Source organism: bacterium, assembly GCA_022763185.1.
Classification (GTDB): domain Bacteria; phylum Bdellovibrionota_G; class JALEGL01; order JALEGL01; family JALEGL01; genus JALEGL01.
In genome coordinates this window covers 1-182,741 of the sequence record JALEGL010000003.1, presented here as the reverse complement: position 1 = coordinate 182,741, position 182,741 = coordinate 1, and the positions used below count along the sequence as shown (strand labels likewise).

The 182,741-nt window shown below is 37.1% G+C and carries 166 protein-coding genes, 4 tRNA genes and 1 pseudogene; 58 read left to right on the top strand and 113 right to left on the bottom strand.

Annotation, left to right across the window (positions count from 1 at the left end):
- The first annotated feature begins 135 nt into the window (after nucleotides 1-135).
- On the top strand, nucleotides 136-1,368 hold the full coding sequence (locus MRY82_01240; protein MCI5071552.1) for a mechanosensitive ion channel family protein: 1,233 nt from the start codon (nucleotides 136-138) through the stop codon (nucleotides 1,366-1,368).
- A gap of 180 nt (nucleotides 1,369-1,548) precedes the next feature.
- Here the strand turns inward: MRY82_01240 and MRY82_01235 are convergent, their stop codons facing one another.
- Nucleotides 1,549-3,042: a hypothetical protein gene (locus MRY82_01235; GenBank protein ID MCI5071551.1), complete on the bottom strand. Its 1,494-nt coding sequence runs from the start codon at nucleotides 3,040-3,042 to the stop codon at nucleotides 1,549-1,551.
- Between the two features lie 209 nt (nucleotides 3,043-3,251).
- Nucleotides 3,252-3,770 carry a hypothetical protein gene (locus tag MRY82_01230; GenBank protein ID MCI5071550.1) on the bottom strand — a complete coding sequence of 173 codons (519 nt, stop codon included), beginning with the start codon at nucleotides 3,768-3,770 and terminating at the stop codon, nucleotides 3,252-3,254.
- Nucleotides 3,771-3,903: 133 nt separating this feature from the next.
- Here MRY82_01230 and MRY82_01225 point away from each other — a divergent pair, with 133 nt between their 5' ends.
- Nucleotides 3,904-4,200, top strand: a complete 297-nt coding sequence (locus MRY82_01225) for a hypothetical protein (GenBank protein ID MCI5071549.1) — start codon at nucleotides 3,904-3,906, stop codon at nucleotides 4,198-4,200.
- Nucleotides 4,201-4,360: 160 nt separating this feature from the next.
- Here MRY82_01225 and MRY82_01220 read toward each other — a convergent pair whose 3' ends face one another.
- The 5 genes from MRY82_01220 to MRY82_01200 all read right to left on the bottom strand — a co-directional run bounded on the left by MRY82_01220 (nucleotide 4,361) and on the right by MRY82_01200 (nucleotide 11,866).
- Nucleotides 4,361-4,774, bottom strand: coding sequence for a tryptophan-rich sensory protein (locus MRY82_01220; GenBank protein ID MCI5071548.1), 414 nt, complete (start codon nucleotides 4,772-4,774; stop codon nucleotides 4,361-4,363).
- Between the two features lie 121 nt (nucleotides 4,775-4,895).
- Nucleotides 4,896-6,650 (bottom strand): hypothetical protein, encoded by a 1,755-nt coding sequence (locus MRY82_01215; GenBank protein MCI5071547.1) that lies wholly within the window; start codon nucleotides 6,648-6,650, stop codon nucleotides 4,896-4,898.
- Between the two features lie 428 nt (nucleotides 6,651-7,078).
- The gene (locus MRY82_01210) at nucleotides 7,079-7,804 is read right to left on the bottom strand and encodes an NAD(P)H-dependent oxidoreductase (GenBank protein MCI5071546.1); all 726 of its coding nucleotides are present in this window, start codon (nucleotides 7,802-7,804) and stop codon (nucleotides 7,079-7,081) included.
- A 19-nt stretch (nucleotides 7,805-7,823) separates the two neighbouring features.
- Nucleotides 7,824-10,214, bottom strand: a complete 2,391-nt coding sequence (locus MRY82_01205; protein ID MCI5071545.1) for an alpha-amylase family glycosyl hydrolase — start codon at nucleotides 10,212-10,214, stop codon at nucleotides 7,824-7,826.
- A gap of 260 nt (nucleotides 10,215-10,474) precedes the next feature.
- Complete coding sequence (locus MRY82_01200; protein ID MCI5071544.1) at nucleotides 10,475-11,866, bottom strand: hypothetical protein; 1,392 nt, start codon at nucleotides 11,864-11,866, stop codon at nucleotides 10,475-10,477.
- Nucleotides 11,867-12,144: 278 nt separating this feature from the next.
- On the opposite strand from MRY82_01200, the gene MRY82_01195 reads away from it, so the two are divergent.
- Nucleotides 12,145-12,459, top strand: coding sequence for an HPF/RaiA family ribosome-associated protein (locus MRY82_01195; GenBank protein ID MCI5071543.1), 315 nt, complete (start codon nucleotides 12,145-12,147; stop codon nucleotides 12,457-12,459).
- 138 nt (nucleotides 12,460-12,597) lie between these two features.
- On the opposite strand, the gene MRY82_01190 is transcribed toward MRY82_01195, so the two are convergent.
- The 5 genes from MRY82_01190 to MRY82_01170 form a co-directional block, all read right to left on the bottom strand.
- Complete coding sequence (locus MRY82_01190; GenBank protein MCI5071542.1) at nucleotides 12,598-13,491, bottom strand: YihY/virulence factor BrkB family protein; 894 nt, start codon at nucleotides 13,489-13,491, stop codon at nucleotides 12,598-12,600.
- A 61-nt stretch (nucleotides 13,492-13,552) separates the two neighbouring features.
- Complete coding sequence (locus tag MRY82_01185) at nucleotides 13,553-15,769, bottom strand: translocation/assembly module TamB (GenBank protein ID MCI5071541.1); 2,217 nt, start codon at nucleotides 15,767-15,769, stop codon at nucleotides 13,553-13,555.
- Complete coding sequence (locus tag MRY82_01180; protein ID MCI5071540.1) at nucleotides 15,769-17,502, bottom strand: hypothetical protein; 1,734 nt, start codon at nucleotides 17,500-17,502, stop codon at nucleotides 15,769-15,771. Before MRY82_01180 ends, MRY82_01185 begins: the two co-directional genes overlap by 1 nt.
- 268 nt (nucleotides 17,503-17,770) lie before the next feature.
- Complete coding sequence (locus MRY82_01175; GenBank protein ID MCI5071539.1) at nucleotides 17,771-19,306, bottom strand: hypothetical protein; 1,536 nt, start codon at nucleotides 19,304-19,306, stop codon at nucleotides 17,771-17,773.
- A 216-nt stretch (nucleotides 19,307-19,522) separates the two neighbouring features.
- Nucleotides 19,523-20,887 (bottom strand): NAD-dependent succinate-semialdehyde dehydrogenase, encoded by a 1,365-nt coding sequence (locus MRY82_01170; protein ID MCI5071538.1) that lies wholly within the window; start codon nucleotides 20,885-20,887, stop codon nucleotides 19,523-19,525.
- Nucleotides 20,888-21,133: 246 nt separating this feature from the next.
- Between MRY82_01170 and MRY82_01165 the strand changes: the two genes are divergently transcribed.
- From MRY82_01165 to alr, 4 genes are read left to right on the top strand one after another with little or no spacing between them, the layout of a single operon-like run.
- Entirely contained in the window at nucleotides 21,134-22,132 is a 999-nt protein-coding gene (locus MRY82_01165) for a histone deacetylase (GenBank protein ID MCI5071537.1), read from the top strand.
- Nucleotides 22,133-22,142: 10 nt separating this feature from the next.
- Nucleotides 22,143-23,561 (top strand): sodium:solute symporter family protein, encoded by a 1,419-nt coding sequence (locus MRY82_01160; GenBank protein MCI5071536.1) that lies wholly within the window; start codon nucleotides 22,143-22,145, stop codon nucleotides 23,559-23,561.
- Nucleotides 23,558-24,700 carry an amidohydrolase gene (locus tag MRY82_01155; GenBank protein MCI5071535.1) on the top strand — a complete coding sequence of 381 codons (1,143 nt, stop codon included), beginning with the start codon at nucleotides 23,558-23,560 and terminating at the stop codon, nucleotides 24,698-24,700. The genes MRY82_01160 and MRY82_01155 overlap by 4 nt, the downstream gene beginning before the upstream one ends.
- A 13-nt stretch (nucleotides 24,701-24,713) precedes the next feature.
- Nucleotides 24,714-25,865, top strand: a complete 1,152-nt coding sequence (alr, locus tag MRY82_01150) for an alanine racemase (protein MCI5071534.1) — start codon at nucleotides 24,714-24,716, stop codon at nucleotides 25,863-25,865.
- On the opposite strand, the gene MRY82_01145 is transcribed toward alr, so the two are convergent.
- From MRY82_01145 to MRY82_01120, 6 genes are all read right to left on the bottom strand, one after another.
- Nucleotides 25,858-26,928: an alanine racemase gene (locus tag MRY82_01145; GenBank protein MCI5071533.1), complete on the bottom strand. Its 1,071-nt coding sequence runs from the start codon at nucleotides 26,926-26,928 to the stop codon at nucleotides 25,858-25,860. The two genes, alr and MRY82_01145, sit on opposite strands and share 8 nt — an antisense overlap.
- A complete protein-coding gene (locus MRY82_01140; GenBank protein MCI5071532.1) occupies nucleotides 26,915-27,382 on the bottom strand; it encodes a GNAT family N-acetyltransferase in 468 nt (155 codons plus the stop codon). Before MRY82_01140 ends, MRY82_01145 begins: the two co-directional genes overlap by 14 nt.
- A complete protein-coding gene (locus MRY82_01135) occupies nucleotides 27,375-27,920 on the bottom strand; it encodes a MarR family transcriptional regulator (GenBank protein MCI5071531.1) in 546 nt (181 codons plus the stop codon). The genes MRY82_01140 and MRY82_01135 overlap by 8 nt, the downstream gene beginning before the upstream one ends.
- 109 nt (nucleotides 27,921-28,029) lie before the next feature.
- Nucleotides 28,030-28,386, bottom strand: a complete 357-nt coding sequence (locus MRY82_01130) for a DUF2177 family protein (GenBank protein ID MCI5071530.1) — start codon at nucleotides 28,384-28,386, stop codon at nucleotides 28,030-28,032.
- Between the two features lie 297 nt (nucleotides 28,387-28,683).
- Nucleotides 28,684-29,187, bottom strand: coding sequence for a tetratricopeptide repeat protein (locus tag MRY82_01125; GenBank protein MCI5071529.1), 504 nt, complete (start codon nucleotides 29,185-29,187; stop codon nucleotides 28,684-28,686).
- Nucleotides 29,188-29,316: 129 nt separating this feature from the next.
- A complete protein-coding gene (locus MRY82_01120; GenBank protein ID MCI5071528.1) occupies nucleotides 29,317-30,858 on the bottom strand; it encodes a hypothetical protein in 1,542 nt (513 codons plus the stop codon).
- 166 nt (nucleotides 30,859-31,024) lie between these two features.
- On the opposite strand from MRY82_01120, the gene MRY82_01115 reads away from it, so the two are divergent.
- Entirely contained in the window at nucleotides 31,025-31,549 is a 525-nt protein-coding gene (locus tag MRY82_01115; protein MCI5071527.1) for a DUF3124 domain-containing protein, read from the top strand.
- Between the two features lie 27 nt (nucleotides 31,550-31,576).
- Here MRY82_01115 and MRY82_01110 read toward each other — a convergent pair whose 3' ends face one another.
- The 4 genes from MRY82_01110 to MRY82_01095 form a co-directional block, all read right to left on the bottom strand.
- The gene (locus MRY82_01110; protein MCI5071526.1) at nucleotides 31,577-32,119 is read right to left on the bottom strand and encodes a TIGR00730 family Rossman fold protein; all 543 of its coding nucleotides are present in this window, start codon (nucleotides 32,117-32,119) and stop codon (nucleotides 31,577-31,579) included.
- A gap of 74 nt (nucleotides 32,120-32,193) precedes the next feature.
- Nucleotides 32,194-32,721 (bottom strand): GNAT family N-acetyltransferase, encoded by a 528-nt coding sequence (locus MRY82_01105; protein ID MCI5071525.1) that lies wholly within the window; start codon nucleotides 32,719-32,721, stop codon nucleotides 32,194-32,196.
- A gap of 17 nt (nucleotides 32,722-32,738) precedes the next feature.
- A complete protein-coding gene (locus MRY82_01100) occupies nucleotides 32,739-33,326 on the bottom strand; it encodes a LysE family translocator (GenBank protein MCI5071524.1) in 588 nt (195 codons plus the stop codon).
- Nucleotides 33,327-33,407: 81 nt separating this feature from the next.
- A complete protein-coding gene (locus MRY82_01095; GenBank protein MCI5071523.1) occupies nucleotides 33,408-35,522 on the bottom strand; it encodes a Zn-dependent oligopeptidase in 2,115 nt (704 codons plus the stop codon).
- 236 nt (nucleotides 35,523-35,758) lie between these two features.
- Here MRY82_01095 and MRY82_01090 point away from each other — a divergent pair, with 236 nt between their 5' ends.
- Entirely contained in the window at nucleotides 35,759-36,505 is a 747-nt protein-coding gene (locus MRY82_01090; GenBank protein ID MCI5071522.1) for a class I SAM-dependent methyltransferase, read from the top strand.
- A gap of 64 nt (nucleotides 36,506-36,569) precedes the next feature.
- On the top strand, nucleotides 36,570-37,400 hold the full coding sequence (locus tag MRY82_01085) for a transglycosylase SLT domain-containing protein (protein ID MCI5071521.1): 831 nt from the start codon (nucleotides 36,570-36,572) through the stop codon (nucleotides 37,398-37,400).
- A 19-nt stretch (nucleotides 37,401-37,419) separates the two neighbouring features.
- Here the strand turns inward: MRY82_01085 and MRY82_01080 are convergent, their stop codons facing one another.
- Nucleotides 37,420-38,694, bottom strand: coding sequence for a right-handed parallel beta-helix repeat-containing protein (locus MRY82_01080; protein MCI5071520.1), 1,275 nt, complete (start codon nucleotides 38,692-38,694; stop codon nucleotides 37,420-37,422).
- Between the two features lie 95 nt (nucleotides 38,695-38,789).
- On the opposite strand from MRY82_01080, the gene MRY82_01075 reads away from it, so the two are divergent.
- From MRY82_01075 to MRY82_01065, 3 genes are all read left to right on the top strand, one after another.
- Entirely contained in the window at nucleotides 38,790-39,515 is a 726-nt protein-coding gene (locus MRY82_01075) for an ATP-binding cassette domain-containing protein (protein MCI5071519.1), read from the top strand.
- A complete protein-coding gene (locus MRY82_01070; protein ID MCI5071518.1) occupies nucleotides 39,505-41,067 on the top strand; it encodes an ABC transporter permease subunit in 1,563 nt (520 codons plus the stop codon). The genes MRY82_01075 and MRY82_01070 overlap by 11 nt, the downstream gene beginning before the upstream one ends.
- Before the next feature lie 62 nt (nucleotides 41,068-41,129).
- Nucleotides 41,130-42,530, top strand: a complete 1,401-nt coding sequence (locus tag MRY82_01065) for an FAD-binding protein (protein MCI5071517.1) — start codon at nucleotides 41,130-41,132, stop codon at nucleotides 42,528-42,530.
- On the opposite strand, the gene MRY82_01060 is transcribed toward MRY82_01065, so the two are convergent.
- Nucleotides 42,527-43,576, bottom strand: coding sequence for a methylated-DNA--[protein]-cysteine S-methyltransferase (locus MRY82_01060; GenBank protein MCI5071516.1), 1,050 nt, complete (start codon nucleotides 43,574-43,576; stop codon nucleotides 42,527-42,529). The two genes, MRY82_01065 and MRY82_01060, sit on opposite strands and share 4 nt — an antisense overlap.
- Nucleotides 43,577-44,009: 433 nt before the next feature.
- Between MRY82_01060 and MRY82_01055 the strand changes: the two genes are divergently transcribed.
- Nucleotides 44,010-45,356 carry an amidohydrolase gene (locus tag MRY82_01055; GenBank protein ID MCI5071515.1) on the top strand — a complete coding sequence of 449 codons (1,347 nt, stop codon included), beginning with the start codon at nucleotides 44,010-44,012 and terminating at the stop codon, nucleotides 45,354-45,356.
- Nucleotides 45,357-45,539: 183 nt separating this feature from the next.
- Complete coding sequence (locus MRY82_01050; GenBank protein MCI5071514.1) at nucleotides 45,540-46,355, top strand: RnfABCDGE type electron transport complex subunit D; 816 nt, start codon at nucleotides 45,540-45,542, stop codon at nucleotides 46,353-46,355.
- On the opposite strand, the gene MRY82_01045 is transcribed toward MRY82_01050, so the two are convergent.
- Nucleotides 46,339-46,614 carry a GIY-YIG nuclease family protein gene (locus MRY82_01045; protein ID MCI5071513.1) on the bottom strand — a complete coding sequence of 92 codons (276 nt, stop codon included), beginning with the start codon at nucleotides 46,612-46,614 and terminating at the stop codon, nucleotides 46,339-46,341. The two genes, MRY82_01050 and MRY82_01045, sit on opposite strands and share 17 nt — an antisense overlap.
- 80 nt (nucleotides 46,615-46,694) lie before the next feature.
- Here MRY82_01045 and MRY82_01040 point away from each other — a divergent pair, with 80 nt between their 5' ends.
- The gene (locus MRY82_01040) at nucleotides 46,695-47,900 is read left to right on the top strand and encodes an NAD(P)/FAD-dependent oxidoreductase (protein MCI5071512.1); all 1,206 of its coding nucleotides are present in this window, start codon (nucleotides 46,695-46,697) and stop codon (nucleotides 47,898-47,900) included.
- Between the two features lie 16 nt (nucleotides 47,901-47,916).
- Here MRY82_01040 and MRY82_01035 read toward each other — a convergent pair whose 3' ends face one another.
- The 11 genes from MRY82_01035 to trmFO all read right to left on the bottom strand — a co-directional run bounded on the left by MRY82_01035 (nucleotide 47,917) and on the right by trmFO (nucleotide 59,136).
- Nucleotides 47,917-48,330 (bottom strand): hypothetical protein, encoded by a 414-nt coding sequence (locus MRY82_01035; GenBank protein MCI5071511.1) that lies wholly within the window; start codon nucleotides 48,328-48,330, stop codon nucleotides 47,917-47,919.
- Nucleotides 48,331-48,400: 70 nt separating this feature from the next.
- Nucleotides 48,401-49,294, bottom strand: a complete 894-nt coding sequence (locus tag MRY82_01030) for a formate/nitrite transporter family protein (protein ID MCI5071510.1) — start codon at nucleotides 49,292-49,294, stop codon at nucleotides 48,401-48,403.
- Between the two features lie 66 nt (nucleotides 49,295-49,360).
- Nucleotides 49,361-49,978, bottom strand: coding sequence for a carbonic anhydrase (locus MRY82_01025; protein MCI5071509.1), 618 nt, complete (start codon nucleotides 49,976-49,978; stop codon nucleotides 49,361-49,363).
- Between the two features lie 637 nt (nucleotides 49,979-50,615).
- Nucleotides 50,616-50,693, bottom strand: a tRNA-Glu gene (locus MRY82_01020).
- A 43-nt stretch (nucleotides 50,694-50,736) separates the two neighbouring features.
- Nucleotides 50,737-50,811: transfer RNA gene (locus MRY82_01015), tRNA-Lys, on the bottom strand.
- A gap of 78 nt (nucleotides 50,812-50,889) precedes the next feature.
- A complete protein-coding gene (locus MRY82_01010) occupies nucleotides 50,890-52,179 on the bottom strand; it encodes an adenylosuccinate synthase (protein ID MCI5071508.1) in 1,290 nt (429 codons plus the stop codon).
- Between the two features lie 68 nt (nucleotides 52,180-52,247).
- Nucleotides 52,248-53,831 (bottom strand): phosphoglycerate dehydrogenase, encoded by a 1,584-nt coding sequence (gene serA, locus MRY82_01005; GenBank protein MCI5071507.1) that lies wholly within the window; start codon nucleotides 53,829-53,831, stop codon nucleotides 52,248-52,250.
- Complete coding sequence (locus MRY82_01000; protein ID MCI5071506.1) at nucleotides 53,812-54,978, bottom strand: alanine--glyoxylate aminotransferase family protein; 1,167 nt, start codon at nucleotides 54,976-54,978, stop codon at nucleotides 53,812-53,814. The genes serA and MRY82_01000 overlap by 20 nt, the downstream gene beginning before the upstream one ends.
- A gap of 2 nt (nucleotides 54,979-54,980) precedes the next feature.
- On the bottom strand, nucleotides 54,981-56,750 hold the full coding sequence (locus tag MRY82_00995) for an Hsp70 family protein (protein ID MCI5071505.1): 1,770 nt from the start codon (nucleotides 56,748-56,750) through the stop codon (nucleotides 54,981-54,983).
- A 39-nt stretch (nucleotides 56,751-56,789) separates the two neighbouring features.
- Entirely contained in the window at nucleotides 56,790-57,686 is an 897-nt protein-coding gene (locus MRY82_00990; protein ID MCI5071504.1) for a tyrosine-type recombinase/integrase, read from the bottom strand.
- Between the two features lie 124 nt (nucleotides 57,687-57,810).
- On the bottom strand, nucleotides 57,811-59,136 hold the full coding sequence (gene trmFO, locus MRY82_00985; protein MCI5071503.1) for a methylenetetrahydrofolate--tRNA-(uracil(54)-C(5))-methyltransferase (FADH(2)-oxidizing) TrmFO: 1,326 nt from the start codon (nucleotides 59,134-59,136) through the stop codon (nucleotides 57,811-57,813).
- A gap of 135 nt (nucleotides 59,137-59,271) precedes the next feature.
- On the opposite strand from trmFO, the gene MRY82_00980 reads away from it, so the two are divergent.
- Nucleotides 59,272-60,663: a hypothetical protein gene (locus MRY82_00980; GenBank protein MCI5071502.1), complete on the top strand. Its 1,392-nt coding sequence runs from the start codon at nucleotides 59,272-59,274 to the stop codon at nucleotides 60,661-60,663.
- A gap of 19 nt (nucleotides 60,664-60,682) precedes the next feature.
- Here the strand turns inward: MRY82_00980 and dprA are convergent, their stop codons facing one another.
- The gene (gene dprA, locus MRY82_00975; GenBank protein MCI5071501.1) at nucleotides 60,683-61,762 is read right to left on the bottom strand and encodes a DNA-processing protein DprA; all 1,080 of its coding nucleotides are present in this window, start codon (nucleotides 61,760-61,762) and stop codon (nucleotides 60,683-60,685) included.
- A gap of 128 nt (nucleotides 61,763-61,890) precedes the next feature.
- Here dprA and MRY82_00970 point away from each other — a divergent pair, with 128 nt between their 5' ends.
- A complete protein-coding gene (locus MRY82_00970) occupies nucleotides 61,891-62,775 on the top strand; it encodes a hypothetical protein (GenBank protein MCI5071500.1) in 885 nt (294 codons plus the stop codon).
- 13 nt (nucleotides 62,776-62,788) lie between these two features.
- Here MRY82_00970 and MRY82_00965 read toward each other — a convergent pair whose 3' ends face one another.
- The 6 genes from MRY82_00965 to MRY82_00940 form a co-directional block, all read right to left on the bottom strand.
- Nucleotides 62,789-64,003 (bottom strand): LysM peptidoglycan-binding domain-containing protein, encoded by a 1,215-nt coding sequence (locus tag MRY82_00965; protein ID MCI5071499.1) that lies wholly within the window; start codon nucleotides 64,001-64,003, stop codon nucleotides 62,789-62,791.
- A 41-nt stretch (nucleotides 64,004-64,044) separates the two neighbouring features.
- Nucleotides 64,045-64,803 carry a tol-pal system protein YbgF gene (gene ybgF / locus MRY82_00960; protein ID MCI5071498.1) on the bottom strand — a complete coding sequence of 253 codons (759 nt, stop codon included), beginning with the start codon at nucleotides 64,801-64,803 and terminating at the stop codon, nucleotides 64,045-64,047.
- Nucleotides 64,804-64,862: 59 nt separating this feature from the next.
- A complete protein-coding gene (locus MRY82_00955) occupies nucleotides 64,863-65,129 on the bottom strand; it encodes a hypothetical protein (protein ID MCI5071497.1) in 267 nt (88 codons plus the stop codon).
- A gap of 15 nt (nucleotides 65,130-65,144) precedes the next feature.
- Nucleotides 65,145-65,744: an HNH endonuclease gene (locus tag MRY82_00950; protein ID MCI5071496.1), complete on the bottom strand. Its 600-nt coding sequence runs from the start codon at nucleotides 65,742-65,744 to the stop codon at nucleotides 65,145-65,147.
- Nucleotides 65,745-65,837: 93 nt separating this feature from the next.
- Nucleotides 65,838-66,299: a hypothetical protein gene (locus tag MRY82_00945; protein MCI5071495.1), complete on the bottom strand. Its 462-nt coding sequence runs from the start codon at nucleotides 66,297-66,299 to the stop codon at nucleotides 65,838-65,840.
- Nucleotides 66,289-67,119 carry a TIGR02147 family protein gene (locus MRY82_00940; GenBank protein MCI5071494.1) on the bottom strand — a complete coding sequence of 277 codons (831 nt, stop codon included), beginning with the start codon at nucleotides 67,117-67,119 and terminating at the stop codon, nucleotides 66,289-66,291. The genes MRY82_00945 and MRY82_00940 overlap by 11 nt, the downstream gene beginning before the upstream one ends.
- A gap of 176 nt (nucleotides 67,120-67,295) precedes the next feature.
- Between MRY82_00940 and MRY82_00935 the strand changes: the two genes are divergently transcribed.
- Nucleotides 67,296-67,790: a hypothetical protein gene (locus tag MRY82_00935; protein MCI5071493.1), complete on the top strand. Its 495-nt coding sequence runs from the start codon at nucleotides 67,296-67,298 to the stop codon at nucleotides 67,788-67,790.
- Between the two features lie 97 nt (nucleotides 67,791-67,887).
- On the opposite strand, the gene meaB is transcribed toward MRY82_00935, so the two are convergent.
- Together meaB and purQ are read right to left on the bottom strand one after the other, a co-directional pair.
- Nucleotides 67,888-68,817, bottom strand: a complete 930-nt coding sequence (meaB, locus tag MRY82_00930) for a methylmalonyl Co-A mutase-associated GTPase MeaB (GenBank protein ID MCI5071492.1) — start codon at nucleotides 68,815-68,817, stop codon at nucleotides 67,888-67,890.
- A complete protein-coding gene (gene purQ / locus MRY82_00925) occupies nucleotides 68,802-69,524 on the bottom strand; it encodes a phosphoribosylformylglycinamidine synthase subunit PurQ (protein ID MCI5071491.1) in 723 nt (240 codons plus the stop codon). The genes meaB and purQ overlap by 16 nt, the downstream gene beginning before the upstream one ends.
- Before the next feature lie 174 nt (nucleotides 69,525-69,698).
- Here purQ and coaE point away from each other — a divergent pair, with 174 nt between their 5' ends.
- On the top strand, nucleotides 69,699-70,265 hold the full coding sequence (gene coaE, locus MRY82_00920; protein MCI5071490.1) for a dephospho-CoA kinase: 567 nt from the start codon (nucleotides 69,699-69,701) through the stop codon (nucleotides 70,263-70,265).
- A gap of 210 nt (nucleotides 70,266-70,475) precedes the next feature.
- The gene (locus tag MRY82_00915) at nucleotides 70,476-71,729 is read left to right on the top strand and encodes a hypothetical protein (GenBank protein ID MCI5071489.1); all 1,254 of its coding nucleotides are present in this window, start codon (nucleotides 70,476-70,478) and stop codon (nucleotides 71,727-71,729) included.
- 75 nt (nucleotides 71,730-71,804) lie between these two features.
- Here the strand turns inward: MRY82_00915 and MRY82_00910 are convergent, their stop codons facing one another.
- From MRY82_00910 to MRY82_00875, 8 genes are all read right to left on the bottom strand, one after another.
- Nucleotides 71,805-72,095 (bottom strand): hypothetical protein, encoded by a 291-nt coding sequence (locus tag MRY82_00910; protein MCI5071488.1) that lies wholly within the window; start codon nucleotides 72,093-72,095, stop codon nucleotides 71,805-71,807.
- Nucleotides 72,092-73,474, bottom strand: coding sequence for a sigma 54-interacting transcriptional regulator (locus tag MRY82_00905; GenBank protein MCI5071487.1), 1,383 nt, complete (start codon nucleotides 73,472-73,474; stop codon nucleotides 72,092-72,094). The genes MRY82_00910 and MRY82_00905 overlap by 4 nt, the downstream gene beginning before the upstream one ends.
- Nucleotides 73,475-73,548: 74 nt before the next feature.
- On the bottom strand, nucleotides 73,549-76,158 hold the full coding sequence (locus MRY82_00900; GenBank protein MCI5071486.1) for a hypothetical protein: 2,610 nt from the start codon (nucleotides 76,156-76,158) through the stop codon (nucleotides 73,549-73,551).
- A 468-nt stretch (nucleotides 76,159-76,626) separates the two neighbouring features.
- Entirely contained in the window at nucleotides 76,627-77,046 is a 420-nt protein-coding gene (locus MRY82_00895; protein MCI5071485.1) for a PilZ domain-containing protein, read from the bottom strand.
- Nucleotides 77,047-77,053: 7 nt separating this feature from the next.
- Nucleotides 77,054-78,178, bottom strand: a complete 1,125-nt coding sequence (locus MRY82_00890; GenBank protein MCI5071484.1) for a peptidoglycan DD-metalloendopeptidase family protein — start codon at nucleotides 78,176-78,178, stop codon at nucleotides 77,054-77,056.
- Nucleotides 78,175-79,068: a permease-like cell division protein FtsX gene (locus MRY82_00885; protein ID MCI5071483.1), complete on the bottom strand. Its 894-nt coding sequence runs from the start codon at nucleotides 79,066-79,068 to the stop codon at nucleotides 78,175-78,177. The genes MRY82_00890 and MRY82_00885 overlap by 4 nt, the downstream gene beginning before the upstream one ends.
- The gene (gene ftsE / locus MRY82_00880) at nucleotides 79,065-79,721 is read right to left on the bottom strand and encodes a cell division ATP-binding protein FtsE (protein MCI5071482.1); all 657 of its coding nucleotides are present in this window, start codon (nucleotides 79,719-79,721) and stop codon (nucleotides 79,065-79,067) included. The genes MRY82_00885 and ftsE overlap by 4 nt, the downstream gene beginning before the upstream one ends.
- Nucleotides 79,718-80,032 carry a hypothetical protein gene (locus MRY82_00875; GenBank protein ID MCI5071481.1) on the bottom strand — a complete coding sequence of 105 codons (315 nt, stop codon included), beginning with the start codon at nucleotides 80,030-80,032 and terminating at the stop codon, nucleotides 79,718-79,720. The genes ftsE and MRY82_00875 overlap by 4 nt, the downstream gene beginning before the upstream one ends.
- An 81-nt stretch (nucleotides 80,033-80,113) precedes the next feature.
- Between MRY82_00875 and tolQ the strand changes: the two genes are divergently transcribed.
- Genes tolQ through MRY82_00855 form a run of 4 tightly spaced genes read left to right on the top strand, consistent with a single transcriptional unit; the run spans nucleotide 80,114 to nucleotide 83,318 of the window.
- Entirely contained in the window at nucleotides 80,114-80,797 is a 684-nt protein-coding gene (gene tolQ, locus MRY82_00870; GenBank protein MCI5071480.1) for a protein TolQ, read from the top strand.
- A gap of 2 nt (nucleotides 80,798-80,799) precedes the next feature.
- Entirely contained in the window at nucleotides 80,800-81,222 is a 423-nt protein-coding gene (locus tag MRY82_00865) for a biopolymer transporter ExbD (GenBank protein MCI5071479.1), read from the top strand.
- 8 nt (nucleotides 81,223-81,230) lie between these two features.
- The gene (locus MRY82_00860) at nucleotides 81,231-81,974 is read left to right on the top strand and encodes a TonB family protein (GenBank protein ID MCI5071478.1); all 744 of its coding nucleotides are present in this window, start codon (nucleotides 81,231-81,233) and stop codon (nucleotides 81,972-81,974) included.
- A gap of 15 nt (nucleotides 81,975-81,989) precedes the next feature.
- Nucleotides 81,990-83,318 carry a hypothetical protein gene (locus tag MRY82_00855; GenBank protein MCI5071477.1) on the top strand — a complete coding sequence of 443 codons (1,329 nt, stop codon included), beginning with the start codon at nucleotides 81,990-81,992 and terminating at the stop codon, nucleotides 83,316-83,318.
- A gap of 28 nt (nucleotides 83,319-83,346) precedes the next feature.
- Here the strand turns inward: MRY82_00855 and MRY82_00850 are convergent, their stop codons facing one another.
- The gene (locus tag MRY82_00850; GenBank protein ID MCI5071476.1) at nucleotides 83,347-84,585 is read right to left on the bottom strand and encodes an Nramp family divalent metal transporter; all 1,239 of its coding nucleotides are present in this window, start codon (nucleotides 84,583-84,585) and stop codon (nucleotides 83,347-83,349) included.
- A 100-nt stretch (nucleotides 84,586-84,685) separates the two neighbouring features.
- Between MRY82_00850 and MRY82_00845 the strand changes: the two genes are divergently transcribed.
- Nucleotides 84,686-85,633, top strand: coding sequence for a hypothetical protein (locus tag MRY82_00845; protein MCI5071475.1), 948 nt, complete (start codon nucleotides 84,686-84,688; stop codon nucleotides 85,631-85,633).
- Here the strand turns inward: MRY82_00845 and MRY82_00840 are convergent.
- Nucleotides 85,621-86,445 carry a hypothetical protein gene (locus MRY82_00840; GenBank protein ID MCI5071474.1) on the bottom strand — a complete coding sequence of 275 codons (825 nt, stop codon included), beginning with the start codon at nucleotides 86,443-86,445 and terminating at the stop codon, nucleotides 85,621-85,623. The genes MRY82_00845 and MRY82_00840 overlap by 13 nt on opposite strands.
- Before the next feature lie 10 nt (nucleotides 86,446-86,455).
- On the opposite strand from MRY82_00840, the gene MRY82_00835 reads away from it, so the two are divergent.
- Nucleotides 86,456-87,055, top strand: coding sequence for a hypothetical protein (locus MRY82_00835; protein ID MCI5071473.1), 600 nt, complete (start codon nucleotides 86,456-86,458; stop codon nucleotides 87,053-87,055).
- Between the two features lie 66 nt (nucleotides 87,056-87,121).
- On the opposite strand, the gene dxs is transcribed toward MRY82_00835, so the two are convergent.
- Entirely contained in the window at nucleotides 87,122-89,038 is a 1,917-nt protein-coding gene (gene dxs, locus MRY82_00830; protein MCI5071472.1) for a 1-deoxy-D-xylulose-5-phosphate synthase, read from the bottom strand.
- 544 nt (nucleotides 89,039-89,582) lie between these two features.
- On the opposite strand from dxs, the gene MRY82_00825 reads away from it, so the two are divergent.
- Complete coding sequence (locus tag MRY82_00825; GenBank protein MCI5071471.1) at nucleotides 89,583-90,182, top strand: DUF937 domain-containing protein; 600 nt, start codon at nucleotides 89,583-89,585, stop codon at nucleotides 90,180-90,182.
- Nucleotides 90,183-90,312: 130 nt separating this feature from the next.
- Here MRY82_00825 and MRY82_00820 read toward each other — a convergent pair whose 3' ends face one another.
- A complete protein-coding gene (locus tag MRY82_00820; GenBank protein MCI5071470.1) occupies nucleotides 90,313-90,945 on the bottom strand; it encodes a LysE family translocator in 633 nt (210 codons plus the stop codon).
- Nucleotides 90,938-92,212 carry an NCS2 family permease gene (locus MRY82_00815; GenBank protein MCI5071469.1) on the bottom strand — a complete coding sequence of 425 codons (1,275 nt, stop codon included), beginning with the start codon at nucleotides 92,210-92,212 and terminating at the stop codon, nucleotides 90,938-90,940. Before MRY82_00815 ends, MRY82_00820 begins: the two co-directional genes overlap by 8 nt.
- Nucleotides 92,213-92,298: 86 nt before the next feature.
- Here MRY82_00815 and MRY82_00810 point away from each other — a divergent pair, with 86 nt between their 5' ends.
- Nucleotides 92,299-92,568, top strand: a complete 270-nt coding sequence (locus MRY82_00810; protein MCI5071468.1) for a hypothetical protein — start codon at nucleotides 92,299-92,301, stop codon at nucleotides 92,566-92,568.
- Between the two features lie 130 nt (nucleotides 92,569-92,698).
- Nucleotides 92,699-92,775 (top strand) — tRNA-Arg (locus tag MRY82_00805).
- Here the strand turns inward: MRY82_00805 and MRY82_00800 are convergent.
- Nucleotides 92,763-93,005: a hypothetical protein gene (locus tag MRY82_00800; GenBank protein MCI5071467.1), complete on the bottom strand. Its 243-nt coding sequence runs from the start codon at nucleotides 93,003-93,005 to the stop codon at nucleotides 92,763-92,765. The two genes, MRY82_00805 and MRY82_00800, sit on opposite strands and share 13 nt — an antisense overlap.
- A gap of 7 nt (nucleotides 93,006-93,012) precedes the next feature.
- Here MRY82_00800 and MRY82_00795 point away from each other — a divergent pair.
- Nucleotides 93,013-93,097: transfer RNA gene (locus MRY82_00795), tRNA-Leu, on the top strand.
- A gap of 288 nt (nucleotides 93,098-93,385) precedes the next feature.
- Nucleotides 93,386-93,961, top strand: coding sequence for a hypothetical protein (locus MRY82_00790; GenBank protein ID MCI5071466.1), 576 nt, complete (start codon nucleotides 93,386-93,388; stop codon nucleotides 93,959-93,961).
- Between the two features lie 8 nt (nucleotides 93,962-93,969).
- On the opposite strand, the gene MRY82_00785 is transcribed toward MRY82_00790, so the two are convergent.
- The 3 genes from MRY82_00785 to MRY82_00775 form a co-directional block, all read right to left on the bottom strand.
- Nucleotides 93,970-94,107 (bottom strand): helix-turn-helix domain-containing protein, encoded by a 138-nt coding sequence (locus MRY82_00785; protein MCI5071465.1) that lies wholly within the window; start codon nucleotides 94,105-94,107, stop codon nucleotides 93,970-93,972.
- A gap of 236 nt (nucleotides 94,108-94,343) precedes the next feature.
- The gene (locus MRY82_00780; protein MCI5071464.1) at nucleotides 94,344-95,174 is read right to left on the bottom strand and encodes an Ig-like domain-containing protein; all 831 of its coding nucleotides are present in this window, start codon (nucleotides 95,172-95,174) and stop codon (nucleotides 94,344-94,346) included.
- A 310-nt stretch (nucleotides 95,175-95,484) separates the two neighbouring features.
- A complete protein-coding gene (locus tag MRY82_00775) occupies nucleotides 95,485-96,897 on the bottom strand; it encodes a gliding motility-associated C-terminal domain-containing protein (protein MCI5071463.1) in 1,413 nt (470 codons plus the stop codon).
- A gap of 418 nt (nucleotides 96,898-97,315) precedes the next feature.
- On the opposite strand from MRY82_00775, the gene MRY82_00770 reads away from it, so the two are divergent.
- The 3 genes from MRY82_00770 to MRY82_00760 all read left to right on the top strand — a co-directional run bounded on the left by MRY82_00770 (nucleotide 97,316) and on the right by MRY82_00760 (nucleotide 99,475).
- Nucleotides 97,316-97,825: a hypothetical protein gene (locus tag MRY82_00770; GenBank protein MCI5071462.1), complete on the top strand. Its 510-nt coding sequence runs from the start codon at nucleotides 97,316-97,318 to the stop codon at nucleotides 97,823-97,825.
- A 142-nt stretch (nucleotides 97,826-97,967) separates the two neighbouring features.
- The gene (locus MRY82_00765) at nucleotides 97,968-98,336 is read left to right on the top strand and encodes a hypothetical protein (GenBank protein ID MCI5071461.1); all 369 of its coding nucleotides are present in this window, start codon (nucleotides 97,968-97,970) and stop codon (nucleotides 98,334-98,336) included.
- A 35-nt stretch (nucleotides 98,337-98,371) separates the two neighbouring features.
- A complete protein-coding gene (locus MRY82_00760; protein ID MCI5071460.1) occupies nucleotides 98,372-99,475 on the top strand; it encodes an endonuclease/exonuclease/phosphatase family protein in 1,104 nt (367 codons plus the stop codon).
- A gap of 103 nt (nucleotides 99,476-99,578) precedes the next feature.
- Here the strand turns inward: MRY82_00760 and MRY82_00755 are convergent, their stop codons facing one another.
- From MRY82_00755 to MRY82_00670, 18 genes are all read right to left on the bottom strand, one after another.
- The gene (locus tag MRY82_00755; protein MCI5071459.1) at nucleotides 99,579-99,971 is read right to left on the bottom strand and encodes a cytochrome C oxidase subunit IV family protein; all 393 of its coding nucleotides are present in this window, start codon (nucleotides 99,969-99,971) and stop codon (nucleotides 99,579-99,581) included.
- Nucleotides 99,972-99,985: 14 nt separating this feature from the next.
- Nucleotides 99,986-100,624 (bottom strand): cytochrome c oxidase subunit 3 family protein, encoded by a 639-nt coding sequence (locus MRY82_00750; protein MCI5071458.1) that lies wholly within the window; start codon nucleotides 100,622-100,624, stop codon nucleotides 99,986-99,988.
- Entirely contained in the window at nucleotides 100,621-102,237 is a 1,617-nt protein-coding gene (gene ctaD, locus MRY82_00745; GenBank protein MCI5071457.1) for a cytochrome c oxidase subunit I, read from the bottom strand. Before ctaD ends, MRY82_00750 begins: the two co-directional genes overlap by 4 nt.
- Nucleotides 102,238-102,247: 10 nt before the next feature.
- Complete coding sequence (gene coxB / locus MRY82_00740) at nucleotides 102,248-103,198, bottom strand: cytochrome c oxidase subunit II (GenBank protein ID MCI5071456.1); 951 nt, start codon at nucleotides 103,196-103,198, stop codon at nucleotides 102,248-102,250.
- 126 nt (nucleotides 103,199-103,324) lie between these two features.
- On the bottom strand, nucleotides 103,325-104,104 hold the full coding sequence (locus tag MRY82_00735) for an SCO family protein (protein ID MCI5071455.1): 780 nt from the start codon (nucleotides 104,102-104,104) through the stop codon (nucleotides 103,325-103,327).
- Nucleotides 104,105-104,139: 35 nt separating this feature from the next.
- On the bottom strand, nucleotides 104,140-104,421 hold the full coding sequence (locus MRY82_00730; GenBank protein MCI5071454.1) for a hypothetical protein: 282 nt from the start codon (nucleotides 104,419-104,421) through the stop codon (nucleotides 104,140-104,142).
- A 12-nt stretch (nucleotides 104,422-104,433) separates the two neighbouring features.
- Nucleotides 104,434-105,603: a hypothetical protein gene (locus MRY82_00725; protein ID MCI5071453.1), complete on the bottom strand. Its 1,170-nt coding sequence runs from the start codon at nucleotides 105,601-105,603 to the stop codon at nucleotides 104,434-104,436.
- 20 nt (nucleotides 105,604-105,623) lie between these two features.
- Nucleotides 105,624-106,226: a cytochrome c gene (locus MRY82_00720; protein MCI5071452.1), complete on the bottom strand. Its 603-nt coding sequence runs from the start codon at nucleotides 106,224-106,226 to the stop codon at nucleotides 105,624-105,626.
- Nucleotides 106,219-106,767: a DUF3341 domain-containing protein gene (locus MRY82_00715; GenBank protein ID MCI5071451.1), complete on the bottom strand. Its 549-nt coding sequence runs from the start codon at nucleotides 106,765-106,767 to the stop codon at nucleotides 106,219-106,221. Before MRY82_00715 ends, MRY82_00720 begins: the two co-directional genes overlap by 8 nt.
- Nucleotides 106,767-108,083, bottom strand: coding sequence for a polysulfide reductase NrfD (gene nrfD / locus MRY82_00710; protein ID MCI5071450.1), 1,317 nt, complete (start codon nucleotides 108,081-108,083; stop codon nucleotides 106,767-106,769). Before nrfD ends, MRY82_00715 begins: the two co-directional genes overlap by 1 nt.
- A gap of 80 nt (nucleotides 108,084-108,163) precedes the next feature.
- The gene (locus tag MRY82_00705; protein ID MCI5071449.1) at nucleotides 108,164-111,127 is read right to left on the bottom strand and encodes a TAT-variant-translocated molybdopterin oxidoreductase; all 2,964 of its coding nucleotides are present in this window, start codon (nucleotides 111,125-111,127) and stop codon (nucleotides 108,164-108,166) included.
- Nucleotides 111,115-111,723, bottom strand: a complete 609-nt coding sequence (locus tag MRY82_00700; GenBank protein MCI5071448.1) for a cytochrome c3 family protein — start codon at nucleotides 111,721-111,723, stop codon at nucleotides 111,115-111,117. Before MRY82_00700 ends, MRY82_00705 begins: the two co-directional genes overlap by 13 nt.
- Before the next feature lie 168 nt (nucleotides 111,724-111,891).
- A complete protein-coding gene (locus MRY82_00695; protein MCI5071447.1) occupies nucleotides 111,892-112,443 on the bottom strand; it encodes a response regulator in 552 nt (183 codons plus the stop codon).
- A 2-nt stretch (nucleotides 112,444-112,445) separates the two neighbouring features.
- A complete protein-coding gene (locus tag MRY82_00690; GenBank protein MCI5071446.1) occupies nucleotides 112,446-113,705 on the bottom strand; it encodes an ATP-binding protein in 1,260 nt (419 codons plus the stop codon).
- Nucleotides 113,706-113,712: 7 nt separating this feature from the next.
- Nucleotides 113,713-114,144, bottom strand: a complete 432-nt coding sequence (locus tag MRY82_00685; protein ID MCI5071445.1) for a transcriptional repressor — start codon at nucleotides 114,142-114,144, stop codon at nucleotides 113,713-113,715.
- A gap of 1 nt (nucleotide 114,145) precedes the next feature.
- The gene (purE, locus tag MRY82_00680; protein ID MCI5071444.1) at nucleotides 114,146-114,625 is read right to left on the bottom strand and encodes a 5-(carboxyamino)imidazole ribonucleotide mutase; all 480 of its coding nucleotides are present in this window, start codon (nucleotides 114,623-114,625) and stop codon (nucleotides 114,146-114,148) included.
- 1 nt (nucleotide 114,626) lies between these two features.
- Complete coding sequence (locus MRY82_00675) at nucleotides 114,627-115,763, bottom strand: 5-(carboxyamino)imidazole ribonucleotide synthase (protein ID MCI5071443.1); 1,137 nt, start codon at nucleotides 115,761-115,763, stop codon at nucleotides 114,627-114,629.
- 184 nt (nucleotides 115,764-115,947) lie between these two features.
- Nucleotides 115,948-116,466 carry a hypothetical protein gene (locus MRY82_00670; GenBank protein ID MCI5071442.1) on the bottom strand — a complete coding sequence of 173 codons (519 nt, stop codon included), beginning with the start codon at nucleotides 116,464-116,466 and terminating at the stop codon, nucleotides 115,948-115,950.
- A 116-nt stretch (nucleotides 116,467-116,582) separates the two neighbouring features.
- Between MRY82_00670 and MRY82_00665 the strand changes: the two genes are divergently transcribed.
- Complete coding sequence (locus tag MRY82_00665; protein ID MCI5071441.1) at nucleotides 116,583-117,785, top strand: alpha/beta fold hydrolase; 1,203 nt, start codon at nucleotides 116,583-116,585, stop codon at nucleotides 117,783-117,785.
- Nucleotides 117,786-117,845: 60 nt separating this feature from the next.
- Here the strand turns inward: MRY82_00665 and MRY82_00660 are convergent, their stop codons facing one another.
- From MRY82_00660 to MRY82_00640, 5 genes are read right to left on the bottom strand one after another with little or no spacing between them, the layout of a single operon-like run.
- Nucleotides 117,846-118,814 (bottom strand): dipeptide ABC transporter ATP-binding protein, encoded by a 969-nt coding sequence (locus MRY82_00660; GenBank protein ID MCI5071440.1) that lies wholly within the window; start codon nucleotides 118,812-118,814, stop codon nucleotides 117,846-117,848.
- A 34-nt stretch (nucleotides 118,815-118,848) separates the two neighbouring features.
- A complete protein-coding gene (locus MRY82_00655) occupies nucleotides 118,849-119,817 on the bottom strand; it encodes an ABC transporter ATP-binding protein (GenBank protein ID MCI5071439.1) in 969 nt (322 codons plus the stop codon).
- Between the two features lie 6 nt (nucleotides 119,818-119,823).
- Nucleotides 119,824-120,735: an ABC transporter permease gene (locus MRY82_00650; protein MCI5071438.1), complete on the bottom strand. Its 912-nt coding sequence runs from the start codon at nucleotides 120,733-120,735 to the stop codon at nucleotides 119,824-119,826.
- On the bottom strand, nucleotides 120,728-121,651 hold the full coding sequence (locus MRY82_00645) for an ABC transporter permease subunit (GenBank protein MCI5071437.1): 924 nt from the start codon (nucleotides 121,649-121,651) through the stop codon (nucleotides 120,728-120,730). The genes MRY82_00650 and MRY82_00645 overlap by 8 nt, the downstream gene beginning before the upstream one ends.
- On the bottom strand, nucleotides 121,648-123,648 hold the full coding sequence (locus tag MRY82_00640) for a peptide ABC transporter substrate-binding protein (protein ID MCI5071436.1): 2,001 nt from the start codon (nucleotides 123,646-123,648) through the stop codon (nucleotides 121,648-121,650). The genes MRY82_00645 and MRY82_00640 overlap by 4 nt, the downstream gene beginning before the upstream one ends.
- Nucleotides 123,649-123,847: 199 nt before the next feature.
- Here MRY82_00640 and MRY82_00635 point away from each other — a divergent pair, with 199 nt between their 5' ends.
- A complete protein-coding gene (locus MRY82_00635; protein MCI5071435.1) occupies nucleotides 123,848-125,815 on the top strand; it encodes a Zn-dependent oligopeptidase in 1,968 nt (655 codons plus the stop codon).
- A 46-nt stretch (nucleotides 125,816-125,861) separates the two neighbouring features.
- On the opposite strand, the gene MRY82_00630 is transcribed toward MRY82_00635, so the two are convergent.
- The 6 genes from MRY82_00630 to MRY82_00605 all read right to left on the bottom strand — a co-directional run bounded on the left by MRY82_00630 (nucleotide 125,862) and on the right by MRY82_00605 (nucleotide 131,239).
- A complete protein-coding gene (locus tag MRY82_00630; GenBank protein ID MCI5071434.1) occupies nucleotides 125,862-126,938 on the bottom strand; it encodes a hypothetical protein in 1,077 nt (358 codons plus the stop codon).
- Nucleotides 126,939-127,019: 81 nt separating this feature from the next.
- Entirely contained in the window at nucleotides 127,020-127,553 is a 534-nt protein-coding gene (dcd, locus tag MRY82_00625) for a dCTP deaminase (protein MCI5071433.1), read from the bottom strand.
- A 198-nt stretch (nucleotides 127,554-127,751) separates the two neighbouring features.
- The gene (locus MRY82_00620; protein MCI5071432.1) at nucleotides 127,752-128,420 is read right to left on the bottom strand and encodes an OmpA family protein; all 669 of its coding nucleotides are present in this window, start codon (nucleotides 128,418-128,420) and stop codon (nucleotides 127,752-127,754) included.
- Nucleotides 128,421-128,603: 183 nt separating this feature from the next.
- Complete coding sequence (speE, locus tag MRY82_00615) at nucleotides 128,604-129,494, bottom strand: polyamine aminopropyltransferase (GenBank protein MCI5071431.1); 891 nt, start codon at nucleotides 129,492-129,494, stop codon at nucleotides 128,604-128,606.
- 11 nt (nucleotides 129,495-129,505) lie between these two features.
- A complete protein-coding gene (locus tag MRY82_00610; GenBank protein ID MCI5071430.1) occupies nucleotides 129,506-130,429 on the bottom strand; it encodes an S-adenosylmethionine decarboxylase proenzyme in 924 nt (307 codons plus the stop codon).
- 24 nt (nucleotides 130,430-130,453) lie between these two features.
- Nucleotides 130,454-131,239, bottom strand: coding sequence for a protein phosphatase 2C domain-containing protein (locus MRY82_00605; protein MCI5071429.1), 786 nt, complete (start codon nucleotides 131,237-131,239; stop codon nucleotides 130,454-130,456).
- A 135-nt stretch (nucleotides 131,240-131,374) separates the two neighbouring features.
- On the opposite strand from MRY82_00605, the gene MRY82_00600 reads away from it, so the two are divergent.
- Entirely contained in the window at nucleotides 131,375-132,460 is a 1,086-nt protein-coding gene (locus tag MRY82_00600) for a DegT/DnrJ/EryC1/StrS family aminotransferase (GenBank protein MCI5071428.1), read from the top strand.
- 59 nt (nucleotides 132,461-132,519) lie between these two features.
- Here the strand turns inward: MRY82_00600 and MRY82_00595 are convergent, their stop codons facing one another.
- On the bottom strand, nucleotides 132,520-133,770 hold the full coding sequence (locus MRY82_00595) for a thiolase family protein (protein MCI5071427.1): 1,251 nt from the start codon (nucleotides 133,768-133,770) through the stop codon (nucleotides 132,520-132,522).
- Here MRY82_00595 and MRY82_00590 point away from each other — a divergent pair.
- The 3 genes and pseudogenes from MRY82_00590 (at nucleotide 133,743) to MRY82_00580 (ending at nucleotide 135,876) form a co-directional block, all read left to right on the top strand.
- Complete coding sequence (locus MRY82_00590; protein MCI5071426.1) at nucleotides 133,743-134,333, top strand: hypothetical protein; 591 nt, start codon at nucleotides 133,743-133,745, stop codon at nucleotides 134,331-134,333. The two genes, MRY82_00595 and MRY82_00590, sit on opposite strands and share 28 nt — an antisense overlap.
- 34 nt (nucleotides 134,334-134,367) lie before the next feature.
- Entirely contained in the window at nucleotides 134,368-135,366 is a 999-nt protein-coding gene (locus tag MRY82_00585; GenBank protein MCI5071425.1) for a ketoacyl-ACP synthase III, read from the top strand.
- 183 nt (nucleotides 135,367-135,549) lie between these two features.
- Nucleotides 135,550-135,876 (top strand): annotated as a pseudogene (locus tag MRY82_00580) (methylated-DNA--[protein]-cysteine S-methyltransferase).
- On the opposite strand, the gene MRY82_00575 reads toward MRY82_00580, so the two are convergent.
- Together MRY82_00575 and ald are read right to left on the bottom strand one after the other, a co-directional pair.
- Nucleotides 135,873-137,045, bottom strand: coding sequence for an acyl-CoA dehydrogenase family protein (locus MRY82_00575; GenBank protein ID MCI5071424.1), 1,173 nt, complete (start codon nucleotides 137,043-137,045; stop codon nucleotides 135,873-135,875). The pseudogene MRY82_00580 and the gene MRY82_00575 sit on opposite strands and share 4 nt — an antisense overlap.
- Before the next feature lie 48 nt (nucleotides 137,046-137,093).
- Nucleotides 137,094-138,206 (bottom strand): alanine dehydrogenase, encoded by a 1,113-nt coding sequence (ald, locus tag MRY82_00570; GenBank protein ID MCI5071423.1) that lies wholly within the window; start codon nucleotides 138,204-138,206, stop codon nucleotides 137,094-137,096.
- 177 nt (nucleotides 138,207-138,383) lie between these two features.
- Between ald and MRY82_00565 the strand changes: the two genes are divergently transcribed.
- Complete coding sequence (locus MRY82_00565; GenBank protein MCI5071422.1) at nucleotides 138,384-139,160, top strand: hypothetical protein; 777 nt, start codon at nucleotides 138,384-138,386, stop codon at nucleotides 139,158-139,160.
- Between the two features lie 10 nt (nucleotides 139,161-139,170).
- Here the strand turns inward: MRY82_00565 and MRY82_00560 are convergent, their stop codons facing one another.
- The 15 genes from MRY82_00560 to mraZ all read right to left on the bottom strand — a co-directional run bounded on the left by MRY82_00560 (nucleotide 139,171) and on the right by mraZ (nucleotide 154,495).
- Nucleotides 139,171-140,043: an HEXXH motif-containing putative peptide modification protein gene (locus tag MRY82_00560; GenBank protein ID MCI5071421.1), complete on the bottom strand. Its 873-nt coding sequence runs from the start codon at nucleotides 140,041-140,043 to the stop codon at nucleotides 139,171-139,173.
- A 380-nt stretch (nucleotides 140,044-140,423) separates the two neighbouring features.
- Complete coding sequence (locus MRY82_00555) at nucleotides 140,424-140,693, bottom strand: tetratricopeptide repeat protein (GenBank protein MCI5071420.1); 270 nt, start codon at nucleotides 140,691-140,693, stop codon at nucleotides 140,424-140,426.
- A gap of 184 nt (nucleotides 140,694-140,877) precedes the next feature.
- Nucleotides 140,878-142,083 (bottom strand): cell division protein FtsZ, encoded by a 1,206-nt coding sequence (ftsZ, locus tag MRY82_00550; protein ID MCI5071419.1) that lies wholly within the window; start codon nucleotides 142,081-142,083, stop codon nucleotides 140,878-140,880.
- Nucleotides 142,084-142,168: 85 nt separating this feature from the next.
- Nucleotides 142,169-143,404 (bottom strand): cell division protein FtsA, encoded by a 1,236-nt coding sequence (gene ftsA, locus MRY82_00545; GenBank protein ID MCI5071418.1) that lies wholly within the window; start codon nucleotides 143,402-143,404, stop codon nucleotides 142,169-142,171.
- Entirely contained in the window at nucleotides 143,391-144,092 is a 702-nt protein-coding gene (locus tag MRY82_00540; protein ID MCI5071417.1) for a cell division protein FtsQ, read from the bottom strand. The genes ftsA and MRY82_00540 overlap by 14 nt, the downstream gene beginning before the upstream one ends.
- Before the next feature lie 161 nt (nucleotides 144,093-144,253).
- Nucleotides 144,254-145,192 carry a D-alanine--D-alanine ligase gene (locus MRY82_00535; protein MCI5071416.1) on the bottom strand — a complete coding sequence of 313 codons (939 nt, stop codon included), beginning with the start codon at nucleotides 145,190-145,192 and terminating at the stop codon, nucleotides 144,254-144,256.
- Nucleotides 145,189-146,130 (bottom strand): UDP-N-acetylmuramate dehydrogenase, encoded by a 942-nt coding sequence (murB, locus tag MRY82_00530; protein MCI5071415.1) that lies wholly within the window; start codon nucleotides 146,128-146,130, stop codon nucleotides 145,189-145,191. The genes MRY82_00535 and murB overlap by 4 nt, the downstream gene beginning before the upstream one ends.
- A complete protein-coding gene (gene murG / locus MRY82_00525) occupies nucleotides 146,123-147,202 on the bottom strand; it encodes an undecaprenyldiphospho-muramoylpentapeptide beta-N-acetylglucosaminyltransferase (protein MCI5071414.1) in 1,080 nt (359 codons plus the stop codon). Before murG ends, murB begins: the two co-directional genes overlap by 8 nt.
- On the bottom strand, nucleotides 147,199-148,353 hold the full coding sequence (ftsW, locus tag MRY82_00520) for a putative lipid II flippase FtsW (GenBank protein ID MCI5071413.1): 1,155 nt from the start codon (nucleotides 148,351-148,353) through the stop codon (nucleotides 147,199-147,201). Before ftsW ends, murG begins: the two co-directional genes overlap by 4 nt.
- A gap of 4 nt (nucleotides 148,354-148,357) precedes the next feature.
- On the bottom strand, nucleotides 148,358-149,431 hold the full coding sequence (mraY, locus tag MRY82_00515) for a phospho-N-acetylmuramoyl-pentapeptide-transferase (protein MCI5071412.1): 1,074 nt from the start codon (nucleotides 149,429-149,431) through the stop codon (nucleotides 148,358-148,360).
- Nucleotides 149,431-150,903: a UDP-N-acetylmuramoyl-tripeptide--D-alanyl-D-alanine ligase gene (gene murF, locus MRY82_00510; protein ID MCI5071411.1), complete on the bottom strand. Its 1,473-nt coding sequence runs from the start codon at nucleotides 150,901-150,903 to the stop codon at nucleotides 149,431-149,433. The genes mraY and murF overlap by 1 nt, the downstream gene beginning before the upstream one ends.
- Complete coding sequence (locus MRY82_00505) at nucleotides 150,900-152,840, bottom strand: PASTA domain-containing protein (protein ID MCI5071410.1); 1,941 nt, start codon at nucleotides 152,838-152,840, stop codon at nucleotides 150,900-150,902. The genes murF and MRY82_00505 overlap by 4 nt, the downstream gene beginning before the upstream one ends.
- The gene (locus MRY82_00500; GenBank protein MCI5071409.1) at nucleotides 152,830-153,129 is read right to left on the bottom strand and encodes a cell division protein FtsL; all 300 of its coding nucleotides are present in this window, start codon (nucleotides 153,127-153,129) and stop codon (nucleotides 152,830-152,832) included. Before MRY82_00500 ends, MRY82_00505 begins: the two co-directional genes overlap by 11 nt.
- Nucleotides 153,126-154,052 carry a 16S rRNA (cytosine(1402)-N(4))-methyltransferase RsmH gene (gene rsmH, locus MRY82_00495; GenBank protein MCI5071408.1) on the bottom strand — a complete coding sequence of 309 codons (927 nt, stop codon included), beginning with the start codon at nucleotides 154,050-154,052 and terminating at the stop codon, nucleotides 153,126-153,128. Before rsmH ends, MRY82_00500 begins: the two co-directional genes overlap by 4 nt.
- Before the next feature lie 2 nt (nucleotides 154,053-154,054).
- A complete protein-coding gene (gene mraZ / locus MRY82_00490; GenBank protein ID MCI5071407.1) occupies nucleotides 154,055-154,495 on the bottom strand; it encodes a division/cell wall cluster transcriptional repressor MraZ in 441 nt (146 codons plus the stop codon).
- Between the two features lie 377 nt (nucleotides 154,496-154,872).
- Between mraZ and rplU the strand changes: the two genes are divergently transcribed.
- From rplU to MRY82_00455, 7 genes are all read left to right on the top strand, one after another.
- A complete protein-coding gene (gene rplU, locus MRY82_00485) occupies nucleotides 154,873-155,184 on the top strand; it encodes a 50S ribosomal protein L21 (GenBank protein ID MCI5071406.1) in 312 nt (103 codons plus the stop codon).
- Nucleotides 155,185-155,341: 157 nt separating this feature from the next.
- The gene (gene rpmA, locus MRY82_00480; protein MCI5071405.1) at nucleotides 155,342-155,599 is read left to right on the top strand and encodes a 50S ribosomal protein L27; all 258 of its coding nucleotides are present in this window, start codon (nucleotides 155,342-155,344) and stop codon (nucleotides 155,597-155,599) included.
- 72 nt (nucleotides 155,600-155,671) lie between these two features.
- Complete coding sequence (obgE, locus tag MRY82_00475; protein MCI5071404.1) at nucleotides 155,672-156,688, top strand: GTPase ObgE; 1,017 nt, start codon at nucleotides 155,672-155,674, stop codon at nucleotides 156,686-156,688.
- A gap of 18 nt (nucleotides 156,689-156,706) precedes the next feature.
- Nucleotides 156,707-157,129, top strand: a complete 423-nt coding sequence (gene rsfS / locus MRY82_00470; GenBank protein MCI5071403.1) for a ribosome silencing factor — start codon at nucleotides 156,707-156,709, stop codon at nucleotides 157,127-157,129.
- Nucleotides 157,130-157,251: 122 nt separating this feature from the next.
- A complete protein-coding gene (locus MRY82_00465; GenBank protein ID MCI5071402.1) occupies nucleotides 157,252-157,677 on the top strand; it encodes a 23S rRNA (pseudouridine(1915)-N(3))-methyltransferase RlmH in 426 nt (141 codons plus the stop codon).
- A 268-nt stretch (nucleotides 157,678-157,945) separates the two neighbouring features.
- Complete coding sequence (locus tag MRY82_00460; protein MCI5071401.1) at nucleotides 157,946-159,277, top strand: sigma-54 dependent transcriptional regulator; 1,332 nt, start codon at nucleotides 157,946-157,948, stop codon at nucleotides 159,275-159,277.
- 342 nt (nucleotides 159,278-159,619) lie between these two features.
- Entirely contained in the window at nucleotides 159,620-160,648 is a 1,029-nt protein-coding gene (locus MRY82_00455; GenBank protein MCI5071400.1) for a hypothetical protein, read from the top strand.
- Nucleotides 160,649-160,738: 90 nt separating this feature from the next.
- On the opposite strand, the gene MRY82_00450 is transcribed toward MRY82_00455, so the two are convergent.
- On the bottom strand, nucleotides 160,739-163,990 hold the full coding sequence (locus tag MRY82_00450) for an ATP-binding protein (GenBank protein ID MCI5071399.1): 3,252 nt from the start codon (nucleotides 163,988-163,990) through the stop codon (nucleotides 160,739-160,741).
- A 187-nt stretch (nucleotides 163,991-164,177) separates the two neighbouring features.
- Between MRY82_00450 and MRY82_00445 the strand changes: the two genes are divergently transcribed.
- The gene (locus tag MRY82_00445; protein MCI5071398.1) at nucleotides 164,178-165,803 is read left to right on the top strand and encodes an FAD-binding oxidoreductase; all 1,626 of its coding nucleotides are present in this window, start codon (nucleotides 164,178-164,180) and stop codon (nucleotides 165,801-165,803) included.
- A 56-nt stretch (nucleotides 165,804-165,859) separates the two neighbouring features.
- On the opposite strand, the gene MRY82_00440 is transcribed toward MRY82_00445, so the two are convergent.
- The gene (locus tag MRY82_00440) at nucleotides 165,860-168,079 is read right to left on the bottom strand and encodes a sensor histidine kinase (protein ID MCI5071397.1); all 2,220 of its coding nucleotides are present in this window, start codon (nucleotides 168,077-168,079) and stop codon (nucleotides 165,860-165,862) included.
- A gap of 242 nt (nucleotides 168,080-168,321) precedes the next feature.
- Nucleotides 168,322-170,382: a PilZ domain-containing protein gene (locus MRY82_00435; GenBank protein MCI5071396.1), complete on the bottom strand. Its 2,061-nt coding sequence runs from the start codon at nucleotides 170,380-170,382 to the stop codon at nucleotides 168,322-168,324.
- 169 nt (nucleotides 170,383-170,551) lie between these two features.
- Here MRY82_00435 and MRY82_00430 point away from each other — a divergent pair, with 169 nt between their 5' ends.
- Genes MRY82_00430 through MRY82_00420 form a run of 3 tightly spaced genes read left to right on the top strand, consistent with a single transcriptional unit; the run spans nucleotide 170,552 to nucleotide 174,276 of the window.
- Nucleotides 170,552-171,802 (top strand): outer membrane protein transport protein, encoded by a 1,251-nt coding sequence (locus MRY82_00430; GenBank protein MCI5071395.1) that lies wholly within the window; start codon nucleotides 170,552-170,554, stop codon nucleotides 171,800-171,802.
- A 22-nt stretch (nucleotides 171,803-171,824) separates the two neighbouring features.
- A complete protein-coding gene (locus MRY82_00425) occupies nucleotides 171,825-172,883 on the top strand; it encodes a glycosyltransferase (GenBank protein MCI5071394.1) in 1,059 nt (352 codons plus the stop codon).
- Entirely contained in the window at nucleotides 172,876-174,276 is a 1,401-nt protein-coding gene (locus MRY82_00420) for an FAD-dependent oxidoreductase (GenBank protein MCI5071393.1), read from the top strand. The genes MRY82_00425 and MRY82_00420 overlap by 8 nt, the downstream gene beginning before the upstream one ends.
- Nucleotides 174,277-174,291: 15 nt before the next feature.
- On the opposite strand, the gene MRY82_00415 is transcribed toward MRY82_00420, so the two are convergent.
- Nucleotides 174,292-175,734, bottom strand: a complete 1,443-nt coding sequence (locus MRY82_00415; protein ID MCI5071392.1) for a glycosyltransferase family 39 protein — start codon at nucleotides 175,732-175,734, stop codon at nucleotides 174,292-174,294.
- 116 nt (nucleotides 175,735-175,850) lie between these two features.
- Here MRY82_00415 and MRY82_00410 point away from each other — a divergent pair, with 116 nt between their 5' ends.
- From MRY82_00410 to MRY82_00390, 5 genes are all read left to right on the top strand, one after another.
- Nucleotides 175,851-176,816: a glycosyltransferase gene (locus MRY82_00410; protein MCI5071391.1), complete on the top strand. Its 966-nt coding sequence runs from the start codon at nucleotides 175,851-175,853 to the stop codon at nucleotides 176,814-176,816.
- Between the two features lie 34 nt (nucleotides 176,817-176,850).
- Entirely contained in the window at nucleotides 176,851-177,618 is a 768-nt protein-coding gene (locus tag MRY82_00405) for an ABC transporter permease (GenBank protein MCI5071390.1), read from the top strand.
- Entirely contained in the window at nucleotides 177,618-179,012 is a 1,395-nt protein-coding gene (locus tag MRY82_00400; protein ID MCI5071389.1) for an ABC transporter ATP-binding protein, read from the top strand. The genes MRY82_00405 and MRY82_00400 overlap by 1 nt, the downstream gene beginning before the upstream one ends.
- Nucleotides 179,013-179,105: 93 nt before the next feature.
- Nucleotides 179,106-180,506 carry a radical SAM protein gene (locus MRY82_00395; GenBank protein MCI5071388.1) on the top strand — a complete coding sequence of 467 codons (1,401 nt, stop codon included), beginning with the start codon at nucleotides 179,106-179,108 and terminating at the stop codon, nucleotides 180,504-180,506.
- Nucleotides 180,507-180,531: 25 nt separating this feature from the next.
- Nucleotides 180,532-182,517 (top strand): glycosyltransferase family 2 protein, encoded by a 1,986-nt coding sequence (locus tag MRY82_00390; GenBank protein ID MCI5071387.1) that lies wholly within the window; start codon nucleotides 180,532-180,534, stop codon nucleotides 182,515-182,517.
- The last annotated feature ends 224 nt before the right edge of the window (nucleotides 182,518-182,741 follow it).

The window sequence follows — 182,741 nt, the reverse complement described above, 5'->3', positions numbered from 1 at the left end:
AATTTAAGGAGTAAACATACCTATCATATTTTTCAAATGAAGTGTTCTAAAATGATTTATAAAACACACCCACTTTTTTTCTAACTGCTCTGAATTATTTTTAATCTGAGCAAAGCCATAGTATCTATGTAAGCTATGAGCTTTGAAACGGTTGTATCGTATTTAAAACAAGACGCGCTGGTATTTACTTTGCTTAAAATTTTGCTTGTTTTTTCTTTGGCCTATCTGTTTAAGCGGATTTTGCAGTTTATCTTGCTTAGAGCCACCACCAAGCTCACTCAGAAAACCCATTTTAAATGGGATGATTTGTTTGTATCGCAAAGGTTTTTTAGACGGGCCGCTCAATATCTCCCTTGTCTTATTGTGTTTAACAGTGCGGCTTGGATAAGCCCGCCATCCACAACTCTTTATGAAATTCTTATTCGAGGCTGCCAGGCTTATTTTGTCATTGTTTCATGCTTGGTTGTTTTTTCTTTGATCTCTGTCTTTGAACAGATTGCCCATAAGCTTGATGCTTTACAAAACAAACCCATTAAAAGCGTGGCGCAAGCCTTAAAAGTTGTGGTTGTTTTTATCAGCATTATTCTTATTTTATCCCTGCTGCTTGGAAAATCGCCGCTTATTTTCTTAAGCGGCCTGGGTGCCATGACGGCCGTGCTGCTTCTTGTGTTTAAAGATACCATTTTAGGCTTGGTGGCTAGCATACAGCTTTCTTCCTTGGATATGGTCAGAAAAGGCGATTGGATTGAAATGCCCAAATACGGCGCCGACGGCGATGTCACCGATGTCTCTCTCACCACCATCCGCGTGCAAAACTGGGATAAAACCATCACCACCATTCCTGCCTACGCGCTTATATCTGACTCTTTTAAAAACTGGCGCGGCATGCAAGAATCCAAAGGCCGCCGGATTAAACGGTCTATTTTAATTGATATTTCTAGCATCCACTTTTTAAGTCAACAAGACATAGAAAAACTTAAAAACATTGCTGTCCTTAAAGACTACTTAGAAAGAAAAGAACAAGAGCTGGGGGGCTTTGAGCGCAGCACCCAAGAGCAAAACATAAACAATAGACAACTGACTAATATTGGCACCTTTAGAGCTTATATCATTGCTTATTTAAAAACCCATCCAGACGTCAATCAAAACATGACCTTTTTGGTTCGGCAGCTGCAACCCAGCTCAAAAGGCTTGCCCTTAGAAGTCTATATTTTTAGTTCGCAAACAGATTGGATTGTTTATGAGAACATTCAATCCGATATTTTTGATCATCTTTTGGCCTGCATTTCAACCTTTGGCCTACGCGCATTCCAAGAACCGTCTGGCCATGATTTTCAACAGCTGTTAAAGCCTAACAAAACTGCCTAAAAGCATTATTCCATGCTGGCAGTAAATTTTTAAAGCCAAGGACGCACTAGAGTTTCCTAATTTGATTTCTTTATTAAGAGTGCATCGTGTGTCCCACAATTCTATTGTCTTTGCTTATACAAAAGAGCCTTACTCACTGTTTTTAATTTGGTCTACGGTGATCAACATTAATGCTAGGCCTTAATTGCAAGTTGAGCCCGGAATATTTCTGAGTTCTGGTGCTTCACCAGTAACCAAACACCAATCGTTTATAAAATCCCATGAAGTCAGTGCAAGAGAAGTTCCATCAAACAATGTACTTGTTCCTGAAACTGCTGTGCCCCCAGTTTGCGTAACGCTACAGCCCATGCACGTTTGAGTATTGTCATAAAAGCTGTTGCTTATTGTACCGTAGCTTGTATCTACTGTTATTTCACCAGATGACCCAGAGAGTGCGTTGATGGCATTTGAAACAAATAAATCGTTCATGGAAAGCATGGACTCTGTATCTATTCTGCCCACAACACCTGCAAGTTCACTGGTTCCTGATGTGCTTGAAGTGATAATGTAAGATTTTTCAATATTGCTGTTGCCGCTTGACCAACCAACAAAACCGGCTGAGTTTGAAGCTGACGTGGTCAAAGCTGCATTTTGAATATAGGTATCTGTAATGTCACTGCTGCTCAAGCGGCCCACCATTGCGCTATAATAACCCGTTGAAACCGCTGTGGATGTTAACACCAGGTCCTTGATGCCCACTTGAGAAATCAATGAACCATTGAGGGCTCTACCCACCAAGCCACCGTTTTCTCTGTATACATACGAAACATCAATATCGCTTGCCAAAACTTTGCTTAGCGTGCATGCATCCATGCTTCCTACTAAAGCCGCTACATGAGAGGTAATATCATTGGCATCAACTGTAATATCTTCAGCTAAAATATTTTCAATCATCCCAGATGATTCACATCCCCCAACCAAAGCGGCACTGTATGTTATCCCATAGCCAAAGTTATCTATATCTACATTTTTCAAATGTATGTTTTCAATCGTTGCGCCATTGATACGGCCAAATACAGCATAATATGGGTCAGATGGCGTCATATGAATATTTTCAATCAGAAAGCCTTGCCCATCATAACTTCCAGTAAATGAATTCATGCTATTGCCAATAGGTCCAACGCCTAAAGTATCTAAATCTAAATCACAAACCTGAACAAAAGATTTATCCCAATCTGCTTGAGCTGGCACGGCTTGCATGGAAATAAACTGCGCCGGTGTATAAATGAAAAAGGGATCTAAACTTGAGCCGGTTCTTCCTTCAGCAGAATAGCTAGTAAATGCTTGTTGTGTTGGCGTACCACATTCACAGGTCACTTCTAGATCTTCTACTTCTGCACTTACAAGGGATATAGATTCTGGTAAGCTACAATCAAATGCCCCTGGTGCATCAAAACTTATATCAAAGCTTTCTCCTTCTGTAAGATCTTCGGTAAAACTAAATGAACCATCTTCGTCTACAGTTAAGTCAACACCATTAACTGTTATAAGCACGCCTCCTATTGAGGGAACGCCCACAATTGTTCCACTGGCATTGTAAACATTACCGCCGCCAAAAGGCAAGTCATCTCCGCTCACCTGGAAGCCACAGGCTATTAAAAAATGAGCTAATAAAATGTACAGTAGTTTTTTCATATTGATTCTCCTAACAAGCATATTCATCAATGGATAGAATCATAATGCAATTTGAAATAAAGTAAATAAAATCTTGTACTGATCTTATGTAACATTATTTATATCGTTATACCCCTAGTCTATTCAAGGGACACTCTATGTTTTCCTAATTTGGTTAGCTCATTTTTAAGAATGCATAGTGTGTCCCGTAATTACTCTGCTTTTTGTTTTCAGTTATCTTTTTGAAAAAAGTACCAAGGAAGCCCCATTGCAATACCCAGCATCAATAAAATAATTGCCAAGATTAAAGCAAGCTGAAACTGGACATAGGCATTTTTAGATTGAAGAGGGTCAGGCTCAATACTAAACTGAAGTATTTGCACATTGCTACGGATTGCTGTGTAATTGATTTTATAAGACTTCAATGCATTCAATTTTAAGCCGTATATACAGTTACCTTGTTGCTCTAAAATATCATTGGGACAGTTTGGTATCTGTATCACTTCACCTTGAGCGGTCAAATCCATCCATTGATCTGGTCCGAGGGGACTACTCTTGGGAGAGGAAACTTGAATACGAAAATCTCCACCAACATACGGACGAAAACGCACTGACTGTTCCTGGTTGCTGATAATTTTTCTCTCCAGACGCGAGCCGCTGTACCTCATGTAATTGATACCTGCTACGGTCAGTATCAGTAAAGCCAAGCCCATCAAAATACGTCCTGCGTTCATTATGTTTTTATTCATTTTTGCACTCCTTTGATTGATTTAAGAGCACAACTTAAACCATAAATATGAATAACAACTGAACGGTTCATTATCAATGTGAGCTACAAATAAACATTGAACTTTAGCCCGTAATTTATGCTATAATAGAACATTGAGCGCTTCTATCCTTAAATTAAGTATTCTTACGGTCTTGTTTTTTATAGGTTCAGGCTTTAGCCATGAATTGCACTTGTGTTTTCCTCTTGAATACAATTTAAATGAGGACCGATCTGCAATTGTCGTGTGCCGGTCTGAACAAGAATTTATCATCCCAGGTCATATCAACTCTCCAGATATCTTAAGACAAGTCATCAAGGCCAACAAAAGTAAGTCCTTCAAGCTTTACTTTCAAACAGATAAAGATGAACACCTTGTTATTAAAGTGGTTACCGAGCAAAACAGTCGCTAGCTTAAAGATTAGAATATAGAATCATACAAAAATGCTCATACACTTGCTTCACATATACAACTAAAATTTGATGCAAACATACAAAATCCACACTACCAAGAATCATATCTCTAAAAACTGTTAGCATAGTCATTCATGGTTTCACTTTGCACATTCACCCCTAACGATTGAGATAAGTAATGCTGGCTTGAAGGACCATGGCAAAGCTTACCCATAAAAGGTATGGCACTTGAATCCACGTCACCCATTGGGCAAAGGGATAAATCACAATCATAGCCCAAATGAGCGTAAGAAAAACCAAAATCACATCCAGTAAAGCCAAAACGTTGTTTTGCAAAGAAAACTGAAGAGGCGTGAACAAAAGATTAAAGACGATATTCAGTAAAAAAGGTAAGAGAATGATAAAACTAATTTTTTTCTTAAAGGCCAAAAAGCCAACATAAAAAAATGAGACTAAAATCAGGAGGTACAAAAAAGACCACACTGGGCCAAAAACCCAGGCAGGCGGAGCCCAAGATGGTTTGACTAAACTTTGATACCAAGAAGACATGTCCATTGCATTAAAATTTAACATTCATAAGGATAGCAGTCTATATATTACCGATGATATTTTATGCTTGGAAGTCAGAAAGTATACGATTTGTTTTCAATTTTATTGTTTTAGGAATAAGGAGTGTCACTCTTTGGTGCAATGCTTAGTGTCCGTTGCCATAAGCACTACCTATTTGCTTTACGTATGCCTTGCTTGGCGTTTCCATAATTTGATTAAAGCAGTAGTCATTGCTTAAAGTGTTCTCAGCTGCAATGTTATGCTCTTCTCCATATTGGTCTAAAACTGTTTGAATCTCATGATTTTCATTAAAGCCATAATGGCTCCATGTTGCAAGCAAAGTGCTTAACTGAATGATATCCCCTGGTAAGTCTTGTGAACAGCCTTCATAAGCACAGGCAAGTTCTTGACCCTCCTTAATAAAAAATAAATCTATCCATTGCGCTGTTTTTTGGGTGAACACCTCTTGGACAAAACTTACTTTTTCAATTTCACTAAACAGCATGTTATCAACGCAGTCGGTGAGCTTATTTTTAAGGCTGAGCTGCTGATACTGCTGCTTGATATTTTGTAGCCAAAGGGCCTCTTTTCGATAAAAGTCTCTGAACTCTTGATGGTACTCTTTGAGTTTTTGGCGATTATTCTCAATGGTCCAAGCTATATCCTGGCTGTCATCGGTAAGCCAATCTTGAAGAATACTACCTTGATACAAACGTGCCAGAAAGAACCCTGGCGTTGCCGGTCCTTGCACTTTTATTTTTCCATATTTGTCTTCCAAAAGCTTCTTTTTGGCTTCTTGAAACGCATGCATTGACCACTCACGCTGCAGCATTTCATTGGTTTCAATGGTCCAGTGCATGTATGCAATGAGTTCTGTCAGGTATCGACTTCGGCCTTGTCCTCGCTCAATCAAAGTGCTGATGAATGCCTGCAATTGTTGTTCAGAGTTTTTGGATGCATTCATTTCAATAATATTGGAGCTAAACGCGTTTAAGCCACGCGCAGATTGGTGGAGAAGCGTCCGATTCAGATCCACCCAACGCCGTTTTGAAAAGCCGCCCAGACGTTTTTCCCAGCTTACTGGCAATGCATACTCAGCGGCTGAGGTTGCCATGACACCAAACAAAGTGCAGTATAAAATAAGGGCGACAGGATTTGCAGATGCAAATATGATGGTTGCTGCTGAGCCTGCAGATGCCGCAGACAAAACCGTGGCCAACTGGCCGCCATTGAGCATGTCAAAGCGAATTAAGTTGTTAAAGAAGATTCCTCGCCGGGCGGGATCTGCAATCATGATCAAATGCATGGCTTCAAATTGCCTTTGTGCAACCCGTCTGTAATCCGGCCCGCCTTCACCGTAAAGATAGGCAAGAACGGTTTTAAACATGTTTTGTGATAATACGTAATCTGCTTGTGAGGCCTGCATTAAAGAGGCTTCTTCCCAAAGCCGAGATCCACCATAATAAGCCATCCAACCGGCCAACGAGGCTCCAAAACCATTGAGTCCCATTTTCAACCAGCTACGCTTGGCTTGTTGCATGACCTCTTTATTGAATGAGCCTTTCAATTGACGATTGACCGTAATAATCATGTTTCTTAAAGAATCTACGGATGCAGCAAACATACTTCCCAAAAAGCTGCCTGAAGAAAGTTTTTCTATGAGTTTTTCGGTAATTTCTTCGGATGATGCTCCTTCACGCTTGGCGCTGGCCACTGTCATGCTGGAAACAATAACCACCGAAACCATAAGCGATACAAAAAATTGGTTTCTGCCCGATTTAGCAGCCCGAACCCCAGCTTTGGTAGCTGAGCGAAACTTGCGCTTGGCATTCTTTGAGCTGTATTTTAAGCTTTTGGGCCCCCTATACCACGTGCGAAGATTTCCCGCTTTGGAAGCCATACGTGCTTTAACACGTCCTATATTCTGAGAAAAGCCGGACGACTGTGAAATTTTAAAAAAGCGCCCAAAAAAAGAGGGACCGCTGTCACACAAGGCTGGATGTGTGTAAAATAAGCTCAGAGCCAAACATAGGGATATTGGTTTTTTTATGCCTCTAAAGAAATATACCCCCTGCATGAATTTTTTTATATGCCATCATCTTAAAGTGAGACATTTATATACCACTTCATGTTTTTTGTCAAGGCTAAAAAGGACACGCGTGTCGCATCTTTAATGCGTTTCTGCATCTATAGAGATACTCGGTTTTTAAATATACAGTGACTAGCCTTGCAATTAAACAATTAAAAACACATCTACGCTAATGAAAGGCATGCTTGAATTAGGTTTTACCTAAACTCATCAAAGCGTGTTGACTTATTTTTATCAACTTATACTCGATACTCTGGGTTTTCAAAGTCAAAGCGAGATCCTGCTTTCCAGGCTCTACGATCATTGCCATGATTGGGAAGTGGATGTTGCTTAAGAAGACTGGCCATATGCATTAAATTCCAGGACATAATGGTAGTATTGCGCATGGTAAAATCATTATCAAAGCCTACATGAGAGCCATCGTCTTTTTTGTCTCCATACGAGGGGCCAGGCCCTGCTTCACCAATCCAACCACAGTCTGCTTGAGGGGGTATCGTATAACCTAAATGGCTTAATGCATAGCCTATGCTCATGGCAACATGTTTAATCCCATCTTCATTACCTGTAATCACGCAGCCACCAACTTTACCGTAATAGATGGATTGGCCATCAGCATTGAGTTCACCTGACATGGCATACAATCGTTCAATAAGGACTCGACATACAGAGCTTTCTTCTCCCAACCAAATAGGGGTTCCTATAACTAGAATATCGCTAGATTTTATTTTTTTCCAAATTTTTGGCCAGTCATCTTGAGACCATCCATGCTTGGTCATATCAGGATAAACACCAGGGGGTACTTGATAATCAAGCATGTGAATGTTTTCTACTGTAAGCTGTTGTTTTTCTAAAATTTTAGCTGATGCTGTAAGCAAATGCCCCGTATGACTCTTTTTTGGGTCTTTTTTTAAGGACGTATTGATATACACTGCCTTTAAATTTTTATACTGCTCTATTTTATTCATTCATTTACTCCTAGTTTTGTTATTGATTGATTTTAAGAAAAGACTGAATCACATTTGGCTCTTTACTTCTCATAACACTTATATCATAAGGCAGTTGGTCAACAATAGGTGGCGTTTTTTCTGACCCACCCCACGCTGTACCCGCACTCCAGGTAATGATGGCAAATTGAATTTTTTCATAGGGAATGACCTTACGATCTATCATAAGATAAAAATAATCATCCCTTTGAAAGAAAAGGACCGAATGATTATTTTTTACCCCAGGTTGATTGTTTGCATTGACATCACTAAAAACAATAGGGTGTTTTTCTCTATGATCATGCTGATAAATCATTAGGGTTTCAATTGTATTTATAGGTGTAAAGATTTTATTGAGTAGCCAAAACTCAATACTATTGGCACCTGTTGTTTGCTCAAGATCATCAAACATAAAACAATAGTCCAAACCCCCATTTTTTTGCAGGGTCATCTTTTCTTGTTTAATTTTAAAATACAAAAAATGTTGATCTTTTCCATAATCAATAGACTTGATGTTACTGATATTTGTATTTAAATATTTTTGTGTAGCCTTTTTTTTAAATAAACTTTTTAGATTGTCACTTTTTGAAAAACCAACTTCATCCTGCCCAATGATTTTTATTGCAGAAATATTATCTGGAATAGGAAGAAATTTTTCTCCAGATAGTTCAAAGCTGTTCTTATATACTATTTGGTAATTTGCAAAAAACAAACCGGGATCTTTAAAGTATGTTACATCAACTTTTCCTGGATTTTTTTTATAAATGCGCAAGGCCTCATCAGCACTCTTATTTAATAAAATATAGTTTTTATTTCCTTGTCTTGCTTCGGATTGAATATAAGCTTTAGCAAGAGTTACATTGATTATATCTTTGGCTGTGATTCCTTCTAGCTTATAAACACAAGAGCCATAAGGCGATACTTTTTTAAGTGTAGCTTTGTAATTTACCTGATCTACAACAGGTGCATCTGCACTACACCAAACATTTGTTAATGCAGGGATTGATCGCAAATAGGGTGAAAAATCATAGCTTAAATTTTCAAGCTCTGAGCTAAGGTTATGAACCACCCAGACTAAATTTTCATTATCATAAAAAAAGCTGTGATAAATATTAGGGTTTAATTGTTTTAATTTTTTTCTTGAACCAGAAGAAAAAATACCAAGAGATTTTCTAACTTTGATTAATTTTTTATAATGATTCAGAACTGACTTGGGATTTTCTGTTTGTAACTCTACATTTCTTATAGGGTAGTCTTTTGAAAGAGGTGGAAATATTTTATCCTCTGTTGTTGAAAATCCTCCATACTTTTTTTTACTCCATGGCATGGTTGTCAGAGCATCTGTAGTTTGCATGGATTTTTTATTACCTGAATCCAAATACCCTAGAAGGCCAAGCTCTTCACCATAATAAATAAGAGGTGTACCTAAATCTAATAAGTGCAAAGATGCCATCAATTTAATTTTATCTTCATAACTTAAAGCATGTTGGTTAAATTTATGACCGATTCTTCCACGATCATGGTTAGCAAAAAAAGTGAGCTGATGTGGTTTTTTACCTTCATAGGTAAAACTATTTAAGTATTTAGAACTTATAGTTTTTAAGTTGATTTTTGTCCCTGAAAATTGGGTTTCTGTAAAAACACCGTCATAAATCAAATCTAGCATTTCATTTTGATAGCCAATGTAGTTATGGTTGATGGGATATGGAATCACTTCCCCTATTAAAATCTTATTTTTTCCATATTTTCTTACAATAGCTTTTATCTTTTTTATATACTCAAATAGCTCAGGTTGATGCTCATACTGTTTAGGCCCATGAATAAAAAGATGTTTTAAGGCATCCAATCGAAAACCTTCTATACCCTTTGACATCCAGAAATTGATCAAACCTAAAAAATAGCTTTGAACTTCTGGATTGGAATAATGAGGAAAAGGGGCTTGTCCATATAAAGCAAAATAATACTTTCCATTGGATAGTTTATGCCAGCCTCCCCCTAAATAATTTACCCAAGCTTCTTTGGGCTTCTCGTTTTTAAAAAGAAACCAATCCTTGTAAGGACTATTGGGGTTACTGATAGCATCAATAAAAAAAGGGTGATGTTTTGAAAGTGCTATTTCTACAAAATCCAAAATGATTTTAATGTTTTTTTTCTTGGCTTGCTTAATAAGATTTTCAAAATCTGCCATTGTCCCATAACGTGGATTAATTTTATTGAGTTCTAAAGCATGATAACCAAGGTTATAACGTGAAAAATTTTTTGTTTTAGACTCAGCCGCTGTGACAGGGTTAAGGTATATGTAGTCTACTCCAAGATCTTTAAGGTAGTCTAATTTAGAAGTAAGCCCTTTGAGGTCGCCATACCCATCGCCATTGGAGTCTTTGAATGACATGAGAAACACTTGATAGACAATGGCGTTATTTATAGTTGCAAATACATTGCTTATCAGTAAACAAGTGAATAGTATAAATATGTAAAAAAACCTCATAAGCTCTATGTACTTTGACTGAATATTGATTGCATTAGACTTTAACCAACTTATCACAATCAATCAAACTTATATGAACAGCATTTTTTGCCCAATGATGAAAAAGCCTCTTTACTTAATTCAAAGCAAAGAGGCTTTTTAGTTAAATTTGATTTATACTAATACTATTTGATTACATACTGGCTGATAAATACAGCATCAAAATCGCCATCCGTTAGATATTGATCCCAAGTAATGAAAGCATTTCCTGAATCACTCATGGTAATGATTGGGTCATCCGTATCATCATCGCTGTCAGGACTAATATTGTCATTAATAGAGTCTGGATGATCCCATTTACCATTTCTATATTCACTCATGAAAATTTGGTCATTTTCACCATCATACTGGTCCCACGCAATAATTGCATTACCATTGTTATCCATGGCCACTTGAACATCATAAACGTCTTCACCATCTGGGCTGATATTGTCACTGAGTGAGCTTGGGTGATCCCAGCTACCATTTCTGTATTCACTCATAAACACTTGTTGATCTTCTGAACTATCATTTTGGTACCAAACAATAATTGCATTGCCATCATTGTCCATGGCTACAGTTGGGTCATAAGTATCATCTGAGCTCGTCACACTGATATAATCGTCTTCATCTGCAGGGTGAGTCCAACTGCCATTTCTATACTCGCTCATGTAGACTCTTTCTACATCTGGTGTTTCAATATATTGAGTCCAAACAATAATGGCATTACCATTGTTATCCATAGCAATTTCAGGGTCATCAGATTCTTCTCCAGTAACACTGATAAAATCATTTAAATCTGCAGGATGTGTCCAACTGCCATTGCGGTACTCACTGATAAAAATTTGGTCGTCGGTACCGTTATACTGTTCCCAAACAATAATAGCATTGCCGTTATCATCCATTGCCACTTCCATATCATAGACATCTTGACCATCAGGACTGATATTATCATCTGCATCTGCAGGATGGGTCCAACTGCCATTGCGGTACTCACTGATAAAAACTTGATCATCTGCGCCATCGTAACCGATCCATGCGACAATAGCATTACCGTTATTGTCCATGGCGACTTCCGCATCATATAGTGAACCACTATTTGGACTGATATAGTCGTTGGTATCTGCTGGATGAGTCCAGCTGCCATTGCGGTACTCACTGATGAAAATATTATAGTCAGAACCTTCTTCTTGCTCCCAAACAACAATAGCATTGCCATCATCATCCATGGCTATGCTTGGCGAATCTGTATCCGATGTTCCAGGGTTGATATTGTCATCAATTGATGTTGGCCAGGTCCAAGTACCATTGCGATATTCACCAATCATAATTCTATCGTTGCCTTCATTTTGTTTCCAAGCTACAATCGCATTACCAGAGGCATCCGTTGCAACTTCAGCTGAACCAGCATCTTGCCCTTGCAGACTTACAAAGTCTTCATCAGAAGATGGATGAATCCATTCTCTGACAGCACTGACTTGAAGTCCTCCGCAAGAATAAAGCACCAGTGCACTGGCACACAATAATAATGTAAACACTTTTTTTGTTATATAGGGGTATTTTTTGTTTTTCATAAAAACAATAATAATCAACCTATTGATTTATGCAAAAAAACAGAGCTTTTTTGCTATAAAAATCCACAACTTATAATATCAATCAATGACTTTTCACGGGGCATGTCGTCTTTTCCAAATCAACAATTTTAAAACATAAAAATTTAATATTGCACATACCTAACTTAAGATAGCAGAATTTTTGAAGAATAATCATTATGTTTAACCAATCAATTAATAACATTAATTTTGAAAGGATATACATGCAAGTTCAGGTTAATACAGATGAATCAATCAACAATGATCAAAGACTGACTCAATACGTAAGAGATTTAACGCAAGATAATCTACAGCACTTTTCAAGTTTTGTTACCCGTGTCAATGTGCACATGAGTGATGAAAACAGTGAAAAAGGTGGTGCTTATGATAAAAAATGTACTATTGAAACACGAATTGAAAAATTAAAACCTATTGCGGTGAGCCATAACAGTGAAACCATGGAAGAAGCATTGACTGGGGCTTTAGACAAGACACATCGATCATTAAAAAAAATTAAAGAAAAAAACTTTAACCATTAAATTGATAATATTACGTCTAAATTTTTAAATGTACACTTATCTTATTAAAATCTCTAAACTGCTGTGGGTTACACTGATGCTTACTATCTTACTGATTCAGTTTTGGTGCTCTAAGCACAGTATTGATGATTAAGAAATTCATGCATTGATCTTTTTTTCACCTTTATTCTTTCCATGTTGATTGTAGTGCTCAAGCGATGCATTTAACTCAGCGCCAAGTAAAAGTACAAAACCACAGGCGTTCAACCATAGCATAAAAACTATGAATCCACCGATACTGCCATAAATTTTACCAAAGCTGTTAAAATGGATGAGATAAAAATTGAGCGCTAGGGTTACAACAATTGTCAACAATGACCCTAAAACGCTCCCAGGCGTAATAAATCTAAATTTTTGTTGTACATTTGGGCCATAGTAATAAATAAGTGCAAAGGCTGTACAGATAATTAGAAACACAAAAAGCCATTTAATAAGCAGTAAGAGCAACAAAAAAAGCCATGAAACTGTAAAATGTTGTTGTAAATAAGACCATACATTTTCACTGACTGTAATGATTGAGAAGGTTGTTAATAGCATGACCACAAATACTGCCATCAAGAAAAATGATGTTAATCTTGTTTTTATAAAGTTTCTGGCTTCTTTGACTTTATAAGCTTCATTCAATTGGGCAATTACAGCGGCTAAACCGTTAGATGCAGACCATGTCGCAACAATAAAACCAAACGATAATACTGCAATACCACCATTATGTGTTAATTCTTGTATAAAAGATTCAAACATCACTTTAGCATCTCCAGGCAGTAATGTTTGAATAGAATGTATCGCAGTGTTTTGTAAATTACTAAAATCTAAAAAAGCGAAAAGGCTCAATAAAAATATAAAAGCAGGAAAAACAGACAGCGTTAAATAATAGCTTAAAGCTGCTGCAGATTTAGCTATGTCACTTTTTTGAATTTCTTTTAAAAATTTTACCGCAAAGAATTTCCACGAAACAGTTAAATCAAAGACAGATATTTTTTCTTTTTTTTTCATATTCTTTATTTATAGATCTCTAACTAAGAAGTACTATTACACAATATTTATATTTTTCAACTCAATACCTATAAAACCATTCCAGCATAGATTCTTGTTTTTGTTCTCCTTGAGCATCGGTTCCAACACCTGCAGAAATTGCCCAGTTACCGCCCAAACTTTTCCGAATCCCCACCTCTTGAGCTTCATCCCAATCACTTCCTACGGTTGCTGTAAATCCACCCGGTAGCTTTACCCTTGCTGAATACGTCTTGGTATTAGGGTCATAGTTAACACTTTCAACAGGTGTTGACGCTAAAACAAAGAATGAAAAGAAACCAATAGTTTTTTGTGCGATTGCCGCTCTTGTATTTTCAACTGAATTGGATGATCCACTGCTCACGTCATTAGACAGCTGATTAAACAGTATAAGAGAAATAATGTCTTCTTCAGGAAGCGGTGGATTTGAAGAAAGTGTGATTTGTGGGGTTTCGTATCTTTGCTCAACATTGACATAAAGATCATAATCAGCCTTTTTAATTGAAAACCGTCCATCCAAATAAATACTCTCTTTATTAGAATCTGTTTTAACAACAAACTTCTCTAGTTTTGCTTCTCTTTTTAAATATTCAACTTTAAACTGCTCTGCTTTTACAGTGAAGGTAGAGGCATGTTCATTTATTTTTCCTTTTAACCTAAATTTGGCTGCTGGTTTAAATAAATCATACATGATACGGATTGGTTTATTGGGCGTATTGATTGTAACTTCATAAGACAATAGAGATGTTTCTTTTTGTTTCAACTGCTTATCCTGTGATAAATCACTTTCTAATGACAGTTGATCTTTTTGATTTTGCGATAAAATTCTTTCATCGCTGCTAACTTTTGGCATTGAACTGGCAGGATCAAAATTGGGGATAGCCAACTTGATATTATTGAGCAACACATCCAATTTCATGTCTATTTTTTTTTCAGTTGAATCAAAAACAAGTTGACCTGAAGATTGAGTGCCCAATGACTGATCTTTTGATTTTAAACCTGTTTCAACATTAATAGGAATAGAGAAGTACCTTTGTTCTAAGCTTTCTAGTTCACTGTCTTGCCCAAGTTTTATACTTACTTTTCCTTTCAAACTATTCAAAGGCGCGGGGATAGCCCACTGTGTAGCTTCAAGTTTTGTAACTAAATGTTCAAAATGCGGAACCTCCATTAAAAAAAGAAGTTCTTTTATTGTAATTTTTTGTTTGTTCTTAGTGTATGAACCTTGTGTATTAGCTATTATAGTAGTTCCATACTGCTCAATGGGATCTAGTTCAATTTTATAATCAATTATGCCTGGTTGGCTTTCTTTAGCTTCTGCCTTACCAGTAAACGACGTTTTAATTTTGGGTTTGGGTAAACTTGATGACTCAACTGAGTAAAGTGACTCCAAGACAAGCTGAGATGCAAAGTCTACGCTTAAATACAACTTGTCAAAATTATCAAATTTTATTTTTTTAATATTTACTCTTTTAATTGCATCTGACAATTGATCTGCATAGCCTTCTCCTAAAAATGAAGCTTTAGTATTCAATAAATCCAATTTTAAATCGCCTTTTAGTTGACTGTTCACTTGATCATTGACTTGATTCGTCAATTTAACCGATGCTATAACATTTTTTAGGGTATTAACTTTGCCCTGAAGTTTTAATGCTAACTTTTTAGATTTTTCATAACTGAAACTACTGAGCACATCTAAAATATAGTCATCATCAACTGTCTTGCCGGTAATTTTTAAATCTGCTGTGTACTTTTTTAAATCATCAATGATTTCAATATTGCCAAAATTAACATCTAGGCGATTCATAAAAAAATCTTCCGATAAAAAATCTTCAACTACAAAGGGCTTTTTATTTTTCTGTTTTGAATTGGGTTGATTTAGAAATTTAAAATCATGCGCGTGAAAGATAACAGGCCCTAAAGAATAGAGCTTGATTGAAAAATCAGAAAAATCTAAAAGCACCTTTATATCCACCGTATCTAAACATGTTTGAATTTGTTTATTAGATGTATAGATACAAGTGTCTTTTACCTTTAACTTCACTCCTTTTTTCAGAAAACCAACATTATAAACATCAAGCTCCAAATTCTCAGGAAATCCGCGTTCAAATTTAATCAAATCTTGTTGCTGGTAGCCCCAATGCAAAACAGTATTGTTGACAATAGTTTTTGGAAAAAACCATACTGTAGCAATAAAAGCAATGCCTGCTACTATCAAAGATAGTATAAAATATAAAATCGCCTTTAAAAATTGTTTCATTAGAACTCTCTTCCCAGGCTTAAAAAAAACTGTGGGTGTTGTTCTACATCTTCACTATCCCCTAACACAAAGCCATGCGCAACCGTTGCCCTTAAAGTTCCAATAAATGAATCGTATCTAAAGCCCAAACCAGGTGAGCCATATACAGTAGAATTAAGTTTAAAGTTTCTATCCCCAATCATTCCAAAATCTAAAAAGATAAATGGGTCTACCTTATTGGCCAGAAACGATACAAAACGTAATTCGCTCCCACCATACATACTTGATAATGCTCCAATATCATTATCTGGAATTTCTCTTCGACTAAAGCCTCTTACGTTTGTATCACCACCAAGCCACTGAAAATAATGCTGAGGTATGAAGTTACGTACATTGGATTGAGAAGACACAACGGACTCTAAACCAAAACGTACTCCAAAAACATATTTTGGTGGACCAAAATTATAAACATTCCATAAACGCGTGCCACTAATTTTATAATGCTGGGTTCCTACAGACTCTCTATTGCTGGCAAGTATTAAAGATGATGTGAAGTTGAGTTGGTAACCTCTGCGAGGTTCAGTAAGAAAAATTTCAAAGTCGTTGCTGGTTATCTCAAGTGAGCTACGGAAAATACCAAACTCTTTTGAGCCATCAAACGGACCCTTTTCTGTATTTTCAATAATGATACCTGGCCCAGCTTTAAAAGAATAGTAAGTACTTTTTGAGTCAAGCCTAGCTCCAAGCTCATAAAATGTGTTTAAATCTAAAAACTTTTGCTGAACATCACGCACTCTTCTTGCCTCAATACTAGGCTGCATAAACCATCGGTTTGCATTAAACGCATGCCACTCAAAACCAAGGCGTAAATTTTGATTAATTTGTGAGGCATAAAGATCTGCAAACAAAGAAGAACCACTGCGTCCTACACGACTATTTTTCCATCCAACTTTAACAATAGGCAGCTCTTCAGTACTTGCCCCTACGCCTACTTTAAATAAACGATTGGCTCCTGGTTTAACTTTTTGTATTATTTGTAGCTCTTGATTTTGACACTCTGTCAAAAAATAAGAATGATTGATTATGCCTGAATTCTCTGTTCTTTTTGATGAAAGCTCTAATAAATCGCCATTAAATAGGTCACCGGGTCTAAAAGCATAAAATCTAGGCAGCACACCAGGCTTTAAATATTGATCTATACCTTCATCATACGTAATTTTTGGAAACTGATATTTTTTACCTGGCTCTATGTATATATGGAGTGTTTTTGTTTCAATAATAGCTTTAAGTGTTATTTTTGCACAGGCATAGCCTAAAAACTTTAACCTGCGCATCACCCAAACTTCAATTTTATCTAAATTTTCAGAAGTTAATGTTTTATTCTGCCAAGCAATATAGCGTTCATCTTCAAATTTATCTGGAGGATTGTGAAACTCAATTTTTTCAATATGATGCAAGCTACCTGTTGCTACATAGAGTTTATTGTTTGTGATGGATGTTTGAACATCAAAAAAGCTTCTATTTTTTAAAATTTTCTTAAGGGTTACTTCTGTTTGAATTAAAGGTAAATCACTCCACGCTTGAACGCTTTGATCACCACATAAAACTTTTTTTTCGTTTTTCGAAAAATCAATTGGCGCAGCACTACTGATAACGACTTTTCCGTTACATACATTGCTTAAAGACTCTTTTGATGAACGGCAAGACAAAAGCAATAAACTTAGAATAAAATATAGGCCTAATTTTTGTTGCATTGCATAGTATAGTAACTTTTTATTTTAACCCTATGTATTAAAAAAACACTGTTGTTATTTTAAATACATAAATAAAGAAGTTCCTTATACCACAGTTGAAAATAAATTTTATTTTAATTTTATTGAACCCCAGCTTAGAAAATTATTGCTGTATATCTGCTCTTCTATATAAACTCATAAATACTAGCTTATAAAGTCTTATAAGACTTTACATGCATTACATTTCTTAGACATTCAATATTGAACACCATCATTTTAGGTGAAGCCTTTAATCTTCCAAAAGAAGTTTAAGGTATTTATCCGTTAACTCATATTCATAGTTGATAATTTCTTCAAAGTCGCTGTCAGCATCTTCATCAATTTGTATAGTAACCGGGAAGTTTTTTGAATTATATGTTCTATAGCTAATCGCATCACTTTGTCCATCACCATCTGCATCTCTTTCAACACGTATGATATTTCTATAGTCATCATAATAGAATTTACGTATATCATCATCTTGGCCGTTCGCGTCGTCGTCATCTCGAATTTCAGTGAGTAATTTTTCGCTATTGTATATATATGTGTATGTGCTCTCAAATATTCCATCCGCATTGTTATCATGAAAAGCTGTTATAAGCTGATTAAAAACATTATAGGCTTTTGTGATTCTTGAATCCATTGTACCATCTAAATTAAAGTCTCTTTCTTCAAGCAAAAGGTTCCCATGTTCATCATAAGTATAAAATAATTTTTCGTCAGCGATTTCATCTGCGTTGTAATCATAATCAACCCTAACTAAAAGATCGTTATCGTAAATATAATTTTCTATGATATCAACACTTCCGTTAGCATCTAAGTCCTGCTCTTTTTTAATTTTATTTCCTAAGCTATCATAACTAAATAATGATCTTTGGTCTGTAACTGTATCTCCATCATAATCATATTCAACTTGCAATAAATTGCCATAGTCATCATAATCAGCATGCATGATATAATCGATATTTCCATCGCCATCATAGTCTTCATCGTTGTATATTAAGTTATTATCCAAATCATAACTTGAATTGGATATACTTTCAGGTGTTCCATCACCATCTTGATCTCTATCACTGTAGGTTTCATTACCTCTTTCATCATATTCAGTCGTATTAATTTCATCAATATTATCATCAATACCTTCATCAAGGTGTATTACATTTAAATCTCCATAATCATTATAAAATGGAATACCTTTTGTATCATTTTGTCCATCGCCATCGTTATCAAAAAATGCTGATGAAAATCTTAAAAACTCAAACTGATACATTTCAGCATTAATTAAAGCTCTTATAGCTTCTATCTTTGATCGCGGTGCTTTTTGTAAATTGCTTTGCAACATAACTTTTCTAAACTGGATAATAAAATCATCTGAACGATCTAAAAAGTCTAAATCAAACACAGCCTCATTCATTTTTTCATGCACTTCTTTTGCAATGACTATACCGTTGACAAAATCTTGATCATTATCAATGGTTAATAAGCATAAAACCAGGTTCATCAACTTTTGAATTTCAGGATTATGGTCTTGAAGAAAACTTGTTGAACCATCATAGTGAGACAACATTAATTGTGTAGGGTAAGAAGCACGTACAATATCGCCTAATAAATATACATTTTTTTTAGCTTTAATTTTCCCCAATAAAACCTTACCCAACCAAAAACTGATTTCATCACCTTCATTGTATTTAAACTGACCAGAAGCATTGGTAAACCCCTCATCACCCGTGCTTGTTGTATATTTTAGTCCTTGAATGGTTGGAAGAGTTAGTGCCCCTGTTTGCAAACTTTTTGAAGGCTTCCCACATGCAATAAGTAATATCCCTAAAAGTGGCAAAAGTTTTTTATACATAGTAAAAAATATGACCTTTCTTTTAGCCCTGACATAATACCCATCTATTTTTCTATTGTATAAGGCTTATGTTTTTAATCAACGCATCTTATGTTGTCACTAGAGACAAGCTCAATTGTAACTTCAGTTGTCATAATAAAGTATTATGAATTACTTTATACAAACAGTTTTTTTATTCATAAATTCACGAATCCCAAATTCAGAAAGTTCCCGACCATAACCACTTTCTTTTACACCACCAAAAGGTAGTCTAGGATCTGACTTTACAAAGTCATTGATAAAACAAGCCCCTGCATCAATTTTTTGTGTGGCAATGGTTTTAGCTCTTTCTATATTTTCAGAAAAAATAGCACTGCCTAAACCATAAGCTGAATCATTGGCTATGTTAATTGCTTCATCAACCGAATTCACTTTAATCACTGTTATGACGGGGCCAAAAAGTTCTTCTGAGTAGGCGGTCATGCCTTTTTTAACATCCGTTAAAATAGTGGGCGGATAAAAGGCGCCTTTATTGGATGAATCTATTTTGCCTCCCAGTATACATTGAGCACCCTGTTCAATACTTTCTTGCACTTGTTTATGCAACTCGTCTCTTAAGTCATACCGTGCCATTGGGCCTATATCAGTGTCTTGCTTTTTAGGATCGCCCATTTTTTTATGACTCATTTCTTGTTTAAGTTTAGCCATAAATTCATCATAAACCTCTGCCATCACAATCAACCTTTTGGCTGCAATACAACTTTGCCCAGTATTGAGAAGACGACTTTCAGTAGACTTTTTTACTGCAAGATCAAGGTCTGCATCATTAAGAATAATATATGGATCACTTCCTCCCAGTTCAAGAACTGTTTTTTTTAAGTTTTTACCCGCCAGCTCTGCAACAGCTTTTCCAGCTTTTGTACTGCCCGTTAATGTTACAGCTCTAACTTTTTGATTCTCAATAATTTTTTTAATTTTTTTACTGCTTACAAGCAGTGTTTTAAAACAACCTTCATCATAACCTGCTTCTTTAAAAATTTTTTCAATTGCCAATGCACAGCCGCTAACGTTACTTGCATGTTTAAGAACAGCCACATTTCCAGCAACCAAATTAGGCACAGCAAATCTAAATACCTGCCAAAATGGATAATTCCACGGCATAATTGCAAGCACAAGCCCTATTGGAGAAAAGTAGACCTCACTACTGCTAAACTCTGTTTTTACAGTAAGCGGTTTTAAAAATTCTTTGGCGCGACTTGCATAATACTCACAAACCCAGGCGCATTTTTCAATCTCAGCTTCACCTTCAGCAATGGTTTTGCCCATTTCATCAGTCATCAAGTGCGCCAATTTATTTTTATCTGCAAGTAAACGTTCTTTGACTTTAAACAACATCTGACAGCGTTGATCAAGAGTTACTTCTCTCCACTTTAAAAATTGATCATGGCCAGTATTTATAATTTCTTCTATCTTCTCATCTGAAAATTCTTCATAACTTTTTATCGCGTCACCATTCAACGGATTAATTGATTGCATAAAACTCCTTAAAAACTATTGTGCTCATTTAACAAAGCTTATTGATTGTTAGATACATAGTAAGCTCATTCTTACTATAATTAGCCTAAGATTTATATAATGAATACTGCTTACTCTCTGCAACAAAACTTATATAGGCTAATAGAACTGCATAAAGTTGACAAGGCAATAGTTTCATGAGAAACAATTTTTTAATGGAATTTGACTGATGACTCAAATCATTGCGTCAAAGCCTCTAAACTCATAATGGATGTCTTTTATCACAAAAACAATTACCTAGACTTAAACCAATTTGGTATTCAAATCCCATCTCAAGGTCCTCAGTTTCAACGAATTGCCCAAATTTTAGAAACAGACAAAAAACATAGCCCTTCAATACATGATTTAGAGCATGATCTTTCAGTTGTCATTCAACCTGAAGATGTCTTGCGTGTTCATCAACAAAGTTATGTTGACCTTCTATATGGCAATGAGACGCAAAAAAGTGACCTTGTTAAAGCCTGTTATGAACTCATCAAACAGGATGGCAGTTATCATCGTTATAAACCAGAATCTGCACAATTATCATTGGAAACCCTAGTTTCAAGAGCTCTTAGTCAAACACAAGGTCTGATGTACAGTCTCAAACATGCTATTGATAATAGCGGTAGCACTTATTATTTGGGTGGAGGCTTTCACCATGCCATGGACTTTGGAGGTCGTGGATTTTGCATACTCAATGATATCGTAGTTGCGCTGCGCTGGGCACAAACAACATTGGGAATTCAAACAGCGTGGGTCATCGATGTTGATGCACATAAAGGGGATGGAACAGCACAAATCACCCAACACGATGGTACTATTATAAGCTTAAGTATTCACATGGGTGATGGTTGGCCTTTAGATCATGGAGATCCAGAAACTGACCCATGGTTTGTTGCAAGCAATATCGACATTCCAATTTACTCTGGTGAAGAGTCTCAGTACTTAGGTAAACTTAAAGAAGGTCTGTCTCAAATGCTTTCCAAATATAAAAAACCTGATGTTGTCTTGATTGTTCAAGGAGCAGATCCTTATGAACATGATGCCCTAGATAGCGCATCAAAACTAAACCTTAGTTTAGAGTTAATGTTGCAAAGAGATGCATGCTTACATGAGTTTATTGAGCAATTGAGTGTACCTTTTTGCTATTGTTCGTCTGGGGGTTATGGACCACAATCAGCTAATGTTTATTTAAATTTTTTCAAGCAAGTAAAACAAACATAGGAGTTTAACGATGGGTGTCATTGATCTAGTTATATTAGTTATTTATTTAGTAACCATGTTGGGGGTTGGTTTTTTCTTCATGAGAAAAAACGAAGGCTTGGATGATTATTATGTTGGTAGTCGTAAAATGAGTAGTTTTCATGTAGGTCTCTCAGTTGTTGCCACCGATGTTGGTGGAGGCTTCTCAATTGGCTTGGGAGGCTTAGGTTTTGCTATGGGTTTGTCCGGTTCATGGATGCTGTTTACAGGCCTGGTGGGTGCTTGGATTGCAGCTGTTTTCCTCATACCTAAAGTAAAAAAATTAGAAGAAACCAAAAAGTTCTACACTTTTCCACAAATCTTCCAACATTTTTTTGGTAATCGAGTGGCTTTGATTGCTGCTTTAATCACCACCTTAGGTTATATTGGTTTTACTTCCTCTCAATTGTTGGCCGGTGCAAAATTAGCTTCTGCAACTTTTCCATCCCTAGATATCAATACGGCCTTATTTTTTATGGGCACTTTAGCTATTGTCTATACAGCTATTGGTGGCATTAAAGCTGTCATTTATACTGACACTGCCCAATGGATGATTTTAATGGCCGGTCTTATTTTTATTGGCATCCCCGTCAGTCACTATGCCATTGGTGGCTTTGATGCTGTATTCGCTCATCTACCCAATAATCACCTCAGCCTCACCAATGTAAGCTGGCAAACCTTGGTTAACTGGGCCCTTACTATCACACCTATTTGGTTTGTTGGTATGACCCTGTATCAGAGAATTTACGCATGTAAAGATGTTAAAACAGCAAAAAGGGCCTGGTATATTGCAGGGCTATTAGAGTATCCTGTCATGGCTTTTATGGGTATTATACTTGGCATTTATTCTCGCGTTGCACTCGCGCAAGGCATGTTTACAGAATTGGGTTTTGCTGCTGGAAGTATGATTGATAGTGAACTGGGCATGCCTTTGTTACTCAGAACGGTTCTACCCAGTGGCCTCATGGGCTTGGTCTTGGCTGCTTATTTTTCAGCAATTCTATCCACTGCCGATAGTTGTTTGATGGCTGCTTCTGGTAGCGTAGTCAGTGACTTTGTAAAACCCAAAGATGAAAAAAAATCTTTGCGTTTTTCTCAAATAGCAACTTTAGTCATTGGCGCACTGTCTCTTTTGTTGGCTGGAATTTTTGAAAATGTCCTTTCTCTCATGCTATATTCATATAGTTTTATGGTTTCTGGTTTATTAATTCCTTTAATTGGCGCTTTATTTTTTAACCGAAGAGATCCAACAGCTGCAACTCTGGCAATGATTTTAGGTGGTGGAACAACCATCCTATTTTCTCTGGCTCCACCTTTCCCAGTACCGTTTGGTTTGGATGCTAACTTTATGGGCATTATGCTCGCAGCAGTTTTGTTTTTTTCAATTTCAAAAAAATCAACCCGGCCATGAAGAGCATTGAAAAGCTGATAAAACTCAGACATGACTTGCATCAACATGCTGAGCTGTCTCACCAAGAAAAAAAAACACAAGCTGTGCTCAAAGAATTTTTAAAGCCTTATGCTCCTAAAATAATTCCTTTGACTGATGGCAAAGCATTTTTGGCTGAGTTTGATTCAGGACAGCCAGGGCCTAATATTGTTTTTCGTGCAGACCTAGATGCGCTTCCTATAAAGGAAACTATTGAGCTAACGTACAGCTCAAAAAATAAAAACATCTCACACAAATGTGGGCACGACGGCCACATGACTCTGGTAGCCTCTCTTGCTCAGGCATGGCAAGAACAAAATAAAAAAATAGGCAAATTAGGTTTATTGTTTCAACATGCAGAAGAACAAGGTGAAGGTGCTATAGAAATTGTCAAAGATGAGGCATTTAAACAATGGCAAGCCGATATGATTTTTGGTTTTCATAATATTCCCGGTATAGCGGAACAAACTGTTGTTTGCATAAAAGATACTTTTGCATGCACATCAAAAGGAATTAAATTTATATATTCAGGTAAAACGTCTCATGCTGGGGAACCTCACTTATCTCGTTCGCCAATGCCGGCTTTGCTTGATTTGTATAATAAAGCTCTCGATAGTGTCAGCGATGCATTCGATGACAACTTTTTCTTAGCCACACCTGTTTTTTTTAATCTTGGCCATGAAAACTATGGCATCAGCCCTGGAAATGGCTGTGCGGCTTTTACATTGAGAAGTAAACATAGCAACATATTAAAAAAGAAAGAATCTCAACTGATTGAGCATGCAAAATATCTGGCAAAAATGCATAAGCTCACTTTAGACATTGAAAGCAAAGAATATTTCCCTGCAACAACCATAAACTCAAAGCTTATCCCTTTAATTGATGCCGCAGCTACAGCAACACAACTGAAAGTTCACAATAAAGATTTTCCTTATTTATGGTCTGAAGATTTTGGCCACTACACACAAGCATTATCAGGTATTTATTTTGGTTTAGGAGTTGGTTGTGAGGTTAGTGAACTCCACAGTCCCTTCTATAACTTTAATGATGATGTTATTGAGCCTTACAGTAAATTCCTGAAACAGCTATGGGTGGTTGCTATGAATCAATACAAGCGTTAAAGAGTAAACCACCATGATATGTACGTCTTATATTGAGCTAGACTCTTTACACTACGCTCAAAACATTAAATTTATAAAAAAACTTGCTGGCATGAAAACCAATGTATGTGCAGTTATCAAAGGCAATGCTTATGGTCATGGTGCCAGTGAAATAGCTATCATGGCGCAAAAAAATCATATCAATACACTGGCCGTTTTTAGTGCTCAGGAAGCTTTTCAAGTTCTCAGAGCCATTGACCGTCATAAAACCCGTTTAATTATTATGGGAAACCTTGATGCTTCTGAAATAGACTGGGCTTTAGAAAATAATATTGAGCTTTTTGTTCATGATCTTCATAGCTTTAATCTTATTCAAGTTGCTGCTAGAAAACTAAATAAAAAAGCATTAATTCACCTTGAAATTGAAACAGGAATGAATCGCTTTGGTTTGGAATCATCAGACCTTGAGATAATAGCTAAACTTTACAAAAATCAACAAAACTCAGTGCGAATAGAAGGTTTGTGTACACATTATTCAGGTGCAGAGTCTATTTCTAATTTTGAACGCGTTAAATCACAAATTAAACAGTATGATAAATTATCCAAAATTTTCTTGCCTCAACTTGGCTCATCAATCACAAAACATACAGCTTGCTCAGCAGCCATGATTCGCTTTCCAAAAACACGCTACGATATGGTTCGCATTGGAATATTGCAATACGGTCTCTGGCCTAGTCAGGAAACTCGCATTGATTATTCAGTTAAAAAAAATAAAGATATCAATCCCCTTTCGCCTGTTTTAAGTTGGAAAACCAAAGTCTTATCGCTTAAAAAAGTCTCTAAAGGTCAATTTATAGGCTATGGAACATCATACCAAGCCAGTGAAGATAAACACCTTGCTATTATTCCTGTTGGTTATGCCAATGGGTTTTCAAGAAGTTTAAGCAACCAAGGCATTGTGCTTATTCGAGGTAAACGTGCTCCTGTTACGGGTATTGTCAATATGAATGTTGTTTCTGTCGATGTCACAAAGATACCCGAAGTTTGTATTGGTGATGATGTTACTTTGATTGGAAAAGATGGTGAAGAAGAAATATCTATCGCTTCATTTGCAGATTACAGTAGCCAACTTAATTACGAACTACTAACTCGCTTACCTTCGGACATACCCAGAATCATCAAATGACTTTTTTTTCTATATATCGAGAGTTCATCAAACTCAGAACCCCCATGTACTTTATATCAAACCTTACAATACTACCCAGAACGTAATTTTGCTTTCCTTTTTTAAGTTCTACTACCAACATATCAGAACTGGCTTTAACAATTTCCAAGTCTGGATCTTCAGGCGTTAAATATTCTGGGTTAACATCCAGCGTTCCAATATCCAAAATTGCTCGATAGGATTTTTTACCATAGTCTTCAGGATTAACTTCATGCGTTTCACCTCTGGGATCTTCATCGAGCTCACCAAGAGGAACAATTGGTTTTTCATACAACTCTATAATTTCAGAAAAAAGTTGAAAAACATTGGGGAAAAAGCCAGGCAAAGTTTTTTTATCAAAAAGATCAGCACCAAAAAACAAGGCTTCACCCACTCTAAAATGGTTAACACTTTGTGGAAGTTGCTTTCTATAAATAAGAGGAATGGTTACGGTGCTGCCTCCTGATATAATGGGTAGTTTTCTTTTAAATTTAAGTTCTATAATTTGCCGATACAAACCCAATTGAACCAATTTATCATGCGATGGCATCACTCCAAAAAGACAGTTTAAGTTTGTCCCAATACCAATAACTTTTATCCCTTTAAGCTTAAAGGTTTTTTCATAAAATTGTATAACATCATTACCCATAACACCTTCACGCAAATCTCCCATCTCAATCATGATTATAATTTTATGAACTCTTTTTTGTTTACGGGCTTCTTTGGCAAGTAGCTTGATATTTGAAAGTTCCGTATTCAAACTTATATCTGCATACTTTACAACTGATGCTATAGCATTTCTAGATGGAGGTTTGATGTATATTGTTTCTATTTCTGGATCTAGTGATTTTATAGCTTTAAGATTACTCACTCGTGATTCGCAAATTTGCTTGGGTTGAAGATCTAAAACTTCTTGTAAAAACATCTTGTTACCACACAACACTTTGGTGGTAACAGCCCAATTGATCTTATTTTTTGTAAATAATTTTTGCAGTTGCTTATAATTATGCTTCAAACGATCACGATACATTTCAAGACGAGCCATCTGGAAACCACCTCATCTCTAAATACTTGTTCTTAAAACCTAACTTTTCATAGAGATGAAAAGCTGGGTTATCTTGTTCTACATGAAGCGCAATTGCCTCACCCAAATCATTTTGAATGTATTGAATAAGCTTTTTACCAATTCCTTGCCCTCTAAAGTTTTTATCTACTGCAATATATACCAAAATATAGGGAGGGATAAAGCCTTGCATATTTGTCTTTAGAACAATCGAAACACCTTTTATTTTTTGATTTTCAATAGAAACATAAATATACCCACCTTTAGAAGTGGTATCTCGAGCATAATGGATACACTCTAATATAGATGTCTTATCATCACCAAAACGATCCAGATGCTGATATAAAAAGTCTCTAATTTCTATTACTTGTTCCTCTGAAAAAGTAGTGTTTGGGCTAATTTTTTTAATCATAGTATTTAATAAAGATTTATTCATTGACGGGTATATTCTTTTTTACCCTCATATTTTCATCTGAAGAGCTAAGCTCTTCATTTAACCTTTCTGCAGCATCCAATACTGGTGCAGATGAAAGATCTTGAGCATCAATCAGCATAACTAATTGCTCTAAGTCTGCTTTAATCTGCTGTTTAATGCCGTCGGACAATGAAGATAAGCCTTGCAACATTTTTTTTTGCATTGACTTTGGTGACCCCTCAACAACTTGTTTACCCTTCGGAGTAATCACTGCTTTTATAACTCGACGATCATTGCCTTCTCTTTTTCTATGTACAAAAAATTTACGTTCTAAAACATCAATAATTTTTGTTACACTACTGGGCGAAACATGAATAAGCTTACTCAACTCGCGGAAAGAAAGCTCACCTCGGTCAGCCAATTCGGTCAAACAGGCTAACTGGGAAGCATTTAAACCACTCTTACTTTTCACTTCTTGCGAAAAAAGTGCTACAGCTCTAATTAATTTTCTTAATTGGGTAATAATTTCAAAGTCAACATTTGAATTTAAATGATTCACTAGAATAATGTTTCTCAAGAAACAATTTAATTGTCAATGTTTCTCATTTCTTAAGGTGAAAACTTGCTTGCTTAAACATAACACATGCTTAAGTCGTTACATGTTTATCTTATTTGCCTATAATTTTTTTTAAAACAAGACTGCTGCTTCCCAGTAAAAAAGCTCCCCAGACTAAATCTAAGACAATAAGATTTAATGGCCACTGTTTTAAAATTGCGTGGTTGGTAAAATCAAAAACACCGTAGACGATGGCACCAAACAAGCCCCCATATATAAATGTTAACAGTAAAGACTGATGTTTTATGATACAGGGCCTCACAAAAATCATCAAACCCAATGTCATTAATATATATACAATGGCTGCTGACCAAAGCACAATACCATGTTGTCTAAAAACTGTTTCTGCATGTTTAAGAAAAACTTTACCTACAATATACTTTAGCCAGATGGCATCTATGAAAACCATATATAACAAAACTACACTAAAAGTTTTTATATAATTTATAATCATTACATTATTAATAATGCTGCTAACATAGAATAAATCAAGAAAAAATCTTTATTAATATGTTGTTAACTTTAAATTGCTCTCTTTCGATTTTGATTCGGGACTTTATATTATTAGAGGTAGGGACTTTTTAATTGTACTGATACTCAGTGAAGCGTTTATTTTTCTATTACAAACTTTATTTTTTTATACGTTTATTCCAATACCTGCATGTCATCTTAATTTTTTATCATTTAGACCTTCTATATTTATTTTTTAACAGTCAATCAATTCTAAATATTTTTTCAATGAACGAAGGTACCTTAAGACAGAGTGATGTCTGGCTTGTGTTAATTGCTTTTTAATATAGTTTTTATTTTTTTCTTGCTCTATGCCCATAGAATATAAGTTAAGTGCTCTAAACAGTTTAATGGCTAAGAAATCAGGAAACACTTTAATTCCTTCATTGAAAACTTCATTTGCTTGATCAAACTTTTTAAGGTTTCTTAAAGTGCTGCCATATTGAACATAAAAGCATGGCTGGTCCTCCATGGGTAAAGTTTCAACCCCCATCATTTTTACTTTTTGATAGTACACGGCAGCTTTGTCTTCTTGACCTATACTATCCCACCCACCGGCATACTCAAAACAGGCTTTAGTGTTGTTAGGATCTTGTTCGTATATTCCTTCTAACATTTTCATACCTCTATCGAGAGACGCAGGATCATCCACTTTACGCAAATGTTGAAAAGCTATCTTGTAAAAATTATCCATGGTCATATTGAAGACCCTAACACAATCAAATTTTAATTTCTCTATTTTATAAAAACGGTTTATATATGCACACCTAAACTCAATACAATTAAAGCCCTAAAAAATATAAATCTATTAATAATTTAAATATAAACTTTAAAGGTCAATTTCAACCCACTTTAATTTTGGATTATTATTTAATACTTTTTTAAGACTCTGTTTTTGACTTTGATCTAGATTATTTTTTGTAAATAAATTCCCTTCTAAATTTAAGGATATATCTTTTTCTAAATTTTTAATTTTTTTTTCTTGCGTAAACAAAACCCAACGATCTAAAATATCAGCTGGTAATGCTGTGCTTCTTGCATACCATAAAGCAACATCTCTCCCCATGGGTGAATAAATCAGCGCAGGTTTTTCACTTAACTTAATGATAGGGCTTGCTTTGTCAATTAGTTTTTTAGCGTTGGCATCTTGTTTTAAAAAAGCATGTACGCTAGCGCTGTTTGTGTTTTGTTGAGTAAAAAAATACACCTGCTCAACACTAAAAACCAATAGCAAGATGCCCATCACAAGCTTAAGCCTTGATGAACTTAGCTTCATCATTTTAGCCACCATTTCCATACCTATCACACAAAAAATGATAAGCACCGGCCACAGTCCATAAAAATACTTTAAGTTGGGGCCAAGGAAGGAAAAGAAAAACATAGATAACAATAAAAAATTTCTAAGAAATACCAAAGAGTAAAACTTTTCTTGTTTTTCGTTGTACAATGACTTGATATAGCTAGAAAACAAACCAATACAAAAGAAAGGTGCTAGATAAAATGGTAGAGGGCTTTTTCCCACTAAAACATGGACCTGCTCTACAACAAAATGTCCAAATTGATAAAACTTAAATGGAAAGAGCAAAACTTGATAAAAAACTTGTAAAAAATGCTCTTTTTTTACAAGTGCATAGGAGCCTCTATATAAAAATGCTTCAATACTCGTATCACTAAGTGCTAACATAGTATAAAGTATGCTTATAGTGGCTAAAGGCAAAAGAACTGCCATTATAATTTTATTTTTATGGTACAAAACACAGCTAATAAAAAATGCCAATGACAAAGCCGTTATATAAACACGAAAACCCGAATACGTAACAAGACCCAATGTACAGGTAGCAAGAGCCATTAAAAACATTAAACCTTGAAATTTTCTTTGATTGCTAAAGCTTTCTTTACTATTGAGAATTTTTTCAAGAAATAATAAACCGCATAAAACCCAAAATGGAGTGATTGAATTACGGGTTAAGATTTGCATTAAACACAATGCATAGTTAGAAAAGATAAAAAGAAAACTACCACTAAAAGCCCAAAAAGAAGAAACAAGTCTTCGAAAAATAACATACAAAAGCACTGTGTTGAGTGTAAAAAATACAATATGAAAAACTCTTATGGCCAATAAACCATCCTTAAAACCAAAGTTCATAAGAAAAAAAGAGTAGATATAGGTTACAAACGACTCAATGCTAGAAACAACCCAATTGGCGGAAAAACTTGGAGTGAGAATAAAAAAGCCCTCTGGCCTATCCAATGCTTGCAAAAGTTCGGTACATTCATCGCCAAACAATGGCCTTCCTATTGTATGCGCAAAAATGCCCATGACCATAGCCAGCAAAGCTAGGATAAAAATTAAACTTTTACCTTTACGCATTTATAGTCATTATAGCAAAAACTAAAAAATCTAAAAATTATGCTCTAAATATTGTAATTGAATATTATGTCTAATCACTGTTATGTTTACCCAAAGCTTTTCCCCATAGTTCAAGAATGATATAAATATTCTAAGTTTTAAAATTATTAGAAGGAAAAAAATAACCATGAGGCATTTATTAATAATATCTTTTCTAGCATTGAGTATATTGGCCTGCCAGAACGAAGATAAATTTTCAATTGATACTACACTTGTTCCTAAGTCAGATAATTTTGTTCCATTAAATGAAGCTCCAACACGACTCGTTCATGGTCAAAAAGTCTATGTCCCCATATACTCATCTATATACACGCACTTAAAAAAATTGACTCATCTTTCAGCTATTTTAAGTATTAGAAACATCTCAGAAAAAGATATAATTGTTATTTCACAAGTAGACTATTATGATACCAATGGGAAATTATTAAAAAAATTCATAGACACACCCTTTTCTTTACAAAAAATGTCATCCAAAGATTTTATTATTCCTGAATCTGATCTTTCAGGAGGTAGTGGTGCCAACTTTGTTGTAAAATGGGAAACAGAGAAAAAAGTATCTGCTCCCATCATTGAATCAGTCATGATTGGAATTCTAGGCACCCAAGGTTTTGCTTTTACATCTAGAGCTAAAGAAATAGAAGCTAGCTTTTAATATTGAATAGCTATTGTACAGTGTAGATTATTTTAATGCATCACGAATATATTTAATAGCTTGTTCATCCGTATCTACAAAAACAAATAAATCATCTAAATTTTTATTCTTGGGTAAAAACCCCAAGTCTTTCATTTTATTGTATTGTGCCAACAAAGGATCATAAAAACCATTATGGTTTAAAAAAACGATGGGTTTATCATGAAAGCCTTGTTTTTTTTCTTCAATAGCCTGCGTAATTTCATCTAAAGTTCCATTACCACCTGGCAAAGCAATAAAAGCATCGGCATGCTTTTGCAGCAGTTGCTTTCTCTCATTTAAATCTTTAGCAATAATCAGCTCTGTCAAATTAGACATACTAACGTACTTTAGGCTTTCCATTGAAATACCTGCTACTTTACCCTTATGATTTAATACAGTATCTGCTAGCACTTTCATCAAACCGGTTCCTGAACCACCAAAAATCAAGCAAAACCCTTGCTCAACCATCAATCTAGCAAGGTTTTCTGTAAGATCAATCATGCTTTTATCTTCAGAATAAGCGGATAAGTAAACAGTAACATTTTTCATAATTGGTATTTTATATCTCCCAGTTTAGCCAACACATAATTTGCTCATCAGAGGTATTATTTTTATTGACCCATTCATAAATACTTTTCCATCCTAATATCACTCCAATATTGACCATTCCAATAAGTAAAGTTTTCTAATGCCCCTATTTCTTGATAACCCAATTTTTTATAAAACTGGATTGCCCTAGTATTAAACTCAAACACACCCAATTCCACTCTTTTTAAGCCCAATTGTATAGACTCTTGCTCAAAGAATTTCATGGCTTTTTGGCCAGCGCCCTTCCCCCAGTAGCTTTTTTCTCCAATACATAAGCCTAACCAACTGCTGTGATTTATTTTTTTGTACAAATGTGCTGGGTCTATATGGATAGAAAATTGACCTAGGGGCTTATCTTGATCATAAACAAGGTAGGTATATTTTTTTTTACCTTTTTCTAAGTGACACTTCTCTTTAAGCTGGTCAAAATTGATGGGAATAAATTTTTGGTTTCTGTCTTTAACAGGCGTTATAAGATGGTATATACTGACATCATTTTCCCATTTCAATAAAGCCATGAGTTGTTGATCATCATTTATGTTTAATTTTTTATAATGAATCATTATTGTACATCTTTATCCTACAACAAAAAACCCAAACAGCCGACTAAGAGTCCTGCCATGATATAGTTGAAGTATTTTAGTTTTTTGGGGTCTTTTAAAAAATTGCCAAGCTTACTTCCAGCAAAAGACCAAGTACTTACACAAGGAATATTAACAAATGTAAAAACCATAACCATAACAATAACCGCTTTAAATGTTGCATTGGGAGAAAACAAAGATACCGCTGTAAGTGCCATAGCCCATGCTTTTGGATTCACCCATTGAAATAAAGCAGCTTCAATAAATGAAATGGGGGTTTTGGAGCGCTTGCCTTTTTCTATACTTGATGATGTTGCAATTTTATAAGCCAAGAAAAACAAAAAAAGTACGCAGCAAACTTTTAATATTGTTTCTATGATTGGATAGCTTTTAAAAACAAGGCTTAAACCCAAGCCTAACATCATGAGCATAAAGGCAAAACCTAAACTGATCCCGAGAATATGTGGAATGGTTTTTTTAAAACCAAAATTGGTGGCACTGGCCAAGACCATAAGATTGTTAGGGCCAGGTGTAATCGAAGACACAAATGCAAAAATAACAATGGCTAAAATTTGTTCTACATTCATGTTAATTTTAATCGTTTAGAGATCTATACCGCAAACCAATTGTATTTATGCTTACGGTATAGATCTGTAGATTTTACTTCCTTATTTATTTTTTAAACTTTTTAAAAATGCCTTTTCACTAAATGGCCGTTTTAAAAAAGCCTCTATAAGCTCTACTATAGGTCTCTCATGCCCACTTTCAAGAAGCTTACGATAATCCATCCCGGTTTTTGGGTTGAGCATCCCCTCTTTTTTAAAGCGGGTCAACATATCCATGGCATAAATTTCTGACCAAATGTAACCATAGTAGCCGGCATTGTAACTTGAGCTGGCCAAATGACCAAAAGATGCTTGACGGTACAAACCATCTACCGGCTCACGTTTAAATATCTCTTTAAACTTTTCATTCCATATCTTGGTTGTGTCTACAGGTTCTATTGCTTTGTGATACGCCATATCCACCAATGCATAATGAATTTGACTCACATAAAAAGCTGGCAAAGAAAAGTACTTTCCTTTTTTCATTTTATCTAAAAATGCTTTAGGCAGTTTTTCTCCGGTTTTGTAATGCCCAGAAATCACTTCCAAGGTTTCTGCATCCCATACCCAGGGTTCTAACATTTGAGAAAAACCTTCAATGATATCCAATGGACGTGTCATTTTACTTAAATGATAATGCTTGGTATTGGACAACAAATCATCCATGATATGTCCAAACTCATGGAAATAGGTTTCAACATCACCATGCGTGCTCAAGGAAGGTAAAGTAGTCTTACCTTTTTTATCTCTTGTTGGTGGAGTGAAATTGGTGACCATCACTGCATCAGGGACAATTTTTTCACCACTGAGTGGTTGATGCCTGATGTCTATATTAAAGGCTGCATAATGTTTGTACGGCTTATTATCTCTTGAGTATAAGTCTAAATAGATATTCCCCAATAAATCACCTGTTTTAGTGTCATAAGCATGATAGGCCCTTACATCTTCATGCCACACTTTTGGCTTTTTCATTTCTTCAAAGCGCATGGAGAACAGTTGCGCATAAATCTCAAAGGTACCCTCCACCACTTTTTCTGTTGGGAAGTATTCTTTAACTTTTTCTGAGTCTATTTTAAATACGCGTTCTTTGTATTTATTACTGTAATAAGCCATATCCCAGGGATACAGTTCTAATTTTTTCCACTGTGATTTTTTACAGTTATCTAAATCTCTGCATTTTTCTTTTTTTAAAGTCTTTCTATAGTTTTGATAGGGCTTAAACATTTTTTTGTAGATAGCAGTCAATTTTTTCTCTACATTTTCTGGCGTTCCAGCCAACCTTTCATCTAACTCCATGACCAAATGCGCATAAGATTCTGCATCAAACACTTTGGCAATCTCTTGTTTTACTGCAATCAGTTTTTCTAAAACCTCTACATTTTCTGGAGCTCGAGTATTGTAGGCTCTATAAAACTTTTCTCGTATGTCTGCATTATCGGCATAAGTTAAAATAGCTTTATAAATATTATTATCTAGTGTGACCTTTACTGTTCCGTCTTTTTGTTTAAATCTCAACCAATCATTTTCTGATACTCCAGTCAGGTCTTCAGGCTTAAGCTCAATCTCAACTTTAGACTCTCCATAGTTTTTACTGTACTCACGTTCATACTCACTAACTTGAGCTTTTAAAGCTTTAAACTTTTTCAGTTTATCTGCATCTAAACCAAAACCGTTTTTACCAAACTGGTTTAAAAAATAGTTCAACAAGCGTTTCTGATCATACTTAAGTTTTTCTTCTCTTTTTTCTGTTCTGGCTGAAAAATTAGACAACACTTGATAAAGTTTTTCATTGGTATACATTTCAACGGGGAAATTTAAAAAAGCTTCCTTGCAGTCTGCTCCAGCATTTCTTACTTTTTCATTGGGACTGACGGCTTCCATTAAATAAGATATTTCCATTTTATGGGCATACAAACCATAAGCATCATCTAATTTTTTAACTGTTAGATTAAAATCTTCTTCTAGTGAGCGTTTATCTACAGATGATGACTCTTTTTTTTCTGTCTTGATAATAGTTGCTATGGCTTGATCAACTTTTTTTTGAGCCCCATCACAATATTTTTTTAATTGCCTGGCGCTCATTGCATAATTGGTATTGGCTGCATACAGTGGCCATAAAAAGGCAAAAGTCAATAATAACGCTTTTAAAGTCAATAAGTTAAATAAATTGTTTTTCATGCATTCTCCTTACCGTAAACACGATCTCAACATAAGTAGATTTATGAGGCTTAAGATTTTATTTAAAACGTACCCTTTGTGCCGTCAAGTTAATGTAAAAGAAAAAACAAACAAACTTTTTTAAAAATCGTTCACAGCGCTATTACTTTATTTAGCCTTAAATAATAAGGCACTTTTTAGTATTATTTATAATTTTATATATTATTTTCTTAGCTTGCTATATTATCAGAATCCAAGTGGATAAAAAAAGCTATTACAAACGTATCAACTCTTTTTATGACAGAACAGATGAAAAAAAAATTGTCTCTGCATACTTGGAAGCATGGCTGCAAAGCAAATATTTTAACTCAGTCCTAGATATAGGTGCCGGTACCGGTGTTTTTAGTTCAGTATTTCAAAAGCACAGCAAATCACTTACCCTTATTGAAAAAGACGAGTCTTTTTTAAAACACCTTAAAAGAAACTTTAAAAATGCTCAGTGCATTCATGCAAAAATAGAAGAGTATGACCTTACACAATCTTACGATCTTATTTTTTTATCACATGTGCTCTATTATATTCCTCCATCACAATGGGGAGCCCTCCTTGAAACTTTATTATCCAAGCTGAATAAAAATGGTTCCTTGATAGTTATTATGAATACAGACTCTGGAGATTGGTGGAATATTTTAAGACATTTTTATAAAAAATATAAAAATCACATGCCGTTTGATTACACACCGTTATCGGAATTTAAATACCAATTTTTTAATGAAAATGTGGTTAACCTTAGAACCATTCCCTACATTTATCGTGTCTACTTTGAAAGTGCTTATGACCTCAATAAATATATCCATAATGTTTTACTGGGTATCCAAGACACCTCTTTAAAAAAACAACTAAGAGATGAAATTTCTGAGTTCACATATAACAATTTTACAGTTGAAAAATCTCTACGTTATCTAAATTGGCACGCTGAAATGTGGATTATTCAAAACGACTGAGCCTTTACCCCTTGACTTTTAGATCATAAATGTGATTTTAAGTCCTTTTTTAAGGGGAAACAGCTTGTATTGTAAAACTATTATCTTTTATCTATTATTTTTTCATGTGCTATGTTTTGCACAAACTCATGAACAAATCAAAACCATTGATTCATTATCTGAACAACGCCGCAGCAATAAAGAATGGACCAGTGTCTGTAAACATGCCATTCATACAGTTGATGAAGTGAAACTTCTTCTCAATCTCAATAAAGATGACATTGTTCAAACGCTTCAACAAAGAGATGCTGTTTTTTTTGATGCTGACACTCAATACCTTGTTAATGCTGATGTTATTCGTATTATTGGATATTATTTAATCAAGCATCATAATCATCAATTAAAAAACTTTATCACCTACCAAAATTTATATTTGCCAGCATTATCAACCTACTTTCCTGTTTTTAAAAAACATTTTGCTGACTATGGCATCCCCAAGGCTTTATTGGTTTTACCCATTGCAGAAACAGATTTAAAAAGAAACCTCATATCTGGAGAAAATGCTGCCGGCTTATGGCAGTTTACTGAAGCTACGGCTGAAGAATATGGTATTCTATACCGAGATATAGACTTAAGAACAGATATAGATGCCTCAACAGATGCTGCTTGCCGCTATCTTAGCAACATGTATGATAACTATAATTATTGGCCACTGGCAGTTTTAGGCTACAACGGTGGACATAATAGAATTCAACGCGCCTTGGATGAACACTTTTTATCTCCTTTAAATATTCCTACCCAGTGGCAGAGTTTTTTTGTTAGCCTTCCTCAAGAAACACAATGTCACTTAAACCGTTTGATTGCACTCAACTTTGTTTTTTCATATTTTGATAAAATGCCGGAGTTTCGCAACTAAACTAAAAATTGACCCTAAGCTAATTGATGAGGTTGTTATAAAGCTCCCAATGATACTCTGATGACAACTGAAAACTCTCTGTTGTTGCGTTGATACTATTGTCATGAATAGCGTTGCCCTCTGGTGGCACTAAGTTTTCTCGCCGTACATCTCTGATTATAGGCAAAGAACTTGTAACTGTAGTAAAAGTATTATCTCTTAGAATAAACCCTCCTAAAAAACCTTTCTTAACGATGTCGCTGGATAGGGGTGATGCATAGGGATTCACCAAAATCCCATTGCCACTAAAATTTAATACTTGATTGCTCTCAACAACAGTATTACCCAAACCGGATATATGAAAACCCGTTTTACCGTTGGTTAAAGTATTCTGACTAACCTGACAACTTGATCCCTGTCCCACTTGAACACCATAGTTTTGCCCACTTACATTGGCTTGCCCCCACTGACTGATCCTATTGTTATCAATAAAACAATTATGAATAGTACTTCCCACTTGCACGGCATCCCAAGCAGTTTCACTTATAGTGTTATTCCATATATAAACATCCATCACTTCATGAGGAAACTGAATACCTCCACAAATCCAACTACCGCAATTTGGGTTACTCAAACAGTATTGCGAAGTTGTTCCCCCATAAAAACTATTACCCACATAAATCCCTTCACCGCCGGTGTTTTCAATTGTATTATGATGAATATGAATATGCTTCATGATAAAGCTGTCATAACGACGGTCTCCATATTTACAATCATCAGAACTGGGATCGACTTTAGCCATAATGCCTGCAAACTGTGATGCACTGATATGTACATGATCTATCTCAAAATAACTGGATTTTCCTATAGCAATGGCTTGCGCCGCCTGACTGGCCTGAAACTCTAAGCCTATAAAACTTTCATTCTGACCTTTACCTGTAATCCTAAAATACTCGCCTTGTGCATACAGCGCAGGTCTATGGTCACTGGAAACAAGATTAACCCTTCCCATACAGTTACGAATAATAATTGGTTTTGTGCGTGTACCCTTTAAATTTTCAAATCGTATGGGGCCTCTAGTGGGACTAAGTTGTGCATTGAAACATAACTCAGTTCCAGGTGCAAAGGTTCTGGCATCAACCGTGTTTTGGTCTTGGTCAATGATTAAATCACAATCACAACTTGCATTTGGAGTATAGGCAAAGTATTCCTGCCCTAGAGGATAGGGTTCTGGCAAATAACGTCCTTTTGAGCAAGCTGCTAACATGACAACAACTATTACATAACGGCGATATTTTTTTATGACTCCAATCATTTTTTTTTAAGTAAGATATAGCACAGGTCTATCATTGTTGATAGAGCGCCCCATTATTTTTATAATTGACTAAACTGTGATAGCTTCTGTCTGATTTGCTAGAGCTACAAGACATCTCTGTACGTTTTAATCATATACAGATCCTAAATAATATTAGTTTATCTGTTCAAGCTGGGCGTTTAGTAAGTCTTATTGGACCCAGTGGTTGCGGAAAAACAACTTTGTTAAAAACAATCAACGCTTTGGTTCCAATACAGTCTGGAAGTATCACAGTTGATGGCAAAAAAAACTGGCAACTATCCCAATTAAGAAAATTTGTAGCTTATGTCATCCAACAAGAAAGTTTATTTCCCCATTTACCTGTATGGAAAAACATTGCCTTACCCGGAATAATACAAAATAGCTTAGATCGGGTAACGGATGAAAAAATCAAATCTATTTTGGAAGACTTACATCTAGACCCTAACGATGTTTGGAATAAACTGCCAGCCCAACTCAGCGGCGGGCAAAAGCAACGTGTGGCTTTGGCCAGGGCTTTAATCATGCAACCCAAAGTTTTACTTTTAGATGAGCCTTTCTCAGCCTTAGACCCTGTAACCAAACGCTCTTTGCAAGAAACACTGAAAGACTTGCATAAAAAACACAGCACTACCATAGTCATGGTTACGCATGATATCCATGAAGCGTTTATGTTAAGTGAACATATTTTTTTTCTCAATGAAGGTTCTATGATTCAGCAGGGCTCACCCCGTTCATTTTTAGAAAACACAGGCAACCCTCTTGTTCAATCTTTTATTGAAAGCCAGCGCTATGACTATTGATTTTAAAATAAAAAGTCTATGCGTAGGGTTTTTTTTGCTTTTTACTCAAGCAGTTTCAGCTAAAATTATCATTGGTTCAAAAAATTTTACTGAACAACTTATTCTTGGCGAGTTGGCAGCCCAATATCTGGAGCATCAAGGAGAAGAGGTAGAAAGAAAGCTGAACCTTGCTGGTTCACATATTGTGTTTGAAGCCCTTAAACAAGGAAGCATAGATCTTTATCCAGAATACACTGGCACAGGTTATATCTCTATCCTAAAACTTCACGGTGAATCCAATCCAGAAAATATTTGGAACATTGTGCATAAAGAATTTATGCAACAGTATAATCTCAGCTGGTCTAAACCCATAGGCTTTAATAATACTTATGCCCTTGCTGTAAGAAATAGCGATGAAAAGTTTAAAAGCATTACCAACATCGAACAGTTAAAAAATTTATTAGCACAATCAGAGACCCAAAGAATAAAAATGGGCGCACCCCATGCTTTTTTTACCCGGCCCGATGGCTTAAAAGGTCTAAGTCAGTGGTACAACTTAAACCTTAATAATATCAAGCAAATCAATCTAGAACCTGGGCTTATGTATCAAGCCATTGATAATCAACTTGTTGACATTATCACTGCCTTCTCTACAGATGCTAGAATCATTAAATTTAAGCTGGATATTCTTGAAGACAACAAACAATATTTTCCGCCTTACCATGCCGCTTGGCTAGCCAAAAACTCTCTGGTAAAAAACAACCCCGCCGTACAAAAACTATTTTCTGCTTTTGAAAATAAAATCGATAATGCCACCATGCAAAAACTTAATCAACAAGTTGATGAGTATGGTTATGCTGTCGATGTAGTTGCCAAAGAATTTTTACAAAGTCATATTTTTAAGACAAGAAGTAAAACAAGCCTTAAAAAAAACAGCTCACAAAATCTCGGTTTTTTTAAATTTGTAAAATCACAACAAGCGTTGCTCTTTAAAAAGACTTTTGAACATGCATTGCTATGCTTTTTTGTCATTTTATGCTCAATTGTTTTAGCTGTACCCTTAGGCGTTTATGCCCAAAGAAACAAGATTTTTAAAAGGGTTGTATTTTTCATCAGCAATGTTTTACAAACTGTTCCAAGCCTAGCCCTTCTTGGCTTTTTAATTCCTGTTTTGGGCATTGGAATCAAACCTTCTATTGTTGCTTTACTCCTATACTCACTTTTACCCATCATTACCAACACCTATACAGGAATTTCATCCATACCCAAGCATACCAAAGAATCTGCCTTAAGCTTGGGCATGAATCAAAAACAGCTCTTGCGCTATGTTTTGATGCCTCTGGCTCTACCACAAATTTTTGCTGGGATTAGAATAGCCGCTGTTATTACCATTGGCACAGCAACCTTAGCTTCTCTTATTGGTGCTGGAGGTTTAGGAGACCCAATTTTTCAAGGCATCTCACAAGCCAATACCTATTATATTTTATTAGGTGCTATTCCTGCTGCCGCTATGGCCTTAGTTGTAGATGCTATTTTTAAAGCAATTGAAAAGCATGTGTCATGGCAAAAATAATCCACCAATTCTATAATATGCAATGGAGTTGATATCTTTTTAAAGATAGATATAAGCTGAACATGGACTACCCAAATAAAACTCAAGCATTTTTGAATGCACTCAATACCGATCATCCCGATATTGTAATAATGACTGATCATGAAAAATGCATGGATTACCAAAGAGATGAAAGTGCTTGCACGCCTTTATTCAGTTGTCCGGTGGTTTTTCCAAAGAGCACACAAGATATCCAAAACATTGTCAAGCTTGCGCACAAGCTAAAGTTACCCATTGTTCCCAGAGGGGCTGGTTCTGGTTTGAATGGTGCGTGTGTTCCTATTGATGAATCCATCATTATCTGTTTTGAACACATGAACCGTTTGCTTGAACTGGATGAAGAAAATTTCACGGCTACTGTAGAGCCGGGCATGATTACCGGTGACATCCGCAAAACGGTTGAACCCAAAGGCTTATTTTACCCACCCGTACCCGCCAGTGTCGATTATTGCTCTATAGGCGGCAACATCGCCACCAACGCTGGTGGCCTTTGTGCCGTGAAATATGGCGTGACGCGTGAATATGTTAGGGGTTTAGAAGTAGTGCTCCCCAATGGTGAAGTGATTCAAACCGCGGGACCATGGATGAAATGCTCTACAGGCTATGACTTAACCCAATTGTTTACCGGCTCAGAAGGAACATTGGGCATTGTCAGTAAAATCATTTTAAAGCTTATTCCTTTACCCAAACACAGACAAACTTTATTGATTGCCTTTGATAGTTTGGATGCTGCTGCCATTGCCGTTAACTCTTTACTCAAACAAGGTTTATCTATCCCTACCATGGAGCTGATCCCTAAAGAAGCCGTGGATTGTGTGAAAGCGATCTATCAGTACACCTATCCTTTTGAACAGGCGGCTGCCAGTTTATTGATTGAATTGGATGCCATGGGAGAAGATCAAATAGAACAACAAACCATGAAACTATATGAGAGTATTATTGATCTTTGTGCAGATGAGCCGCTCATGGCACAAAATGAGCAACAAAGAGAAGATTTATGGTTGTTTAGAAAAAGTGTGCGCAATAGTATTGTTGCACAAGGAGACTATGTTGAGGCCGATAGTGTTGTAGCCAGAAGTAAAATCAAAAACTTATTACAAGCCGCACGTGAAGTATCTAAAAAGCATAACACAGCCTGTATTTCTTATGGTCATGCTGGCGACGGTAATTTACACACCTATTTTTTAAAACAGGATACGCCTGAACAAGAATGGAATGCTAAAAAAGAACTGATTCTCAATGATTTTTTTACAGCCACGCACAAGCTGGGCGGCACCTTATCCGGTGAGCACGGTATTGGTATGGATAAAGTAAAGTTCATGAACATCACCAATTCTCAAGCGCATCTGGATACCATGCAATCGATTAAAAAAGCCCTCGATCCGCACAACATCATGAATCCAGGTAAGGTTTTAAAACTTTAAACTCTATAACCTTCCAGTTTTAACAACTGTTTTTTTCTTTCAAGTCCACCACCGTAGCCACATAAGCTTCCATCGCTGCCAATGACTCTATGACAAGGAATAACGATAGCAATTTTATTGGCCCCATTGGCATTGGCAACGGCTCTAAAAGCTTTAGGGTGCTGCATACTTTGTGCTTGTTGTTTATAACTTCTTACTTCTCCATAAGGGATAGTCATCAACACTTGCCAAACCTGTTTTTGAAAATCACTGCCCACCATGTGTAAAGCAACAGAAAACTTTTTTCTTTTTCCTGTAAAGTACTCATTCAATTCTTCTTGCAGTTGCTCTATCACTTTATTTTTTTTAAGAACGATGGGGGCTTTAAAATGTTTTTGAATAGCAATCAACTCTGTTTCCAACATTCTTCTGTCATTGAACTCCAACAAACATATTTTTTCATTAATGCTGGCTGCCAACATGGGGCCCAAAGGTGTCAACAGCTGATAACTTTCTATAACCGTATTGGCATCAATATTTTTTGGTGATTTTCCTGTAAGCTGTTTAAAGGCATGCGTAAAACCACTTAAAGATTCATAGCCATACTCCATAGCTGCATCAATCACTTTGCCTCCTTGATTCAAATGACCAAAAGCCTGTCCCATTCTTAAAGATCTTAAGTAGGCTTGAAAGGTCATGTTGTGATTTTTTTTAAACCAACGCCTTACTCTGTTGGGATCTATACCTAAGTCTTTAATATCTTGATCTGAAAAACGATAGCGTTCTTCAGTCTCCATCACTGTAAACAGTATATTTAACCAATCTGGCTTATCCGCTAAAGCCTGCATGGGTGAGCAGACTTTACACGGCCGATAGCCTTTTCTTAACGCTTCTTGACTACTCATTACAAACTCAACATTTTCTTTTTTCGGTTTTCTGGCATGACAGCTTGGACGGCAAAAAATGCCAGTACTGCTGATGCAGGCAAAAAAGGCCCCTTCGTATTGATGGTCTTTGGCCAGCAAGGCTTGATAATACTCATTGAATTTTTCTTGATTTAAGCGCATGAGCCCTTGTTTACTTACAAAAAAAATATGCGACAACCAAAAAATTATCAAGCAATTGATCATTGCATGCACGCACTAAGCTTATAACCTAAAAAAATATAAGTGATTGATATTAATAGAATTTTAAAGAACTTTCTTCTTAGGGTCCTAAATCGAGGGATCTTTTGTTTTTCAAGGCATGTAAACTTTTGTTGCCATTATTTTAGAAGCCAAAAATAAAAAACGTTCCATCTTTTTTTTTTAATTTTTATTGCTATACTATATCTATAGCCAACACTTTTAGACATGAGTTAAAGCTATCATTCATTTTCCTCCTTTGAAGAAAGCCGTGTTCCCCCGCACGGCTTTTTTTGCATTTACACTCAATTTATTTTTTAAGTCAGCTTATCACACGAGTCTTGCCTTTATTGCTTGATTTGCTAGTCTCTGGCACATGAATAAAACTAAAACTTTGATTAAAAATGCCCTTATTGTAACGATGAATGACCAAGAAGATGTCTTTAACAAACATGATATTCTTATAGAAGATGGTGTCATATCTAAAATGGGTCAAGACTTAAGTTCAGAAAGTCCTGATCAATGCATCGATGCCAGTGACAAAATCATGATCCCAGGCCTTATCAATGGCCACACCCATATTGCCATGACACTTTTACGTGGCCTTGCGGATGACCTGCCACTTAATGACTGGCTCAATCAGCATATATGGCCAGCAGAAGCCAAGTTTACCCATGATTATGTTTACTGGGGCAGTAAACTGGCCTGTTGGGAGATGGCTGCCAGTGGCACCACCTGCTTTAATGACATGTATTTTTTTGTTGATGATATTGCAAAAGCGACTCAAGAAAGTGGCATGCGCGGCCTAATTGGTTTTGGTAGCATTGATTTTCCTACACCTAATACAGCCCATATTACTGATGCTGATGAACGCTGGGATTATACCCTAAAGCTCAATCAAGACTTTTTTGCTCAATGGAAAGACCATGCGCATATTCATCCAAGCTATGCTGCCCATGCCCCTTATACTGTTGGTCCAGAGCACCTAGAAAATATTGCCCAAGCAGCGCATGAGCACAATGCCAATATTCATATTCATGTGGCAGAAACCCAGCATGAAACACAACTCATTAATGATACCTTTAAACAGTCTGCTGCCAGTCCCACGCAATACTTAGCTGAACTTGGCTTTTTAAAAGAAAAAATTGTTGCTGCTCATATGGTTTGGACCGATCAAAAAGACCTTGAACTGATTAAAGAATACAATGTTGGTATTGCGCATTGTCCAAAATCCAACTTAAAACTTGGATCGGGCTATGAACATAATATTAGTCAAATGCGAAAAACCAATATTCCAGTTTCTATTGCTACGGATGGTACAGCATCCAATAACACCTTAAACCTATGGAATGAAATTCAGTTTGCCAGCCTACTCCCTAAAGTCAATGACCCCTTGCAAGCTCAGGCTAAAGATGTCTTTAGAATGGCCACCATTGATGGTGCTAAAGCCTTGCATATGGACCATCTGATTGGTTCTATTGAGGTAGGTAAGCGTGCTGACTTGGTATTGCTCTCACAAGATCATGCCAATCAAGTTCCTTATCTGGATGATAGTAATATTTATTCCCGCTTGGTATACGCTACACACAGTGAAAATGTGGATACCGTTATAGTCAACGGGCAATGTCTAAAACAAGACGGTCAAATGAACAATGATTTATTTGACCAAGATCAAATTAAACATGAAGCCTTAAAGATCAGAAAAAGTATTGAGAACATATAAAGCTCATGTTTAGCTATCACTACAGTAAACAAGGACTACTAAGAGTCTCTTATAAACACAAAGTGATTATGCACCTCAAATCTAAAGCCGCTGAAAAACTTTTTTCTCGGTTACAAAGCTGCAACAATAAAGAAGGCATACAAATGCTTCTTGCAAAAGCAACCGGAAACTTTAAACGCGGAAATGAAAAGCTTGCTCAACACAGTGCTCAGAAAAAAAATTAAACCCTTAGATGCACGCATCTATCAAATTATTTTCTTAAGTAGCTTTATTGGCCTTGGCTTATCGTTTAAAGGCCTAACACTTTCTTTCTCTGCCTTAACTTTATGTTTATTGACAGCCATTACTTGCCAGTATTGTTTGGCCAAGCTTCATCAATATCCCCATATCTCAATTCTCAGTGCCATTATAAGCTCCTTATCCATTTGTTTATTGGTCAGAAGCAATTATATATGGGCCTATCCCCTACTGGCTTTGATTGCCATCACATCCAAGTTTACTATTCGCTGGCACAAACAACACATCTTTAACCCAGCTAATTTTGCAATTGTTTTTGCTCTGTTTTTCATAAAACCTATATGGATATCAGATTCACTTTGGGGACACTCCACCAGTCTTATTGTTTGGTTTATGTTCTTGGGCATGGTGGTTACTCAGAAAACAAAAGTTAATCTCCCAAGCTTGGCTTTTTTAGTGTTTTATTTTCTTCTTACCGCCATTAAAACGATTTATTTAGGCTTTGAGTTTTTAGTCTGGGCCCATGAATTTCAATCTGGAGCCTTAATGATTTTTACGTTTTTCATGTTATCCGACCCAAAAACCAGCCCTGATCACATCAAGGGGCAAATCATTTATGCAGCTACGATTGCAAGTTTTAGCTTTATTTTAAAACATCTCTTGTTTATCAATCATGCTTTTTTCTACAGTTTAATCATTGCCTGTTTGCTATCCAATGTTATCTTAAAAAAACAACCCTATCGTTTCAGTTGGTTGCGTTAGACTTACGGTCAATCATCCTTTTTTTTTGTTTGGAGCTGAGCTTTTTTATTGCATACTCTCTTGATAAAGCTTCTCCCTGACTGGAAAACATTTCTTGATAAACCACTTTAATAGGATCTCTACCATAAAAATATTTGGCTCCTTTTTTATTCAAATGTTGTTCAAAACGCTTATCGACATCTTTAGCGATACCCGTATACAAAGACTTGTCTGAACACTGAATCATATAGACATACCAGTTTTCTATGTTTTCACTCATCAAAGTAAGTTTAACAAAAAGCTCTTAGCAACTAAACATTATAATTGTTTATTCACAGCAAGCTTGCTAAAAAGACCCAAGTGGATGCCTCAAATACATATCCTTGCATCATTATTGGTGGTGGCGCAGCGGGTTTAAAAGCTGCGAGTATTCTTGGTCAAAAAAAAATAAAAACCCTGCTATTAGAACATAATTCTAGTTTAGGTCGAAAAATCCTTATCTCTGGCGGTGGCCGCTGTAACTTCACCAATATGCATGCTTCTGCCCAAGATTATATCAGTCAAAACCCTCACTTTGTAAAATCAGCTTTAAGTCAGTACACTGCCAAGGACTTCATTGATGAAGTCAAGCAAGCCAAAATCCCTTTTTATGAAAAAAAACTGGGCCAGTTGTTTTGTAAACGATCGGCACACGATATTCTCAATATGCTCATCAATCGTATTGATAAAAATCAGGTCACTCTTGCCACAAACCAAAGTATTACATCGATCACAAAATCTAAAGATAATTATATTATAAGCCTATCTAGTGATGAGCAATACAGCTGTAAACATTTGATTGTTGCAACGGGTGGACTCTCTTTTAATAAGCTGGGTGCCAGTGATTTTGGCTACACCTTAGCCCAACAGTTTGGGCACACAATTATAAAAACAGAACCCGCCTTGGATGGTTTTAAAGCTCAGGACAATGATTTAAAAAAATTTTCACTCTTAGCTGGTGTATCATTACCCGTAAGCATTAAGACCAATGGCTACACTGTTGAAGATGATCTTTTATTCACACATCAGGGTTTAAGTGGTCCTGCTGCCTTGAAAGCCAGTTTATATTGGCAGCATACAATGCCCGTCTGCCTTAATTTTTTACCTCAATTTTCAAACACTGTTTTATTTGAAAAAGCATTACAAGAGCAAAAACAAACTCAAGGGCATAAACAGCTTAAATCACTGTTAAAACCGCTTTTACCTCAACGTTTTATTGAAAATTTTATTGAAAACGCTGTATTGAATAAAAAAATTGCTGAACTAAGAACTGTTCAACTTCACGATATTGCTGAACAAATGACTCAGTTTACTTTTACCCCCCTAAAAACAGTAGGGTATCATAAAGCAGAAGTAACTCGGGGAGGTGTCTGTACTAAGGATATTTCTTCTAAAACCATGCAATCCAAACTTTGTCCAGGATTGTACTTTATTGGTGAAGTTGTTGATGTCACAGGTCAATTGGGAGGTTACAACTTTCAATGGGCTTGGTCTTCTGCCCATGCTTGCGCTAGCCACATTCATTAAACGGATTGACCTAAATTTATTGATTGGCATCAATGATGATACCGTTAACAAAGTCCATCTGATATTCTTTTTGTTCTGACTTAAGGACCTCAAAATGCAACTTATGTTTCTTGTAAAATGCTTTTAAGGTTGCCACTGCAGCATACTGAATCTTGGCTTCAGGCTCATCTTTTTTTTCTGGCAGCACATAATCAAGTGCATAATCTATGTGCATGGTATCGTTATTTTCTGCATCTTTTTTAGCATCAATAATCTCAATTTGAATATCTTTGCCTTTGGCACCAGTAATTTTTTTATCCAACACTTTATAAAACAATTGTGTTGCTTGTTGAATGTCTTGTTCACTTAAGTTCACAGGCTTTGGTTTTATAACACAGGCAGAAAACAAGCATAGCACTAAAACAAATAGGTAATTTAAAATAATTCTCATACTCTTACTATTATACTTAAAAAATGGTTAATTAAGAACCCTAAAAAATTAACTCCGGCGTATTTCTAAATTACTGTGTGGTTCTTATATGGCTATAATTTAAGCTGGCCACCATAAAGCTGCCGCCTAAAAGATTGCCCAAAACCGCTGCACTTAAAAAACGGCCCATTTCCGACAAGCCAATACTGGCATCAATAAACAAAGCCACAAACATCTCTGCTGATCCTGCAACACAGTGATGGAGTCCGCCAATACCAATGAGGAAGGTAACAATATAAATACAAAGCATTTGTGCGGTAGATGAAGAGCTTGCATAAAGCAACCATCCTCCCAAGGCCATTAACCAACCGGCTAAAACAGCGCTGATAAAGATCTGCATCCATGGATGTTTAATCAAGTGCTGAGCAACATAGATATAACCACTTTCATTTTGAATCACTGGGTCAGCTAAGGATATCAAACCGGCGCTTACAGCTGTCCCAATCAGGTTTCCAAAAAGCACAATGGACCATAACCTTACAAGTTTGGTAAAGCTGCATTTTTTATCAAGGTAAGGGTAAACGGCCAAAGCTGTATGTTCAGTAAACAACTGAGAAGCACTAAATATACAAATAATAAAGCCTAAAGGATAAACCATAGCCATGGCCAAACGCCTATATACAAAACCCATTTCGGCTGTTGCGGTATAAGCAAAGGCTACTGCCATTGCAGCAAAGCCTAAGATTAATCCTGCAGATATTGCAGACAAAAGCAGTGAAAAAAAACTTCGTTTCATCTGTTCAGAGCCTTCTTCAATGGCTTTTTCTAAGATATCATCTGGATGCCTGGCAACTTCGTCATTTCTTTTAATAATGACGGACACATATTCTTTTTCTTCATTTATTCTAGCTATTCTACGTTCTGTTGAAGCTTCTTCATAAACGATGCCACCTTGAACTCTATAATCTTTATTTTTTTCTGACACTGCAACCTCACAGTAATGCTTAAAAAGTTAAGCCTATTAATATTGATTAGCGATTAACATTACTTTTTAGCTTTCAAGTAAACTGACTTTTCCAGTAAGTACATTGTAAACAGCACCTTGGATGAAAATCATCTTATCATCGACAAGCTTTTTAAGTACAGCATTATCTTTTTTTATTTTACCCACACTATTTTTTATGTGTTGTAGATTGGCTTTTTCTATCCACTCACTTAAAGGTAGGTTTCCTCCTGCTCGTGTGGCTTCTACAGCAGGTTTTATTTTATTTAATACTGATATAAAACCGCCATGCTTTTGTACATCTTGACATGCCCCGGCAACCGCTTCACATTGTGTATGTCCCAGAACCATAACGTACTTTATCCCCACAGACTGACACGCATACTCAAGACTTCCCAAAATATCGTCATTGATAACAACGCCTGCAATTCTAATAACCAAAACATCTCCAATACTTTGGTCAAAAATAAGTTCAGGAACCAAACGCGAATCCATACATGTTACGATAACAGCAATAGGACACCGCTGACGCTTGTTTATCCCTATCCTATCTATGGTTTGATGTTTAATGTCACCAACATCGCTCATAAAACGTTTATTGCCTTCTAATAAAGTTTCTAAGGCACTTTGTGGCGACATTGCATCCAATTCTTGCTTATTGTTCATTGCTTATAACCTTTTATCAGACATGCTTTAAATATCTTACTTTTTAATTGAATATCAACCTGATCAAATAAAAATCACTAATCGTATTAATTGGGTCACAATCCATATTCACTTAAAATTGATCCTGTATGCTCTATTAATATTCAATTTGCTTTAAGGTTTTACTGTGAGTTTAAAGTACCTGTCTGATGCAAAAATATAGTTTTTGATAAAGATACCTCAAAGCGATCTTATTGAATATGCTCTATTGCTAATTGCCCATGATCAACATAAAAAAATACAATATATCAAGAATTAAAAAGAAAGTGGTACCCCCAAGGTCATACTTGCGTCAGCAAGTAAAATAAAAACAGTTGAACCCCTTGGGGTTCAAAGCCCATCCCGCTTCGCTCTTTTTTAAAGAGGGGCTCACGCCCCTCTCACAAATTAAAAGCGTCGTTTTAATTTGCTCACTCCCGTGTGCAAAGCCATATAAAATGGCTTTGCATCAACACTTTTACTATCAAGGCCATGTTTGCGTAGCAAACACAAATAAAAAATGAACTAGCGCCAACGGCGCGTAGTTCAAATCCCCAAATAGCACTTTATTTGAATGGAAAGATGAACTTGAAATGTACCTTGTTCTAAAAGAAGAAAGTGGTACCCCCAAGGGGATTTGAACCCCTGTTTTCGCCGTGAAAGGGCGGTGTCCTGGACCGGGCTAGACGATGGGGGCGCCTAAACAGCTTATCAACAAGCTGCTATCCTTATTCTGTTTATGGTGAGCCCGGTTGGATTTGAACCAACGACCCATTGCTTAAAAGGCAATTGCTCTACCCCTGAGCTACGGGCCCAAAACAGAATTCAGCTTATACATAGAACCTTGCAAATGCGCAAGGGAAAGCTGTATTTTTTTCACACTTTTTATCGCACTAAAAAATTGTAGCCTCAATAATTCTTTCTTTTCTTGCTGGACCTGTAGATATCATGCTGATTTTTGCTTCAGTTAAGGCTTCAATACGATCTAAAAAAACTTGTGCATTTTTGGGCAAATCTTTTCTAGATGAACAGTTTTCTGGGAGTGCCTCCCAACCTTCAAAACTTTCATAAACTGGGTCGCATTTTTCTAAAATTCTCCAATCGGCGATAAATTCCGTATGCTCTTGTCCATCAACCTTATAAGAAGTTGCAATTTTTATGGTTTTTAAACCATTTAAAACATCCAGTTTAGTCACCACCAAGTCTGTTATTCCATTAACTCTCACAGCATGCTGCAAACATACTGCATCAAGCCAGCCACATCGTCTGGGTCTTCCAGTGGTTGCACCAAATTCATGGCCGTTTTCTTGTAAGTACCTGCCATCTTCATCATCCAGTTCAGTTGGAAACGGTCCAGACCCCACTCTTGTAGTATAGGCCTTCATAATGCCCACAACTTTATCAATATGGCTAGGACCTACGCCTGATCCCGTACAGGCAGAGCCTGCAATTGTATTAGATGACGTCACAAAAGGATAGGTTCCATGATCAACATCAAGTGATGTTCCCTGCGCCCCTTCAAATAAAATGTTTTTACCCGCTTTTTTTGCAGTATAAATATAATGCGACGTATTGGTGATATAATCTGTCACCCACTGACAATGCTCCTGTATTTTTTCAAGCATTACTTTACTATCTAAAGCTGGTTCGTTATAGACTTTGGTCAAAAGTTCATTCTTACCGTTAACAATGGCATCAAGCTTACTTTCAAACCATTTCATAGATAAAAGGTCACCCATCCTCAAACCTTCTCGAGCCACTTTATCCACATAACAAGGGCCAATCCCTCTTCCCGTGGTTCCAATTTTAGCATCACCGCGTTTTTTTTCTGCCGCAAGGTCCAGCTGCTTGTGATACGGCATGATAATATGAGCATTTTCACTTATTTTAAGATTATCAGAACTGATTGGAATACCCGCAGCATTGAGTTGATCAATTTCTTGCTTGAGGACGTCCAAGTCAATCACAACGCCATTGCCAATGACGCACACTGTATTTTCTCGTAATATTCCTGAAGGAATCAAATGCAATACAACTTTTTTACCCTCAACCACAAGCGTATGGCCGGCATTATTTCCTCCTTGAAAACGCACCACCAAGTCTGCTTGCTCCGCAAAAATATCAACAACTTTACCTTTTCCTTCGTCGCCCCATTGGGCGCCAACAACAACTACATTTGCCATTTTTTTACTATTAACATGCGTGTAAAAAAAGACTAGAAAATCTGTTTTAAAAAGAAAAATATAAAACTTTATGGCACATGAACAGTTTCCACGGAGTGTACCATGGCTAAGTCTAATATTTCTGACAAACATTGCTTACTCAAAGCCTGATTCATTCTAACAATGGATATTGCTAAATCACTGTCTTTTTTGGTTGAAGATAAACACAACTCTTCTATATTGATCTTTTCCTGGCCAATCATTGTTGTCCAGGCGGCTAAGTTGCCGGGTTGATCCTTGTTTTCAATAATGAGCATATGCCCCTTGGGTTCAATCTCTAGTGCATAGCCATTCCAAGACACGACTTTAAGTAGCCTCTGCCCTAAAAGCGCACCTTCAACACAATAGGTATTCTGTGCAGTGGTTAACTCAATTTTGATCCAATGGGTATAATCTATGGATGCATCATAAACTGTGGTGGAGCTGTGAATATCTCTTTTTTGCGCCTCTAGCTCAACATTAACAAAGTTAATGGAGTCTTGACACACAGGACGCAAAGCTCCCACCAATGCTGACGCTTTTAACGCCATTTGATCTTCATTCGATAAGCTGCCTGAGAAAGCAACATTGAGTGATTGTAAGGGTTCTTTAATGGTTTGAGCCATCATCGAGGCCATTTTTTCTGTTAACTCCAAAAGCTTGCCTAATTTTAAAAAGCTTTCTGGCAGGATGGCCGGCACATTGACGCCATTCACAACCAAATCTTTTTCTAAATAAACTTTTAATTGTTCAATCACTGCAAGACCGACATTGTCTTGAGCTTCATAGCTGGAGGCACCTAAATGTGGAAGAACAACAAGATTAGATAACTGAAGCAAAGGAGAGGTTTCTGGCAAAGGCTCTTGTTCATAGACATCCAAGCCAGCAGCATACAGGTGTCCTTTTTGCATCACTTTGCACAAAGCTTTTTCATCAATCAAACCGCCTCTGGCAGCATTGATTAAAATAGCATGCGGTTTCATCATCATTAACTTTTCAGTATTAAGCAAGTAGTGACTTTCTTCTGTAAGGGCTAAATGCAAAGAAACAACATCTGCTTGTTTAAGAGCCTCATCCAAGCTTTGCTTTATAACTCCAACTTTATCCATACTTTCTTTTGATATGTAGGGATCATAAGCCACAACATTCATCCCAAAGGCCAAAGCTTTTTTGGCCACTTCTCTACCCACATTGCCAAAGCCCACTATAGCCAAAGTCTTTCCCATAAGCTCATAGCCCATGAAAGATTTTCTGTCCCAATGGCCTTGTTGTGTTTTTTGGTGGGCTTGCGCCACATGCCTAGCGCAAGCAAACATCAAAGCTATACTTAGCTCAGCTGCTGCATTGGCATTTTTGGCAGGTGTATTCATAACTGCAATGCCCTTTTGAGTTGCAGCTTTAATATCGATGTTATCTGTGCCCATGCCTGCGCGAACAATCAAGCGCAGTTGCCTACATTGCTTTAATAATTGTGCATCAAGCTGTGTTGCACTTCTAACAATGACGATATTAGCCTGCTCAATAATTTGTTGCTTTAAATGATCTGGGTCTTTTTCTATAAATTCAAGCTGCTCCATTGCTCGAACAGCCGCAACAACATGTTCCGGCAAAGAATCACAAATGAGGATTTTCATATGAACTCCGCTGTAACTCTACAGTTGCTTCCTCTATTGCCGCTGATCTAGAGTAATCTTGAGTTTTTAAAAAGGCATCAATATCGTTTAAGGCTTCAGACATATCATCAGGATAACAATAACCCATATGGGCAAAGCGAAATACTCTGCCTTTTAATTCACCTTGGCCTCCGGCCAACCATAAGCCATATTTTTGTTTAAGTTGTTGTAAGAACAGTGGCACATCAAAATCATCTTTGGTCATAACAGCTGTCAGTCCCAAGGCTGCATCATGATCTTTATTGAGTAGCTCAAAACCTTGTGCTTTAAAGTAAGACCGAGTGACTCTTTGTAAAAAGCTGTGTCTGGCATGAATAATGCCCATGCCCTCTTTTAAAATCATACTCAGTGCCTGTCTCAAGCCAAAAAACAAAGGCACCGCAGGTGTGTATGCGCTGGCGCCAGTGACTTGTGATTTCAACTCTTTTTGAATAGAAAAGTAATACGAACGGCTTGATTTAAGTAGACTCAAACGTGCCTTTTCATTGAGTGTAACACTGGCTAAACCTGGTGGACACATCAATGCTTTTTGTGACCCCCCAATCAAAACATCAATTCCATCACGATCCAAGGTAAAAGGATAAATGCCTAAGGCAGTAATTGCATCTACAATCAACAGAGTGTCGAGTTTTTTTAATAGTTTGCCAAGAGCATACACTGGGTGAAAAACTCCAGTTGAGGTTTCACAAGCCTGCATGAGAACCGCTTTGGGTTGGTGCTCTTTTACCCAGTCCATTATTTCACTAATATTAATACTTTCGCCCCAAGGACAAACAAACTCTTTGACATTTAATGCATAATTCAAACAAATGTCACGCCAACGCTCACCAAATTTACCTCCATGAATCACCACAACATCATCCCCAGCATTAAAAAAAGATGCTGCTGTTGCTTCCATTGCTCCAGAGCCAGAACTGGTAAAAATAGCTGTATTGGTTTTTTCGCCTAAAAGTTTTTTAAATAAGCTTTGTATATCCAAGTAACACTGCTCAAATTCCTGTGATCGATGATGAAAATAAGATTGCGTTATAACCTGCTTAACTTGGTCTGGAACTTGCGTAGGACCCGGTGTAAATAAACGTACCTTTTGTTTTGAATCACTCATCATTTTTACACCAACTGCTGTTGCAAGACATACAAGGATTCTAACATTTTTTGCATTTTTACGTGGTCGCCATGATTTAGGACTGCAGGCCCAAGCTTAAATATTCTTTCAATTTTATGCTGTTGATCAATATTAAACAATGATTTCTGATCTAAATACATACCTTGAACTTTCTGTAAAAGTTCTTTTAACTGTTTTTCAGCCAAATCTTTAGAATGTTGAGTTGAAGCAAGCTTGGTATCAATAGAGTTTTTAACCTGTTTAATTTCATCTGGATTTAAGCCATGCGATTGAATATAAGGTTGTTGTGGCTTTTTTTGATTGTCTTTACTTGAAGCAAGCTCCGTTTTTAAAATACCACTTTCATTGATGGAAAAAGTCATATCAACAGACTGTTTACTTTGAAAACCTCCAGTATTCAATTTTACACTGGCCAAGTTTTCTGGAGGTTTTTCTGCTGCAAGCTCACCTTCATCAATAAAAAATGTATGTTCTTTCTCATGATCATCCAACTCTATTTTAACTGTTTTACTTAAAGGTAAGGCTTGTCCCGCTTTAAATAAACGTTTCATACTCATGTTTTTGCGAATACTCATGCTTTGGGGCAGTACATCTTTTAATACAATACTATGTTTTCTTTTTTGGGTTAAAGCATCGCCAAACAAAGCTGCCCCGGCGGAAACAATTTCATCTTGATTGATAATTTTTGCTGCGGTTCTACCAAAAAAGTTGGCTACCTTGTCCATAACCATGGGCATTTTGCATTGCCCGCCAACCAAAACCACATCATCTAAATCTGTTTTTTTCAAACCTGCTCTATCCAAGCTTTGCTGAACAATAATCAGCGTTTTTTCAATGATGGCTCGGCTCATACTCTCAAGGGTTTTCCGGTTTATTTCTTTAGAATAGCTAACAACTTTGCCATTGGGGCCTTTTAAAAAAGGCAGCTCAACCAACACTTTACGATGCACCGACAACTCTTTTTTAATGTTTTCGCTGGCACTGCGCACCTTGTAAGTTAAAACGGGACTGTCTTTGATATAAACTTTGTGTTGTTCCCAAATATCCTGACATAAATGCTCAAACAGATGATAGTCTATATCGCTTCCGCCTAAAAACGTATCTCCGTAACTGCTTAAAACTTTAAAAATATTATTTTCTAATTCAAGCAAACTGATATCAAAGGTTCCACCCCCCAAATCATACACCGCAATATTTTTCTTCTTATCTTCCTGATAATAGCCATAGGCCATAGCCGCGGATGTGGGCTCAGAAATCAAACGTTCTACTTTTAAGTTAGCTAGCTCAGCTGCATCCAACATGGCTTTACGCTGAATATTATTAAAATATGCCGGTACGGTCAGCACTGAGTTTGTGATTTCTTGGCCAAGCTGCTCTTTAAATCGATGTTTGATTTTTTTTAAGATGAAACTGACAACCTGTTCAACACTGTAGGTTTGATTATCAATTAAAATCCTGACCTGATTACGATTACCTTTAATAAGACGGTAAGGATACTTTAATAAGGAGTTTTGAACCTCAATATCAGTAAACTTGCGACCTAACATGCGCTTAACGTCAAAAATGGTACGCCCAGGGTTTACCAGGGCCTGTCTTTGTGCACTCTCACCAACATAGGTTTCACCCTCAACAATAGACACAACACTGGGCAGTGTTTTTTTCTGCTCTCCAAGCTGTAATACCTTCAATTTACCTTTTTTATCTACATACGAAACACTGGTATTGGTGGTTCCTAAATCAATTCCAACTAGCATTGTGTTAATTCTACATCATCCAAGAAAAATAGCTTATTTTCAACCGCTTTTGGGGTGAAATTTTTTATAGACATTTTGCAGATGCTCTAAACTTGTTTGGGTGTAAATTTCAGTGGTCTGAAGATTTTCATGTCCTAAAAGCTCTTGGATTAACCTTAAATCGGTTCCTCTGTTGAGCAAATGCGTGGCAATGCTGTGCCTTAAAACATGTGGACTCATATGACTTTGACTCAAACACGTTAAGGCCAATTGGTTAAGAATATAAAACACCCCTCGCACCGTCAGCCGCTGTCCTCGTAAATTTTTAAAAACTGCCTGACCCGGCTTATCAAGCTGTTCTTCTGGTTTTTTTTGCAAGTCTGATAAATATTTTCGAGCCGGTTGCGATAAAGGAATCATGCGCTGCTTCTTGCCTTTGCCTAAAACCTTAACTTCCGCAAGCGCTAAGTCAAGATCAAGCCAATTTAATGCCACCAGCTCCGACACTCGCAAACCCGAGCCATACAGCAGCTCTAAAATAGCTTTGTCTCGCGTTTGAGTTTTTTCTTTAAACTTAGCCTGCTGAAGAAGTTCTAAGACTTTTTCTTCACTTAATACAACGGGGATTTTTTTCTTAACTTTTGGCCCCTCTACAGACTCATAAAACTTTTCCTGTATCCAGCCTCTTGCATGAGCATATTTAAAAAATGTTTTTAAGCTGGATAAAATCCGCGCCCTTGATTTACCGCTGTGACTTCGATGCATTTTACCCAGGTAGTTTTGTAAATGTTTTTTATTCACTTTTCTGAGTACAATAAGATCAATAGAACTAAGTGTATCTTGCGCCAAAACATACATAAAAAATGATTTTATGTCTTTGCTGTATGCCCTATGCGTATGTTCGGACAGTTTTCTTTCGTACAAAATATAATTAGAAAACTGATCTAAACAATCCACCAAACAAGTGTAACATAAACTATTTAAAAGGCACTGTTTGCTTGGCTCTGATTTACAAAAAATCAATTACATCTTTGGGTATGGCAAGTTCTGAGGCATGAACATGGATCATTTTTTTTAGATACTAAAAGGTACCGGCTACTTTTTGGGACCATTCTTCAAAGTGTTCTTTGGCTCGCTTGTAATGCGCAATTCTTCGGTCTTTTTTTCTTAGCTTTTTTTTGAGCTCTAGAGGTGGGAACAAACCAAAGTTGGTGTTGATGGGCGCAAAGTCACCATGTAAAGGCCCCTCAGTTATATATGCAATCAAAGCTCCCATGGCGGTTTCTTTGGGAGGAACAGTTAAGTCTTGGTTTGTCAAACGTGAAGCAACCGTCAAAGCTGCCCATTGTCCCATGGCGGCTGACTCAACATAGCCTTCAACACCGGTAATTTGACCGGCAAAATAAATGTTCTCATGACTTTTAAGTTGCAGCCTATCATTGAGCAAGTTTGGAGAATCAATGTAAGTATTGCGATGCAAAGAGCCCATTCTCACAAACTCGGCGTCTTGCAATCCAGGTATTTTTTTAAAAATACGTTTCTGCTCACCCCATTTCATACGAGTTTGAAAGCCTACCATGTTGTACATGGTGGTTGGGTCATTTTCTCTGCGCAATTGTAAAACGGCATACGGTATTTTTCCGGTTTTGGGGTCAGGCAAGCCTACGGGCTTCATTGGGCCAAAAGCCAGAGTCTGATCACCTCTATCCACAATCACTTCAATGGGCATACACGACTCAAAACACTTTAATTCTTCAAAGTTATGCGCTTCCACTTTTTCTGCAGCCTTAATGTCTGCAATCAAGGTTTCATACTGCTCTTGGCTTAGAGGGCAATTTAAATAGTCATCCTTATCTTCTTCATAGCGACTGGCAAAATAACACTGATCTAAATCAATAGAATCGGCTTCAATAATTGGAGAAATAGAGTCATAAAAATACAGTGAATCTCTGTTTAAATAGTGTTTTAAGGATTCTGCTAGAGCATCTGATGTTAATGGCCCAGTGGACAAGATATAGATCTCATCAGGATTGATTGTTTTTAATTCTTCTCGTTTAACTTCAATGTTTGGATGCTCTGTGATGGTTTGGGTAATGTAATGGGCAAACTTCTCTCTATCCACAGCCAAGGCTTTACCGGCTGGCACGCTCGAGTGCAATGCAGCCTCTAAAACAATGGAGCCAAAAGCGCGCATTTCATCTTTTAAGATTTTACCGGCGCTAAACTCATTATCCGCGCCCAAAGAATTGCTGCAGACCACTTCAGCAAATTTATCGGTTTCATGCGCTGGTGTTTTAACCTTGGGCCGCATCTCCCATAAAGTTACGTTTAACTCTTTTTTAGCCAGTAACAAAGCGGCTTCACTGCCTGCCATACCCGCACCGACAACATTAATTTTTTTCTGCATAAACTGTATATCTCCTGGTAATTGATTAATGCACTTATCGCTTAATTTTTTTCAATACAACTATATAAAACTGTACAACAAAAATTATTTAAATTCTTGCTTGACAAAAAACCACAGAAAAAGGTAAATGACGCTATGCATTTTAAGTCAAAATTTATTTTATCTTTCATCCTATCTTTTTCCCTACTGTTCAATATTTCTGCTGAAGCAAGAAACATTGTTATCTGGGGCACAGAACACGCGCATATCGGAGACATTGAAGGTGTTGGATGCTACAACGCTCATCTTGAAATGGAAGAAATTTTTAAAACTCATATCAACAGTGGAATGTCTAATACTATTTTTGCCAAGGAACTGGTCAATAAAGAAGAACAATCTGAGTTCTTTGTGCAAATTGATGATGAAGTTCTGCGTAACTACGCTCTGCTCTTTGTTCTTGCTTACGATAGCAACCTAATGCTCAACCAATATTTTGAACTCAGTGCGCTCCATGGTTACGAAGCTTTCATAGAAGATATAAAAAATTTTCTACAGCATGCGCACTATATTTTAAAAGGAGCGTACCCACAGTCTATTACTCCTATCTACACTCAAGTATCTTCAAGTTTTTCGAAAGATTCTTTGCCTTTGGTTTTAGATGATTTTATCCACATTGAGGAGGATAAAGACGCTGATTTTAAAAATTTAAATCAAATGCTTTCTAACATCCAATTGAAAGGTGATACCCTTGAAATAAGAGAGAAATACAGCGAACCGCTGATTGCTTTGATTGAAAAAATTGCGCATGTTTATTTTGATAAATTTATTGCCTCAAATGGGAAAAAATACAATTTGAACAATAGCCAGTTTTGGATGCAGGAAACGTCTCCATTTCGTCAATCTTTTGAGTGGCTTAGTCCAGATCTTTTATTTACTTCAGAAGCTTACAACTACGATGAAGAGTTTGATAAAAAGCACCGAAACAAGTACTTTTATGCTGGAAACTTTATCACTAACCATTTTAGAGAAGTTTTTATGCAAAAAAAACTATCTCAATTGATGCTCAACAATCCTGAAAAAAACATTCTTTTATGGGTGGGTTCCGGGCATGATTGGAGTCTGACATTATCTCTATTGCATCAATTTATACTGAATGTATCAACAGGTAACACGACTTTGTCTGAAAAAGATATTGAATCCATTCAAATTCTCAGTGAAAATGCCCACGATGAGGCATGTAATACCAATTGGGTTTGGCAAAGCACACTTGGCACTGCTGAAGGGAAAAATACAACTTTGCTCCAGTGGGCTAAAAACTTAGGAATGAGAATACCTGCCGCCTATTATGAAAACATCAAGGTTTACTCTGCACAAGGAGGATTGCTGGAATCTTTTGACTTATCCAAAGAAAATCTATCTTTACAGGATATAGAAAGTTATACAAAACAGTTACTCACAAACAACAATTTTGAAGCTGGAACTTACACGATTGACGCTTTAACAGAAGAATCTTCTGAACATAAAAACCAGTTCAAACTGACATTATGAGAAATGCTTATGATGGCCTTTAAACTTTACTCCAACTGCCGTTAAACTGGCGCTCAATTAAGCCCTGCTGCTCTAAATCAACCAAGGCTGTTAACAAATCTTGATCACTTACATCCAACTCTGTTTGTAAGACTTCATCAAAAACGCCTTCTTCTTTACTCAAGTAGCTTATGATATCTTTTTGTAAGCTACTCAGGCTTTGATTGCTCAAATGTTGGTCGGTCTCTTTGGTATTCAATTGCAGATCAAAGTCTTCCAGTATATCTTGCGCTGATAACACTACTTTAGCCCCTTGAGAAATAAGCAAATTGGGCGTGTGCGCCGTTGGCGAATCAATCATTCCGGGCACTGCATACACATCTTTATTGTTTTCAATGGCCAATCTTGCCGTGATACTGGCACCACTTTTTTTTGCCCCTTCAATCAACAACAAGCCTTTTGATAAACCGGCAACAATTCTATTTCTTTGTGGAAAATGATAATTTTTGGGCTTTTGGTCATATAGATACTCGGTCAACACACAACCTGAAGATAAAATCTGCTGCATCATGACTTCATTTTGTTTGGGATAACAGGTTCCTAAACCGTGCCCTAAGACTGCAATGGTAGATTGATTCAGGTCAAGACAAACTTGATGTGCTATGCTGTCTATACCCAAAGCCAAACCACTCACCAAGACTAAACCTTGTTGGCTTAAATCTCTGCATAAACTTTTTGCTACTCTTTGGCCATAACTCGATGGGCGCCGGGTGCCCACCACTGCAAAGTAATGTTGATACGATTGGGGTAAAACACCTTGACCAAATAAGACCAAGGGTGGATCTGCAATTTGTTTTAAACTCAGAGGGTAAACATCATCTTCAACACTCATCATCCATGCCCCATGCCGCTGAAGTTTTTCCATTTCAAGCTTGGCTTGCTCTATAGGTAAGTCGGGTAAGTCGTTTATTATTTTTTCTATTTGCGGATTTGGATGCTGTTTGCTTTTTAAATGCTCCACTAAACCAGCAAAATTCTGACACTGCTGTAAAAGCTGATGCTTTTTCAACAAGGACAAACCTGGCAATAATGAATACGCTAACCAATATACATGCTGCACATCCGATAACTATGCTTTATGTATTTATTGGTCAAGTTCAGGATCAGAAATCTTAACTTGACGCCCCTTAGCAAAACAATTAATACAATGCTATGCGTTATTTTTTGATACTAATCTTTTTTATATCCTTGAAAAACACCTATGCTCAGAGTTTACAGCAGTGGCCTAAACTTTTAATTGATGCCATAACAGAGCTTCGATCTAATATTAAGCCCGAAAAATATGGTTTTGCTTTAAATACTCAAGACATTTCTATTCATAACAATTATCGTGGCAATTACTTTACAGTTTATGATGATTTTTCAGACGTTTTAGATGGATATGAGTGTTATGGACAAGCTGTATATATAAAAAACCATTTAACTGATTTTTTATCAGATCACTCTAACAATCATACCATTCACATTAATCTGGTTGCAGGAAAAGATGAACTGAATCTATGGTCAAATCACAGCTTTGTTCAAGTCAACTTTGATGGAAAAGACTATATCATTGATTTTACCCCGCCTTTTCATCTTCGTATGCCCTCTACCCAAAAACTATCTACTTTACCTTTGCAACATCAAATTAATGAATCTCTAGGCAACGGCGAACTTTTTTTTAGAAATCGTCAACAAGAAAGAAGAATGCAGATTGAAGCATTGGGAGCGCCATATCAGCACACTTATCCCTATAAATATATAAACATAAACCAACAAAATTTTCTTTTTAGTCTATCGATGCTCAGAGACACTGAATTAGACACTTATTATGTTATACTCAATGCCGTTAGACTCACTGGACCTAACTATAAAAATATTCAATCTAAAAAGCAGCTAGAACATATGCAAAGCACTTCAAATCAAAATGTATTAAGCATAAGCAGACAAATTGATTTTTTTAATCAGGAGATATTCTCTGGCCAAGTTAAAGTTTTAGAAAAAAATTTAACCTTGGTTGATAACTTTGATGATTTATATTTGCTAGCCATAGAAAACTTAGATCACTTTATAAATAAGCTCTATATTGATTAATGCAAAAAATAGATTACTCTACAAAAGTTTTTAAAATTTCGCCCACTTCTAGCGCATCTCGAACATCGGTGACGTAAGCCATAGAGCTGTTTTTATAGACTTCAACCAAAACCAGCTTGCCATAAGTTAACTCAGGCATGTTTTTATTGTCTTTTACTGATACCAAAGGATCTCCCTTTCTTACCGCATACAAAATGGTTCCCGGTTTTAATTGGCTTTTTTCACCGATATCAATAAACACATAATCGCCATCACGAATCATAATTTGGTTATCGGTGACACCTAGTATTTTTGCTTTTACATTTTTATTACTTGTTGCAACATCAAAACTGATAATTTGTGGTTGGTAGGCAATAAATTCAAAATCACGCTTAATGGCATAATCACTGCTGATAATAACAGCCTCAATAGTGTTGACCCCAACAGACTTGACTTCAATAACCGCGTTCTTGCGTATAATTTTTCCATACAATTTCCCTGAGTGGGTATTTTGCCGCGCATGCAGCTCGGAAACATGTTCCACCACGTAAAAACGATCCCCCTTCTTGGGCATAGCTATGCCTTGCTTCATTTTAATGTAAACAAGATCACTTTCCGTTAACTCTCTTTTATTGGCCAGAGCATGACTGATATGACCTTGAATTTTTAAATTTTTTTCTGCCAAGAAAAAAATAGGGCGCAACACCATTTTTGAACCATCGTTGTATACAATGGTCTTACCTGAAAAACCATTGTTGGCATAAGGATCATTGTAGGCATTCTGATTACTTCTACCACCCTCGTCTTTATTGCTAAAACCCATATCAGGGTAACTACGGTTAGACCCTTCATCAAAATAAAGTTTGTCACCAGGGTAAATCAAATGTGGGTTTTCAATGTAGGTGTTGAGTTTCCATAACTTTGGCCAGTACCAAGGGTTATCCAATAATCGATCACAAATATCCCATAAGGTATCGCCTTTCACAATAATGTATTCACCGGTTTGATTGGGAATATTGCGTAAAGTTCCTGGACGTTGTGAGGACGCCGCTCCTTGTGGACCCAAGACTTCAATATCTGAATAGTTAGGAATTGTTGTAGTTTGCTGCTGACTACTTTCAGCTTGCTGATCTGATATTTCTTGTTGTGAAGGTTGTTGTTTTGGAATGGGAGAGTTTAAAGCTTGCGCCTGTGATTCAAAACTCATGAACATCAGACAAACAAACATCATTTTGACTATAATTCTCATGCTTTATACAATTGTCTCTTAAAGCCGTAACTTATACAAGTTTAGTTAACAAGTTTGGCCAAAAATTTTTTCTTGGCTTTTTGTGTACTGGGATGCCCTGGATAAGTTTTAATTAAGCTTAATAAAGACTGCTTTGCTTCATCTTCTTGCGAGGTTTTGATCAAACAGGCTGTTTTTTTATACAATGACTCTGGAATTTTATTTTCTTGTGGATACTCACTCAACACCCGCTCATAGTATAGTAATGCTTGTGGGCAATTGCTTTCATTGTAGTAAGACTCTGCCAACCAAAACAAGGCATTATCTGCATAGGTATGTTTGGGATAGTCATTTAAAAAATCTAAAAAACTTTTTCTTGCTGTTTTGTACTCACCGACTTGATAAAGTTTATAAGCTGAATTGTACAAATTTAAGGCTTTGTTGGTTTTTTTTATCTTATTTTTTGTGGGTGCTGCTTTTGTTTTTACTGCTCTTGAGTACTTATTTTTTAAGTCGGCATTGGTCCATTTAGCTTGTTTTACCGGTTTTAACTGACCCACACCTAAAAAATTTTCTGACGCTACTTTCAGTGTTGCATTGGTTTGTGTCTCATCTAATGGTACATAGTCCGATTTTGCCTGTTCTGACTTCACTTGCATGGTTTCCATGGCATCACGCATAACATTCATTTGATCTGTGACGTGATCTAAACGGTTCTCTAAGATTTTTATTTGTGTTTGCAAGTCATCCATTTTCTTTGCATCTTCTAAATTATTGATGGCCACTGTTTTAGATGCACACGCACTGAAGAAAATCAGCATAAAAAAGCCTATGAACAGAAATTTCGTATTAATGTGCGTCAACATTGAACAACTCTCAATTACCAAATGGAAGATTGTAAATGACCTTCACGACGAATCAAAACATCGACCAAGGCTTTTTCAAAAAAATTAAAGCTTTGCAAAATTTCAGGATCAACTTTACTTTGGTAATGCTTACGACCCTCTTCTATTTCTTCATTCAACACTTCAAATAAATTATCTTCAACAATGCCTTTTTTGATTTTATCTTCATTGTACAAAGCAATGTCAGAAGCAATGGCTCTAGCCAAACGATTGGCTGCTTCGTTATCTTTAATTAAACTCATGGTATCCATCTCCGCCTAAGTTTGTTCTAGTTCTGTATTCCAATAACTGTAATCTACCACATTGAGAAAAGGTTTCCACTCTGCATAAACTTTTTTACGCATTGAAAAAAATAAACTTTCCTTCCAATTGGGTGCTTTGGGTTGTTTGAGCAACTTCATTCCCGCTTCACTGGGAGTGCGACCACCTTTTTTGAGGTTACATTTGATGCAACTGCACACAATGTTTTTCCAAGATGTCACCCCACCTTTAACTCTTGGGACAACATGATCCAAATTAAGTTCTGACTTAGGATATACTTTTGCACAATATTGACAGGTGTTTTGATCGCGCACAAAAATATTATGCCGACTCAATTTAACTGTATTGCGGGGTAATTTATCATAGACTTGTAAAACAATGACCCTGGGAACTTTAATTATTTTATCCACCAAGCCTAAACCTGATTCATCCTTTGCAACACTCAACTCTGACCAAGACTCAAAATCAAAAGTCTGAAAATTCTCATCAACGATTTTGGCAACATCCATATAAATCATGCAAATTGCACGTTTTAAAGACGTAATGTGAATCGGAGAAAAGCAACGATTCAACACCAAGACTTTGGACTCTGCCATAACTCCAGTCAAACGATAAGCTCCATGATAGAGAAATTTAAGACCATGTCTCTATTGTCCCTATTTTTAAGCCTAAGGTCAAGTTCTTGACAATTAAAGGTTACAGACTTGGTATGGCTCTAAAGTAGAGTTATAATTTACACTTGAAGTGTTACAGGTCATATCGGCCTCACCGATAAAAAAAGTTGAATCGGTCGAGATTATTCTCACTTGAACATCACAATTGGCTTTGCCTTTAACGTAGGCCATAAATCGCTGATCTACAGCATTATTAAGGTCTATAAAATAAAGCGTTTCTTGACACACGTTACCGTTATAATGATTGGTAAAAAAGCACTCTTTTGCAGAATCTTGTTCTGACTGATTACTGGACTCATCCACAACACCGCAATCCACTCCATCAAGGTCCTCTAAATCCATTTGATAGTTATTCAGTAAATTATTGAAACTACTAATTGGTGTAGCAATACTGGGGTTTCCTGTCCCAGTTCCACAAGAAGACATAAAGATTGCCAGTATTGTACCAATCATTTTTATACTATATTTACTCATCATTCTTATCCAATCGAAACAGCTGTATTGAAAGCTGATAAACTGCATTATAGTTTTTTGATTTAACAAACATTTTATCTAAATGATCTCTAAATTCATGAATCATTTCAAATGCTTTGGGTAAATCTTGTTTATTAACGGCTACCGTTAATGTTGAAAAACAACGCTCCACATCACTTTGCTCTTTAAGGGCATCTGATGCAATCTTTAAGAGATGTTGATAGTAATCATAGACTCTACTGGATTTTATCAAGTTTGGGGTCTGCATGCTTTGCTCAACAGGTCTATAATTCCCATCACTGTTTTTCTTAATCAGATGGAGGGATTCAAGTTCTTCAAGCGCTGTTTTCACTTGCTCTGGACTAAGTGCATAATTTAACTTTTTTGCAATGGCCTTTGGACTTTGTTGTTTAAGGTTAAGCAACAAAATTTCTTTAATCACCAGGGTATAAAACGATGCATAAACGCTGTATTGATCTTTTTGCAATATACTTTTTTGCTTCAGGTCAAGAATAGCTCGCATTTGTTTTTGATAAAAAGCTCTATCTTTTTCTGTTTTGGCTTGATTGAACAAGACCAAATTTTTAAAAAATTCTGCTTGCTTTTCATCAAACTCTAAGGCTTCACAAAAACCTCTTAAATTTTTGTAAGTAAGGTTACGCTTCCCATCCATAATCAGTTTCATGTAATTGGGTGAGTTTAAGCCTGCTTTTTCCGCAAAAAGTTTATAGCTAAACGATTTTGAATTGCGCTTTTTGAGCTGGTAGAAATCTCTTAAGAAGTTCCGATAGTTCATATATGCAAATAAATTGATCTCTTTCATGGTGGCTACTTCTTTATTATATCAGTAATACTCCACTCTTGCGCAACATCCAAGTCTATTTTTTAACATTTGTTAAAAAAATCTCTCAAAAGGGGCACTTTAATCACAAACAAATTTTAATACGCTTTATAATTTTAGACATAAAATAATGCCCTGAGATGGAAAAGGAGAAAACCATGAAAATAACCTTAACTATGTTTTTAAGTCTTATGTTTTTAGCATCGTGTTCAGATCAGTCGACTTTTACAATCAATACTGAAGAACTTGATAGTTTTGAATATTACAGTGGCGGTGGATTTACCCCTCTTGGATTTGTAAATCACAACAATATTACAGTGAACCTTGTAGAGTCTACCATCACTGGAGACATTCACAATTCCGATAATACTGAACAATGCTCTATCAGCTATGCCTTAAATACAGATATGATGGATAGCTTAATCACTGCTATGGATTCAGCAAACTATGCAATAGCAGATAGTTCTGTATACTCTGCTGACGGTCCAAATGCTTATGTTATCGTTGCTGGTGAAAAAATATACTTTTTAACTGGCTCAACACCCAATCAGACATATTATAAATTTATAAACGGTAGCGGACAAGCTATGCATGATCTAATCAAGATCTTTATTGACAACGCTAGAAATGAAACTCCTGGATGCAACCCTTAATAGTTTTATTTCATTAAAAAAAAATGTTACAGCCCTATGTATATTTTAAATGCAACACATCAAAACACTGTGTTGCATTTTAATATCTAATCAATACTTATATGTTTTTAAGCAGCGCTGCTGCCAATGTATATAAATTGGGTGAATCCGATTGAATTAGCTTTTCTTTAAGGCTCTTGTCCTCATCCAAAATTTTTTGTGTTCTGTACAGCAGCAGCATCTCTAAAAGTTCTCTGAGCTCACGCTTGCGGCTACGTAACAGTTCTTTTTCTGATTTTTGATCTTGTTTTAAAAACGCCCTGTGCTCATTGATGGCTTGCCACAGCTCATCCACACCTTCACCGTTTGTAGCTTGAGTTTGAATGATTTTGGGTTGCCATGCACTTTTATTGGAACCCATGGATAACATGGATTCAATATCAAACACCACTTGATCTGCACCATCTCTGTCTTTTTTATTCACCACATAAACATCAGCAATTTCAAGCATTCCTGCTTTAAGTGCTTGAATGGCATCTCCAGCTTCTGGGACCAAGACCACCACCGTGGTATCCACCACTTCAACAACTGAAGTCTCACTTTGACCAGCGCCCACGGTTTCCACCATAAGCTCTTCTAAACCAAAAGCAGATAAAAGATGAATAAAAGCCCTGGTCGCAAAAGAAATACCGCCTGTTTTACCACGACTGCCCATGCTTCGGATGTACACATTTTCATCGCCACTGTGTCGCTGCATGCGAATTCTATCACCTAAAACAGCACCACCGGTAAATGGACTGGTTGGATCAACAGCCACCACACCCACTTTTTTATTTTGATCGCGCAAATGTTTGATGGATGCATCCACCAAAGTACTTTTCCCGGCTCCTGCTGGACCGGTTATCCCAACGCTAGGAGCTTGTTGACTTTTACCCCACAATAACTCCAAAGCGTCAAAGGCTTTGGGATTTTGTTCTTCAACAATCGATAACAAGCGCGCTAGTGCCCGTCTATCACCGGCTAACAATTGATTTACGATTTGTTCCATAAGTTATGAATTGAATTAAAAAATGCTTTACCTTGATCACACCCTAAAACGGCTTCACAGCAACGTTCGGGATGCGGCATCAAGCCCATTACTTGTTTATTTTCACTGATCAAGCCGGCAATGGCATGTTTTGAACCGTTGACATTGCTTGTATCATTAAGTTGACCGTCTTGATCACAGTATCTTAAGACCACTTGGCCTTTATTTTCTAAGGTGTTTAAAGTTTCTTCATCTGCATAATAACGACCATCGGCATGGGCAATGGGCAGCTGAATAACTTGCTGCTGTTGATACTGGTTCAAAAAGGGGTTGTCATTGTTTTCAACCTTAAGATAGACCTTATCACTGATAAATTTTGCCTCTTTGTTGCGGGTGAGTGCCCCAGGCAGCAAGCCCAATTCCAAGAGGATTTGAAAACCATTGCAAATGCCTAAAACATGCCCCCCTTGGGCAATAAAATCTTGAATATTCTCTAAAGCTGGGGAAAACTTGGCCATGGCTCCAGAACGTAAATAGTCTCCATAGGAAAAACCACCAGGCAAAACCAAAAGATTGTAATCCTCTGCAGATAAAGCCTCGTCATGCCAGTGATACTGAGTGTTTAGTCCCATAAGTGTGTCAAACACATGATAGGTTTCCTGGTCACAATTGGTTCCAGGAAAAACCACAACCCCTACTTGCGCTTTTTTTGCCTGTGATAATGTCATACCCGAGCAATCTAGAGTCTTTCAGTGTTTTGGTCAATATCTATTTATTTTAGAAAAAAATCCGTCTTTTTTAATCCATGCTGAATACCTTAACACTTGTTTTGACACAAAAGCGATGGACACTTACTTTTTCTTTGACTGAAAATATGCAAACAGTAGTATGATTTTCAATCTATGAAAGTTATTGGAATGACTGGCGGAATTGCCTGTGGAAAAAGCATGGTTTCCAAATATCTAGTTCAACTTGGCCACCCCCTTATTGATGCTGATGAAGAGGTTAAAGCGCTTTATAACACTGAAGAAACAAAAAATTTTATTCTTCATACCTTTGGTACTTTAGATAAACGCGAGCTTAGAAGCATTGTTTTTAATAACGAAACACAAAAACATATCCTTGAACAGCATCTGCACCCCCGCGTTTACCGCAACATTTTACAGAAAATTCAAGGCTTTCAGAAAAAGCCGCAAGGCCCCTACCTGTTTGTTGTCATTCCCCTGTTGTTTGAATCCAGGCATATTTACCCTTTTGACCATGTATGCTGCATCTCATGCAGTCCCAAAGTTCAGCTAGAGAGATTGATGGCAAGAGATGAACACAGCACGGAAATGGCAGAAAAAATTATTCAACAGCAATTGCCCCTGGCTTACAAAGAATCTCAATCTGATCATGTCATCCATAACAATGGCACAGAAGATCAACTCCTGCACTCCATTGAGCAATGGCTAGAGGACTTGAAATAAATCCAATCCACGCAAGCCTTTTATCTATTGCCCCATTAGAAAACCTATGTTCAAGCCTATGTTGATATTATCTTTGTTTTGAAGCCGCTCATGTCCCAAAAAAAGTAAAGACGCCTAAATTTTGCACAGCCACGATACGTATTTTATACATTTAATTTCAACTATTTAGATAAGAAAACTTTTGGCATGCATCTTGTTATATAATTAGGCATGGATGAGAAAATGAAAATGAAAGCAACACTTAAAACAATAATAGCTCATGGGGCGTTGGCTATTTCTATGCTAAGCTTAACATTCTGTGCACCTGCCATACCGGACTACGGTTCAGGGATTCACAAACTGCAAAATGGTGATAACCCTGAAGACGCTATGGCACTCTACAATGAAGAAACATGTTTAGCCCTTGGCGGTTATGTTGAACCCGATGGCAAATGTTCAACAACTTACCCAACTGCAGGTTTCACTGATCAATGCCAAACCCCAATAACCCAAGCAGATTCTTTAGCTTGCAACGAGCAACAAGGGGTAGAAGAAAATGGTGGTCAATTTTGGGGGGCTTTGTTGGCTGTAGTGGGGAAAGAAGTTCTCAGTATTGTGAAAGATTTAAAAAATGAAAATATTCATGGTGAATGGTTAAAAACCTATGCCAAAAAAGCTTTAAATGTTACCAGCCCGGGCGGAAAACCTCTTGACGGTGAAAGCAGTATCAATTCAGGAAGTTTAAAGAAACATCGTTTGTTTTTGAAGAAATTTATGGGCAATGTACCGTCCGGAGAATACAGAGGTCTTGCATCTTTACAATTTGAATTGGAAGCCAAAGGTGAAAGCATTGCCACAATGAAAAATATAGCTTACGGAAAAAAACTATTGATGTGTCTTAATGCTTCCTACGTTCACGATGCGAGTAACGACAACAATACTTCAGATACCAAAATAGCTTTACAAATGAAATCTAAATACAACTCGCATGAAAAGCCCATAACTATTACTGCGGCCAATTTTTATGCTAAGTGTAATTCAGCCTCTCAAGAGCAATCTTACATTGCATTTCAATTGCATAATGCGCAAACTTTTCATGTTTACCCATTCAACCCCAAAGATATGGGATTTAGTAAAGCAGGTAACAGCTTTAATTTAGAACCTGAAGATGAGTACACCATTTATGTCGATGGTCAACCCAAAAAAATGCGTTATTATGCAGCAAATAATCAGCTTGATTTGGGCATGGATAACTTTAATGTTGCCAGTGCCATGTTTACAGATACTGAATTTGGAAATTCTGCAACCAACAACCAGGTCTTAGAAAATAAGAACCCTGGCACCAGTGGTGCTGAAGTTCAAAACAGTCAAAACTCATTTAGTAACAGACAGGAGTTTCAAAAACAATATTTACACATTAGCAGCGGTTCAGACAGTGGCACACGTACTTTCTGTAACGCCAACAGTGCTCAAGTGGGGTGTTAAACAACCACAAAAACTTATCCAACTCAAAGGCTATGCACCTATGCATGGCCTTTTTTATTGTTCATTCAATCGATGCTAAAACCGTTGTTCCACTTGCTGTACAATGACTCTTAATTGACTGAAATAGTCTATCAAATCTTGCTGGGGTGTGTTTTCACTTTTAAGATAATTGATTTTCAACTCCAAATCCATAGAAAGCTGCTTTAACAACAGCACGTCTTCACGATCAAACTTAGAATCTATATATTTCTCCAACAAACCAGCCATAAAGCTATCCAAACTGACTAAATCAAAGCTTTTAAGCGCTGCCTTAGGAAAAGGTATATCTTTAAAGCTTAGCCATGCTTGTTCAATGTCTTTTTTCATAAATCTTTAACGTTCAGATCATACTTTTTAAGCAAGCGCTGCACGGATTTTCGATCAATCCCGGCTTGTTTGGCGGCTTTAGAAATATTAAGATCATTCTTTTTAAGTAAATCAATGAGATAGTCTTTTTCAAAAGATTCCACCCAACGCTCCTTGGCTTCTTTAAAAGGCAAATCCGTATCAACTCCACTACCACCCAAAGCAAAACCTGTACTGGTGTCAGCACTGGCGGCTCCACCACCGCTTATATAATCCGGTAAATGCTCAACCATGACCTCATGCCCGTCACAGAAGCTGTAAGCTCTATCAATGGCGTTTTTTAGCTCCCTGATATTGCCTGGCCAGGCATAGCCCTCCAACAATTGTTTGGCATCATGGCCAATGGAAATCACTTTTTTATCTGGATTATCGGCTTTGGCCAACTCAAAAAAATGATCAATCAAGAGTTTAATGTCATCTTTACGCTTACGCAATGGCGGCAAGTGCACTTCCACCACGGATAAACGAAAATACAAGTCTTCTCTAAAATTGCCTTTCTTAACCTCTTCTTTCAAATTGCGGTTGGTGGCTGCCACCACCCTGACATTGACTTTTTTACTTCTGTCCGCCCCTACTCTTTTAATATCTCCGCTCTCAAGGGCTCTTAACAACTTAGGTTGCAAATCAACCGACAGCTCACCCAACTCATCCAAAAATAGGGTTCCGCCATCTGCCAACTCAAATGCCCCTTGTCGCGTGGCCGTAGCCCCGGTAAATGATCCTTTTTCATGACCAAACAGCTCAGACTCTATCAAGTTTTCTGCAACAGCCCCGCAATCAAAAACAATGAAAGGTGATTTATTGCGCTTAGAGGTGTCGTGAATGGCTTTGGCCACCAATTCTTTCCCAGTACCCGTTTCACCGGTAATCACCACAGAGACATTGGTTGGAGATACTTTGTCCAAAACCCCAAAAATCTTGCGCATTTGCAAAGATTTACCAATGAGACCGGCATAATGATCGTTTTTGGACGGATAAATTTCCAGCTCTTCATCCAAAGGGGTAAACTGAATACTGCTTTTACCAATCTTTATAATTGATTGCGGTGATAAATAAGCCTCTTTAACCTTGAGTCCTCCCACATAAGTACCATTGGTAGAATCAAGGTCACGGATAAGGTAACCTTCTTTCATTTTGATAATTTCAGCATGCTGCCTGGAAACCGTATCATCTTTAATTTGTAGGTCGCAGCTTTCAGAGCCTCCAATTACGATCCTACCTTTATCAATTTCATGGGTTGATGTTTTTTCATTTTTATCGGTTACAACTATTTTACATTTGGGTATCATGAGCATAGTGGGTTGCTCACCAGAACGAATTATTTTTGTGTCATTGGCCATAGTCTTTAGTTTACACATTTTTTAAAAAGAAGAAATAAAAAAGTGGGGAGTTGATGTCGCATACACTTCTATTTTTACTGCATGCAGTAACGTTGCTCAAAATTATTCATCATACCCTTAAAACGCACTAACATCGATTGAAATGCAGTGCTAGATAAAGCTAAATTACCTTGTGCATCATATTGTGGGCTAATCCCCAAACTTTGATCCGCACGCTTTTTAAACAGTTGAAAGCTAATGGCTGAATTATCGTATATTTTCCAAGCAACACTTTCTTCTGGATTGATTATATTAGAAATTTCTTCTTGCTGGCATCCCTTCCATGTACACTGAAATCCAAGATAGGTTAACCCCTCTTTAAATTCATCATAGAAAAAGTGCTTGTATTTTTCATACTGACCTCTCCAAACCATTCTACAAGGCGAAGTTTCATTGTCATAGGTAGTTATCTTTTGATAAACACTGTCTTGTTGAGCTGTTACAGAAGCATGATTCTTTTTATTCAAAGAGTTCCGATTAATCCATAACAAATCCCAAATATGCAAGCCCACTTGATCCCATACCTCTTGCTTGTCTAAATCATAGTCTTTTTCAAACAATACATTACTCGACCTAGCAGCCAAAGCCTTTAACACTCTAGCTTTTTGTATTCTTGCAGCATCACTTATGTCACCATACATCTGTAACGTTACAGAGCGTGACGACAGGTTATTACTAAATGTACTAAACTTGTGCGTCAAATCTTCTAAGCTTTCCACGCCATACTCAAACAAACCAGGCCAGCTTTTTTTAGATAGTTCAGAAAAGTAACTCTCGGCTTCACTGAAGATATCTCCAACATAGTTGTCTCCTCTTACATCGGCAAACATTGCCTCTAAGCCTGGATAACCGCTTTCATTAAAAACACCTCCAGAATAAACAGCAACAGGCTGCCCCAAATGAACGCTGGCAGGCTTAAAACTTCTATTATCTGGAAGCTCAATTTCATTAAACCAACCAGAAAGTAAAACTTCAAACTCCACTTTAATGGCAGATAGTTGAGCCAGCATGGCCTGTAGTTTTTCACATTCATCATCGGGTAGGTTTTGTTCTAATTTTTTTCTAAGTTGCTGCTCTTGATCGTATAAAAAATAAGCATAAGCTTTAAACAGCTCGCCAGGTTTTAAGTTGGGCATCCGATTTAAATCTCTAAGCCACAGTTTATTATTGGCCACCTCTAAAAGTCTTTCAACAAAATCTTTTCCACTTAAGGTGCGATCTTTGTGGTAGTTTTGTTTTTTTTCACCAAAGCGACCTGACAACAAAGCACCAAGAGAATGATCTCTAGGTCTATCATTAGAAAAGTTCCTTCCATAAGACGATTTTTTATAGACCTCATCAAACATGAGATCACTTTTATCTTGCGCCATCTGCTCATAGCTTTGTAAAACTTGAGCAACATTTTGTTCACTATGCTCAGCATTAAAAATCATGCTAATCATATTCATGTTAATACTGTGCACTTCTTTAAGCGTAGCATTCACTTCTTGCATCCAGGTGTTGAGTTCATTCTGGTACTTTTTTCTAAATTCCGTATGATATTCTTGATAACGCTCCATTAAAATATGCATATCTTTTTTGTAGTGCTCCCAAGGAATATAGCCGCGATCCACTTTAAACGGGTTGATCACTTTAAAGTCGTCCCCCATTCTGCCAATAAATTCGGCATAATTATTATTGGTGTCGTAGACACTTTCTATATATTGCAGCTGCTTTAAATCTTTAATCTCTTGCTGTAGGCTTCTGCGCAATAAATAATGTTTTACATCGGCTAAAAGACGTTGCTGTACGCAAGTATAAAAATGAAGTTGCGATAAACTTTGCTGACACACAACTTGATTTCTCCTTGGAAACTTTGGCATTTTTTCACGATTTTTAAGCAATGCATCGGCTCGAGCCATCTCCCAGCCTAATGCTCCTTCAACTTTTCCAGCGTTACGTAGGTCTTGAAAAAATGCAGGAATCGTATCCCAAACCAAAACAACCTCAACCATACCAATAGCAAAAAGAGTAAAAAAGTTGGTCTTGGCTATATGCTTTCCAGCATTAAAACCGGCTTTAGCAGTTCTTGCCAAGGGTTTCACATAACGCAAATATTTCATTTCCTTGACATAATGCCTTGCTTTTAGAAAAAACGGTGCTGTGGCTGCATTGGCCACCAAAACACTCCCCGTGTACTCAAACATTTGTTGCCAGTAGTCACTTTGTCTATTCTCTCTATTGTAAAGCATTGCGTTAAGCATTAAACCCACGGCATAGGATACCGTGGTTCTTAAAAAAGCCTTGCCCCAAATTTTTGTAGCCGCTGCAGATAATTGAACATGTTTGGACAAAGCATTAAACAACAAGCTACTATTCTGAGTGATAAGCTTTTGAGTTAAAGATCGTGCAATTACACTGTATATGGCTTGAGAAGAGTAAAACCCTATATTAAAGGTAATATAACGTTTGGTCAGCTCTGGCATAATCTCCAGCAAATGCATGCAATCTTCAAAACGCGTATAAGGGCTGTTAAAAAATCGAATCATCTCCATCGAGAAAAAACCAAGAACAAATGCTGAACCATAGAAAGCGCGGCTCTGAAAAAACTGTCTGGAATTAAATGTGTTTCTGGGTATATGTAAACGACGATGTTTTTCGGCCATATACATCAGAAGCTGTTTTTGTTGTCCGTGACTAAGAGAAGCTCTCACAGAACGCAACTCAGTTAAGATATGATTCAAACGTTGATCATATCTGATGTTTATGCCTGCATTGTTAACTTGAATAGCGCGATCATGTGCGCGCCTAACAAGTGCTTCTGCATAACTTAAGTTTGAATTTGCATTGGCCTTAGCTCGGCCAATATTACCTAAACTTAAAACAAGTAAAACCAGTAAAAAAAATGAACGGTGTATCTCTAAATTCTTTTTTAGATCAAGTCTAAAAATTGCGCTTCCCCCTGCAATTAAATCGTAGTTAAAAATTTATTTTTATTTATTCCCAATATAGTGAGGCACTTATACCACAGATAGAATTAGTTTTCAAGACTCTATTCGCGACATGGCTGTCTCACATGACTAGCATAAGAAACTCCATGTTTATAATATGTTTTATTGCTTTGGTGCTATACTTCAAGCCCACATGCGTTGATATTTCTCATTCATCAAGTACAAAATAAGATCATCTCGCAAACGTTTGGCCATGGGTCTCAAATTCTCAGAAAAATCTACAGCTAAACCAGACTGTCCGCCTTCAAATAAAGCATTATTGACCCTAACAATTTTTGCTGTCACTGGAGAAGAAATGACTCCATTGGATAAAATAAAACTATAATCCATACCCACATTTCTTAAATCATTGGTTTCAATGTAAGCACCTGATCGGGATAAATCGCGGATGACTCCAAAGTTCAATCCCTTGGTGTCTTTTGCATAAACGGCTATTTTAGTTTGAAACCTTCGTGACAATCTTTTTTCATGCGTGAACATCATTGACATCCTACCATATTGCATTGCAGTGATGCTACATTTTTCTGTTTTTCTTGGGGACATATAGACTTTATTCTAACCAGCTTAGTGGATCAATGGTTAAGCCTTTTTGCCTTAATTCAAAATACAAATGATTGCCATAAACGGTACCCGTATCACCTACATAACCGATAATATCGCCAACAATGACCGTTTGATTTTTATCTTTAAACACCTTACCCAAATGTGCATACAACGAAAAGTATCCGCTTCCATGATCTAAAATAACAACTCTTCCATAGCCATCAAACCATCCTGCATAAACCACCCTTCCATCATGAATAGCCCTTACTTCCGCATCTTTTTTTGCGCGTATGCGTATACCTTTTCTATAAAGCTTAACCTTTAGTGTTTGATCGTAGTGGGCTCCATATTTTTGAAACACTTTACCGGATGTTGGCCAAGGTAAGTCGCCCTTAAGCTTGGCAAACTGACTGTCTGGTATTTTTTTTGACCGCAAAGACTGCATGAGTCGATTCATTTTTTTTTCAGCAACTTTTAATTCAGCAATGTTTTTTTCATAAAATTCTTTTTGTGATAAAACACGTTTCAACAAAGTGTCTTTTTCCATTCTTTGCTGCTTTAGTTTTTTTTCATTTGCAGCTAACTCTTTTAAGTTTTTATCTTGTTTAACCTTGGCTAGTTGTAATTTGTTTTGTTGTTGCTCCAATTGGGCTAAAAGCTTCTCACTTTGCAAAAGAATGGCATATTGATGTTTGAACCAAAGTTGATAAACTCTTTCGTTTCGCCTTGCCCATTGAACTTCCTCAAAATTAAATACATCTAGCACCTCTTGTGGCTTACCATATTTATACGTATCTTTGAGTTGCTGTGAAACTTGTTGATCTAAAGCTTTTTTTTTCTGTTCTGTTTTAACAATATCGCTCTTAATATGTGCAATTTTTTGATTGATACTTTTAAGTTTCTTTTTTCCCTGCCTAAGCTCTTCTTGCAATTCTTCTAAACGTAAATCAAATCGTTTAAGCTGTTTTAAAATAGAATTTTCTCTGCTCTTAACTTCTGCTAACTTTCTTTGTTCTTGTTTTATCTTGCCTTTAATTTGCTTAATTTTATTTTCTTGCGCAAAAAGCTGATGTTGAAAAAAAAATATGCAGCCCAGCAATAACAAACTTTGAAGTTTGTTTATCCAACTCATTTTAAAAACCTTTTGACTCCTAGGTAACCGCCAAGACTACCAATAAAAAATGCAAACACTGTCATAAACAATAATATCCATATATTGAAATAACTTAAACTAATCCAAGGCATATTCAATGCATTCTGTAAGTAGGTCTGTAACCACTTAAGCAAAATAGCAAAACTAGCTAAAGCTAAAAACAAAGCAATCAGGCTATTCATCACAGCACAAGTCATAAAAGTAATGGCTACCATTGCATCGGTTGCACCAATTAAACTCATGATTTCTATTTGTTTTTGTTTCATATACGTTAATAAACCCACAACATGTGAAGTGATCCCTAACAAAACTAAAAAAGAAAAAATTAATACCCAAGCCAAAGCCCATCTCAAAATTTTTAAAATGGTAAACCATTTTTTGGCTAAAACCTGGTCACTAACCACCTCTTCTACCAGTGACAAGGTTTTTAAGTACTGAATTTTGCGGTTCAGTACAGTTTCATCATTGAAGTCTTTTTTGATTAAAATTTCAATTGAACTGGGAAAAGGGTTACCCTCTAAATGTTCAACCGTAGCTTTAAGATTTGGATTACTGTCTAAAAATTTTTTTTTAGCTTCAGATTGACTGATGATGCGACAAGTATCAATGAAACTATCTCTACATTGTGCTTTTTGCATCTGCTTGATATCATCGCCACTTGCTTTTTCATTCATGTAAACGGATATTTGTACTTGAGATGACATGTTAGCAATAGTCTGTTGCAAATTTTGGCTTAAAAACAGTAAAGATAAAATACACATCAATACCAAATACAAAGAAAAAATAGATTGAAAATGAACGCGTTTATCTTTCCATAAACTTTTAAATGCTAGACCAACAAAGTATTTTAATGAGCCAGAAATATTCATGACTCACCCACTTTGCCATGATCTAAATGAATATGACGTTTGTGAATCATGTTGATTAATGCATGGTTATGCGTAACCATCAAAATTGTTGTCCCACGTAAGTTTATAAACTTTAATAGCTCAATAATGTCTTTGGATTTTTGTTCATCTAAATTCCCTGTTGGTTCATCTGCTAAAAGAATTTTTGGATGGTTGACCAATGCCCTTGCAATGGCCACTCTTTGTTGTTCGCCTCCGGATAAAGCAGTTGGCAAATGATCTCTTCTGTGTTCTAGGCCAACCATGGATAAAATTTCTTCAACCTTTTCCTCAATACTATTTTTTTTCTCTCCAAGAATACGTAAGCGCAAAGCTATATTATCATAGACTGTATACTCATCAATCAACTTATAATCCTGAAAAACTACCCCGATACTCCGACGCAACCGGGCGATATCTCTTCTATTGACTCGAGAAATATTGCGCCCATCAATGATGACTTGGCCGCTGTCTGGAAAGTCTTCACAAAAAATCATTTTTAATAAAGTGGTTTTTCCTGCACCACTTTTACCGGTAAGACAAATGAAATCACCTTTTTGAATATCCAGGCTAAGACCATTTAAAACATCTTCTCCAGGTGTATAGGCTTTACTGACTTGAAACAAACTAATCATTTTTTGATATATCTCTCCATAGCCAAAATTGACTTTTGAGACAGTTTTTTTAAAACCGACTTGTGTTGATTTTGCATCAGGCGAATAATATCATCCTGTTTATCATTTGGCTTGTAAGATAGCTTTTCAACATGAATAATTGCGCCGTTAACAAAAACTTGCGTTTCTACATACGCACTAACGCCACCTCTATCTTCTGTTTGAACATGAAAAACAACCCCCTCAACATTTAAATTATGATTGTAGCCCGGTAACATCTTGAGTATTTTACACAGACTTTTAAAAAGTGCCAGGCGTATTTTAAGATTCATCCTATTAAGCCAGACAAAAATACGACAGACACATTCTTTATTTTTTGACAGTACCTTTGGGTTTGGTAACTTGTTTAATCTATGGAATTTAATATTGCCCACCTCATTTTAAATGCAGGGCCCGTGGTTAAACTGGTCATGTTGGTTTTGGTTATTTTTTCAATTGTTTCTTGGGGGATTATTTTTAATAAACGATCTTTACTCATAAAAACACTGGCTAAATCCAATGAATTTTCCAAGTACTTTTGGGATGGACCTAGTTTAGATGCAGCCTATAAGAAAGCGCATCAAATGACTTACAGTGCTACAGCAGCTCTCTACATGCAAAGTTATACTGAATATAAAAAACTCGAACAAAGTTATGGCGAACACCGAATGAAAAGCATTCCCTTTGCACAAATCAAAGAAAGTTTAGAGCGCAGCATTGAAAAATCCATTTCACAACAAACTGGTGATTTGGCTAAGCGTTTAAGCTTTTTAGCTACAACTGCCAGTGCTGCCCCCTTTATTGGCCTATTTGGTACTGTATGGGGAATCATGAATTCATTTTTGAATATTGGCGCTAAAGGTGCCACAAACTTAGCCGTGGTGGCACCGGGTATTTCTGAAGCCTTAATTGCGACTGCCCTAGGTTTGTTTGCTGCTATTCCGGCAGCCATCGGATACAACTACTGCAATGCCCTACTAGGTCAAGTAAAACGTAACATGCAGCATTTTGGTTTAGATTTTTTAAACGCTTTAAAACGGGCAAAAATTCAAGAGTAAGTATGGCATTTAGCAACAACTCCAATGATAGCGACACTGTTTTAGCAGAAATCAACGTTACTCCTTTAGTGGATGTGATGTTGGTTTTATTGATCATCTTTATGGTAGCCGCGCCACTCATTCAACAGCAAGTTGATGTGGAGCTTCCACAAACACAAGCCAAGCAAAGCATCAACGCTAAAGAAAATGACATTATTTTAATTGTTGATAAATATAAAAAAGTTCATATTCAAGGGCAGACCATTGCTTTAGATCGTTTAGAAAGCAAACTTAAAGCCATTTATGCCAACAAAAAAAATAAAGAAATTTTTCTACAAGCAGACAAGACCATCCCTTATGGTTTTGTTGTACAGATCATGGCCTTAGTCAAAAATGCAGGGATTAATAAAATGGGCATGGTCACAGACGGACCGGAGCAATCCTAACGGTATTCATGCATCACCAACGAGTAAAAAAAGACTCTTTTCACTCCATGCTAATGCTCTCTGTTGCTGGGCATGGTCTCCTATTTTTTACCGTGTTTTCATTAAAGCTAAGTAAAAACACTTTTAAAATTGAGCAAGAATCCGCAGGCATGAATGTTTTATGGTCTGAAGTTGTTATGGCTCCACCTAAAACAGCAGAAGATAAACTACCTGGGCCAGAAATTCAGCAGCCCAAGGTTCAGAAAAAAACCTCTGCAAAAGCCGATCCTCTGAGCCGGACATTGAAGAAAAAGGACCCCGTCAAATCAGATAAAAGTAATGCAAACAAGCTCCAATCGGCTATTGATGCTTTGGACTTAGAAGAAGATATCAAACCCACGCCAAGGCTTGATAACTTTGCCTCTGACCAAAGTACTGAAAAAAAAGGCGTCCCCTCAGGCCCCAGCGGCCAAGGAAGCTTGATGGGTAACCCTCAATTTAGCCGCTACAAAAAACAAATTGATGATCATATCTACCCTAATTTTTATTGGTTGAATAAAAGCGATACCTATAAAACATCCATTAGTTTTTTTATTGATTCGCAAGGTAATATTTTAAATCCAAAAGTTAAACAATCTTCAGGCAATGTTAGCTTTGACAGTGCCGCCTTACGTGCTGTTAAGAAGTCGAATCCGCTTCCCCAGCCGCCACAAGGAATTGCTAAAGCCTTGTCTGAACAAGAATTTATCGTTAATCTAAGCTTAAAACTCTAAAACAAAGGTCTATCTATGATGAGAACAAAAAAATATGTCGTTTATGTCTTACTAACAATCTTATGCTTGGCCGGCTATGCTCATGGTCAAGTGATCATTGATATCACCCGAGCCAGCAAGGCGTCTTATCCCATTGCTATTGATACGCCATTCACATCAAGCAGACGCTACCAAAGCTTAACTGTTCAAGACACCTTTAACAATACGCTAAAGTCTGACTTGATGACTTTGAGTGTATTTCGTTTTATTCCTAAAAAAGCTTTTTTAGAAAAAGATTCTGAAAAAAAGTTTGACTCACAAAGTATAGACTTTGCCAATTGGGCTGTTCTTGATGCCTTGGCTTTAGTTAAAACACAATACAGCAAAAGACGCGATGGTAAATTTGTTTTGCATGCTAAACTTTTTGATGTTTTGTCCAAAAGTTTATTGTTGGAAAAAAAGTATGCCGGCTCCATTGCTACCATTGACAGTATGGCGCATAAATTTGCTGATGCTGTAGTAGAAACCTTAACCGGTGAATCCGGTTTCTTTAACAGTAAGCTCGCATTTATTTGCAAAGCAAAAGTTCATAAAGAGCTATGCACCATGGATATTGACGGTAAAAATGTGCAACAGATTACAAGAGATAACTCAATTGTTTTATCCCCTTCATGGGATAAAAAAAGAAATAAACTGTATTACACTGCGTTTAAAAATAATAAAACACCCAGAGTTTATGCTTATGATCTAAACACCAAACGTCATACTCCCATGGTTGCACCTAAAAAAGGGATGATGATTGGCTTAGACATTGACCCGTGGGGTCAGTTCTTGGCAACGACCTTAACCAAAGATGGGAATCCAGAGCTTTATCTCTTAAGTTTAAATGGACGCATTGCCCATCGTCTCACCACTCACTGGGCCAATGACGTCAGTCCCAGCTTTTCACCAGACGGTAAAAAAATTGCCTTTATTTCTAATCGCAATGGCAGTGTACAAATTTTTGTCATGCCCAGAAATGGTGGAACAGCAAAACAACTGACCTTTAAAGGAAAAGATAACACCTCTCCGGCATGGTCTCCAGATAGTAAGTATATTGCCTTTGCCGGTATGGACACGGATGGTGAGTATGACATTTTTGTTTTTGATGTTGAAAATGGAACTTTACCCATTCGCCGAACCTATGACGCCAGAGATAATATTGACCCTACCTGGTCCCCGGGTGGTCATTTGATTGCCTTTGCCTCTAATCGTTCTGGAACGTATCAAATTTGGACCATGCGGCCAGACGGTAGCAACCTAAAGCAAATTTCTAAAAAGTCTTCCTGGCATCACAGCATGCCTAAATGGAGTCCTAATAACTAGCAGTATTGATCGTTGCTTACACTTAGCTCTAGAACTTTAATTTAGAAATTTTATAGATTGCCATAGCAATAAACATCAGCAGGCAAAATATCAGAGCAAAGTTACTGAAAAATTGGTTCCGCGCTGTATGCATTAATTTTTTTCTGTTGTTGAGCAAAAACAAACTCAAAGCTAAAAATGGCATAAATAAAGCCCCAACCAAAGTATAAACAATAACCACCCAAATTGGTTTATTGAACAGCAACAACAGTAACGGTGGGAAAGCCAAATAACAAAGAAACAGATGGTAAGCATGCTGATGAACAAAGCTTAAGATACGATTGGAATTTTTTGCATGTTTGTTCTGCCTTTGGCATTGCATGAAGTTTTGAAAAATATATGGCACCCCTTGCCATACACCTAAAACTGAAGAAAAAACGGCTGCCCAAAATCCCCAAATAAATAATTTTTTTCCAAGCTGATTGCTAGCCAATTCAATTTGCTCTGCCAGTGCAATCACAATATTTCCATTTTGTAAGGCACTACTCTCTACTCTACTCGCAATCATAACAACCGCTGCACAAAAACATCCGGTCAATGCATAAGCGACAAACAAATCCAAACGTACTGCTTTTAAATAACTTAAGCCCTCCCACTTTCTTTCTTGCATCCAATAGCTATAACTTAACAATGTCACACTCCCACCTACAGCTCCAACAATACTGAATACGGAGATCATATGCTTTGCATTAATTGATGGTATGAAGCCTTGCAATGTATTCCAGGACACGCCTAAACTCCAAGCACAATAGACAATAAGGATAAACATCCCGGCAACCAAAATTTTCATAAGTTGCTCAAGAAAATGATAACTCCCTAACTTAACCAAAACATAGGCAACTACACTATGTATCACTGCCCATTGAGCAACGCTTAAACTAGGAAAAAGTGTATGCGCAGCAAGGCCGGTGGCAGATACAGTTGCTGCTGCAACAATAAAACTCCACAACAATAAATAAATTAAAAAAACAATCCCCACTGAACGATGAAGGTACTTCATCCAGGCTTCTAAAATGGTTTCTCCAGTGGCCAACTGAAATCTTGCCATGGATTCATTCAATGCAAATTTTAGAGTAACGCCCAAGCCTACACTCCATAAAATACCGGTCCCAAAATTTGCTCCACCAACAGCAGTTGCAATCATATCTCCTGAACCAATACCGGTTGCCGCTAAAACAATACCTGGACCAATAAAACTTAAGTATTGCAAAAAACTATTTTTTTTCATCCTTAAAGGATTAACATAATTTTTATTTTTTACTATTTTTTATCCAGATATCTCGCCATTGACATAACTTAAGAAGGTTGATTGTAATACCATCCATATCATGCATAAAAAACAGACCCTTAACGAATCTATTGTCGCTACCATTGATATAGGCACCAACTCACTGTTAATGTTAGGTGCACACTATCAAAATAAACAATTAAAGTTTTTGTTTGATCATTATTTTATGCCTCGTTTGGGGGAAGGCTTTGCCCAAAGTAAAACTATCAAAAAACAGGCCATTGAGCGTGCCTACAACGACCTTCAAACCTGTAAAACAATTTTAGATGATCATCACCTGCCTTACCATATTTTTATTACTGCCAGCAGTGCCATCCGAGAAGCAAAAAACCAGAAAGAAGTTGTCTCAATATTGGAAAAAGTTTTTTCTTCTGGTTCCATAGAGATCATTTCTGGACAAGAAGAAGCACGCTTAAGCTATTTATCACTCAAAGATTGCTACCCTTTGGCCAGTAAAAATATTTTATTTGATATTGGCGGTGGCTCAACAGAAATTGCTTTAGGACACCAAAACCATCTAAAAGAAAGTCAAAGCATAAAATTTGGTACAGTAAAATTATTGGATATGTTTTTTAAACCTAGCCCTTCACTTGAGGGACTTGATTTAGCGCGTCAACACATCCTAAAACAACTAACTGCCTGTACAATTCAACCCCCCGCCAACACAAACTTCTATGGTACGGCGGGTTCCTTTACTCAGAGCGCTTCCATGCTGCTTCAACTCAAAACCTATGCTTCAGATCACGTGAATGGTTTTAAACTATCCAAAAAAAATATTGCTGATAGCATTAAACAGATATTGCCTTTAGCTATTGACCAAATCAAACAACTCCCTGGCATAGATCCAAAAAGAGCCGATGTTATCTTACCAGGACTCATCATCATTGAATGCCTAATGCACTTTTTTAAAACAGACCATATTCAAGTTTACGATAGAGGCATCCGCTACGGCAAACTGTTTGATGTACTTGATCATTATTCTGGCTGATAAATAACCCCATCGTAGGGCTTTAAAATTTCTTCAATCACCTGACTACGCATAACACCTGCGCTCACTTTAATACCCCAAGTATCGAGCTCTTCTACCCAGGATTCTTGCTCAGGATAATTTTGACTCGCCTTTAAAATAGTCAAACCTTCATCTGTAAGCCCTTCATTAAAACAGGTATGTTCATAGGTATCCAAACGAGATCCCCCAGCAATTATTTTTTTTGGCTTTAGCCATTTAATAACATTCAAACACATCTCACAAGGGGCACTGGTTGTGGCCAATAAACAATGATTTTTTGAAAAATCATACGGCTCAAGAAAACCATTATCCTTAAAGTACTGACCTGCTCTAACGGCAGCTACCACTTCACCATGCAAAATAGCTTGTCCAGTTGCAACCACCTGATTGCAGCCAATACTGATTGGCCGCCAAGACAACACTTCTTTTATGCCTGCTCTTTCTTTCTGCTTAAAATAGTCATCACCCATTATTTTTTTTGAACCATCTAAAAAAACAACCTCTTGTGGAATGGCCACCATTGCCGCAAAAGGACCGTAAGCTTGTTGATTTTGTTTACAAAAACGCATCTCATCTTGCATAAAGTTAATTAAGACCTTTAAAAAATTCTTGTCCTCAACAAAGCTTTCAGATGTTTGTAAAAATTGATCCCAGCGTTTTGGAGCAGATATTGTAAGATTAAATTGATCATCCATAGCAATTGTTGAGTATATCAAAAAATTAATGGTATAGTTAATAACAGTGAAAATACTCAACAATAAACGTTTAGGATTAACTTTGATTGAACTCATGCTCACCTTAGTGATTGCAGCCACAATTATTTTGCTGGGAACACAAGCCTATTCTGGTATGCGTGCAAAGCAAGCACTACGACGTTCTCTTTTAGATCTTGAGTCTGCCATTATTAAAGCACAAAACGAAGCGCAGCGCCGGGGCTTATGGACTTGTTTGGATTTTTCGGATGGAGAAAGTATTGTGGTTTACTTAGATGACAATGAAGACCATGGACAAAATGCCAACTCTTGTGGCGGCACAGATGCTGTATTGGCAACCTATCAGCAAGCCATTGAATCACCTCTTTCTATTGCCAATTGCAGTCTAAATATCAGCAACAGCTGTAAACTCTGGATTGATGAAAATGGTAACCCTATGCTGTGTTCAAACTCTGGGAGCTGTGGTCAATCCATTTCCGTGCCTACCGATCAAAGTTTTAATTGTGTTCCCTGGCATTATCAAGTTGTGATCAGCTCAAGCTACTTAGATCCAAACGCAAAGGCCCGAGAACTTGAAATCAGCCAAGATGGTCTTATTTATCAACCCAAAATGGGGGAAAAAGGTGAAAAAGAAACCTTATGGGCCAAATCAGAAGTCAATACTAGCGGCTTGGGTGCCTGTGAGTAATGACTTCACATTTAGCGTGTAATTTTTACGCAACCAGAACGTTCATTTCTTTATTGGAAAAATAACTTATATCGCTTCACTCATGAGAGCTTGTTTTTTTGCTATAGACGCTGTTTTTTTTTGCTTGGATTTTAATTGTTGCAAGCAAGTCTCAGCAATACTTTCTGCATCATAGCCACACTCTTTATATAGCTCTTGCTGGGTACCATGCTGAATATAGCGATCTGGAATACCTAAACGCACGAGCTTTGCATGATAATGATGATCTGCCATAAACTCAAGGACAGCTGATCCAAAGCCACCTTGAAGACAGCCATCTTCCAAAGTAATCACTTTGTCATACTGCTTAAACACTGTGTGCAAAAGCACCTCATCAATAGGCTTCACAAAACGCATATCATAATGAGCGACGTTAATGCCTTGCTTTTTTAATTCCGCGATGGCTTTGCTTGCTTCATTACCAATAGCGCCAATGCTTAAAATTGCAAGATCGTCACCTTCGGTTAACTGTCTACCCTGACCAATATTGATCACTTCAAAAGCTTGCTGCCAATCTGCAATCACACCTTGCCCCCTTGGGTAACGAATAGAAAAAGGTCCATGACCATCTGCTTGCGCTGTATACATCAAGTTGCGCAGTTCAATCTCATCCATAGGACAGGCTACAATCATGTTTGGGATACAGCGCATATACGCAATGTCATAAGCTCCATGATGAGTTGCACCATCAGCCCCTACTAGACCTCCGCGGTCTAAGCAAAAAACAACATTCAAGTCTTGCAAAGCTACATCGTGAATGACTTGGTCATACGCTCTTTGCATAAAGCTAGAATAAATATTACAAAATGGAATCATACCTTGTGTGGCTAAACCTGCTGAGAACGTAACCGCATGCTGCTCGGCAATCCCAACATCAAAACTTCTTTCTGGAATTTCTTCCATCATAAACTTTAATGAGCAACCGGTAGGCATGGCAGGCGTAACACCTGCAATTTTTTTATTTTTCTTAGCAAGCTCAACCAAAGTATGGCCAAATACATCTTGAAACTTTGGCGGCTGTGGCTCAGTTTTACTGGATTTAATGATTTCACCATTGCTTTTATCAAACAATCCTGGGGCATGCCAAACCGTGGCCGAACCATCTTCAGCTGGCTGATAACCCTTACCTTTGGTGGTAATGCAATGTAAAAGTTTGGGTCCAGGAATATCTTTTAAATCTTTAAACATGCGCACCATATGCTCAACATTATGGCCATCAATGGGACCAAAGTAACGCCACTTAAGAGATTCAAAAAAGTTACTTTCTTTTAAAACTGAGTTTTTTAGAATATCGGTTAAACGTTGAACAACGGCTCTTGGGTCCGGTCCGTAATTGGAAATCTTGCCCAACAAACCCCAGACTTCGTCTTTAATTCTGTTATAGGTATGACTGGCAGTAATATGAGACAAGTACTCTTTTAGTGCACCCACATTGGGGTCAATACTCATGCAGTTGTCATTAAGAACCACCAATATATCGGCTTCTTCAACACCGCCGTGATTTAAAGCTTCAAATGATAAGCCAGCATTCATGGCGCCATCCCCTATAACGGCAATAGACTTGCGATCATCATTGGGTGTAAGTTTACTGGCCACAGCCATACCTAAAGCAGCTGAAATAGACGTTGATGAGTGTCCTACACCAAAAGTATCATACTCGCTTTCACTTCGCTTTGGAAAACCGCTGATCCCCCCATATTTACGGTTGCTTGGAAAAACATCTCTTCTTTCCGTTAAAATCTTATGAGCATAGGCTTGATGCCCCACATCCCAGACCAATTGGTCTTTAGGGGTATTGTACGCGTAATGCAAGGCCACGGTCATTTCAATGACACCTAGACTGGCTCCAAGATGCCCACCTTGCTCCGACACAATATCAATAATGTACTGTCTAAGCTCCTGACAGAGCTGAGGAAGTTGTTTAACCTCTAACTTGTCTCGCATTTGATATGGATTATCAATGCTTTGCAATAATGAACCTGGGATATATTTTTTTGTAGAACTCACGTTAATGTCCTACCATGTTCTAACTTTTAGAGCAACTTGCACTTTTTCTGATTTTTAATTTTTAAATACAACTATTTAAGTAAAAAAAAAATTGTACATTCACTTTAAAAAAGCCAGCAATTTAAGTATACCGAGGATGCAGGCTTGTTTTTTTAGCCTCGCTGTTTTCTTAATAAACCAAATAACTTGAGGATGTATTTGTATAAAAGTTGCTATTTAGCTTTGCTAAGGTTCCATTTTATTCTTTCCTTACTATCGCTTATACTGAACATACTTCAAATATCCCTAAACCATCTTGATTCTCTAAATAACATATCGCAACAACTGAAAATTGCTCTGGACTTGGTTCCTCAATAAGGTCTGTAACTTGAAAGTCAGCACAAGATAAACTTAAATCAATAATCAATTTCAAAAAAAAATAAGTTTTATATTTATAAAATCCATTTGCTAATCTCTAAACTTTTAATTAACTTGCTAATCTATGGAAAACATACTTAACATTTTATCATCACAATTTGGTCAGCAAGAAGCCTCTGCTATAGCAAGCAAAGTTGGTGTCAACACAGAAGATGTCAACAGCTTGGTTCAAAGTTTTTTGCCCGTATTAACGCAAGGTCTCGCGCGCAATGCCAATCAGTCGAGTGGTGCAGAGTCCTTATTGAACGCTCTTAATCAAAAGCATACCGGCTCTATCTTGAATAATATCAGCTCAGCCATGACCGATGAAACCTCTAACGATGGTATGAAAATCTTAGGTCATGTTTTTGGCTCAAAAACCAACCTGGTTCAGCAATTTTTCAATAAAGGTTCTAATTTAGACAACAGCCAGATCAATCAAATCATACAGTTGGCCACACCCATTCTTATGGGTATGCTGGGTTCAAAGGTCAAACAATCTAATTTTAATGCTACTTCTTTAACTGCCTTATTAACAAGTTCTATCAGCCAAGCTACTGAGCAAAACCCAAACAACATGGGCTTGGTTAACCAACTGCTTGATCAAGATGGTGATGGCTCTATCAGTGATGATCTGGCCAACACTGGATTGAATATGCTCAAAAGCTGGATGAGCAACAAATAAAACTTGAATAATTTGTAAAGTACAGGACTTAATTGTTTTTATGAGAGGTGAAGTTTTTGCGGGCACCTACCCCTAATAGCCAGCCTTCATAAAAACAACCTACTTTGCTATTTATTCTTATAGGTATTCATTACAACATAGTTCTTTTTAAAATGATGCAGGCAAACACGATGAGCATGCAGGCCATTAACTTTTCGACTGCTGGCACATTTTTTAAAAAAATGGCTCTTATATAAGAAATATTCAAAAATAAAGCCACTGTAGAAAACCACACCCACGCGCTGGTGAGAATAAAGCCGGCTAAAACAAGCTGTGTTTGCAAGACTTTGCCTGAGTTCGCCATTTGCGCAAATAGACTCATGATAAACATACCGGCTTTTGGATTGAGGACATTGACCCAAAACCCTTCTTTAAAGCCGCCTTGAGATGATTTAAATGCCAATTGATCTTGGGCTACTTTACTGCTTGTAGTCTTGTTGTGAGGTTTGGATTTTAAAAATATTTTTACCCCTAAATAAAACAAGTATAGAGCACCTAAGATTTGAATTGCCTGGCTCAACCATAAGGTTTGCTGCAAAAGAACCCCTAAGCCAACAATGGCTAATGTCACATGTCCTATTAAGCCACATGTTATGCCTAGAGCTGTGAACAAGGCTTTTTTTTGCGATTCAAAACTGTTTTTCAGAACCACTGCAAAGTCAGGACCTGGACTTGACAGAGCCAACAAGTGGATAAGAAAAATTGGTGCTAAATCTTTAAACACCCATTTGCTCCATAACAATCAGCGCCATGGAAATCATGGCTAAAATATACATGGTCAGTGAAACTTCTTTTTGTCTACCTGCCAAAACAAACAAAATGGTATGACTGATAAAGCCCCACAAAATACCGTGTGTGATGGAGAAGGTTAAAGGTATCAATAAAATAACCATAAAATTAGGAATAGCTTCTTCATAACGCGCAAAATTCATATCTTTAACCGATTGAAACATGGCCATGCCCACCAAAACCAAAATTGCTCCAGATACATAGCCTGGAATAATGGCCACCATTGGCGCAATAAAAAAACAGGGCAAAAAACATAAGGCCGTAACAATCGCACTTAATCCGGTTTTACCTCCGGCTTTGATGCCAACCGCACTTTCCATGTAAGCCGTTCCTGATGATGTGCCAAAAACTCCAGCAAACAAGGTGGCCAAAGCATCTACAATCAAACCTTGTTTTAAGTTTTTGGGTTCCCCCTCACTGTTTTCCATATCTGTTGCCTTTGCCACACCAACAAAAGTAGAAAGCGAGTCAAACATATCGGTGAAAAAAATAGAAATAATGGTAGGCAATAAACTGAGCTTAAGCGCTTGCCAAGGCTCAAAGGCCATAAACACTGATTTAAAGTCTGGCATGCTAAAAAACTGTTCAGGCCATTCTACCTGACCCAAAAGTTTGGCTACGATTGTCGATATAACAATGGTCAGTAAGTAAGCACTGTTCCAACCCCGCATCAATAAAAAAGCAGTCAATATCATGGCCAACAAAGCCAAGATAACTTCCAGATTAATCTCACCCAACTTTACAAAGGTATCTGGATCTGGAGCCACTACCCCCATATTTTTTAAGCCGATAAAAGCCAAAAATAAGCCCAAACCTACAGCCAGAGCTTCGCGTATATTCTGTGGAATGGCCATCACAATTTTTTCACGAATATTGAACACTGAACAGAGTAAAAATAATACTCCTGCCCAAAACACTGCTCCAAGAGCTATCGGCCATGCAACACCTTTACCCAATACAATGGTGTAAGTAAAAAAAGCATTCACGCCTAAACCCGGTGCAACCGCAAAAGGCAACTTGGCATACAAACCCATCAGTAAAGTCATGGTAAATGCCAACAAAACCGTAGCCGTCATGACTCCAGCAAAACTCATCCCTGTCCCAGGTTGAGCAATAACACTAGGGTTAACCACAACAATGTAAGCCATGGTTAAAAAAGTTGTTAGCCCACCCAATATATCTTTCTTGCTTTGTGTATGCATATTTGCTAGTTGACATAGCACAATAAGCAGTTGAATATAAGAAACTTTTTAAGCATTGCTGTGACCAATGCACTAAAGGAGTAATCATGGAAAAAGTAAAAAAAACCAAAGAATATACAGTTTATAAAAAACGTTCAGGACGTTTTGGCGTAAAAAACAAGCAAAATCAATGGGTCAATGGCGAAGATAAAGTCAATATCTTACTTAAAGAAAAACTGATTAAATTGGTTGAACCTAAAAAAGCTCCAGAACCAGAAGCTCCAGCTGAAGAAGCAAAAACTGAAGCTGCCGCGCCTGAAGCAAAAGAAGAAACTCCTGCAGCAGCAGAAGAGAAAAAAGAAGAAAAAGCCGAATAGTTTTTTCGACTCACCTTTTGTATTGGAGAAGAGGCCCTGTGCCGAATTCGACCGCAAAGGGTGAGAAAACAAAAACCGCGCTTTTTGTTTGCAAGGGAAAAGCGTTTTTCCCTTTAGAAAACAGACGGACGGGTCATTAGCTCAGCTGGATAGAGCATCAGGCTTCGAACCTGAGGGTCGGGGGTTCGACTCCCTCATGGCCCACCATTTTTTGATCCCGTTAGGGGGAAAAATGGTGTTACATTATAAGTCCTTGAACGTAATCCCGGTTTAGGAGGAACAAAAAGCATCGCTTTTTGTGACGTAATGCCCGGAGGCCTGCCAAAAGCAAGCCGAGACGGTGCGACTCCAAAAAATTCATCAATTAGAATTTCATCTTTTAAAATAAGCGTGATTAAAAACTTGAGTTTTTGGGTGAAACATACTAGAAACTCCATTCACCGTGCCGATGTGGTGGAATTGGTAGACACGCTGGTTTTAGGCACCAGTGGGGCAACCCGTGGGAGTTCGAGTCTCTCCATCGGTACCATACGATTCAGATAAAAAGTATTCAAAAGCAGGTAAGTAGTTAAAATATAAACCAAAGAGTTTCAACAACTTACCAAATCACTCCGTAAGAATCGTCACACAAAAACACGCAACATCACAGGACTTGGCTATCAAGTGGCTACTTTTTGGCTTGCTAAATTTATAGATAAAATGAGCGATTTCTTTTTGCGTCAAAATATGTCATATAATGTAGAGTTGTATCGATATTTTTATAATAATATCGATTAACGAACGAGATTATTAAATTTTTAAAGGGGAATTTTAAGTCATGAAAAAGTTTTTATTAAGTTTAGCTATATTAATATCATTACCTTCCTTTGCGCAAGATAATGATAGAGTCTATATTAGTGGGAGTAGTGCTAAAGCAATTTTTGAAGCATTGCAGACTCCTTATCAACAAGGTGGTGGAACTGCTATTGCAGGGAGTGACAGTCAAGTACAAATCTTGAGTGTTAATGAGATTATTAATAGTGCAGATAATACGGAATACAATTTTGTAAGTATTGAACAGAGCATTCAACAACACATAAAACCAGAAAAAAGACAATCTGCAGCTGGTTTGATTTGTTTTCGAGCCAAATCTACATATCATTGTTTTGTAAAAGAAAACTTAGGTCCATTTGCAGAAAGGGATATTTTTGAGGCATTATCTAGATCATTAGCACGTATTGGAATGAATGGCTTTGCAACAAGCGGTTCAAGTGATGCTGATAGTTATAGTGGGTCTGAGTTTACAATCGGTGGATATAACTTCTGTAAGTTGGAAAAAGCGGAAGAAGATAAAATTATTGTTGAGTATCGTTTTACTTTAACTGGTGAAACTAGTTGTGAGGAAGATTTTTAATACTAACCTCAGGCAGCTTCTTTTTTAAGAACGATTTTAAAATCACAGCCAAGACTACTGAGTACTTGCAAAAGCACATCAAAAGTAATTTTGGCTGTACCCACACCAGACTCTATTTGTGCAATTCTACTTTGTGAAACTCCCATTTTTTGCGCAAGCTTAGTCTGAGACCAGCCTTTGGCTTTGCGTCTTTCCCAAATATAAAACAGTGTTTTCTTAAGGCCTTTCTTACAGATTCTGGGTAAAACTCATCATTGTTTCTTTACAGCCAATCCAACAGCTCTTTTCTTTTTGACGGTATGTATTCATGGTATTTTTCTTTGTTTTCTACAATCAAAGCATTAAATCTAAATTTCAAACACTTTGTATCTCTTAATATGTTTTAATTGCAACCACCAAAGACTTGATATATTCCCTGGCTTTCAAAGCTACTCATATGGAGTCCTTCTAAGTCTGTTACTGCTGTACTGCTAAAGCGAATTTTGTAGCCTTGCAAATCATATTCAGGTGGATCTACATTAAGAATCATCACGGACATGTCACCCTCTTTTGCCTGCATATCTTGCTCAGCACTCCAAGACTGCGTGCTTAATGTTTTTTTAACTTGTGCTTTTGGAGGAAGCATGAGTACCTCATTAAACTTGACTTCTATGTATGCCACCTCTTGTTGACCTGTGCCATTGGATATACATTCACGAACAAGCTTATACTCTAAAATATACGGACTGCCTGGCACAGTATTGCCCACACCACCTTGAGTATACCCCCCACCCGTATTAAATTGATGTAAGACTGGGCTTCTTAGATTCATACCATTACCTATAGACTTCACATTATTGCTGATGTTCAAAGTATAATCAGCTCTCATCGCCAAAGCATAATTAACATGGAATGTTACAACGTTGCTTATCTCACTTATTGTTAATACATGGCTCAAATCAGTAGCTACACCATTGATATCTTGAATAAAAGACACATTACCGGTGTTAGGCAATATCGTACTTGGCTCTACTGGCATGCTGAACACCAAAGTTATTTTTTTATCTGGACCTGAACTTACTGTTGATTGATAACCTGGTGCAACATCCGCAACATAAAACTCTTGATCAGGTAGAGATGTTGTTTGAGTATCATCATAAGCACAGTATTGAAGCGATAAAACAAGTATTATTGATAAAGCTATATTTTTGAAAATGCATAAATATGATTCCATACTCATTAGATTAGGCAAAATTTATGCCATAATAATCTTAATGAAATCAAGCGCTTAAAATTAATGCTTTGCGCAATAAATAGGCCCAAGTGACGCTGTATCATTAAAAACTTTCATAAATATTATAAACGTAGCTGGAATAAAAACACCTGGCACGACTAAACACTTTAAGATTTCATCCAATAATTGAATCACGTCATTGAGGTGATAAACTTTAAGAAATAGTATTCATTCATTATATCGTTCTTAAAATATTATTATTACTTATAATAATTTTTGCTATTACTCAAATTCAATATCACTCAATGGATTAACGAATAAGCGTAACATCCCCTTCTAGTTGTTTTTCTTCACACTCAGGAAGCTTATAAACTATTTTATAGGTGTAGGTCCCTTGCTGACCCATCTCGCCTTTAATTTTACCATCCCAGGCTAAGGCTGGGTTATTGACTTGAAGATTGTTTTTGTCATATATCAACTCGCCCCAACGAGAAAACACCTTAAAATCTACAATGGTAATTTTACTTCCAACCGCACTATACGCAGTAAAAACATCATTATTTCCATCACCATTGGGACTAAATGCATTGGGTACATACAAAGTATTGTTTTCGATTTCTTGTAAAAATACACCGTCTTCTTGATAGGATCCTTCCAATTGACAGTTAAATGAATCGACTGCTGTTACTGTGTATGTGCCAGGGGTGTCAGCAATCAGTGTTTCGGTTGCTATCAGCCCGAGTTGATCAGGTTTTTTCCAATGAATATTTTGCGCTTCAGAACAAATAGAAAGTTCTTTGCCTCCCTCACACAAACTGCTTGGCTTTTCAGTTGCAGCAACATCAATATCAGGGTTACACGCTACATCTGATGTTTGTTCTAAACAAAAACCACTGTATATTATCTTAGCAGTATGTTCTCCTGGAGTAGATGTTACGGTAGGATTGCCTTGAGAACTTGAACCATCAGAATGACGCCACTGGGTTTCTAAACCATCAATGGCAATACTTGGAGTATTCGATTTTAAGGTCAGTTGATTTTCTTGAAGATTGCAAGCATTGCTGCCTGGCCCACTTTTGTCTATACTAAGTTCAGGCATGACAAAAAAATCTTCTGCCAACTCCATCGTTGCTGAAACATTACAAGCATTACTATACTGCCCGGTTACATTGTATACACCGGGTAAGGTGAGTTCTAGTAAATCACCCTCATTTATTTCTCCGTTTGGCATTTCCCAAATAGGATCACCAAAGCAAGCCTGTAAATGAGGTTTGCACTCATGAGAGATGATCGATAAACTACCAATATCTCCAGTACATCCATCATTGTCAGGGCAAAAAAGGTGTCCAGAAATATGTTTTGTTGTCGGAGTGGTCTGCGTATTAACCAAAAGGACATAGTCCCTCTCTATTCTTAGGTGACAAATATCTTCAGGCAATTTAATTTCAACTTTTAATCCATCTTTTTTAGGAAAATTTTCTGGCGCATCAATAAACTGTAAATTACTATCAATTTCACCTGTTGCTAGCAGCTGATCTTTACGAATAATTTGAGGAGGGTTATTTCCATCTAATATTAATTTTACCGGCCCACGAATACAGTCATCACTACTTTCACCATTAGCTTCATATGTGCAGGCATGATACATTAGATTTTCATAATTGTTTAAAAAGTTCATTTTAGTTTTAAAGTCATCATTAAAATAAAATGAAAGGTTTGCCATAGCTCCATATGTAGAAACAAAAAATGTTCGTGTTAAGTTTAATGTATTAGGGGGAAAGTAATAATTCAATTCACTATTAATCACAGAGGAATCGAAATCATATGTTTCGTTACATTGACCAGATATTGTTTGTGCTTGAATTAATGGAGATAATAAAAAGGATAGTAAAAAAAGCTGTGTTGTTTTCATACAACCAAACTATTACCAAAAATCCATATATAATGCAATGCACTATATTCGTTGAATTATGGGATATTGTTAGCAATTAATCCGGACACAGCTGTCTCAATTAACTTCAAAATTGCATACCAACAAGCTCACAAGCACTTGATATAACAGTAATTTACAACTGGCATATATCTTGAAATGTTTTAAACAAAATGATACATTGCATAAAAAATATGTGGGAGTTGGCTTTATGAAAAAACATACCTCAAACTTTATGATACTGTGCTTAATTTTAAGCTTTATAACATCATGTTCAAATAATCAGTTTGGTTCTGTAAGAATGGTTTTGGGCTCCACCCAGGAACAAGAAGTGGGCATTGATAATGTCGACTGTTTTAATGTGCTTTATGGCGATGAAAACAATGGCGGTGTTGTTAATGGCATGACTTGTGTGCTTCAATTTAGAAATGGAACGGATCTCACCAATACCATTACATTTAAAGTCTATAATGTCATTGACTTGCATGACAATTATCTCAATGAAAATTTAGATCCTTTTACACTTCCAATGGATTCAATTGATCTTATCATTAATGGCAATACCAATGGCGTCCTTGACCTAAGTATCGTTAATTTTTCTAAAATCACCAATGCTATTGGTGGAGATGTTTGCATGAAAGACTTTTATCTTAATGTTGGATTTGGCGGCGCTTCGGGGTTCATTGAAGGAAACTTTTGTACTACCGTACAAACAAACTAGTTCTTTGTACTTTACCGCCAACTGAAGTTGAAAAAAATTAGATCTCTGTTTATATAATATTTTTTTATAAGTCTTAATTTACATGACTGCCTAAATATTACTTGGATCATATCTTGCACTTACTCCTTAAAAAAGGAGTTGCATGCAGACAAATAAAATCAAAAAAACAGCTATTCTCTACTTAGATACCCAATTAGAGTTTGCTAAGATCTTTAGCCGTTTATTAGAAAGCGCCAACCATAAAGTGACTCACTATTCAAATTTGGAACAGGTGTGCGAAAATCAAACAAACCATGATCTTGTGTTTTGTGAGTTCAAATTATTCAAACATCGTTTATTTTCAGACTTAAGGACTCAAATACTCTATCAAAAACCATGTTTGATTTTTTCAACCCACCTTTCAAACCAAGATAAACTATTGCTTCATCGACAAGGCATAGCCTATTACTTTGAAAGGACAGAAAATTTTAAGGCCATTCTTGATAAAATGAATCTTGCTTTACAAGTATGAGCAATCTTTATCTTCTGTGTGCTATGATGCTCACCATGCCTAAACATAAACATTCTTGCGCAACACTTATCTTTATACTCTTTCTATTGCTGACTCATTCAGCATGTATCAATCCACTATTACCTGCTCAGAATAACCTTTCAGAAAAAAAAGAGTTATTCATCATGACTTACAATGTAGAAAATTTGTTTGATATTCAAGATGACCCAAAAAAAGATGATGCCACCTTCCTGCCTTATGCTTTAAAAAAAAACAAGAAACATAAAGCCCATTGTGCAAAACTCAGCCACTACAAATGGCGAAAACAATGTTTTGATTTAAATTGGGATAAAACAGCCTATGAAACAAAATTAAAAAATATAGCTCACGTCATTGCCCTACAAAACAATGGTAAAGGTCCAGACTTACTTTTTTTGCAAGAAATAGAAAACATTCATGTCTTACATACATTAAATACGCTGCTACCCAAAAAACAACAGTTTACATCCATCTCACTTATTGAAGGGGAAGACAAACGTGGTATTGATGTTGCTATTATGAGCAAGCTTCCTCTTAAAAGCAAAGCTCATTTATTTCAAATACCTTTTAAAAGCATCTCAAAGCGTCGTAAAAAAGATACAAGAGGCATTTTATACGCTCAATATAGCTTAGGTGATGGAAAAACCCTTGCTGCCTACAGTATTCATTTTCCTGCGCCCTATCATCCAAAACAGTTGCGGCAGCAAGCGCTTCATTACTTGAACACTCTACAAAAAAAACATGCCCACGCTGATTATCACATTGCAGCTGGAGACTTTAATATTACCCGTGAAGAAAGCAATCAGAGTTTGGTATTTGAACGGATTGCGCAACAACAATGGCTAACACCGCATTTAAGTTCAAAAAAATATGCTCAAAAAACCAATCTTGGCAGTAACTATTACGCCAAGAAAAACTCATGGTCATTTTTAGATGTCATATTATTAAGCAAAAACTTTGCTGATCAAAAGCACTGGGAGTACAAACCAAACAGTTTTGAAATCTTAAACCATAATTTCATCATGCAAGACAAAGATAAAAAACCTAAAAGCTACAACTTTATCAGTAAACAGGGTGTTTCAGATCATTTTCCTGTTGGCTTAAGTATTGAGTTACACTGACACTTTCTATTTTACAAAAGTCTTTAACAATGGCTTTGTTATATTATACAATAAAAAAAGCCGCTTGAATAAGCGGCTTTTTTATTTTAACTTTTACCTATACTTAATGATCTTGTTGATGCTGTTCATCTGCCTTTTTATACTCTACCTGTTCAACAATGGGTTGATTGAGACGCTCATCATAAGAACCTCTTCTTTTCTCCACATCCAACAAAGTAACAGAAATAAAAATACCCAAGATAACCAGCCCAACAACAAAAGCAAGTGAGTAAAGCTTGTCATCAAACCATAAGTGCATAAAAATAAGAGCAACCAAAGTTCCTTTGATGGTTGCTACCAACATGGCAATCACCAAGTTTAAACCTGATATACCCGTAATAGCGTTAAAATCAATGTATGAAACGCCTACGGTCACTGCAGTTAAAAAGAATAGTGCCCCAGCTACAGCCAAGTAAACTTTTAAAGGCAAGACGTGATGTTCGTGTTTTGTACTCATAGCTCTTTCTCCTCTTATCCAATCAAATACAACAGCGGAAATAGGAAGATCCAAATCAAATCCACCAAGTGCCAATATAAACCACCCATTTCTACAGGCACATAGTATTCACCTGAAAAATGACCTTTGTGATTTTTTATCATAACCCAAGTTAAAACAGCCATACCAATAACAATGTGCAAGGCATGAATACCGGTCAATAGAAAATACAATGAAAAGAACAAATGTGGATTGGTACCTTCAATACCTGTATAAGTGAAAAATTTTCCGGGCAATAAGCCTGCATGAATTTTGTGGCTGTATTCAAAGTATTTAATCACCAAAAACACACCGGCTAAAATAATTGTTGTCAAAAGTAAATAGGTACAATTTTTTCGACGATTCAGTTGAATCTCTCTAATTGCTAGGGCTACGGTCAAAGAACTGGCAATCAAAACCAAGGTATTGATTCCACCCATTACAACATCCAATTGCTTATGAGCATTAATGAACGTTTCTGGATACAAAGATCTAAATACTGCATAAGCAACAAAAACACCGCCAAACAATAAAATCTCAGTCAACAAAAATAACCACATGCCCAGCTTGGCAGACTCTTTTTGTTGATCCAGTTCTGCAAAGTGATGTGCTAAATATCCTGTTTTTCCGCTCATGCTTCTACCTCTACTTTTTCAAAATCATATGGGCCATGTTTTAAAACTGGTTGTTCTCTAAAATTCTCATGATAAGGAGGAGAACTTGACTCCCATTCCATGGTTAATGCACCCCAAGGATTATCTGGTGCTTTTGCAGCTGATTTTTTCAAGCTCATCAATAAATTAATAGCAACAATAAAAAATCCAATCCCCAGCAAAGTTGAGCCAATGGTTGAAAGCTGATTATAAATTTCATAACTAGGATCATAATTGTAGTAACGTCTAGGCATACCTTTAAAGCCTGCTAAAAATTGTGGCATAAACGTTAAGTTAAAAGAGAACCAGACCAATACTGCGCCAATACGACCCCAACACTCATTGTACATTTTTCCGGTCATTTTAGGCCACCAATAATGTAAGCCTCCTAAAAAGGCTACAACAGCTCCACCAAACATCACATAATGAAAGTGGGCCACAACAAAATAAGTATCATGCAAGTGCACATCAACAGCAATGGCGCCTAAAAACACACCTGTTAAACCACCAATGGTAAATAAAAACAAAAATGATAAAGCATAAATCATGGGTGTTCTTAAATCAATTGAACCTCTGTACATGGTTGCAATCCAGCTAAACACTTTAATGGCAGTTGGTACCGCAACCGCAAAGGTTAATAAACTGAATAAGAGCGCGGCATAGGAAGACTGACCACTGACAAACATGTGATGTCCCCAAACCAAAAAGCTTACTCCAGCAATTGCAACACTTGAATAAGCAATGGGCTTATAACCAAATATTTTTTTGTGCGAAAACACCGCAATGACTTCACTGACAATACCCATAGCAGGCAGGATCATGATGTATACAACTGGGTGTGAGTAAAACCAAAAAAAGTGTTGAAAAAGCACTGGATCGCCGCCCATTTGTGGATCAAAAATACCCACACCAAAAGCTCTTTCAAAAACCAACAGTAACATGGTGATACCAATAACTGGAGTTGCCAACACCTGAATAACTGACGTTGCATACATGGCCCACAGAAACAATGGCATATCAAACCAAGTCATACCTGGTGCTCTCAATTTATGGATGGTTACAATAAAATTTAGACCGGTTAAAATAGACGAAAAGCCCATAATAAACACAGCCAAACCCATAATGATAACCGGCCCTGCAATTTGTGAGCTGTAAGGTGTATAAAACGTCCAACCTGTATCTAGACCACCAAATATTAGCGTGGATAAGGCAAGAATTGCTCCAGCCATATAAATATAAAAGCTCAATAAATTCAAACGTGGGAAAGCCACATCTTTTGCACCAACCATCATGGGTAATACAAAGTTACCTAAAGCTGAGGGTGTTGACGGAACAATAAATAAGAAAACCATGATCATACCATGCATGGTAAAAAACTTATTGTAAGTATCTGCATCCATCAACTGCTTGCCAGGCGCAAATAATTCTAAACGAACACCCAAGGCAAGCAAGCCTCCCAATAAGAAAAAGCTTAAGATGGCTCCCAAGAACATTAAACCTATACGCTTATGATCAAGCGTAAATAGCCATGACTTTAAACCTTTGTGATGACTCAAGTAATTTTGATTTTCTTCTGTTATTTGCGTTGTTCTCATTGCTTTATCCTCACTCTTGATTGAGTTCTTTAATATAGGCAATCACGCCATCAATTTGCGTTTCATTTAAAATACCTTGATACGTTGGCATCACTGGCTGATACCCTTGAGCTATTTTTGCCATTGGATTTAAAATTGATTCACGGATGTAGTTCTCATCAATGATGACCTCAGAACCATCTGCCAGTTTTCTTACACTTCCATAAGCTCCAAGCCATGATGGGCCTATTTTATTAGAGCCGTCTAAACTATGACATGTGAAACAGGCATTTTTTTGATAGATTTTTTTACCCAACTCAACCGGAGACATCCCTGCACCTGCTGCACTGGCTTGCTCTTCTTTCCATGCATCATATGCTGCTTGTTCTACTACTTTAATATTGGCAACCATTTCAGAGTGACTGGTGCCACAGTACTCTGTGCAATACATTGGGAACTCACCAACTTTAGTTGGAGTAAACCACAGGGCAGTGTATCTATTAGGTAATGCATCTTGCTTAACACGAAAGGCTGGAACAAAGAAGGAGTGCAAAACATCCTTTGAAGACAATAAAATTTTGACCGGCTGATTAACAGGAACCACCATTTCACCTGTACTGACAATTCCATCATCGTAAGCAAAAGTCCAAAACCATTTTTGTCCTGTAACCTTAACCTCCATAGCCCGCTGTGGAATGATTTGTTGATCAAGATAAACTTTAACGCCCCAAACAAAAATAGCCACCAACAAAATACTAGGGATGACCGTCCATACAATTTCAAGCGTTTTGTTATCACTTAAGGCTAAGGTGTATTTGTCACCTTTTTTTCTTTTAAACTTAACTACAAAAGCTAAGCCTACAAACACGATTAAGAAAAAGAAAAATGCCGATAACAGAAAAATAAAAAATATCAGCTGATCCACATCCGTGGCAAAGCTAGAAGCTGCTTCTGGCATAATATATTTCAAAAGACCATTCATGACCATACTCCTAAAACACTAATCAATAACTGTTTTTTTTGCTGTTTCATTTTTGTTATTCCTATACATCAATTTTTATTTAATATTAACCAAATTCGTTTTGTTGGACGTATTGTCACATTAAACTTAAATTTTTTCCCTTTTCTTTAAGCCTAATAACAGTAATACAATAGCAATTACTGAAATCAAGGCTGAGATACGCATGACTTTCCATGCCACTAAAACATAGCCCTTTGAATCAGGGTCATAGCGATAACAATAAAGTAAAAATTTATCAAATGCTGTTCCTACTTTTCCTTCACTAGCTTCAGTCAAAGCCAAGCGTAGGTTTGCGGGCTTATGCTGAACACCGTAAAAGTAACGTGAAACTTTGCCAGAAGGGCTAATAATAAAAAACACTGCAGGATGTGCATATTCATCGATGGACTCATCATATTCAAAATTAAACCCAACAGAATTTGCTAAAGCTTTTATATTGTTTCTATCTCCTACTAAAAATGGCCAAGCCTGAGCATTTTTTATTCCTGCTTCTTGCAAATAAAGTTTTTGTTTGGTTTTAGCAAGATCTGGAGTTTCTTGCTCATCAATACTTACACTAACTAAACTGAAGTCTTTTCCTGGAACAAATTTAAGCTTTTCTAGTACTTCCGTTATACCATTTAGAACCAATGTACACAGCATGGGGCATTCATAGTAAACAAGAGAAAGGATGGTTGGCTTATCTTTAGGAAAAACATCTTTTAATTTTACCCTTTTGCCGTCTTGATCAACAAAGGCCAAACCTAAATCAATGTACTGCCCAAGTTTTTCTTCTATCTGAACATTTTCTAGCTCATCAACTGAATCTTTAATTTCTTGGGCTACGGCTAAGCTTGGCTGGTAAATACAGCCTAAGCATAATAACAAACTGAAAAAAAACCGCTCCACAAGACAACCAAAACCTATTCTTGAATATAAATACCTATAGCCCGATCAATTGGAATAGTGTAATTACCATTGTCTTTCTTCACATAGGACCTAAGCTGACGTTTCGCATTAATTTCAAGATTAGTAACTTCACCCGTATTTGCTTTATTCACAAAAAGTGAGGTTTTAAACTGAGCTCTTTTTAAGAAATAATGAACGCCTAAAATACTAACTACTAAAAAAATAACTGGTAACAAACTGTAAATAGCTATTTTACTAACGGAAACATCTTCTTTTTCATAATCAAGTTGACTCATGACACCCTCCTTTTAGCTCATGCTATGAATTGACTCTTTTAACAAAGGATCATTCACTGGATAAATTGATGCTTTTGATAAATTAAACAACACCCTACCCACAAAAAACAAACCAAAACCAAGCATCAATGTGAAATCATACCAGTGAAAATGATACCCATGATGATAAATATTTGGATAAATCAACCAGGCTAAGTCTACAAAGTGCATAAAAAGCATCCAAATAGAAAAACCTATCAAAACTTTTCTGTTGCGTTTCATCGGGCGTGGCAACAAAAAGATAAACGGAACAATAAAATGCCCAAGGACTAAAAACAAGGATGCCCACTTCCAAGTACCTTCCCAACGATGCGCATACCAAATGGTTTCTTCAGGGATATTACCGTACCAAATCAAAACGTATTGTGAAAAAGCGATGTAAGCCCAAAAACACGTAAAAGCAAACAAGAGTTTACCTAAGTCTTGATAGTGCTCATGAGTAATCATATTTTTCATATAACCCTGACCATGAAGGTACAAGGTAATAATGGATAAAAATGACATCACCGCTACAAGACAACCAGCAAAAACATAAATTCCAAAAATAGTTGAGTACCAGTGTGGATCCAAAGACATAATCCAATCAAACGCCGCAAAAGTAGCCGTCAAGGCAAACAGCAAAGTTCCACCAGCACTTAAGCCTTTCATTTTGCCCATTAGCCTTTCATCACCCGTTTCATCATGCTTGATAGATGTCTTGGTAACAACCAGCGCTAAAACTGTCCATACCAAAAAGTAGACAACGGCCCTAATGTTAAAAAAGGGTAAATTCAAATAAGCTTGTTTTTTATGAATCAAGTGATCATGAGCAGCCAAATGTGGGTCTGCCCAAGGAAACAAGTGCTGTGCTCCAATAATCAATACAGGCAACATGATCAAACCAATCCATGGAATAACGGTCATGGTTTGTTCTGCAAAACGTCTCACGACAACGCTCCACTTGGCACTAACCAGGTGATGTAAAAAAACAAAGAACAAGGCCCCTAAGCCAATGGTTAACCAAAAAAAACTGCTGGTCAAAAAGGAAAACATAAACTCTTTTTTATGCCCCAATCCACCAAGCAAAGAAGCTGCAAGAACGATGGCCCCAGCAAATTGAAAATTGAAGGCTTTTTTAGTATTTTTGTACTTTTGAATTTCCACTGTGTCTTTCTCCCTGGTGACTATCTATTTTCGCTCAAATATTTTTCTGGAACATTCTTGCTGGGTGCATCTTGACTTAACTGCAAAGCGCGAACATAATGAACTATTGCCCAACGCTCTTGAGCATTGGTCCGTGATCCATAAGGTCCCATATTTCTGATACCATTGGTAATCACATCAAAATAATGTGCATCATTTTTTTCTTTAATTAAAGCATCATGCAAACTGCTTGGTGCTACATAACCAAATTTGGCACCGCGCTTAGCAACAATTCCTTTTCCATCTCCCACCATGCCATGACATGGAGAGCAATAAATATTATAACGTTCTTGTCCCATCAATAAGGTTTCTTTATCTGCTTTTAAAGGGTTATTACCATTCACTGCTGCCCAATCTTTTTGCATAAACTCACGTGTCCCTGTTACCGGTTTACGCATAGCAGAACCATCATCAAAAAAATCATTCTTTTCAAAAGCTTGGTACTTGGGCTGATCGTCCATATCCAAAAACACATGAAAGGGAGGTTTTTCTGAAGGCTGACCCCTCAAGCATGAACTCAAAACAGCTGAGATGATCAACAGCACAACAAAAACAAGGCTTTTCTGCGTAAGAAAATTATTCACTTTCTTCTCCTTCATAAACATGCTCAACAAAATCTGCACCTAAACTCTTTAAAGTATCTGCAGTTTCACTACTGTCAAACATAGGATCTTTGGCATCTATACTGATAGCAAAAACATCATCGCCGGTTTGAGCAATGACATCAGAATGAAATAATGGATGATACAACATGGGAAGTTGATTTAATGCAAACATTCCCAACACAGTGAAAATTGCTGCACCTAAAATTGTTATCTCAAAAGTGATGGGTACAAAAGCTTGAAAACTTAATAGCGGCTTACCAGAAACAACTATCTTATAGTCAACGGCACTGGTATACGCTTGTAAAGCAAAAATAGATAAACCTCCGCCTAGCGCACCAACAGCAGCTATCCACCCTAGAACAGAAGGCTTAAGCCCCATAGCATCATCTAAACCATGAACGGCATAGGGTGTATGCGCATCGAATTTTTTATAGCCTTTGATTTTTACAGATTTAACGGCCTTGAGCAAAGTCTCGGGTTTATTAAATCTGGCCACAAGCCCAACAAGATTTTTAGCCATTACACTTCCTCCGGATGGTTTTTATGCTGTTCATGTTCATCATGATGGTGCGGCTGACTATCTGGTAAAGTGCCTTTGACTTCTGCCATGGCAACCACAGGTAAAAAGCGAATGAACAACAAAATAGAAGTAAAAAACAAACCAAAGGTCCCTGCAAAGGTAGAAATATCCCAAATGGTGGGTTTAAAAAATCCCCAGCTTGAAGGCAAAAAGTCCTGAGACAACGAAGAAATAACGATCACAAAGCGCTCAAACCACATGCCCACATTAACCAAAATAGAAGCAACGAACATAATTGGAATGCTTTGACGAACTTTTTTAAACCAAAAAATTTGTGGAACAAATACGTTACAGCTGAACATAATCCAATAAGCCCAAGCATAGTGACCAAAAGCACGCTGCTGGAAAATAAAAGATTCATATTCATTGCCACTGTACCAGGCCACAAAAAACTCAATGGTATAGGCATAGCCCACCATCAAACCCGTAGCCAAAAGAATTTTACAAATTTTATCCAAATGCCCCATGGTAATGAATGACTTAAGACCTAAAAGTTTACGGGCGAGAATCATTAAAGTTAACACCATCCCAAAACCTGAAAAAATAGCACCAGCAACAAAATAAGGTGGGAAAATGGTGGTATGCCAACCTGGCACCTGACTGACCGCAAAGTCAAAACTCACCACAGAGTGGACAGACAACACTAAGGGTGTTGCTATACCTGCCAAAATTAAATAGGCTTTCTCATAGTTTTGCCAATGTCGGTGACTAAATCTCCAACCCAATGCCAAAACACCAAAGATTCTTTTTTTAATGATATTGGTACTGCGATCGCGAATGGTTGCAAAATCAGGAATAAAACCAACAAACCAAAACATGAGCGATACTGTAAAATAGACACTGACTGCAAAAACATCCCACATCAAAGGACTTCTGAAATTTGGCCACATGTTCATTTGGTTAGGAATAGGCATGGTCCAATGCAAAAACCAAACCCGACCGACGTGAATAGTTGGAAACACCAAAGCACAAATAACCGCAAAAATGGTCATCGCTTCTGCTGAACGGTTAATCGACGTCCGCCAGTTTTGTCGAGTTAAAAATAAAATAGCTGAGATCAATGTTCCGGCGTGACCAATACCCACCCAAAACACAAAGTTAATAATAGCCCAACCCCAAGCATTGGGTGTTTGCAGCCCCCAAATCCCTGTTCCTTTAAATACCAAGTAACCAATTGAACCAAACAAAACCAACACGAAGGACACAGCAAAAGCCAAAGCAAATGGCCAATACTTAGGTATCCCTACCCCATCCATTAAAGATGTGACTTTTTCGGTGATGTACTTGAGCGTTAATTTTTGCTCAGTCTCTGTATTTTTGACCAACTCTTGCATACTTAAATTCCTTCAAGCTCTGGGTTAGGGTTTCTTAATTTTGCTAAATAGGTTGTTCTTGGTTTTGTGTTAAGTTCAGCCAATAAAGCATAGTTCCTTGGTGAGCTTTTTTCTTTAACCACTTGGCTGCTTTTATCTAAAATATTACCAAAGGTAATGGCTTCAGTCGGACATACTTCCTGACACGCAGTTTTAACTTCGCCGTCCTTAAGTTCCCTGCCATCAACTTTAGCAGCAAATTTTTTCTCGTTGATACGCTGAACACAGAACGTACACTTTTCCATTACCCCACGAGTACGTACAGTAACATTAGGATTAAAGGCCATTTTCTGTAACTCTGGCGTATCTTTGGTGTAGTTTAAGAAGTTAAACTTACGCACTTTATAAGGACAGTTGTTAGAACAGTACCGTGTTCCAATACAACGATTATAAACCATAGCGTTTAAACCTTCATCGTCATGCACCGTTGCATTAACAGGACACACTTGCTCACAAGGTGCATTTTCACAATGTTGGCACATAACTGGTTGATGAACCACCTGAGGATCTTCTGGACTACCCTCAAAGTAACGGTCAATACGCATCCAATTCATATCTCTTCCGGCAAGAACTTGATCTTTACCTACAACAGGAATATTGTTTTCGCTCTGACAAGCTACGGCACAAGACGTACAACCAATACAAGCATTTAAGTCAATGCTCATTCCCCACTGGTAACCACTATTATAATCTTTTTCTTTCCATAAAGATTCCAGCGGTGGATGCTCTACCATTTCCTGAGCAAACTTTGGATGTTCCAAAAACTTCTTCAAGCTGGCAGATCTTACAATAGGACGACCTTCCATACTGCCATGATTTTGTGTAGTGGCTATTTTTTCTTCCCCACCAACACTATTAAGCTTAGCACCAGAATTATATTGGCCGATGGGCAAGAGAGGCGCAACATTAACACCAACGTTTTTACCCACACAGCCCGCAATTTTGCGGCCATAGCCCAAAGTTAAAACAACCGTATCTTTAGCTGTTCCAGGAACAACCATCACTGGTAAACGTAACTTTCTTCCTTCAACATCCAACTCAAGCAGCTGACCGTCTTTAAGGTTCATCTTTTTTGCTAATTGCGTTGAAACTAAAGCAGGATTATCCCAAGTCACTTTGGTAATTGGATCAGGTGTTTCTTGTAACCAGGCATTATTTGCATACTGACCATCATAAGTAGATGATGACGGCACAACATATACAGACACATCACTTTTTTTTGTATTTAAAGGACGCTTTACACTGACTGACCCCACAGTACGACGGGCATTACTTGAACCCATAGTCAAACCTTTATTCAACAACTCAGTCCATTTTTTTTCAAAGGCCGTTGAGCTTATAGAGCTTAAACCAAACTGATTGGCCCAGGTTTGCTTGACCAAATTTAAAGCATAAGCATCTTGTTGTCCGTTCAATATGGCTAAAAATTCTAATGATGATTTTGAATTAAATAGAGGCTCAATCAATGGCTGAACAACACCCTGCTCACCAATAAGTGATTGAGCATCAGACCACGATTCTAGATCATGCGAAAGTGGTAGCTGCCATTGTGCCCATGCTTGAGTTTCATTGAGATCGTAACTCAAAGCAATTTTATGTTCTGCTTGGGCAAAAAAGTTTTGTACTTTTTCTTTACCGGCAAAAGCATAAATCGGATTTGTATCAATACAAACAACTGTATAATCATTTCTACCTGTGGTCTGAAGTATCCATTCATCTAAAGTAGCTTGCGGGGACTGGCTTTCACCTTTGTACACATACTCTACCGCTTGACCATTATTCCCCAAACGTTCATTGATCTTATAAACAAGCGCATGAATATAGGAAGAGTGCTGCGTTCCAGCTAACAAAACAGATTCACCCTTGTTGGCCATCAAGTCTTTGACTAAAGCGTCTAAATGCTTTTTACCTTTTTCCGTTAAAACAACGGCATTGCTATCACCATTATTTGTCTCAATATTTAATCTTTGTGCCAAGGCTATAACAAAATGCTCTACTTGATCGTAGGTTAAGGCAAGCCTGTGGTCTGCATTACTTCCCGTTAGCGTCATGGCAGTTTCATAAACATACAATCTGTTCATTGTATTATTATTATCTTCAACCTTACGACCCTTTGCATAGTCACGACTCATTTTTAAGCTATCATCACCAAATTGCATAAAGTCTGAGTTTAAACTGACAATCACTTTTGCTTTGGACAGGTCATACACAGCCCTATGTCCATTAAGCGCCGCCGACTCATTGACTTGATCAAACATTTCATAATCTAACCAATTCATTTTTGGATACTGACTTAATAGCTTTTCTTTTTGTTTGGTCACGCTTGGTGAACTCGTGGCACCCGCAACAATGTAAAGGTTTGCACCGGATGTTGCTTGATGTTTCTTTGATAAACCGGCCCAAAATTGATTAAACTCATTCCATGACTTTGTTTTTTCAGCGTGCTTCGGTGTTTTTAGTCGATCTTGGTCAAACATGGACAGTATAGATGCTTGCGCAAAAGCTGAAGTTGCCTTACCTGTTCGTTTAGACAGTGGATTCCCTTCAATTTTTGTTGGTCTTCCATCAGATGACTCGGCTAAAATAGGCCAAGCCTTTCTTCCTTGCCTAAACCAAGTAGCATAATACTTAGCTCTTCCAGGAACAACCCCTTCAGGATCATGAACATAAGGAACAATCACTTCTTTAGGTGTTCTACAGCTGCTTAAACCGGCAAACGCTAAAGAAGCTCCAATCAACTTAATAAAGTTTCTTCTGGATACCGCATCCTCTAAGTAAGCTGCTCCTTCAGGGAATTCGTTGTGGAGAAACTTTTCAAACTCAGGGCTCTGAGCATATTCATCCAAACTTTTCCATTGTTTTGGTTCATCAATAAAATCAACGTTAATGCTTTGGGCATTGTTTGCCATATTTTTTAGTAGTGACATGCTGTACAATTCTCCGGACCTTTAATATTGTTCTCTTTTATAAATTTCTCAGCCCACTGCTGATGATCTTTTCCTGGTTTCCAACTGGTGTTGTATATTTCAGACTTTGGTCGCACGTGTTTCTGTGGGTTACGGTGACAATCCAAACACCAGCCCATACTTAAAGGCTGAGACTTGTAAACGACTTCCATATTTTGGATATCCCCATGACAAGAAGCACAACCTATTTGCGCTTTTACATGAACCGCATGATTGAACTTTGAATACTCAGGCAAATCATGTACCCTGACCCACTCAACTGGAAGATTGTTGTCATAGCTGTACTTTAATGGCGCAATTTTTTCACTGTCTGACTTAATCAATGTATGACAGTTCATGCAAGTGGCCGTTGATGGAATTGAGGCTGTAAAGTCTTTATCTACCGTAGAATGGCAATACCGACAATCAATACCTAACTCACCTGCATGCAGAGCATGACTATACTGGATTGGCTGCTTAGGAACATAGCCCACCTCGTAATAATAAGGCGACATATAGTACCAAACAAAAACTGTTACAAAACCGCCACCTATAGCAATAGCTAGCGGGATAAACATCAATAACTTATTAATATTTTTCGAAAAAATTGGTTTCACGCAGCAGGTGTTACAACAAAACTAAAAAGAGGTAAAGAATTTAACACTGCGACATAATGTTCTTTTATTTCTTTATTATTTTCAATAACTTAACTTAGACAAAAAAATATTTATTCTTCAAAAGATCTATTAAATATCTCTTTTCATCGGTGCATATTTTTTAAGCTTTCTCTGTAATGTTCGGCGATGCATGCCCATTTTTTTTGCAGCTTGAGTGATATTTCCATCACAATCCTCCAGCACTCTTTGAATATGCTCCCACTCTATCTGCTCCAAAGATGGTGTTTCAATATCCTGTGGCCTTGGCGTAATTTTTTGAAAATCTTCATTGAATGCTCTTAAAATATCATCCAAGTCAACGGGTTTTTGTAAGTAATTCACAGCCCCTAAATGAATGGCCTGTGTTGCTGTTGCAATGCTTCCATAGCCCGTTAAAATAAGAATTTTACAGCCATGCTTCATGCCTTGTATCTGCTTTAAAAAGTCCAAGCCAGTTCCACCAGGCATTCTAAGGTCAACCACAGCATATTGAACTGGATGACGACTAATTATTCTAACACCTTCATCAACATTACGCCCTTCAAAGACTTCAAATCCACGATCCTCTAAACCAACGCGCATCCGCATTCTAAAACTGTCGTTATCATCCAGCACTAAAAAGCTAATCGTTTTATTGTCCATCGTCATCCCTCTATCATGTTTAACGGAAGTTTCAATGTCACTTTTGTCCCTTGCCCAATCACTGAATCATAAACAATTTCCCCACCAATACTGTCAATGTAAGCACTAGCAATATAGACTCCTAGCCCCATCCCTTGACCGGGCTCTTTCAGTGAAAAAAAAGGTTCACCAATTCTTTGCAACACTTCTCCACTCATTCCCTCACCAAAATCTTGTATTTCAAGCATCAGATGATTTCTTTGTTTGCTGGCCTTAAACAAAACTTTTTTAGTCCCATTGGCCTGTACAGCATTTTTCAATAAAGATGTTAAAACCATAGCACAGGTTTTGACTGATATTTTTATTTTTGTATCTTTGGGCAAATCCGACTGAATCTCGACATCATTTTTATACTCTGAAGCAGACTCATGCATCATTTGCTCTAAATTGTAAAGCTGTACAGTTTCTCCATGCAACTCACCTGACTTAGTTGACATATTGCGCAAAATTGTCTGACATTTTTTCACCTCATCACGGATGAGACGGGCATCCATTTTTTCAAATTTAAAACCATCGTACTTGGCAAGACGTTTTTCCAACTCTTTGGCTGAGATTGCTATAGTAGACAAGGGCGTTGCCAATTCATGCGCTGCTCCACCAGCCAAGGTTGCCAATGAATTCAACTTTTCACTTTGCCACTGTTTTTCTCGTAAAGTTTGCATTACCTTTTCTCCGTACAACAAGGACTGGGTCAATTTATAAACTGAAGAAGAAATAAATCCAACAGCAACCAAAAAGGCGGCCACTTCGCCAATAGGTTTAGCGCGCATGTAGGCAATAAAATCATCTGGTACCGGCGACCAGTATAAAAACGCATAACATGCAACGCTAATCACCACTAAAAACCATTTCCACCAAGACCTTAGAATTAGGGCGGAAAGTGCTATGTAAATCAAGTACATGTATTTAAATGGATTATACAGACCACCAGAGAACCATAAAAGTGCTGTCAAAGACAAAACGTCATAAAGCAACAAGGCTTTAAGAATTGAATCTCTATTGATAAACTTTCTGTGCATCAGTATCATAGCCAGAATGTTACTCATTGTATTGACGGCAAGAACACCCAAAAAAAACTCAACGGGTAAAAGAATTTCCCAAACAAATAAAACAACCCAAGTGACCGACGCTTGACCCAATATTGCAAACCAGCGAATTCTTATCAGCCAGCGCAACTTTAATAAAAAAGGCTCTGTTACTGGTATTGGCCGACGAGGAATCATAAACTACTTACGATTGACATGCAGAGCACAGACCATAAAGTTCCATCTTATGAAAGGTCAATTTAAAGCCGTGGTCTACCGCAACTTTATCTTGCAAGCGCTCAATTTTTTCCTCTTCAAATTCAACAATTTTCTCACACTCTATGCATATCAAATGATCATGGTGTTTCTTCTGAGCTTTCTCATAAACAATGATACCCGTATCAAAATCTCTTTTAACCGCTAAGCCACACTCTTTAAGTAAGTTAAGTGTACGATAAACTGTAGCTATACCAATCTTTGCATCTTCTTTCTGGATCTTAGCAAACAAATCTTCCACTTCAATATGATCTTGCGCTTTAAAAAAAGCTTTAGCAATCACTTCTCTTTGCTTGGAGTACCTTAAGCCCTTTTTTTTAATATATTCATTAAGAAGATCTAAGTTACTTTTATCAGGCATATCAATAATCTCCCATTTTTTGAGCTTTAGATAAAACAGTCGTCTTCATATCCTCAGTATATTTTTCCAAAGCCTGTTCAAGCTTATCATCACTTAAGGCAACAATCTTTGCAGCAAGAATAGCCGCATTTTTTGCATTGTCGACCGCTACAGTTGCCACAGGAACTCCACCAGGCATTTGAACAATTGACAATAATGCATCCAAACCCATCATATCTGTTGCCTTAATCGGTACACCGATCACTGGCAAAGAAGTTATAGAAGCAACCATGCCTGGCAGGTGCGCTGCTCCACCAGCTCCAGCAATAATAACCTTTAAACCTCTTTTTTTAGCATCCCTTGCATAATCAAACATTCTTTGCGGTGTCCGATGTGCCGATACAATATTCATTTCATAAGCAAGACCCAGTTCACCTAAAGTATCTTTAGCTGCGGACATCACTTTTAAATCAGAGTCACTGCCCATAATTATTCCAACCATACTATACCTTCTCCTTACCTCTCACATTGATCAACTGCTTCAGCTGATCAATATTTTGCACAAGCTCCTCATAGCTGTCGGCCAAAACAGTCACATGCCCCATTTTTCTTCCAGGCTTTGCTTGTTGCTTACCATAGATATGTAAATATACATTTTGCATAGACATCGTTTGTGTAAAACCATCTATTTCCACCTCACCTTTATAGGAAAGGTCTGCTAACAAATTTAAAACACCACTGTAGGCTTTATTTGCAACAGGCTTAATAAGTGGAAATCCGCATACAGCCCGTAAATGCAGTTCAAACTGCGAGATATTGAAGCCTTCAATTGTATGGTGCCCAGAGTTATGCGGTCTTGGAGCTATTTCATTAATTAAGATTTTATCATCTTGATCCAACAACAGCTCTACTGCAAACAAGCCAACATCTTCTAGCTTCTCAACAACTTTACAAGCAATAGCAATGGCTTGAGAACTAAGCTGATCATCAATCTGGGCGGGGCTACAGGAGTGATCAAGTATATTTTTTTCTTGATCCACCAGCATTTCTACCACCGGATAATGAACCATCTGGCCATTTTTAGCTCTTGCAACCACCACTGAAAGTTCTTTTTGAATGTTTATTTTTTCTTCTAGCAGATATGGAACTTTATCTTTAAAATTTAAAAAATCTTCTTTTGATTTGAGTTGGGCTACACCGTAACCATCATAACCCCCTTTCCGCGCTTTCCATATACATGGGTAAGGGGTGCTATCGACTTGCAACAACTTTGCTGTAGGCAAATTATGAGAAAGGTAAAACTTTTTTTGAACCAACTTATCCTGAATAAGATTCAATGTTTCTGGTTTGGGAAAAAATTTATCTTTAACTGCGCAGCTTTCTTTTAATAACTCATCAACATTTACATGTTCTAAATCGTAAGTGACAAAGTCATAATCATTTGCAAACTCTAAAATAGCCTGACCGTCAGAAAAACTGGCCTCTTTGTATTCATGTGCCATAGCAGCTGCTGGACATTCTCTGTTGGGATCTAAAACTCCAGTATGCAGCCCCAAGCGCTGTGCAACGTGCAACATCATTTTTGCCAACTGCCCACCACCAACAATACCAAGCTTGAGGGTTTTTTGCATTTCTTTCATAGTACTTATGCTTCATAACCCTGACTTCATGCGATTGCAATCTAATTTTTAATCTTAGGTTTGAGACGCAACAAGCAAAACTTAAATATTTTTCTAAGTCTTACAAATGCATTTTAAGCCTTCAAATAAAAAGGCGCTTATTCAAGCGCCTTTTCTAAAAAAACTGTGACACAGTTTCAGTATTTTATTCCTCTTTCATGTAAGACTTTGTTTTTGCACGAAGTGCTTCACGCATTTTTTTAAGCTGTTCACGCTCTTGCTCATCAATCTTATTATCATTTTTCATAAACGACTTGCGTTGCTCTCTAATTTTCATGCTTTCAGATTCTATTTCCTTGGCTTGTTCTGAAGTCATCTTACCTGAACGTACGGCTTGCTTCATTTTTTTTCTTTTATCTTTTGATAGCATTCGCTCTTCGTCATGCTTTTCTTGATAAATTTTCTTAGAACGCTCTTGACGCATTTCTTTTATTTTAGCTCTCTCTGCTTGGTCAACTGTACCATCTGCTTTAGCTGACTTCACTTCTTCTCTAATGGCCTTGCCATCTTCACGAAGTCCTACTGCTTCTTCTTTGGTTAACTGGCCACTTTTTACGCTTTGCTTAATTCTTTGGGATTGTTTTTTAGCTCTTTTTTTGGCAAACACCATTGAAGGTGCCGCTAAACCAAGGCATAAACATAAAACCAATAACTTTTTACTCATAAAATCTTCCTTTCTTTTGGAACAAAAGAGAATAATGTTGCATTGAAATAATATACTAGCAAAATGAACTGAAAGTGAATAGATTTGCATGATAAATCATTCTACGGAGAAAGCTTATGCTAATACAAACCCAAGCTATTCAATTTAATAATGCCCAAAATCAAACTTTGAGTGCAAAAATTGACCTACCCCTCTTTTCACCTATACGCAGCTATGCTCTTTTTGTTCACTGCTTTACCTGCTCTAAAGACATTGCTATTGCTGCAAGAGTATCCAAAGAACTGGCTAATAAAGGTATTGCCAGTTTGCGCTTTGATTTTACCGGCTTGGGTTCCAGCCAGGGAGAGTTTTCTAAAACCAATTTCAGTTCAAATTTACAAGATTTACAAGCTGCCATTGATTTTATGCAAACCCACTATCAAAGTCCATCACTTCTCATTGGACACAGCCTAGGAGGAACCGCGGCTTTAGCTATCGCCCATACAATCCCTCAACTCAAAGGTTTGGTCACTATTGGAGCACCCAGCCACCCTTCACACCTTGAAAAACATCTTGAAAAACAAAGCGACCATTACCTATTTAAATTAGGCCAAAAACCTTTTAAACTTTGCAGTCAGTTTATGCAGGATATTCAACATATTGATTTAGAAAAACAGCTTTCACAAAACAATGCAGACACTTTAATTTTTCACTCTCCCGTTGATACTATTGTCAGCATAAATCATGCGCAGAAACTGTATGAAAAGCTCACGCACCCCAAGAATTTTGTCAGCTTAGACCAAGCAGATCATTTGCTCAGCAAAAAAGAAGATGCCCTCTATGTAGGACAACTGATTGCCAGTTGGTTTGATCGCCACTTGCCTGCACATGACCCCACCTTAGAGCAACTTCAACCTGGGAGCGTCATTGTAGAAGAAATCAAACAACCTTTCACTCAAAGAATCAGCACAGCTAACCACACTATAATTGCTGATGAGCCACAAACGCTTGGCGGAAAAGATCTTGGCCCAAATCCTTATGACTTGCTTTTAGCATCCTTGGGTGCCTGCACATCCATGACATTAAGAATGTACGCCAAACACAAAAAACTTAAGCTCGACAGCATAAAAATCATGCTGACCCATGAAAAAATCTATGCCAAAGACTGCAAAGATTGCGAAACAACAACAGGAAAAATTGATTTTATTCACAGAAAAATCCATATACAAGGCGAACTAACTCCAGAACAACGCCAACGTCTACTGGAAATAGCTGATCGCTGTCCCGTTCATAAAACCTTAGAAAGTGAAAATAAAATTGTAAGCGAGCTAATTCTCTAAAAGAGAGCAACTAATTTTTTTTTGCATATCCTTGCGCTGGTGCGATTTACCTGGCTACTTTTATCTTACCTCATGACAAGCTACCAAGCGCTGCTCTTTGTTTTCAAGCAAAGGAATCTCTTGGCTGCATTTATCGATTGCAATTGGACAACGCGTATGAAATCTACAGCCTTTAGGTGGGTTTATTGGGCTAGGAACATCGCCTTTTAAAACAGTTTTTTGTTTATTTTTCTCAATGGCTGGGTCAGGGATTGGAATCGCTGAAATCAAGGCTTTGGTATACGGATGTTGCGGATTTTTAATGATTTCATCCGCAGTCCCTACTTCAGCCAATTTGCCTAAATACATAACGGCAACTCTATCACTGATATGTCTGACTGCAGCCAAATCATGGGCAATAAAGATATAGGTTAAGTCCAACTCTTTTTGCAAATCTTGCATCAAGTTTAAAATCTGAGCTTGAATAGAAACATCCAAAGCACTGATGGGTTCATCGGCAATGATCAAATCAGGATTAAGAGCAATAGCTCTAGCAATTCCAATTCTTTGTCTTTGTCCACCAGAAAATTCATGTGGATAGCGTCTGATATATTGCGGCCTTAAACCCACCATTTCCATAAGCTCTTGTACTTTACGTGTAAGCTCTGAACCTTCTGCTATATTAAATGTTTTTAAAGGTTCTGAGATAATACTTTCAACCGTCATTCTTGGATTTAGAGATGCATAAGGATCTTGAAAAATGATCTGCATTTTTTTACGCATCTTTTGCAAGTTTCTCATGGCGGTAATTTCTTGATCTTCAAAAAATACCTTGCCCGATGTTGGTTTAATTAACTGTAAAATAGCGCGGCCTAACGTGGATTTTCCACAGCCACTTTCTCCTACCAAACCTAAGGTTTCACCCTTTTTTACTTCAAAACTCACACCATCTACAGCTTTCACTGTTTGCACTTCAGATGTAAAGATACCTTTTTGTCTTAATTTAAAATGTACTTTAAGATCTTCAACTTTTAAAATATTTTCACTCATGATTCAATCTCCATCATTCGTACTAAAACTCATACTACTCAATTTCCCAACATGTTGCCCAGTGACCTTCTCCAATCGTTTTTCTTTCCGGGTAGCTGTGTTCACAACGCTCTACTTTTTTTGGACATCTTGGATGAAAGTAACAACCACTGGGTAAGTTTTCTAAACTTGGTGGCAATCCTTTAATGGGTTTTAATGCAGATCCTTTTTCTTCATCCAAACGTGGGATACTGGATAAAAGTGCTTTTGTATAAGGATGTGATGGATTTTTAAACAAAGCCGGAGTAGAAGCTGTTTCAACCACTCTTCCCCCATACATCACAGCTATCCTATCCGTCATCCCTGCAACCACACCCAAATCATGACTGATAAAAATAACACTGGTACCAAAATTGTGATTCAACTCCTTAATTAAATCCAATATTTGTGCCTGAATGGTTACATCAAGTGCTGTTGTTGGTTCATCGGCAATCAAGACACTTGGCTCATTTAAAAGCGCCATGGCAATCATTACCCTTTGCCTTAAACCACCCGATAACTCGTGCGGATACATATTCATCCGTTTATCTGGCATAGGAATACCGGTTTTAGCCATCATCTCTACAGAACGCTTAAAAGCAGCATCGGAACTCATTTTTTTATGTCTAACCAATACTTCAATCAATTGTGTACCAATTTTTAGATAAGGGTTTAAAGCAGTCATTGGATCTTGAAAGATCATAGAAATACTCTCACCTCTGATATCACGCATTTGTTTTTGAGATAATTTCAACAAGTCCTTGCCTTCAAAAATAATCTCTCCCCCAGCATAATAGCCCGGAGGCTGCGGCACCAATTGCATAACTGACATTGCGGTTACAGACTTACCACTACCACTCTCTCCAACGACACCTAAAACTTCTCCCTTTTTAAGCTCATAAGAAACACCATCACAGGCTTTGACAACTCCATCTTCTGTTTTAAAATATGTTTTTAAGTTATTAATACTCAATACGTTTGACATAATAATTTAGTCCTTCCTCATTTGAGGATCCAAAGCGTCTCTGACCCCATCACCTAAAAAGTTTAAACAAAACAATAAAATTGCCATAAACATACCTGGGAAAACCAACTCCCACCAAAAAGCAATCATATGATTGGCACCGTCGTTAATCAAAGAACCCAAACTTGGTTTTGGAGGCTGAACACCTAAACCTAAAAAGGATAAAAAGGCTTCCTGTAAAATCATGGTTGGCACAGTGAGCGTAAAATAAATAATCACGGGACCAAGTGTGTTAGGAATCAAATGCTTAAAAATAATACCGGCTGAGCTCACCCCAACACTTTTTGCGGCCAGAACAAACTCTCTGTTTTTTAAGCCCAACACTTGCCCCCTTACAATCCTGGCTGTGGTCAACCAACCCACAAGCCCCAAGGCTGCAAAAAGTAGCATTTCGCTTTTACTGTCGGTCATGGTAATAAAAATAATCACCAAGAACATGTAAGGCAAAGAATACATCACATCTACAAAGCGCATCATAAGATTATCAACTCTGCGTGACGCATAACCTGAAATAGCACCATAGACCGTACCAAAAATGGCGGCAACAATGGCGGCTATCAAACCAATTTTGATACTGATCTGTCCACCCATCAACACTCTTGAAAACAAGTCACGCCCCAAAAAGTCTGTTCCAAACCAATGCTTCAATGAAGGTGGCTGCGCTTTTAAAACCAAGTCTGTTTTTCTGTAAGCATAGTCTGGAAAAAACTCATTGATAATCCATGGCCCTAAAAAACATAAAAGCACTAAAAATAGCACAATATAGGCACAAATCATGGCTGGCTTGTTCTTCTTTAAACGTCGGTAAGCATCTTTCCATAAAGATGTTCCTTCAACAATTATTCTTTCTTCTTGTTTTTTTTCTAATGCATTAGCCATTGAAATTTACCCTCGGATCTAATAAACGGTAGGCAACATCCACCGCCAAGTTTAATAATAAAAGAAATGCTGAATAAACAATCACAACACCCAACACTAAAAAATAATCCCGGTTAAAGGCCGCATCAACAAAGTAAGGTCCCATCCCTGGTAAGTTAAAGATTTTTTCTACCACAACGCTTCCAACCATGATGTTCGCAATGGCTGGCCCTAAATAACTTACAACCGGAATGATACCGCCTTTCAATGCGTGTTTCCAAATAATGTAAGACTCTCTTAAACCTTTTGCTCGGGCTGTTCTAACAAAATCAGAACGGACTACTTCAAGCATTCCACTCCTAGATAAACGCGCAATATACGCAGCTCTGAGCGTTCCTAAAGTAATAGCGGGTAAAACCAAGTGACTAAAGGTTCCCCAGCCACCGGCAGGAAACCATAGTAAGCCCAGCGCAAAAATCAAAGCTAAAATTGGACCTAAAACAAAACTGGGTAAGCTTATACCCACAACGGCCATCGACATGGCAGCAAAATCCCACTTGGTATTTTGCTTCACAGCTCCAATTATTCCTGCAGACAAGCCCACGAGTATAGCCCAAAACAAAGCAAACATGCCAAGCAGCATGGTTTTAGGTAAGCTCATACCAATAATTTCATTCACGGTTCTGTCTGGGTATTTGGTTGATAAACCCAAATCAAATTCAAAAAACACTTTTTTCATGTAGTTCATGTATTGAACTGGCATTGGCTTATCAAAGCCGTAGCGCTCTTCTAAAGCTTGTTTTACTTCAGCAGTCATGGCCCGCTCAGATGTAAAGGGTGAACCCTTGGCATAACGAACAATAAAAAATGACAAGCTGATTGCCACAAAAAATGTAATAACAATACCGATCAAACGTCGGGTAATAAATCTAATCATGATCCCACCTTATTGATTTGCGTTACATTGACACTCGCTGACTTTGAACCCTTTATTTCATCCAAAGTTATGGTTGTTGTTTCCTCTGATGGAGGCCACACAGGGCTTCTTCTTAAAGGATCTTCTTCCTCAGGAAGCTCTTTATGATATTTACCATCATAGTAACGCTCATCAATGTACATATACCTCCAATGATGATGTCCTTGATAGTCAAAGTAAAAGCCTTTCAAATAGGGTTTTTTGATATGATTCCTTGTATACAAAAACAATGGCATAAAAGGCATCTCTTGCGCATGAATTTTCTCTGCTTCACGCATCATTTCAAGTCGCTTATCGTAATCGCTCATGATATTCGCATTACGAATCAACTTATCGTACTTTGCATTCTTCCAACCTGTTCTATTGTTGCCGGATGTTGACAAGGCCAATTCCAAGAAAGTGTAAGGATCAATAAAGTCACCAATCCAACCTCTACGAATAATGTCGTAGTTTCTTCCGGTCATATCATCCAGATACACTTTCCATTCTTTATTCACCAACTCTATCTCAATGTTAAGATTCTCTTTCCACATTTGTTGAACGGCTTGTCCAATTTGCTTATGTTTTTCTTGGGTGTTGTAAACCAGCTCTAAGCGAGGAAAACCTTTGCCATCTGGAAAGCCTGCTTCTGCTAAAAGTCTTTTTGCTTCTTTCGGCTCAAACAATGGCGTACCTAAAGATTTGTAACCCGCTAAGCCATCCATAACCATATCGGCAAAAGGAATCTCACCGCCACCCAAAATCTCAGACAAAGCTTTTCTATCCACAGCTTTACTCAAGGCTCTTCTCACTCTGCTATCATCCAGAGGTTTAGAGTTCACATTAAAGCCATAAAAGTATACGCCAAGATAAGGATCAATATGAAAATCTTCTAAGTGCTTAAGTTTTTTAATGTACTCCAAGGGCACATCGGTATTGGCACCTGTCCAATCAACCTCCCCTGTTCTGTACATAAAAATATTGGTATTACCACTTTCAATAGAATAGGCTTTCACGGTATCAAGGGTGACATTTTTAGCATCCCAAAATAATGGGTTCTTTTTAAAAATTTTATACTGTCTAAAGGCCTCTTCTTCCAAACAATATGCATAGTTACACACCACATTTTCAGGGCGTACCCATAAACTATCATCACCGTCGCGCGCTTTAATTTTTTCAATCACATGCTCAGGAACAATGGCAAAAATATAAAACTCAATCATGGCTAAGAAATATGGAAGTGGACCATTAAGCTTGACCCAAAACCGTTCATCATCCAAAGCCTTAGCTTGAACATGTTTTTTGGCGGCCGGTTCTGCTGTAACCTCTGCACCTAAAACTTTTTCCTCATTTACTTTCTTTAGAATAGCTTTGCGCACAGCATCTTTATCAGAACCCTCTGGATAGACCATGAAGCCCGCTGGATATTTGGACTGTTTGATATCGCCCAGATCCAAAGCACTTAATGTATCTTGAATTTTTTCAACACTGAGCCCTTGGCCTTGAACAAAAATTGCTCCCAGATTATAAGCGTCACCGTTAACAATATCAAAAGCCAAACTTGCGTACACAGACGCTGTTTCTGGATCAAGCAAACGTAACCATGAATACTCAACATCATGTGCTGTCAGAGGCTTACCATCTGACCACTGCAATCCTTTTCGCATATAAAATGTAAATTCAGTCCCATCCTCAGAAATTTCCCATCTTTCTGCCATGTCAGCAATAGGTTTGCCGGTTTTAGGATTAATTTCTGTTAAACGACCAAACATATTTCTTACAATTTCACCATCCGGCGCACCAGAAGCTTTTTGTGGATCCATATATTGTGGTTCTGATCCATTGTTGATCCACAAAACATTTGGATCATGTTTTGGTTTTGTTGTACCAAAAAACTTCTCATTTTCCGTTGAAATACAAGAACTTACTATTAAACTAAACCCTAAAACTAGCGCATAACGCAAAATATTTTTCTGCATAGTCTTGTGTTGTTAGACAAGATCAATAAAAAATACAATAAAAAAATCCTTTTATTTAATATTTTTGCTAGAAACATTTATTAATTTAATAATTTAACGCGTAAAAAAAATTATGCTTATATCATTTTTACTATCCAAACTTTTTTAATACAGCGTTTTTTCTTTGCTTTTTTTAAGATAACCTTTCATAAATAGCGGCATGCACAACTCGCCTATTGATTTTAATCTAGACGCCAAACAAATCACAGAACATTGCCAGCAAGCTATAAAACAGCTGGACATGAGACTCTCTTCAATTGAAAACTTAAATCCAGACAGCGTCAGCTTTAACAATACCTTTGTTGCCTTTGATCAAAGCTTAGGAGACTTTAGCGACATTTATTTGCCTCTGGTTTTTTTCAACAGTGTCTCTGCCGACAAATCATTAAGAGATTCCGCTTTTAATTGCCAACAGCAGGTGAATCAATTTTATGTTGATCTTTATACGCGAGAAAAACTTTATAGAGTTTTACATAGCTTTAAAAATAAACATGATTATCTTGAGCTTAAACCCGTTGATAAGCGTTTGGTTGACAAAACGCTTCTTGCTTTTGAGCGTTCAGGCATGAAACTCAATCAACATCAAAGATCACGTTACAACAAACTCAGTAAGGCCTTAAGTGAACTGCAATCACAATTCAGTAAAAACCTTGCTGAACACACTGACAATACAGAGCTTACAAAAAGCGATCTCGAAGGCTTACCCGAATCTTTTCTAGAGCAGCTTGAGAAAACCAAAGGCAATACTTACATTGTTACGTTGGCCTACCCACACTATTTTTCCATTATGGAAAATGCCAAAAAAGCTTCCACACGAAAGCTTTTACAAACAAAGTTTTTCAAACGTGGCGGAAAACAGAATATTGCCTTGTTTCAACAAGCTTTACGCATACGTCATATTTTAGCAAAAATCATGGGCTATAAAAATCACGCGGCATTCATTTTAGAAGAGCGTATGGCCAAAACCCCAGAAAACGTTGAGCACTTTCTTAAAGACCTTACTAACAAACTCCGGCCTAAACTCAAACAAGAGCTTGACCAACTCCTTGCACTCAAACAAAAAGAGCAACCTGGCACAACACATCTCAATGACTGGGATTGGCGCTACTATATGAATCAACTGAAAAAAGAAAAATACCAAGTTGATCAAGAACTTATCAAAGAATACTTCCCGGCAAAAACTGTGATCAAGGGTATGTTTGACATTTATCAAACGCTATTCAACGTAAAGTTTAATCAAATTGATAATCACTTTGCTTGGCACAAAGATGCTCAATTATTTAGCATTACTGAAAACAATGATCCTAATCCAGTGGCATACTTTTACATGGATTTATACCCTCGTAACAACAAATACCCCCATGCCGCTGCCTTTACTTTAAAATCAGGAAGACTGTTGCCCGATGGTAGCTATAATAAACCGGTATCTGCTATTGTGGCAAACTTCCCTCAGCCAAGCCAAGACACCCCCTCTTTATTGCCTATCAATCAGGTAGAAACCCTATTTCATGAGTTTGGTCACATCATGCACCAAACTCTAACTCGCGCTCCGTACTTAGCCTTTTCTGGAACAAGTGTCGCCAGAGACTTTGTTGAAACCCCTTCACAGGTTTTAGAGAATTGGGTGTGGGATGAACGCATGCTCAATAAATTCTCCGGACATTATCAAAACGCTTCTCAAACTTTGCCTAAAGACCTGCTAGACAAGATCCTAGCCTCCAAACTCTGCGATACAGGTCTACACTATTGCAGACAATTGATGTTTGCCACCGTTGATTTAAAGTACCATACAAGCAATGGTAAACTTGATCCCATCAAACTTTGGAGTGATGTACAAAAGGATATTTTTAGCATTCCCATGCCAGAAGATTCTCTCAAAGTTGCAGGCTTTGGCCACCTCATGGGCGGCTATGATTCTGCCTATTATGGTTACCTTTGGGCTGAAGTTTATGCCGCAGACTTATTTACACGCTTTGAAAAAAATGGGCTGCTGGACCAAAACGCAGGTCTTGACTATAAAAAGTGGATTTTAGAAAAAGGTGGAAGTCAAGATGCAGAAGTATTGATTGAAGGTTTTCTACAAAGATCTTCCAACAACAATGCGTTTATTCAAAGCTTAGGCTTGTAGAATAAAAACTATCAATTCATCTCGCTAAAAAAGACTTTCCTGTTTATCACGGTACATCATTTAAGAACCACATAGGCTGCGTGTAATCATAATGATTAAAGCAAGCGTTGTGATAAAAAACTTCTCCCTTCTTAACCTTGATCCTATCAATTTGCACTTTGAGCATTTGGGTAAAGTTTTCTTTTGTCCACCTTGCTCCATCAATATTTTGCTGATGAAAGCGTCCTTTACCATATGTTTCTGTTTGCTGAATAGATAATCCATCTACCAAATATTGATACGCAATATGCTCAGATGTCCATGATTCTCCATACATCATCCATAAATAATCTTTCACAATTTCATCATAATTATATTTTGTATCATGGCTCCAGGACTCAAAAACTCTGGGTGAACATGCTTGATACTCCAAATAAACTTGATACGCCGGCAAGGCAGGTCCATCAAACACTCTATATTTATACACAATCACATTATCTTTAATGTTTTGAGAAACTTTAGAACAGTCAGCCCCCCAGTTGTGCCTGAACCACTCACTTTCAATATTAATAAAACTCACATCTGGCCTAACCTTTAAACGAACCATGACATCTCCATAAGGAAAGGTACTGGCAGGGGTTAAGCCCATATACAAAACTCTAATATTTTGATCAGACAACGCATCTGAAATCGAAGGAGCAAAACCATGTGACCACGCACCATTTCCTGCAACAGATTTTAATTCTTCTAGCTTTTTTTCATTTCCCCAAGAGTATAAAAACTCAGGTCTGCATTTATCCTGTAATTTTGAAGTTCCAGCAATGGTGATTTCTTGTATTGGATAATAGTAAAAATCTTTATTACGGCACTTTCCATACCAAGAATTTTTAAGGTTCTCACGATAAGCGTCCACATCAAAGTCAGCTTTCCATGGCCTTGACAGATCATCGGTATAATCCTCATTCCAAAAAAACAGCAAATCTTTTAATGATCGCGCTGAACTGCTGCTATAACTCTGCCTGATTTCACCTGAGAATAAACTAGAGCTGACCCCCAGTTCACTTTGCGCATAAACAGCTTGTCCAAGACCCAGATTTAAAATACCTACGAATACAAACACAACTCTATTGACTGATTTCCCCATACTGGGAAGCTACCCAACTTAAATAGAATATTCAAGCCTAAAAATGAGTACTCAGAACTGATTCTTCACCTATGAAAAAACTTAAAAGTTTTTCCACATCATGGAGCCCATGGGCTTAACATCTTTTTGATTGTACTTGGCGGAAGCTTTTGTGGCATAGCTGGTTCTGACTTCTCCACTGACTTCAAAATAAATCAGCTGTCCAATAGGCATCCCCGCATACACCCTTACTGGCATTTGCACAGAGATTTCCAAAGTCCAATAATTACAAAAACCAACATCACCCTTACCTGCCGTGGCGTGAATATCAATCCCCAAACGACCGGCACTGGACTTACCTTCTAAAAAAGGCACATGTTTATGGGTTTCGGTATATTCTTCAGTAATTCCCAAATACAAAACATTAGGTTTTAAAACATATCCTTCTTCTGGAATTTCAAAGTAGTGAACGCTGTTATCTTTTTTGCTATCCAAAATAGCGTCATCATAAACACCCAAGGTTTTACCAAGATGCACATCATAACTGTTTGACCCTAAACACTTTGCTCTGAAAGGTTCTATTTTGATGCTTCCTTGTTCTATTTCTTTTTCTATTTGGGTATCACTTAAAATCATACTCTTGCTTTACGAATAAATATGCTGCAAAGCAAGGTTTTTTCTTGCTGCGGTTTTTTTTCAGCCCGATTAGCCAAGCGTTCATAAAATAATTTTATCTCTTAAAAACTCCATGCAATAAAAAAGGGACAGGTATTTGTTACCTGTCCCTTTTTTCTTATGCGCTCAACCCTATCACGAGGTTTCGCTTGAACAAAATTAACCTTTGTTCATTTTTTCAATAGCAACAGCATCTGCCATTACTTTAACGACAACGCGTCTGTTCAGGGCTCTTCCTTCTGCTGAAGAGTTATCTGCCACTGGCTGAGATTCTCCTGCGCCTACAGCTGCCATTCTTGAAGTAGGAACACCTTTTGAACTCAAAAATGTCTGAACACTTTCAGCTCTGTTTTTTGATAAAACTTGGTTATAACTATCTGAACCTGTGTTATCGGTATGACCTTCAATAACCAATGATGTGGTATTGTCCTCAGCAATAATTTTAGCAAACTCCGCCAAATCATTTTGTGAAGCTGCTTTTAATGAATACTGATTACTGTCAAACAAGATTCCAGAAGGAAAACGTACAATCAAATCGTTGCCCACACGCTGAATATTGGCGCTCTTAACTTGTTTTCTAAGTTTGGCTTCTTTTTTATCCATGTGACGACCAATGGCTGCACCTGTTGCTGTACCCGCTACTGCACCAATAGCTGCACCTGCTAAAGCGCCGTTTTTACCACCGACTAATGCGCCTATACCAGCTCCTGCTGCTGCTCCTCCAACACCGCCAATGGCTGCGCCTTTACCTGTTTTTGTTGCACACGATGTTTGAAATAGCGCCAAAGCGGCCACTAGAACAAAACTTATCATTCCTTTTTTTAACATTTATATCTCCTCAGATAGGTTGGTCTACAATCCGTTTGCAAGTGTTATTGTACAAACGAGAAAATTTCTTATGAGAAAGACCTTAACCGAAGCTGAATTTTTTGCAATTTTTTTCAGCTACTAAGCAATTAAAAATAAACAAAAAAACCGGTTAAACAAACCAATAAGTGCAAAAAAACAAATCTAAAACAAAATTTGTTTTAGGTAGTCTCTTTGAAATCTTGGCAAAACAAAACTGCTTTTATGCATCTCTATACTATAATATTGTGTAAACAATTCTTTTGCCTCTTCTTCTCTGACAATGTTTTGTGGGTCTAACTGTCCATTTCCTGCAATAGAAAACGAATAGGGGCCTCCTGGATATATCATATTGCAGTAATTGTAGACTTGAACTGATTCAAAGGTATCTTTTAAAATTTGTACCAGGTGTTTTTGCTCTTCTTGCAACAAAAAAGGAGATTCAGCTTGCGAAACAACAACACCGTCTTTATTCAGACACTGCTTTACACTCTCATAAAAAGAATGGTTAAACAATGGCGCTGCCGGGCCGATTGGGTCAGTTGAGTCAACAATAATCACATCAAACTTTTGTTTTTGTTGGGCAATATGATTTTTAATATAGGCTACCCCATCATCAATCAGCAGCTCAAACCTTGGATCATGCTGGTTCAAACAATCTCCGGTTTGAGGGATATGCAGCCTACATGCCTCAACCACAGCTTCATCAATTTCAACCATGACAATACTTTCCAAACACTCATGCCTTAAAACTTCACGCGCGGTACCTCCATCACCACCACCAATAATCAACACCCTTTTTGGGTTTGGGTGAGAAAACAAGGCCACATGGCTGATCATCTCATGATAAATAAACTCATCTTTTTCACTGAGCATAAAAATACCGTCATTGAGCAAAACTTTACCCACTTCATAGGTATCCACTACGTCTACTCTTTGAAAAGAAGATTGTTTAGAATACAAACTTTCTTTTACCCTTAATGACAGTTGAAAATCTTTGTTTAAAATGTCTTGCACCCAAATACTGGGATAATTATTTTGTTTATTGCTCTCCATGACAAACATCCTCATTTAATTTTACTTTTAATATAACGTCTACACATTAAGTGATATTGAGATTGAATCAAGTGTTCTTGTTGATTTTCAATGCTGTATGAATCTGACAGTTTGCTCTTCCAGTTGATTGCTTTTGTATCAAACACAACCACATCAAAAGTATTAGACTGAAAAATCTCAACACAGTCTAAAATAATCTGATTCAAGCGCTCACCTCTATGCAACATATTGGTTTCAAAACTGACATAAGATCCTACTTTTTGCGGAGTCACATGAATGGTTGCATATTCGTTTTCTTTGATTGCATTAAGTGAATAACCACAAGGATCAAAAAAATACTCGTCTATGGTAAAACCATGCAGCAGTTTTTTTATTTCTTGGTAGGCATTAGAGTCTTGAAAATTATTTTTTTGGTCATAAGAAAACAAAGAAAACACTTCAGGATTTAGATCATGCATTAAAATCTCAATGGTTCCATCTTCTTCAGCTTCAAAACTAGGCTTTTCATAAGAAAAAAAATGAATCGGTGAGTTTTCTTCTTGATTAAAGATTTTTCTCTCTAATTTAAAATGATTACTCAATAACTTATAATCGTCTTCAATTTGGTAAGGATGTTGTTCTGGAAAGTGTCCTATTTTTCTTTCATAAATAAATTGATTGATATCATCTTTATCTAAAAAGAAAATCAACTCGTTCATGGCTTTGGCTAAATCTGTTTGTCCACAGGTAATCATGAGACATTTATGATCGTATACAAACAAACTAGACTCAGATAACAAGTAGGCGTCACAATGCTCATTTTTAACATGCGATAAAATTTGAGCTCTAGCATACTGAACTATTTTTTCCCAAAAACCATAGTCCAAGCTTCTTAAACTTTTTTTATCTGCTACAAGACTTAATTCACATTTTTTTTCTGGACCATCAAAATTCATTGCACTTAAAATTTTCCACTCAAACTACTTCACCTGGTAAGCCAACATGGTTAAATCATCTGGCCCACCAAACTCTAATTTTTCAACAGACAACATTTTTTCGACTGTCTCATTTTTCAAATCATTCAACAATGTACTTAAATCTGTTTTCTTAGATAGCTTACCGCAAAGCTTTGTAAACTTGTAGTTATCACTTAAGCCATCACTCATCAACACGATACGATCATTTTTTTCAAGAGGTATGAGTGCGCTCATTTCTATCCTTAAATCTGTACTGCCCACAACATTGTTCACTAAATTCTTAATATGCTGTAGTTCTGCACGTTTAACGCCCAACTCAAGACCATAGGCCAGTGGGGCATGCGAAACTGTATAGTACATTAACTCTCCATCGCCATTGAGAATTAATGCCATAGAATCTCCACAGTGATAAAATCTAACCAAATTTGGATGAATTTCCGCAACAACGCAGGTACTTAAACTTCCATCATCACTCTTTAATATTGTTTCGTTGGCATCTTCAATTGCATCAAGAATTGCATTTCTAATGGTTTGTTTTTTTTTGTTCAAACATGAAGCTTTTATCTTTTCAACAATAATTCTACTTGCCTTATTACCATTGGGACTTCCTCCGACACCGTCACAAACAACTGCTATATTTAGCTTTGAGGACACAGAAAAAAAACAACAGGCATCTTCATTGACTGTTTTTTTAGCAGGTGATTTTATGCTAGCCAAAGCATAAGACCCTATTTTGAGCTTATGCTCCTCACTAACAAAATCTTTACTTTCAAAAATATACTGATCCATCAGTTCGTTTCTATAACATTTGTTCTACAAAAAATAACGAATTAAATATTTAACTTATAAAAAAAACCTTAACTTTTTTCTAAAAACATATGCTAAGTCTTTGTAAACAATAGATTTTGGTGTAGTATGACTCCAATGCTCAGCACTCAACCATCAGAAAATTTAAGCGAAAAAAATACCTATTTTTTAGATATACTTAAAAATATTCATACCAGTGATGCTTATTTTTTAGGCAATTATGCCAAACAATATGAATATGAACTCGCTCAATATTTTGGTTCTTTATATGCCATCAATACAGATTCAAAAATAAAATCAATGATGAATGTCCTCAAAGGTCACGGCATAGGGATCAATGATGAAGTCATTTGCACCTCGTTTGGTATGTCAAAAACAGTTAATGCCTTATTACAAGAAAAAATCATTCCTGCCTTTGCTGACCTTAATACCGGTGAGTACACCTTATCATTTGAACACTGCAAACAGTTGATAAATCAAAAGACCAAAGCCATTATCCTTTCTTACCCTCTTGGCATACCCAATCAAGCACACCGTTTTAAAGAACTTGCTCGTCAACACAAAATTTTACTCATAGAAGACATTCAATCGGGATTGGGCGCTTTTTTTCGCGATCAAAAACTGGGAACGTTTTCTGATGTTGCCTTCTTTGATCACCACCCTAAAAACCAACTATGCGCAAGTCAAGCCGGCTTATGCATTACAGATCATACACATATTGCAAAGATGGTTCGTCCAAATATACAGCAACCTTATTCTGTTCTACATGAGCTCAGTGAATTTTTTGGGGCTTTGGGCTTACATCACCTCAATGCACTAGATCATAAATTATCTCACCTACAACAAATACACACTACCTATAGTAACTATTTATCTGAGATCACCAACATCAATTTATATCAAGATAGTACTCAATCAATTGCTTCCAAACACACCGTTCCTTTACGTGTCCCTGCTGAAGAAAGAAGCTTTTTTTATGATAGTTTGAAAAAACATTGTACGTTTATTGATAAAAGTCTTGAAGCTGCGCACAATAACGCTCTGATCAATGTCATGCTGCGCCCACCACATTTACCCAACACCCAAAGTGCCCTAGAAGAAACCCTACTGCTTCATATTGACCAAGAAGACGCCCTGATTGAACATGTTGCTGTTGCAGAAAAAATCCAGGCTCTATCAGAAAAGTACCGTTTAAGCGCTTAAGTAAGCCATTAATATTTGACAATATCCGGCTATGCCATGCTCGCTTCTGTGATTTTTTATTACTTTTCAATATTTTGCAACAAGGTTGCAATGCCTTGCCCTCCGCCAATACAGGCAGAAGCAATACCATAGTTTTTATTGTGTTCTCTTAAGGCATACGACAAGGTAAGGATATTTCTATTTGCACTGGCGCCTAGAGGATGTCCCATTGCTAACGAGCCACCATGAACATTCAGTCTTTGCTTAGGAATGCCCAACTCATGTTTCACTGCCAACACTTGTCCTGCAAAAGCTTCATTGACATCAAACAGGGAAATATCACGCATGGATACCTTTTGTTGGTTGAGCAGTTGTCTAATAGCATAAACTGGACCCAAGCCCATCATTTTAGGATCACAAGCTGTAACCGCGTAGTCTTTAACACGTGTATGGTATTCAATTCCCCTTAAATCTGCTTCATATTTATCCATTAAAACAACTGCACTGGCTCCATCGGCCAAACCGCTGCTTGAAGCTGCGGTATGCACACCTTGATCTGAAAAAACTGGTCGTAGTTTACTTAAATCTTCTTTACTAGACTCTTTAAAGAATTCATCCTGTTTGACGATCCCATCATAGTCTAGCAGCTCATTGTGGTAAAATCCTTTTTCCCATGCGGTTTTATATTTTTCGTGACTGTATTGAGTATAAGTATCACACTTCTCTCTGGAAAAACCGTAATGTCTTACAATTAATTCAGCGGTTTGCCCCATGGGTAAGTCGATCCACTGATCATGTAAAATGCCAGCAATACTGTCAATCATCGTGGCATGACCTAACTTTAGTCCGCCACGCAGACCAAAGTTATAAAATGCTGCTTCACTCATACTTTCAACACCAAGCGCTAAAACACATCGAGCTTTGCCTAGTTTGATTAAGTGATAGCCCTCAATCATCGCCTGCATACCCGAACCACATAAACGATTCACCATATACGATGGACAATCATTCCTAAGCCCTAAAGCTAAACTAAGATGTCGTGGTAAATAGGCATGATTCTGACCTGAAACCAAAACATTGCCCACAACACAATGATCGATAATCTCTCTATCGAAATTAACGGAATCCAAACTTTTTTCTGCTGCAAGCTTTGCCAAATCCAAAATAGCAGTGCTCTGATTCAAGCTTTGAATTTTTGTAAACGTTGTTCTCTTACCGGCAACAATCACAACATCTGGATCTCTATAAAATCTGGCAGACATATTGTTTACAATAATGACATTGCTTGATAAATCAACTTTACGTGAATAATAAATTGCCAAGCATTCCATTGCCTAAAAACATCATTAAAAATATTGAACAATCTTTTGTTGTGACAAAAGCCTATGGCCAAATTGCCACCATGCATGAACAAAAAATTTTTCAACGAACCGTTCACTTTAATTATGACACTGAATTAAATATTTTTTTTATCAATGTTCATCAAAATTCTAGAAAGTATCAATCTGCTTTAAAAGAAGAAATATTTTCTGGTTGTTATTGGGATATTAATGCTGCTACACAATATACATGGCATGCTCGGCCATATGTTTTAAGTACAATTCATACTGTTGATCAAGATCAGCTGCAAAAAAAAGCTTGGCAAGGTATGCGTAACGAGGTTCGTTTAGCTTACTATCTCGACAATGAAAACATTGAGCTTAAAACCAGCAATGTAAAAAGTTACCCTTTAGATCAGCCTGCTCCCAACCATGATGTCATTCTTTTTACCCCCCATTACTGGGATATCTTTCAAGTTTCACAACAAGAACATCGCTTAAGTACAAGAACATTGTATCACTGGGAAGATAAACAATGGTCCAAACAAAATACTTCCATTCTTCATACACCTTGAACTTTATGTCAATATACGTTAGTGCAAATTTCTTATGAACCAATACCGATCAACCATTACTGCCACAGCTCAACACTATCCCTCAAAAGTTGTTTCTAATGATGATCTTGCAAAAGTTGTCGATACTTCTGATGAATGGATTAGAACTAGAACAGGTATTCATGAACGTAGAAAAGCTCCCGCTGGTACTGGCTCAAGTGATTTGGCAACAAAAGCCATAGAAAAGCTACTTAAACAAAAGAAATTAAATGCTGAAGACATTGACTTAATCATCTGTGCCACTATTACGCCCGACAAACCTGTTCCGGCAACAGCTTGTATTATTCAAGCTAAAATCGGTGCCAAAAATGCTTGGGGTTTTGACCTTAATGCCGCATGTTCTGGTTTTTTATACGCTTTAACCACTGCCGATCAATTTATCAGGGCCGGCAGTGTTAAAAAAGCCTTGGTTATTGGCGTGGATGTCATGAGTACAATTATCAACCCTCAAGATCGCAATACTTGTGTTATTTTTGGTGATGGGTGTGGCGTTGTTTTATTAGAAAGAGAAGACAAAGCCTCAGAGCTTGGAATTTTAGACTACATTCACCATGTTGACGGTAAAGGTGAGCAGTTTTTACAAATGCCTGCTGGTGGAAGCGTTAAGCCGGCCAGCATAGAAACCGTTGAAAACAACGAACATTATGCACAGCAAGATGGCAAAATTGTTTTTAAGCAAGCGGTAACGGCAATGCCAGACGTATCTTTGGAGCTATTAGAGAAAAACAACTTAAAACCCAGTGACATTGATTATTTTGTTCCACACCAGGCCAACATGCGCATCATTGACATGTGTCAAAAAAAGCTAAAACTCAAAGACGAACAAGTGATCACTAATATTGATAAGTACGCCAATACCACAGCCGCAACTATTCCTACTTGTATTGCCAAGGCCAGTGAAGAAAAGATCTTTAAAAAAGGGGATCTCATTGTTTTAGCCTCTTTTGGAGCAGGTTATACTTGGGGGGCGACCTTACTCCGTTGGAGCTACTAAGGCATGACCTATTACCTGGCACAACATCAAAGTGCCTGGGGTGAACTTTATTTACTGCATGATCAAACGTATATTTTTGCCCTTTCACTGCCTGACAACAACAAACAAACTTTTTTAGATCGTCACTCACAGTTTAATATCATTGAAGAGACCAAGCCCAACACCTTAAGTCAAGAGTGCTTTAAGCAATTGGATGAGTACTTTTCCAAACAAAGGCAGACTTTTACCCTCCCCACTCAACAAAAAGGTACTGCCTTTGAACAAAAAGTATGGCAAGCATTAACAACTATCCCGCTTGGTAGCACTGTCAGTTACAAAAATATTGCAGAAAAAATCAATACGCCTAAAGCTTACCGGGCTGTTGGCATGGCAAACAATAAGAATAGCCTCCCTATTATTATTCCCTGTCACCGGGTCATTGGTCAAAATAAAAAACTTACTGGCTATGCTGGAGGACTTGCCCTAAAGCAAAAGCTTCTCATGCATGAACAGTGTATTTTTTCAGCTTAGCTGTATGCAGGAATACCGGTTAATTCATGGGCAACAATCAAGCTGTGAATATCATCCGTGCCTTCATAGGTAAACACAGACTCCAAGTTCATCATATGGCGCATAGAACAGTATTCATCTAAAACACCGTTGCCGCCTAAAATAGATCGTGCTTCTCTAGCCACTTCCAAAGCCATTTTTACATTGTTCATTTTTCCCATAGATATATGAGCAGGCTTGATTTGCCCTTTATCCTTTAGTTCTGCCAATTGATTGGCCAACAACTGCGCTTTAGTGATTTCTGTTGCCATATTGGTCAGTTTACGTTGGACCAACTGAAATGAGGCAATAGGTTTATCAAATTGTATTCTGTTTTTTGAATAAGATAACACTTCAGAAAAACAAGCTTTAGCGGCACCAATTGCACCCCAAGCAATGCCATATCTGGCTTGACTTAAGCAGCTTAAAGGACCTTTTAAACCTTTTACATCTGGCAACATATTCTCTTCTGGTACTTCAACTTGGTCCAAACTCAACTCAGCTGTATCGGATGCTCTTAAAGACAGCTTACCTGTGACTTGTGTCGCTTCAAAACCTTTTGTATCTGTTTCAACAATAAAACCTCGGATACCCTCTTCTGTTTTGGCCCAAATAATGGCAATATGTGCATTGCAACCATTGGTGATCCACATTTTGGTGCCATGAATAATCCACTTGTTGCCTTTTTTCTCTGCACGGGTAATCATCCCTGCTGGGTTGGAGCCATAATCTGGCTCGGTTAAACCAAAACAGCCTATCACTTCTCCAGCAGCCATTTGAGGCAACCATTTCTGCTTCTGTTCTTCTGAACCAAAAGCATAAATGGGATACATACATAAAGCCCCTTGCACTGAAGCGAAACTACGAATGCCGGAATCACCACGCTCAAGTTCTTGCATAACCAAACCATAAGCTTTTGCTCCCATTCCAGCACAATCATAGCCTTTTAAGTTGGCACCCAACAAGCCCAAATCAGCCATAGGTTTTACCAACTCTTTTGGAAAACTGCCTGCTCGATAATGTTTCTGAATAATAGGCAACACTTCTTGGTCAACAAAATCTCTGACCGTTTGCCGAACCATCTTATCTTCATCAGACAAGAGTAAGTCGGCATGAACAAAATCTAAATCACGAATATATGCTTCACTCATAGAATACCTTTACCTTTTTATCAAAAGGTAAAATCTACCTTTTGATACTTATATTAAATCTGCAAGTGGAGTATAATCCTGATCCAATGCTTCTGCAACTGCTTTGCATGTTATTTTACCTTTATAGGTATTCACTCCCGGTGCTAAGCAAGGATCAGTCTTCACAGCCTCTAATGCGCCCATCGAAACTATTTTTTTAGCATAATCTAAGGTTGAATTGGTTAAGGCAAAAGTTGAAGAACGAGGCACGGCACCAGGCATATTGGCTACACAATAATGAATTACATCTTCTACAACGTAAGTGGGCTTATCATGCGTGGTTGGTTTACAGGTTTCAACACAGCCACCCTGATCAACTGCCACATCAACAATCACACTACCTGCATGCATGTCTTTAAGCATCTCTTTGGTCACCAAACGCGGCGCTTTAGCACCTGGAATCAACACAGCTCCCACCAATAAATCTGTATAAGAAATCACTTTCTGTATATTCGCTGGCGTTGATTTTAAAGTTGTAATTTTATTAGAAAAAATATCATCCAAATATTCTAAGCGATCAACATTAACATCTAAAATCGTCACATTGGCTCCCATACCCACAGCAATCTTACAGGCATTGGTTCCAACAATACCACCACCAATAATAGTCACATTGGCTCTGGATACGCCGGGGACACCACTCAATAAAACGCCCCTACCACCATGTTCTTTTTGCAAGTAAGTTGCTCCAATTTGCACGGCCATGCGTCCGGCAACCTCACTCATTGGCTTTAATAATGGTAAACCACCTTTTTTACCTTCAATGGTTTCATAGGCTATGGAAAAGGCATTCTTGTCACATAAAATTTGAGTCAACTCAGGAAAAACCGCCAAATGCAAATAAGTGTATATGATCTGATTGTCTTGAATCAAAGCATACTCTTGCGGCATAGGCTCTTTAACTTTAATGATCATATTTGCTTGTTGCCAAACATCTTTTCCTGACTCAATAATCTCTGCGCCTGCAGCTTGATACATTGCATCTGTAATACCACAGCCAGCACCAGCATCTTTTTCTACAATCACTTTGGCTCCAAGCTGGACCAACTGCATGACACCGTCATCGGTTAAACCAACCCTATACTCATGATCTTTAACTTCTTTAGGTAAACCAATAATCATGCAAGCTACCTAACTCAAGCCTGCATGAAGATCAAATTCATTTTCAATTTTTGTATTAAAAAATTTACCTCAATTATAGCCATAAATCCTAGCATGAGCCGTGATGGATCATTAATAAACTACAAGCATTGGCTTCTATTTTTTGTCTTAAGTTTTAAAACATGGCATAAATAAGACATGAACCGCAGTGAACATGGTGCTTTATCTCTAATGCTTCAATGCAATGCTTGTGGGCATGACTATACGCATAAAAATATCAACTTTGATAAACCCAATGACTTCATCACCTGTCCCCACTGCACACACAAAAGTTTTCTCCATAAATCGGTAGGGAGTGAACAAGAAAAATACTTTGAAATTCTGGGCAGTGATTTTATTTTGGATAAGCCAGAAAAATCTTTAGCAGAAGCAGAATCTGCCAGTATAGATAATAATGTTTCTGAAGAAAATCTACGCCTTTGGATCAATGACACCTTGTCAAAAGCCCCTGACAAAGATTTACCGGAACCTGAAAATTCTTATAATAGAAAAAGCAGTGTCCTCTCTAACTTGCTTGATAATATGTTTACACATCCCCGTGTTACAAAAGAAAACGGCGAGCTTAGAGACTTTGACTCTTTTCGTGCTTTAGAGCATGCAATCAACCAAAAGCAGCTTAAGGCCAATGATGTTTTAGATTATAAAAACGAGCGCGCTTCACTCGCTAAACATTCAAAAACAAAAATGTTATTTATGGACACCTCCCAAAAAGAACTCTTAGAGACTTTAAAACATTCAAAAACCGAAGTTTATACCGGAGATCTCAAAGATTTAGAAAAATCAAAAACAGGCTCCTCCAATCTTACAGCCTTGACCAATGTTGGTGATGCTTCTTTATTAGTTAAAGTATTGGTTACACTTGCAGCCTTGGCCATTAGTCTGGTTATTGCATTTTTTGCCTATAAGATGATTTAATTTTTATACATTAAAGTGTTGTTTGAAGCCGCTTGAAGGAATCCATTAAATCATTTCCTCGTTGGCTAAATTTTATGGATGCTAACTCTTCAATAGCTTGATTATATAAAGGAATCAGTCTCTCAATATCTTTACATTCTTTCTCGTAATCAAGATGGTTTTCTAGCTTTTCCTTCCACATTAACATTCTCGCCATTGATATCAATGCATGCAATGCTCCTATTGCTGGTCTTTGCTCACCCCTGAAGGGTGAATAAACCATTGTATCGTAATCCTCTGGAATCAATGGGTCAATGGCACATTCAACAAATAAAATTTGATGTGATGCTTCATGAACAAATTGTGTAGCTAAAGCAACTGGTTCAACATCTTTAAAGTAATCAATATTTAAAAAAGAGAAGCCAAAGTTTTGGGGTGCTGAGTGCGCTCTATTATTCAAGCCTGGCGATCTTTGCCAAACAAAAGCTTTATAAATTGCTTCTATTTCTTCATAGGCTTCATGCCAATGAGTTTTTACAATCTCTAGTGCCCTTTCAATAGCACCCTCTACTTCTTTTAATAGTGCTTCATCAAGATCATAGTGTAAACCTTGTTCAAGGTCCATAGAGTATCGTTTAATAAAACTTGGTGCTGAGTTTAGTTGATAGTTATGAATATATTCATTCTCACCAATCAATTGAGCTTTTAAGCTTTCACTATCTTTAATTTCTGAAAGTGTTTCGGGCCTATACGTACCCATACTCCAAATAATAGATTTATCAAAAACAGACAACTCTTCATTTAACTCAATGTTCAACTCACTCATCGTTTCTGAGCGTAAAGCCTGCCAATATTCTCTTGCTAGTTTTTGAGTTTGATCTAAATCAAATAATAAGGAATACATATTTCTCCATCAAAATAATAAAGCACAGCTTACGTTCTAAAAAGATCATAATAACTGTGCTTTATAAAAGGTTTACTTTTTCTTGCAGACTGGTAGTACTCTTGCAGCTCCGTAAACTTTTACTTTATGAATTTTAAGATTGAATTTTTTCATGGTTTCTCCTTATTTTGTTTGAAGGTAAAACGCTAACAAACTAAATCTACTAAAACAAGATAATAATTTTTATAGCTTGATTAGTAATTCTATTCTAAAAAATTTTCTCTAGGCCTTCATTAAGATAATATTGTATTGCTTCTATATAGACTAAAATCTCATCGTTATTGCTTGTATCCATCAACTCATTTAACAAAAGCACTGTGCTTGTTTCATATTATTTTAGATTAAATAAGGTCAGCGCTAAAAAAATTTTTTAGGGTTTTATATTCCGGGTAATCTTGAATGGCTTGTTCAAGAACTGCTTTTGATTGTTTATAATGTCCTATTGCTCTTAAAGAACTACCCAATGACAACATACAACCTTTTTTATCTTCACTAAGTCCATACTCTAAGGCCCGTTGATAATATTCAATGGCTTCTTTGGGCTGATCACTCACATCATAAATCCAGCCTATATGATACTCTATATCTGGATCATTAGGGTGGTTCTGCAAACATTAAAATAAATAGAAGTAAAATAACTAAAACAATTTTATAAAGCTCAGGGACATAAGCTTATATTTATTTTAAATTATAGGAAGAGAGGCCTTGTGCCGTTTCTGACCTGGGTGGGTTGTATTGATCAAAAACGACGTTTTTTGATCAAGAAGGGGGGAAGATCCCCCTAATAAAAAACAATCAATCCACCTGCTTGCGCAAAAAAGTAGGAATGTCGTATTCGCTTTCTTCAAAGGCATCGGCACCCAGTTCTTTAATACGCTTTCTAAACTCTAAAGAATCAATATCACGCAGTTTCAACAGAGAGTTTTCAATTGGAATGTCTTTGTCTTTTCTCGCTTGCGGTGCAGAAGACGGTAAGCCAGCACCTACTCTTTGATTTGAATAAGCTCTTGTTTTTTGCGGGTTAAAAGCGTGATCGCGCTTACTGTCTTCATTTTCAAAGCCAGTGGCAATGACTGTGATTCTTAAATCATCACCCATGCGCTCATCGATTACGGCACCAAAGATAATATTGGCATCTTCATGCGTGGCTTCCTGAATCATCACTGCAGCTTCGTTGACTTCATGCAAAGTCATGTTTGAACTACCTGTAATGTTCAATAGAACTCCAGTTGCACCATGAATATCAATATCTTCCAGTAGTGGAGAAGAAATAGCGCGTTGGGCTGATTCTACAGAGCGTTTTTCACCTGTGGCTTGCCCAGTACCCATCATGGCTAGACCTTGGCCATTCATGATGGTTCTCACGTCAGCAAAATCCAAGTTAATCAAGCCAGGAATGGTAATTAAGTCACTGATACCACGTACCGCTTGCAACAACACTTCATCAGCCTTTTTAAATGCATCCACCATGGATGTTGATTCACCAGCAAGATTAATCAAACGTTGATTAGGGATGGTAATTAAAGTGTCGACAGTGCTTTGTAATACATCTATACCTTCTTCAGCATGCTTTTTTCTGCGTTTACCCTCAAAGATAAAAGGTTTGGTTACAACACCAATGGTCAAGGCACCACTCTCTCTAGCAATTTCCGCCACAATAGGCGCTGCTCCGGTCCCAGTTCCGCCGCCCATACCGGCAGTGATAAAGACCATATCCGCACCTTTAATATGTTCTGCAATTCTATCTCTATCTTCTAAAGCGGCTTCGCGTCCAATTTCAGGATTGGCTCCAGCACCTAAACCGCGAGTCAAAGTCTCACCAATTTGCATTTTGTGATCAGCTCTTGATGCATTGAGCGCTTGAGCATCCGTATTAACCGCAATAAAGTCAACATTGGACAAACCTTCTTCTATCATTGTGTTTACAGCATTTCCACCGCCGCCACCAACACCAATGACCTTAATCTTTGCCACATTGCTTACTTCTTCAAATTCAAACATACATTGATCTCCTTCGTTTTCTTTACTGCTCTTTCTATTGTTTTTGCTCGTATTTTTAACCACTTCAGTCATCAGCATCACTTAATTAAAAAAACTCTCCAAACCACTGCTTCACCCGATCAGAAACTTTTAAATAAGGTCCAGAACTTTTTTCTCGATAATGTTTTTGCTGCCCACTTTGCATTTGCTTGGCTCCATACTGGACAAGACCAACGGATGTTGCATAACGTGGGCTTGATACAACATCAACCAAGCCACCAACATTCTGTGGAACACCCAACCTCACTGGCAAATCAAAAACCTTTTCTGCCACGTCACTCATGCCTTCCAGCATGGAACTGCCACCAGTAATCACTATACCTGAACCCAATAGGTGAGAAAAACCACTGCGATCAATTTCTCTTTTTGCTAAAGAAAAAAGTTCTTCCGCTCTAGGTTCAATAATTTCACTCAGCAAGTGTTTAGAAATTTTTCTAGCACTTCGACCACCAACGCTAGGAACATCAATCACAACATCGGTGGCTAACTCTCTAGCAGCACAGCCATATTCACACTTTATTTTCTCTGCTTCCACTGTTGGGGTTCTTACCCCTACAGCAATATCATTGGTAAAATGCTGCCCCCCCAATGCAATCACTGAGGTATGTTGAATAGCACCTTGGGCATATAAAACAACATCGGTTGTCCCACCACCAATATCAATTAAAGCAACACCCAACTCTTTTTCATCAGGAGTCAAAATGGCTTCGGCAGACGCCAATTGCTCCAAAACAATATCTTCAACGGTTAAGCCACATTTATTGGCACATTTCACAATGTTTTGCGCCGAGGTTACTGCAGCAGTCACAATATGCACTTTAGCCTCTAACCTTACCCCTGACATCCCTACAGGATCTTTAATTTCATCCTGATCATCAACAATAAACTCTTTGGGTAAGACATGCAAAACTTCTCTATCCATAGGAATCGCAACCGCTTTTGCCGCATCTATCACTCTGTCCACATCTTGAGTTCTTACCTCTCTATCACCCACAGCAACAACACCATGGCTATTGAATCCTCGGATATGCCCTCCAGCAATACCTGCATACACGGAGGAAATTTCACATCCGGCCATTAACTCTGCTTCTTCAATGGCTTTGGCTATGGCTTGAACGGTAGAGTCAATATTAATGACAACACCTTTACGCAAACCCTTGGACTCAGCTGTGCCAATACCGACAATGTCTATGCCTTTATCACTTTTTTCACCAACAATGGCACAGACTTTGGTTGTCCCAATATCCAGACCAACAATTAAATTGTCCTTATGATTGGCCATGCTGCTCTCCTTTTCTTAATTTTACAATTGCCAGTTCACTGTAATCTAAATCTATACTCTTCACATTCACCACATTATCCCGATACTGATCCATAACACGCAGTAAACGTTGGGTTTTTTCTTGAAAATCATCTCTACCTAAAGTTACAGTCATCCCTGGTGCAGTTGAAAACAAAACCCAACCATAATCTGAATTATAGTTTACTTCAGACAAGATTCTACTTATTTGTGGGTACTGATTAAATAAAGCTAAAAGCTCTATCCCCTGCTCCAAAATACGTCTATCTTCCTCTGTCAACGAATGGCTTTCTTTTTGACTCCAAGGACCAGACAAAATTGGATAAACACCCATTTGTTGCTTTTGCGTTTCGGACAAAATATAAGCATTTCTATTCACTTGATAGAACTTATTTAACTTGACCGTTGCAAAATCGCTTAACTGATGTTTTTCAAATAATTTTTGCCCGACCCAGCTTTTTCCAAACACAACTTTGGATAGATTTTCGTTTTCAGAGTACTGCTGCACAATAAAATCTAATTCTTGTTTCTTTAATTTTTGTTGTTGTTGATAGTGCTCTACAATATTCTTATACAATTTAGTAAACAGGTCTTGAGCTTTTTCCAAGCTTATAAGCATGTTCTCCTTAACAGCTTTTAACGTACTTTCATTTAATACTATTCCTTGCATATTTGTTTGTCTCTTTGCTTGATATTTGTATATGCCAATGCCACCAACAACAATAAAGAGAATAACAAAAAAAGCGTAGACTTTCCTCTTTTTTGACGCAGATTTCAAAAAAATTTTTTTGTCTGATGAGCCAATATTTAACACTGGTCTATGGTAGCGATTCATCTTTTCTCCTTTCTTTGTAAAGCCTGTTCAATTAAAGTTTGCAAAAGATCTAAAAACGAAATCCCTGCTACACTTGCAGCTCTTGGAAATAAACTGGTGGGAGTCATGCCTGGCAAAGTATTCACTTCCAAAACAAAAACCTGATTATCTTTTATCATCATATCTACACGACAAAAATCTAAAACACCCAACACTTGAGCTGATCTATACGCTAAATCATTGGCTTGTTGTTGCAAGCTCTCACTCAACTGTGCCGGACATGCAAATTCAGTTTTTCCTGGGGTATACTTGGCTTCATAATCATAGAAACCGCTCTTGGGACTAATTTCTACAGTGGGTAAACACTGACCATTTAAGACAGCCACCGTTATTTCCCTACCAGAAATATATTGTTCTAAAAGAAAAGATTGTCCATAAGGTTTACACCACGCATAACTGTCTGAAAAATCCTCAGGTTTTTTCACCACTTTTAAACCATACGTTGAACCTTCATGACAGGGCTTAATCACTAAAGGAAAGCCTATATCAAGGGCTTTGGCTTTGATTGCCTCTAAACTTTCTGTTATCTGAACATGTTTAAAATTTGGTGTGCTAATATTGTGAGACTGCATCAAAACCTTTGATACAAATTTATTCATACATAAAGCGGAAGCTTCAACACCTGCACCCGTATACGCAATACCCAAACTATCTAATAAACCTTGTACAGTGCCATCTTCACCATAATGACCATGAAGAGCATTAATCACAAGGTCAATATCTTGGTTTAAAAGCTGATGCACAAAGCCTTGTTTTACATCAATAACTTTAACATGCTGATATCCACCGCCTTCTAAAGCACTGACAATAGCTTTTGCAGTTTTTAAAGAAACCTCTCTTTCTTTTGAAAAACCACCTTGAAGAACAACAATTTTAAGATTTTTATCAAACATCATCCTTGATCCCCCATCACAATGACTTCTTGTTGTAAATCCACCGCAAACTTTGTTTTCACAGTTTCTTTCATTAGAGTGATTAAAGCCATGGCATCAGAGCATGTTGCCGTTCCTTGATTAACAATAAAGTTGGCATGTTTCTCTGAAATTTGCGCTCCCCCTATTGTTTTTCCCTTTAATTGGGCTTGCTCAATCAATTGCGCCGCGTACAACGGCTGTGGATTTTTAAATACAGAACCAAAGCTGGGTTTGTTTAAGGGTTGATTTTTTCGGCTTTCTTTAGCTTGTTTGATTTCATTTTCAATACTTAAACCGTCACTGTGTTTAAAAAACATTTCAAGGTCGGTGACAATAAAATCTTTTTTCTTTTTAAAAGAACGGTACTCAAAATCTTTCTCGCTGACTTCCCACTGCACATCATCACCATTAACATGATAACCTTGGACCGCAATAACGTTTTGACCATACCAACCTAAGGGTGTGCCCGCATTCATGATTAATCCCCCACCCACACTTCCAGGAATACCAAAAACATAACCAAAACCTTTGAGCTTTTCTTTTCTAAGGTGATTAAGCAAAACAATATTAGCTAGACCAGCACCAACTTTATATTTTTTACCCTCAGCATTGCTACCAGCAGGTTGATAATAGGCAAAGGCTTTAGATAAATCGACAATACAACCCTGATACCCTTGGTCTTTGAATAAAACATTGGACCCTTTGCCTAAAACATCCCAATCTTTTTTCCAAACCAGCCCACTTTCTTTAAATGAAACAATGAGTTGTTTTAAAGCAGATTTTTGTTCAATCTCAACATACCACTGAGCAGAAGACTGATTTGCAAAACTTGTTTTGTTTTTTAAAGGCTTATTTTTCTTCACAGACAAACCAACAATACTGTCAAGAGACCTTTCCCATTGCTGCCAATTTTTATGCATGTCTAAACTCCTGCATTAATTGATCAACAATTGTTTTGGCTGCCTGATCATGCCTTAAGCTTAGAGCGCCTGCTCTAAACAGCTCTCTCTTTTGTTGATTAAGAATCAATTCTTTTAAGCAGCCTACAAAATCTTCAACATCAATGTCTTTACCGGTTAATACATAAGAAGCATTGTTTTTTTCCATAACAGCTGCGTTTTCTTGCTGGTGATTATCTGCTGCATAGGGATAAGGGATTAAAATACTGGGGCGTCCACAGGCAGCTATTTCAAGAATACTTGAACCAGCACGCCCTACAATAATGTCTGCCCGCTCATATGCTTTGGCAATATCAAAAATATATTCATGAACCTCATGTTCAAAGTTAAACTTTTCATAAGTTTGTAAGACTTCCTTGTAATTATGTTTACCGGTTTGATGCACAAAACTAACCTGATCTTTGTTTTCGCTCAATTTTGGAATGGCTTGTATCAATAAATCATTAATTTGCTTGGCCCCTTGTGAGCCCCCAAAAATCATGACACAGACTTTTTTTGTTTTAGGCTCTTGTGGTGGCGCAATATTTAGAATTGTTTGACGAATGGGATTGCCGGTAAACATACATTTTTTTTTGTTTAAAAACTTTTTACTTTCTTCAAAAGCAAAAAAAACTTTATTCACAAAGCTACTCACCCATTGATTGCTTAGCCCAACAACAACATTAGGCTCCAAAGTTGCTGTGATTTTTTTAGCCAAGTACGCTGACCATAAAACTGGTCCAGACATATAGCCACCGGTGCCAATAACACAATCAAATTGATGCTGTTTAATGAGTTTTCTACTTTTAAAAAATAGTTTCACAAAGTTAAGTAATGCTTTTATTTTTTGTACAAGCCCTGTTTGATTAAAACCAGAACCGCTCATTGCATACAGTGGATAACCCGCCTGTTCAATAATCTCTTGATCCAAGACTTTTTCGGTTGTTAGGAACACAATCTCATCTGCCAGTTGGTGACGCTTTAAATGGTCTGCAATAGCAATTGCTGGGTAAATATGCCCACCTGTTCCTCCTGCAACAAATGCCCACTTCATACAACCACCTTTTTAGCATTACGTTGTATAGAACCCACAGAAGAAGAAAGTGACAACAATAATGTTGCACAAAATAGACTGGCTAACAAAGATGACCGCCCATAGCTAATAAATGGCAGCGTTAGGCCTTTGGTCGGTAATAAAGCCATCACCACAGACATATTTAATACAGCTTCCAAGCCAATAAGCGCTGTTAAACCAAACGCCATGTAACGGGCAAAATCATCTTTGAGCCTGATCGATAGCTTTAATCCTTGCACAACAAAACATACAAAAAAGAAAATGAGTAACAATGACCCAACCAAACCTAACTCTTCTCCAACAACCGAGAAAATAAAATCTGTATGCGCTTCAGGTAAGTACAGTAACTTTTGTGACCCATCCCCTAAACCTTGCCCGTAGGCACCGCCTCGCTGAAAAGCCACCAAAGACTGTAAAATTTGAAAGCCTTTACCACTGGGATCATCCCATGGATTTAAAAATGTTGTTAAACGATCCAAACGATACTGTGCTCCTGCAATCAAAGCTGCGCCACCGCCTATTCCAGCAAGCAACAAGGCCAAAAGATGTGACATACGCACGCCTCCAACAAACATCATCAAGCCACAACTGGCAACAATCACTGCCGTTGAACCAAAGTCCGGTTGTTTCATCATTAACGCAACAATTAAACCCAATATAATTAACAAAGGTAACAAACCATCTGAAAAAGAATGCAATTTATCTTTCTTACGCGAAAGATAAGAGGCAACATAAATAATTAATATTGGCTTTAAAAACTCCGATACCTGTATGCGCATAAATCCTAAATTAAGCCAACGTTTTGCATAGTTCATGGTGACTCCTAGATCTGTGTAAACGGTTAAGACTAGGCCAACAATCATTAGCAGCAACATCAAAGTTGCTGTCTTTTTTAACCAATGAATTTTTATAAAGTAAACAGCTGGCATTAACAAAAACGTTAATGCCAAAACAAAAAGGTGTCGACTTAAGAAAAATGCACTTGAACCATACTTCTCTGCTGCCAGCAATGAGGATGCACTATAAATCATTATTGTTCCTAAAAACACCAGACTTATAATGCTGATCAGCAGCACATAATCCATGCTGGATAAACGATTCGATATATGTTTAGCTACCCGACTTGCCATGGACTCACCTTAACTTCAATGTGGTTAGAGATAACAATGCCAAAACAATTGCAATGATCCAAAATCTTACTATAACCTTGGGTTCTGCCCAGCCTTTAAGCTCAAAGTGATGGTGAACAGGTGCCATCTTAAACACTCTTTTACCCGTTAATTTAAAAGAGATGACTTGAATAATAACGCTGACCGTTTCAAGCACAAAAATTCCACCCACCAAAAACAACAGCAATTCCTGCTTAACAATAACTGCTGCAAGACCTAAACTTGCCCCCAAAGATAAAGAGCCCACATCACCCATAAATACTTGAGCCGGATACGTATTGTACCATAAAAACCCTAAGCCAGCCCCGAGCATGGCGCCAAAGAAAACACACAGCTCCCCAGCACCAGGAACAGGGTATAAGTTTAAGTAGCTTGAAAATTCATCATGTCCTGCCAGATAAGAAAAAATTAAAAAACATCCTGCAGCAACTAAAATAGGCCCAATGGCTAGACCATCCAAACCGTCTGTTAAGTTTACCGCATTGGACGTAGCAACAATGACTAAACAAGAAAAAATAATAAACAATACAACCGGTAAAACAATATTGGGATCTTTTATAAAAGGAACCTGCAAATTCAAATCAAAACCCTGTTTCCATAAGACAATTGAAAAAAAAGCTGCACATAACCATTGAAAAATAAACTTAACTTTAGCTGTCATTCCCTTGGTTTTTTTTACTTTAGACGTATCATCAATAAAGCCAATCAACCCAAAAAACAGTACACAGGCCAACATCAACCAAATATAATAAATATCTAGCCTTGCCCATAAGATACTTGCACAAACAATAGACAAAATAATCATCATTCCACCCATGGTAGGCGTGCCGCTTTTTTTCTGATGACTTTGGGGAACATCTTCACGCACATTACTGGCATGTCCCTGCTTACGCTTCAAATAACGGATAATGGGTGGCCCTAAAAAAAGAGAAATACTTAAAGCGGTTAAAATTGAAAGAAACACTCTAAATGAAATGTATTGAAAAACTCTAAATGCCGTTTCATTTAATGCTAGCCAATCAACCAAGTGATAAAACATTATCCCACCTTCCTGAATTTTGGGCTTTTTTGTAATTCCGCTACAACAGTTTCTAAAGCATTACTTCTGGAACCTTTGAACAAAATTACCATATCCTTTTGAATTTCTTGTTTTATCTTATTCAATAACGGCTCTTTTTCATTAAAGTGAAAGCATCGTTTAGATTCATTTTCATTGAAAAATTCAGCAATAATTTTTGTTTCATCGCCAAAGCATAAAATTGTATTAATTGCGCTTTCTTTTGCAATGGCTTTAGCCACCAATAGATGGTTTTCTCGGCTAAACACTCCATTTTCAGCCATATCACCCAAAACAAGAACTTTATTTTTCTGCGACATACTGCTTAGTGTTTTTATTGCAATCAACGTAGAGTCTAAGTTGGCGTTGTAACAATCCAACAACAGCACAATATCATTGGCCAAAACTATGGTTTCCTGTCTTAAGGCAGGCAAATATAGACTGGGCAAGCTATCTTTGACTGAATCAGCATCAATATTCAGAACATCTGCAACACACAGCGCAAACAAAACATTACTTAAGTTATGCTTTCCCAACAAACGTATAGTATTTTTAAACTGCCCCTTATTCCCATAATTAATCATTTGCTCTTGGTTTTCATCTAGCACGTAAACATCTGCCTCACGATGCTCTAGAGAAAAACTTTTCTTTTTAAACCCATAGTTTTTTGATTCAACAACAGGTGCTAACCTTGAATCATCAAGATTTATAATCGCTGTACCGGTTTGACTTTTGTTTTCATTGAGCCAACGCAAAATTTGTTTTTTTTCTTGTGCGATGCCTTCTATGTTTTCAAAAAAACCAATATGCGCTCTTCCAATATTGGTTATCCCCGCAATATCCGGCTGGGCTATTGCCGTTAAGGGATAGATCTCTCCTGGATGATTCATGCCCAGTTCCAATACATGTAGGTCATCATTTTTTTGAATAGACAACAAAGACAAAGGAACCCCTAAAGCATTATTCCATGAGTTTCTCGGTGGGGTAATCTTAAATTTTGCTTTTAATATCTGAAAACATAAATACTTTGTGCTGGTTTTACCATTAGAGCCGGTAATGGCAACCACTGTCTGCCCCCAAGCTTTTCTCCATGCGGTAGCAAACTTTTGCAGCGCAACAAGTGTATCGTCAACCTCCAACTGTAATTCTGGATCAATACTTTCATCTTTCTTTGATACAACAATCGCACAGGCACCTTTATTTAAAGCGTCTTGAGCAAAATCATGGCCATCAACACCAGACTCACCTTTAATTGCAAAAAACACATCGCCAGATTCAATCACACGACTATCAATACAGACTCCCCGCATTGAACCAGGAAGCGCTCTAGCAAAAATACGCTTAACGGGTTCACTGCTTTTAAAATCATCAGAGAAATCAACTGTTACACGCAAGCGCTTATCGTTCATGATGGCCTGTTCATGGTCATGTAAATAGGACTGCTTGCTCATCATATTTTAGTTTCCCCTAAACTTGATGACAAGTAGACTTTAACTTTGTGTAAATCCACAATACTCGACCCTGGATCGGGGCGCTGTGAGTAAACATTGCCATGCCCTATAATCTCAACATCAAAGTTTTGGCCAGATGCCCAAGACAAGACCTCACGCAAAGACAAACCTTTTAAATTTTGTAAATTATCTTTACCTTCAATGATCGAGTCTTTTTTATGATCATTTTCTGGTTTTTCTTGAGCCATCATAAACATATTGTCTGTTTCTTGAAGTGTTGGCTTAACTCCAGCATACTGTAGTGATTCTGACATTACTGCAGAAAATATAGGTGCGGCTAGCTCTCCACCATGACGGTATTGCTTTGGTTTTTTATAGCCAATAAATAAAACATACTTTGGCTTTTCTAAAGGGGCAAAGCCAATGAACGAACTGAATAAATCTGAATTGGAGTAACGGCCTGTTGAGCTATCAACAATCTGTGCCGACCCCGTTTTACCCGCAACATTGAATCCATCGATTCTTGCTCTGTATCCAGTACCGCCTTTTTGAGTCACGGCAAACATCCATTTATGAATAAACTCCAATGTTTTATCTGAAATAATTTTAGTTTTAGATTTCTTTATTTCTTCTTTTGATTTAACCAACATGCTTGGCTGAACTGCATAGCCCCCATTGGCAAAGCTTGCCGCAGCTGACACCATTTGAACAGCTGTCACACCAAGACCTTGACCAAAAGATATATTGGCCACATCCATAGGTTGCCAAGATTTATATCTTGATAACAGCCCATTCAGTTCCCCAGGAAAATCTAAGCCAGTTTTTTGACCAAAACCATAGTTAACAATAGCTTTGTATAAATTATGGGCACCCAAATCCAAACCTATTCTGGCTGACCCCACATTATTTGAATATTTTAAAATACCCTCTGGATCTAGCCATGTTTTTTGAATGGAGTTGCGTATGGCTTTTGAGCCAAAATTTAAACTCCCCTCTTCACAGTGAAAAATTTGATCGGGTTTTAGCGCTTTTTTTTCCAAAGCTGCCGCCATGGTAAAAATTTTAAATGTAGATCCAGGTTCAAAAACTTCCTGAACTGCTCGGTTACGCCAGTGCTGCATTGGGTATTGAGAAAATTGATTCGGGTTAACCTGAGGATAAGAGGCCATAGCTAAAACTTCACCACTGTAAGGATCCATTAACACCCCCACAGCCGATTCGCTTTTCGTTTCTTGAGCACCCATGGCTAATTTTTCTTCAAGAATATACTGTAAATTGGCATCAATACTTAAGGCTAAGTGTGTACTGCGTTTCTTTGCTCTTACAGCAGCAACTTCTGAGTATATTGTTCTGCCTTTTCCATCTTTTTTGGTGGCAATGGAGCGCTCTTCTTGGACCAGCTGATCATCATAATAACGCTCAATACCCTCCAAACCTTTACCTTCATAACCGACAAAACCCAAGACTTGTCCTGCTAACTCTTTATCAGGGTAAAATCGTTTCCACTCACTGACATAATGTAAGCCAGCAATATCAAGCGCTTTAATTTTTTCTTCTATTTCTGGGTTAGCAAAACGACTCACCCAAGCAAAACGCCGAGAACCATTTTTGACACGTTTCAACAGCTTCCTAGAACTTACCCCAAATAAACTGGCCAATTGTTCAATTTCTGCTTGCGTTGGTTTAAAAATATGAGGGTCCACAAAATAGGATGGCACTTTTAAACTTAACGCCAATGTCCTTCCTTTACGATCAAAAATAGTTCCTCTTTTGGTGGCCAAATGTATGGTACGGTTATTCTGCCGGCCCATATTGGCGATTCTTTCATCTGCAAACAGGTGCAGTTGAACACTTCTCACAACTAGACTTACAAACGAAAGCATGAAAAGACTCAAAACAAATAATACTTTTGCCTTAAAAAGTTTGTTTTCAAAAGTCATGCACACCCCCACTGTTTTTAAGGGTTACAGAGATTGGATGAACTGAAGAGTTAAGATTTAACTTCTCTTTTGCAATTTTTGTAATACGTTTTGGATTTTTAAGCACTGCCAGCTCAAGAAGCAAAATGTCTCTTTCGTTTTCTTTTTTAGCCAAAGACTGCTCTAATTGACCCACCTCATAACTAAGCTCAAGCAACAAAAACCTTGAACGTACATATAATAGAGAAAACGATAAAGTCATCAACAGCGCAGCCAACACAATTAACTTTTTATGCGCTAGTAATTTCATTGTTCACCTCTGCCCAAACATTCCACAACACGCATTTTAGCGCTTCTTGAGCGCGGATTAACTGCTATTTCTTCTTCACTGGGGACAATAACCTTTTTATTGATACGTTTAATGAAGCCTTGCTTTTCCTTTTCTTTAAAAAGCTGCTTGACTAGCCTGTCTTCAATAGAATGAAATGTGATCACCACAATTCTTGCCATGGCTTTAAGGTTTTCACATAAATAGTCTAAAACAACTTTGATTTCACCCATTTCATCATTGACAGCAATACGAATAGCTTGAAACACTCGAGACAAAACTGCCTGCTTTTTTTTTCCCTTAATAAAATCAGGAATGGCTTTGACAATACAATCAACCAAATCTTGGGTAGTGAATAACTGCGTTTGTCTCTCTTTTATGGTTCTGGCTATTCTGCCAGAAAAGTTTTCTTCACCATAATCTTTAATGATTCTCTTAAGCTCTTGTTCTGAACTCTTTAAAATTAAATCTTTAGCGGTTATTGAACTCTGATGGTCCATGCGCATATCCAATGGACCGTCGTGCATATAAGAAAAACCTCGCTCAGGATGATCAAGTTGAAAGGACGAAACCCCGCAATCAACCAATGCCCCATCGTATTTTTGCCAATTTTTCTGCTCATTGAGCCAAACTGGAACTTGACTCATGGTCTTATGATGCAAAAACAGCCTTTTCCCCAGCAAGTTTTTATTTTTATAACTGGCTATAGCCTGAGTGTCTTTATCAAATGCATCCACCGTTCCCAAGTCTGCAGTTTGCTCTAAAATAGCCTCACTGTGGCCACCTCCACCAAAAGTAAAATCTAGATAGTGCTTTCCTGGAACACAGTTTAAGTACTCCACAGCTTCTTTAAGTAAGACTGTAATATGCTGGCTTTCATAGACTTGTTCTGCTGATCTATCCATCGTTAAATCCCCAAATCCGACAACACACTACTCATGGCACTGAATTTTTCTTGAGATTCAGCAAACGCTTTATCCCATCTATCTTTAGACCATAATTCAATTTTTTTAAGCATCCCTACAAAAACCACTTCTTTTTCTATTGCTGCATGCTGGCGCAAAAAGGCTGGAATCAAAATACGCCCTTGTTTATCAAACTGACAATTGCTGGCTCCTGAAAGAAAAAACCGTTGAAAAACCTGAACCTCCGGCTTAAGCTGAGGCAATTGCGCAATCTTTTTTTCCAGAGCATCCCACTCTTCTTGGGGATAACACACCAAACAATCATTAAAACGGGTTAGCACCAAAGCCTCGCTATAATTTTCCTGAATCAAATCCCTAAAATTAGACGGCACACTGACACGACCTTTGGTATCTATCGTATGTTCGTATTGCCCTCTAAACACAGTTACCTTTCTTCAAAAAAATGTTACACTTCATACCACACCGTAGAGACTATACTCCACTTTGTCCCACTATATCCCACTTCGTATGTCTTCGCCAACTTTTTGTCAAAGAGAATTTGCTTAAATCCACAATGCAAACGCAATTTCAACAGTTTAAAGCCTTCATAAATTAAATTTGAAATAATTATTACCTCTATATATTGATATAGCTTGATTTTTACCGAAGAACGAGCAAGCAAGCGAAAGCGCTTGCGAGCGCAAAAGGGTGAATTGACGGAAACCGCGTTTTCGTCAAGAGGGGAAAAGCGTTTTTCCCTCTCAGAAAAAAAACAAATCACTTGACAAGTCTGAAAAAGACTCATATGTGTCGCCTGATTATGTCTAAATATGCGATAGTACAAGTAGGAAACCACCAATTCAAAGCTACCCCTGGTGAAATTATCACCATTGAAAAGCTGGATGGTGAAGTTGGAAGTGAAGTGAAATTTAATCAAGTCTTGGCTGTGTCTGATGGCGCAACCTTAAAAACAGGTGAAGGCTTAAAATCTACTGTTACAGGTGAAATTCGTGCTCAAGTAAAAGCCAAAAAAATTGTCGTCTTTAAGAAAAAAAGAAGACAAGGCTACAAGAAGAAGCAAGGGCACAGACAAAACTATACACAAGTAGAAATCAAAACAATCGAAGGGTAATAAGTTTAGGTTATACGATGTTAACAAATACCCCCTGATTTTTTTCAGAAGCGTGGAAACGAGATTTTATATCGATGTTGACCGCAAAGGGGTGAATTGACGGAAACCGCGTTTTCGTCAAGAGGGGAAAAGCGTTTTCCCCAAGGAGAAAAAGTAAATGGCACATAAAAAAGCTGGTGGTAGTTCTAAAAACGGTCGCGACAGTCAGGGTCAGCGACGCGGTGTTAAAATTTATGCAGGTCAAAGCGTCAAAGCGGGCAATATTATTGTAAGACAAGTAGGCACCAAAATTCATCCTGGTGACAATGTTGGCCTTGGTAAAGATTATACTATTTTTGCAAAAACAGATGGTGTTGTTAAGTTTGACCGTGTAGGTAAAGACAAAAAGAAAGTCAGCGTTGTTTTAGCCTCTTAACGTCCAATAACGTATTGAATTTAAAAAGCCTGACTAAAATTAGTCGGGCTTTTTTTTTACGGCAAAAAAAATATGGCAAAAAATAATACATTCTTAGATCATGTTAAAATTTTCATCAAAGCTGGCGATGGCGGTGATGGTCACGTCGGTTTTAGGCGTGAACGCTATATTCCTAAAGGTGGCCCTGATGGTGGCGATGGCGGCAAAGGCGGTGATATTTATATGGTCGCTTCAAAACATTTAAGTACACTTTTAGATTACAAAAAAAAGCGCCATCACAAAGCTAAAAATGGTCAGCCCGGTGGAACACGCCAAAAAAATGGTGCACAAGGTGCTCCGGTTTATCTTAAAGTGCCGCCGGGAACCCTTGCCTATCACGCAGAAAGCCAAGAAAAATTGGGCGAGGTGTTTGCGCATGATGAAACTTGCCTTTTACAAAAAGGCGGTAAAGGCGGCTTAGGCAATATTCATTTTAAATCTTCCGTCAACCAAGCCCCACAAAAAGCAACACCAGGTAAAACGGTGGAAGGCATGTGGATTTATCTGGAGCTAAAAATATTGGCCGATGTAGGCATCATTGGTCTCCCCAATGCTGGAAAATCCACTTTACTTAGTCACATCACTAAAGCAAAATCAAAAAGTGCAGACTACCCCTTTACCACCATCCACCCTTTTCTTGGGGTTGTTCATTTTAAAGATCAAAATCTAATATTGGCCGACATCCCAGGCTTAATTGAAGGCGCCAGTGAAGGGATAGGTCTAGGCCATGACTTTTTACGACATATTGAACGTGCTAAAAACTTAATTCATTTAATTGATGCTTCATGCAACGACCTTGAGCAAATTGTAAAAAATTATCATACCATTGAAAGTGAATTAAAAGCCTATGACCCATCTCTTCTCAATAAAAGAAGCTTGATTGTTTTTAACAAAATGGACTTACTAGCCATAAAAGAACAAGAAAAGTTGAAAGTTGCTCTAAAAAAGAAATTCAGTGAAGCTTGCTTCATTTCTGCAAATACGCCTGAAAGCTTAGATGAACTTAAAGAAAAAATGCAAGAACAATTTTTAAAACCTTTAAAAAAATAAGGATATTATTTGATTCATATGCATCATCTTTGTTATAATAAAGATATTCTGAGTAAAGTAACAACAAAACAAAAACAGTCTGTTCTTTCACCCGATCTCAAATCCAAAAAAGTCCTGCAAATAGCATCTAACCAAAAAGCATTGGATCTTAAAGTATTTAATGTTCAAGGTCATTCTGCTTATGCCGATTTTTTTGTGGTGATGAGTGCTACATCGACAACCCATGCCCAAGGCTTGGCTGATGCCATTTTAAAGCAATTTCCAAAAGGGAGTCAGCATTTAGAAGGCTATCAAAATGGTCAATGGATATTGTTGGATGTTGGAGATGTCGTCGTGCATATTTTTCTAGAAGAGGCCCGTGAACATTACAACTTTGATAAGTTGTGGGGACACGTACCTTATGAAAAAGTTCATGATGCGGCTCTCCTGACCGCACATTAGGACAGTTTTTCAAAACTCAACTCACTTTTTGTTGAACAACACTGGGTGATTGTGCAACATATTGCTTATAAGCAAAAATATTAAGTGTTTTTATCTAAAATCTAAACATACCAGAATCAATTGTGAAAATTACAATCGTCACATTTTCAAAAAAGCCAAGTGCAACAGAGCAAAGTTGGATTGATGTTTACCAAAAACGTCTGAAACATTATTGTGACTTTGAAATATTACGCTACGCTGAAAACAAAAGCTTGAGTGATATATTTAAAAAGAAAATGACAAAAGCTTATATCATTGCTTTGGATGAAAGTGGCCAAGAGTTAAGCTCAAAAAAGCTTGCCTATAAGCTTAATCAGCACACAACTCAAGACTTATACTTTATCATAGGAGGGTCTTACGGTTTGCCTAAAGATATAAAGAACTTTACTAAAGAATACATAAGCCTTTCTAAAATGACTCTTCCTCACCGTATTGCTTTATTGGTATTAACAGAGCAAATTTACCGCGCTTTTACCATACTAAACAATTCGCCCTACCATCACAGTTAAGCCTAACAATACAATTCTAATGACACATAAGTTGCTTTAAACAAAGCATGAAAATGGCTCTTCATACATGCACGATAAACTCAGTAAAAAAACTCTCGTCTGATCCAAACATCAAAGACATCAAAAAAGCAATTAAGTATAAGATTTTTTTAAACCTATCAAGCTGTCTTTACTTCAAACACTGATTATAAAGCGCGCACATCTTATTTTAACTCAATAGAAAAAAAACTTTGTTGACAACACTTTTTTAACTGGATATGTCCAAAATATGGACAAAAAAACAATCCTTCTCATTGATGATGACAAACTCATATATCACTCTCTAAAGCTAGAATTAGAGCAACATTATACGGTTGACTGGGCAAGCAACTATCAAGAATCCGTCCAATATTTAGACAAAAACACTCCCAGTGCTATTTTACTGGATATTCACTTACAAGAAAACAATGGCCTGGATATCTTACCTGATTTAATACAGTTAACCCCAGACTGTCCCATACTCATGCTCACAGGTTCAACACGAACCGAACAAATTTCTCAGGCCTTAAAAATAGGGGCCTTCGATTATGTTTCAAAACCTTTTCAAAGCGAAGATCTTTTATTTACTTTATGTAGAGCTATTGACAACTGTGCAAATGACAGCACTCTACCTTATGAATTTATTGGCCGCTCACAAAGTATTCAAAAAATAAGAACACTGGCAAAAAAAGCGGCTTCAAGCTCCGCCAATATCTTAATACAAGGTGAAAGCGGCACTGGCAAAGAAGTCATGGCACGGATGATTCATCGCATGTCAGAAAAAAAGTCCTTTATTGCGGTAAACTGCGCTGCTGTTCCTTCAGAACTGATGGAATCTACTTTTTTTGGCCATGAAAAAGGATCTTTTACTGGCGCCACTGATTTAAAACGCGGGAAATTTGAAGTTGCAGATCAAGGCAATTTATTTTTAGATGAAGTTAGCTGTATGCCCTTAAGTTTACAGGCAAAACTATTGCGTGTCTTGCAAGAAAAAGAATTTGAACGTGTTGGCGGCAACCGTATCATTCATTCTAATTTCCGAGTCATCGCTGCCAGCAATGAGAACCTGCACGAAATGATTGCTCAAAAAACATTCCGAGAAGATTTATTTTATCGTCTCAATATTATTGAAATTGAAATTCCACCTTTAAGAGAGCGACCAGAAGATATTCCTTTATTGATCAATTATTTTCTAGATCAAAACGACAAAAATCCAGATGGTAAAAGGATAAATGCTGAGGCCAAAGGCATGTTGGCCGCTTATCCATGGCCAGGCAATGCCCGGCAGCTGTTTCATACCCTTGAACAAATGTTACTGTTAGCGGATGAAGATGAACTGGGTATCCATAATATTCCTAAACGCATACGCAGTGAGTTAATGATGGTAACAAACCATCATCAAATACCTAGACCGGTCAATGAATTTAAAGATGCTTTGGATGACTTTGAACGTGATTTTATAACGCGCGCTATTGATAACAGCAACAAAAACTACTCTGAGGCTGCCAAGCTACTTAATATTTCAAGATCCAGTTTATATTCAAGAATGAAACGCTTGGATATGGGTAGCGAAGAACTGTAAAACTATTTTTAAACGTATAATGTAAACACATTGCTGCTTACCATGTTCAGTTTATAACCACTTGTGTTTGTTTTACAAACATTCATACACAAACAACAGCACAATAAACACATATAGATATATTTCAGACCTTTTCTTAATGGCACAATGCTTGCTTTTAATTGAGCATTATCTACCAAACTAAAGAGGAGGTCACGGATGAAAATAAAAAAAGTAGTGGTTAAGGTCGCAAGCGACGCAAGAACACTATAAATACCATGCACAGTAATAGCTGTTGCAAGACTCAACAAATACCCAACAAAGCGTTATTACTGTGCATTATTTTTTTCATCTGGGGAAACCATGTATAACTATAAACTTTATCAAGATGCTTCAATGGAGCAGAACTATAATGATATTAAAATTCAAACCCCATGGATAGACATTCATGCTGAAATTGATCAAGGTTACAATGAACATGATATTTTAAAACAGCTCGCCCACTTTCCAGTGTGCTACATTTATCCAAACAACACTCAACTGTTTAAAGGCTCTTATTTAATTTCTGAAAAACCCAATCCCTATAATTTAACAAAGCAGTTGTTTAAAAAAACCATTCATTCAAATGATATTTTTGCCCTGAAAAAAAAATCTTGGGAGATTAACCTTAAAAAAACACTGAGACAATGCCATTATCACTCAAAGCATACCATGTTCTCAAGTTTACATGTGTATAGTATTGTTCGACAGTGGGTCAAAAAACATTCATCTGGTAAAAACAGTTTTAGTTACATTAATAAGTTTAACCATTTAATTAATACTGATGAAGAGTCGTATTTGCACTTGGTTAAAAAATTTTTACGCTTGAATCATTATGTCACAACAAGGTGCCATGATGCATTAAAGCCGGCACTTAATAGAAGCTTCTCAACTAAGGAGGTTATGCAAAATTATATTCACAGTAAAAATGGCCATGATAAAATTTTACTCATGGCACTTAACAGCCTTGGTAAAAATTTGGATCAACTGCCGGTTAATACTTGGACAAAACTTTCCATGGATTTACTAAAACTATCCAGTTCCTACGATGTATTTTTTCCCGCCTTTATTATGTTGCTAGAACGTTTTGAAGACACCTCTCTCAATGAGATCAACCCTATTGCTGATATTTTTTGGCAACACCCCAAAACTAAAACTGCAGGTGACTGCGTACAAAAACATCATGAAACTAATTTAAGAGAAGACCATTTTTATATAGCATGCACATTATTACGCCATATTCCCTGGATCACGTTAGAACAATGCATTGCTTGCTTTAGACTTACAGAGCTACTTGTAACCTTTATTGAACTGGATGATCAGGAAATCTATGGTGAATTTAAAAAATGCTAAACTTATTATACCTTATAAACTCTATCAAAATTTTAATAAGCCTTACCATTTCATAAAATTTAAAAGCTAAGTATAGTAAAAGTTTTTATTTTAAACTTCATGCCCATGCATGACAAAACTTGCATCTTGCGTGGCTTCTTTAGCAACTTTAGGAATCTCTATAACAAATTTAGCTCCTTTGTTTTCACCCTCAGAATAAACATTAAGCTTACCACCATGTTGCCCTTGAATAATATCTCTCACAATATACAAACCTAAACCCGTACCTTTATCTGGATCTTTGGTTGTAAAAAACGGTTGCCAGATTCTATCTAGAGCATCTTTTTTTATTCCAGTACCATTATCTGTAATCTCTATTTTAATCACTTGGCCATCTTGTTTAGCATTTAAAATTATCTTACCCGTACCATCATGCTTGCAGGCATCCATAGCATTGACAAAGAGATTAATAATGACTTCATGGAATGAAGTGTAACCTATAAACTTAAGATTTTCTTCAACATTCAATTCAATGTTTATTGCTGTACTTTTAATTTTATCTGCCAATAATTCTTTCATTAAGGTTAAGGAGTCATTTAAAGTAATTTCAATGGCTTGTTTTGAACCCAAAGCATAGGAATTCACTGAAGCGGTTAAAGAATCAATTCTATCTAATGCCCGCATCATCATCTCATTACACTGATCTAGTCGTGTCTTGATTTTATGCCTCTGCTCTTCACTCAATTCATGAATATTTTGCTCAATTCTTTGGGCTGTTTTTTCATAATATGAAATTTGGTTTTTCATGGCATGTAAACCATTTCTTATTTGATGGGCAATACCACTGGCTAGCATCCCCAGCTCAATCACTTTTTCATTTTGGGCAATCCATTGAGAACTTTTATGCTTTTCTATTTGACCAAAAACTCTGGCCAACAAAATCTCTCTTTTAAACGGCTTGGTCACATAATCATTGGCTCCATCTTTAATCAGCTCAACAACTGTATTCTCATCACTTTGCGAGCTTAATACTACAATGGGCAGGTTTTTGGTCTTGTTGTAAGCGCGTACTTTTTTTACCAACTCTTCACCCCGCATCACAGGCATAACAATATCGGTTACCAAACAATCTATAGAGTGATTTTGAATAAACTCAAAAGCCTCTTGACCATTTTCAACCATATACACATTAAATTCTTTTTCTATTGCGGCCAAAGTAATATTGGCCACCTCAGGATTGTCTTCCGCTACCAAAATGGTGAATAAATTTTCATTAAGTTTTTCGGGGGCGTGCCTAGGAAACTCAACAGTATAAGTTTCTGCATATGTGTTGGCTTCACTGCCTACAAAGTAATTTCCTGTAACTTCAACATTTTGTTTTAAAGGCAAGGCTATAACAAATTTAACACCGCCATAGTCAGAGTCTTTAACTGTTATTGTACCATTGTGATTTTCTATCATCTCTTTGACAAATGATAATCCTATTCCAGAGCCGCCATGATGTTTTAAAGAAGTCTTTGTTGTTTGATAGTAACGCTCAAAAACCATGGGTTTTTCATCATCGGGTATACCCATGCCGCTATCGTGGACTTCAATATAGCACCACGCTTGATCCATCTTTAGCTGAACCTCAATTAAGTTTTCTCTATTTTTACTGTAGTTGGTAAACTTTAGAGCATTGGACAGCAAGTTTTGCATGATTCTTTCAAACTTATTCACATCCAGAGGAATTTTAATAGATTCTTTTAGTTGATTCTTAAGGTTTAGTTGTAAATTTTTCTTGTTGGCTAAAATGGTAAAGGGCTGCATCCACTCTTTTATAGCTTTAACAGGATCAACATTCGCCCACTCCATTTTTAATGTTCCAGACTCCGCCTTTATGACATCTAAAAGATCACCAACCATGGCAAGTAGTTTGTTCAAGCTGCTCTCTGCAGCTATTACAGCCCGCCTTTGCACAGTTTCTGTGGGCAAAGTCTCACGTTTAATCTCCTCTAAAGACCCCATAGCTACAGCAATTGGTGTCTTAAAATCATGCGATATATTAGCAAAAAACTTATCCTTCATCTGCTCTAGATCTTTAAGGCGTTCAATCGCAATAGCTAAGTCTTTTGTTCTCGATTCAACTTGCTCTTCAACATGAGCATATCTAAGAGCAAATTCTTGAGCTAACATCACAGCAATACCACCTAGAAATGCAAACATTCCATATATAGATATTAGATTACTTCTAAACAACCCTGAAGTAACCATCATGTCATGAATGATTGTTGAACAAAATATAAACAAACCTATACGCAATACCTTATGTGTAACAGCCTGCTCTAACTTTCTATGCTTCCAAAAAATCCAAGGTGTCCAAACACAAAACACTATTAAAAAACCAAACCAAGCTTGAAAAACTAAAATCCCTCGATCAAAGTCAACTATGATCAGGCTTGTTACTGTACAAATACTTGTAACAATAATATTTGCCCATTTCATTAACTGGCTTTTTAAAGAAAAGTGCTCTCTAATAAATGCTATCAAAAATGCAATCGCAAAATAACCACTGATAGCGTGAATACGAAATAACGACCCTGGTTTTGGCGTTAGCATGTAAGGAGTAAAACTTGCACATACACCATAAACTCCAGTAAAAATTAAACTCATACCCGTATAAAAATAATCACGTCTTGCTGGTAATTTCTTAAATAAGATAAAATGATAGATACCTAAAACTATTAAAATAATAGCTCCAACCCATATCCCCGTTATACTCCCAAAATTCCTTATTTTTGTATGAATATGCAAGTCTTTTGAATTTCCTATATGTGGATCTAAACGATATGGTCCTATTCCAGGTCCAGCAATTTTTTGAACCTTCAAAATGATTGTTTGAAAAGGTTGATTTAAAATTGTATGGTTGGGAACGTCATATATACGATTTTTATGGTGCGTAAATCGCCCATTTGGAAAAAAAACACCTGTTTTACCAATTAAAGTTCCATTCCAGTAAGTCTCATCAATATCACCAATTGGCCCCAGAAAAAGAGCCAACTGCTTTACTTTTGGAACAACTTCACTATCGACTTGCATTCGATACCCTAAATAACCTCTATATTTATTCAAAATAGATTTATCTACAACATCCAATTTTTTCCAAACACATTCAACGTTACATTTTGTTGGATCTGAAAATGTTACTTCCCACGAATTAGTTATCTTAGTACCCGGAACTTTAAAACCATATGGAATCGTTGTTTTAAAGAGAAGTCCTACTAAAATTAATGCTAAGATTACCCCTAACCAAGGTCCCAAAAATATAGCTAATTTATACTGAATCTGAATAAGTTTATTAGAAATAGCTTTTAAAAAATTCACTGCCGCCCCTAAACAAAGATAAAATCGAATTGTATAAAAAGCATATTCAAAATCACTGACTTACTATTACATTATTTCTTTTCAAATCCAAATTATTACTTTAATTATTTAAACCTTGATTTAAGTTTAATTTGCAGCAAGAATATCCTCACTTTATATGAACTATCATCCCCATAAAGAACGAGTTATGAATACTAAAAATACGTCTAATTTTGACTCTGCTTGCGAACAATGGAAAAATCTTTTAGGGGATACTTTTGTCCATACAAATAAAGATAATATCAAAAGCTATGAAGAGACAACTTTTGAAACTGACCAATCTATTGCTGCAATCATTCAACCTGATACTCATGAAAAAGTTCGTCAATGTGTAGAAATAGCAAAAGAAAATAACGTAACCATTTACCCTGTTAGTCGTGGTAAAAATTGGGGACTGGGTTCGTTTGTACCCCCTCAATCAAATTGTACTCTTGTAGATCTTGGTAAAATGGATAAAATCATCAATTACAACGATGAATTGGGCTATATAACAGTTGAACCCGGTGTAACCTTTTCCCAAGTTTCAAAGTATCTCAAGAAAAAAAATTCTAAACGCTACCTTTCCGTTATTGGAGGTTCTCCAGATGCTAGCTTAATTGGAAATATGGTAGAGCGTGGCGATAGCAGTGGTCCATTTGGAGATCGATTACAACACTGCTGCAATATGAAAGTCGTTTTACCTACTGGAGAAACTATACATACTGGCTTTGGTCGTTATGGAGAATCAACTTCATCGAACATTCACCGATACGGCGTAGGACCTGCATTTGATGGTATTTTCACTCAATCAAACTTAGGTATTGTAACTCAAGCAACTTTTTGGCTCCCTTTAAAACCAGCGCATTTTCAAGTGGTATTATTTACTTTACAATCTGATAAAGACTTGGAAAAAGCATCAGAAACACTGCGCGATTTAATGGATGAAGGAGTTATTTCACCTTATAGTGCAGTTGTCTGGAATCGGCATAAATTTTTAGCCTGGGAAACACAATACCCTTGGGATTTAACTGGAGAAAAAACTCCTTTATCTTCATCGATTTTTGATAAAGTCAGCGGTCCATTTAAAGGAATCAATTGGTTTGGTTTAGTTGGCATCTACTCTGCTTCAAAAGCTCATGCAAAAGCTGATAAAGCTTTAATAAAGAAACGTTTAAAACCCTATTCAAAAGGATTTTTTACAATCAATAAAACCACTGCTCAAATCTGTTCAATTTTTAAAAAACCTTTAAATTGGCTAGCAAAAAAAGATATCGCATCCATTGTCGACACACTATACAATGATTCAATATTTCTTGGAAATCCAACACAGAAAAGTGTTAAAGGTATGTACTGGCGCAAAAGATTTCCTATACCTGACAACCCTCATCCTGAACGTGACAAATGTGGCGCACTATGGCTTTGTCCTACAGTTCCCTTTACTCAAAATGATCTTATGTCATCTATTAATCTTATGAGAGACTATTTGGCAAAGCATAGTTATGAGCCTATAATTGCTATGACTTTTCCATCCTCAAGATCAATTTATTTTCTACCTGTGATTGTATACGATCGTGAACAAGAGGGAGAAGATACTCGTGCAATGCGATGTCATGATGAAATGCTACAAGCTTTTATTGAAAAAAAATGCTTTCCTCACCGCTTAGGTATACAATCAATGAAAAGCTTACCTGAACCCAACGACTCTTATTTAAAATTTTTAGAAACAATTAAAAATACAATTGACCCAGCAAAAATCATGTCTCCTGGTCGATATGATTTTGATAAAAAAAGTTGATTTTATAGCTAATACCTTTCTGTTAAAACTATTTATAGTGAAAAAATAAATACTTATCACGTAGATTCTTTATCTTTTAGTGTAAACGGCACCAAATCCGCAGATGTTTTTGGGATAAGTTTTATACCAAGTTTTTTGCAGCGTCCCTGCACAGCTTCTTCAGCATACCGGCTCGTCACCAGGATTGCCATATCTTCTAGTTTATTCTGCTCAATCAGGTCTAAACCAGTCTCTTTGTAACCCAAAAGCTCATAATCGCATAAACACAACAAACCTTCTCTCTCTTGCACCAGCTTTTCAAATGCATCTGGACATCTAGCATGTTTTAACTCTATGTTATATTGCTCTGTATAGGGGCTTAAACGCTTTTCCCACACTTGATGAATTGACTCATCATCATCCAACATAATAATAGTTTTAATACCTTCCAAGTTGATCGCTGGTATAAACCAGTCTGGCGCGTCTGTTTTGGGCAGATAAAGTTGAATTTCTGTACCATTACCTTCTTCAGAATCTATTATAAAGCGCCCACCCCATTGCTCTATACTGCTTTTGGCATGATACAAGCCTAAGCCTGATCCTGAACCTTTATGGGCTTCTTTGCCAAAAGAGGCTCCTCTTTCACCCAACTTGGGCAACACATCTTTTGGAATTCCTCTGCCATTGTCTTTGACAAGAATTAAAACCTCATCAGAATCTAAGCATTCAGTAATTTGAACAACCACCTCTCCAGAACCTTCAAAGGCTTCTACACTATTATTAATCAAATTAGAAAGAACTCTTTTTAAAGTATGCTCATCTACTTTAGCAAACAAACCATAAGTTTGTTCACTATCTAAAACAATATTCACACCTTCTTTACTTCTTTGCTGATGCCTTTTCTCTGATACTATCTCTTCTATTACAGGCAACAACAATACAGATTCTAAAGTATTGTGTTCATCTATACCCTCGGTATCTTCAGTATACACTTCACTCTTGCTTACTAGATTATTGGCAATATCTTGTATCCTTTGAATAGATGCTCGCAGCAAAACCCGAGACCCCTCTGGTAAACCTGACAAATCCTTCGATACTACATTCAAGGCCGTTAACGGCGAACGGATGTCATGCGCTACTTGCTGTGCCCTTTCATACATTATTTGTGTATGCCCTTCGACTTCTCTTTGAACTTCTAAATAGTTCGTTGTAAATTTTTGAGCCACTGAAAATATTATACCAACGTTTAAAGCAAAAATACCTATTCCACTAAGCTGAAAACTTGAAAAAACAACAAAACCATACAAAGAGTCAAACCCAGCACACAAAAACATTATGACTATTGAATAAATTAAGACTCTTAAATCTTTTCTGTTGTTATTATAGTAATGCACTATAAATAAATATCCTGCGTACAAAATCGTAAATAATGCCAAGAAAAACCATACCCTATATATCCTTACAATGTGATCAACATCATTATAAAAAAAACATGCCCCTGCAATAATCAGCTGCAATTGAATAATTAACTTGTGCCAATAATTTATTTTTAAATTGAGAAATCTTACTACAAATACTAAATAAAAAATCGTGGTCAAAACTCCTGATAAAGCATGTATTTGGGGTATCAACTTCGGATTAGTGATGTGATTATTAAACCCCCATGCAGCAGAGTAAATAAAAACAGCTGAGAAAAGTGAAAAAAAGAAGTAAACCAAATTATATCGATATTCTTTTATCCGAAAATACAAATATAAATGATACAAACCTACCATAAGACTAAAAAAACAAAGAATCATTCCCAAACCAAGTGACAAAAAATTTACAATGCCAGTAGAAATTCTTAAATCTTCGTATTCGCCAAAATCAACTGGACCAGAATGAATACCTGCTGACAAGATACCACTTTTCTTAGCTCTTATTGCAACAATATTATTATTTTTCAATAAGTGCTTTGGAATTCTATACAGTCTCGGATAATGGTAATAGGATTTTGATTTACCTTCAATACTTCCATTAAATCCAATAAGTTCACCATTAAAATAAACTTCATCGATATCTCCAATTTTGCCTAATGAAATTGCTGGCTGTTTTAAAGAAGGTTTATCATTATTAAATTTAAATCTTATCCAATATATAAAAGGTTTTTTATGATTTTTTAACGCTTCACCAATTTTATAGTTTTTCCAGCTTTCATCGCTGTAGTATTCTTTTTTAAAGGTCGGATCATCACCTATAGTATATTTAACATGATATGCTTTAAAATTTATCTGCTGATTTTTTGCAATAAAAACCAAACACAAGGTTGTAAGAAAAGTTAAAAAAATCAATCTTTTTATCATGCAAGAACCTATTTACGTAATATTTACATCTAAGCCAAGACTTAAGAAACCAAGTGGTCTAAAAAAGCAAAAGTAATGCCAAAAAGCAACTTAACTAAAGTACCTATCTTAATTTGCTTTTCAACAAATTCTATAAATTAGATATATTGTAACAATGTATACAATTTGGACACATGTTCATTTTTTGGACAGGTTTTTTAATCGGTTCTTTTAACTTTCTTTTTATCAGAAATTCTTTTTCTGATTTTTTCTTTATTAAGAATAATATGACCATACAGCAAATGACTAAATGATCGATAGCGTGGAAGAATATCCTTTTTTGCAATCCAACGAACAGCCTCAGCTAAAAAAGAGTTTTCTGTTTTGAGTTCTTCTATATCTAAACCCTTTTCTAAATTAACTAAAAACTTTTTTCTACCTGTACTTTTATAAAAAACAGCCGCTTCTTGCAACATTGCATCAACAGCTTCAATTTTGTACTCCTCTTGAGCAAAGTCTAGATTAAAGACATAAAGCATATTTAAAACACCCACAATATTCAAACCACTTTCACCATATTCAAGCGCAGATAAGCCTACAAGTTGATTTTTCTTGTATGCAACAACAAACTCTCTTCCTCGAAGCAAATCATTTTTACGCCATATTTTAGCAGTTTTTTCTAACTTTAAATTTTCGCTATTTAGACAACAAGCCCGTTTTTCTAATTCTGAAATATAAATTTCGATAAAACGAATAATTCTTTTTTGATCATAACTATTTGCAATTCTGCAAATAATATCATTATTTTTTTCTTGACCAATACCAGTTGAAACCTCAACTGTTGTATAGTGTTTAAGTTCGTTATGATCTTTATATCTATAATCCTCTACAAAATCGTAATAACTGCGTTGGTTCCACGGCTTATTTGCTTCAGTAAAACTAACTAAAAACTCACCCCCTTCAGCAAGCAAGACATCTGTGGTTAAAGCATAAATATCTCTGGCTACCAACTTTGATACTTTAGGGTCAATAGATAAATGGTGAATACACCAGGTATCCTGATAAATTCTATCCATCTGGATATGTCCAACAATTTGCCCTTCTTTTTTGATCATGGCTCTTTTAGACCATTTAGTACCTGTTTTAGATAGTTTTTCCCAAGTACGCTTAGTCAAGTTTAGAATATGAGTATATGTTTTATTGTTTTTATTAATATTTAAATGTCCACTTCTTGCAAACAAATCCCAAATTTTTTTGTGGTCGCTTTTGCTTTGATAATCAAAGGTCATTTGTGGGTACCGGGACTCTAAAATAAAATTATGCCATTTTGTTGTGTTGGCATCATCTATGGGTTTAAAACGAAAGCCAACCGCATAACACTGCTTGTCTTCTATCCACTTTGAGCCTCTCACTTCAGCATGGCCCTCAATAACATCACCATTCTCAAGCTTTAGCTGAACATTTTGTATTTTATAGCCAATGGGTAAAAACAGTTCTCCATTATCAGCATCTAAAATACTCAGGCCATGTTCTGAAATATCATAAATCTCTCCTTTGTACGCTTGCGCAAAAAATGGCGTATTGATTTCCACTTGCAAACCTACCTTGAACTGTTTAGGAAGAATCCTTTCTGTTTCTCTGCGCAACATCCGGGCAATGCTCTTGGGCAGTTTTACTTTGACCATGGAATCATCCATTTGCAAAATCTGACCTTCAAAACTATGATAGGTCTGAAATAAGTGAAAGCTAAAATTAGATTTACCCGGCGACATTTGCCCATAGCTGTTTTCTAAAAACTCAAATGTCATGCTGTGCTCATCTTGATTATACTGATGCGGAATTAAAACACTTTGCCCAGAAACTTGTTTAGCATTAACCAAAGCACTGGCAGCTTTAAAGGCTAAGTCTGAAAAGATATTTTGAATGGTTTCTGCATTTTCAACCAAATCCCAATCCGCTTCGTTATCTTTAAAAGATAAGCTTTTTTCTTCAGAAAAATCTACCAACTGAAGGCCATAAATATAACCCCCTTTGTCATTTCTATAGTTTTTAATGGCCGTTTTAAATACCTGATCGTGATATTCAAGCATCAATTCATTTTGATAGAGCCTTACTTTTTTCAACAATTCAGGCTTGGCTAGCATAGAGAATCCGCCCAGAGAACGATCAATAATTTTGGCCAGCTCAGTCTCTGGGCCAATTAAAATCTTTCCCTGCACATTTTTTTGCAGTTTTATCCTTGGGTAATTTCTAGAATCTGATTTAACAAGTTTTATCACAATAAAAGTGCTTTATTCTAGCATAATTTTTATATAATTTGTGAACGAATCTCAAATCCAACAAAAAATTTTAATTGCTAAAAATACTTGTTTCAATTGTCATTTAGCGCCATCATGCATTTATTGTTTACTGTTGCATTTCAAACATTGATTTTTTGGAGGTTTTCTCATGCATTACACCTATACATTACTTAAACACTTCATCTTGGCTTGTTCATGCCTTTGCCTGATTACTGACGCTGGATATGCAACCGGCCTGTCCAAATCCGTTAATGTGGGTCCAAAAGCCATTGGTATGGGGGGTGCTTTTGTGGGTATTGCTGACGATGCAACCGCTGTTTATCACAACCCTGCTGGGATAACTCAACTAGAAGGACATCATGTTTTTATTGGTGCAGACTCGCTTATCAGCAATTTAGAGTTTACCCCCGAAGGTGAGAGCACTGAAACCGCCGAAAGAGAATTTTTGCCTGTGCCTGCATTTTCATTTGTCAGTAGTATTGCTAAACCCTTGTATGTTGGGGTTGGGGTGTTTTTTCCGCATGGTAACGGCGGTCAATACCCGTCTGACTCTGCAGTACCCACCCATCCAAATGAAGGTAGGATCTATTCCATGGAAATTATTCCTACGCTTGCTTACAAAACTAATTTTGGTTTAAGCGTAGGCGCCGGATTCCGTATTGTGAGAATACAAAATCAACTTAAAGGTCAGCTGGTAGACCTAGACCCAGACAATCCCGGCACTGTTCTTGACACCATTGAAGACCTTGACGTTAGCGGATGGGCGCTGGGAGCGAGTTTTGGTTTATTTTACAAACCTGTTCAATATGTGTCTTTTGGTGCCAATCTGCGCACTGTTGTTGAAAGAGGCATAGATGGAAGCATCCAAACTGCAAGCGGCGGACCTATAGAAGCCCAAACCACCAGCACCAACAACGATGTTACTTTGAGCCAAACCCTTCCCATGACCTTAAATGCTGGTTTTGGTTTTTACCCTACCGATAAATTAACCTTTGGCTTGGCCTATCAGTTTGAAAAAAATGACGCCATTGAAGAATTCACCGTGGACATCAATGACGGAGCATTGAGCCAGACATTGCCACAAAACTGGGAAAATACACACACCATCCATGTTGGTGCCGATTACAAAGCAACCGATGCCTTGTCTGTTAGAGCCGGCTATGCCAAAGATTTCAATGAAGCCATTCCTGACGAGGTCATAAACCGCGTAGTTGCAGATATTGCCTCACATGAAGTATCGGCTGGTGCTGCATATCAATTTAAAGACCTTAATATTGGTTTAACCTGGAATGCCCGTTTTGGTGCGCGCGACACCACAGCTGGCGGCATCAACCCTCTTGATGGCAACTACAAAGGCTTCATTCAATCCGTCTCTCTTGGCCTAGGTTACAAACTATAAATTAACCTGTGGAGTTGTGTGAATGCCTAAACTGCGGATTTTAGCTCTAAACAGTTTAAGCCCTCAACACGGCTCCACAGTAAGATTTAATCTTATTGTTCAGTACCTCAAACCACATTTTTCCAAAATTATCACGCCAAAATCTCTGAAGAAAGCGCATCAAACTCTTTTTCATTTTGTTTGGCAGAGCTTAAGTGCTGGCTATGATATTTTGTTTGTGCAAAAATTCAACCCCATCACCTTGGCCTGCATGCTCATTGCTCGCATCAGACAAAAGTATGTTTGGGTGGATTGGGATGACCTAGACCATGACATGCAAAAGTCTGAATTTTTTGAATACATGGTCAGGTTATCAGAAAAATGGGGTCCCAAGTTAGCCCATATTGTTACATCACACAGCCAATCCATTCTTGATTATGCTCCCCATAAAAAAACATATTTTTTACCTCAGACCATTGATGATACCTTGCTGCAGTGGCAGCATAAAGCTAAAGACGAGCCATGCTTTATCAAGCATTGTTACCATATCAACCCTGATGCCAAGTTAATTGGCTACATGTGTACCTTCACGCATGGAGGCATGCTGGACTTACCCAATATTTTGGATGTGTGGCAACACATCCATATCAATGACAAAAATGTTTATTTTATACTTTTGGCCGGTGGCCCCTTTGAAGGCCTTGCCAAACATCTGATTAGTACACGTGGATTGTCTGAACATGTTGTTGTTACTGGTTTTTTGCAAAAAGATGATGTTAAACGTTGGTTAAAACAATTGGACTTGGCGCATATTTACCTTTCACCCCGTCCCGCCAATTATGCAAGAGTGTCCTTAAAACTCTGTGAGTATCTTGCTCTGGGTATACCCACTTTGGGTCAATGCATTGGCGAGTCAAATATCCAACTTGGAGAATGGATCATGCTGAGTCACAAAGAAGACATGGCAAAAAAAAGTCTCATGTACCTTAAGGACCCTTCATTAAGTACAAAACATTTACAGTTTTCTTGGCCTAGTACACAACAAAGTGTCGCAAAATTAGCAGAACACTTAAAAAACACGTATAGCATTAGCCATGGCTGATTTTTCTTCAGATTCAAAATCACAAACAAAAAAAACTGTTGCCATTTTTGGCGCTGGTATGGCAGGACTGGCTGCTGCAAGTGAACTGGCAAAAAAAGGCTATCACGTTGATGTTTATGAAAAAAACCCTCATATTGCAGGCCTAGCGGCCACGTTTAAAGATGAAGATGGCTTCATGTATGACAATGGCCCGCGTTTTATTTTTTCAAGCTTGGCCAAGAAAATAGGCATTTTAGATCAATGTTTTAAAGTGAAGTACTATGAACATTTGTATGTAAAAAATCGTTTTTACGAATTTCCTTTTGGTTTTATTAAAAACCCTTTGTATTGTATTTCCGCTGGCTCAGCCATGATCCTAAGAAACTTTAAGCCCAGCGCAAAAAACTTGCAGCAATATTTGTATCAATACTACGGTAAATATTTTTCTAAATCTGTCTTGCAACCCTTGATTGAAAAATGGGCGGGTATGCCCGCTTACGACATGTCACTTGATTTTGCCTCCAGGCTTTTACCTACCAATATAAAATATATCTTACATCAAATCATGCGCAAAGTAAGAAAAGGTATTACCAAAGACTATTTTAGAGAAGATCGTTATATTGTTTATCCAAAAAAAACCAATGCGCTTATTTTTGAAACTTTAGCCAATACACCGGGCGTTCATGTTCATCTTAACCATACATTAGAAGATTTGGATATTGATGATAAAACAATTACCTCTGCCACTGTGAACAGTAAAAAAATAGTGGCGGATGCTTATCTAAGCACTATTCCTATTCATCATTTAGCAGAACACCTTAAAAAAAATGCTATTACAACTGATTGGGACAAATTACACTACAGAGGCATTGTTATATTATTCATTAAGCTGCAACAAAAAAAAGTGCTAGACGGCCTCTGGTCATGGTTTCCAGAAGAAAAATATTCTTTTTACAGGGTCAGTGAGTTTAAAAATGCCTTAGCCCACATGGCACCCAAAGACAAAACTCTTATTGCTGTTGAGTTTGCTTGTCAGGAAACAGATGCTATTTTTAAGATGAGCAAAGAAGAGCTTTTAGAAGAGTGCTTTACTGATTTGCAAAAAATTTATGGCCTAGACCGTGATAAAATTATCAGCCTATCTCTCAATAGAAGTCCGCAAGCCTATCCTGTGCTCAGTCAAAAAAATAAACAGGTCTTTTCTGATATTCATCACCACACCCCGGTAAGTAATCTTTTTATTGCGGGCAGAACAGGAACCTTTCAGTACAGAATGCTCGAACGCACGCATGAGAGTGCTTTAGAAGCAAGTAAGCACATAGAGAACTATTTAGAAGAAAAAAATGTTCATACGCTTGAAACGAGTCAACAAAGCTATGATCAATACGGCAGACCCAACATCATTCCTGAATAGGCCAGCACTGCAAGTTTAGAGTGTGTGAATCAATACACACACACCATGAAAACTTCGTTCGGTGATTATTTGTCCATGCTGTTTCATTGTATCCATCAACAGGTGTTTATGCTTTAAACTTTCATAATACAAGACCGTATACATTCTTTGATAGCCCTCTGCCTTAAGTTTTTGTATGAAGGCATACCTTTGGTCTTCATTGTTGATAAAGTTTGCTAAAGGGAGAACCGTGTTTTTAAGTTGGAGATTTTTCTGAGCTTGGTAATAATATATCCCCCAGCGACAGCATTCTGGAATAAACATAACTTTTTGAACACCTTGACTGTTCAAATCATCTTTTTTTATAAAATGCATGGCTGAATCAAAATCTTGATAGTTTTGACGTGGAAGACTCTTATAGGCATCGTATACAAACAGCCCAACAAGCAGTGCAAACATAGCGTATTTAATCTTTTGCTTGGGTATCAAGCCCAGTACAATCGAGAAAATCAATATGATACTGGGTAAGAGTGCAATATAATAGCGCTCATTTCCTGACACCTTCCATGCGATGAGCCCTGCAACATAAACTATAAAAACCATGACTGCATTGATTCCCAGCAAAGGATAAACCATAGATAAATTTGGTTTTTCTTGTTCAAAAAATTGCTTTTTAACTAAAAAAATCAGGCCTGTTGCCAACACCCCCCAGGCCAAAAGGTCTTGGTATAATACAAGATTACTGAACACTTCTATACTGCTTCTATTTTCTAAACCAATCCACCAGTGATTGCCCTTCGCAATGGTGGGATCAAACAAAAGAAACATAGGTATGGATGCAAATACATAAAACATGCACGGGTAGACCAAAGCAGTCAATTTTTTTTGCCAAGTATTTTTGTAGGAATACATCAAAAATATCAGCACTTGTGCAAAAACAAAGAAGTACGAAAAATAATGCACATTCAATAAACACATGTTGACCAAAACATGCGACATGGTGAAGCCATAGTTTTTATTTTTAATGGCCAATAGAAACTGACCTGTTGATATGACTGCTAAAAACTGGACCAAAGCATATGGCGTTACATCGTAACCGTATCGGATGGATAGAGGAGAAAAACATAACAAACTGGCCGTAAAAAGCGTTATCATTTTATCCCCCAATAATTTATGGCTGTATCTGGCTATCAATGGAATACTGGCTGCAGAAAAAAATGCAGAGAAACAGCGCATGGATACCTGACTCCAACTGAATATATTTTTCCATATATACAAGGCAATGTATAAGCCAAAAGGTTGATCATGTGCTGTGGTTTCATAAACCTTTCTCATTTCATACCAATGGTTAACCCCAACTATCCACACGTGTTGCCCTTCATCGGCCCAAATACTAGGGTCTATGGACATAAAAAACCGAATCAAGAAGCCCAGGAGACCAATAAATGCAACGACAATAACAAACAACCTTTGTGTCATGGTTTAAAACTTACTCTATTATGATTGGAATGCAAAACCTCTAAAACATATTTTTAAACAATATTGTTTTTCATTAAATGATATTGGACGAATATGTTAAAAAGAGCGTAGAAATCATGCCTGAGGAAAAAGCTAAATCCACCATTGAACTTTCTATTATTATTCCGAGCTACAAACGCACCCATCTATTAGAAAAGCTTTTACAGCAAATCATTAGCATCAGCTCGGATCAAAACCAGTATAAACCTAATTTTGAAGTCATTGTTGTGGATGATGGCTCTCCCAATATAGTTGAAAAAGAAACCATGTTGCAACAGTTTAGCTTTAATTTTCCCTTTACTTTTTTAAAACAAAAAAACTCAGGGCCGGCTACCGCAAGAAATCATGGCTTAAGACATGCCCAAGGTCGTTATATTGCTTTTTTAGATGACGATGCTCTACCACAGGACAACTGGCTGGAAGAAATTCTTAAACCTTTACTAAACAACAATGCCGATGGTGTTGCCGGCCTCACCCTAGCAGTTTCTCCCAAAAGCATCAGTGAACGTTATTTAAACCATGTCCAACATCTCCATGCGCACCACTTTTCCGAAGATGGTAGCTTGTCTTATATATGCACCGCCAACTGTGCATTTAAAAAATCAGCTCTAGATGACATCAATGGTTTTAATGAAGAATTTCGCTTTCCTGCTGGAGACGATATGGATTTAGGCTTTCGATTGCGCCAAAAAGGGTACCGCTTCTTTTATAACGAAGACGCTTTAGTCCTTCACCATCATAGACAGAGCTTATACTTATTGTTCAAACTTTTTTTTATTTCAGGGCGTGGCGCCTACCGATGCGCAAAAATCCATGAACACTACAATACGGAACACGTGACCAGCAAAACCATTTTTGAACCGAAAAAAGTATTCTTAACCCTGTGGTCCATCATTAAAAAGTGCTTTAAAGACTTCTCCAACAAAAACCTATCCTTACTTGATAAAATGATATTTCCATTTTTAGAAGTTTTAACCCATACCTTTTACCAATTGGGTCGATGGTATGAGAAAATCTTTGCAAAAAAACCATTGAATCATTGAAGCATAATTTCTACAATTGTATAGTTTGCACACCTTGATTAAAAAACAACATATGGAGCTGCTTTACTTTTTAAGCCTTAAGAACCTTAAAAGCAAATACAAAGAGTCGTACTTTGGCATGCTTTGGATGCTTTTGGTTCCTTTTGTAACCATGGCAACCTTTTATGTTATTTTTCAATTTTTCATGCCCATGAACATTCCTCACTACCCACTCTATCTTATCAGTGGTCTGGTTCCATGGTTCTTTATTTCCTTTTCAGTCAATGAGGGTGTTTATGTTATGGCCAACAATGCCAACCTGATTAAAAAAATTGCTTTTCCTAGAGTACTGTTACCTTTATCTGTGACCAGCACGCATGCATTAAGTTATACTATTTCTCTATTGATTCTTATCATTTTTGGACTCGCTTTGGGATATCCCTTGGCTGCACACAAGTTACTCCTTATTCCTTTGTTACTAATTTTTCAAATCACCTTCTGTGCTTGCATCAGTATTATTTTAGGCTACCTGTTTGCTTATTATCGTGACATAGGTCCCATTGCTGAACTTGGCGTTTTTATATTATTTTATGCAACACCCATTTTTTACACTCTGGATTCTATGCCTAAAAAACTGCAACTGTTGGCTTTTCTTAATCCTGCCATCATTTACATTGATTTACATCGTTTTATTTTTTTACCTGACCTCTCTTTTGATCAGAAAAAAATGCTTATCCTTGTTGTATGGACAAGCATCATGCTTATTCTAGCTAAATTTGTCCATAAAACCAAAAACCCTCTGATTGCGGACTATGTAAAATAATGCCTTCTCCTGTTGTAACTATACATAACTTAAGTAAGCGCTTCTCCATTTCAAGCACTAGCTATTCATTGGTTTTAGACATGATCAAGTCTATTTTTTTTAAGCAACCTTCAGTGGATCACGTGGTTTTAGATAACATTTCTTTTGAAGTAAATAAGGGTGAGACTTTTGCTATTATCGGTAAAAATGGTTCTGGAAAAAGTACTCTGCTTAAAATAATCACAGGTGTTACCCAAGCCAACTCCGGCACAGTTGAAACCAAAGGTAAAATAATTAGTCTATTGGAAGTGGGCGCTGGTTTTAGTCCCTTGCTATCGGGAAGAGAAAATATTTATTTAAATGCAGCACTTAATGGATTAACACGTACTCAAACTGAAACTATCATTGAAGATATTATTTCTTATTCCGGCATTGAAGATAGCATAGATCAAGCTTTATATCAGTACTCTAGCGGTATGGCCGTCCGTTTGGGTTTTGCCATTGCTGTTCATTGCCATCCTGAAATATTAGTCATTGATGAAGCTTTGGCTGTTGGTGATATTACGTTTCAAGCGCAATGTATTGACACAATTGTAAAACTTAAAGAACAGGGCTGCACTATTTTATTTGTTTCGCATGATTTATCTTTGGTCAGTGGTTTATGTGACCGTGCAATTCTTATCAATGATAGTCAAATTTTAGCCAATGGCCCAGCTTCCTCTGTTGTTGCTCACTACATCCAGCTCTGTGGAGATGACAGATCAAACTATGCCATAACAATGGACAATCTAAAATTGTACTTCAATGCCGGCAACGTAAGTATTATTCATCACAATGCAATCTTAACAAAAGTATTTGGTATCTACACCTCTATTTATGCCTACAAAACCTGGCATGATTCTGATCAGTGTCTTTGGGAGTTACATCAGCAAACACACAATCAAATGGTTCTTAAAGGTAAAATGCGCCGTTTGCCCATAAAACAAACTTGGACAATCACGGTCATTGATGAAAACACTTTTAATGTTAAAGTTGAGCTTGATTTTGAAAAAAATTGTCGCTGGAGTGAAATTCAACTCAGTTGCATGCTATCTCCAGATTTTACCAACTGGTTGGTGGGCCAAGAAACCGGAACATTTGCTCAAAAGCAAGAATCTTGGGATAATTGGCTACTTCTGAGCTCATTAGAACATGGAACATCAAATACAGTCTCAGCAATCCATAAAGAAACTCAACAATCCATCACTATACATAAAAAAGACGGGCTTCCAACTCAAGCTTCTGCTCTAATCACTTCAAAAGAGCTCAATAGCTCAGTATTACAGTTTTTACATTTCAATCAAGAGACAGATAAATGCAATCAAACTTTGCTTTTTTTTGATGGCAGCATAAAAATCCACCCCCATGAACACTAGATTTTCTCAATATAGCCTTCGCCCATATATGCAAAAGATTTAAAAAGCTGTACAAAAGTTTTAACAACAAATTTTTTAGTATAGTATGTACAAATGCTTTCAAAATTAGATAAAAAGTCTCCCAGTCGCAAAACTTCAAACTTAATTTCAATGGATGTCAGTCCTGATGAAAAAGACCCTCAGTCTGCCTTAGCTCGTGCCTTAAAACTAGCTCATACAGATAACAAGGCCCCAACTCCTAAACTCAAACAAACGCCTCACAGAACCATTACTAAGAGAGGTGTGATGTGGCTGGGGCAAACCTGTAACCTTCGTTGTCATTTTTGTTACTTTCTTGATCGTATTGAAATTAGAACACACCCTGAACACCCCTTCATGAGTTTGGAAAAAGCTAAAAAAATAGCTGACACCATGGTCAATTTGTATGGCAATAATGCCATTGATATTCAAGGTGGGGAGCCTACCATTTGGAAAGATATTTTGCCCTTTGTCACCTACTGCCAGTCTATTGGACTTTATCCAACGCTGATTACCAATGCTTTGGTTTTAGAGAAAAAGGAAAAATGCCAAGCTTATAAGGATGCGGGACTAAGAGACTTTTTGGTCAGTGTGCACGGCATTGGCGATGTGCATGATAGAGTGGTCCAAATGCCTGGCGCTCATGAAAAACAAATGCGGGCTTTAAAAAACTTACAAGAAGTGGGAATACCTTTTAGATTTAATTGCGTATTGTCAAAACCTGTGATCAATCAACTACCCCAGATTGCTGAATTGGCCGTTAAAACAGGCGCTAGTGTTGTTAACTTCTTGGCTTTTAATCCCTTTGAAGACCAAGCCAAAGATGGCAAACGCTCAGCTTACAATGTACCCAAATATTCTGATATCATGCCCAAATTAAACCAAGCTTTGGATATATTGGATGAAAACAAGGTTGAAGCCAATGTCCGCTATTACCCATTATGCATGACCGAACGTAGACATTTAAAGTCCATGTACAATTTTCAGCAACTTCCGTATGACCATCACGAATGGGACTATGCCTCATGGAACTGGACCGGTTTGCAACCACAAAGAATGAAAGGCGGCAATACTTCTGAGCCTTTCCACTTGGGAAGTGAAAGAATTGTATCTAAAAATGTAGACTTGGCTGCAAAGGTAGCTGCAATTCCAGTTATCGGTGCACTTGCGCAAAAAGCCTATCGAGTACTGACCTATTTTACACAGAACCTGAAGTCTAAAGAAGATGCCTATAGAAACAATGCAAAGGTAAGAGCTGAGTTACATTGTGGCTACCAATACAGTACAAAATGTAATGATTGCTCTGTGAAAGCCATTTGTGACGGTTTTCATGGTGACTATGCGGATTTGTTTGGTACAGATGAAGCCAATGCTATTTTACTTGATCATCAAGTCACTGATCCAACCACCTTTATTGCTGAACAACAAAAGTGGGTTGAGCAAGAAGATGAAGCTTGGGCTTTACCCAACAATTAAACCTATCTTCATTAAGTAAAATATCATGTCTGCTCGATTTGAAATACGGCTTGATGATTTTTTAGCGACTCCTGATTTCTCAATGATTCGTTGGGATAAGGCGCTTTTTAGTTTTCTAAAAAAGTACCCTATTCGTTATATTGATCTTAATGTTGATCAATGCAATGAAGGTATTTTAGAAAAATTAGAGCCTTTCTTTGTCAGTGCTGAGCATTTAAACATTACGTGCACACTGTATACCAGTGTGGATAATGCATTAAACCATGCAAACAGTATTTCAAAATTTCATCGTTTTGTAGCTATAATTAACAATCAAAAAGATCTCAACACTGCAATCAATGCTCAAGATTACAAAAAAAATATTGATCGCATCATTTTAAATCTCAGCACTGAGCTATTAGACCCAAACTTACCACAATTAGAACAATCTAAAGCCTATATCCATATCACATCAACCCATACTCATCCTCTACCTGATCTTAAAAACTTAAAAAACATTGCTTTTCATCTACACAATAATCAAAATGCAGCTCTGTGTAATAATTTATACCAAGCACGCTGGCCCTATCAAAATAATTCATCTGACACTAAGCTTGCACAATATTTTTTACGTCATATCAATCAATCTCAGTTTAAGCTTCTTAGGTATGTCAAAACATCAAAAACGCGTGTAAATAAATTAAAACAAAAAGACTTTTTTAAGTTTTTAACCCACTTTTTTGAAAGAGTTTGCCGATGGTTTTTATTTACACCAAGGCGAATAAAAGTCTTACGAAAAATAGAGCCTCAGCAACATTACCAAAATCATAGATACCCCTTGGTTCAGAACAATTATAATGTTGCTTTAAAAATCCTCTCTGAACAATCTAGGCTTAAAAAAATATCTTCATCTCAATATAAAATACAAAATTGTTATTTTGATAAAATGAATGGTTCTATAGAGTGGCGGAGTATTTTTTTTAATTTCAAAAGAAGTACTGTTCTTACAAACACCAACACTCCATCATTAATTAAAGCTCAGTTTTCTGGAACTGCAAGGCTCATTGGTTTTTATGTTCATGAACAACAGTATATTGTTTGCCAAGCTGAAAAAGAGACCCATGAGATATCACTCTATATTGATAAACATGGCAACTATACATTGCTAAGAGACAATAAAATCATAGCCCCACTATTTTCTAAACAATTTCACACTCCCGCTAGAATCAGCTCTCAAAATACCATAGGTTTAGCTGCTAAAGCTGTTCTAGGTTCATTAATTACTCAACAAATCAGATATTGGGATGAAAGCAATATAATGAGTAAGACTCAAGACATTGATTACTCCGTTGTAGTGGTATGCACTCGTTTTTCTCGTCGGCTAGAACAGTTATTAAAAAGCATTTGTACACAAAATTATGCAACTGAGAAACTACAAATTCTTGTATGCTATGTTCCCGGTCTTGATGGAACCGACGACCTAATTGACTCCATACAACTGGCATATCCCAAAGTATCGATTGTTCGTTTACCCTTTCACACATCAAAACAACATCATAAAGGGTTTATGATTAATTCTGCGTCGCAATACATACAGGGCAAAAAAGTGTTATTAACCGATGCCGATATAGTCATGCCCCCTGACCTTTTTAAAATTTTGGATGAAAAATACAGTCAGCATGGTTTTGTGGGTGCCTATGCCAGGAAAATGCTCTCACCAGAAACGACTGCAAAAATTCTCTTGGCTGAACTCAACCCTCAGCGCGATTACAAAAGTATTATTGAAAGTGATTCTGGTGAATTGCGTATTGATGAAGCCAAAGGCAGACCCGTTGGTTTTTTTCAGTTGGTTAAGACCGACTACTTGCATAAGGTTCCGTATCAAGATTTACCTAATTTTGAAGGAGCTGATGCTTTTTTTGCTGAAGATATCAGCAAGCGTTGCGAAAAACCAACCATCGCCAAAGAAATCACACTATTACATTTAGACCATGGCGGCAGTCAATGGTATGGCACCAAACGCCATATGTAATGAAACTCAATTCAGAGCTATTAAAAAACAGCCTTATGGCAAAGCCCAACGAAGCTTTAGCGAAGCAGAGTGGTGCCCAGAGACACCGAGTGTACAAAGCACACGTGAAAATGCGACCAAGGGAGCCTTTGAACCATGTGCTTGTAACGAGGCGAACCGCAGGTTCGATTCCGACTACCCACATTTTGAGTAAAAAATAAAATCTAAATTGTACTGAAATTCTT

Bases quoted from the DNA above. Each gene is read 5' to 3' on its own strand.
- MRY82_01035 (MCI5071511.1), bottom strand. From the start codon at position 48,330: ATGAGAATTATTTTAAATTACCTATTTGTTTTAGTGCTATGCTTGTTT.
- MRY82_00885 (MCI5071483.1), bottom strand. From the start codon at position 79,068: ATGAATATTTCTGGCTCATTAAAATACTTTGTTGGTCTAGCATTTAAA.
- MRY82_01160 (MCI5071536.1), top strand. From the start codon at position 22,143: ATGGGTGTCATTGATCTAGTTATATTAGTTATTTATTTAGTAACCATG.
- MRY82_00965 (MCI5071499.1), bottom strand. From the start codon at position 64,003: ATGAGAATTATAGTCAAAATGATGTTTGTTTGTCTGATGTTCATGAGT.
- trmFO (MCI5071503.1), bottom strand. From the start codon at position 59,136: ATGCAGAAAAAAATTAATGTTGTCGGTGCGGGTATGGCAGGCAGTGAA.
- MRY82_00980 (MCI5071502.1), top strand. From the start codon at position 59,272: ATGCATTTTAAGTCAAAATTTATTTTATCTTTCATCCTATCTTTTTCC.
- MRY82_00900 (MCI5071486.1), bottom strand. From the start codon at position 76,158: ATGGCCGAAAAACATCGTCGTTTACATATACCCAGAAACACATTTAAT.
- coaE (MCI5071490.1), top strand. From the start codon at position 69,699: ATGAAAGTTATTGGAATGACTGGCGGAATTGCCTGTGGAAAAAGCATG.
- dxs (MCI5071472.1), bottom strand. From the start codon at position 89,038: ATGCGAGACAAGTTAGAGGTTAAACAACTTCCTCAGCTCTGTCAGGAG.
- MRY82_00845 (MCI5071475.1), top strand. From the start codon at position 84,686: ATGCATAAAAAACAGACCCTTAACGAATCTATTGTCGCTACCATTGAT.
- rsfS (MCI5071403.1), top strand. From the start codon at position 156,707: ATGCATCATCTTTGTTATAATAAAGATATTCTGAGTAAAGTAACAACA.
- MRY82_01125 (MCI5071529.1), bottom strand. From the start codon at position 29,187: ATGACCATGGATAATTTTTACAAGATAGCTTTTCAACATTTGCGTAAA.
- MRY82_00455 (MCI5071400.1), top strand. From the start codon at position 159,620: ATGTATAACTATAAACTTTATCAAGATGCTTCAATGGAGCAGAACTAT.
- MRY82_00775 (MCI5071463.1), bottom strand. From the start codon at position 96,897: ATGGCAAACCTTTCATTTTATTTTAATGATGACTTTAAAACTAAAATG.
- MRY82_00390 (MCI5071387.1), top strand. From the start codon at position 180,532: ATGTCTGCTCGATTTGAAATACGGCTTGATGATTTTTTAGCGACTCCT.
- MRY82_01240 (MCI5071552.1), top strand. From the start codon at position 136: ATGAGCTTTGAAACGGTTGTATCGTATTTAAAACAAGACGCGCTGGTA.
- MRY82_01100 (MCI5071524.1), bottom strand. From the start codon at position 33,326: ATGAATGTAGAACAAATTTTAGCCATTGTTATTTTTGCATTTGTGTCT.
- MRY82_00890 (MCI5071484.1), bottom strand. From the start codon at position 78,178: ATGAGTTGGATAAACAAACTTCAAAGTTTGTTATTGCTGGGCTGCATA.
- coxB (MCI5071456.1), bottom strand. From the start codon at position 103,198: ATGAATGGTCTTTTGAAATATATTATGCCAGAAGCAGCTTCTAGCTTT.
- MRY82_00955 (MCI5071497.1), bottom strand. From the start codon at position 65,129: ATGAGTTTAATTAAAGATAACGAAGCAGCCAATCGTTTGGCTAGAGCC.
- MRY82_01105 (MCI5071525.1), bottom strand. From the start codon at position 32,721: ATGATTCATTATAAAAAATTAAACATAAATGATGATCAACAACTCATG.
- MRY82_00565 (MCI5071422.1), top strand. From the start codon at position 138,384: ATGAACCGCAGTGAACATGGTGCTTTATCTCTAATGCTTCAATGCAAT.
- MRY82_00600 (MCI5071428.1), top strand. From the start codon at position 131,375: ATGCTCAGCACTCAACCATCAGAAAATTTAAGCGAAAAAAATACCTAT.
- dcd (MCI5071433.1), bottom strand. From the start codon at position 127,553: ATGATTTTAAGTGATACCCAAATAGAAAAAGAAATAGAACAAGGAAGC.
- speE (MCI5071431.1), bottom strand. From the start codon at position 129,494: ATGGAGAGCAATAAACAAAATAATTATCCCAGTATTTGGGTGCAAGAC.
- MRY82_00760 (MCI5071460.1), top strand. From the start codon at position 98,372: ATGCCTAAACATAAACATTCTTGCGCAACACTTATCTTTATACTCTTT.
- MRY82_00635 (MCI5071435.1), top strand. From the start codon at position 123,848: ATGCACAACTCGCCTATTGATTTTAATCTAGACGCCAAACAAATCACA.
- MRY82_00690 (MCI5071446.1), bottom strand. From the start codon at position 113,705: ATGATTCCTCGTCGGCCAATACCAGTAACAGAGCCTTTTTTATTAAAG.
- MRY82_00800 (MCI5071467.1), bottom strand. From the start codon at position 93,005: ATGGAGTTTCTAGTATGTTTCACCCAAAAACTCAAGTTTTTAATCACG.
- MRY82_01215 (MCI5071547.1), bottom strand. From the start codon at position 6,650: ATGGCTTCCAAAGCGGGAAATCTTCGCACGTGGTATAGGGGGCCCAAA.
- ald (MCI5071423.1), bottom strand. From the start codon at position 138,206: ATGATTATTGGTTTACCTAAAGAAGTTAAAGATCATGAGTATAGGGTT.
- MRY82_00430 (MCI5071395.1), top strand. From the start codon at position 170,552: ATGCATTACACCTATACATTACTTAAACACTTCATCTTGGCTTGTTCA.
- MRY82_00755 (MCI5071459.1), bottom strand. From the start codon at position 99,971: ATGAGTACAAAACACGAACATCACGTCTTGCCTTTAAAAGTTTACTTG.
- MRY82_01195 (MCI5071543.1), top strand. From the start codon at position 12,145: ATGCAAGTTCAGGTTAATACAGATGAATCAATCAACAATGATCAAAGA.
- MRY82_00395 (MCI5071388.1), top strand. From the start codon at position 179,106: ATGCTTTCAAAATTAGATAAAAAGTCTCCCAGTCGCAAAACTTCAAAC.
- rpmA (MCI5071405.1), top strand. From the start codon at position 155,342: ATGGCACATAAAAAAGCTGGTGGTAGTTCTAAAAACGGTCGCGACAGT.
- MRY82_00400 (MCI5071389.1), top strand. From the start codon at position 177,618: ATGCCTTCTCCTGTTGTAACTATACATAACTTAAGTAAGCGCTTCTCC.
- MRY82_00865 (MCI5071479.1), top strand. From the start codon at position 80,800: ATGGCATTTAGCAACAACTCCAATGATAGCGACACTGTTTTAGCAGAA.
- MRY82_00535 (MCI5071416.1), bottom strand. From the start codon at position 145,192: ATGATGTTTGATAAAAATCTTAAAATTGTTGTTCTTCAAGGTGGTTTT.
- MRY82_00875 (MCI5071481.1), bottom strand. From the start codon at position 80,032: ATGAATCTTAAAATACGCCTGGCACTTTTTAAAAGTCTGTGTAAAATA.
- MRY82_00595 (MCI5071427.1), bottom strand. From the start codon at position 133,770: ATGGAATGCTTGGCAATTTATTATTCACGTAAAGTTGATTTATCAAGC.
- ftsW (MCI5071413.1), bottom strand. From the start codon at position 148,353: ATGGCAAGTCGGGTAGCTAAACATATATCGAATCGTTTATCCAGCATG.
- MRY82_00660 (MCI5071440.1), bottom strand. From the start codon at position 118,814: ATGAGTGAAAATATTTTAAAAGTTGAAGATCTTAAAGTACATTTTAAA.
- MRY82_01140 (MCI5071532.1), bottom strand. From the start codon at position 27,382: ATGAATAAATCTTTATTAAATACTATGATTAAAAAAATTAGCCCAAAC.
- MRY82_00540 (MCI5071417.1), bottom strand. From the start codon at position 144,092: ATGCAAGGAATAGTATTAAATGAAAGTACGTTAAAAGCTGTTAAGGAG.
- MRY82_01230 (MCI5071550.1), bottom strand. From the start codon at position 3,770: ATGAATAAAAACATAATGAACGCAGGACGTATTTTGATGGGCTTGGCT.
- MRY82_00770 (MCI5071462.1), top strand. From the start codon at position 97,316: ATGAAAAAACATACCTCAAACTTTATGATACTGTGCTTAATTTTAAGC.
- MRY82_00695 (MCI5071447.1), bottom strand. From the start codon at position 112,443: ATGGACAATAAAACGATTAGCTTTTTAGTGCTGGATGATAACGACAGT.
- MRY82_01080 (MCI5071520.1), bottom strand. From the start codon at position 38,694: ATGATTGGAGTCATAAAAAAATATCGCCGTTATGTAATAGTTGTTGTC.
- MRY82_00850 (MCI5071476.1), bottom strand. From the start codon at position 84,585: ATGAAAAAAAATAGTTTTTTGCAATACTTAAGTTTTATTGGTCCAGGT.
- MRY82_00825 (MCI5071471.1), top strand. From the start codon at position 89,583: ATGGAAAACATACTTAACATTTTATCATCACAATTTGGTCAGCAAGAA.
- MRY82_00810 (MCI5071468.1), top strand. From the start codon at position 92,299: ATGGAAAAAGTAAAAAAAACCAAAGAATATACAGTTTATAAAAAACGT.
- MRY82_00765 (MCI5071461.1), top strand. From the start codon at position 97,968: ATGCAGACAAATAAAATCAAAAAAACAGCTATTCTCTACTTAGATACC.
- MRY82_00460 (MCI5071401.1), top strand. From the start codon at position 157,946: ATGGACAAAAAAACAATCCTTCTCATTGATGATGACAAACTCATATAT.
- MRY82_00420 (MCI5071393.1), top strand. From the start codon at position 172,876: ATGGCTGATTTTTCTTCAGATTCAAAATCACAAACAAAAAAAACTGTT.
- MRY82_01220 (MCI5071548.1), bottom strand. From the start codon at position 4,774: ATGTTAAATTTTAATGCAATGGACATGTCTTCTTGGTATCAAAGTTTA.
- MRY82_01060 (MCI5071516.1), bottom strand. From the start codon at position 43,576: ATGCGCTTAAATCAAGAAAAATTCAATGAGTATTATCAAGCCTTGCTG.
- MRY82_00410 (MCI5071391.1), top strand. From the start codon at position 175,851: ATGCCTGAGGAAAAAGCTAAATCCACCATTGAACTTTCTATTATTATT.
- MRY82_00790 (MCI5071466.1), top strand. From the start codon at position 93,386: ATGAAAAAGTTTTTATTAAGTTTAGCTATATTAATATCATTACCTTCC.
- MRY82_00415 (MCI5071392.1), bottom strand. From the start codon at position 175,734: ATGACACAAAGGTTGTTTGTTATTGTCGTTGCATTTATTGGTCTCCTG.
- MRY82_00500 (MCI5071409.1), bottom strand. From the start codon at position 153,129: ATGAAATTACTAGCGCATAAAAAGTTAATTGTGTTGGCTGCGCTGTTG.
- MRY82_00855 (MCI5071477.1), top strand. From the start codon at position 81,990: ATGATGAGAACAAAAAAATATGTCGTTTATGTCTTACTAACAATCTTA.
- mraY (MCI5071412.1), bottom strand. From the start codon at position 149,431: ATGTTTTATCACTTGGTTGATTGGCTAGCATTAAATGAAACGGCATTT.
- MRY82_00705 (MCI5071449.1), bottom strand. From the start codon at position 111,127: ATGTCACTACTAAAAAATATGGCAAACAATGCCCAAAGCATTAACGTT.
- MRY82_01165 (MCI5071537.1), top strand. From the start codon at position 21,134: ATGGATGTCTTTTATCACAAAAACAATTACCTAGACTTAAACCAATTT.
- MRY82_00700 (MCI5071448.1), bottom strand. From the start codon at position 111,723: ATGTTTATCCCGCTAGCTATTGCTATAGGTGGCGGTTTTGTAACAGTT.
- MRY82_00995 (MCI5071505.1), bottom strand. From the start codon at position 56,750: ATGCTAGTTGGAATTGATTTAGGAACCACCAATACCAGTGTTTCGTAT.
- MRY82_00640 (MCI5071436.1), bottom strand. From the start codon at position 123,648: ATGCAGAAAAATATTTTGCGTTATGCGCTAGTTTTAGGGTTTAGTTTA.
- MRY82_00935 (MCI5071493.1), top strand. From the start codon at position 67,296: ATGAAAATAACCTTAACTATGTTTTTAAGTCTTATGTTTTTAGCATCG.
- MRY82_00915 (MCI5071489.1), top strand. From the start codon at position 70,476: ATGGATGAGAAAATGAAAATGAAAGCAACACTTAAAACAATAATAGCT.
- MRY82_01130 (MCI5071530.1), bottom strand. From the start codon at position 28,386: ATGGTTTTCATAGATGCCATCTGGCTAAAGTATATTGTAGGTAAAGTT.
- MRY82_01000 (MCI5071506.1), bottom strand. From the start codon at position 54,978: ATGATGAGTGATTCAAAACAAAAGGTACGTTTATTTACACCGGGTCCT.
- MRY82_01180 (MCI5071540.1), bottom strand. From the start codon at position 17,502: ATGCAACAAAAATTAGGCCTATATTTTATTCTAAGTTTATTGCTTTTG.
- MRY82_01145 (MCI5071533.1), bottom strand. From the start codon at position 26,928: ATGGCTCGTCTTGAAATGTATCGTGATCGTTTGAAGCATAATTATAAG.
- obgE (MCI5071404.1), top strand. From the start codon at position 155,672: ATGGCAAAAAATAATACATTCTTAGATCATGTTAAAATTTTCATCAAA.
- tolQ (MCI5071480.1), top strand. From the start codon at position 80,114: ATGGAATTTAATATTGCCCACCTCATTTTAAATGCAGGGCCCGTGGTT.
- MRY82_00840 (MCI5071474.1), bottom strand. From the start codon at position 86,445: ATGAGTTCAATCAAAGTTAATCCTAAACGTTTATTGTTGAGTATTTTC.
- MRY82_00780 (MCI5071464.1), bottom strand. From the start codon at position 95,174: ATGGAATCATATTTATGCATTTTCAAAAATATAGCTTTATCAATAATA.
- rsmH (MCI5071408.1), bottom strand. From the start codon at position 154,052: ATGGATAGATCAGCAGAACAAGTCTATGAAAGCCAGCATATTACAGTC.
- MRY82_00560 (MCI5071421.1), bottom strand. From the start codon at position 140,043: ATGTATTCCTTATTATTTGATTTAGATCAAACTCAAAAACTAGCAAGA.
- MRY82_00665 (MCI5071441.1), top strand. From the start codon at position 116,583: ATGCTAATACAAACCCAAGCTATTCAATTTAATAATGCCCAAAATCAA.
- purQ (MCI5071491.1), bottom strand. From the start codon at position 69,524: ATGACATTATCACAGGCAAAAAAAGCGCAAGTAGGGGTTGTGGTTTTT.
- MRY82_01210 (MCI5071546.1), bottom strand. From the start codon at position 7,804: ATGAATAAAATAGAGCAGTATAAAAATTTAAAGGCAGTGTATATCAAT.
- MRY82_01065 (MCI5071517.1), top strand. From the start codon at position 41,130: ATGGACTACCCAAATAAAACTCAAGCATTTTTGAATGCACTCAATACC.
- MRY82_00730 (MCI5071454.1), bottom strand. From the start codon at position 104,421: ATGAGTCAACTTGATTATGAAAAAGAAGATGTTTCCGTTAGTAAAATA.
- MRY82_00860 (MCI5071478.1), top strand. From the start codon at position 81,231: ATGCATCACCAACGAGTAAAAAAAGACTCTTTTCACTCCATGCTAATG.
- MRY82_00610 (MCI5071430.1), bottom strand. From the start codon at position 130,429: ATGAATTTTGATGGTCCAGAAAAAAAATGTGAATTAAGTCTTGTAGCA.
- MRY82_00715 (MCI5071451.1), bottom strand. From the start codon at position 106,767: ATGGCTAAAAATCTTGTTGGGCTTGTGGCCAGATTTAATAAACCCGAG.
- MRY82_01025 (MCI5071509.1), bottom strand. From the start codon at position 49,978: ATGAACAATAAGCAAGAATTGGATGCAATGTCGCCACAAAGTGCCTTA.
- MRY82_00605 (MCI5071429.1), bottom strand. From the start codon at position 131,239: ATGGATCAGTATATTTTTGAAAGTAAAGATTTTGTTAGTGAGGAGCAT.
- MRY82_00675 (MCI5071443.1), bottom strand. From the start codon at position 115,763: ATGAAAGAAATGCAAAAAACCCTCAAGCTTGGTATTGTTGGTGGTGGG.
- MRY82_00505 (MCI5071410.1), bottom strand. From the start codon at position 152,840: ATGACTTTTGAAAACAAACTTTTTAAGGCAAAAGTATTATTTGTTTTG.
- MRY82_01155 (MCI5071535.1), top strand. From the start codon at position 23,558: ATGAAGAGCATTGAAAAGCTGATAAAACTCAGACATGACTTGCATCAA.
- MRY82_00655 (MCI5071439.1), bottom strand. From the start codon at position 119,817: ATGTCAAACGTATTGAGTATTAATAACTTAAAAACATATTTTAAAACA.
- MRY82_00750 (MCI5071458.1), bottom strand. From the start codon at position 100,624: ATGAGCGGAAAAACAGGATATTTAGCACATCACTTTGCAGAACTGGAT.
- MRY82_00910 (MCI5071488.1), bottom strand. From the start codon at position 72,095: ATGAAAAAAGACATTGAACAAGCATGGCTAAGCTTTAAAGATATACCT.
- MRY82_01070 (MCI5071518.1), top strand. From the start codon at position 39,505: ATGACTATTGATTTTAAAATAAAAAGTCTATGCGTAGGGTTTTTTTTG.
- murF (MCI5071411.1), bottom strand. From the start codon at position 150,903: ATGATGAGCAAGCAGTCCTATTTACATGACCATGAACAGGCCATCATG.
- meaB (MCI5071492.1), bottom strand. From the start codon at position 68,817: ATGGAACAAATCGTAAATCAATTGTTAGCCGGTGATAGACGGGCACTA.
- MRY82_01190 (MCI5071542.1), bottom strand. From the start codon at position 13,491: ATGAAAAAAAAAGAAAAAATATCTGTCTTTGATTTAACTGTTTCGTGG.
- MRY82_01045 (MCI5071513.1), bottom strand. From the start codon at position 46,614: ATGAGTGAAAACATAGAAAACTGGTATGTCTATATGATTCAGTGTTCA.
- MRY82_01110 (MCI5071526.1), bottom strand. From the start codon at position 32,119: ATGAAAAATGTTACTGTTTACTTATCCGCTTATTCTGAAGATAAAAGC.
- nrfD (MCI5071450.1), bottom strand. From the start codon at position 108,083: ATGGATGGGGTAGGGATACCTAAGTATTGGCCATTTGCTTTGGCTTTT.
- rplU (MCI5071406.1), top strand. From the start codon at position 154,873: ATGTCTAAATATGCGATAGTACAAGTAGGAAACCACCAATTCAAAGCT.
- murG (MCI5071414.1), bottom strand. From the start codon at position 147,202: ATGAAGTGGGCATTTGTTGCAGGAGGAACAGGTGGGCATATTTACCCA.
- MRY82_01010 (MCI5071508.1), bottom strand. From the start codon at position 52,179: ATGGCAAATGTAGTTGTTGTTGGCGCCCAATGGGGCGACGAAGGAAAA.
- ftsA (MCI5071418.1), bottom strand. From the start codon at position 143,404: ATGGCCAATCATAAGGACAATTTAATTGTTGGTCTGGATATTGGGACA.
- MRY82_01115 (MCI5071527.1), top strand. From the start codon at position 31,025: ATGAGGCATTTATTAATAATATCTTTTCTAGCATTGAGTATATTGGCC.
- MRY82_00785 (MCI5071465.1), bottom strand. From the start codon at position 94,107: ATGGGAGTTTCACAAAGTAGAATTGCACAAATAGAGTCTGGTGTGGGT.
- serA (MCI5071507.1), bottom strand. From the start codon at position 53,831: ATGAAAATCCTCATTTGTGATTCTTTGCCGGAACATGTTGTTGCGGCT.
- MRY82_00950 (MCI5071496.1), bottom strand. From the start codon at position 65,744: ATGGCAGAGTCCAAAGTCTTGGTGTTGAATCGTTGCTTTTCTCCGATT.
- ctaD (MCI5071457.1), bottom strand. From the start codon at position 102,237: ATGAGAACAACGCAAATAACAGAAGAAAATCAAAATTACTTGAGTCAT.
- MRY82_00630 (MCI5071434.1), bottom strand. From the start codon at position 126,938: ATGGGGAAATCAGTCAATAGAGTTGTGTTTGTATTCGTAGGTATTTTA.
- murB (MCI5071415.1), bottom strand. From the start codon at position 146,130: ATGCATAAAAATTGGCAGCAATGGGAAAGGTCTCTTGACAGTATTGTT.
- MRY82_00895 (MCI5071485.1), bottom strand. From the start codon at position 77,046: ATGTCCCCAAGAAAAACAGAAAAATGTAGCATCACTGCAATGCAATAT.
- MRY82_00425 (MCI5071394.1), top strand. From the start codon at position 171,825: ATGCCTAAACTGCGGATTTTAGCTCTAAACAGTTTAAGCCCTCAACAC.
- MRY82_00650 (MCI5071438.1), bottom strand. From the start codon at position 120,735: ATGGCTAATGCATTAGAAAAAAAACAAGAAGAAAGAATAATTGTTGAA.
- MRY82_01050 (MCI5071514.1), top strand. From the start codon at position 45,540: ATGAAAAGCTTGCTCAACACAGTGCTCAGAAAAAAAATTAAACCCTTA.
- MRY82_01055 (MCI5071515.1), top strand. From the start codon at position 44,010: ATGAATAAAACTAAAACTTTGATTAAAAATGCCCTTATTGTAACGATG.
- MRY82_01235 (MCI5071551.1), bottom strand. From the start codon at position 3,042: ATGAAAAAACTACTGTACATTTTATTAGCTCATTTTTTAATAGCCTGT.
- alr (MCI5071534.1), top strand. From the start codon at position 24,714: ATGATATGTACGTCTTATATTGAGCTAGACTCTTTACACTACGCTCAA.
- MRY82_01095 (MCI5071523.1), bottom strand. From the start codon at position 35,522: ATGAAAAACAATTTATTTAACTTATTGACTTTAAAAGCGTTATTATTG.
- MRY82_01185 (MCI5071541.1), bottom strand. From the start codon at position 15,769: ATGAAACAATTTTTAAAGGCGATTTTATATTTTATACTATCTTTGATA.
- MRY82_00945 (MCI5071495.1), bottom strand. From the start codon at position 66,299: ATGATGAGTAAATATAGTATAAAAATGATTGGTACAATACTGGCAATC.
- MRY82_01170 (MCI5071538.1), bottom strand. From the start codon at position 20,887: ATGCAATCAATTAATCCGTTGAATGGTGACGCGATAAAAAGTTATGAA.
- MRY82_00685 (MCI5071445.1), bottom strand. From the start codon at position 114,144: ATGCCTGATAAAAGTAACTTAGATCTTCTTAATGAATATATTAAAAAA.
- MRY82_00445 (MCI5071398.1), top strand. From the start codon at position 164,178: ATGAATACTAAAAATACGTCTAATTTTGACTCTGCTTGCGAACAATGG.
- MRY82_01205 (MCI5071545.1), bottom strand. From the start codon at position 10,214: ATGTCATTCAAAGACTCCAATGGCGATGGGTATGGCGACCTCAAAGGG.
- ftsE (MCI5071482.1), bottom strand. From the start codon at position 79,721: ATGATTAGTTTGTTTCAAGTCAGTAAAGCCTATACACCTGGAGAAGAT.
- ftsZ (MCI5071419.1), bottom strand. From the start codon at position 142,083: ATGTTTGAATTTGAAGAAGTAAGCAATGTGGCAAAGATTAAGGTCATT.
- MRY82_00620 (MCI5071432.1), bottom strand. From the start codon at position 128,420: ATGTTAAAAAAAGGAATGATAAGTTTTGTTCTAGTGGCCGCTTTGGCG.
- MRY82_00670 (MCI5071442.1), bottom strand. From the start codon at position 116,466: ATGAGTAAAAAGTTATTGGTTTTATGTTTATGCCTTGGTTTAGCGGCA.
- MRY82_00815 (MCI5071469.1), bottom strand. From the start codon at position 92,212: ATGCATACACAAAGCAAGAAAGATATATTGGGTGGGCTAACAACTTTT.
- MRY82_01120 (MCI5071528.1), bottom strand. From the start codon at position 30,858: ATGCGTAAAGGTAAAAGTTTAATTTTTATCCTAGCTTTGCTGGCTATG.
- MRY82_00940 (MCI5071494.1), bottom strand. From the start codon at position 67,119: ATGAAAGAGATCAATTTATTTGCATATATGAACTATCGGAACTTCTTA.
- purE (MCI5071444.1), bottom strand. From the start codon at position 114,625: ATGGTTGGAATAATTATGGGCAGTGACTCTGATTTAAAAGTGATGTCC.
- ybgF (MCI5071498.1), bottom strand. From the start codon at position 64,803: ATGCTGATTTTCTTCAGTGCGTGTGCATCTAAAACAGTGGCCATCAAT.
- MRY82_00905 (MCI5071487.1), bottom strand. From the start codon at position 73,474: ATGGCCAATGACACAAAAATAATTCGTTCTGGTGAGCAACCCACTATG.
- MRY82_00645 (MCI5071437.1), bottom strand. From the start codon at position 121,651: ATGATTAGATTTATTACCCGACGTTTGATCGGTATTGTTATTACATTT.
- MRY82_00575 (MCI5071424.1), bottom strand. From the start codon at position 137,045: ATGAGTGAAGCATATATTCGTGATTTAGATTTTGTTCATGCCGACTTA.
- MRY82_00585 (MCI5071425.1), top strand. From the start codon at position 134,368: ATGAACCAATACCGATCAACCATTACTGCCACAGCTCAACACTATCCC.